General features: G+C 48.7%; 152 protein-coding genes, 2 tRNA genes, 3 pseudogenes and 2 other annotated features (2 of these 159 running past the window's edge). Of the genes and pseudogenes, 134 read left to right on the forward strand and 23 right to left on the reverse strand.

From position 1 onward, the window contains the following. The 25 genes and pseudogenes from ABXS70_RS02375 to ABXS70_RS02495 all read left to right on the forward strand — a co-directional run. On the forward strand, positions 1-537 hold the 3' portion of the coding sequence (locus tag ABXS70_RS02375; protein WP_342552642.1) for a sugar phosphate nucleotidyltransferase. The gene continues 195 nt to the left of window position 1, outside the view; the window shows 537 of its 732 coding nt (coding positions 196-732); its start codon lies off the left edge, out of view; the stop codon is at positions 535-537. A gap of 538 nt (positions 538-1,075) precedes the next feature. Then, positions 1,076-1,990: a GT-D fold domain-containing glycosyltransferase gene (locus ABXS70_RS02380; RefSeq protein WP_366293595.1), complete on the forward strand. Its 915-nt coding sequence runs from the start codon at positions 1,076-1,078 to the stop codon at positions 1,988-1,990. Between the two features lie 72 nt (positions 1,991-2,062). Continuing rightward, positions 2,063-3,712 carry a glycosyltransferase family 2 protein gene (locus ABXS70_RS02385; protein WP_342552640.1) on the forward strand — a complete coding sequence of 550 codons (1,650 nt, stop codon included), beginning with the start codon at positions 2,063-2,065 and terminating at the stop codon, positions 3,710-3,712. A 352-nt stretch (positions 3,713-4,064) separates the two neighbouring features. Further along, positions 4,065-4,340 (forward strand): glutaredoxin family protein, encoded by a 276-nt coding sequence (locus ABXS70_RS02390; RefSeq protein ID WP_342552639.1) that lies wholly within the window; start codon positions 4,065-4,067, stop codon positions 4,338-4,340. Between the two features lie 547 nt (positions 4,341-4,887). Then, on the forward strand, positions 4,888-6,237 hold the full coding sequence (locus tag ABXS70_RS02395; protein ID WP_342552638.1) for an LLM class flavin-dependent oxidoreductase: 1,350 nt from the start codon (positions 4,888-4,890) through the stop codon (positions 6,235-6,237). Positions 6,238-6,466: 229 nt separating this feature from the next. Then, complete coding sequence (locus tag ABXS70_RS02400; protein ID WP_366293600.1) at positions 6,467-8,116, forward strand: ABC transporter substrate-binding protein; 1,650 nt, start codon at positions 6,467-6,469, stop codon at positions 8,114-8,116. A gap of 75 nt (positions 8,117-8,191) precedes the next feature. Next, positions 8,192-9,124 (forward strand): ABC transporter permease, encoded by a 933-nt coding sequence (locus ABXS70_RS02405; RefSeq protein WP_342552636.1) that lies wholly within the window; start codon positions 8,192-8,194, stop codon positions 9,122-9,124. Between the two features lie 88 nt (positions 9,125-9,212). Next, positions 9,213-10,136: an ABC transporter permease gene (locus ABXS70_RS02410; protein WP_342552635.1), complete on the forward strand. Its 924-nt coding sequence runs from the start codon at positions 9,213-9,215 to the stop codon at positions 10,134-10,136. A gap of 25 nt (positions 10,137-10,161) precedes the next feature. Further along, the gene (gene ssuE, locus ABXS70_RS02415) at positions 10,162-10,710 is read left to right on the forward strand and encodes an NADPH-dependent FMN reductase (RefSeq protein WP_342552634.1); all 549 of its coding nucleotides are present in this window, start codon (positions 10,162-10,164) and stop codon (positions 10,708-10,710) included. Positions 10,711-10,808: 98 nt separating this feature from the next. Continuing rightward, positions 10,809-11,681, forward strand: a complete 873-nt coding sequence (locus ABXS70_RS02420; RefSeq protein WP_342552633.1) for a LysR family transcriptional regulator — start codon at positions 10,809-10,811, stop codon at positions 11,679-11,681. Between the two features lie 92 nt (positions 11,682-11,773). Next, positions 11,774-12,847, forward strand: coding sequence for an LLM class flavin-dependent oxidoreductase (locus ABXS70_RS02425; RefSeq protein ID WP_342552632.1), 1,074 nt, complete (start codon positions 11,774-11,776; stop codon positions 12,845-12,847). A gap of 24 nt (positions 12,848-12,871) precedes the next feature. Continuing rightward, positions 12,872-14,161 carry an amidohydrolase gene (locus ABXS70_RS02430; protein WP_366293606.1) on the forward strand — a complete coding sequence of 430 codons (1,290 nt, stop codon included), beginning with the start codon at positions 12,872-12,874 and terminating at the stop codon, positions 14,159-14,161. A gap of 402 nt (positions 14,162-14,563) precedes the next feature. After that, positions 14,564-15,430 carry a diaminopimelate epimerase gene (locus ABXS70_RS02435; RefSeq protein WP_342552630.1) on the forward strand — a complete coding sequence of 289 codons (867 nt, stop codon included), beginning with the start codon at positions 14,564-14,566 and terminating at the stop codon, positions 15,428-15,430. Between the two features lie 61 nt (positions 15,431-15,491). Beyond that, a complete protein-coding gene (locus tag ABXS70_RS02440) occupies positions 15,492-16,292 on the forward strand; it encodes a methyltransferase domain-containing protein (RefSeq protein WP_366293610.1) in 801 nt (266 codons plus the stop codon). A 155-nt stretch (positions 16,293-16,447) separates the two neighbouring features. Beyond that, positions 16,448-17,740 carry an opine metallophore biosynthesis dehydrogenase gene (locus ABXS70_RS02445; protein WP_366293613.1) on the forward strand — a complete coding sequence of 431 codons (1,293 nt, stop codon included), beginning with the start codon at positions 16,448-16,450 and terminating at the stop codon, positions 17,738-17,740. A gap of 82 nt (positions 17,741-17,822) precedes the next feature. Further along, positions 17,823-19,478, forward strand: a complete 1,656-nt coding sequence (gene nikA / locus ABXS70_RS02450) for a nickel ABC transporter substrate-binding protein (RefSeq protein ID WP_342552627.1) — start codon at positions 17,823-17,825, stop codon at positions 19,476-19,478. A gap of 13 nt (positions 19,479-19,491) precedes the next feature. After that, positions 19,492-20,424, forward strand: a complete 933-nt coding sequence (gene opp1B / locus ABXS70_RS02455) for a nickel/cobalt ABC transporter permease (protein WP_342552626.1) — start codon at positions 19,492-19,494, stop codon at positions 20,422-20,424. Next, entirely contained in the window at positions 20,424-21,320 is an 897-nt protein-coding gene (gene opp1C, locus ABXS70_RS02460; RefSeq protein ID WP_342552625.1) for a nickel/cobalt ABC transporter permease, read from the forward strand. Before opp1B ends, opp1C begins: the two co-directional genes overlap by 1 nt. Further along, positions 21,301-22,110, forward strand: coding sequence for an ABC transporter ATP-binding protein (locus tag ABXS70_RS02465; protein ID WP_366293617.1), 810 nt, complete (start codon positions 21,301-21,303; stop codon positions 22,108-22,110). The genes opp1C and ABXS70_RS02465 overlap by 20 nt, the downstream gene beginning before the upstream one ends. After that, positions 22,111-22,920, forward strand: coding sequence for an ABC transporter ATP-binding protein (locus ABXS70_RS02470; RefSeq protein ID WP_366293620.1), 810 nt, complete (start codon positions 22,111-22,113; stop codon positions 22,918-22,920). Between the two features lie 91 nt (positions 22,921-23,011). Beyond that, positions 23,012-24,211 (forward strand): MFS transporter, encoded by a 1,200-nt coding sequence (locus tag ABXS70_RS02475; RefSeq protein WP_366293623.1) that lies wholly within the window; start codon positions 23,012-23,014, stop codon positions 24,209-24,211. 46 nt (positions 24,212-24,257) lie between these two features. Beyond that, positions 24,258-25,490, forward strand: coding sequence for an MFS transporter (locus ABXS70_RS02480; RefSeq protein ID WP_366293626.1), 1,233 nt, complete (start codon positions 24,258-24,260; stop codon positions 25,488-25,490). A 218-nt stretch (positions 25,491-25,708) separates the two neighbouring features. Continuing rightward, positions 25,709-26,906 (forward strand): annotated as a pseudogene (locus tag ABXS70_RS02485) (GTP-binding protein). 120 nt (positions 26,907-27,026) lie between these two features. Continuing rightward, on the forward strand, positions 27,027-27,296 hold the full coding sequence (gene rpsN / locus ABXS70_RS02490) for a 30S ribosomal protein S14 (RefSeq protein WP_342552619.1): 270 nt from the start codon (positions 27,027-27,029) through the stop codon (positions 27,294-27,296). A gap of 38 nt (positions 27,297-27,334) precedes the next feature. Beyond that, positions 27,335-27,676, forward strand: coding sequence for a DUF3024 domain-containing protein (locus tag ABXS70_RS02495; RefSeq protein WP_342552618.1), 342 nt, complete (start codon positions 27,335-27,337; stop codon positions 27,674-27,676). A 576-nt stretch (positions 27,677-28,252) separates the two neighbouring features. On the opposite strand, the gene ABXS70_RS02500 is transcribed toward ABXS70_RS02495, so the two are convergent. Then, on the reverse strand, positions 28,253-29,368 hold the full coding sequence (locus ABXS70_RS02500) for a helix-turn-helix transcriptional regulator (protein ID WP_342552617.1): 1,116 nt from the start codon (positions 29,366-29,368) through the stop codon (positions 28,253-28,255). A 304-nt stretch (positions 29,369-29,672) separates the two neighbouring features. Here ABXS70_RS02500 and modA point away from each other — a divergent pair, with 304 nt between their 5' ends. The 22 genes and pseudogenes from modA to ABXS70_RS02610 all read left to right on the forward strand — a co-directional run bounded on the left by modA (position 29,673) and on the right by ABXS70_RS02610 (position 47,736). After that, the gene (gene modA / locus ABXS70_RS02505) at positions 29,673-30,557 is read left to right on the forward strand and encodes a molybdate ABC transporter substrate-binding protein (protein ID WP_366293630.1); all 885 of its coding nucleotides are present in this window, start codon (positions 29,673-29,675) and stop codon (positions 30,555-30,557) included. Continuing rightward, positions 30,554-31,228 (forward strand): molybdate ABC transporter permease subunit, encoded by a 675-nt coding sequence (modB, locus tag ABXS70_RS02510; RefSeq protein ID WP_342552615.1) that lies wholly within the window; start codon positions 30,554-30,556, stop codon positions 31,226-31,228. The genes modA and modB overlap by 4 nt, the downstream gene beginning before the upstream one ends. Positions 31,229-31,560: 332 nt before the next feature. Continuing rightward, positions 31,561-31,893, forward strand: a complete 333-nt coding sequence (locus ABXS70_RS02515; RefSeq protein WP_342552614.1) for a hypothetical protein — start codon at positions 31,561-31,563, stop codon at positions 31,891-31,893. Between the two features lie 357 nt (positions 31,894-32,250). Next, a complete protein-coding gene (locus ABXS70_RS02520) occupies positions 32,251-33,090 on the forward strand; it encodes a transporter substrate-binding domain-containing protein (protein WP_342552613.1) in 840 nt (279 codons plus the stop codon). Positions 33,091-33,149: 59 nt separating this feature from the next. Continuing rightward, the gene (locus ABXS70_RS02525; protein WP_342552612.1) at positions 33,150-33,896 is read left to right on the forward strand and encodes an amino acid ABC transporter permease; all 747 of its coding nucleotides are present in this window, start codon (positions 33,150-33,152) and stop codon (positions 33,894-33,896) included. Positions 33,897-33,900: 4 nt separating this feature from the next. After that, positions 33,901-34,611 (forward strand): amino acid ABC transporter permease, encoded by a 711-nt coding sequence (locus tag ABXS70_RS02530; protein WP_342552611.1) that lies wholly within the window; start codon positions 33,901-33,903, stop codon positions 34,609-34,611. Continuing rightward, positions 34,608-35,358 (forward strand): annotated as a pseudogene (locus ABXS70_RS02535) (amino acid ABC transporter ATP-binding protein). Before ABXS70_RS02530 ends, ABXS70_RS02535 begins: the two are co-directional and overlap by 4 nt. Positions 35,359-35,530: 172 nt before the next feature. Further along, a complete protein-coding gene (locus ABXS70_RS02540; protein ID WP_342552609.1) occupies positions 35,531-35,818 on the forward strand; it encodes a nucleoside-diphosphate sugar epimerase in 288 nt (95 codons plus the stop codon). Positions 35,819-35,841: 23 nt separating this feature from the next. Then, positions 35,842-36,183, forward strand: coding sequence for a restriction endonuclease subunit S (locus tag ABXS70_RS02545; protein WP_342552608.1), 342 nt, complete (start codon positions 35,842-35,844; stop codon positions 36,181-36,183). Then, a complete protein-coding gene (locus tag ABXS70_RS02550) occupies positions 36,180-36,479 on the forward strand; it encodes a hypothetical protein (RefSeq protein WP_342552607.1) in 300 nt (99 codons plus the stop codon). The genes ABXS70_RS02545 and ABXS70_RS02550 overlap by 4 nt, the downstream gene beginning before the upstream one ends. Before the next feature lies 1 nt (position 36,480). Further along, on the forward strand, positions 36,481-36,819 hold the full coding sequence (locus tag ABXS70_RS02555) for a hypothetical protein (RefSeq protein WP_342552606.1): 339 nt from the start codon (positions 36,481-36,483) through the stop codon (positions 36,817-36,819). A 404-nt stretch (positions 36,820-37,223) separates the two neighbouring features. Beyond that, positions 37,224-38,213, forward strand: a complete 990-nt coding sequence (locus ABXS70_RS02560; protein WP_366293638.1) for a DUF3880 domain-containing protein — start codon at positions 37,224-37,226, stop codon at positions 38,211-38,213. After that, a complete protein-coding gene (locus tag ABXS70_RS02565; protein ID WP_366293641.1) occupies positions 38,146-38,310 on the forward strand; it encodes a glycosyltransferase in 165 nt (54 codons plus the stop codon). Before ABXS70_RS02560 ends, ABXS70_RS02565 begins: the two co-directional genes overlap by 68 nt. A gap of 63 nt (positions 38,311-38,373) precedes the next feature. Beyond that, positions 38,374-39,513 carry a glycosyltransferase gene (locus ABXS70_RS02570; RefSeq protein ID WP_342552604.1) on the forward strand — a complete coding sequence of 380 codons (1,140 nt, stop codon included), beginning with the start codon at positions 38,374-38,376 and terminating at the stop codon, positions 39,511-39,513. Positions 39,514-39,585: 72 nt separating this feature from the next. Continuing rightward, entirely contained in the window at positions 39,586-41,208 is a 1,623-nt protein-coding gene (locus ABXS70_RS02575; RefSeq protein WP_342552603.1) for a glycosyltransferase family 4 protein, read from the forward strand. Positions 41,209-41,370: 162 nt separating this feature from the next. After that, positions 41,371-42,462 carry a UDP-N-acetylglucosamine 2-epimerase (non-hydrolyzing) gene (gene wecB / locus ABXS70_RS02580; protein ID WP_366296511.1) on the forward strand — a complete coding sequence of 364 codons (1,092 nt, stop codon included), beginning with the start codon at positions 41,371-41,373 and terminating at the stop codon, positions 42,460-42,462. After that, on the forward strand, positions 42,455-43,441 hold the full coding sequence (locus ABXS70_RS02585; RefSeq protein ID WP_342552602.1) for a polysaccharide biosynthesis protein: 987 nt from the start codon (positions 42,455-42,457) through the stop codon (positions 43,439-43,441). Before wecB ends, ABXS70_RS02585 begins: the two co-directional genes overlap by 8 nt. Continuing rightward, the gene (locus tag ABXS70_RS02590) at positions 43,438-44,265 is read left to right on the forward strand and encodes an SDR family oxidoreductase (RefSeq protein WP_342552601.1); all 828 of its coding nucleotides are present in this window, start codon (positions 43,438-43,440) and stop codon (positions 44,263-44,265) included. The genes ABXS70_RS02585 and ABXS70_RS02590 overlap by 4 nt, the downstream gene beginning before the upstream one ends. After that, positions 44,247-45,188 carry an NAD-dependent epimerase/dehydratase family protein gene (locus ABXS70_RS02595; RefSeq protein WP_342552600.1) on the forward strand — a complete coding sequence of 314 codons (942 nt, stop codon included), beginning with the start codon at positions 44,247-44,249 and terminating at the stop codon, positions 45,186-45,188. Before ABXS70_RS02590 ends, ABXS70_RS02595 begins: the two co-directional genes overlap by 19 nt. Continuing rightward, complete coding sequence (locus ABXS70_RS02600) at positions 45,185-45,901, forward strand: glycosyltransferase (protein WP_366293648.1); 717 nt, start codon at positions 45,185-45,187, stop codon at positions 45,899-45,901. Before ABXS70_RS02595 ends, ABXS70_RS02600 begins: the two co-directional genes overlap by 4 nt. A gap of 261 nt (positions 45,902-46,162) precedes the next feature. Further along, positions 46,163-46,879 carry a glycosyltransferase gene (locus ABXS70_RS02605; protein ID WP_342552598.1) on the forward strand — a complete coding sequence of 239 codons (717 nt, stop codon included), beginning with the start codon at positions 46,163-46,165 and terminating at the stop codon, positions 46,877-46,879. Between the two features lie 308 nt (positions 46,880-47,187). After that, on the forward strand, positions 47,188-47,736 hold the full coding sequence (locus ABXS70_RS02610) for a GNAT family N-acetyltransferase (RefSeq protein ID WP_342552597.1): 549 nt from the start codon (positions 47,188-47,190) through the stop codon (positions 47,734-47,736). A 125-nt stretch (positions 47,737-47,861) separates the two neighbouring features. Here the strand turns inward: ABXS70_RS02610 and ABXS70_RS02615 are convergent, their stop codons facing one another. The 3 genes from ABXS70_RS02615 to ABXS70_RS02625 form a co-directional block, all read right to left on the reverse strand. After that, on the reverse strand, positions 47,862-48,275 hold the full coding sequence (locus tag ABXS70_RS02615; protein ID WP_342552596.1) for a hypothetical protein: 414 nt from the start codon (positions 48,273-48,275) through the stop codon (positions 47,862-47,864). 222 nt (positions 48,276-48,497) lie between these two features. Continuing rightward, the gene (locus ABXS70_RS02620) at positions 48,498-48,668 is read right to left on the reverse strand and encodes a hypothetical protein (protein WP_342552595.1); all 171 of its coding nucleotides are present in this window, start codon (positions 48,666-48,668) and stop codon (positions 48,498-48,500) included. Continuing rightward, positions 48,665-49,903: a glycosyltransferase family 4 protein gene (locus ABXS70_RS02625; RefSeq protein WP_342552594.1), complete on the reverse strand. Its 1,239-nt coding sequence runs from the start codon at positions 49,901-49,903 to the stop codon at positions 48,665-48,667. Before ABXS70_RS02625 ends, ABXS70_RS02620 begins: the two co-directional genes overlap by 4 nt. Positions 49,904-50,095: 192 nt before the next feature. On the opposite strand from ABXS70_RS02625, the gene ABXS70_RS02630 reads away from it, so the two are divergent. Together ABXS70_RS02630 and ABXS70_RS02635 are read left to right on the forward strand one after the other, a co-directional pair. After that, entirely contained in the window at positions 50,096-50,455 is a 360-nt protein-coding gene (locus ABXS70_RS02630) for a hypothetical protein (protein WP_342552593.1), read from the forward strand. A gap of 236 nt (positions 50,456-50,691) precedes the next feature. Further along, the gene (locus ABXS70_RS02635) at positions 50,692-52,176 is read left to right on the forward strand and encodes a DHA2 family efflux MFS transporter permease subunit (RefSeq protein WP_342552592.1); all 1,485 of its coding nucleotides are present in this window, start codon (positions 50,692-50,694) and stop codon (positions 52,174-52,176) included. A gap of 172 nt (positions 52,177-52,348) precedes the next feature. Here ABXS70_RS02635 and ABXS70_RS02640 read toward each other — a convergent pair whose 3' ends face one another. After that, on the reverse strand, positions 52,349-53,422 hold the full coding sequence (locus tag ABXS70_RS02640; RefSeq protein WP_366293655.1) for a glycosyltransferase family 4 protein: 1,074 nt from the start codon (positions 53,420-53,422) through the stop codon (positions 52,349-52,351). Between the two features lie 240 nt (positions 53,423-53,662). Between ABXS70_RS02640 and ABXS70_RS02645 the strand changes: the two genes are divergently transcribed. From ABXS70_RS02645 to ABXS70_RS02665, 5 genes are all read left to right on the forward strand, one after another. Then, complete coding sequence (locus ABXS70_RS02645; RefSeq protein WP_342552590.1) at positions 53,663-54,841, forward strand: ATP-binding cassette domain-containing protein; 1,179 nt, start codon at positions 53,663-53,665, stop codon at positions 54,839-54,841. Further along, positions 54,838-55,554, forward strand: a complete 717-nt coding sequence (locus tag ABXS70_RS02650; RefSeq protein WP_342552589.1) for an ABC transporter permease subunit — start codon at positions 54,838-54,840, stop codon at positions 55,552-55,554. The genes ABXS70_RS02645 and ABXS70_RS02650 overlap by 4 nt, the downstream gene beginning before the upstream one ends. Before the next feature lie 4 nt (positions 55,555-55,558). After that, positions 55,559-56,953, forward strand: coding sequence for a GldG family protein (locus ABXS70_RS02655; protein ID WP_366293660.1), 1,395 nt, complete (start codon positions 55,559-55,561; stop codon positions 56,951-56,953). Then, positions 56,950-57,999, forward strand: a complete 1,050-nt coding sequence (locus ABXS70_RS02660) for a DUF4340 domain-containing protein (protein WP_366293663.1) — start codon at positions 56,950-56,952, stop codon at positions 57,997-57,999. Before ABXS70_RS02655 ends, ABXS70_RS02660 begins: the two co-directional genes overlap by 4 nt. A gap of 243 nt (positions 58,000-58,242) precedes the next feature. Continuing rightward, a complete protein-coding gene (locus ABXS70_RS02665) occupies positions 58,243-59,259 on the forward strand; it encodes a YhcN/YlaJ family sporulation lipoprotein (protein ID WP_342552586.1) in 1,017 nt (338 codons plus the stop codon). Between the two features lie 108 nt (positions 59,260-59,367). Here ABXS70_RS02665 and ABXS70_RS02670 read toward each other — a convergent pair whose 3' ends face one another. Both ABXS70_RS02670 and ABXS70_RS02675 read right to left on the reverse strand, forming a co-directional pair. Next, complete coding sequence (locus tag ABXS70_RS02670) at positions 59,368-59,862, reverse strand: methyl-accepting chemotaxis protein (protein WP_366293666.1); 495 nt, start codon at positions 59,860-59,862, stop codon at positions 59,368-59,370. 204 nt (positions 59,863-60,066) lie between these two features. Then, entirely contained in the window at positions 60,067-60,195 is a 129-nt protein-coding gene (locus ABXS70_RS02675; protein WP_366293669.1) for a hypothetical protein, read from the reverse strand. A gap of 219 nt (positions 60,196-60,414) precedes the next feature. Here ABXS70_RS02675 and ABXS70_RS02680 point away from each other — a divergent pair, with 219 nt between their 5' ends. The 4 genes from ABXS70_RS02680 (at position 60,415) to ABXS70_RS02695 (ending at position 62,047) form a co-directional block, all read left to right on the forward strand. After that, positions 60,415-60,642 carry a helix-turn-helix transcriptional regulator gene (locus tag ABXS70_RS02680; protein WP_090919235.1) on the forward strand — a complete coding sequence of 76 codons (228 nt, stop codon included), beginning with the start codon at positions 60,415-60,417 and terminating at the stop codon, positions 60,640-60,642. A 252-nt stretch (positions 60,643-60,894) separates the two neighbouring features. Continuing rightward, positions 60,895-61,503: a type IV toxin-antitoxin system AbiEi family antitoxin domain-containing protein gene (locus ABXS70_RS02685; protein WP_342552584.1), complete on the forward strand. Its 609-nt coding sequence runs from the start codon at positions 60,895-60,897 to the stop codon at positions 61,501-61,503. Beyond that, the gene (locus ABXS70_RS02690; protein WP_366293673.1) at positions 61,503-61,952 is read left to right on the forward strand and encodes a nucleotidyl transferase AbiEii/AbiGii toxin family protein; all 450 of its coding nucleotides are present in this window, start codon (positions 61,503-61,505) and stop codon (positions 61,950-61,952) included. Before ABXS70_RS02685 ends, ABXS70_RS02690 begins: the two co-directional genes overlap by 1 nt. Beyond that, a complete protein-coding gene (locus tag ABXS70_RS02695; RefSeq protein WP_366296513.1) occupies positions 61,952-62,047 on the forward strand; it encodes a hypothetical protein in 96 nt (31 codons plus the stop codon). The genes ABXS70_RS02690 and ABXS70_RS02695 overlap by 1 nt, the downstream gene beginning before the upstream one ends. A gap of 528 nt (positions 62,048-62,575) precedes the next feature. On the opposite strand, the gene ABXS70_RS02700 is transcribed toward ABXS70_RS02695, so the two are convergent. Then, positions 62,576-63,031 carry a hypothetical protein gene (locus ABXS70_RS02700; RefSeq protein WP_366293676.1) on the reverse strand — a complete coding sequence of 152 codons (456 nt, stop codon included), beginning with the start codon at positions 63,029-63,031 and terminating at the stop codon, positions 62,576-62,578. Between the two features lie 632 nt (positions 63,032-63,663). Between ABXS70_RS02700 and ABXS70_RS02705 the strand changes: the two genes are divergently transcribed. Beyond that, on the forward strand, positions 63,664-63,813 hold the full coding sequence (locus tag ABXS70_RS02705; protein WP_366293679.1) for a hypothetical protein: 150 nt from the start codon (positions 63,664-63,666) through the stop codon (positions 63,811-63,813). A 59-nt stretch (positions 63,814-63,872) separates the two neighbouring features. Here ABXS70_RS02705 and ABXS70_RS02710 read toward each other — a convergent pair whose 3' ends face one another. Next, positions 63,873-64,115 carry a hypothetical protein gene (locus ABXS70_RS02710; protein WP_366293682.1) on the reverse strand — a complete coding sequence of 81 codons (243 nt, stop codon included), beginning with the start codon at positions 64,113-64,115 and terminating at the stop codon, positions 63,873-63,875. A gap of 12 nt (positions 64,116-64,127) precedes the next feature. Next, a complete protein-coding gene (locus tag ABXS70_RS02715; RefSeq protein WP_366293685.1) occupies positions 64,128-64,475 on the reverse strand; it encodes a hypothetical protein in 348 nt (115 codons plus the stop codon). A 298-nt stretch (positions 64,476-64,773) separates the two neighbouring features. On the opposite strand from ABXS70_RS02715, the gene ABXS70_RS02720 reads away from it, so the two are divergent. The 5 genes from ABXS70_RS02720 to ABXS70_RS02740 all read left to right on the forward strand — a co-directional run bounded on the left by ABXS70_RS02720 (position 64,774) and on the right by ABXS70_RS02740 (position 68,773). Continuing rightward, positions 64,774-65,637, forward strand: coding sequence for a MurR/RpiR family transcriptional regulator (locus ABXS70_RS02720; protein WP_342552578.1), 864 nt, complete (start codon positions 64,774-64,776; stop codon positions 65,635-65,637). A gap of 3 nt (positions 65,638-65,640) precedes the next feature. Continuing rightward, a complete protein-coding gene (nagB, locus tag ABXS70_RS02725; protein ID WP_342552577.1) occupies positions 65,641-66,369 on the forward strand; it encodes a glucosamine-6-phosphate deaminase in 729 nt (242 codons plus the stop codon). Next, positions 66,366-67,610: an N-acetylglucosamine-6-phosphate deacetylase gene (gene nagA, locus ABXS70_RS02730; RefSeq protein ID WP_342552576.1), complete on the forward strand. Its 1,245-nt coding sequence runs from the start codon at positions 66,366-66,368 to the stop codon at positions 67,608-67,610. The genes nagB and nagA overlap by 4 nt, the downstream gene beginning before the upstream one ends. A 117-nt stretch (positions 67,611-67,727) precedes the next feature. Then, positions 67,728-68,099, forward strand: a complete 372-nt coding sequence (locus ABXS70_RS02735; RefSeq protein WP_342552575.1) for a hypothetical protein — start codon at positions 67,728-67,730, stop codon at positions 68,097-68,099. A 290-nt stretch (positions 68,100-68,389) separates the two neighbouring features. Beyond that, entirely contained in the window at positions 68,390-68,773 is a 384-nt protein-coding gene (locus ABXS70_RS02740; protein WP_366293691.1) for a hypothetical protein, read from the forward strand. 989 nt (positions 68,774-69,762) lie between these two features. Here the strand turns inward: ABXS70_RS02740 and ABXS70_RS02745 are convergent. From ABXS70_RS02745 to ABXS70_RS02755, 3 genes are all read right to left on the reverse strand, one after another. Beyond that, positions 69,763-71,340, reverse strand: coding sequence for an oleate hydratase (locus ABXS70_RS02745; RefSeq protein ID WP_366293694.1), 1,578 nt, complete (start codon positions 71,338-71,340; stop codon positions 69,763-69,765). 338 nt (positions 71,341-71,678) lie between these two features. After that, on the reverse strand, positions 71,679-72,254 hold the full coding sequence (locus tag ABXS70_RS02750; protein ID WP_342552572.1) for a TetR-like C-terminal domain-containing protein: 576 nt from the start codon (positions 72,252-72,254) through the stop codon (positions 71,679-71,681). Positions 72,255-72,940: 686 nt separating this feature from the next. Further along, a complete protein-coding gene (locus tag ABXS70_RS02755) occupies positions 72,941-74,299 on the reverse strand; it encodes a dipeptidase (RefSeq protein ID WP_366293697.1) in 1,359 nt (452 codons plus the stop codon). Positions 74,300-74,546: 247 nt separating this feature from the next. Here ABXS70_RS02755 and ABXS70_RS02760 point away from each other — a divergent pair, with 247 nt between their 5' ends. From ABXS70_RS02760 to ABXS70_RS02790, 7 genes are all read left to right on the forward strand, one after another. Further along, positions 74,547-76,982 carry an AraC family transcriptional regulator gene (locus ABXS70_RS02760; RefSeq protein ID WP_366293700.1) on the forward strand — a complete coding sequence of 812 codons (2,436 nt, stop codon included), beginning with the start codon at positions 74,547-74,549 and terminating at the stop codon, positions 76,980-76,982. A 425-nt stretch (positions 76,983-77,407) separates the two neighbouring features. After that, positions 77,408-78,355, forward strand: a complete 948-nt coding sequence (locus tag ABXS70_RS02765; protein ID WP_366296515.1) for an ABC transporter permease subunit — start codon at positions 77,408-77,410, stop codon at positions 78,353-78,355. Between the two features lie 86 nt (positions 78,356-78,441). After that, entirely contained in the window at positions 78,442-79,269 is an 828-nt protein-coding gene (locus ABXS70_RS02770) for a carbohydrate ABC transporter permease (RefSeq protein WP_366296517.1), read from the forward strand. Positions 79,270-79,296: 27 nt separating this feature from the next. Next, on the forward strand, positions 79,297-80,796 hold the full coding sequence (locus ABXS70_RS02775) for an extracellular solute-binding protein (protein WP_366296519.1): 1,500 nt from the start codon (positions 79,297-79,299) through the stop codon (positions 80,794-80,796). A 137-nt stretch (positions 80,797-80,933) separates the two neighbouring features. Further along, a complete protein-coding gene (locus ABXS70_RS02780; protein ID WP_366293703.1) occupies positions 80,934-84,398 on the forward strand; it encodes a glycosyl hydrolase in 3,465 nt (1,154 codons plus the stop codon). Continuing rightward, positions 84,395-85,216: a polysaccharide deacetylase family protein gene (locus tag ABXS70_RS02785; RefSeq protein WP_342552568.1), complete on the forward strand. Its 822-nt coding sequence runs from the start codon at positions 84,395-84,397 to the stop codon at positions 85,214-85,216. Before ABXS70_RS02780 ends, ABXS70_RS02785 begins: the two co-directional genes overlap by 4 nt. Further along, a complete protein-coding gene (locus ABXS70_RS02790) occupies positions 85,194-87,506 on the forward strand; it encodes a glycoside hydrolase family 88 protein (protein ID WP_342552567.1) in 2,313 nt (770 codons plus the stop codon). The genes ABXS70_RS02785 and ABXS70_RS02790 overlap by 23 nt, the downstream gene beginning before the upstream one ends. Before the next feature lie 241 nt (positions 87,507-87,747). On the opposite strand, the gene ABXS70_RS02795 is transcribed toward ABXS70_RS02790, so the two are convergent. Further along, positions 87,748-88,623: a DUF72 domain-containing protein gene (locus ABXS70_RS02795; RefSeq protein WP_342552566.1), complete on the reverse strand. Its 876-nt coding sequence runs from the start codon at positions 88,621-88,623 to the stop codon at positions 87,748-87,750. Between the two features lie 253 nt (positions 88,624-88,876). Here ABXS70_RS02795 and ABXS70_RS02800 point away from each other — a divergent pair, with 253 nt between their 5' ends. The 5 genes from ABXS70_RS02800 to ABXS70_RS02820 all read left to right on the forward strand — a co-directional run bounded on the left by ABXS70_RS02800 (position 88,877) and on the right by ABXS70_RS02820 (position 92,876). Then, entirely contained in the window at positions 88,877-89,620 is a 744-nt protein-coding gene (locus tag ABXS70_RS02800) for a class I SAM-dependent methyltransferase (protein ID WP_342552565.1), read from the forward strand. A gap of 98 nt (positions 89,621-89,718) precedes the next feature. Beyond that, a complete protein-coding gene (locus tag ABXS70_RS02805) occupies positions 89,719-90,711 on the forward strand; it encodes an MBL fold metallo-hydrolase (RefSeq protein ID WP_366293708.1) in 993 nt (330 codons plus the stop codon). Positions 90,712-90,910: 199 nt separating this feature from the next. Beyond that, a complete protein-coding gene (locus ABXS70_RS02810) occupies positions 90,911-91,135 on the forward strand; it encodes a hypothetical protein (protein WP_342552563.1) in 225 nt (74 codons plus the stop codon). Continuing rightward, on the forward strand, positions 91,132-92,205 hold the full coding sequence (locus tag ABXS70_RS02815; protein WP_366293712.1) for an FAD:protein FMN transferase: 1,074 nt from the start codon (positions 91,132-91,134) through the stop codon (positions 92,203-92,205). The genes ABXS70_RS02810 and ABXS70_RS02815 overlap by 4 nt, the downstream gene beginning before the upstream one ends. A 17-nt stretch (positions 92,206-92,222) precedes the next feature. After that, the gene (locus ABXS70_RS02820; protein ID WP_342552561.1) at positions 92,223-92,876 is read left to right on the forward strand and encodes a ferric reductase; all 654 of its coding nucleotides are present in this window, start codon (positions 92,223-92,225) and stop codon (positions 92,874-92,876) included. A 144-nt stretch (positions 92,877-93,020) separates the two neighbouring features. Here ABXS70_RS02820 and ABXS70_RS02825 read toward each other — a convergent pair whose 3' ends face one another. Next, on the reverse strand, positions 93,021-93,587 hold the full coding sequence (locus tag ABXS70_RS02825; protein WP_342552560.1) for a phosphatidylglycerophosphatase A: 567 nt from the start codon (positions 93,585-93,587) through the stop codon (positions 93,021-93,023). Positions 93,588-94,017: 430 nt separating this feature from the next. On the opposite strand from ABXS70_RS02825, the gene ABXS70_RS02830 reads away from it, so the two are divergent. The 9 genes from ABXS70_RS02830 to ABXS70_RS02870 all read left to right on the forward strand — a co-directional run bounded on the left by ABXS70_RS02830 (position 94,018) and on the right by ABXS70_RS02870 (position 104,139). Then, positions 94,018-95,073 (forward strand): GerMN domain-containing protein, encoded by a 1,056-nt coding sequence (locus tag ABXS70_RS02830; protein WP_342552559.1) that lies wholly within the window; start codon positions 94,018-94,020, stop codon positions 95,071-95,073. 127 nt (positions 95,074-95,200) lie between these two features. Beyond that, positions 95,201-95,956, forward strand: a complete 756-nt coding sequence (rph, locus tag ABXS70_RS02835) for a ribonuclease PH (protein ID WP_366293716.1) — start codon at positions 95,201-95,203, stop codon at positions 95,954-95,956. 1 nt (position 95,957) lies between these two features. Further along, a complete protein-coding gene (locus tag ABXS70_RS02840; RefSeq protein ID WP_342552557.1) occupies positions 95,958-96,581 on the forward strand; it encodes an XTP/dITP diphosphatase in 624 nt (207 codons plus the stop codon). 370 nt (positions 96,582-96,951) lie between these two features. After that, positions 96,952-97,794, forward strand: coding sequence for an STM4015 family protein (locus ABXS70_RS02845; protein ID WP_342552556.1), 843 nt, complete (start codon positions 96,952-96,954; stop codon positions 97,792-97,794). A gap of 21 nt (positions 97,795-97,815) precedes the next feature. Next, the gene (locus ABXS70_RS02850) at positions 97,816-99,069 is read left to right on the forward strand and encodes an STM4014 family protein (RefSeq protein ID WP_366293720.1); all 1,254 of its coding nucleotides are present in this window, start codon (positions 97,816-97,818) and stop codon (positions 99,067-99,069) included. Further along, entirely contained in the window at positions 99,062-99,847 is a 786-nt protein-coding gene (locus ABXS70_RS02855) for an STM4013/SEN3800 family hydrolase (RefSeq protein WP_366293723.1), read from the forward strand. The genes ABXS70_RS02850 and ABXS70_RS02855 overlap by 8 nt, the downstream gene beginning before the upstream one ends. Before the next feature lie 11 nt (positions 99,848-99,858). Then, on the forward strand, positions 99,859-101,244 hold the full coding sequence (locus ABXS70_RS02860) for an STM4012 family radical SAM protein (protein ID WP_366293726.1): 1,386 nt from the start codon (positions 99,859-99,861) through the stop codon (positions 101,242-101,244). Continuing rightward, positions 101,241-102,104, forward strand: coding sequence for an STM4011 family radical SAM protein (locus ABXS70_RS02865; protein ID WP_342552552.1), 864 nt, complete (start codon positions 101,241-101,243; stop codon positions 102,102-102,104). Before ABXS70_RS02860 ends, ABXS70_RS02865 begins: the two co-directional genes overlap by 4 nt. Positions 102,105-102,441: 337 nt before the next feature. Further along, entirely contained in the window at positions 102,442-104,139 is a 1,698-nt protein-coding gene (locus ABXS70_RS02870) for a methyl-accepting chemotaxis protein (RefSeq protein WP_366293729.1), read from the forward strand. Positions 104,140-104,325: 186 nt separating this feature from the next. On the opposite strand, the gene asnB is transcribed toward ABXS70_RS02870, so the two are convergent. Beyond that, on the reverse strand, positions 104,326-106,170 hold the full coding sequence (gene asnB, locus ABXS70_RS02875) for an asparagine synthase (glutamine-hydrolyzing) (protein WP_342552550.1): 1,845 nt from the start codon (positions 106,168-106,170) through the stop codon (positions 104,326-104,328). Positions 106,171-106,364: 194 nt separating this feature from the next. On the opposite strand from asnB, the gene ABXS70_RS02880 reads away from it, so the two are divergent. Both ABXS70_RS02880 and ABXS70_RS02885 read left to right on the forward strand, forming a co-directional pair. After that, entirely contained in the window at positions 106,365-106,664 is a 300-nt protein-coding gene (locus ABXS70_RS02880; RefSeq protein ID WP_342552549.1) for a hypothetical protein, read from the forward strand. A gap of 24 nt (positions 106,665-106,688) precedes the next feature. Further along, complete coding sequence (locus ABXS70_RS02885; protein ID WP_366293732.1) at positions 106,689-107,045, forward strand: hypothetical protein; 357 nt, start codon at positions 106,689-106,691, stop codon at positions 107,043-107,045. A gap of 137 nt (positions 107,046-107,182) precedes the next feature. On the opposite strand, the gene ABXS70_RS02890 is transcribed toward ABXS70_RS02885, so the two are convergent. Next, on the reverse strand, positions 107,183-107,476 hold the full coding sequence (locus tag ABXS70_RS02890; protein ID WP_366293735.1) for a DUF4870 domain-containing protein: 294 nt from the start codon (positions 107,474-107,476) through the stop codon (positions 107,183-107,185). 265 nt (positions 107,477-107,741) lie between these two features. Between ABXS70_RS02890 and ABXS70_RS02895 the strand changes: the two genes are divergently transcribed. The 3 genes from ABXS70_RS02895 (at position 107,742) to ABXS70_RS02905 (ending at position 113,241) form a co-directional block, all read left to right on the forward strand. Further along, positions 107,742-107,815, forward strand: a tRNA-Arg gene (locus tag ABXS70_RS02895). A 165-nt stretch (positions 107,816-107,980) separates the two neighbouring features. After that, positions 107,981-108,754, forward strand: coding sequence for a class I SAM-dependent methyltransferase (locus ABXS70_RS02900; RefSeq protein ID WP_342552546.1), 774 nt, complete (start codon positions 107,981-107,983; stop codon positions 108,752-108,754). 437 nt (positions 108,755-109,191) lie between these two features. Further along, positions 109,192-113,241 (forward strand): S8 family serine peptidase, encoded by a 4,050-nt coding sequence (locus tag ABXS70_RS02905; RefSeq protein WP_366293739.1) that lies wholly within the window; start codon positions 109,192-109,194, stop codon positions 113,239-113,241. Positions 113,242-113,568: 327 nt separating this feature from the next. Here ABXS70_RS02905 and ABXS70_RS02910 read toward each other — a convergent pair whose 3' ends face one another. The 6 genes from ABXS70_RS02910 to ABXS70_RS02935 all read right to left on the reverse strand — a co-directional run bounded on the left by ABXS70_RS02910 (position 113,569) and on the right by ABXS70_RS02935 (position 119,347). Beyond that, positions 113,569-114,087 (reverse strand): GNAT family protein, encoded by a 519-nt coding sequence (locus ABXS70_RS02910; RefSeq protein ID WP_366293741.1) that lies wholly within the window; start codon positions 114,085-114,087, stop codon positions 113,569-113,571. A 364-nt stretch (positions 114,088-114,451) separates the two neighbouring features. Next, complete coding sequence (locus tag ABXS70_RS02915; RefSeq protein ID WP_366293744.1) at positions 114,452-115,690, reverse strand: MFS transporter; 1,239 nt, start codon at positions 115,688-115,690, stop codon at positions 114,452-114,454. A gap of 482 nt (positions 115,691-116,172) precedes the next feature. Beyond that, positions 116,173-117,132: a hypothetical protein gene (locus ABXS70_RS02920; RefSeq protein WP_342552542.1), complete on the reverse strand. Its 960-nt coding sequence runs from the start codon at positions 117,130-117,132 to the stop codon at positions 116,173-116,175. Next, entirely contained in the window at positions 117,089-117,682 is a 594-nt protein-coding gene (locus ABXS70_RS02925) for an RNA polymerase sigma factor (RefSeq protein ID WP_342552541.1), read from the reverse strand. The genes ABXS70_RS02920 and ABXS70_RS02925 overlap by 44 nt, the downstream gene beginning before the upstream one ends. Positions 117,683-117,959: 277 nt before the next feature. Further along, positions 117,960-118,817, reverse strand: coding sequence for a hypothetical protein (locus ABXS70_RS02930; protein ID WP_366293748.1), 858 nt, complete (start codon positions 118,815-118,817; stop codon positions 117,960-117,962). A 456-nt stretch (positions 118,818-119,273) separates the two neighbouring features. Next, positions 119,274-119,347: transfer RNA gene (locus ABXS70_RS02935), tRNA-Arg, on the reverse strand. A gap of 323 nt (positions 119,348-119,670) precedes the next feature. Between ABXS70_RS02935 and ABXS70_RS02940 the strand changes: the two genes are divergently transcribed. The 44 genes and pseudogenes from ABXS70_RS02940 to ABXS70_RS03155 all read left to right on the forward strand — a co-directional run. After that, positions 119,671-120,513, forward strand: coding sequence for a hypothetical protein (locus ABXS70_RS02940; RefSeq protein WP_366296521.1), 843 nt, complete (start codon positions 119,671-119,673; stop codon positions 120,511-120,513). Between the two features lie 135 nt (positions 120,514-120,648). Beyond that, positions 120,649-121,989, forward strand: coding sequence for a trigger factor (tig, locus tag ABXS70_RS02945; protein WP_342552539.1), 1,341 nt, complete (start codon positions 120,649-120,651; stop codon positions 121,987-121,989). Between the two features lie 383 nt (positions 121,990-122,372). Beyond that, a complete protein-coding gene (gene clpP / locus ABXS70_RS02950) occupies positions 122,373-122,963 on the forward strand; it encodes an ATP-dependent Clp endopeptidase proteolytic subunit ClpP (protein WP_090919143.1) in 591 nt (196 codons plus the stop codon). Between the two features lie 12 nt (positions 122,964-122,975). Further along, positions 122,976-124,229: an ATP-dependent protease ATP-binding subunit ClpX gene (clpX, locus tag ABXS70_RS02955; protein ID WP_342552538.1), complete on the forward strand. Its 1,254-nt coding sequence runs from the start codon at positions 122,976-122,978 to the stop codon at positions 124,227-124,229. A 121-nt stretch (positions 124,230-124,350) separates the two neighbouring features. Beyond that, positions 124,351-125,448 carry a flavodoxin-dependent (E)-4-hydroxy-3-methylbut-2-enyl-diphosphate synthase gene (gene ispG / locus ABXS70_RS02960; protein WP_342552537.1) on the forward strand — a complete coding sequence of 366 codons (1,098 nt, stop codon included), beginning with the start codon at positions 124,351-124,353 and terminating at the stop codon, positions 125,446-125,448. 176 nt (positions 125,449-125,624) lie between these two features. Beyond that, positions 125,625-127,382, forward strand: coding sequence for an ATP-dependent protease LonB (gene lonB / locus ABXS70_RS02965; protein ID WP_366293755.1), 1,758 nt, complete (start codon positions 125,625-125,627; stop codon positions 127,380-127,382). A gap of 86 nt (positions 127,383-127,468) precedes the next feature. Beyond that, positions 127,469-129,808 carry an endopeptidase La gene (gene lon, locus ABXS70_RS02970; protein WP_342552535.1) on the forward strand — a complete coding sequence of 780 codons (2,340 nt, stop codon included), beginning with the start codon at positions 127,469-127,471 and terminating at the stop codon, positions 129,806-129,808. A 228-nt stretch (positions 129,809-130,036) separates the two neighbouring features. After that, positions 130,037-130,702 carry a ribosome biogenesis GTP-binding protein YihA/YsxC gene (gene yihA / locus ABXS70_RS02975; RefSeq protein WP_366293760.1) on the forward strand — a complete coding sequence of 222 codons (666 nt, stop codon included), beginning with the start codon at positions 130,037-130,039 and terminating at the stop codon, positions 130,700-130,702. A gap of 338 nt (positions 130,703-131,040) precedes the next feature. Then, a complete protein-coding gene (gene hemA / locus ABXS70_RS02980) occupies positions 131,041-132,426 on the forward strand; it encodes a glutamyl-tRNA reductase (RefSeq protein ID WP_366293763.1) in 1,386 nt (461 codons plus the stop codon). 53 nt (positions 132,427-132,479) lie between these two features. Next, complete coding sequence (gene ccsA, locus ABXS70_RS02985; RefSeq protein ID WP_342556430.1) at positions 132,480-133,268, forward strand: cytochrome c biogenesis protein CcsA; 789 nt, start codon at positions 132,480-132,482, stop codon at positions 133,266-133,268. 5 nt (positions 133,269-133,273) lie between these two features. Further along, positions 133,274-133,924, forward strand: a complete 651-nt coding sequence (locus ABXS70_RS02990; RefSeq protein ID WP_366293766.1) for a bifunctional precorrin-2 dehydrogenase/sirohydrochlorin ferrochelatase — start codon at positions 133,274-133,276, stop codon at positions 133,922-133,924. Positions 133,925-133,926: 2 nt separating this feature from the next. Continuing rightward, a complete protein-coding gene (hemC, locus tag ABXS70_RS02995; protein ID WP_366293769.1) occupies positions 133,927-134,883 on the forward strand; it encodes a hydroxymethylbilane synthase in 957 nt (318 codons plus the stop codon). A 4-nt stretch (positions 134,884-134,887) separates the two neighbouring features. Further along, entirely contained in the window at positions 134,888-136,468 is a 1,581-nt protein-coding gene (cobA, locus tag ABXS70_RS03000) for a uroporphyrinogen-III C-methyltransferase (RefSeq protein ID WP_342552530.1), read from the forward strand. A 159-nt stretch (positions 136,469-136,627) separates the two neighbouring features. Further along, positions 136,628-137,629: a porphobilinogen synthase gene (gene hemB / locus ABXS70_RS03005; protein WP_342552529.1), complete on the forward strand. Its 1,002-nt coding sequence runs from the start codon at positions 136,628-136,630 to the stop codon at positions 137,627-137,629. Between the two features lie 118 nt (positions 137,630-137,747). After that, the gene (hemL, locus tag ABXS70_RS03010) at positions 137,748-139,052 is read left to right on the forward strand and encodes a glutamate-1-semialdehyde 2,1-aminomutase (protein ID WP_342552528.1); all 1,305 of its coding nucleotides are present in this window, start codon (positions 137,748-137,750) and stop codon (positions 139,050-139,052) included. Then, entirely contained in the window at positions 139,049-139,954 is a 906-nt protein-coding gene (locus tag ABXS70_RS03015) for an RluA family pseudouridine synthase (RefSeq protein WP_366293774.1), read from the forward strand. Before hemL ends, ABXS70_RS03015 begins: the two co-directional genes overlap by 4 nt. Positions 139,955-140,162: 208 nt before the next feature. Continuing rightward, positions 140,163-141,767 (forward strand): LysM peptidoglycan-binding domain-containing protein, encoded by a 1,605-nt coding sequence (locus tag ABXS70_RS03020; RefSeq protein WP_366293777.1) that lies wholly within the window; start codon positions 140,163-140,165, stop codon positions 141,765-141,767. Positions 141,768-141,926: 159 nt separating this feature from the next. Beyond that, positions 141,927-142,205, forward strand: a binding site (T-box leader). A gap of 65 nt (positions 142,206-142,270) precedes the next feature. Next, on the forward strand, positions 142,271-144,934 hold the full coding sequence (locus ABXS70_RS03025) for a valine--tRNA ligase (RefSeq protein ID WP_342552525.1): 2,664 nt from the start codon (positions 142,271-142,273) through the stop codon (positions 144,932-144,934). 86 nt (positions 144,935-145,020) lie between these two features. Beyond that, entirely contained in the window at positions 145,021-146,397 is a 1,377-nt protein-coding gene (locus ABXS70_RS03030) for a folylpolyglutamate synthase/dihydrofolate synthase family protein (protein ID WP_342556429.1), read from the forward strand. 56 nt (positions 146,398-146,453) lie between these two features. Next, positions 146,454-147,773: a UDP-N-acetylmuramate--L-alanine ligase gene (gene murC, locus ABXS70_RS03035; RefSeq protein ID WP_366296524.1), complete on the forward strand. Its 1,320-nt coding sequence runs from the start codon at positions 146,454-146,456 to the stop codon at positions 147,771-147,773. 171 nt (positions 147,774-147,944) lie between these two features. Beyond that, positions 147,945-149,210, forward strand: coding sequence for an SPOR domain-containing protein (locus ABXS70_RS03040; RefSeq protein ID WP_366293781.1), 1,266 nt, complete (start codon positions 147,945-147,947; stop codon positions 149,208-149,210). Positions 149,211-149,359: 149 nt separating this feature from the next. Continuing rightward, positions 149,360-149,602, forward strand: a complete 243-nt coding sequence (locus ABXS70_RS03045) for a DUF4321 domain-containing protein (protein WP_366293784.1) — start codon at positions 149,360-149,362, stop codon at positions 149,600-149,602. Between the two features lie 89 nt (positions 149,603-149,691). Then, entirely contained in the window at positions 149,692-150,306 is a 615-nt protein-coding gene (locus ABXS70_RS03050; protein ID WP_342552522.1) for a Maf family protein, read from the forward strand. Positions 150,307-150,337: 31 nt separating this feature from the next. Continuing rightward, the gene (radC, locus tag ABXS70_RS03055; protein WP_366293788.1) at positions 150,338-151,027 is read left to right on the forward strand and encodes a DNA repair protein RadC; all 690 of its coding nucleotides are present in this window, start codon (positions 150,338-150,340) and stop codon (positions 151,025-151,027) included. A 187-nt stretch (positions 151,028-151,214) separates the two neighbouring features. Next, positions 151,215-152,249: a rod shape-determining protein gene (locus ABXS70_RS03060; protein WP_111268761.1), complete on the forward strand. Its 1,035-nt coding sequence runs from the start codon at positions 151,215-151,217 to the stop codon at positions 152,247-152,249. Positions 152,250-152,425: 176 nt separating this feature from the next. After that, a complete protein-coding gene (mreC, locus tag ABXS70_RS03065) occupies positions 152,426-153,298 on the forward strand; it encodes a rod shape-determining protein MreC (RefSeq protein WP_342552520.1) in 873 nt (290 codons plus the stop codon). Then, entirely contained in the window at positions 153,298-153,831 is a 534-nt protein-coding gene (mreD, locus tag ABXS70_RS03070) for a rod shape-determining protein MreD (RefSeq protein WP_342552519.1), read from the forward strand. The genes mreC and mreD overlap by 1 nt, the downstream gene beginning before the upstream one ends. A 74-nt stretch (positions 153,832-153,905) precedes the next feature. Continuing rightward, positions 153,906-154,568, forward strand: a complete 663-nt coding sequence (gene minC, locus ABXS70_RS03075) for a septum site-determining protein MinC (RefSeq protein ID WP_342552518.1) — start codon at positions 153,906-153,908, stop codon at positions 154,566-154,568. A gap of 3 nt (positions 154,569-154,571) precedes the next feature. After that, positions 154,572-155,366, forward strand: coding sequence for a septum site-determining protein MinD (gene minD / locus ABXS70_RS03080; protein ID WP_024633965.1), 795 nt, complete (start codon positions 154,572-154,574; stop codon positions 155,364-155,366). A gap of 294 nt (positions 155,367-155,660) precedes the next feature. Continuing rightward, positions 155,661-156,590 (forward strand): M23 family metallopeptidase, encoded by a 930-nt coding sequence (locus tag ABXS70_RS03085; protein WP_342552517.1) that lies wholly within the window; start codon positions 155,661-155,663, stop codon positions 156,588-156,590. Then, complete coding sequence (locus ABXS70_RS03090; RefSeq protein ID WP_342552516.1) at positions 156,583-157,440, forward strand: M50 family metallopeptidase; 858 nt, start codon at positions 156,583-156,585, stop codon at positions 157,438-157,440. The genes ABXS70_RS03085 and ABXS70_RS03090 overlap by 8 nt, the downstream gene beginning before the upstream one ends. 159 nt (positions 157,441-157,599) lie before the next feature. Further along, positions 157,600-158,851: pseudogene (locus ABXS70_RS03095) on the forward strand (Rne/Rng family ribonuclease). A 56-nt stretch (positions 158,852-158,907) separates the two neighbouring features. Continuing rightward, positions 158,908-158,990 (forward strand) — a sequence feature (ribosomal protein L21 leader region). A 14-nt stretch (positions 158,991-159,004) separates the two neighbouring features. After that, positions 159,005-159,316 carry a 50S ribosomal protein L21 gene (gene rplU, locus ABXS70_RS03100; protein ID WP_090919085.1) on the forward strand — a complete coding sequence of 104 codons (312 nt, stop codon included), beginning with the start codon at positions 159,005-159,007 and terminating at the stop codon, positions 159,314-159,316. A gap of 13 nt (positions 159,317-159,329) precedes the next feature. Further along, positions 159,330-159,659, forward strand: a complete 330-nt coding sequence (locus tag ABXS70_RS03105) for a ribosomal-processing cysteine protease Prp (protein WP_342552514.1) — start codon at positions 159,330-159,332, stop codon at positions 159,657-159,659. A 23-nt stretch (positions 159,660-159,682) separates the two neighbouring features. Next, complete coding sequence (gene rpmA / locus ABXS70_RS03110; protein WP_110898889.1) at positions 159,683-159,994, forward strand: 50S ribosomal protein L27; 312 nt, start codon at positions 159,683-159,685, stop codon at positions 159,992-159,994. A 151-nt stretch (positions 159,995-160,145) separates the two neighbouring features. After that, a complete protein-coding gene (locus tag ABXS70_RS03115; RefSeq protein WP_366293798.1) occupies positions 160,146-160,883 on the forward strand; it encodes a Spo0B domain-containing protein in 738 nt (245 codons plus the stop codon). 16 nt (positions 160,884-160,899) lie between these two features. Continuing rightward, positions 160,900-162,210, forward strand: a complete 1,311-nt coding sequence (obgE, locus tag ABXS70_RS03120; RefSeq protein ID WP_342552512.1) for a GTPase ObgE — start codon at positions 160,900-160,902, stop codon at positions 162,208-162,210. Positions 162,211-162,424: 214 nt separating this feature from the next. Then, positions 162,425-162,862 (forward strand): ACT domain-containing protein, encoded by a 438-nt coding sequence (locus ABXS70_RS03125; RefSeq protein WP_110898886.1) that lies wholly within the window; start codon positions 162,425-162,427, stop codon positions 162,860-162,862. 46 nt (positions 162,863-162,908) lie between these two features. Then, entirely contained in the window at positions 162,909-164,195 is a 1,287-nt protein-coding gene (locus tag ABXS70_RS03130; RefSeq protein ID WP_342552511.1) for a homoserine dehydrogenase, read from the forward strand. A 125-nt stretch (positions 164,196-164,320) separates the two neighbouring features. Beyond that, positions 164,321-165,391 carry a threonine synthase gene (gene thrC, locus ABXS70_RS03135; protein WP_366293803.1) on the forward strand — a complete coding sequence of 357 codons (1,071 nt, stop codon included), beginning with the start codon at positions 164,321-164,323 and terminating at the stop codon, positions 165,389-165,391. After that, on the forward strand, positions 165,388-166,356 hold the full coding sequence (gene thrB, locus ABXS70_RS03140) for a homoserine kinase (RefSeq protein ID WP_342552509.1): 969 nt from the start codon (positions 165,388-165,390) through the stop codon (positions 166,354-166,356). Before thrC ends, thrB begins: the two co-directional genes overlap by 4 nt. After that, positions 166,353-167,228, forward strand: a complete 876-nt coding sequence (gene pheA / locus ABXS70_RS03145; RefSeq protein ID WP_342552508.1) for a prephenate dehydratase — start codon at positions 166,353-166,355, stop codon at positions 167,226-167,228. The genes thrB and pheA overlap by 4 nt, the downstream gene beginning before the upstream one ends. A gap of 144 nt (positions 167,229-167,372) precedes the next feature. After that, positions 167,373-168,254: a branched-chain-amino-acid transaminase gene (gene ilvE, locus ABXS70_RS03150; protein ID WP_342552507.1), complete on the forward strand. Its 882-nt coding sequence runs from the start codon at positions 167,373-167,375 to the stop codon at positions 168,252-168,254. Between the two features lie 200 nt (positions 168,255-168,454). Next, positions 168,455-168,630, forward strand: the 5' portion of a protein-coding gene (locus ABXS70_RS03155) for a LysM domain-containing protein (RefSeq protein WP_366293809.1). 16 nt of this gene lie beyond the right edge of the window; only the first 176 of its 192 coding nucleotides appear in the window; it begins with the start codon at positions 168,455-168,457; its stop codon lies beyond the right edge, outside the window.

The raw sequence follows: 168,630 nt of genomic DNA on the forward strand, positions 1-168,630 counted from the left end.
GGAGGAGGGGCGGACCACGGGGTCAGATTAACATATCGCATTCAGGAAAAGGCGGGCGGCATTGCCGAAGCGCTTGATCTGGCATCCTCGTTTATTCTTCCGGGTGAAAAATTTGTGGTGCTGCTGGGAGATAATCTGTTCAGCGATGATTTGAAACCGTATGTGGACCGATATATGCAGCAGCCTGCAGGTACGGCACGTGTACTGCTTAAAGGCGTGGATGACGCACGACGTTACGGGGTGCCTGTCTTCGATGAACAGCATCCGGAACGCATTGCGTACATTGAAGAAAAGCCAAGTCAGCCGAAGACCTCTTACTGTGTGACCGGCATATACATGTATGACGATCATGTGTTTAAGCTGATTCACAACATTACACCGTCTGCACGCGGAGAGCTGGAGATTACGGATGTGAACAACCATTATGCTTCCAGCGGTGGACTGGAGTACGATATTTTGCAAAAATACTGGAGCGATGCCGGCACTTTCGAATCGCTCCAGGAGGCAGCCGTGCGCATGAAAGGGCAGCTGCCTTAATCCCGAATAACATGTTACAGCCGCTGTGCGGTACCTGATCATGCAGAGCTTGTGCCGGAGCCTTGAAGAAAGCTCCGGCATTTTGTGCAGCGCCAGCGGCCATCCTTTTCCATGCACAAGGAGTGAATGGTGTGAGAGCAGTTATATCCACAGGGTTGATGCATCACCGTGGAAGTAAAACACAGGGCGTGAAGGGTGCAGGTAGGGTGATACAAGTGAAGAATGCAGGGAAGTGGGGCGTGTGAAAGGTGAAGCAAGAACAGGCAGCAGGAGGGATGGAGGTAAGACTGGGAGATCGGTCAGGGTGGGGCAGGCAGGCAGGATACCGCAAAAGAGGGTAAGCGCGGGCAGAGCAGGCCGGGCCAGCCGTGCAGCGCTGGCGGGCCCGGCCCGGGGCCGCACGCGCCAAGGCACGGCCCAGCGCAGGCACGCCTCCGCGCAGGGCCGCCGCGCCGCTGCCCGCGCCAAGCAGCGCACGGCGATGCGCCGTGCGCCCAAGCCAGCACCGCGTGAAACGACACCCCTAACGGGTGTCGTCGTGCCCGCGGGGCGGGAAGGCGCTGCCGCGAGCGCGGGCAGCGCAAACGGCGAGCCGCCGGCGGCAGCGCAGCATGCCGTGCAGGCGGCCGTGCCCGGCGGTTACGCCGCGGGCTACCGCGACGGCGTGTACGCCGGGGGCGAGGCGCTGGTGGCGCAGCACATCCCGCCGGATCACATCCTGCCCGCTGTCGCGGCGGCAGATTTGATCGCGGCGGGATTCCGCCAGTACGCGCCCAGCCTGACCCGGCTGACCAGCCCTCATGAGATGGCTGGTCACATCGTGGCGGCGCTGGATGCGCGGCGCCCCTTTTCTGTCGTTCGCCTCGGGGATGGCGAACTGCTTACGCTGGCAGCGGATACCGTGCTGCCAGCTCAGGAAGTGTATGAGCTGGCACCGTTTCTGCCGTATGCAGGGGTGCCGTGCTCTACGCCGGACATCCGTGCGGCGCTTGCGGAAGCCGTCCGGGGGGCAGACTGGGTGGGCGTGCCGATTTCACGCGCACCTACGTTTCAGGGACTGTTATTCCCGGTACTGCGTCATTTTGGGATTGACTGGTCCGGTCTGAAATTGACCAGCTCCACGATTAATTACGGCTTGCATCAATCCCGGCTGCTGCTGCCAATCCTTCAGGGACGGCGCGTGCTGCTGATCGGGAGCCGGGCAGCAGAACTTGGTGTCCTGCTTCATCACCATGGGGTTCAGGTCACGGGCATTATTCCGGCCGTGGCAGGTATGGCAGATGTTTCGCGGGTGATGCAGCAGACTGCGGCATATGCTTTTGATATCGCTCTGGTCGCAGCAGGCATTCCAGCCGTAGTGCTGTGCCAGCGCATTGCAGGAGAACTGGGCAGAGCTGCTCTGGATTTTGGACACTTGGCAGATAAATTGGTAACAGGAGAGCTTCAACTCTAGTGTATCGTCCCGGACAGGATATTGAGATCAATGAAGTCCTGTCCCGGGAACGAGTGGATCGGGGGAAGCAGCATGAAAATAACGGAAAAACAGCCTAGTCATGCAAGGAAAAACAGACAGAACGGCTCAAAGCAGAGCAGCAGGCTTAGAAAGGATACACCCTTAACAAGCAGCCATCCTCATCGTAAACGGGCATCAGCTTCGGTTGTACTTCATGCCGCGGGCGGCCGTAAGCGGCGCAATTCCACGCGCAAAGGCAAAAGGAGCCACCGAGGTCTTCGAAGCACCAGACTTTACAGGCAGGGATATGACCGGGGATACGAAGATGGTATGCGTCAAGGACAGAACTCATTTGGGCTTATTTTTGAAGGGGTCAGCATCATCATTCCGACGTACAATCAGCGTGACTATGTACTGCAGTGTGTATCCAGCATTGAAAAACATACCCCTGCTCCTTATGAAATCATCGTTGTTGACAATGCTTCGCAGGATGGTACGGCGGAGGCACTGCTTCGCCAAGGCGGTATGGTCCGGGTGGCCGCACTGGAGAAAAACCGGGGATTCGCGGGCGGAGTCAATCAGGGGTTGATGATGGCCAAAGGGCGGCATATTGTCGTACTGAACAACGATACCCTGGTTACACCAGGCTGGCTGGAAAATATGATGACTTGTCTCCGGAGTGACCCGCAGATCGGTGTGGTAGGTCCTGTAACCAATTATATTGGCGGAGATCAGCAGATTGAGGTGCCTTATCGTGAAGTGCAGGAGATGTGGTCTTTTGCTGCCAGACAGAACAGGCCGGATGCAGGGAAACACCGGTTAACGGACCGGCTTGTCGGATTCTGCTGGTTGTTTTCCAGAGAGCTGTTTGAACGTACGGGTTATTTGGATGAGGGTTATGCTGTTGGCAACTTTGAAGATGATGATTGGATTGTACGGGTGCGAATGCTGGGATACAAGCTTGCTGTGGCGGGTGATGCCTTTATTCATCATTTTGGGAGTGTCAGCATGAAAGCGCTCGGAGAGCAGGATTTTCACACCGTTAACCAAGGGAATGAACAATTTTACAGCCAGAAATGGGGAGATCCTCAGGCGCTCATCGCCGAAACCTGCAGGATTGCCGAGACATATGACTTGAATAGGCCATCTCAATTTCAGACATATACAGTATCCTCAGCAGCTAAGGATGATCTGCGCCAGCGGGCAGTGGTGTTTTTTTCTGAAAATAATCATGAGAAATCACCATTCAGACGAAGCAGTGATTTCTATCCCGAAGGTGCATACCTTGCTGATCTCAAAGGGGATGTCTATTTACTAGAAGGCGGGCAGCGCCGAAAGCTCAACATTCCTGTTCCGCGCGGTATTTCGCCAGTTCTTGCAGCCAAACCTGATCTGCTGGGCACAGCCGCAGGTGAGCCGTTGGTGTCTGCCAGTGACATTCGGAATTGGCCGCTCGAACCTGATCATTCTCCTCTGACTGTGCTCGATTCGAATTCAGATATGGTCGGGGGAGAAGGAAGCATTGCTGCGGCTGCGGAAGCACCCGAGATATGGTATCTGATCAGCGGAGGCAGACGAAGAAAATTCGCATCCGGTTATGCGGCGGAAAGCTGGGGAGTTAAGCCCGGACATGTACGCCAGATGCCGGGTGAACAGCTCCATCGAATACCGGAAGGGTGGCCGATTATTGCTCCGCCTCAGCTGCTGAACAAGGATTTGTAGTGAGCTGTGTTTTTGGAATCAGCAAAATGCTTATATGCGGGATGAACCGAACGAAATGGAACGTGTCCTTTCGCACGCGCTGACCGGGTTCATTCCGCATCAGGTTCTGCATGGTCGGCTCGTCATCTACATACAGACAGGGAAACGGGACAGCCATGCTCTCCACTTGAATTTTAAAATTAAAATATAATTTTTCGATTCTGTTATAGGATTATTCTATTAACCGAAGCATTGACCCTGCGGAAGCACAGGAGTACATTTATAGCCACAATCCTTATTTAACAGATAGGAATTGAGGGTCTGGATCATCTAAGCATCTGGATTTCCTTTATGAAACTTAGGAGGTATGTCGATGTCATCATCCAAAAAAGTGGTGTTGTGGAGCAAAGCGGGATGTCATTTCTGCGCGCAGGTCAAAGCATTTCTGGCTGAACAGAACCAGCCGTTTGAGAACATTGAAGTACAGGGAAACGATGTACTGCGGGATGTGCTTGAAGCAAAATACGGTATACGGCATGTACCTGTCATTGAAGTGGGCCGTGATGGAAAGTATGAAGCCTTGCTGGAACCTGACCTGGGGAAATTAGCCGCACTTCTGACACAGCCCGATGAAGCAGCAGCCGTTTGAGCTGCACGAGGGTTTAGATCTGAACCTTAGCATTAGGAGAGTAGGCAGCTGCGCTGTACATGGGTCAGGATGAGCGGGATGGGATGGAATGGAGACGACGAACGGCATGGAGCAGCATGAATGTAAGGTCACAGATTATTGGATGACTCCTTGTTAGAGGATATCAACTTCCATACCAGCCTTCGGCATTTCTCATTTTAATTAAAAAAGGGATCGTTGTACCGCTTATATACATCTCTGATGTGGTTATAGAAAAAATCTATTAGAAGCACTGTTGACCGGTGTGCGGGGCAGTGATAAGCTGTGTGAAATTAAAACAAACCAAACTCATAGGATTAATGTAATTTAGAATTTTTGCTTGATGAATGACTTGAATTTTGTATTTGAAGTGTATAGGCCTAACTGTCTTTGTCTCCACAAAGTCTACAAATCGACTCCTATAGATCAACTCCTATAGATCAACTTCTAAAGATCATCTTCTATAAGTCCACCCGGATACTCATATCCATGTCAATAAAACACCTATTTCAGGGAAGGCGGAGTGCATATGACAGCAAAACGCAGTTTGAAGTTTGGAGCCATCATTCATGGCGTTGGGGGAAGTAACACAACCTGGAGACACCCGGAGGTTCTATCCGATGCCAGTGTAAACTTTGGATTTTACAAACGTCAGGCGCTCAAGGCTGAAGAGGGCAAGTTTGATCTCGTATTCATTGCGGATGGCCTATATATTACCGAAAAATCCATTCCCCACTTTCTGAATCGCTTTGAGCCGATCAGCATTCTTTCCGCTCTGGCCGCGGTAACTTCACGCATTGGACTAGTAGGCACACTGTCCACATCTTATAGTGATCCATTTACAGTCGCCAGACAGTTCGGTTCACTTGATCTGATCAGTGACGGCCGTGCAGGCTGGAACGTAGTGACATCCCCCCTGGAAGGTACCGCGAAAAATTACAGCAAGAGTCATCACCCGACACATCCGGAACGTTATCGAATTGCAAAGGAATATTTGCAGGTGACCAAGGGATTGTGGGATTCCTGGGAAGACGATGCATTTGTAAGAGACAAGGAGAGCGGTGTGTTTTTTGATCCTTCCAAACTGCACACCCTGGACCATGAAGGGGAGTTCTTCTCTGTACAGGGGCCATTGAACATTGCTCGTTCACGGCAGGGACAGCCGGTTATTTTCCAGGCAGGATCTTCGGAGGATGGCAAAACACTGGCGGCACAAGAAGCCGATGCGGTATTCACTGGACACGATAATATTGAAGATGCACAAGCATTCTATAAGGACGTCAAAACACGGGCAGCTTCCTACGGGCGTTCGCCGCAAGATATTGTCATTTTGCCAGGCATTAACCCGATTGTAGGACAGACGGCAGAAGAAGCGGAACAGAAATATCAGGAGATCGCGAGCCTTGTAACTATTGATAAAGCACTGGACTATTTGGGACGTTTCTTCGAGCATCATGATTTCTCCCAATATCCGCTGGATGAACCGTTCCCTGAACTGGATGGCATAGGCAGCAACAGCTTCCGCAGTGGAACAGACAAGATAAAAAAAGATGCCAAAGAACAAGGTCTATCCCTGCGCGAAGTCGCTTTGCGGGCTGCAACCCCACGGAGTCAATTCCTGGGCACACCGGAGCAGGTAGCGGACAAAATTCAGGCATGGTTCGAATCGGAAGCGGCTGACGGATTTATCATTGCCTCCGAGCTGCCAAGCGGATTATCCGACTTTGTCGAGCTGGTGGTGCCGATTCTACAGGAACGCGGCATCTATCGTACGGAATATGAGCACGACACGCTGCGCGGCAATTTGGGTGTTCAGGTGCCTGTAAACCGTTATACAGCAGCAAGAACACAGGAAGAGAGTCTAACGTCATCTAATTGAATGTCATCCAAATTGAACATCATCTAATTGATTTCATTCATGTTATTTAAACGCGGTGCTCCAATCAGCGTAAAATGAAGCACAATTGCATCTGGAGCATAGAGTTAATAAAGTGAATAAAGTCTCTCATGCCTTAAAACCTACTTTTCTCATAGGAAATATAAATTATATCCAAGTTTGCTTAGCGCATCACATTAATGACACCTGTATACACAGAGGGGGAAGCAATATGAACAGGTCTATTTCATGGATAAAAGCAGTGGCATTGGCAGCCGTATTGGCGATGGTTTTATCCGGATGCGGAGCAGCATCAGGAGGCAAAACGAGCGGTGCGGCACAGGCTTCCGCTGGCGGGGGGCAGGCTGGAAAGGCAGAAGGAGGTAACCTCACCTTTGGTCTGGCGACTTCACCGGATACGCTTGACCCGCATCGCAGCGGGCTTGCCGTAGCAGTACGTGCCATTCGTACGATTTACGATAATCTGGTGGTGCAGCTGCCGGATGGCTCTATTAAACCTTGGCTTGCCAAGGAATGGAGTGTATCGAAGGATGGCAAAAGTTATACGTTCAAGCTGCGTGAAGATGTGAAGTTCCATGACGGGACCCCGTTTAACGCCGAAGCGGTGAAGTACAATCTGGATCGGGTGATTGATCCGGCCACCAAAGCTGCCAACTCGCTTGCCCTGATTAGACCTTACAGCTCCTCCGAGGTCATTGATGAGTATACGATCAAGGTCAACCTGGATGCTCCATCACAAGCATTCCTGGGTAACTTGAGTCAGGCACTACTGGGGATCGTATCTCCAACGGCTGCGAAGAAATATGGGGACCAACTGGGCAAAAATCCGGTTGGCACGGGTTCGTACACCTTTGTGAAATGGGATGAAAATGCGGATATCGTTGTGGCCAAAAACAAGGATTACAACTGGGGCCCGGAAACGGTCGAAAACAAAGGCGCTCCTTATATCGATACGATTACGTTTAAGATTGTACCGGAAGAAGCCACGCGCATCGGAAGTGTGCAGAGTAAGCAGGTACTTGCCGCAGAAAGCGTGCCGCCGCAAAATATCGCTGCGTTGAAAAGTGATCCGAACCAGCAGCTGCTGCAGGCCAATACGGTTGGTTTACCGTATACCCTCTTTTTCAATCTGCGCAGGGCACCATGGGATAATGTGAAAGTAAGGCAGGCGGTACAGTCCGCTGTAGATGTCGAGTCCATTGTGAAAACCTTGTATCTGGGTAACTACGAGCGAGCATGGTCAGCATTGTCTCCAGGCATTCTCGGCTATGACAAGGCGCTTGAAGGGAGCATCACCCCGGATATCAACCACGCGAACCAGCTGCTGGATGAGCAGGGCTGGGTCAAAGGGGCTGACGGAATTCGTGTCAAAGACGGGAAGAAGCTGAGCCTGCGTTATGTAGATGGTTCTCCTAACCGGGAGAAGCGCAATGACATTGCTGCGATCATCCAGCAGCAGCTGAAACCGTTGGGGATTGCGGTAGACATAGTGATTACCAAAGATATTGCTTCTGTGATCTATCAGAACTGGGATTATGATCTATACGGCAACAGCCAGGTGAACTCCGATCCGAACGCCTTGTATGCCTTCTATCATACGAGTGCGGAAGGGGAACGTCCGACATTATCCGGTTTGTCTGATCCAAAGATCGATCAACTGTTAGAGCAGGGGGCCGTGGAGACGGATTCGGCGAAAAGGGTAGACATCTACAGTCAGATTCAGAAATACCTGATTGAACAAGCTGTTATTTTGCCAATATACGTATTTCCGTATACCGTTGCTGCATCCAAAAACGTTGAAGGTATCCAGTTCGATTCACTTGGTTATCCACTCTTTAATGATGTACGCATTCAGCCATAATCCAAGTAAAGTTATTCAGCCATAATTCCAACATGGCGTAAGCCTGTTCCGGTTTCAGAAAGGAGCCATCCCGGTATGATTCAACTGGTCTTCTCACGTCTGGCAGCGTCGCTTCTCGTTATCTTTGGAGCTTCGGTGCTGGTGTACTGCATCATGTATCTGCTGCCGGGTGACCCGGTACTGCTTATGCTGGACCCGTCTTCGGCTACCCCGGAGATGATTGCCAATCTTCGGGCACAGCTTGGACTGGACCAACCCTTTTATATCCAGTTTGCGAACTATTTTGGCGATATGTTACGCGGGGATTTTGGTCAATCCATGGTCAACTCCGATCCGGTACTGCCCAAAATTGTGGAGCATTTCCCCGCAACACTGGCATTAACTGCCCTCAGTTCACTGATCGCTGTCACCATAGGAATTACACTTGGCGTTCTGTCGGCGATTCACCGGAACGGTGTGATTGATGTTGTGGCTCGGCTCGTTGGTTTGTTTGGCATATCGATGCCAACGTTCTGGACTGGTATTCTCCTTATTCTGTTGTTTTCCGTACAACTCGGCTGGTTCCCGGCGATGGGTTCGGACGGATTCAGTTCATTGATACTTCCGGCAGCCACACTTGGCCTCGTCGGTGCAGGATTTATTGTGCGTATGGTTCGTAACAGCATGCTTGAAGTGATTAACGAACCGTTCATCGTGGCTTTACGAGCCAAAGGGTTGTCTGAACGAACCATTATGTACGGGCATGCGCTTCGTAATGCACTGATTCCTGCGGTGACAGTCATCGGTATGTTGATCGGGGATTTGCTGGCGGGAACCGTTGTTGTAGAAACGGTATTCTCCAGACAGGGGATCGGACGTATTATTGCCGATGCGCTGATGGCAAAGGATCTGCCGGTGGTGCAGGGCGTTGTGTTTTTTACATCCATCATTTATGTCGTGTTGAATTTGCTTGTAGACATCTCGTATGCGTACATTGACCCTCGGGTTCGGCGGGCTGTCCGTACATGATGCGGATCATCATACCATCTTACCTAGACCATCAGACATATCAGGAACAGCACATATCAGGCGTAGGCAGAAGGAGGCGTTAATTCTTATGAGCATGAAACCATTGACGGGTCATAAAAAGGCATGGGCAGGAAGCGTGGTAAAAGCACGCCTGTGGAGATGGAACCGCCTGCCTTGGCGGCATCGTGTATCATCCGTCGTATCGCGATTGTTTTTGTATACCGCCCTGCTTATTGTCCTTTTCAGTGCGGCCTGTGCCATCGTGCCCGGCTGGATCGCTCCTTATGATCCAACACAGATGATGACAGATGCCATTCTGCAGGCCCCTTCTGCTGCGCACCTATTCGGTACGGACTACTTCGGCCGCGACATCTTCAGTGTGGTTGTGCATGGCAGCAGGGATTCCCTGCTGATCGGATTCGCTTCCGTGCTTATTGGCGGTCTAGTCGGCAGCGCACTTGGTATCATTGCCGGATATAAAGGAGGAATCATCGATACCGTAACGATGCGGGCGGTGGATATTCTCATGGCTGTCCCTGGTGTATTGCTGGCTTTATCGGTTGCTGCGGCGCTTGGGCCTGGACTGCTGAATATCGCACTGGCTGTTGCCGCAGCTTCAATACCCGGTTACGCCCGTGTGATGCGTGGTCAGGTGATGTCTGTCAAAAACCTGCCCTTCATTACAGCCACACGTTCATTGGGGGGTTCCAATGCTCGCATTTTCTGGAAACATGTCCTGCCGCACTCCTTGTCTCCGCTGCTCGTGATGGCAGCGATGGGTGTAGGTACATCCATCCTGACTGGGTCTGGACTCAGTTTTCTGGGACTCGGGGTATTGAAAGAAATTCCAGATTGGGGTGCGCTGCTGTCCCAAGGGAGAGGTTATTTGACGGTAGCTTGGTGGATTTGCACATTTCCCGGGCTGGCCATTACGTTATTTGTCCTGGCTGTAAATCTGATTGGAGACGATATTCGCGATAGACTTGATCCCAAAGTAACAGGAGCGGCTTGACCGCTATCCCAAGGAGGAGAACAGGATGTCCCATGTTGTTATCATTGCTGGAGCGCCATCGAAGCGTTCACGTTTGACGGGACTTACGGATTACAGCAGCCATACGTTAAATAGAGCTGGTATTTCCGTTGAAGTCATTCAGGTTGCCGATCTGCCGGCTGAAGATTTGCTGCAGGCAAAGTTCGACAGCCCGGCCATTCAGGATGCGCTTGCCATTGTGGATGCAGCGGATGCTGTCATTGTGGCGACACCTGTATATAAGGCAGCTTATTCGGGGGTGCTTAAGCTTTTTCTCGATCTGATTCCGCAAGAAGGACTGCGGGGCAAAGTGACACTCCCCCTCGTCATTGGCGGTTCAATTGCACATTTGCTTGCCATTGATTACGCCTTAAAACCTGTGCTCACCGCTCTAGGCGGGCGCCATATCCTTGGCGGCGTATACGCAGTGGATCAGACGATCGAACGCAATGAGGATGGAACATTCACTCTTGCGGCAGACATTACTGCACGTCTGGATCGATCTTTGGAAGAATTGAGTTTGACACTGGAAAAGAGTGGGATTACGATATTGTAAAACCAAGTATTTTCATAGGGGAAATATGTGTATGTAAAGGACATTTCCTTTAGAACAATTTACATCAAACGTCTGCGGACGTGGATACGGAGGCGCCCATGAATATAGAGAACATTGAAGCGTTTGTATATATCAATCATTATGGAAGCTTCAATAAGGCGGCTGAAGTACTCTTCTTGTCCCAGCCTTCGGTTACAGCACGCATTCAGTCACTGGAGAGGGAGCTGGGATGCAAGCTGTTTGACCGACTAGGCAAGCAGATCGTGCTGACGGATGAAGGCCGTAAATTTTTGCCGTATGCGCAGCAGGTGCTGCAGGTGATCCAGAAGGGCAGACAGAAAATTCAGAAGCGTAGAACGACACCTGAGGCACTGCGCCTCGGAAGTACCGTATCGGTGTCCAATTATGTCATCCCCGATTTTCTACCCCGAATCAAGGAGTTGTACCCTGAAGTCAACATTAAACTGACGACAGCAGCAGCGGATCAGCTGATTGCCAAACTGCTCAGTCAGGAGATCGATCTGGCTTTTGTGCGCAAGGTCATGCACCCTGCCATCCGTACCGTCGCCTTCTACGAAGATCCGATACAGCTGTATGTGTACAAAGGGCATCCCTTCATCGAGAGGGGACATATCAGCATGGAGGCGATCCGGCAGGAGCAGCTGGTCTTTTTTGAATGCGGCTCCCTGGACTGGCTTCGGATTCACCGTGCGTTTGACTCGCTGGAGCATCCGCCGGACATTACATATCATGTCGATAATTCGGAAACAGCAAAGAAACTGGTTGTGCAGGGTGCGGGCATCGCTTTTCTGCCGGGACTGACGGTGAAGAAGGAGGTGCAGCGTCAGGAACTGTTCCCAATTCAGGTCCATGAGGTGGCAGGTGTTTCGCTGCAGATCAGTGTTGTAACTTTAAAAGAAGAATTTTCGCCATTTGCAGAACCCTTTGGGGAACTGCTGCGGCAATTATAGATGAAATGAAAGTCCATGATACATCAAAAGGCAAGGCAGTGAATTGCACTGCATTAATGACTTCTGCTGTCACATATAAGGAGGAGAACGATATGAGTATCCGTGTTGGCATTTTGGACCAGACCCCGATTTATGAAGGGGAAACACCGGTAGAAGCATTTCGACATACCATTGAGCTGGCACAGCGGGCAGAGCAGCTTGGTTTTCATCGGTTCTGGGTATCTGAGCATCATGATGGACAGCATGTCGCAGGCTCTTCCCCGGAAGTGCTCATCTCTCATTTGCTTGCACACACGAAACGAATTCGGCTGGGTTCTGGTGGCGTGATGTTACAGCATTACAGTCCCTACAAGGTCGCTGAAAATTTTAATGTACTTGCAGCGCTGGGACCTGGGCGAATTGATCTGGGCATCGGTCGTGCACCGGGAGGACTGCCCCGTTCGACACAGGCTCTGCAGCAGGGGACTCAAGAGGCAGCATCGCTGCAGGAAAAAATCGTTCAAGTGAGACGGTATATTCACAACGAGCCGTTTGAAGATGCATCCCATCCATTTGCAGGTCTCAGCGCCTCACCCGTATCCGGGAATCCGGCAGAGCTGTATATACTCGGAGCTAGTGCAGACAGCGCAGGTATGGCGGCCGAGCTGGGCCTGCCGTACGTCTTTTCGCTGTTTATTAACAGCAGTACAGAGGTTGCTCTGGAAGCCATTCGGGTCTACCGCGAGCGCTTTGACCGTTCCCGCGGGCAGGAGCCTTACGCTGCACTTGCCATATCGTTGATTGCAGCCGAGAGTGAGCAGGAAGCGGAACAACTCGCGAGTGAACATCAACTGGTCAAGATTCATCTGGAGAGCGGCAAAGTACTGACCGTGGGTTCCGTCGAACAGGCAGAGGAATTTGGGAGACAGTCTAACGAGTCGTACCGAGTTGAAGTTCTAGAACCAAGCGTGATTCGCGGCACCAAAGAAAAGGTAGGTCAGGCACTGCTAAAGCTGCAGCAGGATTTTGATATACAAGAGATTATTGTGACGACAGCTGCGCGGGACTTCTCGAAACGTGTTCGTTCCTTTGAATTACTGCATGAGCTGTTGGCAGCGCAGGGTGTGCCAGATTTTGTGCAGGTATCCGCTCATGGGGCAGCGAAAAGGGAAGCAGCGATCGGATAGGTTAAGCGGAAAGGAGGGCACAGGATGAAAAGTGATCTGGAGCAGCCTAGAGGGCAGCTGGAGCAGTGGAAAGATGAGCAGCATAAGGTCGAGCAGAGAGAGCAATTGCAGAATGACAAAACGTTGGATCAGCAATATGTGCTGCCATGGGTAGGGAACGCGGGGAATGTGGAGCAGGAGGAGGCGTTTGCAGCATATCTGACTGTAATCCGGCGGCACCTGCATCGCAACCCGGAGCTGTCCGGGGAGGAAAAGGAAACAACGGCAGCCATTCGCAGCTGGCTGGAAGAGGAAGGAGTTCGTATTGCCGACGAATATCCGCTGCGAACAGGGCTTGTGGCGGAAGTCGGACAGGGGAACGGTCCTGTCGCTGCGCTGCGAGCAGACATTGATGCGCTGCCTATACAGGAAGAAACCAGGTTGGAGTTTGCTTCTCAGATCCCGGGTCGTATGCATGCATGCGGGCACGATGCTCATACCGCGATTCTTATTGGAGCAGCACGATTACTGAAACAGCGTGAATCTAGTCTGCCGGGGAAAGTGAGATTCATTTTCCAACCTTCGGAGGAGAAGGCGACAGGTGCAAGGCAGGTCATTCAGAGCGGTGCACTCGCTGATGTTCAGGCTGTATTTGGTTTACACAATAAACCGGATCTGCGAGTAGGCACCGTGGGGATTCGTGAGGGTGCGCTGATGGCGGCGGCTGATGGATTTGTAGTCAAAGTGCAGGGTGTCGGCACTCATGCAGCAGTCCCTGAAGCAGGAATTGATCCGATTGTGGTTGCTGCACATATCGTTACCGCACTGCAGGCGATTGTCAGCCGGAATGTAGGTACTCAGGAGAGTGCTGTACTCAGCGTTACAAAAATAAACAGCGGTACGGCCTGGAACGTCATCCCGGAGGAAGCGATACTTGACGGTACCGTACGTACGTTTGACGAGAAGGTGTGCTCCCGTATCCGTGAACGTTTCAACCAGGTCGTAACTGGTGTGGCTGCAGCCTACGGCACAACTGCGGCAGTGCGCTGGATTCAGGGACCACCCGCTGTGGTCAATGATGAATCGCTGGCAAGGGATGCCGAACAAGTTGTGCGGGAGCTTGGGCTGAACAGTATCAGACCGCTGCCTTCGCCGGCAGGTGAGGATTTTTCCTTTTACCAAAAAGAAGTACCGGGCCTGTTCCTCTTTCTTGGGACGTCGGGTCCGCATGAGTGGCATCATCCAGGCTTTGATGTAGATGAGCAGGCGCTGCCCATTGGCGCACATCTGCTGGCAGCACTAGCGGAGCAAGCCTTGAAACGATGGCAGGCATGAAAGGGTTATCCAGCTGTACAAGGTGGTTCGTGGTCAGGAAAAGGGATTCAAGCGAAAGGCAGTTCTGACTCCCATGCAGCTTACAACAGCAGTTTTGGATAACTGTACGGCATTGTAGTTATATAGATAGCAGGCTGTATATTTGTAATGATAACCGGGTATTTCCAATATTATTGCTTAGGGCTGGCGCCAATGTGTCAGCTCTGTTCCTGTTTCCAACGATCAATGTTTCATCAAAATTACATTTGAACAAATATATTTTATTTGGAAATATTTGTTGACGATTCCCAATAGGTATGCTATATTTTTCTCGTCCTTTAATCGTAATTATTACTATTAATATCGAAGTAATGCAGTGGATCACTTCCATTCGAATCTAAAGAACAGGAGCCGCCGCCCACAATGAAACAAGAGATTGATTTTATCAAATGTAATCCGACGCAGAACATGACCCTTCTGGTGAGAACGGATCATGCATCCGAACATTACAGTGACATCGCTTCCAGCCTGATGTCCTATGATCATGTCCACGCTGAACAAGTCGGGTTCATCAAGCAGCCGGGCAGGACAGAAGCCGCTGCCCGTCTGGAGATGGCAGGAGGAGAATTTTGCGGCAATGCTTGTATGGCACTGGCAGCCCATATTGCAGCAGAAGCAGGGCTGGAGAAGCAAACATCCATGAATATCAAGCTGGATGTTTCAGGCACAGAGCACTTGATCAGCTGTCAGGTGAAGCGGCGAGAGCATCGGTATGATTGCCGGGTTACGATGCCTGTTCCCGATCAGATCGAGCGGCGGAAGATTACGTTTGAAGGTATGGAACTGGAGATGGCCATTGTTCGGTATGCCGAATTCATTCACATTGTGATTGAAGTGCAGGACGTTGACGACCTGATGAAGCGAAAGGCAGAACATCTCGCACGGTTACTAGGGCTCACGATGGGAGATAAAATGATCGGTGTTTTGTTATATCACCCTGCTGCGAAAGAGATGGCCCCCCTCATTTATGTCCCGCAGCTGGACAGTCTGATCTGGGAGAGAGGGTGCGGATCAGGTACGGCCTCTGTAGGCGCTTATCAGGCCTGGCTTAAACAGAGCGAAGTCACCCAGCTGGTCAAGCAGCCTGGAGGTGCGATAAAGGTGACCGCTCAGTGGGGTGCCCAAGGGGTGAAGGCCATTACGATTGAGGGGACTGTCGGCATTGTTGCCTATGGCACGGCTTTCATTGATACCTTACAGGAGCAGAGCAGGAATGTCGTAGAGGTTTGAGCGGATACCTGAGAATGAGACGTATAATGGTTGACCATTACAAGGTGTAGGAGGAGAGACAATGATCACGTTGATCCATTTGGAAACCAGACTCCGTGTTTTTGCCGAACAATTTGGCAAGCTTGCGGTCAGATATGATAAGACACTTGAGCACAGCGCAGAACTGGAAGCGGTAATTAATGAGTATTCACGGTTTGTGACGGACCCTGATCACAAGATTGCTTGGGGTATGTTGGGGCAAGCAGAACTGGAGGAGCTTGATCCGCTAGTTCAGGTGCTAAGAGACCAATCCGCTCAGTGCGTCGCGATTATGGAGAAATATCGGGCACTGAAGCTGCAGCATGGAGAAGTGCAGATTGCGGATTATTTTAAAAATATCGAAGAGTGCATCGACAAAGAGTTTGGCAGCTTTCAGGTGACACCTCAATCCAAAGTGCTGCTGGTGGGTTCCGGTTCATTTCCAATGACCCCTTTACTGATCGCTAAACGTACCGGAGCCGAGGTGGTCGGCATAGATATCGACGCAGAGGCAATCACGCTGGGGAGAAAAGTTGTGGAGACGCTTGGGGCGGGCTTGAACATTCGTTTAGAGCAGCAGCTGCTGGAGGATCTGGCGTATACCCGACAAGCGACACATATTATTTTCAGCTCCACCGTGGCTAACAAGTATGACCTGCTCGATCAATTATATGCGTTAACCAATGAACAAGTCGTTGCAGCCATGCGATATGGCAATGAGTTGAAATCACTGTTTAACTATCCCATGAAAGAGACGGATGGCAGCAAGTGGAGGTTGGCCGACAACATTTTGCGCCCGCATGATGTGTTTGATATCGCGCTGTATCAGAAGGTGCCCAAGTAAAAGCTGATCGTTTACTCTTTATGTTGTGACAATGCATAGTTTTAAATCTACCGTTTCTGTTCGACTTTGAGTAAGTAAGAGGCCTTGAGTCAACTGCATAAAAGTTTTACATGTTCCTGTAGGGAGGTTTGTCTTTGTTTACAAGGGAGGTATATATGAGCATCGTTCAACGTGTTCTGTTATGCGGCACAGGTCCTGCAGCGATTCAGCTTGCGGTAACTCTTAAAACACATCTGGGCTGTCACGTCGCTATGGCGGGCAGGGAATCGGTGCGGTCTGCATCGTTCTTTGCATCACTCGAACAGAGCCAGCGGCAGGTTCAGGTGACGATTCAAAATGAGAAGCACCGAGCCTTGGCCGGGGGATGTACAGTGGATCACCTTTTTAAAGGGTACAGCACTCTTGAAGGGGAGTGGGATACGATTATATTGGCAGTCACCACCGATGCTTATATCGATGTACTCCAAGAAATCAATGACGAGTTCATTAAACAACTGAAATACGTTATTTTAGTTTCCCCTACCTTCGGCTCGAGTCTCCTGGTAAGCCAGTATTTGTTTGAGCGGAATGCAGCCCCGGAAATCATCAGCTTCTCCACCTACCTGGGCGATACCCGCTGGATGCATGAACAACCATCCAATGAGGTCATCACAACAGGAGTTAAAAAAAAGGTTTATATCGGCTCCACCGTTCCCTCTTCAGCTTATGTGCGGCAGTTAAGCGAGCTGTTCGAGCGGCTGCATATTTCACTCGTCGTTATGTCTTCCCCGCTGGAAGCTGAAACAAGGAATATTTCGCTGTACGTACACCCACCACTGTTTATGAATGATTTTTCGCTAGAGGCCATTTTCGGTGAGCAGGGTGTTCAAAAATATGTTTACAAGCTTTATCCCGAAGGGCCGATTACTCCCACACTCATTCGCAGTATGCGGTCACAGTGGCAGGAAATCGAGCAGATTACAGACAGACTCCATATTCAGGGAGTGAACTTGCTGCAGTTTATGACGGACGACAATTATCCGGTTCGATTAGAGAGTTTATCACGTCAGGATATCGAACAGTTTGATCAATTAGAGGCCATCCATCAGGAGTATTTATTATACATACGGTACGCCTCGTTATTGATTGATCCGTTCTCGGAGCCGGATGCTGCCGGTACATATTTCCACTTCTCCGCTGTTCCGTTCAGCAGAATATTTATAAACCGCGAGGGAGAGCTCGACGTTCCGAGAATGCCCAAGGAAGACTATTACCGCATCAAAATGATTCAGGGCATCGCCAGACATGTGAAAGTTGATTGTCCAACGATAGATCATTTCATTGCCACATATGAAGCAAAGCTTCAGGAAGTAACGCGTACACATCCAGATCAGCGTCTGTCGACCGCGTTTGTGATCCAGTCGTTTCAGCAGGATATTCGCATGATTTGCAACAGGCTTGAGGGATAACAGGGATTGGAGGTTGTCCTGACCGAGAAGTGGCCTTGTGTACAGGGTTAATATAAATTTTATGTGCATATCAGGGGGAACTATGGTGAGAAAAAGACGTGCTTTTATACGGATGGTAACACTGGTCGCGGTCATTGCGATGGGATCAGGCTGTGCTCAGAGTGACACAAAGGAAAATACCCAAGCGGTATCATCAGTCAGTAAGATCAACAATGAAATTATCTATGCTTCTGCGAAAGATATCAATGATATGAATCCACATCTGTACACAGGTTCGATGCCTGCGCAAGGCATGGTGTATGAATCTCTGGTCGAGAACACGGCTGAGGGAATCAAACCATTGCTGGCCGAATCATGGGACATCTCCAAGGACGGCAAAACGTATACCTTTCATCTGCGCAAAGGGGTGAAGTTCCATGACGGCGAGCCCTTTAACGCCGAAGCGGTCAAACAGAATATCGAAGCGGTTCAGGCCAATGCGGGGAAACATGCCTGGATCAAGCTTTCCACGAAACTGAAGGATGTCAATGTGAAGGACGAATACACCGTGGAGTTGGTTCTGTCAGATGCCTATTATCCGGCACTGGTGGAGTTGTCCATGACCAGGCCGTATGTCTTCATCTCCCCAAAGGATTTCAAAAATGATGGAACCAAGGACGGGGTGAACGGTTTCCATGGGACTGGGCCGTACAAGTTGACGGGGCACCAGGTCGAAGAAAATGCCACTTTTGAAGCGAATACGGAATACTGGGGCGGTGTACCTGCCATTCAGAAAATCACAGCCAAAGTGCTTCCCGCTGGAGAAACGACATATTTGGCACTGCAAAAAGGGGAGATCAACTTTGTCTTCACGGATGACCGCGGGGCAGACAGCATTGACGTAGAAGCGATGGATCAGCTGGCTGCATCCGGCGAGTATCAGGTGGTGCGAAGTGATGCGATGAACACGGCGATGATTGTCGCGAATAGCAGCAAGCAAAACAGCCCGGTTCATGAAAAAGCTGTGCGGGAAGCGTTATGGATCGGTATCGATCGGGAGACGATTAGCAAAGATATTTTCAATGGCACTCAGACGGTAGCGAGTACGTTGTTTTCATCGAATGTGAACTACGCCAATGTCGATTTGAAGGTTCGAACGTATGATCCGGAAGCAGCCAAACGTCTGCTGGATCAGGCAGGCTGGACTTTGGCAGAGGGCAAGATCGTACGTGCGAAGAACGGCCAGCCCTTAGCGATGAAGCTTTACTATGACAGCAGCTCGTCCTCACAGAAAATGCAGGCGGAGTTCATCCAATATGCGATGAAAGAGATCGGTATGGAACTCGATCTGACAGGCGAAGAGTCCTCTTCCATTGCGAACCGAAGAGCGACCGGGGAATATGACCTGTTGTTCAACCAGACCTGGGGACTTGCGTATGATCCGCAGAGTACCATCGCCGCGTTTACATCGGATTCAGCATACAAACATACGACAAGTGGCATCGCCGGAGCGGATGAACTGTATCGGAAAATCGATCAGGTGATGAGCTCAACCAACGATGGCTCAACAACGGCACTTCATGATGGAAAATCGAGAAAAGCACTTTATGCGGATATTTTAAAAATAGTACATGATGAAGCGGTGTTCGTCCCGCTTACGAACGGGCGTGTCACCGTTGTTGCTCCGAAACGTCTGCAAGACATTACCTTTAAGCAGACACAGTATGAATTGCCGTTTGAAAAGATGAAATTCGAGTAGAGGGGATAGGGCTATGGGAAGTTATATCGCAAAACGTCTGCTGCTGACCATCCCTTTGCTGATCGTTATTTCGTTAATTACTTTTCTACTAATCAATCTCTCCCCACTCGACCCGGCCGTCGTTGTACTACAGGCTCAGGATGTACCGCAGATTACGGACGAACTGATCGCTCAAACGAATGAAGCGCTCGGTTTTAACCAACCTTTCCTTGTTCGTTATATGGACTGGATGGGAGCTGTTGTGCAGTTTGATTTCGGATATTCTTTCGTGTCCGGGGAGTCGGTGTGGTCTTTGATCGGGCCGGCGTTACTGAATACATTAAAGCTTACACTTGTATCCTCGGTCTTCATCATTCTTTTATCCATAGGGCTTGGTGTTCTCTGTGCCCTGAAAGAAGGGAAGATGCTGGATCAATCCGTCAGAGGTATTTCCTTTTTTCTGACAGCGATGCCGTCTTATTGGCTTGCGGCCATCCTGATCTGGTATTTTTCGGTGAAACTAGACCTGCTGCCGACCAGCGGCATGGACTCTTATCGCAGCTACATTTTACCTGTGCTGGTGATCACGGTCAGTTATACGGGCATTTATTTCCGGACAGTACGGAGTGCGATGCTGAGCAATATGAATGAAGATTATGTACTTTATGCCCGCGCAAGCGGCCTCAGCGAGCGGAAGGTCATGCTGCACATTCTGCGTAACTCCTTGCAAGTCGCGGTGTCCATCTTCTGCATGGCGATTCCGATTGTACTGGGCAGCACCGTTGTTATTGAAAATGTATTTGCATGGCCGGGGCTTGGCCGCCTGAGTGTAAAGTCGATTCTGAGCCGGGATTTTCCGATCATTCAGGCGTATGTGCTTATTTTGGCGGTAACGTTCGTGTTATTTAACATGCTTTCGGATATGATCAATGCTGCGCTGAATCCTCGTTTAAGAAAGGAAATCTGATGCGACTATTCAAAACTCTGAGCCGTGACAAGCTTGCGCTGACCTCTCTTGCCGTCATTATTGTGACCATTGTTCTGGGCATCTGTGCGCCCCTTATTGCACCTCATGACCCTGGAGCCGTCAACATGAAACTACGGTATGCCTCACCTTCCTGGCCCTATCTGTTAGGCAATGATCACCTTGGCCGATGTGTCTTATCCAGACTGATTTACGGTATCCGTCCAAGTGTGTTATGGGTACTATTCGCACTTGGTTTCTCCGTATTGATTGGTGCGGCAGCAGGATTTGTCGCAGGGTATTTCAAAGGTAAAGTGGATGCGTGGTTGATGCGAATCTGTGACATTATGCTTTCTTTTCCCGGATATGTGATGACCTTGGCGGTGGTTGGTATTTTGGGGGCGGGCCTTGAAAATATTCTGATCGCATTTGTCTGCATGAAATGGGCCTGGTTTGCTCGTGTCATTCGCACATCCGTGATGCAGTTCTCGGACATGGATTATGTAAAATTCGCCAAAGCTTCGGGCATACCCAGTTGGACGATTATTACACGTCACATCATTCCGGTAACCTTTGCCGATATCGCCGTAATCTCCAGTGGTGCGATGTGTTCCATGATGCTGCAGGTGTCGGGACTATCTTTTCTGGGACTGGGCATTCAGGCGCCCCATGCAGAGTGGGGCATGATGCTGAATGAGGCGAGAGAAGTCATGTTCTCCAGACCTGAATTGATGCTTGCACCGGGACTTGCGATCGTTGTGGTGGTGTCGGCTTTTAATTTTTTATCGGATGCACTACAGATTGCTCTAGACCCGAAATTAATGACCTCTCCAGGCAAGCCGGATAAATCTCGTGAAAGAGAGGTGAGAAAGGCAGCCTATGAATATAGTCGAGGTTGAGCATCTGAAAGTGTGGGATACCCGTACAGACCAGGCCATCATTCATGACAGTTCATTTACGGTGCGGCAGGGGAGCTGCATGGCGATTGTCGGGGAGAGCGGCAGCGGCAAATCGATCACATGCAGAGCGCTGATGCGGCTGAATAAGCCCAATATGCGCCAATCGGGAAAGATGCTGATTCAGGGCACAGACCTGAATCAGCTCTCCGAAAAGGAGATGCGGCGTCGAAGAGGCAAGCAGCTGTGTATGATTTTGCAGCATGGCATGAGTGCATTTGATCCATCCTGTGTGATCGGTGTACATATCCGGGAGACATTGCAGACGCATTACCGTTGGAACATCCGTGAGCTGGAGCGGAGAATGCGGCTCGCAATGGAGAGTGTTATGCTCCGAAATCCAATGGACATCCTGAACAAATATCCCCATCAGTTGTCTGGCGGCATGCTGCAGCGAATCATGATTGCACTCGCTCTTGTGCTCGAACCGGATCTGATTATTGCGGATGAGCCAACCACGGCGCTGGACACGATCTCCCAGTACGAAGTGCTGGAGCAGCTGATTCAGCTGCAGGAACGTATGGGCTGCTCCATGATCTTTATCTCCCATGATCTCGGCGTTGTACAGAAGATCGCAGATGATGTGATGGTCATGAAAGACGGCAAGATTGTGGAGCAGGGCAGCATGCAGTCTGTTTTGCAGGAGCCTACACATGCGTATACCCGTTATCTCGTATCCACCCGGCTGGAGCTGAGCAATCATTTCAACGCATTAATGCAGGAGGGATCATAGATGCTAACGGTAGAGCAGGTTGAGAAATCATATGTCCAAGGTGGTCTGTTCTCGAAGCATCGGCAGCAGGTGTTGAAAAAAGTGACCCTGGAATGTCGGCGTAGCGAATGCCTCGGCATTATTGGCGAAAGCGGCAGCGGCAAATCCACACTGGGTCGGTTGATGCTGGGACTGGAAAGCCCGGATCGCGGCGCCATTCGGCTGGGGGGAAAAGATGTGAAAGATCGGCGCGTGCGGATGGGCCGCATCAGCGCAGTTTTTCAAAACTATACCTCTTCGATCAATCCGTTTCTTACGGTACAGGATGCGATTATGGAGCCAATGAAGGCACTCCAAAAGTCAGGAAAAGGACAGCCGATTCATGCAAAAGTAGATATATTGCTTGCCCAAGTTGGACTGGACTCATCATACCGGCTTAAGTATCCGCATGAGCTGTCCGGCGGGGAAGCACAGCGAGTCTGCATTGCGAGAGCAGTGTCGACAGAGCCGCAGTATCTTGTGCTGGACGAAGCTGTCAGCTCGCTGGACGTATCGGTTCAGATTCAGGTTTTGCAATTGCTTAAATCGTTGAAGGGCTTGTACAAGATGAGTTATGTCTTCATTACGCACGACATTCAGGCGGCAGCCTATATCTGCGACAGGGTTGTTTTTTTCAGAGAAGGCCAGATTGAAGAAACGGTTTCGGTTGATCAGTTAAGGCATGTGCAGTCCGACTATGCTCAACAATTGTTGAGCCATCTCATTTCATTTCAGCGTGGAGAAGTGGGGGAACAGCCTATGTATGCAGCACAGGAAAGCGTCTTGAGTTAAGGGAAAAGGAAGTGTTCCCAGTGGAAGCGGGAAGAATCGCCTACGCGTGTAAGTTGGGAGAGCATTATAAGTGAAAGGGGGAATATCCGTTGTGAGCGGGGCAATGTCATGGCCTTTTTTGCGTTTGTACATTTTGGTGCTGCTCTACTTCAGTGCCAATGCCATTCTGAATGTGATTATTCCATTGCAGGGGGCATTCCTCGGTGCGAGTAGTACGACGATCGGGCTGATTATGGGTGCGTATATGTTTACAACGATGTTTTTCAGACCGTGGGCAGGTAAAATCATTCAAAAGCACGGGCCGATCAAAGTGTTACGAATTATTCTGATTATCAATGGGTTTGCGCTGATTCTCTACACGTTTACAGGGCTTGGCGGTTATCTGATTGCCCGTATTTTGCAAGGGGTATCGACGGCCTTTTTTTCCATGGCGCTGCAGATGGGCATCATTGATGCACTACCGGAGAAAGACCGTTCTCAGGGCATTTCCTATTATTCGTTGTTCAGCTACATTCCGGGCATTGTTGGCCCGGTGCTGGCTTTAGCCGTCTGGCAGACCGGAGGCATGGATTATTTTACAGTGGTGCTGATCGGGATCGCGGTCTGTACGGGTGTATTCGGATATACTGCCAGGATGGAACAAAATAAGGAAGAACCGAAGCCTGCTGCAGATGCATCTGGGCTGAACGTGAGTATGTGGGAATCCTTCGGACAGCTGGTGAAAAATCCATTGTTATTCCGCTGTAGTGTGCTGATGCTGAGTGCATCGGTTGTATTTGGCGCGGTTACTACCTTTATTCCGCTGTATGCGAGTCAGATTCCAAGCGGCAATGCTGGCGTATATCTGATGCTGCAGGCGGGTACAGTGGTGCTGGCGCGAATCGGACTCCGCAAACGCATTCCTTCGGACGGAAAGTGGCATTCACCGTTTATCATGACCACGATGCTGTTGCTGGCGGTTGCGGCACAGTGTGTGAGCTTTTCCGTTACCGGAGGCATGATATTCTTTTATTTGGGTGCTGTTCTGATGGGGATTGCTCAAGCTATTTTATATCCAACGCTCACGACGTATCTGTCCTTTGTTTTGCCTCAATTGAACCGCAATGTACTCATGGGTTTATTTATTGCGACAGCCGATTTGGGCATTTCGCTCGGCGGTGTGGTCATGGGGCCGATCGCTGACATGTCTTCCTATTCATTTATGTACATGATCTGTGCTATTCTAGGAGCGGTGATGATCGTTTTTGCCTATGAACGGCGTAAAGCGACTACCGGAACCTCAATGAACTGACGCCCAGGGAACGTGGGTACGTGTTAGAGAAAGCAGGTATGAACTATTGAAATCTTCTGTAACAACAACATCCAGTGGGAAATTAAATCCGGTATCGTTTTCCTTTATCGGGTTTTACATACTGGCTTTTTTATTTTTTGCGGCGAATGCGGCGTTGACGATTATTTTGCCTTTACGCAGTGAAGCGGCCGGGTTAAATCAGGCTGAAATTGGACTGATGATGGGCAGTTACATGTTCACCTGTATGCTGCTGCGGCCATTTGCCGCTCAGATGCTGGGCAAGCATGGACCGCTCCGGGTTATGCGATGGCTGCTGATGCTGCATGCCGGGACGCTGTTTCTGTTTATCGTGTCCGGGGTGGAAACGTATCTGTGGCTGCGGGCACTGCAGGGCGTGGCGACCGCATTTTTCTCGATGACGATGCAGGCGGGCATCGTGGAGAGACTGGAGGATAATGATCGTGCGCAAGGGCTGGCGATGTACACTCTGTTTACGATGGTGCCTTCGCTAGTCATCCCGATTCTGGCGGTTCAAATCTGGCAGAATGCCAGTGAGCTGGCGTTTACGCTGCTGATGATTGGACTGGCTGCACTCCCTTTGCTGCTCGGGTATAAGGTGGATTTGCCGCAGAGCACGGTGCAGAACAAAACGTATACGCTGGGGGATATGCTGCGCTCGTTCAGCGGCATCTGGCGCAGTACACCACTGCTCGTCAGCAGTGTGGTTATGCTGTTTGCCTCCTGTGTTTTCGGAGCGACAGCGACGTTTCTTCCGCTCTATATGGTATCGACAGGTGCAGCGAGTGCGGGTATCTTTTTGACAATTCAGGGTCTGGTCGTGATCCTGTGCCGATTTATTTTGCGTAAAAAAATTCCTTCGGACGGCAGCTGGAATACGCGGCTTATGGCAGGTCTGATGCTCTCGGCAGCGGTGGGGACACAACTGCTCAGCCTGATAGATATACTTGGGTCATTTGTTTATATATCTGCGGTATTTAGCGGGTTTGCGCTGGCGCTGCTGTATCCGACCCTCACCACGTATTTGTCCTTTGTGCTGCCTGCGGATTCGAGATACGTGCTTATGGGCATATTTATGTCCTCGTATGATCTCGGTTTTTCGCTGGGCGGGCTGGCGATGGGCGTTGTAGTGCAGATCAGCTCTTATTCCGTGATGTTTACCGTTTGTACGCTGCTCTCTGCTGCCGCATTGATTGTCGTGGTGTTTTTCAGACAGCGGATGGAAGCCGGGAATCAGTCCAATGCTGTGCCGATGAATTAATTTAGATAAAGCTTATGAATTTCTCTGCAAAGCGCATACGACCTATGCGATGTGGGGCAATCATAAGCTTTTTTTCACTATTTTTGGTTAGGAGTACGAAAAAAGATTTGACAACGGCGGCAGTCAGGATTATAGTCATTGTTGTTAATCGTAATAATTACTATTAAAGAGATGATCCACCGATCAAGGTGAACCGTACCTATAAGGAGTAGATCTATATGACACAAAAGCAAATACCGGTGACCGTTCTCAGCGGTTACCTTGGATCAGGCAAAACAACGGTTCTGAATCATGTGCTGCACAATCGGCAGGGGCTGAAAGTTGCTGTGATCGTGAACGACATGAGTGAGGTCAACATGGATGCGGCGATGGTGAAGGGAGGGGCCATACTTTCTCGTACCGAAGAGAAACTGGTGGAAATGTCTAACGGCTGCATATGCTGCACCCTTCGTGATGATCTGATGCAGGAGATCGAAAAGCTGGTGAACGAAGGCAAGTATGACTACATCCTGATTGAGTCCACAGGCATCAGCGAACCTGTTCCGGTGGCACAGACATTTACATATGCCGATGAAGAGACAGGCATCGATCTGACACGACTGGCAAAGCTGGATTGTCTCGTGACTGTCGTTGATGCTAACCGTTTCTGGCATGACTATGCTTCGGGACAAAGCTTGCTGGATCGGAATCAGGCGACCGGGGAAGACGATACCCGTGACATAGTGGATTTGCTCATCGATCAGATCGAAACCTGTGATGTGCTGCTGCTGAACAAGTGTGACCTTGTGGAAGAAGCAGAGCTTCACAAACTGGAGGGTATTATCCGCAAGCTCGCAGCCGAGTGCCAAAATCATTCGTACGGTGAACGGACAGGTGAACCCGGTGGAGATTTTGAATACGGGACGGTTTGATTTTGAGAAAGTAAGCATGTCGGCGGGGTGGATTCAGGAGTTGGAAAAAGAGTCCCACACGCCAGAGACCGAAGAATACGGTATCGGATCATTCGTTTACCGCCGTAGGAAGCCGTTTCATCCTTCCCGTCTGGCTGAATTCATGAGCTATTGGCCAGAAGAAGTCGTACGTGCCAAAGGGCTGGTATGGCTTGCCGCTGAAGGAGATGTGGCTGCCAGTCTGAGTCAGGCGGGGCCGTCCATCCAGTTCGGGCCTGCCGGGCATTGGGTTGCCGCGCTGCCGGAAGCGGACAAGCAAGAGATTTTGCGAACGGAGCCGGATGTGCTTGCAAAATGGGATGCCGAGTGGGGCGATCGCCAAACGGAACTGGTCATGATCGGCATTGATATGGAGCGTTCCATCATTGAAGATGAACTGGATCAATGTCTGCTCAGCGATGAAGAGATGCTGGCGGATTGGGGGCATTTTGAAAATCCGTTACCCTGGCCTGTCAAGGCTGTGTAAAAGAGGTATGAGAACATAAGCGATATCAGGATGGATGCAGGCAGTTTTAGGCAGTTAGGGAGCAGGTCTGGTTTTATCAATCTTTATACAAAATTCAAATCGGACAAGGAGCTGTTGAAGATGGCTAAAAAATCAAAGGTCGTGCGTGAGAAACAACGGCAGGAAATCGTAGCGAAGTATGCGGATCTACGCCGGGAACTGAAGGAAAAAGGTGATTATGAGGCGCTGCAAAAGCTGCCCCGTAACGCTTCACCAACGCGATTAAAAAGTCGTTGCGAGATCACGGGTCGTCCGCGTGGATATCTGCGCAAATTCAAAGTTTCCCGGATCAAATTCCGTGAACTGGCTCATCAAGGTCAGATTCCGGGAGTTACCAAGTCCAGCTGGTAAGTATGATAAGCGGAGTTCTTGATAAGGAGGTCTCTCCCATGTTGGATATGTTTACGCAGCGACGCATTGTATCCTTGATGAACGGTTATGTCCATGAGAAAGTACCAGCAGAGCTGCGGACGATGGTGAAGTTAACCTACGAGATGAAGGATAATGAGTTGATTCTCAATGAAGAACGTGCAGCTGGACAACGACATCAGTGGGAGCGAATGCCGATTGCTCGCTTTTACTGGGAGGGAGACCAGTGGAAGGTGTACGCTAGCGATGATCAGCACAGCTGGAGTCCGGCAGACATTGCTGTGCCATGTTTCGATTTTGAGGATGTCTTGGAGCAAGTGGAACGTGATGAATCCGGGATGTTTTGGCGCGAACGTGATTAAACAAATAATAATGGTGCATCTGGTCATAGAACTGGAATAACTAAAATAACTGGAGAAGCGCGCATTGGCTATACGGGGATCGGAATCGTGAACAACGATTGGGGTCCTCTTTTTGTTTTATCGTGCAAGATTGCACATACGGAGATGGAACACCATAATGTTAGACACTGGCACAGGCCGAAAGAAGGAAGAGAAGGAAGAGAAGGGTGAGAGTAGGTGGAATAGCTGGGTAGTGCGAATAAGTGGAGTATGCGAATGAAGCGGCTGCAGTAGGCCCGGCTCGTGCCCCCGAAATTCTTCTAGTCCAAAATTCTAACGATCCCCAGGAACGCTATTCACCTCAAAAAAGCGGGTTTGAAATTCTAACGATCCGTAGAAGCGTTATTTTGCTAGAAATAGCGATTTTGGTGGGGAAATCGGTGATTTTCAGCCGAATAAGCTCTGTGGTGATCGTTAGAATTTTCAAAATGCGAAATGTGGCTAAATAAGCTCTCTGGTGATCGTTAGCGTGAGGAGTGTAGGTGGAGAAGCACCTACCACTTCATGCACACTCAAATTTTCTCGACCTACTCTTTACTAAGCCTCAAATAAAACTTCACCCGTACGCGATACGTCATATCCTTCAAATGCTCGCAATTCTTGTCTGAACTCTGGAGATCGGAGGATGTGCAGAACGGATTCAATCCAGGCCTCGTTTCCCTGTTTTCTCAGCATGACCAAGTCGTAGCGCTCCTGCACGAGAGGAATGAAATCGACTTGCCCGACAAGGCGAGCGGCCTTCTCTATGCCGACACCTACATCGGCTTCGCCGGAGCTGACTTTGGCTGCGACACCCATATGACTTGTTTCCTCCACATCATATCCCAGCAGTCCGGCAGCAGATATCCCGTGCAGCCGTAACTGCTCGTCCAGCAGCACTCTGGCGCCAGAACCTTTTTCCCGATTCGCGAGGCGCAGGTCGGATTGGTTTAGATCGGTCCAGTCGTTCAATTGACGGGGGTTACCGCGTGGAACATATAGACCGGCAGGGCGAGACAACAGATTGACCACGACATAGGACCAGCCGGTTAAAATTTTGCGAATATACGGCAGATTATACTCCCCCGTGTCTCCGTCCAGCAGATGAGTGCTGACCAGGTCGGACTCTCCCCGATACATCGAGATTAGCCCATCCAGACTACCCATGAAAGAACGTAGCGGACGAATGTCCCGGGATTGCTTCTCCATGTGACGCATCAGAATATCCAGACTGACGTCCTGACCCGTAATGACGAGATGTCGAGCCGAACCCGCGATGTTCTGACCGTATCCGGCCAGACCGCTTGCGAATGAAGGTGAAGCCGTTTGAGAAAGTGACGCTACCCTATGATTAGATGTCATCGCATGCTGAGACTCGACTTGACCCGTGACTGTGGATAAGCCAGCAGCTGGACTATGCTTCTGGACAGCATCAGTCGACAGCTGCTCGGTTGTTGTCGTTCCTGGCAATGCATTTTGTTGTGCATGTGCCGGGGACTGGAGCTGCTTGGAACGGCGTTTGTAAGCATCCAGATCGGCAGCATCGATGCGCATCTGTTTGCCCACTCGGTAGGCGACAAGGTCTCCCTTTTTAATCAAATCATAGACGGTTAGTTTGGATATTTTAAGCAGCTTGGCTATTTCTTCGGTTGTGTAGGATTGCTCCTCCGTCATTAGTGAAGAACCTCCCTCTATATTATAAAGGCGTTAAAATTTTATATTGAAACCCTATATGTGTAATCCACTCATATTCTAATTCTTATTCCCATCGATACAATGGTGTTTCTTGTACTATACCATTATTTGAAGACACGCATAAACCTTAGAACGCACAATAAATAGCTGACATATTGTCTGGAATGTAGAATGTGATTAATGTCACCTTTCTATTTCGTATGTTCTGTGTATAATTAGTTATAATCAATTATATCTAGTTATAACTAAACAGATATTAAACATGGAATTTGGGGGAGAACGAATGAACAAACGAATTACATATGTACTTGGAACTATGTCACTGGGGCTGGCGCTTGCACTGGCTGGCTGCGGAGCTAACACAGACACAAATAAGCAGGATGCGGCGGCTTCTTCCGCGAATCAATCAGCAGCTTCTGCACCAGCGGCATCTGGTGAAAAGACAACGCCAGCAGCGACTGAGCCACAGGAAAAAGTCGAGCTGACGATATCCGCTGCAGCGAGTCTGACCGATGCAATGAAGGAGATCCAGACGAATTTTGAACAAGCCAATCCGAATATCAGCCTGAGCTTTAACTTCGGAGCGTCCGGTGCATTACAGCAGCAGATCGAGCAGGGAGCACCGGCAGATATTTTTGTATCGGCGTCTGCGAAAAATATGAAAGCCTTGGTTGATGAGAACCTGATTGCCTCAAGCGATCAGAAGAACCTGCTTCAAAATTCATTGGCAGCCATTGTACCGGCGGATGGGACAAAGGCAGTAGCCAGTGAGAGGGATTTAACGAATGATGGCATCAAAACGGTAGCCATTGGCATTCCAGAGAGCGTACCTGCAGGTACTTATGCGAAGGAAGCTTTGACCAATGCGAAGCTTTGGGATCAGCTTGAGCCAAAACTTGTTCAAGGCAAAGACGTAAGACAGGTGCTTCAATATGTAGAAACAGGTAATGCGGATGCAGGATTTGTGTATAAAACAGATGCACTGACTTCCAAGCAGGTAAAGATTGCGTTTGAAGTAGATAAAAGCAGTTACACACCTGCCAATTATCCGCTAGGCATCATTACAGGTACGAAACATCGCACTGAAGCTGAACAATTCTATGCTTATCTGCAAACACCTGAAGTGCTGGATATCTTTGCGAAATACGGATTTTCGATTCCGAAATGAATATGAACGCGATCGACTGGTCCGTGTTCTGGCCCCCGGTGCGTCTGTCCCTTCAGGTGGCGCTGTTATCCAGCGTTATAGCGGTTGTGGTGGGGGTAGCTGTCGCTTGGAAAATGTCACGTACTGCATTTCGCGGTAAAATTTTTCTGGAAACGATTCTGATGCTTCCGCTTGTGCTTCCTCCAACGGTCGTTGGGTTCCTGCTTTTGGTCATTCTGGGCCGCAGGAGTCTGCTTGGACGCTGGATCGAGGCGATCTTTTCGGCTCCTGTCATTTTTTCATGGTGGGCCGCTGTCATTGCTTCGGTCGTAGTGGCTTTTCCGCTGGTGTATCAGACGATGAAATCCGGTTTTAACGGAGTGGATCGAGATCTGGAGGATGCAGGGCGGTCGATCGGGGCCAATGAATGGCAGGTGTTCCGGTATATTACGATGCCGCTTGCGGGCAGAGCTTTAATAACAGCGTTTATTCTGGGCTTTGCCCGTGCACTGGGAGAGTTTGGCGCAACCCTGATGATTGCAGGTAATATTCCGGGCAAAACACAAACGGTGCCAACGGCCATTTATGTTGCTGTTGATTCGGGAAATCAGCCGATGGCCTGGGCCTGGACCATTTCCATTATCGTGATCTCATTTCTCATGCTGCTGATGACGAGGACAGCAGCGCGGTAACCAGTCATCCTTTTGGGTCAAATCCGGTATAAGAGATGGACAGCACAGGTAAACTAAAAACATGCCTGCGCAGCCTGCACTAGCTTGCAAAAATAAATCAAACCCGCTTAGAGAATCTATTCTCCAATAGCGGGTTTTTATTATGATTTGCATGACATATGTCCTAAAAAGCAATGAAAATGATCATATTGGAAAAGTAAAGCCCTTTTAGTCGAAAAAAAACAAATTTTTTTCCAAAATTGTGTCGTTCAGTACTCGCTTTCATAGGGCTTGTTCCTGTAAAATAGGAGGTAACTGATTCCAGCCAAGCATTGAAATAAGGAGAGACGACGATGAACACTAAGCCTGATTGCGACATTTCGTTGCAAATTGATGATTATCTGGATCTTTTGCATTTTGCCATCCAAATTCAAGATCAGGAATGGCGCCAGTCCCTTATCCAGCAGCTCAAAATATTTCAAACGGCACCGGAGCAGCATCATACTCCTGAAGAAGAATTATGGATGAGATTCGATTACATCAACAGCAAATTGACAGGTCTATGTCATCAGATTCATGCCGCTCATTCTGTGGATGAACGAAAAAAGTTCGAAGAACGTGTTGGTGTTTTGCAGCTGCAGCGGGTGGAAGTGGCACGTAAAATCAAATGGGCCAGCCGAAGGTAAATGATACCTGATGATAAGGTATCTGACATGGTTAACATGTAAGCAGGCATACCCACGATTGAGTTGAGACAAGATTGAATTACAAATTACATGATGATCCAGACGCATATAACTTCATATGAACGTACAAAGCCATGCTCCGCACGTAAAGGAGGTGGCTTTTTTGCTTGGAATAGAGAAGTTCTATAAGCATATCGGAATGTCCTATTAACCAGCATATTGCTCTGATTTCACTTCGAATGCTATTCTGTGATCAACCTAATTCCGACTATACAAGTAAGAATGGTTGTTGATAAAGATTCGGAACAGGGAAACAACTTATTAAGCTGTATCTACAGCCTGTGGAGGAGAATGGGAATGGTTAAAGAACGGGGGATACTGAATTTCCGAACAGCGCTGCTGTTCATCACCATGATGGCGGTGCTGGCAGGATGCAGTACAGGTACAGCCAGTAAAGATTCGGGAGCTGCAGCGGCAGAAGGCAGTGCCAAAGTGAAAAAAATCATTGTAGGAACGGGCACTCAGTTCCCGAATGTCTGCTTCATAGACGATAAAGGCCAATTGACCGGATACGATGTAGAATTGATCCGCGAGATCGACAAGCGCTTACCTGATTATGAGTTTGAGTTCAGCACGATGGATTTCAAAAACCTGCTGCTGAGTCTTGAAACGAAAAAAATTGATCTGATTGCACATCAGATGGAAGTGAATGAAGAGAGACAGGCCAAGTTCCTGTTTAACGACGAAGCTTATAATATTTTTCCAAATAAAGTTGTGGTGAGCCAGAAAAACGATACCGTGCATTCCATGGACGACCTGGAAGGCAAAAAATTGATCGTTGGTGCGACCAGCAATGCAGCGGTACTCGCTGAGAAATGGAATGCGGCACACGGTAATACGATCGACATTGTCTACTCCGGAGCCGGAGAAGACACAATTACCCAGATCAAAACAGGACGGGTGGATGCCACCATCAGCACACAGTTTGCCATCGATTATCAGAACAAAGCTGTGGATGCACAGCTGAAGACGGTAGGGGACGCGCTGTCCAACTCCAAAGTGTACTTTATTCTGAACAAGGATGAGCAGGAACTGAAAACTAAGGTAGATGAAGCACTTAAATCCATCAAGGCAGATGGAACGCTGGCTAAACTGAGCAAAGAATGGCTTGGGGCCAACTACACTGTTGAAGAATAATCAAGAAAGAGAACAACGATGAGAACGAGAAAGAGTTAGAGAAAGGTGTGCAGGTGGTCATGGGAAAAGCGTTTGATCTGTCACTTGTTCTGGACTTCGTCCCGGAACTGCTTCGATATCTGCATATTACACTGATTGTACTTGGCGGCTCCATAATGCTTGGACTTGTGGGCGGTGTGCTGCTGGCCGTGCCCCGGCTCTATCAGATTCCGGTCTTGAGCCAGTTAGCGACCCTGTATATTTCGTTCATGCGAGGCACGCCGATTCTGATTAAGCTGTTTCTCGTATATTATGGCCTGCCAGAGCTGCTGAAACCGCTGGGTATCGACTTATCACGGACTGACCCGCTGCTGTTTGTCATCTTGACTTATGCATTCAGTGATGCGGCATCGTTTGCCGAAATCTTTCGAGGTGCAGTGCGCAGTGTGGATAAAGGCCAGACCGAGGCGGCTTATGCTGCGGGGCTGACAACTTTCCAGTCGTTTCGGCGGATTGTTGTACCACAGGCGCTGGTGGTTGCTTTTCCCAATATGGCCAACACGTTAATCGGTTCATTGAAGGATACTTCCCTTGCGTTTTCCATCGGGGTGATGGATATGGTGGGCAGGGGACAAACGCTGATCTCGTCAACATCACATGCGCTTGAGGTATATATCAGTTTGTCCATCGTATATTATGTCATCGTTATTTTGCTTGAAAAAGGGTTTGCCGTAACTGAACGCAGACTGCAGCGTCATGAACGAAAAAGGGTCATATCCAAGCCGGCGTTACGAACTGCTGAACGCCTGAAACGAATAGCGGGGTGAGCACATGTCGATTGATCTGCATTTTATCTATACCTCTTTCTTTCAGATTCTGGAGGCATTGCCGCTCACAATGGTCATTACGATTGTGCCGCTGATTGCGGGTTTTGGTATTGGTCTGGGGACCGCACTGATCCGAATCTACCGTGTACGATGGCTTCACCACATCGCATCGTATTACGTATCATTTCTGCGCGGAACTCCGATGCTGATGCATCTGTTTCTGATCTACTACGGTATTCCGATGATCATTGATCGTTTGGCTGAACGTTATGGTTGGGCGTTTCAATCGTCTTCGATTCCCATACTCGTTTTTGTGCTGATAGCATTCTCACTGACGGCCGGCGCTTATATGTCTGAAATTATCCGTTCCGGCATTCTGGCTGTAGATGGCGGGCAGATGGAGGCAGCCCATGCCGTAGGCATGAGCACGTTTCAGGCGCTGCGGCGTATTATTATACCCCAGGCCATTGGTGCTGTTCTCCCGAATCTCTGCAGCATGTTTGTCGGATTCCTGCACGGCTCAACGCTTGCCTTCACCGTTTCCCAGATGGATATTCTCGGCAAGGCGGATGTGGTCGCTTCCGTCAGTTTGAAATTTCTGGAGGCCTTTATTGCCGCGGCCATCATATATTGGGGGATTACCGTCATTGCCGAGCGAATCACTGCGCTGCTTGAACGCAGAGCTGCCGTATACAGCAAAGGAGGCGTATCATGATTTCTTTGTCCAATATTCATAAGTCTTTTGGGCAGCAGAAGGTGCTCAAAGGTATCGATCTAACCGTGGAGCAGGGTGATGTCGTCGCTGTTCTCGGACCAAGCGGATCGGGGAAAACAACGCTGCTTCGCTGCGTGAACTTTCTGGAACGTGCTGATGAGGGCAGAGTTCAGATCAGCGGGCTGACGGTGGACTGCAGGCATGCACGCAAACATGACATCGTGCAGCTGAGGCGGAAAACAGCGATGGTGTTCCAGCATTATAATCTGTTCAAACACAAGACCGTGCTGGAGAATGTGACCGAAGGGCTGATTATTGCCCAAAAAATATCCAAAGCAGATGCTCGGACTCGCGCTCTTCACGTACTGGAGCAGGTCGGATTGTCCGGCAAAATCGACGCATACCCCAGCATGCTGTCCGGTGGACAGCAGGCGAGTCGGCATAGCCCGGGCACTGGCACTCAACCCGGAAGTGATTTTGTTCGATGAACCGACGTCTGCACTGGATCCCGAGCTGGTGGGAGAGGTACTGGCGGTGATTCGTTCAATCGCCAGGAAAGGAATTACGATGATTGTGGTTACCCATGAGATGGGCTTTGCTCGTGAAGTGGCAAATCGGGTTGTTTTTATGGATGGCGGAAACGTTGTGGAAGAAGGAACACCGGAAGAAGTGTTCACCAGACCGCAGCAGGAACGAACCCGTCAATTCCTCAGCCGTTACTCTTCCGATTGGAGCTATGTAATTTAAGGACGTAGGGAGTTGAACAATTTAAAGATATAAGGGAGTTGTGTAATTTAACGATATAGGCGCAAGCTGGAGTAACTGACGCGCCCGGCCCGGCATATGCTGTAGCAGGCAAATGCTGATAGGCCGGGTTTTTCTATGGGTGAAGCAGGCCTTAACCGAAAGGAGGAGCACCATGCAGAGCAAAATCGATGAGATTATTACACATATTGCACATTCCCACCAGCAGATCGCACGGGTATTGGATGCCAAACGTCAGGTTGCTGTACGCATGTCGGAGATCATCCATCATTTGCCGGATAACGAGCCGGAGCTGGATGGGGTTGAAGGTTTGCTGGACAGCTCGGGACAGATTAACAAAAGCATTATCTCCTACCTGGGGGGGCTTGCTGATCTGGAAGAAGCTGTGGCCGAGACGCTGACCCAGGTCATGCGGGAGATTGCGGTACAAGATGAAGAATAAGCCCGGAAGGCGGGTGATGAAACATGAGCAGAGAACAAAGCCTCATTCTGATGCTGGATGCCGCAGCCAAGATGCAGTGGAATATCGCGCTGATTCTGGAGGCCAAGGCCATTGAGGCGGAGAAGGTACGGAACTGGACGCTGAATCATCTGAACGGGGACAGCTTTTTGACTCATAGCGATCAGGTGGGTGAACCGCTTAAAATGCATGAGCAGTTGGTGGAACTGTTGGAAGGGTTAACCCGGATGGAAACGGGACTGTGCAGCAACCTGAAGGCTGTGATGGTCCAGAATGACAGCGAAGATGGCGGCGGAATGGACGGGGGCATGTTTGGCGGCATGGATCTCGGGGATATGGGGAAATGAGTCTGATGCAGCGTGAGCAGGAGGTTAAACTGGCGCTCATCGAATCCATTGCACACAGCCAGCAGGCACTCGCCCGCATTCTGGACAGTGTTGCCAGTGTATCTTCTCATTCGGAAGTATCCGCCCGCAGTCTCGCTGAGAACATACGTCTGCTCAGCCGTTATCAGGAAGAGATGTCTCGTATGGTCACGGGGATCAGGCTGACTCGAATTCGTTATGGGGAGCCGGGTCTGCCTTGGCTTAAAGACCCCGGATGTGCGATCCGTGCCGCCGGGGACCTACAGGAGGAATGCTGATATGTTAAAAAAGAAGTCTAGGCTGAAATCCAAACGTGCATTGGTAACACGCGGTGCCCGTCTGCGTAAAATCCGTAAGCTGCGTGCGCTGAAATCCAAACGTGTCGTTCATAAACGCACAGGTAAAGGGCGCAGCGCGTGGCTGAAAAAAAAGAAACGTGCGGTGCAGAGGCACCGGACCAAGAAACCCGTACGACCTGTCGTCCCGGCTACCCCTACCGATCCAAACCCGGACAGCGCATACAGTCAGGGTTACAACGAGGCGTACAACGAGGGATTCAACGCAGGTTTCGCCAAGGGATTCGAGGACGGACATCAGTTGGCATACAAAGCACAGTAACAAATGCGGACGTTAAAAATACAGCCCTAACCAACACCGTCGTAAAAGATTCGGAAGGTCTGGATGTTTCGGTTAATGCATCTCGAAATACGGATGCATCCGAGAACTAACAAGCTGCACATCTCGAAAATGCAGCGAAGCACCATTGGACGTACGACTTAACGTCTATTACGACAATACAAGTAACGGCTGAAGCCCGGGGGATTGATCCTCCGGGTTATTTGTATTGACCGCACGAGCGGACATGCCCGTGCAGGCGAAAATGGAGGGCAGACGCCAATTTTGAGCCCTGCAGGACACCCGTCCATGATGCATCTGACCCCGGGGCATATCCTTTAGAGGGAAGACCAATCTCGTGGAGAGTCTGTAAAGGGACCTCCTTGAAGGAAGACAGGGTGAAGAATGTGGCAAAACGAAGAAACCGCCCGCTGACTGAAGCGGAGGCGGCCTACCGCGGCGGATATGCAGAAGGCCGCAGGTTTGGCGGCTGTCAGGCCATCATGGAGCGGGTGCACCCGTTTGAACCGGTTCTGCGGGACATGAAGGTGCTGTATATCCCGCAGGGATTCGACGCCATTGATGAAGGTGTCATATTGGCACTGCAGCAGTCCGTTCGGGAATGCGTTGTTGGATCGCCAGCAGCGATGCTGCAGGAAGCGGATCATCACCGACCTGATGTTGTTCTGGTTATGAACGGTCTGCATGTGTTTCCCGAGAATCATCTGGAGCAGGTGAGGGGAATTCGTGAATTGGGGATTCGGACGGCAGTATGGTTTGTGGATGATCCCTATTTTACGGAGGATACCGCATCCATCTGTCAGCATTACGACGTTGTGTTTACCCATGAAGAGGCAGCCGTGCCCTTCTACAAAGGCCAAGGGGCACAGCACGTTATCTACATGCCGCTGGCCGTAAATCCAGGGATGTTTCATCCGCGCCGCACAGAACCCCAGTATCAATACGACATCTGTTTTATCGGTACAGGGTTCTGGAACCGAATAGACCTGTTCAATCAGCTGGCACCTTACCTCGCCGATAAAAAGGTGTTCATTGCCGGAAGTCAGTGGAACCGGTTGGCGCGGCTGGATGTGTTGGGACAGTTCATCCATGAAGGCTGGATTGAACCGGGGGCAACGGTCAATTATTACAATGGCGCCAAAATCGTTATTAACGTGCACCGGACCTGCGAGAACGGTGAGGATAACCGCAACACCCACCAGCTGCAGGGGCGTTCGATTAATCCTCGCACTTATGAGATCGCTGCTTGCGGCACGATGCAGATTACCGACACGCGTGGAGATTTGCCGCGCTATTATCAGCCCGGGTATGACATTGAGACCTTCACCACAGCGGCAGAGCTGCAGACGCAAGATCGACTATTATCTGCATCATAATGAGGAACGTCAGATCATGGCTTGGCGAGGTCTGCTCACTACGATGAACCGTCATACGTTTAACCGCCGCATCACCGAGTTGTTAGGACATCTGTAGTTTCCCTTCGATAGGAGGGAAGCATCAGAAAGCACGTTATCCCAAATAAAAAGGAGTGGCGGTATGTCTCTCAAACACCGTAAAACTAGAAAGGTTCAACTACCTGTACTCAGCCTGGCAGATCAGGCACGTAAAAATGGGCAGCGGGCCGGATATGACGCAGGGAAAGAAGAAGGATATCTGCGCGGCCGTGCTAACTATATTGTGAATTGTGCACAGGAGCCGCTGCCTTTCCGGCAGCTTCACGTGCTGTATGTTTCTTCAGGTAAAGGCTTCCCTTACTCTCCGCTGGACGAAGCGATAATGGCAACGCTCCAGGGCATGGTCGCACACGTGACGCTGTCTGATCCACGCCAGCCGGTATCCCAAGTCGCGCTGGAAACACGTCCTGATCTGGTGCTTGTGCTGGATGGTATGGATATCCCCATCGAGCACATTGACGCCATACGCCAGGCGGGAATCCAGACAGCGATCTGGCTTACGGACGATCCGTATTATACCGACATGACGCTGGAGATGGTGAGTCATTTTGACCATGTATTCACACTGGAGCTGAATTGTGTCGAACTGTATCGTCAGCATGGCTGCGCGTCCGTGCATTATATGCCCTTCGCTGCTTTTACCAACCACTACTTCCCGATCACAACCCCTTCTCCGCTGAAACGGGATGTCAGCTTTATCGGCTCGGCATATTGGAACCGCGTGTACTTCTTCAACCCGATCATGCCGCAGCTTATGTCGCACAATACCGTCTTCAACGGTATCTGGTGGGATCGTCTGCCTGACTATACGGCGTACGGCGAGAAGATCGAACTCGGCCGCTGGATGAGTCCGCAAGAGACCAATGACGTATACAACGGCACCAAGATTGTTATCAATCTGCATCGTTCCCATGAGGATGATTCGGTCAACAATAATCAGATCAAAATCCCCCCAGCCTCACCGAACCCGAGAACGTTTGAGATTGCAGCCAGTACAACGCTGCAGCTGACCGATGCACGCGATGATCTGGCCCGTTTCTACAAACCGGGTGTCGAGATCGAGACATATTCTTCGCCGCAGGAGATGCTGGAGAAGGTGGAATATTACCTCGCACACGAGAAGGAACGGCGCGAGATTGCCCTGCGAGGACTTGAACGGACGTTGAAAGATCACACGTATGGAAGAAGAATCAATGAAATGTTAAGTATTATATTCCCTTAATCTCGGCCAGGAGGAGGTGTGCACAGTGCCCTGTATCCGTTCGTCTGCTGCATACAGGGTATGTGTGCGGCCATGGCAATGAAACCAAAGCTGATGTTGTTTTCCCATGTGTGCAACACTCGCAGTATCACGGGAGCGGAGAAGCTGCTGCTTCATTTTATGAGAGAAATTGGTGCAATCTTTGATTGTGTACTCGTGGCTCCGCAGGAAGGCAAGCTGACCGGACTCGCACGGAGATTTGGCATACACGTTCACATATGTCATCTGCCGATGCTGCACGGTGTGTACACACCTTATCAGGGAATCGCGCAGGATGCAGAACATTTGCGGCATACGCCTGCATTTCAGGATGCAGTCTCCCTAATCCGAAGTCACCAGCCGGATATGATCTTGACGAATACCTGCGTTAATGTAATGCCTGCTGCAGCAGCAAAGTCTTTGGGGATTCCGGTTATCTGGAAAATTACCGAGATTATTCATACGAATGAACACACCGCCGAAGCGATCCAGATGATTGGACGTTATGCGGACTGGATTATTGGAATTTCCGAGGCGGCTGCGGCGCCCTTCAAACAGGCAGGTATGGGTGACAGAGTAACGATCATCTCTCCGACGTGGGAGCCTTCCCTGCCTGCTCCTGACCGCTGGCTCCATCTGCGTGAGCGAAAACGCAAGGAGCTTGGCTATAAGCCCTCGCACACCTGTATCGGTTACATTTCTTCCTTTATATATGATGCCAAAGGCTTAAAACCCTTTGTAGATATGGCGCTGCAGCTGTGTGAGACTCATTCGCGCTGCCGATTCTGGATCATTGGCGCACCGTCGGACAAAAAGTATTACGACGAATGCGTATCCCGTGTGAAACGTTCGGGGTATGCAGCTCGTTTCAGGTTTACCACGTTTGAGGAGAATGTGTCTCTGGCATACACGGCGATGGATATCGTTGTGATCCCGAGCATGGTAAAAGAAGGATTTGGCATGACTGCGCTGGAGGGACTGTATTTTGCCAAACCGGTCATCGCATTCAATCAGGGTGGTCTCAGTGAATTGATGGAATCCGTAGGCAGCGGTGCATTTCTTGCTCCTCCAGGGGATAGCGATGCACTGGTTAAGCTGGCTGTGACGCTGCTGGATGATTCGGAACTTGCCTCCGATACCGGGTGGCGCAACCGGACAGAAGCGGAAAAGCTGTACGGAGTCGAAACCTACCGAGCGAAACTGCATACGATGGTCACACAGTGGCTGCTGCGTTTCCCCGGATGGTTCACGTATATTCAGCCTCCAAGCGGCCCCGTGTTCACATGGGGAGAAGGAGGACTGCGCACCGTATTGACTCCCGATCCTGCCCTTATTCGGACACTTCTATTTCCAGAAAACATTGTGCAGCTCCTCCCCCGTTCGGTGCTTCCGCCAGTAAGCGTGACTCCGTATGATGAGGGAGCCGTTAAACCTCGTGAGGCAGAGAGGTTAATTCAACCGGGAAGGCGTATAACAAAACGCCGCCGCAGGAGAGGCGTTCCTGCTTCTCGCCGGTTGAAAGAGCTGAAACGAACTGCCCGAACAGGTAAGCGAAGCCGCACAGGCCGCAAAGTGAAAAAACGGCACGCAGCTTCCTCCAAATCGTCAGTGCGCAGACGTCTCTCCCGAAGCAGGAAACGCAGCCGCACGGCACGCAAAGGTTCCACTGTACGATGAGAAACAGGAACTTCAATGCACGATAAGAGAAAGACTCCAACACACGTCCAAAGACGTGTTCCTGATACACAGCAAAAGATGGGGTCTAAGTACGTGACAGAAATGGTCCTGAATACACGAAATATAGGTCCTGAATACACGAAATAGAAGGCAGGGATGACGATGAAGATCATGACGGTGCTGGGTACGAGACCTGAGATTATTCGACTCAGCCTGATCATTTCCAAGCTGGACCAGTATGCGTCCAAACATATTCTGGTACACACGGGACAGAACTTCACAGAAAGTCTTAGCGGTCTTTTTTTCAAGGAAATGGGTCTGCGTGCCCCGGACTACGTTCTTCAAGATGAAGCCGCCTCATTGGGGAGGCAGCTGTCCGCCATGTTTACGCAGATGGAAGACTTGATCCTGCAGGAGAAACCAGACAAACTGCTTCTGCTCGGGGACACGAACAGTGCCTTGTGTGCTGTACTTGCTGAACGCATGGGGATTCCTGTCATTCATATGGAGGCTGGCAATCGCTGCTTCGATCTGGATGTGCCCGAGGAGAAAAACCGCCGCGTCATTGATTCCATCTCCACCATAAATATGCCTTATACCGAACAGAGCAAGAAGCATCTGGTCAGTGAAGGGGTGCCCAGCCGCCGTATTGTGCTTACAGGCAATCCGATCTACGAGGTAATGCAGCATTACAGCGGGCAGGTTAATGCCAGTAAAATTCTGAAAAAGCTCAAGCTGAAACCCGGACAGTATTTTCTGGTTACCGCACATCGGGCTGAAAATGTGGATCACCCTCCACATCTGCTGGAGATTATGAAAGGGTTGAATCAGGTCGCAGAGGAGCATGGACAGCGCGTCATATGCAGCATTCATCCGCGAACGGCGATTCGGATTGCCGAGCATCTGCAGCTGGAGATGCATCCGCTGGTGGAATTCCACGAGCCGTTTGGATTTTTCGACTTTGTCATGCTGGAGCGTCATGCACGTTGTGCGCTGACGGACAGCGGAACGGTTCAGGAAGAGTGCTGCATCATGGGTGTGCCTACCGTGACGATGCGTCGTACGACAGAGCGCCCGGAAACGGTGGACTGCGGCAGTAATGTGGTTTCCGGCCTGGACGCAGCACGAATTGCGGATTGTGTGAACGTAATGATAAAGCTGCCGAATGACTGGGATTGTCCGCAGGGTTACAAGGCGGAAGATGTGTCCAGTAAAGTGGTTAAATTTCTGCTTGGAGGGAAAATGCATGTTTGAAAATAAGCGTATACTCGTGACTGGCGGTACGGGATCATGGGGGTATGAGCTTGTCGCTCAACTGCTGCCCCGGCAGCCGAAAGAAATTATTGTGTACTCCCGCAACGAGTCCAGCCAGGTAGCTATGAGCCGTGACTTTGAAGATCCGCGCCTTCATTTCCGCATTGGTGATATTCGTGACAAAGACGCTCTGACGGCGGCCTGCCAGCATGTAGATTATGTTTTTCATCTGGCCGCACTCAAGCATGTACCGGTATGTGAAGACCAGCCGTATGAAGCGCTCAAAACAAACGTCATCGGTACACAGAATGTCATTGAAGCGGCGATTGAGAACAAGGTGAAAAAAGTAATCTATATATCGACTGACAAAGCGGCCAATCCGTCGAACTTCTACGGAATGACCAAAGCCATCGGTGAGAAATTGATTGTTTATGCCAACCTGCTGCACAGTGATACGAAGTTTGTCACGGTGCGAGGCGGCAATGTACTGGGCACTAACGGGAGTGTTGTGCATCTGTTCAAAAACCAGATTCGCCAAAAAGGTCAGGTATCCATTACAGATATGGGCATGACCCGGTTCTTCCTCACACTGAAGGACGCAATTACACTGCTGTTCAAAGCTTCGGTGGAAAGCGTTGGCGGAGAAATCTTTGTCATGACGATGCCCACGTGCAAAATTGTCGATCTTGCCGAGGTGCTGATTGAAGATTCCGGTGTGGAAAATGTCGCCATCGTAGAACGCGGCGTTCGTCCCGGCGAGAAGATTCATGAAATACTCATGAGTGAATTCGAGAGCATGACTACGGTTGTTTACGACGAGCAGTATCTGGTGATTCTGCCTACGCTCGGCATTCCTGGATTGCGAGAGCACTACACCAACTGCCCGCCCGTGCCGTACAGCAGCTTTAGTTCCGAACATCAGCTGATGACCAAAGAAGAGATTCGTGAAATTCTGAAACGCGGAGGGTTTCTGTCATGAAACTGCTGATTCTTGGGGGAAACGGAATGGCGGGCCATATCCTGGTCGACTACTTCCGCCGTCAAGGCGTGCACAGCGTCTTCTACACCACCCGGGACGCTGCTGACCCGAATGGTTTGATCCTGGATGTGAATGACAGCTTCATGGTCGACAGGCTTGTAGAAGCGGTGCACCCGGACGTCATCATTAATGCGGTTGGGGTGCTGAACAGCTTCGCGGATGAGGATAAAATTGGCGCATATCATATTAACGGTTTTCTGCCGCATCGGCTGCGGCGGATGGCCGATTCCATCGGTGCACGTCTGATCCATATCAGTACCGATTGTGTATTCAGCGGAGATCGGGGTGCCTACCGGGAGGATGATGTCACGGACGGAACGTCCTCCTACGCGATTACGAAAGCACTAGGTGAAGTGCAGGATGAAGGTCATCTGACCATTCGGACTTCCATTATTGGCCCTGAGATCCGGAAAGGCGGCATCGGTCTGATGCAGTGGTTCATGTCCAGCACAGGCGAAGTGGGAGGGTACACCCGTGTCTTCTGGAATGGCGTAACGACGCTTGAGCTTGCCAAATGGGTAGACCATTATCTGGATTCGCCGGTCAGTGGTCTGATCCATCTTGCTCATCCTGTTCCGGTGAGCAAACATGACCTGCTTGTCCTGTTCCAGCAGGTCTGGAACAAGCAGGATGTGAAGATTGTACCCGATGACAGTATGGTGCAGGATCGAACGCTGATATCCACCCGCGAGGATGTGAAGACAGACCTGCCGGACTATTCAACTATGCTGAAGGAGCTGGCATTATGGATGGAGCAGAGCTGACGGGCAAAAAGGTACTGGTTACAGGCGCCTCCGGTTTTACCGGGCGCCATGCGGTAACATATTTTCAAGGCGCCGGGGCGGACGTTGCAGCTGTCGTCCGGCGGCAGGGTGTTTTTACTTTTGCCGAAAACGTAAGTGTACATGTCTGTGACCTCAATGATAAGCATCAAGTGCGGGAATTGATTACCGAGATACAGCCGGATTATGTGCTTCATCTTGCCGGCAAAAATTCGGTGCCGGATTCCTGGGACGATCCGCTGCTTGTACTCGAAACAAACGTCATGGCAGTGCTGTATCTGCTGGATGCACTCCGCAGCTGTCCCGATGCCCGGACGGTAATTGTTGGATCAAGACTCAAATATACACCGGAGCCCGGACAAATACCTCAGCCACCGCATCCGTACAGCTTGAGCAAGGCGCTGGAAGAGATGGTAACCCTGTCATGGATGTCCCTGTTTGGTCAGCAGATCATACTGGCCGAACCGGGCAATCTGATTGGTGCCGGTCCATCCACCGGCATCTGTTCCCTGCTTGCACGTCATGTGGCTGCTTGTGAGCAGAAGGGCATAACGGAAGCGTTCCGATTGTCCGGACGGGATAATACACGTGACTTTCTGGATGTACGGGATGCCGTTCGAGCATACGCAATGCTGCTGCTGCAGGGCACCAGCGGCACGGTCTATCCGGTCGTATCCGGGGTGGAGCGGAGCCTTGGCGAGATCGCCGATCTGCTCTTATCCATGACAGAAGCCGAGGTAAAGGTTCGCTGGGATGGAGCTTCATCCGGGCCTGACGGGGCGGGCAAACAGGAGAGATTATCTGCGCTGCGCAATCTGGGCTGGTCACCGCAGATTCCATTTGAGACATCGCTCCGGGATATTTTGGCGGATGTTCGTACCCAGCAAGGGAGGACGACTGGATGAATCCGCGCGTATCCATTGTGATTCCGTTCTATAACTGCCCTTATGTGCCGATGGCGATTCAGAGCGCGCTGAACCAGACCTATGCCGAAGTGGAGATTATTGTTGTTAACGACGGTTCCACAAGGCATGAGGATTTGCTCCAGCCTTATCTGCCGCAGATCAATGTGCTTGGCAAAAGCAACGGCGGCACTGCTTCTGCACTGAATCACGGCATTCGGCATGCCTCCGGGGATTATGTGGCCTGGCTGAGCTCGGATGATTTCTTTTATCCTGATAAAATTCGTTATCAGCTTGAATTCATGCAGCGTGAAAATGTGCTGGTCTCCCACACGAATTTTCATTATATCAATGAACATGCAGCGGTGACCAAAATGCATGGCGGACCTGAACCGATGTCTGAACTGGACTGTCTGCGCCGGTTCAATGGCGGAAATCCGGTGAATGGATGCACGGTTATGATTCGCAAGGATTTGTTCAGCGGCGTAGGGCTGTTTGATGAGCTGCTGCCTTATACACATGATCTGGATCTCTGGCTGCGAATCCTGCTTAATGGTCATCGCTTTCCGTACCTGAATGAGCCGCTTACAGCCTATCGCTGGCATGGGGGGATGGGCTCGATACGTCATGCGGACGTGATCGGCAGAGAAGCGTCCATGGTCTGGTCGAGATATCGCGAACCGCTGCAGCATCGTATTGCTGCACTTGGCGGTTAGCGAATAGGCCGTTATGAAGCCGCACGTGCGTGCTGATTAGCGGCCTGTTTGGCGCGGCCCTTTTGCAAGGGAAATAAAGGTTGGAGAACCGGACTGCATGTGAATCTCTTGACGCGGAGGGGAGTGCGGCGATTCTGCGACAGGTTACAAAATGTACGTTGACCTCACCGCGAATGCCCGCTACCGCTGCTTGAAACCTTCATATACTGGAGGAGATGCAGTTTTTTATATCAGAGATTCGCGGAGGAAGGGGATGCCCGGATGGAGCCGAAGGTATCAATCGTGATTCCTTTTTATAACTGCCCATATATCGAGCAGGCGGTGCACAGTGCGCTTCACCAGACATATCCTCATATTGAGGTCATCGTGGTGGACGATGGATCCACCAAACATGTGGAGCGGCTGGAACCGTTTATGGATCAGATTCATTACATTCGCAAAGAGAATGGCGGCACAGCGACGGCACTTAACGAAGGCATCAAACATGCGACGGGTGACTTTTTTGTCTGGCTCAGCTCGGATGATGTGATGCTGCTGAATCGGGTGGAAAAACAGCTGAAGTTCATGCTTGATGTCAAAGCTTCATTCTGCCATGGTGCGTATCATTACGTGAATGAACAGGGTGAATGGCTGGATACGGTGCAGCCTGAGGTGGGAAGCCGTCTGGAGGTGCTTCAGGTGCTGATGGAAGGCTGTCCGATCAATGGATGTACGGTAATGGTGGAGATGGAGGCGTTTGAGCGTTTTGGAGTATTTGACACGGATTTTCGGTATACACATGATTATGAGATGTGGCTGAGACTGTTTCCGCTGTATGAGCTGTTTTATTTCAATGAACCTCTAATGTGTTACCGCCTGCACGAGTCGATGGGAACGAAAAGACACTTCAAGGAACTGGTCGCGGAGATGGAGCGTGTTCAGGAGAAACACCGTCCGATTCTGCTTAACCTGCAGCAGGTTGGCGGGTATTGGAAGTAACAGATGATTTGTCTGTATTTAAAAGAAGCAGGGCGATAGATAAAGTATTGTGCAGAAGGGTGAACATCTGGGAAGCAGCAGTTAGATGCTGCAGGGTGGACGCTCTTCTTTTTTGAGATAATCAAGGTAGACTTGGCTGGCATGGAGGAGAGGGGAAAGGAAATGAAAGGAGGAACTTGGTGTGCATGCGGAGATAGGCAATTTCTAGTATACTAGATGGTAACTTGTACATAGAAGGGACTGAACTATGCGCAGATATCAATATTGGATAACCAGACGATTATAATTAATTAATGGAGGTTAACGTATTGATTACCGAATTACACACAACAAGACTGTATTTGCGTCCAATGAAGGAAGCCGATTCGGCCGGCCTGTTTCAGGTATGGTCCGATCCGGAGGTTGCCCGGTTTATGAATATTTCTCCTTTTAAGGATGAAAAACAAGCGGTAGAGATGATTCAGATGCTGGCTGATCTCGCCAAGGATCAACAGGCTATCCGCTTCTCGATTATCGAGAAGTCGTCTGGCGCGATTATGGGTTCCTGCGGTTTCAATTACCTGGATTTTGAACAAGCCAGAGCCGAGATCGGATATGACCTTGCCAAAGCTTATTGGGGTAAGGGGTATGCGGCGGAAGCGGTCACTGCTATGTTAACGCACGGTTTCACAACGCTGGAATTAAACCGGATCGAAGCAAAGGTTGATCCTCGAAATGCAAACTCCATCAAGCTTCTGGAGAAGCTTGGATTTACGCGTGAAGGAACGCTGAGATCTTACGAGAGAGCGGGAACAGAATCAGGAGCAGAAGATACGTTTAACGATTTGTATATGTATTCGAAGCTGGCCTCGGATTAAGAAAGCGGCGTCAACGGCTGCGCACAAGACATAACTAAACACCTCGAAAAGAAGCTGCAGATATAATCTGCGGCTTCTTTCTAATGCCTGTGAAGTGGTGCCATACCCGCTTGTATGATGAGATGTTAAGGATTGCCGATCTTAAACTCACCTATAATAGTTATGCCATCATGTTCATAGAGGGGAATTACCCGGCCTTTTGGGTCGAGTGTTAACTGATATTTAGCGGCTTCTTCAGGTGTGGCCGGGTCATCGCCGATTAACTCAGATGAGCGTACATAACCTAACTTGCCATCCGTTCCTTGTGCCATAATCAGGTCGGGAGGATGTATCGAATCTACAGGTTTACCATAAGTTTCGCCAGCCTCATTCACTGGATATAACGTTTGAGCTTCTCCGGAAGCATGGACGGTATTATTATTAAAGGAATCACTGCGTGCATGCTCCGAAACGTAAAAAGCTAATGTAATGACTGCGACTGATACGCTAAATGCTGCGGCAATAAATCGTTTGAGATTCAAGGAAATCCATCCTTTCATGTAAACTTCTGCTATTCAAACTATAGCATAATATTTACTAGGGGGTGTCTGAAAACGCAATTTTTTTTGCTGAATGTTCGTTCCAAGCCAGGAAGTTTACCGCAGGCATGCCGGGGCACGTCAAGGGAAAGTGAGCAGCAGGGGGCGAAAAGGGGGTAAAAGATATACTTCAGCGGGTTTCAAGACACACCCTAAAAAGGATGTTCATTCTTTCATCAGTACCTAGTCTTTTTCATTCAAAATAACCATCGATGCCGGATCGGGGAATACGTAACCTTTCGGCAGTTTCTGCATTAGTTCGTTCATCGTCTTGTAATCCACCTCAATGTGAGGCGTGGAGACGGGAACAGTAAACCAGCGATTGTACAGATCACTTGGAACAAGCAGTGTCATGTGGAAAGACCTCCTCTATAGATAGCTTCTTCATATACATGCAGTGTTCGCAGGCCCATTTCCTCTAGAGAGCGGTGCTGCTCAGCCCAGGCTTTGGCGGCTGCACCCACCTTTTTGCGGGTGGTGTCATCCTGAAGCAGTGCATGCAGCAGCTCGCTAAGGGAGTCGGCATCCTGTGGAGGCACGACCCAACCGGTACGGCCGGGTTCGACCATTTCGGGCATGCCTGCTGTGCCGCTGACAATGACGGGAACACCTGCAAGCTGTGCCTCGGTAACGGAAAAGGGCTGTGTGTCCTGAAGACTTGGCTGCACATAAATATCGGCATGTTTCAGAAAGGAAGGAATGTTCTCCAGCTTACCCCAGAATACGATATCTGCAGCAGTGCCAGCTTCGGCAGCCTGACCGCGTAATTCGTCCAGCAGGTTCCCGTCCCCGGCAATCCAGCACACCCAGTCCGAACGCTGCTTCTTCAGGCTGGTAAGTGCCTTGATTAGTACATGCACACCCTTGATGTATTCGAGTCTTCCTGTAAAAGCGATGACCTTCTTTCCTGCAGGCGGACGATGGGGGAACCTGGCAGCTGCAGCCCTGCGATAAGCGGGCAGGTCAACGGCGTACGGAATCTGCCTGAATTTGGTCTCAGGCACGGAGAGTTCGGTCAGCGTGCTTTTAATCCAATGACTGGACACCAGAATCAGTTCAGACTGCGCTGCACTTCGCTGCTCCAGCGAGAGAAAATAACGTCCGCGTTTGGATTGCAGATAAGCAGGCAATGTCAGCTGAGGGTTGGAATTTTGCGCATCATAGAAGGCTTCCCGAGCAAGTGCTCCATGGTAACTCGTAACGAGCGGAATATTACGCTTCAAGATGCGTTTAACAGCAACAGCTGCAACCGGGTCCTGTGCGTGGATTACATCATATTGCTCCACCCCCAGATGGGCGGCGGCCATCTCGAAAGCGTATCGGTTCAGCTCGTAATATGCCAGGAGGGAATCCGCTGTGAATTGCGGCAAATCAGTGGGATTCAGCTTGGCCTGCAGCATAGGCCATACCAGACTTTTTGAGAAGGAGCGATTGAGATTACGGACATACACTTCATTCCTGACACTGTTCGTTCCCATAATATCCACTTCTACACCAAGGGCAGCAAGTCTGTCGGCGAGCTGTTTGATATATGTCCAGATGCCTCCCATATGTGTCAATTCCCAGTAAGTAACGAGCAGAACTCTCATAACGACCTCCTTGTCACGGCCAGCACAGGCCGAACTTCTATCCTGTTATTCTATGAAAAAAGCGGGGTGTAAGGTCGGGCACTGACTGCAAATCCTCAAATTTGGGTGATTGTAAAAGCCAATGGACGAGGGAATGCATATTCTGTCTACAGGGGGAAATCGAAGAATTGAACTCCACAGGAGGGATACGAGATGGCGGCATATATTATCCAGATCCACGAAAATTTGCTTCAGACATTTATTCCTGTGAAATACATGGATGTGGAGATTGCTTATGTCGGCGACGGGGAAGGAACTGATGTATACGTTGGAGTGGGTGGGATTCACGGAGAATTGTATCGAAATCTATTTCATATCGGTTCTGGCTCGCATCAGGAAGTGAGCAGTTATGTTATTCATAATCTAAATGTATCGTGTGAAATCTGTGAGCTGAAAATCATAAGTAACAGCTCCATACCCAATCATCTGGTCATTCGAATCTACTGTCGTGGTGGTGAAGGACAGTTGATTGGCATACTGTCAGAGCATCAGATGACAAAACTTGCTGATTAATAGGTTCTTAAAGGAAAGGAGCAGGCGAGAAGCTTGGTCCTTTTTTTCGTTTTATTGCTAAACTTGTTCTTTTAAAAATAGCTTGACAGCAAAGGTAATTTGATTAAAATTAAACCAGTATAAAACGAAAGTTTAAAACAAAGGTTTAAAACGATGGTTTGAAAAAATCATAAGTATAGGCAGTCTGCTAGCCGGTTCTTCCAGAAGCCGCAGACGCCGGAAAAGAGAGTGGATGCGTGAAACAACAAACATCAGTACCACAGGAGACAGAGGAATTTTCAATCAAAACGATTATTCTGCCCCTGCTGTCGATTATCGTCGGCATGATTATGGTTATTCTGGACAGCACGGTAGTTAACGTAGCGATTCCAAATCTTGTACAGTATTTTGAAACAGATCTAAAAACCATTCAATGGACGGTTACAGGGTATACGCTGGCCTTGTCCGCAGTAATTCCATTGGCAGGATGGCTGACCGATCGTTTCGGAGCAAAAAGAGTATTTCTGTTCACTATTGCCATGTTTACTCTTGGCTCTGTATTATGCTCAATCGCTCAATCACCGGAGCAGTTGATTTTATTTCGTGTCATTCAGGGGCTCGGCGGAGGCATGGTAGCCCCAATCGGGATGGCTATGGTTTTCCGTTTGGCTCCACCGGAGCGCAGAGGTTCCATTATGGGGATGCTCGGTATTCCGATGCTGCTCGCTCCCGCGCTTGGTCCGGTATTATCCGGCTGGTTTATTGAGTCGGTCAGCTGGCACTGGATTTTCCTGATTAATCTGCCGATCGGTATCGCAGCATTTATTTTGTGCATCCGGTTCCTGCCAGACACAGACCGCGGACGTACACCTGCACTGGATCTGCTGGGCATGATCCTTGCCCCTATTGCCTTCTCCATGCTGGCTTACGGTGTGAGTGAAGGCGGCACAAGCTGGACATCTGCGACAACACTGACGGGCGTTATTGTAGGGGGAGCAGCGCTTATTCTGTTTATCATCGTAGAACTTCGTCAGCAAAATCCGCTGCTGGAGCTGCGGGTATTTACCTCCTCCGATTTTTCCAGAGGTATTGTTCTGGCGTGGGTATCCCAAGTGGCTTTGTTCGGCGCGATGATTCTGATCCCTCTGTACTTGCAGCAGATCAAAGGATATACAGCACTGGAGACAGGACTTATCCTGCTGCCTCAAGCACTTGCTTCCGGGGTTGCGATGCCGCTGGGTGGTCGCTTGTTTGACAAAATTGGAGCAAGACCGCTGGCCTTTGTAGGTCTGGGAATCATTTCAGGGGCCTTGTTTATTCTGTCTTCCATTACGGCAGTGACGGGGCTTGGCCTTATTATTACGGCGCTGCTTATGATGGGGTTTGGTATGGGCTTGTCCATGATGCCGCTAAACACGCATGTGCTTAATGCGGCACCTCGCAAACTCGTTGCACGTGTGACACCGCTAACTGCGGCAGCACAGCAGGTTGTTGTTTCGTTCGCGGTTGCTGGCCTCACCGGATTTCTGACCTCGCGTGTGACCAGCAGCACGACGGGTACGGAGAAAGCAGACATTGTACACGGGCTGGTGAGTGGATTCAATGATACGTTTTTCCTCGCCGCGTGTATTGCTTTGTTCGGTTGTCTGCTTAGTCTGATTCTGCGTAGACCGAAGCGTATGCCTGAAAAGGAATTGCAGACAGGCGATAGTCCTGACCCGGCAATGATGATGGGGCATTAATAGATAGCAGCAGCCTAGATACAGCAAATAAAGGGCAGTTCGGAAGCGTATGCTTTCTGGACTGCCTTTTGCCTACCCATTCTTTCCGGGGAAAACAGCTGCTCTCCACGTTATTCTGTCTTCTGTCATCGAAATGTCCATGTAAATTTTCCTCAGTTCGAGTCATTCACCATCAATGAAAAATCCTCAAAGCGGTCATCATTTCTCTGAAAGAAGCTGCGTATCGATCAGGTGAAAAGGACAGATTCAGATGCTGTCTTCCTTGAATACGAATATACTCCCGCAGCTTTTTGTTGTTCATTAAATCCATGGCTTCGGTTACCGCAGTTTGAACATTGCCAATGGGATAGAACTTTCCGGTTTTATTATGTGTAATGAATGAACGTACGCCATCCGAATCTGTACTGAGTACGGGACAGCCGCAGCTGATGGCTTCGGCTACAGCATAACCGAAACCTTCCAGTAAAGAAGTCGACAGCATGATCCCCCCGGACTCGGCGACCATAGAATAAAATGTTGGCATTTGCGAGTGAGGAACATTTACAAAGATGCCGATGCGATCTTGTAATCCATACTCGGTCAGTATATGCCGGAACATGACCTCATCTTCCGGATTAGCGAGGGTAGGGTCGTGGAAGAGCCACAGTCTGGCTTTCGGTTTCTTCTGGATAACTTTCCTGGCGATCTCAAGGTATTCCCGCCAGTTTTTGTTATGCTCCAGACGTCCCACCCATGCGAGCACAGGATAAGGCGGAGTGTCAACGGCGAGTGGAGCAAAGGTATCTGTATCCAGCATGTTCGGAATGACAAAACGATGAAGCCATGGACAAATATGAATGAACATATCCAGCAGATGATCGGTTGGCGGCAGTACAGCCGCATCACAGTGGGCTTGAAGGTAAGGAACCGCCATCTGTATAGTTTCCAGTGCCTGTTCACGCGTACCAAGACCCTGTGCTTCAAAAATAATTCGTCCTTTGTAACCCAGGCCTCTCAAACGACCAGGCATGGCAATATCGGAAGTGGTAATAATGGCATCATAGTGCTGACTGTGAATCAGGTGATGAATATCCTGATCACTGGAGGCGGTAAAAATACGTGTATCCGTGTTGTTTTGTAAACCTGAGCCTGTATTCAGATACAATAAATGAGCTTCGATGCCATGACGCTTCAGAACAGCAGTCCGCAGCCGGTTCAGGGTATCTACACCACCGCTGGGAACATAAAACGTAAATAAAACTTTCACACGATTCACCCTCTGACTTTTGGTCAGGAGCTCATTCTCCTGTGTTTTATGTTACGTATAACCCGAGGCTGTGGTGTGGGTGCAATATCAAATGTTCACAATTTGGACAAAAAAAATTAAGCTATATTTTAAGTGATATTAAGCTGAGGCTAGGATACACACTGTATCATACAAAGAACTTCCCGTGTTGTGTTATTCATCATACTGCACGGGTATTTTTAACGGGAAAGGATGAAGGACGTGCTCGAAGTGAGACAGGTCAGCAAAGTGTACGAAGACCAGCGCGGTGTGCACCAATTGGACTTTACCATGGAGCGAGGCGAGATCGTCGGGTTTTTGGGGCCCAACGGTGCTGGCAAAACAACAACGATGCGCATGATTACAGGTTATCTGCATCCCACTGCTGGCTCGGTTCTGGTCGATGGCTTATCCGTGCATGATCAGGGGCGGAGCGTTCGTTCCAAAATCGGGTATCTACCGGAAACACCGCCGCTTTATCCGGATATGACGGTACAGTCGTATCTCAAATTTGTAGCGAATCTGCGCGATGTCCCGGTACGAGAAGTTAAACTCCGAATCAGTGAGATGATCAGCAGGCTGGGATTGCAGGGCAGGGAAAAACAATTGGTACGCGGGTTATCCAAAGGGTACAAGCAGCGGTTGGGGTTAGCAGGAGCGATTATACATAAGCCCGATCTGCTGGTTCTGGATGAACCGACGTCAGGACTTGATCCGAACCAGATTATCGAAATTCGGGATTTGATTCGGGAACTGGGTGAAAATCATACGGTGCTGCTCAGCACGCATATTCTGCCTGAGGTAAGTGCACTTTGTAATCGCATGTTGATTATTAATCAGGGAAAGCTGGTGTTGGACGGTTCTCCGCAGGATCTGGGAACTGCGACGGGAGATCGTTTCAAGGTCTCTCTTGAAGTGAAAGCCTCGGAGCAGCAGCTGCTGCAGGTATTGGCACCTTGGGAGAAGGCGAAAACTGAAATCATATCATCTTCCTCTTTATCTTCGTCTTTATCTTCGTCTTCCTCGGATTTGGAGACCAGTGAATCAGATGCGCTGGAAAATGGCACTTCCAATGCGCCTTCCATGGTACGAGTCAAGCTTACCGGGCATTCATCGGAAGATTTTAGGGAAGAGCTGTTTTATCTATTGTCGGGTGCTGGTCTGCCTATTCTGGAGATGAAACGCGAGAACCTCAGTCTGGAACAGATTTTCCTGAAGTTGACGACATCGGAGTCTGTACAAACGGAGGAAGCAGCGGCTGTGCCTGAAGATCACTTGAAGACAGCACTTGATTCAAGCCTTGAAGCCGCGAAAAACAACGATGAACCTGCTGCAGAGTCAGAGGCCTTATCGGATCGGCAGCAAGCTTCAAATTCCGGTTCAGGGGAGGGAAGCAGATGAGACGAATGATGGCGATCTGTAACAAAGAGCTGCAGGCCTATTTCCTGTCGCCAACCTCTTATTTTGCTTTTGCTGTGTATGTATTGATGACCAGTCTGCTGTTCTATTCAAGCTTTGTATATTACCAGCCAAGCATTGTGGACTATCGCCTCGTATTAGGAGATACATTGTCCATGCTGCTTTTTGTGGTGCCATTGTTGACGATGCGTCTTGTCGCAGAAGAATTCAGACAGGGAACGGATGAGCTGCTGCTTACTTCGCCGACACGCGTGACCGAGATAGTTTTTGGAAAATATTTAGCTTCACTCGCCATACTGCTCGTGCTCATTTTGTGCAGTCTGGTGTATCCATTCATCATGTCGTTCTATGGGAAACTGGATCTGACGTCTGTCTGGTTATCTGCGCTCGGTTTGTTCTTCCTAGGGGGCAGCATGATGGCAATCGGGTTGTTTGCCTCCACATTATCCCAGCATCAGATGGTATCCGCGGTAGCGGGTTTTATTATGCTTCTCATTTTGTGGATGCTTAATTCATTTACAGGTAATACGGGGTCCGCTCTGCAGCAGTGGCTTGATCCGTTTGCACTGACGAAACACTTTGACAGCTTTACGAAAGGTGTACTCAGCGGACCGGATGTTCTGTACTACGTCACGCTTACGGGTGTGTTTCTACTGTTAAGCATTCAAATTGTAGAACGGAAGCGGTGGAGGTGAGAAGATGAAAAAGTGGTTAAGTCATACCAACAGTACCGTATTGTCTGTCGCGGTGATTGGCATCTTTATTTTGCTGACCCTGTTTCTGAATTCACTTGGTGGTTTCCAGCTCGATCTGACCTCCAATAAGCAGTACACGTTATCAGACCAGTCCTTGACAGCAATTAAAAATATAAAAGATGATGTTAATATTCTTGTATTAACGGTTGAAAATGCAAATAATACCGTCCTGAATCGTGAAGTGTCAGATATGGTTCAGGAATATACCAAACGCAGCAGCAAGCTCAAAATGAAAAAGTACAACTTGACGCAAGAACCTGCGCTTGCCTCTAAATACGGGATTACAGGCAGTTCGATTGTATTGGAACAGGGAGACCGGCATAAAGTCATCGACACGGCCAGCCTGTTCACGGCGAACGGGGATGGGAATGATGGATCTTATCAGTTTACAGGTGAAGAGAAATTGACACAGGCACTGATGAACCTGTCTTCTACAGAAACAAAAAAAATGGTGTTCCTCACTGGACACGAAGAGCTGAGTCTGAGTCAGATGGGCATGCTGCGATCTTCGCTGGAACAGAATAATATCTCCACCGAAGAGCTGCAGCTGAACCAGGCTGGCAAGGTTCCTGAAGATGCCGATGTGCTTGCGATTATTGGGCCACAACGGGATCTGAGCGATGCAGAGCTTAAGGCGGTGCGAGCTTACATGAGCAGCGGAGGTAAGCTGTTAATATCCCTCGGTTTTGCAGAAAATATGAAATCCAGCTGGAAAAATATCGATGCATTGATCGCAGACTATGGCGTGGTGGATGAGCATGCTGTTATGGTGGATAACAAACAAGCCAGCACCATGGGACCGCTGTGGGTTGTTCCAGAGTATGGCAGTCATGCGATCACAGACAAGCTTGCTCAAAGCAAGCTGTATCCAATGCTCTCCTTGTCGATTGCCCTGACAAGCAAAGAGCAGGATAAATATAAGTTATCCCCGCTCATGCATTCCTCCAATGATAGTTACGGAGAGACGGATATTAACGGTCTGCTGCAGAATGAAACGAACAATGACAAGGATGCAGACATCCAAGGCCCTGTTGATCTTGGCTATGCTGCAGATACGAAGGATGGCAAACCGAAAGCAGTCATTCTGGGATCGTCCATTTTCATGCAGGATTCGGAAATTGCGAGTGGCGGCAATCGGGACTTTATTCTGAATACAGTCAATTATTTGAGTGAAAAAGAAGACGGTTTGACCATACGCCCGCGCATACAGGCAGGTTATGAAATCGCCTATCTGAATGGTCAGCAGGCCAGAACGATATTTTTCACGGCCATTGTGGCATTCCCGCTTGTCTTTGTGATTATCGGGGTCATCTTATGGTGGAGGCGCAGACGTGTATGAAAAAATTAATACCAACGATTGTGGTCGTTGTTATCTTGATCGCAGGCTGGGTGTATGCCGCCAATCAGAATTATTTTCGGGAAGAAGAGGCGCTAAAGACCAAGCTCCTCGATATTTCATCAGCGGATATTCAGGCGATCACACTGCATGAGGGTGCTGGAGGCAAGTCGGAAGCAGATGCTGTGTCGACGGTCGAATTAAAGGATGGTGCATGGCATATGTCTACGCCGAAGGACTATCCGTTGAATCAATATAGCGTAGGGAGCTGGCTCGATGCGCTGAGCAGTGCCGATCAGGAAATGGTAGTTGAAGAGTCGCCAAAGAATGTGGAGAAATACGGCTTAGGCAGTACGGCCACACGTCTGGATATGCAGTTGAAGACCGGGCGGAAAATCAAACTTGCCATCGGCAGCCAGCTTCCTGCAGGTGATGCACATTATGTACAGGTTGATTCAGGAGCGGTGGTTGCTGTAAATAATGAAGCTGTGACCAATATTGCTCTCACACGTCACGGATTGCTGGATACCACCCCGTTCAATATGGATGAGTCCGCTATTCACACTCTTGAATGGGAAGGTGAAGCAGCGAGCTGGATGCTGAGGGCTTCATCAGAAGGAGATACCGCATCCGAACACGCATGGACGTTAAATGGCAAGTCGATTAAGGCAGAAGATGCAATCTCACTTATTGATAAAATCAAAAACCTCACAACTGCCGAAGACGTTCGCAAAGCGTCCGATTTAAAAGGCGCTATCCCTCGTTCCACACTGTCTGTTGAACAGCAGGTAAACGGGCAGGAGACGACCACGGTGTATCGACTGCTGATCATTCCATCGGAGCCGGATACCATCTGGGTGATCACCCCGGATGGAGGGTGGGCTTACGCGATGGACGCAGCCAGTCTGAAAGAAACAGAAAAGTTTGCGGAAACGCTCAAAACTTCCACTGCATCTGCAAAGTCTCCAGAATCCGCGAAATCCGGAGCGCCTGACCAAACAGCCAAACCTGATAAAGCTTCAACGTCCCAGACATCTTCCAAGAGCTAAGAAAGTAGAAAAGTAAGTAAGTAAGTAAGTAAGTAAGTAAGTAAGTCAAGAACAGCAGTGCTGCTATAAATGCAGTACTGCTGTTTTTTTGGCCCGGTAAAGAGCGTTGATTCGAATTCCATAAATCGTAAAAGCTGGCCATTTGGTAAGTCAAAGTGCCATATCCTTTCAGCATATCGATTACAGCAGACGCGCATCCTATCTATGTGAACCAAACCAAACACATTGGAGGATGAACATTACATGCCAACAGTCAAAAAGGCAACAGCGATTACGTTATCATTATCTACTGCAATTTTTGTAATGGCCGGCTTGACGGGTTGTGGAAATCGCGACAATAACATGCATACGCAAAGTGTTCGTGAACAGGCACATGGCATCAATCGATACGGCGTTGAAACCAATGGCATGGACGGCATTCGTGCAAGAAGTTACCGGATGCACAATGTCACAGACCTGAGATCCAGTGATGAACTGGCAAAACGCATTACTGAAATGAAGGAAGTCGAGTCCGCTCACGTCATGTTAACGGACCGTAATGCCTATGTTGCTGTGCGTCTGGCTAATGGACATGCGGGTAAGCTGGGCAGTAAATCAGCAGGACAACCGAGCAGCCGTCTAAATGGCACCATGCGTAATTATGCCAGTGATACAATGCGTGGTGGCTTGATGAATGAGGATATGGGCGGGATGCGCGTTCATGGAGGATCGGGCACGAATTCCCCATACAGTACAAGCGGAATCGCTCCGGGGCTTAATACGGGTACAGCAACCGACCGCAGCCATATGGGCAATGACCGCGGCCTTTACGGCACGATGGGCACGGGAACAATCGGTATGATGCGCGGCTTGACGGATAGCGGCAAAGCCCGTCCGATGAACGAAACTCAGTATGGCACAAGAAGTGAACGCCCGCGTATGATGGACAGTTCAGATGATAATACACCTGAAGAGATCAAAGGCAAAATCTCAGCTAAAATCAAGCAGTTTGCGCCAAATGTGGAGAACGTATATGTGTCGGCTAACCCGGATTTCGTAGGTCAGGTTGAGAACTATGCAGCGGATCTGCGCAGCGGCAAACCGGTCAGCGGCATGATCGATTCATTCCAGTCGATGGTAGAGCGCATTTTCCCGACGAACGCTGGCGATACCCATCACCGGGACGGTATCCTGGGTGATGGCGTCATGAATCGCAACCACGATGGTTTAATGAATCGCAACCATAATGATGGCGGCATGATGAAACGTATGACTCGGTAAAACAGTGAAATGAACAAGTGTGCCTTTTGCGGAGGGTTGTCCCCAATGCAAGGGCATATTTGTTTTCTACAAAGTACATTACTTGGTCAAAATAAACTAAATATCTATTTAAGATTCATGAATACTAATTAATTGCTGCATGAATTGTTTTAACTCTTTCGTCGTTTCGTTCAAGTGGTTGATCGTTTCCATAAATTCGCTGACGAGCTCAGCCTGTTCCTGTGAACTTGCCGTAATTTCGCCAAGGTCGTTATCTAACAATTGGACGGACTGTCTCACCGTCAGTAAGGACTTCTCAATTTCGTTAGTGGCATTTTTGGTATCAACAGACAGTTTGCGAATTTCCTTGGCTACTACCCCAAAACCGGCTCCTGCATCCCCGACACGTGCGGCTTCAATGGCCGCATTAAGGCCCAGCAAGTTCGTCTGCTCGGAGATCTCGCGAATAAATCCAGCAACCTGAGTTACCCCGCCAGAAGTCTGAACCGCTTTTTTCGTATTGCTCAGCATCTCTTCGGAGGTAGCGCTCAGCTCTTCCGAATGAGCTGCAACATGCTGTACACTGTCCACCAGTTGGTTGGTTAGTCCTTCAACGATGTTCAATAGCTGCTGAGCTTTTCCTGGTTTTCCATGCTGTATACGAGGGTAAATACGGCGACTATCTCGTCAGCGACATTTTTGACAGGAATGAAAGCGACATCGAAGGGAACGCCGAATATCTCCTTCGGAAAGTGACTGTATGTCGTTGTCGTGCCGTTTTGTAGATCGGCAAAATTACGATTAGCCTCAGGGAGTGGATCTCCCGTCTTAAATTTCAGATTCTCCTGAAGAGAAGTACAGATATTTCTCTCGATCAATTAGGGATAACGTTACATCTTGCCGGATGGCTGCCCGAAAATAAGGCATGCTTTCAATTAGTGCTTGAATAATATCCATTCATGTGTGGCTCCTTTTATGGAAGGCTGTCAATTTTAATACAAGTTGTTTTATGTATATCGGCTCTCGAGTGAAGAAAATGAATAAAAGAGAATACCCGTTCAACTGCCCATTTTTCTTATAAAACTGAACCAACGCCCTTGATCTGACATAAGATGAGTTGACTGTATCCCCTTAACCTTGTTACACCAACACAACCCGAGCAAGGAGGGGTGAACATTGAAGGGTATCGATCATCATAAAAGCAAATTTTTGTTAACCCACCGTGAACGCGAAGTATTCGAATTACTGGTTCAGGACAAAACAACGCGTGACATCGCAGGGCAGTTATTCATCAGCGAGAAAACGGTGCGTAACCATATCTCCAATGTGATGCAGAAACTCAATGTTAAGGGTCGTTCGCAGGCAGTTGTAGAGCTGATTAAGCTCGGAGAACTGAAGATTTAGCCGCGAATTACAGTTAAACGAGGCAGCACAAAAGCCTTTCTCTATCCTTCGATATGAAGCATGGGGAAAGGCTTTTTTGTTAATGAATGATTGGATTAATAAACCTATATTGTTCCCAACGTAACCTTATTATCTGCTTATACGTCTAAGTGCAGAGTTTTTTGTGAATAAATAAAAGGGAATCATAAAGTAAACTCGAATACCTTTTTAAGAAGATAAAATCTTCTAGCAATTATGAATGGCGGTGAATGCATGAATGAGCAGATCAAAGCTGAGGCAAGGCACGTGCTGGCGGAGCATCATGGGATTGCTCGAACAAAGGATTTTATCAAAGCGGGTGTATCTCCATATCACATAAAAAAGTTGGAATTCATTGGTGAGATTGAACGAATAAAGCAAGGGCTTTACCGACAATCAGGGCTAATACAGGAAGCGCCCAATGAAATGGTTGAAGTGTCAAAGCTGGTCCCTAAAGGAGTGATTTGTCTTCTCTCTGCACTTTCCTACTACGAGCTGACAACCTACAATCCTTGGGAGTACCGAATCGCTATTCATCGCGGCAGTAAAAAGCCAAAACTTCCAGACTATCCTCCTATTAAAATAATCTATCTGGCAGATGCTCAATACAGCATTGGAATCGATGAAGTAGATATCGATGGCTCGGTAGTTAGAATTTATGATCGTGAAAAAACGATTTGTGATATGGTGAGATATCGAGAGAAGCTTGGAATGGATTTGATGAAGGAAGGGTTGAGGAATTACCTTAAATCATCTAATAAAAACATAACCAAGCTTGTTTCATATGCTGATAAGCTGAGGATTCAAACGGTTTTGCAAAAGTATCTGGAGGTATTAATCTGATGAGTGAGATTAAAAACATTCCCGCTTCTGTTTCAGAACGCTTGAAGAATATAGCCAAAGAATCAGGAAAGGCTTTTGATACGCTGCTGCTTTTATATTTTCAGGAGCGGTTCTTATACCGTTTATCCATCTCTGATTTCAGAGATAAGTTCATTTTAAAGGGGGGACTATTTTTATTTTCGCAAACGCAGTTCAAAGCGCGTCCAACCAAAGATGTTGATTTTCTCGCCAGACAGATTGCTAATGAATTGGAATTATTAAGAGAGTCATTCATTGCAATTTGCTCCATTAGCGTACCCTCAGATGGCGTTTTTTTTCAGTTGGATAAAATGACAACAGAGAGAATTAAAGAAGATGCAGATTATGAAGGTGTGAGAATTAAGGTAACAGCACTTCTAGGGCGTATGAGAAAGAGATCTTGCAGTTTGATATCGGATTTGGTGATGTAGTGATTCCGAAGCCACAGCTTATCGACTATCCTGTTCTGCTGGATATGGAAACACCTCAAGTACAAGCCTACTCAAAAGAATCTATCATTTCCTAAAAATTTCCATTCTATTATGTCTTTGGTGATAAGTCTGGCAAAGGTCAGTGTCCCAACGATGACTCCAATCTTCCCCCAGATATCCATATGTATCACCCCCTTACATATATAATTATATCATGTGCGTTAACGCATGTGCAGATGTTTAATACCCACATGGGGTATATTCAAACCTGAATTTTGCTTATTATTTCCAGATGTTGCTACAGCACATCTAGCCATACCGCAATGTTGGATTTAGTGAAGATACATGCTGAAACGCTACCCTGATCATAGGATATGATGGGGGGATTGAAATCCAAAAAGTTGACTTTCTACAGAATATAGCCGTAGTACTCCTACTCCTACACGATGATTGAAATTTGAATGATTGAATGCTCGCTGGTCACAATGCCACCATCAACACAAATAACCCTCTATAAGTAGGAGGGGGTAGTTTGGCATTCAATTATTATGTTTTCTGAGTCTGCTATATGAAATGGAAAGAGGATACTTCATAAGAAATATCCCCCTAGATGTATAATTACATTAGAATTGTCTTGCTGAAATAGACATTTCGATTTTATGTCCCGTCTTGCTGTATACATAAATTTTATAACTAGTGGTCACACCAACATAAAAAGAGATTGTTTTTTGAGCCCCTTTTTTTACGGAAACTTCAAGAGGGTCATCACCGCCATTTACAAAAACCTTTACCCAAAGGTCATCTGAACTTGTATTCTTGATCCAAAGGTTTCCATCACTTCCGTTACCGGGGTCCATTGAAAAGGACTTCTCATATGCATTGTAACTGCTGTAATTCTCAGGTCTAATAAGTTGAACATCAAAAGGAGTAATAATCGGATCATCAGAGTTCTCCACAGTGATCGGAGGGTTGGTATAAGTATCCTTTACTCTTTCTTCTAATGCACCAGCACTAGCTGAATTTGCAGTTAATAATACAGACAAAGCTACACCAACACCTAAAATTTTATTGAATGCCAATGTAATTCCTCCTCTATGGCGAGTAGTATGTAATTGTGCTCGAATTACTTACATAATTGTATTACTAAAAAATGGAATGGTATATAGGACTAAAGTGTAAATATTAATTAATAACATATATGAAAAATATAAAGAAAGCATTGAACAGTCCTAACTAGGAGAATGTAATAAATTAAGTAAATATTATAGAATTTTTAACATTTTTTTGGTGTTACTAGATAAAAAAAAGACAAATCGCAAGTTTTGGAGATAAATATTTTTCAATAGTGCTTTCGACATATTTCTACCTTATTATACCATAAAATTTAAATTAAAGAACTAAAGGATTGTCCCACAAAGTAAACCAAATGACAGACACAACGTAAGTTGTGGATGAAGGTGAACGTCAGCCATGGAGTGAAACTGAATATGGAATGGATTGGATTTCGTAGGTTTTCTAAGTATGTATTTTCTATGATTCTGTGTTCAGTTACCCATCCGTACTCTGTTATGTATTTCAGGCAAGTCTTTTCTAATTGTTCGCATACGTGCTCATTTAATCTAGATAATTGCTCATTCTTCCTCATGGGGAATATGCGGTTTGCTTCTTCTTCTGCTAACCTTTTCAATAACATTAGGTAGGCTGTAGTTTTTTGTGTGTTTCAAACTACATTATGAATGTGATGCAGAAACTCAATGTTAAGGGTCGTTCGCAGGCAGTTGTAGAGCTGATTAAGCTCGGAGAACTGAAGATTTGGCCGCGAATTACAGTTAAACGAGGCAGCACAAAAGCCTATCTCTAGCCTTCGGTATGAAGCATGGGGAAAGGCTTTTTTGTGGAATGACTTCATTGTATGTTTTATTATGTGCAGCAGACGACAACTTTTTTATCGTATTTCCTTTTAATCAGTAATCGCCCGCGTTCATCAATGAGATACGGAATATCATTCTTCTCTAATGTTTGAGTTACGTATTCAGAATTGTTCTCCATGAAAACATAATATTCATTTTGTCTTTGATTATAATCTATATAAGTTGGAAGCATCCCCACAATAGCGACTACAATGGATGCAGACATCCAAATCCATCTCTTCTTCACTTTCATCAAACCTCCCCTTTACAATTTATGCTTCTTTATAAACCCTATCCATCTTTTCCTCGAAAATGGTTGATAAAATAACCGCTCCAATTCTTCAAACTGCGCGTCATTTAAATGCAGATACAGCGCCTTTTTAGCGATTTTGGCGGCAGGCTGAGACAAGGTGGTGCGTCCTTCCATTTTACGCCTGATCGGCACCTGAAATTGCAAAAACTCTTCGTAATCTTCCCAACCTTCCCAGCTCAACCGAGCTCCGCGTTTCCAGTCGATAGCGCAAAGCGAATAATAAATGGCTGAAGTGTCATTATGCTTAACTGCTATGATCCACATGCTCGGAACGATTTTGCTGCGCTGTCTACGATTCATGAGAAATACCCCTTTATTAATGAATACAGCACGTCAATGTGAGATGTCCTATGAGATGGATGTGCCGTGCACCATTTCATACGATTAACTTTAGCAAATTGTGAGAAAACTTCAAACCAATTGTAACGGATTTCAGCTGGTTTTCTCCGCGCTGCTCACAGCACCAGTTCAAGGGAAAATCCTCTTGCTTTGCCAGATCAACTTGATTAGAATGAAGATATAAAAATAATTTTCGTTATATTTATATAAAAAATAAAAATAATTTTCATAATAAAAGTCAAATAACAAGGAGGTGCCTATGGCGGCTATATTACATGCTTTACAGCAGGAATTAAACAATCTGCCATCACAGGAGCGGCGGATCGCCGAGATTATTTTACAATCGCCGTCGGATGTACCGGGCATGACGATTAATAAATTGGCTGAGCAGAGCGGGACAAGCGCGGCGACGGTAACCCGTTTTTGCAAATCATTTCACTTCAAAGGTTTTCCTGATCTCAAAATGAAGCTTGCTTCTGAGCTGTCGCACACGCCGAATGAAACAGCATATCAGGATATCGTTGCAGGCAACTCATTATCTAAAATTGTGGCGGCCATTGAAGCGAACCATCTTGCCTCTATCGCTGACACTACACGTTTACTGGACCTGGGCAGACTGGAACAAGCGGTGCAGCTCTTGTGCCAGGCCCGTCGTATTGACCTTTACGGGGTGGCCACGTCGTCTATTGTGACACAGGATTTTTACCAAAAGCTTGTGCGGATCGGCAAAAGCTGTACCGCCTTTTCCGATTCCCATATGCAGATTACATCCGCGTCCTCGCTGGGGCCAGGAGATGTGGCGATGGCCGTATCCTACTCAGGTGAAACCCCGGAGACAATTGACGCGCTGACTTGTGCCAAACAGGCTGGGGCTGCTGCTATCTCGCTGACGTCATACGGCAGCAGCTCACTCGCTGCAGTGTCCGATATTCCACTCTTCACCTCTTCTCTCGAAGAAGGAATGCGGCGCGGGGATATGGCTTCACGCATTGCGCTGCTGCATGTGATCGATATTTTGTTCACGGGCATGGTGAGTGCGGATTTTGATCAATTTATACCTAAACTTGAGCAGTCGTATCACAATGTGCAGTCCTATCGTTTCCATCACACCGGAGGTGCTTGACAGATGAATATTCGTATTTTTGAAAATGAAGAAGATTTGAACGCGACAGGTGCAGGCTTGATCGCCAGCTTGCTGCAGACGAAACCTCGTGCCGTTCTCGGACTTGCAACAGGAAGTTCACCTGTAGGAATTTATAAGCAGTTAATTGCAATGTATCAGAAGGGATTGGTGAGTTTCGCACAGGCATCGTCCTTTAATCTGGATGAATATGTAGGTCTGCCTACCGGGCATCGGGAAAGCTACCGCAGTTTTATGAATGAGCAGCTGTTTAATCATATCGACATGGATCTATCCCGCACGAATGTACCGAATGGTGAGGCAGCGGATCTAGCCGCAGAATGTGCCGGTTACGAGCAGCGTCTGGAGGAGCGGGGGCCGGTCGATCTGCAATTGCTTGGCATTGGGCATAACGGCCATATTGGTTTTAATGAACCTGGAACGGAATTGACGGGCCGCACCCATGTGGTGGACTTGAAGGAAGAGACGAGAAAGGCAAACGCCCGTTTTTTTGACAGCATCGACGAAGTTCCGGCGCAGGCGATTACGATGGGTGTAGGTTCTATTTTAAAAGCAAAACAAATCCTGCTCATCGCCCGTGGCGAAGAGAAAGCGGAAATTATCCGCGAAGCGTTCATGGGTCCAATCACAACGACCTGTCCGGCATCCTTGCTGCAGTGTCATCCGAACGTGGTTGTATTACTGGATCGAGCGGCAGGGAGGCTGGTTAGATGACCGAAACGAATCCTAAAGTCAGCAGCAGTGAGTTGGAAAAGAAGCTGAATTTGCTCCGCGGCAGACTGCTGCTTGCCGATGAATTGCTGGAAGACGGCCTGATCGCCTGGTGCGCTGGGAAAATCGTATATGCCGGCATACCGGAAGGTCTACCTGAACGCATTCGGCGAGAAGCAGGATCACTTCCTGCAAAAGGAACAGGCCTAATTGTACCTGGATTTATTGATATCCATGTACATGGCGGTAACGGAGAAGATTTCATGGATGCCAGTCGCGACGTGCTGGACAAGATTACTTCATTTCACAGTTCACAGGGGACAACAGCGATGCTGGCAACATCCATGACGGCTCCGAAAGAACGGCTGGATCACGTTTTGGCTGAAGTAGACCGCTACCGTTCCGGGGAAATGCCGTATGCACAGCTGGAAGGTGTACATTTAGAGGGGCCTTTTTTCAGTCCGAAGTGGCCTGGTGCACAAAATCCCGATCATATCGTGCTTCCCGATGTCAGCTGGCTGCAGGGATGGGAAAAACAATACCCGGGCCTGATCCGGCAGGTGACGCTGGCACCAGAACGTGAAGGTGCGCTGGAGGTTATTTCTTGGCTGCGAGAACAGCGGATTACAGCAGCCCTTGGTCATACTGATGCAGCTTACGACGATGTACAGCGCGCAGTTGAAGCTGGGCTGCATCATGCTGTACATACGTTTAACGCGATGACACCACTGCATCACCGGGAGCCGGGGACGGCAGGGGCCGTGCTGAGTGATCCGCGCATCAGTGCTGAAGTGATCGCCGATGGCGTACATGTCCATCCTGCGGCCATATCAATCCTTGCTCAATTGAAGCAGGGGAACGATCAGCTTGTGCTGATTACGGATGCGATGTCAGCAGCCGGACTGGATGACGGCGAATACAAAATCGGTGATCTGCCCGTGGTCGTGAAGAACGGCGAGGCACGTTTGAAAGAAGGCGGCGCGCTGGCAGGAAGCACATTGACCATGGTTCGTGGGTTCCGTTATCTTGTGCAGGAAGTCGGACTGAGTCTAATGGCTGCTTCTAGAGCTGCAAGTCTGACGCCTGCACGCCTGCTTGGTATTGATCACCGCACGGGTTCCCTGACACAGGGAAAACAGGCAGATATCGTTTGGCTGAATGAGGAACTGGAGATTGACACGGTGTGGGTGAAGGGCAGAAGAATGGCGAAGCATGCTGAAGGAGCAGACGTAACGACGGGTTGACACCATAATGACGATAGTCGATGGCAGCTGTGGGAGTGTTTGAGGAAATATGCTGGACAATATGTTAAAATAGATCTCAAAAATGAGATCTGCGGATCATTACCGGAGGCATGAAACATGGAACGTGGCACCATGCTTGAACATGATCCGTTCATCCCCGTGCTGGCGGAGAAGCTGCACATTCACGGATATTATGCTTTTTATGGCGAGCATTACAATGAGACGGATATGGAACAGTACCGCAAACATTTGTTCACCACCTTTAACAACATCGTATGGATTGAGCTGGATAGTCGCAAGAAATATATGATTGTGGACCATCGCGGACGCAACACAGTGATGAAGCTGATCGAAGGCATGCTGAACACACGCAGAACGCTGCGAGCCAATCAGGCCATGGCAGGTACCGACACGAGAGACGTGGATCAGGAAATCACCCATTTCTCTAAGCTGGTGCACATGCTGAAATTTACTACGTTTCGTTCATAAGGTTGTGCATGATGAGGATGATGGTTGAAGTCGTTCCTCCTGTTTGTCCCAACCACCTGCGCCGTTCAGAAATGATACAGTACTTTCGGATATACTTTTAAAAGGTCGCCAATGGGCGACTTTTTATGTACATATTTTATATGAACGACTAAAGACTACCTATCAGCTGCCCGAATAGGATTACTTTCAGTTTCGTTCTTTTTATTATATTCTATATATCTTTCTGAAGTTGGATGGATATGTAAAATGTGAAGCGGTAAGGGGTAACGCAATATGGGGAGGTTTTATTAGTGACCAGAGTGATGTCCTGCCTTCTTTTAATTACGATCACATTAATAAGTATAGTGGGCTGTACCACAGAGACCAGCGCCACCCAAGAAATGGCACAAAGTTTAATGGAAGAGGATAAGAATAGTGACCTATTTTTAATCGAGTCTGTTCTCTATAAAAAGCTCAAAACCGTTAACGAAACAGAATTTAAAGCTGTAAATACGATTTTGTATGGAGAAATATCAATGAAGTACAACAAAAATAAAAGCGAAAAGTTCCAGTCAGGCATGGCTTCTGTTTTGTCTTCAGGTACAAAATTATATCGTTCTGTAGAGCATCCGGAGTATGTATATTCCAGCGAAGAAGGTAGATATGCAGTGTATAAGTCTGTGCCTGAGGGTTAATCAGCAGCATCATACACATCATACCTAAGTAACTAATTCTTCTTGCGGCAAACAGCTGAAACAAACAGTGGGCTGAGGGTACCTACCAATGATCTCGATTGCCCTTGCAGAAGCAATCTTTTTTTTAGAGCTGCTCTCATGCTTTATTAATCATTCCGGTTCAAGCACTAACGTCTGTCCTTAAAAGCTCTGACGATTCTGAGAAACCTTATTTACCCGAGTTCAACACCGTTCAAATTTTAACGATCCCCAGATACGCTATTGGGTATAAATCAGTCATTTTGCGATGAAAAAGCTTCCGATTATTCCAAATAAGGTTTGTGCGAATCGTTAGAGCGTGGACGCAGCAGTTTCCATGTCTGGTAACCGAACCAAGTTGATATTCCAGTACTGCTGTTAATTGCTGCTCTAATAGCGACCCAGATTATTGGCTGCTTCCTGTTATGCTGCTGGCGTGGAGGAGGGGGAAAGTGGGGAATACGGTAAGACGCATCCCTCATTCAACCCGATAGATGTCATACGCCAATGTACATGTCCATCCTTCAATTAAAAACTGAGATTCACAGCTTCAATGAGGGACTTCGGTTCAACGTGTACGGTGCCGAGGTCACACCTTAAAAAGAGTCCCTTCAATCCAGATTGACGGGACCTTTTTCAGCGGAACTAATCTTCATTCAGCATTAAACCAGAGTCTTCACACAGATATATCATCCTCGGTTCAGCCCAACATTCATTAACCTAAAATTCGCTAACCGAACATTTACCAACTTATCTACTCTCTAACTTATCAAGTATCTTTCATTAACTCACCTTCACCATCTTCAACCCAGCATATAGTGCATTTCATCAACTCATCTTTACCATACCTACGATCCAGCACCTCTCCAATTCCGCACTTACTTTATCCCAGACCCGGTTCATTGCATTTTACATATTACACACATCAGCCTGGGCACATTTTCATCTTCAATTTAATTGGTCTTCAACTCTTATCTAAACGAAGTCACGAAACTGCTGAACAGCGTTCGCACATCGTATTGATACTGGTGGATCGGCTCCACCGGGCGGTTCATGCCAAGCAGCGTATAGATGGCGATCCGTGCAGCGCGCACAGAATATTCTTCCGTAAACACCACGTCGTCGGGGATCTCACAAAATTGACTGATAAACGCCAGGTTTGTTGAACCTTCGGGCACGACTTTGGGGCGGTCGCTGTTCAGCCGGGGCATAAATTGTGCAGTAATATAAGGCATCATACATGGTATACAATTGGCGGTTGCCATAATCGCCTCCTGATGCTCCTGAAAATGAAGATGCCCGATCAGTTCCTGCATAATCTCTTCACCTGTGCAGTCACACATTCTTTTTTTCACATAGTCACCTACGTTGTCCGGGTACAAGCCATAGCCCCAGAATACGGTAACGTGTTCGGGCTGATTCCGAAAATGGGGCTGGAAGGCGAGCACAACGGACATAAACCAGCTTGAGTCTTTAAATGTAACGAGTGCCCCTGTACCCGCACGGTTGCGTGTGAATTTTTCCATCAGATCAAAGAAAACCGAATCTTGGAAGGTGACGGTGAACGATTCCCATTTGGACTCATCGACGTGATCGTTAAAAGAGGACGGGCTGCCCAGCATCGGTTTTTTCGCCGCAATGTTCTCCCACAGCTTCCAGGAGCTTCCCTTGCCGTTCAGTTTTGGAGCAGCAGTCATAGAACCGAGATCGGCACCTTCCGTCATAGAGCCGTTAGTAACGATAACCAGGTCATCCTCATGAATGTCAATCACTTCCATACCGTTCCGCCGCACATGCATACGATTAACCGTTATACCGTCACCTTCTTTGAAGTCCAGATCTGTGACCGTGCATTTCAGTGTGAAGTCTACGCCGTAAGGCTCCAAATATCGGTGCAGCGGCAGGATTATGGAATCATATTGGTTGTAAGGTGTACGTGTAACCCCCTCCAGGGTTTGAATGCGCGGGAATTCGTGAAAGAAGCGAAGCATGTATCGTTTGAACTCCACTGCACTGTGCCAAGGCTGGAATGCAAAGGTAGTCGCCCACATATACCAGAAGTTCGTTTGGAAAAAGTGTGGTGCAAACCAGTCATTGATTCGCAATTTGCCCAGCGTGTCTTCAGGAGTAATAATGAGTTTGCCCATCGCCAGTCGGTCAGCCATATCAAAACCCATGGATAATACATCTTCCACTTGACCATCGCGGTTAATTAATCTTGCATTGGAGTGTGTGGTGTTGGCATAATCAAATGCTGTAATCTCTTCTCTGACCGACATACCTGGATGATCAATAGAAGGGATGGTCGCGAGCAGTTCCCACAGATTTTCATACGCTTCATCATTAAGCATGCGTCCACCGCGAATGACGTAACCCTGCTCCGGGTTACCTGCTCCATCATTACTGCCCCCGAGAACGGACATTTCTTCAATAATATGAATATTCTCGCCAGGGAAGTCACAGTCTCTGACCAAATAAGCTGCTCCTGCGAGTGATGCAATACCTCCGCCTACAAAATAAACCTGTTTATGACCGTGTTCTTTTTTCACGATGAATCGCCTCCAAAAGATGGTGTATACTTCACATTCCCAATGTAAACCTGCACCGAAAAAGAAGGTATGATCAAAAGAAGACAGCTGTCTGAATTTTGGTCACTTTTGGTAAAATGTCTAGGGCGTTAATCAAGCCAAACAAATCTCATCATCCATCATCCCAATCGAACAGCATGCTCTAAGTGAATGATGAACCCGTTCATGACAAAGAAGCCGCACCTCCTTAACAGGAGGGCTGCTTGTCTATTTACGACTGCGAATATGATTCATTGTTTTATTACTGTTTGTTTTGTCCGTTCTGATCCTCCGTCCAGTTCTCCGTCTTCATATCTGTGCTAGAGCCCGTACTTAAGTTCATACTTATGCAGTGCCCTGAGCACATTTCCTTCAATCAATTCACTCAGCTTGGCGATGATCCGTTGTGGCGGCTCTTTCAGCCCATCTCTCATCCATTGAATAAGCAGACCTGTGAAAGCCAGTGTGTAGAAATTGGCAGCAAACTCTTTGTCCTCTCCGGTAACCTTGATCCCGCAAGCCAGTTCATCAATTACACCCATAATCAGATCATGGGTAACTTGATAGAGATAACCATCCAGATGAGAACGTCCAAGGGATTCGAGCGTATTGCAGCAGAAGGCTTTATTATTTTCGATGTAACAAAAGATTTTGTAGAAGCCCTCTGTCCATGTATCATAGCTGCGGTACGCATGGATGCTTTCCACCGCTTCCGTTTCGTAAATCCATCCGAGCAGGGCATAAATGTCCTGAAAATGATAATAAAAAGTTTGCCGGTTAACGCCGCAGTCTTCCACCAGATGTTTTACCGTTATTTTGTTCAGCGGTGTATGTTCCATTAGACTTTTAAGCGAATGAGCGAGTGCAGTTTTGGTCAGATGAGAAGCAGACATCATAGTTCACCTCATCATTCAGATTCAGCTTGCAGGAGAATATTACCATATTATACCTAAAAGTAAAATTAGATTGATCACTGCATTTGTATCCATACGAAAAAACGATGGCCCTGCAGGCCACCGCTCTCTCATCGTTATATGTGGTTCGAAATCCGGGCAATAACAGCGATCGAAAGAACGATTCGCCAACGGAACGACCACCCAGCGCCCCGATGTCTTCTTATGTTTCCAGCTGCTCCCCCTAAAAGTGAGGCTTAATTTTTAAAAGGGACAGATAGGAAGGCGCAGACGTAGTGGAGGAGGCGAAATCGATTCTGGAGAAGCGAAGCGCTCGCCTTTATTGCCGGATTTCACCCATGGAAGAAGAGAATCCAAGAAATCCGGGCAATAACAGCGATCGAAAGAACGATTCGCTAACGGAACGGCCCACCCAGCGCCCCCGATGTCTTCTTATGTTTCCAGCTGCTCCCCCTAAAAGCGAGGCTTGATTTTTAAAAGGGACAGATAGGAAGGCGCAGACGTAGTGGAGGAGGCGAAATCGATTCTGGAGAAGCGAAGCGCTCGCCTTTATTGCCGGATTTCACCCATGGAAGAAGAGAATCCAAGAAATCCGGGCAATAACAGCGATCGAAAGAACGATTCGCCAACGGAACGACCACCCAGCGCCCCCACATCCGTTTTAACCGTTAAGCCAGACTTTTCATAAACTCTACGACGGTCAGCAATCCTTTATCAAAGTTCTCCAGATTGAAGTGTTCATTCGGTGCATGCAGATTTTCGTCCGGCAGACCAAAGCCCATCATTACGGCAGGTACGCCAAGCACACGGGAAAGCTTCTCTACAATCGGAATTGAACCGCCATCCTTAGTGAAAAGGGCACGAACGCCGTAAACTTTTGCATACGCGTCTGCAGCTTTTTGCAGGATAGGATCTGACGGATCGGTATTGAACGCAAAAGCTTTCTCAATCTGTTTGATCTGCAAAGTCGCTCCTGGTTGTACATGAGCACGCAGGTGAGCTTCAATCGAATCAAGCACTTGCTGCGGATCTTGATCAGCGACAAGACGGCAGGTGATTTTAGCGTGTGCTTCTTTTGGAATAACCGTTTTACTGCCTTCGCCTTGGAATCCGCCCCATACACCGTTCAGTTCAAGTGTCGGACGTGCGCCTACACGCTCTACAAAGGAGTAACCTTCCTCGCCATACAGCTGCTCCAGTCCAAGGTCTTGACGAAGCTGTTCTTCGTTGAATCCCTGCTTCACGAATTCTTCTCTCATCTCAGGGGACAGCGGCAGCACACCATCATAGAATCCATCCACGCTCACGCGGCCCTGCTCATCATGAAGGGAGGCCAGCAGCGATACGAGGGCATGGAGTGCATTCGGTACACCACCCCCGAAGGAACCGGAGTGCAGGTCGGTGTTAGCAGTGAACAGGTCCACATGCATGGAGCACAGACCGCGCAGGCCTGTGGAAATGGCAGGCTTTCCTTTTTCCAAAAGGGACGTATCCGAGATCAGCACCATGTCTGCACGCAGTTTGTCCGTATTGTCATTCAAATAAATGGGCAGGTTCGGGCTGGAGATTTCCTCTTCGCCCTCAATGCAGAATTTCACGTTGATCGGAAGCTCTTTGTTCTCAGCAAGCAGGGCTTCAACGGCTTTGATATGTATAAAAATTTGTCCTTTATCATCCGTTGCGCCCCGGGCATACAGCTTGCCGTCACGAATGGTAGGTTCGAAAGGAGGGGTCTCCCACAGGTGAAGCGGATCAACCGGCTGTACGTCATAGTGTCCATAGATCAGAGCGGTTGGTTTACCTGGAGCATGCAGATGATCTGCATAGACAATCGGATGTCCCGCCGTCTGAATAATCTCGACATGTTCCATACCAGCACGTGTAAGAGCATCGGCTGCCCATCGTGCGGCACGTTGGATATCTTCTTTATGCTCAGAAATGGCAGAAATACTTGGAATGGATAACCATTCATTCAGTTCTGCCAGATGTTTGTCCCGGTTTTGCTCAAAATAGGTTTGTTCTTTCATTGAAAAATGCCTCCTTCAAATCTGCTTTCAATCTATTGTAATCCATTTTGTCATGTTAATAAAACATGGGTTAAAAAATGCTGTCCCCCGCACACCTTCAATTAAGAGCTGATTGTGCGTATAATACAGAAAACGAAGGTTATCCATATATTCTCAGAGAAATCGAAAGATTGAAATCCAAAGTAAATAGAAAAAAGGGATACGGGCTTACACCTTAACTATTGAACAGGGAGTTGAAGGATACTTCATGACCGTCAGACTCAAGCATTGGCCAGAATGGAGAGCGACACGACACAAGGGCCGTTTCTACCGAAACAGCCTGATGCTCATTCTTTTAATCGTCAGTATTCCCGGTTTAATTACCGGTATCGTCATGTATCAGCTCGTGGTTGGACGGATGGAAAATGAGTTTAATCGCATGCATCAGAGCCAGATTGAGAACAGGGCAAGGAATGTGGACGACCAGCTCGCTTACCTGGAGATGAACCTATCCCACTGGGCATTCGAACCGAGGTTTGGCAATGCACTGCGGAATCTGGATTTTATTTATTATTTTAATGAAACGCAGGATATTGTAACCACGCTGTATGTGCTGCAGGGGTCTCATCCGTTGATTCAATCTGCACAGCTGTATCTGGAGGAACCTAAGCCGATTCTGTTTAACCGCGATTACAACGAATTGACGGACAGCACGCTTGCGGCAGGTTATCAACGGTATCTGACTATGGGGAACCATGTATACTGGACAGATTGGCTTCCTGGCAGCAGGACCGCGGCATACGCATCCGTGGAGAGCGGTCAAGACAATGGCCTGAGTGCAGCTCAAAATCAGTCCTTGAATTCAGCCGGGGAGAAGCCCCAGAATATCACTCAAGGCAGTCCACTTGTGCTCGTTCATAAAATACCGGGAGAGAGCATGCATCCGTTTGGAGCGTTGATTGTGACCTTGGATAAGGAGAAGACCGCCAGTTTATTGAAAACGCTTACTCCGTATGATGAGGGATTAACCTTTCTCATGAATGAAGAAGGGCGCACGCTCGTTTCAGGCCATTCGGGCAGCGGGCAGTCTTCTGATTTTGAACGGCAGCTCAAAGAAGCAATTGACCTTCATAGGGATAGCCGTTCCTTCCTGTTTCGTTACCAGGATCAAACCTATTCTGTTTCCTACGGCACGTTGGATCGAATTGATTCGGCATGGACATATGTGTCTGCTGCTCCTCTGAATGCAGTCACCTCTCCAGTCAAGTTGTTGTCGAAAATCATGGTTACTGCCAGTGCAGGCAGTCTTATATTAGGGTTGATTCTGTCTTGGTTCGCGTCACGTCGGATTTATTCTCCGATTGCTCGTATGATGCATCTGCTCACACCTGTACGAAGTGATAGTGACAAAGAGACGTTGACGGCCAAATTGGATGAGTTCGAGCTGCTGGAGCAGCAGTGGCATGAACTGACATCACGCAGTATGTCGGCACATCGTCAGTTACAGGAGCAGCTGCCGCATCTGCGAACCAGCTTTGTGTTACAGCTGATCCAGGGGCATATGTATGCGTATACCGAGCAGGACTTGCGTCAGCGGATGTCTCATCTTGGCTTTGAACTGGAGGGCCGGCAGCTGCTGCTGGTGCAGATGTATTTTACGGGATATGACGAGCTGCAGGGCCGATTCGGGAGTCGGGATAAAGGGCTGGTGACCTTTGCCGCCGTTAATATTATTGAGGAAGTTGCCCGAAGGTATTTCAATCAGATCAGCGTGATGAATTTTCATAATCTTTCTTCCGCGATGCTGATTATCGCTCCGGCGACAGAGTCGGTCAAGGTACAGACGCTGCTGTGGGCGGAGGAGCTGGTAGATGTTATTGCACATACAATTCAATTAAAGGTTACACTGATGGTCAGCAGGCCCGTGACTGCACTGCAGGAACTGCCCGGACAGCTGGTGGAGATGGAACAGGCGGCAGCTTACCGCCGCGTAGAAGAGGGCAGTCAGATTCTCGATCTCGAGGATGAGCAGTGCTTTCGTAATGATGAGGGCGCCTCATATCCGCTGGGTCTGGAACGTGAGATCATTCAGGCGCTGCGGCTGGTGCATCTGTCTGAAGCAGAGCAGGCGCTTGCGGCCTTCATGTCTGATATTACGAGTACGGGCCGTACTGAATTTCAAGTACAGCAGATGATGCTGCAGCTGCTCGGCAGTGTTCAGCATATGATGCTCCAGACAGGAGTCACCCCATATAAGATGTTTGGCGGCAGGAACATGTATGAACAATTGTCTGTCATTCGCGAGCCGCTCCAGATGAGGCAGTGGATGGTTCAGGAGGTTTTCCTACCTTATATTCAGGAAATACAGACACGTTCTCAAGAGCCGCTGAAGCAGGTGGTAGAGCGAACTATGAGGTATATCGAGCAGCATTACCCAAGTGATGTTTCGTTGGAAATCTGTGCAGACATCGAGCAGATGACTCCTTATGCTTTAAGCAAAGCCTTCAAACAAGTGTCAGGGAGCAATTTTATTGATTATGTCACTCAGGTTCGCATGGAAGCGGCCAAACAGCTGCTGCGTGAAACAACGATGCGTATCAACGACGTTGCTGCGGCAGTTGGTTACCAGCACAGCTATTTCAATCGTATTTTCAAAAAACAGGAGGGCACCACACCAAGCCAGTACCGTGAGCAGTGGTTTTGACCTAAGCGAGCCTGTTTGAGGTGAAGTGGCTGGAAAGGGTGTATACGGATAGGACACAACACATGGAGCAGCACCATCGGTACATTCCACCCGCCTCGATGTCAAGGTAAAACCGTTTGATCCCGCCGGATGTCTGTATGACGCAGATACCGGCTTTTCATTTTTTAGACCAGACAAAGAAAGAGAAAGCGGCAAAAAAGTGCAATTTACCCTGTAACAAAATGTGCAAACCACCTTGAAAATGGCGCTATAGCGGGATTTATCAACAGCTGTACAGTTACAGCAAAAAATGAAGGTTGCCTGCAAAACGCCTGCTGTATAGTCTGAATACATAACTTTGGTAACGCTTACAATCAAAGCCGCAGACAACAAGGGGGGGAACCATGAACGGGAAGATGAACAATCGTGAAACAGGCCAATCGGCGATGGCTGCTCAGGCGGAGGTAATCTTACAGCCGCTGAAGCGGGAGGCCAACTGGAAAAGACAGATTAAACGAAACAAATGGTTATACGTGCTTGTGCTTCCCGGATTTTTGTATTTTGTGATCTTTAAATACCTGCCGATGTGGGGCATCGTCATTGCTTTTCAGGATTATCAGCCCTTCCTTGGCATTCGTCAGAGCGAGTGGGTCGGGATGGAGAACTTCGCCAACTTTTTCTCGAACCCGGATTTCTTTCGATTGCTGCGAAATACGCTGCTGCTGGCATTGTATGATCTGATTTTCTTTTTTCCGGCTCCGATCATTATTGCTCTGTTATTAAATGAAATTAGAGTTGCTTTCTTCAAAAGAACGATTCAGACACTGGTATATGTCCCGCATTTTGTATCCATGGTGATTATCGCAAGCATCACCTATGTGTTCCTTACCCCGCAGGGCGGTGTACTCTATGATCTGATTGCCTGGATTACAGGCCAGCCTGTCGATGTGCTCTCCAGTCCGGGTTCGTTCCGGCCCTTGATTATCATTCAGATGATGTGGAAGGAAATGGGCTGGGGCACGATTATTTTCCTGGCAGCCCTTGCGGGAGTAGATACGGAGCAGTATGAAGCTTCGATTGTGGATGGAGCAGGACGGATGCGGCGCATGTGGCATATTACACTTCCGGCGATCCGTACGACAATTGTTATTTTGCTGATTCTGCGGCTGGGCAACTTTCTGGATACCGGGTTTGAACAGATTTACCTGATGACGAATTCGCTAAACAGGGATGTGGCCGACGTATTTGATACGTACGTGTACACCGTGGGTATTACACAAGGCGCGTTCAGTTACAGTACCGCTGTCGGACTGTTTAAATCGGTGGTTGGCATCATTCTGGTGCTGGGCAGTAATAAACTGGCGAAGAAGTTTGGTCATCCCGGTATTTATTAGTCGTAAAAAAACAAGGAGGAGCGCCCGTGAACAGCCGTTTATACAACAGCCCCGCCGGTAAGGCATTTGATGTGTTCAACTATGTCATGCTGGGCCTTCTGGGCATCTTAACCGTGCTTCCATTCCTCTATATTATAGGGAATTCGTTTGCAACGGAGGCCGAAATTACAGAACGCAGTTTTTTTCTGATCCCGAAGGTGTTTTCCTTCAGCGCCTACGAGTATATTTTTTCGTCCTCTACCATATTCCGCAGTATAGGTGTATCGGTGTTCATAACCGTGGCAGGCACGCTGGTGAATCTGTTCTTCACACTTACGATGGCTTACCCGCTGTCCCGAAGTGACTTCTGGGGCCGCAGCGTGCTGATGAATATGGTCATTTTCTCGATGCTGTTTGGCGGGGGCATGATTCCGACGTATCTTGTCATTCGCGGATTGGGACTGCTCGATTCGTACTGGGCCTTGATGCTTCCCGGCGCGATTAGCGCTTTTAATTTAATCGTTGTCAAAAACTTTTTTCAGCAAATGCCGCCTGGGCTGGAGGAAGCGGCCCGAATCGACGGCTGTTCGGACCTCGGCGTGCTGTGGCGAATCGTCCTGCCATTATCCAAGCCGGTCATTGCCACCTTTGCCTTGTTCTATGCCGTAGGACACTGGAACAACTTTTTCTCGGCGCTGCTGTACATCTCGGACAGCGACAAATGGCCCTTGCAGGTCATGCTGCGGCAGATCGTACTTTTATCTCAGGCGAGTGTTGGAGATATGGCGAATATGGACCCGAACTTTGTACAGCCGCCCGAGCAGTCGATCAAAATGGCGGTAATCGTTGTAGGCACCATCCCTATTTTGCTGGTGTATCCGTTTTTGCAGAAGCATTTTGCCAAAGGTGTCATGTTGGGTTCAATCAAAGGTTAAAACCAAGGGGGAGAACGTATGGTACACATGAACGCGTTGAAAAAAGGGGCTTGGCTGCTTTCGGCATCACTGGTACTCGGCACGGTTTTAGGGGCATGCTCCACAGAAAGCAAGCAGTCAGGAGCATCAGGAGCAGGCGCGAAGCAGCAGCTTACCGTTATGCTTCCGAACTTTGAAGCGGAGAATCCGCCTGCGAACAGTCCCGTGATTCAGAAGCTGGAGGAGCTGACCCAAGTGGATGTTGATCTGCAATGGGTGCCAAGCAGCTCATATGAGGATAAATTCAACATTACACTCGCATCAGGCAAGCTTCCTCAGATTATGGTTGTGCTTGGCAAGTCGCCCAGCTTTATTAATGCGGCCCGGACAGGTGCGTTCTGGGAGCTTGACCCGTACTTGAAGGATTATCCGAACCTGAGCCAGATGAATGACATCATCAAGAACAACGCTTCTATTGATGGCAAAACATACGGAATCTATCGGGCACGTGCATTAGGACGCAACGGGGTGACGATTCGCAAAGACTGGCTGGAGAAGCTGGGACTGCAGGAGCCAAAGACAATCGAAGAATTCTACAATGTTCTCAAAGCGTTTACGAAGGATGACCCGGATGGAAACGGTAAAGACGACACCTATGGTCTGGTTGCCAGCAAGTTTACGGGTCCGTGGGATAATATGCAGATTTGGTTTGGGGCCCCGAACAAGTGGGGGGATGACGGAAAAGGCGGCCTGATGCCTGCCCATGAGACCCCGGAGTATATGGAGGCATTGAAATTTTTCAGACAAATCTACAGCGAAGGTTTGGTCAACAAGGACTTTGCTGTGATGGACCCGACGAAGCTGCCTGATCCGTTTGTGAACGGGAAAGCGGGCGTTATGGTCGATGTAGCAGATAATGCACAGCGCATGGATCAGAAGATTTTGGAGAAGGACCCGAACGCTGCAGGGCGTGTAGATGTGCTGCAGGCGATGGAGGGGCCGAAGGGACTGCGGGATATGCCGACCTCGGGGTATTCAGGCATGATTGCGATCTCTAAAGGCAGTGTCAAAACCGAAGAAGAGCTCAAGAAGGTGCTGCATTTCCTGGATCAATTGAACGAGCCCGAACTGCAGGCTCTGCTGGGGAACGGTATCGAGGGCAAGCAGTATGAGAAAAAAGGAGATTATGTGCTTCCAACGACCGACAAGCTGGCGCTTAGGGATGTGCAGGGGCTAAATCAGATGCTGATGTTTATTCCGGAGGACAAAACGCTTCGCGTCGAGCCAACCCCTGTCCGGGAGAAGGTTGCACAGGTGCAGAAGGCGAATGAGGAGATCGTTGTAGCTAACCCGGGTGAGCCGTTGATCTCGGATGTGTATGCTCAGAAAGGGCCGCAGCTGGACAACATCATCAATGATGCCCGGATCAAATATATCGTAGGACAGATTGATGAGAAAGGTTTCGCGGATGCGGCGGCTTTATGGAAAAGCAGCGGTGGAGACGAATACGTGAAAGAAATCAATGAGCTGTACGCTGCCTTGAAATAATGAATGAATTTGGTGTGAAATGATGAATGGCTTCTCTTACAATGTAACGGACGCATTTTGTATACAATCATGAGCGAGTCTATGGATGGAGTGAAGAAGGAGCTTATTGTCTGAAACTAATAGGTGTAAATATACACATGAAATCAGAGATTAGTGAGCGTATATCAAGCAGGGAGGCAGATGGCATGAACTGGGATAGTAATGCATTTGAACATCCCGAAGCGCAGTATCGGGTACATCCCTTCTGGTTCTGGAATGGCGAGATGGGAGAGGAACAGATCAGGCGGCAGATCACAGAAATGCATGCGCAGGGTGTGGGTGGATTTTTTATCTGCCCCCGCCAGGGACTGCAGATTCCCTATCTGTCTGTAGCCTGGTTTGACAAAGTACGTATCGCTGTCAGCTCAGCTGCTGCTTATGGCATGCAGGTCTGGTTATATGACGAGTACCCGTATCCAAGCGGAATGGCTGGTGGAGAAGTCACACTTGATTTTCCTGAAGCGAAGCAGCGTGAATTAGTATATCATCATTCAACTGTTCGCGGGGGAGAAGGTGTCGATATGGAGCTGCCGTGGGGGCGCATACTGCTGGCACAGGCGGTTCGTCGGGATGTGCAGGGTAAGCGTAATTGGCGTACATCCATCGACCTGCGCCGTTTTATCGGTAACATCCAGACGGATCAGGTTTACCAGGAGACAGGACTCACTTCGTACAACCGCAAACGTTTCTTCACCTACCAAACCGCATTTCGCCTCATATGGGATGTGCCGGAAGGAGATTGGGAGCTGATTGTTTTTCAGGAAAAGGAAATCGATGATTTCAAATATTACGGCAATTTTGTAGACCCGTGTCACAAGGAAGCGATGAGGCATTTTATTCAACTGACCCATGACCGATATAAAAATGCTGTGGGTGAGCATTTTGAGAGCGGTGTCATACGGGGCATGTTCTCAGACGAAATTGCTCCACTGGGCAGGCTGCCCTGGTCACCGCAGCTGCCCCGTTATTTCAGCGAACGATGCGGATACAGTCTAATGGAGTCCCTGCCTGCACTGCTGTTCCGGGATGCGCCGAATGCAGCTGTGATCCGTTATGACTATTTTCAATCCCTGCATCTGCTGCTGCGGGAATCCTATCACGAGCAGGTGCATGACTGGTGTGAAGCGGCAGGGATTCAGTATGCGGCAGAAGTACCTGGGGTGCGGATGACCACCCAACTATACAGCCATATGCCCGGAGGGGATTCGGCACATGAGAAAATCGGTCGTCCGCTGTCATGGATACTGGAGAGGTATGGTCAGAGACTGCGTGATAATCCGAAAATGGTCAGTTCTCTTGCCCGGCAGCTGGGCCGAAGCCGCAATTTGGTTGAGTGCTTCCACAGCGTCGGCTGGTCGATGACACTGCAGGATGCCAAGTGGATGATTGACCGTATGGCTGCGATGGGCACTAATTTTTATAACTTTCATGCGTTTTTCTATACCATTGGCGGGTTGACAAAGCATGATGCACCGCCATCTCAATTTCTACAGAATCCATACTGGAAGCACTTTCGGCAGTTGGGCGATTACACGGGTCGCCTTAGTTATCTGATGAGTACAGGGACAGCGATAATCCGTATTGCGGTGCTTGACCCAACAACCACCTTCTGGAGCCTGATGGGCAACCCGCTGCATGGCTTCGAATACAGCGGCGAGGATGAAGCGGAACGGGCGCAGCTGAAGCAGCTCATTCAGGACTGGATGCAGATTACGGCTCATCTGCTGCAGCAGCGGAGGGACTATGATCACCTTGATCCTGAACTGCTGGCTGAAGCGGATGTTACGAGTGGAGTTATTCAGATCGGTAACGCCCGATACGATGTATTAATCCTGCCGCCGATGCTCAATCTGGAGGCCGCTGCCTGGGCACAGATCAAGCGTTTGGTGGCAGCGGGAGGTACCGTGATTTCTATGGGGATGCTGCCTCATATCGGTATACAGTCCGGAAGTCCGGTGGGAGACGAGGCTGCTGTTTTTTTTGAAACAGCGGGTCAAAATGGTCCTTCAGGCGAGAAGCGGGGCAGCACCTGTTTTCTTCCGTACGAGGTGGGAAGCGAAAGCGGGCATGCCCTTCCATTGCGAAAGCTATCACAGCTGTTGGAGAAGGTTGTACCTGAGGTGGTCAGTTGGGGCATGGCAGTGGAGAGCACAGCACTGCTGATGCAAACCCGGCAGTTATCTGCCGGAGAGTTCATGGTTTTCCTCTCGAATCAGGAGGGGGAACGCCATGAAGGAGAGCTGCAGATCGATAGGGAACAGATGCAGCAGCGGTACGGTATGGAGCTGTCCGAAGACAGCAGGCTGCTTGTGGAACGGCTTCACCTGGAGACAGGGCAGCGTGAGGTGCTGCCGTACACAATCCGTGAAGGACAGTGGTGCATTGCACTTACACTGGCGCCGTATGAAGCGCATGCGGTTCGGTTTCTTTTACAATCGCGGGTTGCGGGTGGGGCTCAAAAACGTGGAGAATTGGAAATATCCGATGAACGTAAAGAATCAACCAGTTCAGAAAAGGCTGAAGAAGCGGAAAGGCCAGAGGAAGCTTGCAGCAGCCTTGTGCTCTCCTGCGAAGGGCCATGGCGCATTAGGGCAGGACAGCCCAATAATCTGCGTATTGGACAATTCCGATTAGAGGCTTTTAATGAGCGTGGTTTATTTCTGGAAATAGCTCATGCCAGCGTGAAACCGTTCATTGATCAGGCCGCAGCCTCTGCAGAGCAGCCTTCGCTCCCCGTTCAGTTTGAACAGGTGTTTGGTACACCGAAAAAAGCTTCCATCGCATATCCGATTCAGTGCCGATACACGGCAGCGTTCGAGCTGAGCACTGAGCTGTCCGAATGTGTGCTGTTCATGGACCGTGCTGCAATCTCCGGACAGTGGTCCATGGAAATCAACGGCCATAAGGTAACAAGAGAGCAGTTCATGCCAGCCGAAATTACCGATCATACGAATATTGCCTGTAACGCTGTGGATCTGCTGCACAGCGGTCTTAATGAAATGGTCATTACGGTGGAGATCACCAAAGATGAAGATGGTATTGTTGATCCCATATACCTGCGGGGAAGCTTTGGCGTTGAGAACGATCATGAAGGTGCAGTTTGCCTTGTACCCGAGCCGCACATGGCTGAAGGGATCGGACCTGAGCCGCTCGAGCTCTATCCCCATTTTGCCGGGGAGATGAGTTATACACGTATGTTCTGGCTGGAAGAAACTGCTCCAGAGGCATCCTGCTTTGAACTGGAATTTGAGGATTGGCAGGTTCAGGATGTCACTGAAGTACGGGTGAACGGGCACAGTCTCGGTGTACGCTGCTGGTCACCGTACCGCTGGAAAGGGGAGCGAAGCTGGCTGCGATCAGGAGAAAACGAAATTGAAGTGAGAGTAACCAATACGTTAATCGGTCTGCTGGAAGGCATGTATTTTGATGCCACAGAACATCGGCTGCAGGACAGTACACAGATGCAGCGTAGAAGAGAAAGCGAAGAAGAAACTGAGAAAGGAAAAGAAAAGAAAGAAGAAAAAGAAAGAGCAATGGAAACAAGGAAGAGGGGAAGCGAATGAGGCATCGTATCCAGTATGACCGTTATCCGGGTGGAGTTATGAAAGCGGTAACGCTTAGTTACGATGATGGCGTAGTGCATGACAGAAGACTGGTGGATATATGTAATCGTTATGGTTTGAAGGCGACCTTTAATCTCAACTCAGGCTTGCTGGGTAAGGCCGGACGAATTGAGGCAGCAGAAGTGGCTGCACTGTATAAAGGGCATGAGGTGGCTGTGCATACCGTTACCCATCCGACACTGCCATATGTGCCGAATGAGCTGTTGGTTGAAGAAATTATGCGGGATCGAACAGCGCTGGAGCGGCTCGTAGGGTACTCGGTGCGCGGTATGGCCTACCCGAATGGAGGATATGACCGTGCGCTGAGCACCAAACTGGAGTGGCTGGGGATTGATTATGCCCGGACCGTCGAATCCCACGGACAATTTACGCTGCCCGAGCGGCCGCTGGAATGGCATCCGACCTGTCACCATAACGATGATTTGTCGTCATATGCGGAGCGTTTTATCCAGCATACCAAAACAGGCACGCCGCTCCTGCTCTACGTCTGGGGTCACAGCTATGAGTTTAACGACAATGATAACTGGGAGATCATCGCACAGTTTGGTGAGCAGATCGGCGGCAGAGATGATATCTGGTATGCCGCGAATCGTGAAATTATCGCTTACTGGAAAGCGGTGCAGCGGCTGGAATACTCGGCAGACCGGTCCATCATCTATAATCCGTCTGCCATCCCGGTGTGGTTTACCGCCGATCAGCAAGTCGTTGAGATCAAAGGTGGAGAGACCCTGCGGCTTGGCAAGAGGATTCAGGATTAGTACGGGAAAGGAGCTGACGATTATCCGATATTTTCATGAAAACGAGGCGATAGCAAGCAAGGTGTATGATTCCATCCCGGATGTGCTGACAACAGTGGCCCAGCGTTATATTGGCGATCATCCGCAGCACTCCTTTATATTCAGAGCCTGTAATCAAGACGGCTTCCTCAGACTGGGAGATTATCGGTACGATCTCGATCTGGCTGACCGCTGCAGTGAAGCGAGAAGCGGACAGTATGTGTATGTGTGGGGAAAACTTTGGAGTGATGGGCAGACCACGCTGAATACAAGTCTCAACTGTTATAGTCCTGTGACGATCTATGTGAACGGGGAACAGATTTTTAAGTCGGAGCTGCTTCAAGAGCTGTTTCCCGAACGAAGAACCACGATCTCCATGCAGGTGAAGGAGGGATGGAATGATGTGCTGCTCTGTTTTGTGAAAACAGATGTGGGCTTCGGAGGCATCTTCGGTACAGGTTCATTCAAAAATTTCCCGCTGCATTTCCTCACACCCGGCGTGGATCGCAATGGTCAGGAGGGCTGGCTCTACTCCGAACCTGTAGATGAGCCGGTGTTGTCACTACCGCGCGACGGGATGATGGAGGAAGAGACAGGATTAATCTGGTATCCGCGCAAGTTATGGACTGATGAGGAGCGAAGCAGGGGGGCGTTTGCCAGAATATACGGTACATCTCGACCTGCTGCTGCCTACGCATGGTGCAGGCTTGATGTGACGGCACCGGGGCCAGAGCCTGTTATTTTGCAGGGCCATCATGAAGGGGCACTTACGCTTTATCTGGACGGAACAGAAATGTACAAGGCACCGGACAGTGGACATTTTCGTGTGCAGCTTCCGAGGCGATACGGTACAAGCGATCTGGTCGTGAAGGGACTGCTGGAGCATACGGGCGAGAGGCCGTGGGGATTTACACTGGAGCAGGTGGAAGCGCGGGAAACGGCTGTTAATTCATCGGCTGCTGCAGGCTGGAGGCTGATGCCGCCGCGTCCTGTGGCTGGATGTGCCGATGTGTGGCTTTACACCGGGCCTTTCGTTCCGGGCACCGAGCCTTCGCCAGCAGACATTGCGGTAACGGATACCGTATTTGAGGATGGGGCTCAGGGTGTTTATTGGCGTATTGATCTGCCGAAGACTCATGTTCGTCCTTACCTGGAGAATACCCATTACGGGAAATGGAACTATCCGCTTGGTGTCACGCTGATGGGACTGCTCCAGACAGGTCAAGAGCTGGGACGCGAGGATTACGTCCGGTATGTTCGCGATCATATTGGACTTAGTACGGCTTTTGATCAATACGCATTATGGGACAGGGCAGTCTATGGTGCAGCAGGCATCAACAATCAGTTGTCGGCCATAGATAGTCTGGATGACTGCGGCTCATTCGCTTCAACGCTGCTGGCCGCAATGGAGCTTGGCGAGATTCGCGGAGGCAGAGAAACAGCGGACCGGGTTGCAAGTTACATGGCACATGAGCAGGAACGTCTCCCGGATGGCGCATTCTACCGTGTTCGCGGCAGCGGAGAGATGCGTCAGGAGACGATGTGGTGTGATGATCTGTACATGAGCACGCCGTTTCTGATGCGATATGGTCAGTTGACGGGGGATACGTCCTGCTGGGACGATGCGGTTAACCAGTTTCTGATGTTCCAAAAGTATCTTTATCTACCCGATCAGCGGCTCATGTCCCATGTCTATGATTTTGTACGGGGGAAGGCAACGGGCATTCCGTGGGGGCGTGGAAACGGCTGGGTGCTCTTTTCCTTGACCGAGCTGTTATCTGTTCTCCCGCAGGATCATCCGAAGCGGCCTGAACTGCTAACCTTCTACCGGGAAATGTGTGCCGGGGTACTGGCGCTGCAGGGGGAGAACGGACTGTGGCATCAGGTGCTGAATCGCTCAGATTCTTATGAGGAAACCTCCTGCACGTCCATGTTTATCTATGCATACGCCCGCGGCATTCGTGAAGGCTGGCTGGAGAAGCCAGGAGTCTACCTGAACGCAGTGAGAAAGGGCTGGGAAGGTTTAACCCGGATATCTATTGATCACAAAGGTAATATTTACGGTGTCTGCCGGGGTTCAGGTTACTCTTTTACCGCCCTTTATTACCGAGATGACCTCGGCTGGAATCTCAATGATACTCATGGCATCGGCATCGTACTGCTGGCAGGAGTGGAAGTATATAAGATGCATCAGCAGCTCAGGGAGAGTTTTGGTCGCGAAGAGAGCAATGACAGAGGAAGACAGGAAGGGAGTTTAATAGAGAGGATATGAAGCTTCGAGGTTGGCGTTATATACGTTGGTCCCTCAGTTGGAGGCGGAGATGAAGAATATGTCAAAGTTATCGCTGAGGAAGTCGATTCGAGAAAACCGTCTTTTGTTTAACTTAAAATCATTGAATATTCACTCAAGGCTCCCATCTACGTGGAGCTTTTTTGCTTTAACATTAAGGAACATACGGTGAGAAAAGGAAGATTAGTCTTACTAACCTTCCCTCAATTCTTCTCCAAAGTATCTAAAATAACTCCAGCTGCTCAGGCCCTTCTTCCTTTTCAGGCTCCGTGCGGTCGGGGAATGGTTTGACCGGCTGGCCCAGCAGTTCCATCATCATCTGCGCATTGGCGGCGGCGTCTCCGGCGGAGTTGTTGTTGAAAATGACAAACACATCTTCACTCTGCTCCTGCAGCTGCTCCAGATAACCCTTCCATTCCAGCAGCTCCTGCTCGTTGTATCGATATAAATAACGTGTCTCACGCCAGTTCGGTGCACCGTTCTGATGCCAGCCCGACACATTGCGTCCATGCATGCGCACGAGCGTCATTTGCGGATCAGTTGCGATGGGCACAATGGGGATTGAGCCAGTCCCTGCCTGGGGTTCGTCACAGACACTGTGAATCCAGCCCTGTTCCTTCAGAAAGGCCAGTGTGCGTTCACGAAACTTGTCTTCGTACCAGCTCTGGTGTCGGAACTCAATTGCACACGGGATACCCTCCATGCGAAGTTTCACTTCACGCAGTTCATTTACATTGTCCCGGCTGCATTCAAACCAGGGTGGGTATTGAAACAAGGCTGCCTGCATCTTGCCTGCTTCAATAACTGGCTCCAGTGAGTCCCGAAAAGCTTTGTACATCTCGGATGTGCTGTTAAAGTACGGTTTGCCGCGCAGGTGTCCGGTCATTCCCTGGTAAGCCTTCACGATAAACGCAAACGACTCGGGCGTTTCCGCGGCCCAGCGGGCCATTCGGTCCCGGGGCTGCACGGCGTAGAAAGAGCTGTCTACTTCTACGGTGGAGTAATATTGTCCGTACAAGCTGAGCTTGTCCTTCGCTTTGGTGCGGTTCGGATAAAGATCATCATGATCGCCCCATCCCGTAAGTCCGATACGAATCATAAGAACACCTCCTGATGTTTATATTTAACCGATTCGCAGGAGTATGACATGTGTAACATTATATCCTGCGTTATGAGAGCGTTCAATGAAGCTGTATATGATCAGTCATTTTGAGTTTGAGGCGTAAAGCGTTACAATAACTTGAAATGACCAAGAGAACAGACCAGTCTACGCTTAGCAGATAAGCTTCTTCCAGCAGGATCAGCGCAGCGGGGATATAGGGCCGCAGACGATACGGAGGGCGAAGATTTACATGACCGAATGGTACGAAAAGAGTTTTGGTGAGGATTATCTGCTCGTATACAAACACCGGGATGTGCACGGCGCTTATGAGGAAGTACATAAAATGATAAATTGGCTCAAGCTCCGTCCACATGCGGAGGTGCTTGATCTCTGCTGCGGCATGGGCAGACATTCGCTTGCGCTTGCGGATGCCGGACTACAGGTGACGGGGGTAGACTTGTCGGACGTGCTCTTGAACGAAGCCCGGGAGATGGATACCGAACATCGGGTCAAATGGGTTCACGCTGACATGCGCAGCATTCCGTTGGAGGGTGGTTTTGACGCTGTGGTTAACCTGTTTACTTCATTTGGATATTTTCCTGAGGACGTGGAGCAGTTCAAGGTACTGGAGGCCATCCATCGCATGTTAAGACCGGGAGGCAGCTTTATTATTGATTTTATCAATACAGCTTACGTGAAGAAACATCTGGTCCCACATTCGATCCGCGAAAATGAAGGGCAGCAGATTGAGGAATTCCGCAGGATACAGGATGGTTTTGTGCAAAAAGAAATTCGAATCACGGACACTGCAGCCGGCACCAAGCCGCGAATATATAAAGAAAGTGTCAAGCTCTACTCACGTGAGCGGCTCACTCAAATGCTGCAGGATGCCGACCTTCAGGTGGATCAGGTTCACGGAGGTTACGATGAGGAGATATACGAGGAGCAGACCTCACCGCGGATGATCTTTGTAGGGCATCGTCCTGCAGAATAAAGGGCTCTATGAATAGAACTAACAATTCACGCGGCATCGAGTCTTCAGATTATTTTGTTATCGGAGTGTTCTGTGTGAGTTAAGGGAGGGGAAAATCGATGAAACGAATACGTACCGAAGAGCTGTCCATGCCAGCAGGCATGCACCGGATCAAAATTACGATGTCTTTTCCGCTTCGATGGGTGAACAGCTACATCCTGACCGAACCGGACGGTAAGGTAACCATTGTAGATCCCGGCCCGCGAACAGCAGAGACGGAGCAGGAATGGCACGAAGCGTTAGCAGGACTTGGCTTGACGTTACAGGACATTCACCAGATTGTATTAACGCACCATCATCCGGATCATCTGGGGTTATCGGGATGGATGCAGCAGCTGACGGGTGTGCCTGTATTGATGTCAGCACGTTCTCGGGAGGAAGCTGATTATATGTGGGGACCCGGGGCAAGCATAGAAGTGAGACTGCCTGAATATTACCTCCTTCACGGCATGCCGCAGCGTAAAACGACTGAAATTAAGGAACATATGCAAACATTCCTTTCGCAGATCACCCCGCTTCCGGAGGTGACACTTGCTGCAGATGGTGAAATAGTCCGAATGGGCGGTAAAGCATGGATTGCTGTAGAAACGGGTGGACATGCCCCGGGGCATCTGTCATTTTATGCTCCTGAATCCAAAGAAATATTGTGCGGAGATGCGGTTTTGCCACAGATTTCGCCCAATATCAGCCTGCAGCCAGGCAGTGACCCTGAACCTTTACAGTCCTATATGGACAGCCTGCATCGTTTGAATGCATTAGCGGTAGAGCGAGCGTATCCGGGCCACCGCAATCCGTTTACCCGTTTTACGGAACGTACAGCGGAACTGCTTGCTCATCATGAAGAGCGGCTTGCAAAACTGACAGAGCGTCTGCGGGAAAGCCCAGCTAATGCATACAGCATCTGCCTGTATCTGTTTGGAGATCGGCTTGGAACGCACCAGCTTCGCTTTGCCATGAGCGAGACGCTGGCACATCTTCAGGAGTTAATCCGGCGTGGGGTGGCGAGACAGGAACAGCAGCCGGACGGCATTATTTATTTTTATCATCAGTAGTGCAGTTTTTTGTCACAGCCATCGCCTGTGTAAGCGGTGTTGTCCAGAGTGAGGATGTTAGCCATCCTTGCTCTTTTTTTTCTTTTTTTCTAGTGGTATTCAAAAGCTTTAGCGCATCTTAACCGTTTATTCATCTTCTTTTAAGCCAGCCTGCCTATCATACTCCTATAAACTTCGCTCAAGAAAGCAGGGATAAGCGATGGCAAGACGTAACCGGAACCAATGGAGAAAATGGCAGGCTTCGGCTGCAGCAGCGTTAACCGCAGCTGCACTCTTTCAATATGTAAGAACTTCGGATGCTTTTGATACGGCTTATGCAGCTTCAAACAGCAGAGACAAAGACGTGACGGCTTCACAAATTGATCAGAATGCGGACACCGGGTTCGGCAGCGGCAGTTATCACTCATGGACAGGTGTATCATGAGCCGCACAGCACAGGCTGCGTGTCCGCTCCGATTTCAATTCTATGCGATGAACACCGACGTCGAAGTGCAGCTGACGGCAGACAGAGAACAAGCGGAACATGCGGCCTCTCTGGTACAGAACTGGTTCGAGACACAAGAGCGGCGCTTTAGCCGTTTTGTGGCAGGCAGTGAACTGAATCGTCTGAACAAGAGTAAGGGGTGGGTGCCTGTATCGGCTGCGATGGATGAGGTGCTTAGTTTGGCCTATGGCTGTATCGGGCAGACGGAGGGCATTTTCCAGCCCGGCATCTCACGAGCTCTGCGTGCGTCTGGCTATGATATCAGCTTTGAGAAAGTGCAGCAGCGAGCGTTCCGTCGGCCTTTACTGAAAAGACTGCTGGGCACGGAACAGAGTGAACCTGTTCGGAGTCTGCAGGATACACCGGACTACAGTCGTCCAACCTGGATACAGCAGGAAGGCAGCCGCATGGTTCATCTGGACCCGGGAACCGAGCTGGACCTCGGGGGGATTGTGAAGGGCTGGGCAGTAGAGCGTATTGCAGACTGGCTGCAGAGAACAATGAACATTCCGGCGGGCATGATTAATGCAGGCGGTGATGTCCAGGTATGGGGAACAGCACATCACCCACATTGGACGCTTGAGGTGACGAGTCCGTTTTCGCTAAAGCGGGGCATGACTGGTGCTGTTCGGCTGCAGCAGGGCGCTGTCGCTACATCCGGTATTACGCGGAGACAGTGGCAGCATGGTAATGGACGAACCGTACATCATTTAATTGATCCCCGGACGATGGAACCGGCAGACACAGACATTCTGCAGTGTACAGTTATGGGCCAGCACGCTTCGCAGTGTGAGATTACAGCCAAGACGGTATGTATCCTTGGAAGTGTGGAGGCTGTGAGGTGGCTCAATCGGCATTACGACCGTCATGATGTACTTTGGATGACACGGGATGGCTGCCTCTATTTTCGTGGCAATACGGCAGCACTTGCGGAACGCTGGCCCGGATTCGACCCGGATCATCGTTTCAGCTTGATCGGACAGGGAGCGGAACAAAACAAGTCTAAATAGAAGCGGGGGAGCCGGTTATGGCACAGTGGATTGTAGAATACCTGCCAACATGGAATATCATTCGAATTAGCGGAATTGCCTCATATTTACTGCTGTTTGCTGGTGTATTTCTAGGTATTGCCCAAGGTCTGCCTATGGCAAAAGGCAAGCCCAAAGCCATCATGTTTGAGTGGCATACACGGACGACCTGGCTCGCCTTTGGATTTGGGATGGTTCATGCACTCACATTATACATCGACCACTACAGTCCGTTCACTTGGGGCGAGCTGTTCATTCCTTTTACTGCATCCGTGCATCCGGTTGGCAGCGGGCTGGGGACGTTAGCTTTTTACGGCCTGCTGGTCGTATTATTATCCAGCGATCTGCGGAGCAAGCTGGGGAGAAGGTGGTGGTTCTTGTTCCATATGTTATCTTATCCGGTGTTCGTGAGCTTGTTTATTCATGGCATGGTTACGGGCAGTGATTCAGGCCATGTTATCATGCGTCTGATGTATGTATTTACCGGAATCAGCATCATAGGGATTACGGTTTTGCGCGCTCTGCTTCGGGAACGTAAAGGCCCGGAGATCACGATTGGACCCAAACGAACCGATTCGGAATCGAACCATGATCGAAAATGGGCAGAAGTTTATGGACTAGCCGTACCTTTGGGCCAAAATCAGCTCAAATGATCTAAAAAAGCGGCCTGTGCAGGCCGCTTTAATAATGGAGTTTAACATCATCTGCGCTGATCAGAGATGATATGCAGTTGATTCACAAGACAATCAATTCATTAGATCCATTTTGCTGCTGGCGTACTGATCCTGCTGTTTTCGTTAGATCTTATCGTCACTGACCGGTTTTTCACCCAGCGCCTCTTCCAATTCCGACTGTTTGCGGTGGGCAATCCGGCTGCTGGCGGCTGAGGCGATGGCTCCGACAATATCATCGAGGAACGTATGTACAGGACCAAAGCTCTTGTCATTTAACCGTTCCAATACCCCGGGCTTCAGCTTGTCCACGTAACCGTAATTCGTGAATCCGATGCTGCCGTATACATTCACAATCGAGAAGGCCAGAATTTCATCCACGCCGTACAGCCCCTCGTCATTCTCAATCATCTCCTGCAGCGGAGAGATCAGTTGTCCCTGTTCTGCGAGCAGATCAAGCTGGATACCGGTCAATACCGCATTCTGTACCTCACGTTTTTTTAGAACCATCTCCACATTCTCAACGCATTCCTCCATCGTAAGTGCAGGGTAATACTTCTTCTGCAGCAGCATAACCAGTTCTGCAATCTCAGGGATTGTCACGCCCCGCTTGTGCAGCCATTCCCTTGTTGCTTCTGCGACTTTGCGGCTGTTCAGACTGTAAGGGATTTTTTCCTGCTCTGGATGTTCCATGGGCGAATCCTCCTCTGATGTTAATATAAATTGAACGAATAGATTTTACACGGAAACAATCCGATGACAGAAGAACCTGGAGAGCAGCGGTTATCCCCAAGATTTCTCGATTCTCATTTGCATACGGGAAAATCCGGTGAAGCGTATTTCCGATGCAGCTTTCTGTGCAGCGTTCAGGCGACCGCTCCGCTTTTCCAGTTTTTCTGTCCTCATCAATAACGAGTAAAAGAATCGTTCAACTTATATTTCGATGATTGTATTCTTCTTGACTACATACGTTATTAACCGTATTGCGTTGCTTTTATGTTTGCGGTAGTACAAGAAGATCTTCAGGTCCAGCAAGGGCTTGTGCAAAAAGTAGTTATTTTTTGGCCAAAGGCTCGTATACATGGTAGTACAAACTGTAAAAATGATGAGGGGGAACGTGATCATGAGAAAGATCCCATCTTGGCGCAAGGCATCGGCAGCAGCTTTATTGAGTATTCCTGTAGTCCTGACGGGCTGCGGGATGTTTGGTGCCCAATCTTCAGAAGCTGTTGATCCGCCGCCGCGTATTCAGGAAGCTGCCATGATTCAGGCTGCCGAAGGTAATGGGAAGCTTTCTTCGCTTCCACTGACGACCGTATATTTACAGGATCAGCAGGGACTGCTTGCTCCCGTCTCCCTGACACTTCCATCTGGAACCGATGTAAGCAGTCCAAAGACGGCGCTGGATGCACTGGTTACGGGCGGAGCTTATGCGGGAATGTTACCTGAAGGGTTTAAAGGTGTACTGCCGCAGGGGACTGTTGTGCAGAATGTAACGATCCATGCGGATGATAAGCTCGCTGTCGTGGAGTTCTCGGGTAACTTTGCCAAATATGACGCCAAAGATGAACGTAAAATGCTGGAAGCTGTGACGTGGACGCTGACAGGCAAGCCGGACGTAAATAATGTGCAGATCTGGGTGGATGGCAAAAAACTGAGCCAAATGCCTGTGAACAGTACGCCGCTGCCAGAGCCTCTTAATCGTGCGGTAGGCATTAATCTGGATTTGGGTGACTCGTTTACCACGAACAGCAGTCCGGTTACCGTTTATTTCTCAGCCGCTTCCCCTGCGGGCATACAGTATTATGTTCCTGTCACACGTCTTGTGACCCCAGGTGGAGACCGCATTCAAGCCGCAATAAATGAGCTGATCAAGGGGCCGGACAAAGGTGGCGAACTGGAGGAAGTGATGACAGGCGGAACCGTACTGCAATCGGTGAAAACGTCTGAAGACGGTACGGTGACGGTTGCGCTGAAAGACGACATGTTTACTGAAGGCGACGTTGTGCCCAGCGAGCTGCTGCAGTCCGTTGTATTAACAACAGCAGAGAATACATCCGGTAAGGATGCGAAAGTGCAGATTGAATGGAACGGCCAGAAAACAGTCAAGGGTGATGATAACCGCGATTACAGCGCACCCGTATCCAAGCCCGAATACATTAACGAAATCCCGATTTAATGGATAAGAGGGCTCAAGGGTGCTTTTAACTGAACTCTTTGGTAAAATATAAAGGATGGCTGCAGGAGGCTGCAGAAGAGAACAAGTTCAACATTACAGGATGCTTAAGTCGTAGGAGGCAGAAAATATGAGATCTAACGGACGAACCAGCGAACAGCTGCGCCCGATGAATTTAACAATTAACACGAATAAATACGCCGAGGGCTCTGTATTGATTGAAGTCGGTGATACAAAGGTAATTTGTACAGCAACAGTGGAGGAACGCGTTCCTCCTTTTATGAAAGGACAAGGCAAAGGCTGGGTTACAGCGGAATACTCTATGCTTCCTCGTGCCACGCATACCCGGAATCAGCGGGAGGCCAATCGTGGTAAATTAACTGGACGTACCATGGAGATTCAGCGTTTAATCGGGCGCGCTCTTCGTTCGGTTGTGAACTTGCAGGCGCTCGGTGAGCGCACCATTACATTGGACTGTGATGTCATTCAGGCAGATGGAGGCACACGTACAACGTCCATTACGGGTTCATTTGTCGCACTGGCGCTGGCTGTGAACAAAATCGCGCAGCAGCATAAGCTGCAGGTATTCCCGATTACAGACTTCCTCGCTTCCGTAAGTGTAGGTGTTGTGGGCGAACAGCCGGTGCTGGATCTGAACTATGACGAGGATTCCAAGGCCAAGGTGGATATGAACCTGGTCATGACGGGCAGTGGTAAGTACGTAGAGCTTCAGGGAACGGGTGAGGAAGCACCGTTTGATCGTCGTGAATTGAACGCGATGCTGGAACTTGGCGAACAGGGCATTTTGGAAATGATCGAGCGGCAAAAAGAAGTACTTGGTCCGATTGCGCTCAAAATTGGCGCACGCGGATTGGGAGAAGCGTAACATGAGCCTGGACAGCCCGGTTATCATTGTTGCTACCCGTAATGCAGGGAAAGTGCGCGAATTTGCGCATGCTTTCGCTCCGCTGGGTAAAGAGGTCAAAAGCATGTTTGATTATCCGGAGCTGCCGGATGTTGTGGAAGACGGTGTTACCTTTGCCGAGAACGCATGGAAAAAAGCCAAAGCCGTCGGTGACGCGCTTGGGCTGCCCGTTCTGGCAGACGACTCTGGGCTTTGTGTGGATCTGCTGAACGGGGAACCGGGTGTTTACTCCGCAAGATATGCCGGGGAAGATGCATCTGATGCACAGAATAATACCAAGCTGCTGGATGCTCTCGCCGCGCTGAAATCCGGTGAGGATTCCCAGCAGCCGCTGCTGAGTCCGGCACAATTTGTCTGCGCACTGGTGCTGTACGATCCGGTCACTGGGGATAAGTATGAAGCCGAAGGTATGGCTGAAGGCTGGATTACAGCTGATGCGGCAGGCGAAGGCGGCTTCGGATATGATCCACTGTTCTATGTACCGGAATACGAGAAAACGATGGCTGAACTTACACTGGAACAAAAACAGTCGATCAGTCATCGGGGACATGCGCTGCGGGCGCTTGTTTCCCGCTTGAAAGCATAAAAGGCGAAGGTCTGCTCCGGAGTAGACATTTCATCATCAAGTGAGAAAAGTAAGCTGAGGAGTTAAAGCGCAGGCGCTAATGGAAATACAGCGGTCATTCCAGTGGAATAATCCGCATTTCCATTAGCGTCTTTTTTTTATACATTATAGGCTCCGAATGTGCCGTACTTCGTTATACCTAAATACCGTGACTAATTAGGAGTAGAAGTGATGGGAACGTGCGTTCTTTTTCCTATACGTAAAGAGATGTGATTTGCACGATTGAGAAGGACATTGGGACTGGGGTTGGAAGAAGTTGCAAGTCAGGCCGGGTATCGGTTAACATTCAAATGAGTGAAAGACGATTAACCTTATACGGGAGGGATTTGGCGTGCAGGAAGTGAAGCTGGTTGTATCTTACGATGACTATGAAGAGGGTATTCGAATGGAGACACTCCTTCGGGATTTGGCAGCGAAACCGGAAGCGGCAGCGCTGGAAAGCCTGATCATTGGTGATTGGGGACAAGCTTATGAAAATTCTCCGCAGGAATTCAAGGATACCTTGATTGAGCTTGCACCAAGTTTCCCGGCTTTGAAACAATTATTTATCGGAGATATGGAGTCCGAAGAATGCGAAGTTTCCTGGATTATTCAAACGAATCTTGCACCAATTCTGCAAGCTTTTCCGAATTTGACCTCGTTTGTGATTAAAGGCAGCAGCGGACTTGAACTGGAGCCTCTCCGGCACAGCAAGCTGGAAGAATTAATCATTATTTGCGGTGGTCTGCCGAAGAATGTCTTGTCCGACATTGCCACGGCAGAGCTGCCTGAATTGCGCAAGCTTGAACTGTATCTAGGGGTTGTAGATTACGGATTCGATGGTTCTTTGGAGGATGTGCAGCCTTTGCTTGAAAAAGGACGTTTCCCTAAACTGGAGTACCTCGGTTTGAAGAACAGTGAAATTCAGGACGAGATTGCAAAGGCTGCTGCAGAGGCGCCGATTCTCGAGCAGCTTCAAGTGCTCGATTTCTCGGAAGGAACCTTGTCGGATGAAGGGGCAGAAGCACTGCTTGCCAGTGATAAAATTAAACAGTTGAAGCACCTGAATCTAAGCTATCATTACATGACGGATGAAATGATGCTGCGCTGGAATCAATCCGGCATGTCGGTAGATGTGAGTGACCAGCAGGAAAGTGATGAAGAGGACTGGCGTTTCCCGATGCTGACAGAATAGCCGATGTGGGATGAGAAACCTTTGTTATTAATCGGTAACCTGGACAATCGAAGAACAGCAGGACTGCAGGAAGCTCGAAAACAAGCGGGAATGAGTCCTGCCCATATGCTGTCATATGGGCAGCTTCTCCATACTTGGAGAGAGGGAGGAAGTCTCGCCGAACTTGTGCAGGCAAACTCTCCAGCGCCGCTCATTCGACTGGATGCCCCAGGCGAAGATTGGGATGTGGAACGCGGACTGCTGCAGCTTGGAGCTTTAGACTTTAAGGAATCGGGCGATACCATGCACGACTTGAAGAGATCAGCGCGCCGCGTACGAAGTGATCTGTCATCGTCGTCGCAAAAGATAGGTCAGGAGACTTTCTCAGCTGAAGCTTCTCTTAGGTTAGAGCAGCAGTGGGGAAGAATCTACGCGCCTGCCCAATGGTTCCGGGGCTGGAAGACTTTTCTTAACCGGGCTGCGCAAGAAGCACGCGAGGTGTGGCCTGATGTCCAATTTTGGAATGACCCGGCCGAGATTGGCCTGATGTTTGATAAAAGAGAATGTCAGCTGCACTTGGCACAGCATGGTATTCCGGTTCCACCGTTACTGCCCTCTTCACAGCCTATCAATTGCTGGGAAATATTGCGTGAGGCAATGAACGTTTCGCAGATGCACCGGGTCTTTGTCAAGCTGGCCTGCGGCTCGGGTGCATCGGGGGTTGTGGCCTATCAGATAAATCCGCGGACAGGTGAGGAGATTGCGGTTACAACGGTAGGCATGGAAATCTTTCAGGGCCAAACTGTTTTTTATAATGAGGGTAAACTGCAGAGGTATACCCGTCATAATGAGATTCGCATCCTGATGGACTGGCTCTGTGCTGAAGGAGCACAGATCGAGCGATGGATGCCCAAAGCTGCTCTGAATCAGCGCGTTTATGATGTTCGTCAACTCGTTGCGGCAGGACAGGCCGGTCATGCCGTTATGCGTCTTAGCCGCACACCGATCACTAATCTCCATCTGCGGAATGAGCGAATGCTGCCGGCCGAGGCTGGCTTGGACGAACTGCATATGTCCATGATTCAGAAAGCAGCTCAGGATACAATGATGACCTTTCCCGATTCATGGTCGGCAGGCATTGATGTCCTGCTTACCAACGGAATGAATCCCCGTACGTATGTGCTGGATGTGAATCCGTTCGGTGACCTGTTATACCGAGTCAAGCATCAAGGTATGAGTCCCTATGAATGGGAGATGAAGCTTTTGCGAAAGGAGGAGCCTGTTAAACATGCCTGATATGAACACCATTGTAGGCTCCCACAATATTCTAATGATTACTTTAGATACGCTGCGTTACGACGCTGCCAAGCTGGAGGAAGAGCACTGCCCTAATCTGTGCGGCTCAGGCCCTTGGGAGAAGCGGCATACTCCCGGGAGTTTTACATATGCTGCGCATCATGCTTTTTTTGGTGGTTTTATGCCTACGCCTGCGAATACAGAAAAGGCATCTCATATCCGATTGTTCCATTCCCGGAATACCGGGCTCAAGACTCACCCTCACACCTGGTTGTTTGATACACCGGATATCGTTTCCGGTTTAGCCGCAGAGGGATATCGCACCATCTGTATCGGCGGTGTTATTTTTTTTACGAAAAAGAACCCCCTTGCGAAAGTGCTGCCAGGTTATTTCCAGCAGAGTTATTGGCGAATGAATTTTGGGGTCACCAATGCTAGGTCCACCGAAAATCAGGTGAACCATGCATTAAAGCTGCTCAAACAGACGGCACCTGATGAGAAGCTGTTTCTGTTTATGAATGTGTCTGCGATTCACGGCCCCAACCGATACTTCGTTGATGGAGCCCGGGAGGACTCGGTAGAGACGCAGCGTGCTGCACTGCGATATGTGGACAAGGCGTTAGGAACGTTGTTTGAAGCCATGAGAGAGCGAGAGCGGCCGACGTTCTGCCTTGCTTTTTCCGATCATGGTACAGCTTACGGTGAGGATGGGTACCACGGGCACCGGCTGGCGCATGATGTCGTTTGGACCGTGCCGTATCGTGAATTTATTTTGTAAGGAGGAAGCCGATGAGTGAGTATTCAGAGCGAACTGCAGCAGGCGCCGAACAGTCTGGCTCCGAGCCAGCAGCAGCTCTTCGTGAAGTGTTGACCTTCCCTTATCGTTCTTATCTGTATTCTTATCCGCATAAGACCGCATATCGTGAGCTGAATCCGCCGGTTCCACTGCAATCTTTGTGGGAAAAGGAAGACACGGAGACCTATTTTTTATATATGCATATTCCTTTCTGCGCCGCTCGCTGCGGGTTTTGTAACTTGTTCACACTGCCGGATAAAAGGCAGGATAGTCACGAACAGTACGTGGATGCACTTGAGCGGCAGGCGAGGCAGTGGGCACCAGTGACCTCACGCAGACCCTATTCCAGGTTTGCCATTGGCGGGGGAACACCAACATTGCTGCAGGAGAAGCAGCTCAGCCGCTTATTCGACATTGCTGAAGGCACTATGGGACTGGACCCGTCACAGGCTTCAATTTCGGTAGAAACTTCTCCTGATACGGTAACGGATGGCAAATTGAGCATTTTGAAGGAACGCCGCGTAGACCGGGTGAGCATGGGAATACAAAGTTTTATCGAAGCGGAAGCAGCTGCAATCTATCGTCCGCAGAAACCACAGGAGGTAGAACGTGCGCTGGAGAAGCTGGTCCGTCATGATTTTCCGCTGCTGAATCTGGACTTGATCTATGGCCTGCCTGGCCAGACGATTGAGACTTGGACGTATTCACTTGAGCGCGTGCTGGCATACGATCCGGGTGAAGTGTTTATCTACCCGCTGTACACACGAGAGAATACGATTGTAAAGCCAGAAGATATTCAGCGTCAGGGACCAGACATTCGAATGGAGCTTTACAAAGCGGCGCGTGAGCTGTTAAAAAGCAAAGGGTATACGCAGTACTCGATGCGCCGGTTTGCGAAAGAGCAGTCTTCTGTCAAAACGCTTCTTCCTTACAGCTGTCAGGAAGAAGGGATGGTTGGTCTCGGATGTGGTGCACGCTCCTATACGAACAGGGTTCATTATGCTTCCAAATATGGTGTGACCTATAAGGCGACACAGAGCATTATTGCCGATTATGTTAACGCTGAACGTTATGATGAGGCAGATTACGGTATTGTGTTAAGCCGTGAAGAACAGAGACGCAGATTTATCTTAAAAGCGCTGCTGCATCGTGAGGGATTGATGTTGTCCCTTTATCAGGAAAGGTTTGGAACAGATGTACTGTCTGATTATCCTTGGCTGAGCGAATTACTGGAAGAGGATATGGCCTGCTTCGATATGGAGGGAGATGAGCAGGTGCTGCGTTTGACGGAGGACGGTCTTGGATATTCGGATGCGATCGGAGACTGGCTCATTTCTGCTGATATCCGTGAGCAGATGGAAAGGTTTGTTTTCTCATGAGAGCGACCTTGTATTATCGAGGGAAGTTGTCGTCTTGTAACTATGACTGTCCTTACTGTCCTTTTAGCAAAACGGTAGATTCCAAAGAAACGTTAAACGTGGATGAACAGCAGCTCCGCCAGTTTGTAACCTGGGTTAGAGAACAGGAGAGTCAGGGGCACCGTTTCTCTATATTCTTCAATCCCTATGGAGAAGCCTTGGTTCGGCGCTGGTATCGGGAAGCAATGGTTGAATTGTCACATATGGGGCACGTGGATAAGGTAGCGATTCAAACCAATCTATCTGTCAAGCTCGATTGGGCACGTGAGCTGCATGTGCGCAAAGCGGCCTTCTGGGCCACATATCACCCTCGTGAGACGAAAGAGGCGTCTTTTGTCAATCAATGCAGGACTTTGACAGAGATGGGGCTGTCTTTTAGTGTGGGTACTGTTGGACTGCGGAGTGCGTTTCCGGCGATAGAATCCATGAGGCAGGCACTGCCTGATGATGTGTATATGTGGATCAATGCGTTCAAGGATCGGTCCCAATACTACACTCCGGATGAGATTGAGTTTCTCAAAGGAATTGATCCGCTGTTCGAGGGGAATTTACAGGACTATGACAGTTTGGGCAAGCGCTGTGCCGCAGGTTCAGATGTGTTTTATGTTCAAGGCTCGGGACACGTAAAAAGGTGTTACAAGGACCGTCGAATCATTGGTCATCTCTATCGTGATGGCCTGCAGGCTTTGTCTGCAGAACGGCCATGCGGTATGAAAAAGTGCGGCTGTTACATCGGTTATATTCATATGCAGGATTCCCCGTTCAGAGAAACATTCGGTACAGGATTATTGGAGCGGAATCCAGCATTTATTCATCAATAAAAACATCTTTCAGCAGCAGCTTGTGTCAAATCGGAGAACGGTTTGGATACAGGCTTTACTGAAAGATGTTTTTTTTGTAATGAAAGGATAGTAAGTGATCTCCTGTAAATGGGTCTTGACTTTTTTATTGAAAATTTTAAATATTGATGATTCAACTTTGGTTTGTTTTGGGTTAGTATCAATTAGGAATAAAGACCTGTTTTTGAGATAGTGAATATGAATATTATATTAACATATATCATTGTATGGGTCTTTTGACTTAATAGGAGGAGGAGGTTATTACGCAATTAAATAATAAAATTGTTTTACTTCTATTGAAATTTAGGAGGAATTCGACGTGAAAAAGATATCCATTAGTCAAAAACTGCTTATTGGTTTCTCATCCGTTCTATTATTGTTGGTAACGGTTACGGTTATTTCATACTTCCAATTTGTAAATCTGGAGAAGACATACACGAATTTAATCAATGATCGAACAAGCAAACTGCTGAAAATCAAAAATATGACGATTGATCTTAAATCACAACAAATTGCCTTGAGGAACTACATTATGCAGGCAAACAAGGAGAATGAAGATGCTTTTACCAAGGCTTACGAAGATTACATAAATTTGAGTGAAGATTTGAAATCGACGGTTACCAGTTCCGCTATGAAACAATATCTGGTCAGCTCTGATGAGATGATGAAGCAGTACTATGATTTTTCAAAAAATGTAATGTCACTCACAACACAAGGAAATGTAGGAGAAATTTCTCGCTTAATGGAAAGTACAGCCCCTCAGCTTATTGCCGAATTTGAAGGGATTGTAGAATCCATGGAAAAACATCAGCAAAAGGCAATGGATGAAGGATCGGCTGCGGCGAATCTTCAAACAGCCAAAGTACTTCGTTGGATCAGCATTATTGGCACCGTATCTATTCTCGTTGGTTTAGCAATCGCCATCATTATTGGCCGTCTCATCTCTAAACCGGTTCAATCTGTGGCTCAGGCAGCTGGACGAATTGCTGAAGGGGACTTGACGGGAGAGCCTATCAAGGTACGCAGCCGAGATGAGATTGGAGAGATGGCAGAGGCATTTAACGTTATGTCTGTCAATCTGCGGACGTTGATTCATCAGGTGGGGGATGGTGCCGAACGCGTTGCAGCCTCTTCGGAAGAATTGACGGCGAGTACAGAACAGACGGTTATTGCGAATGAGCAAGTAGCAACTACGATGGGCGAGATTGCAGAGGGAATGGATGCGCAGGTTCGTATGGTTAGCGAAGGATTCCAGACTATGAATGAACTGGCAGCCGGTTTCAGGCGGGTGGTTGAAAATACAACCGTTGTTTCCGAGCAGGCTTCAGAAGCTTCTGCCCAGACAATATCCGGTAGTGAATCGATCCGCTCCGCAGTTGGACAGATGAATTCAATTCAAAACACCGTTGCCAGTCTTGCCGGAGTCATTGAAGAGCTTGGCAAACACTCGTCAGATATCGTGAAGATGGTGGATACCATCTCTGAAATAGCTGCTCAAACGAATCTGTTATCCCTGAATGCAGCCATTGAAGCCGCTAGAGCTGGGGAACATGGAAGGGGGTTCCAGGTTGTCGCGACGGAAGTACGGAAACTGTCTGAGCAGTCTGCACAGTCTGCAGGAGAGATCGTGAAACTGGTTACCTCCATTGAAGCGGGCATGAGTAATGCCGCCAACTCCATGAGCGCTGTATCTTCCGAAGTGCAGGCAGGGATTCAACTGGTGAACCAGGCAGGAGATACATTTGATGAGATTCGGAATGCGGTTAGTAGTGTAGCGGGGCAGACACAAGAGGTTTCTGCTTCGATTGAACAGATGAATGCCGGTGTAGAGCAGATTAATGCGTCTATGAAGTCGATCATGGAGGTCACGGAGAATGCGGCTGCTGGAACAGAGGAAGTAAGTGCGACGACAGAAGAACAGCTCTCTGCAATGCAGGAAATTGCATCGGCCGCCCATGATTTGTCATCCATGGCCGAGGTGCTGCAGCAGTCCGCAGCCCGTTTTAAAGTTTCCTAGCGCAAAGATTTGAAGAGAAATAACATGTTTGTGTTGTAAGTTTATGTGAGAAAAGTGAGAATAAACAAAGAATTAAAGAGAAAGAACAACCGTAATAAAACATAAGCAAAACTGCCCTTATACCAACTGGATGGTATAGGGGCAGTTCTCGTTCCAAAAGATAAATTTAACAAAAGATGGCGTCCATTATCGAATAGCAACATGATACGTCTTGAGCCAGCTGTTGATTTGAGTTAAATAAGCGAACAGCTGCGGTCCTGACATTAATTGTCCGAACCAGGGCAGATTCGATGAGGCATCGGGTGAAGATGCAAGATTCCGAATCTGCACTTTGTCGATTAACGGTAGAATTGGTGATGTTGGATCATCCAGAATTTCAAGTACCTGCTGCTTAACGGCTGCCAGGTATTGAGGGTTATGTGTTTTGGGATAAGGGCTTTTTTTACGATATAACACATCGTCAGGCAGAACGCCTTCAAGTGCTTTTCGTAAAATGCCTTTCTCACGTCCTCCGGTAATTTTCATTTCCCAGGGAATGTTAAAGACATATTGGATCAGCCTATGATCACAGTAAGGAACACGGACTTCCAGGCCGGCACCCATGCTCATTCGGTCTTTGCGATCCAGCAGCGTAGGCATAAAACGTGTAATGTTTAAGTAAGACATAACACGCATCTGAGCTGTTTTCCCTGTTTCACCATCCAGTAACGGAACCTCGGCTACCGCATCGGAGTATCTGTCGGCCAGATAGTCAAGCGGTCTAATCCACTCGCGGATATCCGGAGATAGCAGCCCTGCCCGCATATCAGGCGCCACTGACCAAGGGAAAGTGCCTGAATTCAGCATTTCATCGCGGTGAAACCAGGGATAGCCGCCAAATACCTCATCTGCAGCTTCGCCAGATATGGCGACAGTCGCTCCCTTTTTGATCTCTTTGCAGAACAGATATAAAGACGAGTCGACATCGGCCATTCCCGGCAGATCTCTTACAAGCATAGCCTGAGTTAATGCGTGTACAAGCTCTCCATTTTCAATCTCGATCCAGTGGTGATCGGTTTGGAGCTCATCCACCATTCGCTGAATCCATGGACCGTCTGCACCGGGCTGAAAAGAATGGGCCTGAAAATGTTTGGCGTTGTCTACATAATCTACCGAATACGTACTGACTTGCCCCTGCCCCGTCCGGTTGTAATAATCAACAGCCAAAGCAGATAAGGCACTGGAGTCAAGGCCCCCGGATAAAAGGGAGCATACAGGAACATCGGAAGCTAATTGGCGTTCCAGTGTATCCTGTAACAGACGGCGGACTTCAGCTGCTGTTTCTTCCAGGTTATGTTCGTGTTTGACAGATTCCAGCTTCCAATAGGCATAGGTTTTCATTCCGCTGCGGCTGTAAATCATCGCATGAGCAGGCTTCAATTCATGAAGTGAGGAATAGACCCCATGCCCCGGTGTTCGCGCAGGCCCTACAATAAAAACCTCCGCCAGTCCTTCAGGACCTACGGCAGCTTCTACATCGGGGTGAAGAAGCAGCGCTTTGGGCTCAGAACCAAAAACAAGGGCATCCTTAGCATTACTGTAGAACAAAGGTTTGACCCCAAGGCGGTCACGGGCTATAAAGACCTGTTCCCGTCCTCCATCCCATATAGCAAAAGCGAATATACCATTAAATTTCTCAACACATGCTGGCCCCCATTCGATATACGAAGCCAGGAGGACTTCTGTATCACACTGGGTGCGGAAATGATGCCCCCGCTGAAGCAGTTCTTTTTTTAACTCGGGTGCATTGTATAGTTCTCCGTTATACACAACAGTATAGGAGTAGTCTCCTTGTAATGCATGCATTGGCTGTGCCCCGTTCTCCGGGTCCATTACACTGAGGCGGCGATGCCCAAAAGCACAAGGGTTGGAAATCCATGTACCTGAAGCGTCGGGCCCACGGTTCGATAAGCTATCCGTCATCCGGACGAGCAGCTCCGATTCCTGTGTCAAATCCCGATTCCACTGTACGAAGCCGGTTATACCGCACATGGTTTGTTCATCCTTTCTTGGTCGAGTCGTTCATCCGTATGCTGCCAAAAATCAAAAGAAGCTGGCAAATGTTGTCTTTTTCGTCAGAGGTCGTAACAAATATATGCCGAATGCAGGCATAAAATGTCTGTCCTTTTCGGAAACTACATCTAGGGATAACAGTCTTAAGCTGCCTGTGAAGGGGAGAACATGGAATGGACAGGATCAATTATTATGTGTCTGTCATGGGGCGCTCTGTCATACCGGATTCGTCTGTAACATCGTATGAATGGGTGATTCAGGCAACACCGCAGGAAGCCGAACATTTATTGGGATTGCTTTATCTTATGCAGGAAAAGGAAGAAGAAGCCTTTCCGGGAATGGTATTTCCCTGGCCGGATACGCCAGAACATGATGTGAATCGCGCTTATGAAGCGGTTCTGCAGCAGGTTTACCGGGAGATTTATCGATTGGGGACGCCGGAAACCAGGCACCAGATCGAACAAAGCACATGATGAGAATAAAGGAGAGCGATAACGATGTATGCAATTCAGGATGCCAAAATACGCAGATTAACCGAAGTGGATGGATTATCTTGTGCCGAAGTTGAGGTGCAGCCGGGAAATGCAGGCGATCCGTCATTACTTGTATATGTAGCAGCAGCGCAGCCGGGCAGCGAACTGCAGGTGGTGCGTATTGTGCGGAATCACTCGGATGGAGCGATTGACTGGTATAACAACAATATGCATACTGCTTTTGAAGATGCGACGGAAACGGCGTTTGAAAATAGTGAGGGTATTACGGCCGAGGAAGACAAGGCTCGGTTTCAAAGCAACCTGTTTGCCTTCGGTTTGCTTGGAACAACGCTGCAGCGGTATTTGATTGGTCAAGGATAAAGTCCTTTCTGCATAATTGATTTGCATATAGCGGCTGTGAAGCAGGTCGGCGAAAAAGAAATTAGAACGACCCGCCGTATAAATACGGCGGGTCTGTTAATCATTCTGCTGTGTTTGATATGTTTGCTTAACGCGGCTTAATAATATTCACGCAGGACTTGAATTCCTTTTACAACATTATATACAAAGCTCAAACCATAGATAACAAAGAACAAAATAACGAACCCTACTGCAGATCCCAGGCTGTGAGATGTCACGAAGAAATAAAACAGGGGGATCGCCGCCAAAAACGGAAAGACATGGGAGAACAAGGCGCGTTTTGCGTGTCCTGCAATGTACTCATCCTGTGCCACGATCCATACAACGATGGGAAACAGGAACGGGGCAAAGAAAATGCTGAAATAAGATAGTGACGATAGAAGTTGTCTCATACGATTCTCTCCTTTAATAAAACTGCAAATGATATGTATGCAACAGATTACCCCGCTAGGGGTTTGTTGAATAAGCATTTTAGGCTCATACGGGTATTATCAATATTACCTCAAAGCAGATAACCTATGCTGCTTCCTGTTTGAATATACATATTATACGGAGTCGGCTGGTTTTTAGGTTCATTATTAATTTTTAATAAAACTATTGAAAAAAATAGAAAAGGGAGTATAATAGAGAACGTTCCGCATTTTATTATACATATTTGTCTCAGTAGCTCAGCAGGATAGAGCAACGGCCTTCTAAGCCGTCGGTCGGGGGTTCGAATCCCTCCTGGGACGTTCAGAAAAAGGCTTCCTTCGGGAAGCTTTTTTTGCGTTCAGGGGATAAAGACTCTCCTCTCTTAATTGCTTTTACCTATAAATGAAATAGATTATATATATTTTATCAATAAGGAAATCTGTGCCACAATGAGGATATCAATATAGGAAGCGACGGTGGAGCAGATGAAATCTATAAATCAGTGGCAGGCCGAGGACTACGACAAGCAGCTGGCTTTTGTATCAGAGTATGGGAAAAATCTGATCTCTTGGCTTCGCCCCAGAGAAGGGGAATCCATTCTTGATCTCGGCTGTGGAACTGGAGATTTAACGTATGAAATTGCTCTTTCAGGGGCGGCGGTAACGGGCATGGACGCCTCATCAGACATGATCGAACATGCCAGAAAAAAGTTCCCGAGTATTGAATTTTGGGAAGCTGACGGTCAGCAATTCACAACAGAGAAGCTGTTCGACGCTGTTTTTTCCAATGCAGCACTGCACTGGATGCGTAATTCCCGTAACGTTGTAGATTGTGTATGGCATGCATTGAAACCGGGAGGGCGGTTTGTGGCTGAATTCGGAGGCCGAGGTAATGTGGAGGTCATTGTAAATGCTATCGAGGAAGTACTAAAGCGGCACACGGGGATCAACGCCTCGGAACGCAATCCATGGTATTTTCCGACGATCGGACAATACAGCAGCATCTTGGAAGAAAGAGGTTTTGTAGTTCGGCAGGCCTATCTTTATGACCGTCCTACCAAACTAGCAGATGGTGAACAAGGAGTTATAGGCTGGCTGACTCATTTTGGAGATGACTACTTCGAGGGATATGGCTCCGAGCAGGTGGAGGAATGGTGTCAGGAGATCAGCCGGATCGTGGTTCCGAAGCTTTGGAGAAATGATGGAATCTATGCAGATTACAAGCGCCTTCGCATTGAAGCATTTAAGCCGGAGGTCTAACAGGAAAACAACTAAAATTCATTGTTAAATGAGTTTCTGCTTTTAAAATGCAGTGTCACAGCTCTGCTTTACGTCTGAAAAAGGAGTATGGAATCAATCGTTCAATCACATGAAAACTCATGCAGTTCACCTATAAACCATGCCTTTCTTCAGTACAGAGGAGCATGGTTTTTTTATTTTGCTTCCCGTATTTTAAATTTTAATATTCAAACGACAAAATTATACAAACGGGACTATATATCCTTCTTAAGAACCATATAAGTGATTTTTATATCATAATGTAAGTATTTAGAAGGAAAAAGTGATATTTTGGTAGAATAATTTACCAGGGGTCAAACATTTTGCGGATTGGTGGTGAATTGGTCGAACGTATTGCAGTGCTTCCTGCATTGGATCCCATTTGGTGAGGCGTTTACACGAAGAAGGAGGGCATAGCCTTGAATAAACGATTGATATCTATGTTAATGAGTGTCCTTATGGTTTTTTCCCTTATCCCGCCTGCGGCTGGAGCCGCTTCTGCGGATTCTGCAATTCAACTGGAGAACACACTAAACAGCACTACAGCAAAACAATGGAGAGACGTGCTTGCCGGACGGGAAGCTCGAATTGCTGCAGATCCGTTTCTGGATAAAAGTCTGGAGGGACTTGGCGGAGAGAACACACGAGTCATCGTTGAACTATCCACTAAACCTGTTGCTGTAGCACAAGGCGAATCAACCCTCTCAGGAAGATCATTCACCTCCTCTATGGAAACAAATGCTGTAACTCAAGTTGAGGAGCAACAACAGTCATTTGTACATAGCCTCACTCAGAAAAAAATCAAACACGAAGTGCTGGACAATTATGCATATGCCCTTAACGGTGTAGCCCTTGAAGTAAAGGGGAACCAATTGGGACAATTGCTTCAAATACCAGGCGTAGTCAGTGTCTACCCTGACCTTGAAGTGACGCTGGCACCAGACCAAGATGAAGTTAATCCGCATATGAAAGATACAGCGCCTTTTATCGGAGCTCCTGAAGTATGGGATCTCGGCTATAAAGGCAAAGGCGTTAAGGTAGGCGTCATTGATACCGGAATTGACTATACTCATCCCAATCTGCGCGATGCTTACAAAGGCGGATGGGACTTTGTAGGAAATGATAATGATCCGTATGAAGCAACTTATCAGGAATGGAAAGCCTCAGGCCAGCCTGAATTTGACGAGGATGGGCGCCCTTATTATACATCTCACGGTACACACGTTTCTGGTACGGTGGCTGCTCGTGAAGCAGGAGACTATGGTATCGTTGGTATCGCTCCCGAAGCAGATATTTATGCTTACCGTGTTCTAGGTCCATACGGCAGTGGACAGACGTCATGGGTACTCGGCGGAATTGACCGTTCCGTAGCGGATGGCATGGATGTTATCAACTTGTCACTTGGTGCCGCAAACAATGATCCAAGCTATGTCACTTCGGTTGCATTGAACAATGCGATGCTGTCTGGTGTTACTGCGGTTGTATCCAGTGGTAACAGTGGGCCTAACCGTTATACTCTTGGTTCACCGGGCGCATCTGCCATGGCGATTACTGTAGGTAACTCCACAGGTCCCAGCCAGGCGATTACGGCAAACACCCATTTCTGGATTGGTGAAGAGAGTCAGGAATCAGCGCCTGAACAACAACCTGCTCCAGATCAAGAGCAGACTCCTGAACTGGGAAATGCTCCTGAAACGCAGGAACCTGGTTCTACACCGGAAGCTTCGCCTGAAGGCGGTGTGGAGGCGGAAGGCAGTGCACCTGAATCGGAAGAGGCAGCGCCTGCACAGAATAGCGGAATTACTGCTGATGCAGCATCGTCCAATGAGCCGCATCAGGCTGATCAGCCTGATGTGGACCAAGAGAAAGCTTCAGACGCAATAACGGATAATGGGACAACAGGTGAAATTCCTGCTCCAGCGACAGAAGGAACCGATGCGGCTTCACCATCCGATCCGGAAGAGGAAGCCGCTGCACCTGAGGAAACAGCAGAAACGGAGCAGTCGCCTCTGGCTGTTACCGAGTCGGTATATCGTCTGGATGTCATGGGCTGGAGTCTTGCAGCCGATCCTGAATCTGTCCTGACAGACCGATATGGCGTTGAGTTCGCAGGTTTGGGTAAACCTGCTGATTTCGAAGGTAAAGATCTTACAGGCAAAATCGCGTTAATTCAACGCGGGGAACTCGCTTTTGTCGAGAAAATTGCAAATGCCAAAGCAGCCGGCGCTGTGGCGGTTATCGTATATAACAATGTCCCGGGTCCGATTGGCGTTAGTCTCGGAGACAGCTTTGACTTTATTCCGACACTGAGCATGTCGAAGGAAGACGGCGAAGCAATCAAGGCTGAACTGGATGCAGGTCAGTCTGTGGAAGTGAACTTTAGTGATTTTGAACGCAGTCAGACACCTGGGGATGAGATGAGTTCCTCCAGTTCTCGCGGACCTGCGAAGGTGACGCTGGATATTAAACCGGATGTTGTTGCACCGGGTTCCAACATTCTGTCGACGGTTCCTGCTTATGGCAAAGATGAACCAGAAGCTGATTATGCACAGGCATATGACCGGAAAAGTGGCACAAGTATGGCTGCGCCGCACGTCGCGGGACTTGCTGCTCTGCTGCTTGAAAAGCACCCGGAATGGACACCTTTTGATGTCAAAGCGGCTCTGATGAATAATGCCAAAATCATGGATACGGCCAAATATGATGTGTTTGATCAGGGTGCAGGCCGCATTCAGGCGGTCAAATCAATTGATCCAGCAGCTTTTGTTAAAGTCATGGACGTGACCCAGTATACCGAGAGTGGTTCGGTAGTTGAGAAAGAAAACATTACGGGAAGCATCAACTACGGCAATTTCATGAGTACAGATGAAAAAACAGTAACCAAAACGATCAAGGTGCAGGCCTTGAACGGAAGCGGTGGTGAGTACACGGTAAGCGTGAATCCAACGCGTACAGTGCCTGGCGTATCTGTTGCAGTTGATAAAGCTTCATTTGCCTTGAATGGAGAAGAAGAACTGGCAGTAACGGTAACCGTTCCTCGTGGTGTAACAGCGCAAACCGAGGCACAAGGTTACATTGAAATTACGAATGGGACAAATATATTTACCGTGCCGTATGTGGCGCACTTTAATGTGACATCTAATGGAGTAAAATACATTGAAACGGTGAAAGGGAACGAGAAAAATCCTTTCCACTATCCGTTGAAAGCGGACGGTTCGCTGGACACCTTGAACGTTGCAATGGAATTTCATAATCCTATGACGTTTGCATTAATTGAAATTTATGACGGCTTTGATCCTCAGGGCGGACATTATAACGATGGTTACATCGGCTCAATCTTTGGCAATTATTATACCTTTAACGCAAATACAAGATACAATCTGGCTTGGGATGGTCAGTATTCCGACTACGCGACGGAAGAAGTCACCGAAATTCCGGACGGCTTGTATACCGTGGACATTACAACCATCGGTACGGATGGCAAAACGTATAAGGAAGATACTTCACCTTTTCTGGTGAAAAAGACAGCTCCGGCAGTGACTGCTCCACAATCACTGGAGTTTAAAGCGGAAGATGCCGTTGAAATTAACGGTACGGTGGATGATCTGTATTTCCGTGCTGCCCCTGCGCTGGCCAAAGGTTGGAGCATCCAGTTTGATCCGGCAGCTGCGCTGGAAGCATCCTATGCAGTGAAAAAAGAAGATGGCTCGACGTTAAAAGAAGGTACGTTGGATGTCCAGGCCGATGGCAGCTTCCAATATTCATTAGAGAATCTGGAAGGCGGCAAGTACACGGTGGAGACGACGGTGAAAGATGAGCAGGGTCTTGCAGGTACGAGCAGCACAGCCATTACGGTGGAGTCCACAGAAACTGAGCCTGAATCACCGGCTGTGAGAGCGCCTGGTACTCCTATGTTGTCTCACAATAACGGTTTTGTTAACGGACTGTTGGGCGGCAGCTATACGGTGTCCATGAACATGTGGTGGGGCGAGAATGCGACCAGCTACAAGTTGTACGAGGATGGTGTATTGGTTGATTCGCAAAAGCTGACCTATAATGCGCCTTGGGCACAGTTTGCTCAAACAAAAATTACAGGCAAAACCAATGGTACTTACACTTATGTTGCCGAGCTGGCTAATGATAAGGGAGTAACGCGCAGTCAGACGCTGACTGTACGGGTTACCGATGCACTGCCTGGTAAGGGTGTGCTCTCTCATGATAATTGGGATGTGGACGGCAGCTACAAGGTCATGATGAACTTGTGGTGGGGAACCAATGCAGCCGAGTATCGTCTCTATGAGAATGATGAGTTGATTGATACACAGTCACTTAAAGCATCAACACCGCTGCCGCAGTTCGCTGTAACTGCAGTGAAAGGCAAAGCTTCCGGCACATATACGTACCGGGCGGAGCTGGTTAACGATGCTGGCGTGACAACGACCAATACGATTAAGGTGAAGGTGAAATAAACGGAATACTAACGTAAACGGGTAAAGCCAAGTTATGAACAGTACGGAATAAGCTTTATTCCTAGCGTATGGTTCGGGAAAAGCAGCGCTTCATCCTTGTCCGGCATAAGCCGATGATCGGGACGAAGTTGGATATGAGAAACGGCCTCCTTCCTGTGAAATTACAGGGGAGGCCGTTTCTATTGTTTGCTCCGGGGAAGAATGGATTTCCGGTTTCCTGAATGAAGAAGTGATTTTTATCAAGTCATTGAAAAAAATAGAATCTATCCTTACATACGATGGTTATTTAATTTAGTGTGATTTATTTTTAGACACGCCCTATGTCGATTATTTTTTAATCCATTTATAGTTCATGAACTTTAATAGTTGTCCATTCATTTCAAATTCATGGTCACTAGTTTCTATATGCTCGAACCCATTCTTCTCTAAAACTTTTTGAGATGCTGTATTGTTATTGGTTGTTTTTGCATGGATTTCTTTTATATCTGAATCGACGATTGTCTGGAGTAATAAATGTAATGCTCTTGCAGCAATGCCCTTTCCGGTGCAGGCTTGTGCCAGTCTATAGCCAAGAGATCCTGTTCTATTTTTATTGGAATAATGAATATCCACTACATTTATCCTTCCAATAATAGAATGGTGTTCATCCTTTATGAGATAAAAAAGGGAGAGTCCTTGATCTTGTTCATCAAGAAGATGTTTATTTTTCACCTTAAAAACTTCGGGCTTGTAATAATCATCTCCCCGGGAGGGTACAAATTTCTCGAAAAAAGGTCTGTTTTCAACCTCAAATGTGTATAAGTTTTCGAAATCTTTCTCTTCTAACTTCTCAATTACGATGTCCATGAATCTTCCTCCAATCTACTTCAGCTCTAAATACTATAAATCTGTTTATGTAAAATCTAGACCGATGCGAGCTTTACACAGCCATTGTAACATTCTAATTTCTTGGGCAGTGCACTTACAGAATAAAAAGAATAGTTTTGATTTAAATGAGTATTTAGGTCGTGGTACTAGCAGTGTGAAAAAAGCTTGATTCCAAGCACATGGTTTGGAAAAAGTAGTACCTCGCCCCTGTCCGGCATAAGCCGATGATCGGGACGAAAGCTGGATATGAGAAACGGCCTCCTTCCTGTGAAAATACAGGGGAGACCGTTTCCGTTGTTTGCTTCCAGGGAAGGATGGATATCCGATCCCTGAAGGGATTATTTTAAAGCGAAGAGACTGTTCTGTTTTTGCTTGCCTGAATCCCTGTCATGAGCAGTCCTACTGCAAGCAGAACCTGGATGAGCAGGGGCAGCGTCCAGCCCTTAGTCCAGTCGTGCAGTAAACCGAAGAGTAGAGGTCCACCTGCCGCGAGCATATAACCGAAGGATTGAGCCATTCCCGATAGACTTGCGGCCTCTCGCGCATGACTCGTTCGAAGAACGAAAAACATGGTGACCAGACCAAAGGAAGCCCCGGCACCAATCCCGGCCAAAGTGACTCCAATCGTTACAAGCACAGGTATGCCGCTGAACAATAAAGCATATCCGATAATGAGACACATACATGTTATTGTAGTCAGCAGGCGTTGATCCTGCGTTCTTCCGGCCAGAATTGGCACAATGAAGGTGGCGGGGACGCTAACCAGCTGCATCAGAGACAGCATCCATCCAGCCGAGGCTGCACTGAAACCTTGGTCTGCGAGAATTTCCGGGAGCCAAGTGATGGTAGTATAGAATATTAACGACTGTAAGCCCATGAACAGGGTCACGAACCAAGCAAGTGAAGATGTACGCAGACGTGCAGGCTTACTTTCATTTTGGGAAGTCACATAAAGCATTTGTTTGCGCCCTCTTCCTGCTTGAGGGAGCCATAACAGGACACCCAGTATGGAAAAAACGGCCCACATCCCTAATGAAGCTCGCCAGCCTAGTGATGAGGCTTCTGCCACGGGTACACTAATGCCTGACGAGATCGAGGCAAACATATTCATGGAAACCGAGTACAGTCCGGTGACAATGCCGACACGCAGCGGGAAGTCACGTTTGATTAAACTCGGCAGCAGTACGTTACTTAGAGCAATGCCGCATCCCAGAATAGCCGTTCCTGCATATAAAGCCAGAATAGAGGGCAGCAGGCGCAGGGTAATTCCGCCAGTAACGATGATTACAGCCAGCAGGAGAGCGGTCTCCAGTCCAAAACGTTTAGCAAGACGCGGGGCAAAAGGAGAGATCGCTGCAAAGGCGATCAAAGGCAGTGAGGTCAACAGCCCCGCCATCGTGTGTCCAATCCCGGTATCGGAGCGGATTAATTCAACCACAGGCCCTGCAGCCGTGATGGGGGACCTCATGGTAGCGGCAATAACAATAATTCCTGCGAGCAGCAGTCCGATTTTTCCCGAAGCCTGTTGTAACGGTTGTTCGGCCTCGGTATGGACGGAATGCTGTTGTGTTGATGATGACATAGTTATTCTCCTGTTTCTAGAGGGTTAGATGATGATTAGTCATTTTTATTTTTTGGTAATTTATTGAGACGTCTTAACAGTAAGATTACATAAACGCGACCAGTGATGTGCGTGGTGGACAAAAATGATCTTTCGAATAGAGAAGTCAACGCAAGGGTTTCAAGTTTCAGGGCTTAGTTTCCTCATTGTTCTATGCTAATATGTAGTTTAACTTGAATGGTCGAATTCGGACAGTCTTTATCGGATGCTCCACTTTTTATTTTGTGAAATCGAACCTTGTTGGATAATAGATCCGTCTAACTTAGGATTCAAGCAGCTGCATCCAGCAAGGGGGTATCCTGTACTTTATATGTATTAATAAGTGTTTTCTATGATACATCAATTGAATTTCCATGAATATAAGACAGACCCGCACAGCTGGTATGATCCAGTAGTGCGGGCCTGTTTTCAGCTTGTTATCAGGCTTCGGACTCGGCAGCAGCTTATTCCAAAAAGCTCTTGGCAATCTCAATCAGCTCTGCCTTAGTGATCTTTTTAGTGGCCTCTATATAGTAATTAATATGATACTCGCTATTTGGGATATCATAAATGAATTGAATGGATCTGTTGCTGCTGCGATTATTTGCTTCCTTGTACAGTGCATCCACACCTGATATTTTCATTTCTTCCTTGGGATCTACGTGGTTCTCATTAAAGTAGATTGTTAACTTCTCCTTGCTCTTCCTTGGCTGTATGACGATCTGACCGTCTGCACTCTTGTAGCTGATATACATGTTCCAGTTGTCCTTGACGGTCTCAAGGAGTGCCATGGCATACCCAACATCGGATTCCAATGCTTGCCGCTTGAGTTCCTCTGTCAGTGAGGTTTCAGCTTCGGCTGTCAGCGGCTTTGGGGTGTGATAGCTCAGACTAGCGCGATCAAAGGAATACACCTGCCTGCTTGTACGGATGCTGTTCGTGAGCTTTATCTCCTGATTCTTTAACTCCTCTGTCAAAGCACGTGCATCTTTGAAGCCTAGTCCTGGACCAGTGACTAGGTTCAACGTTTGGTGAGGATTGTTCGCGGCAATGTATAGAGCCGCAGACTCGCCGGGCTTCAGCAGCTTGTAGCTGAGTTTAGCAGCCTCACGATTACGCAATTCTTCTTGAGGGTTCTTCTTCTCCAGAATGGATGGCTCGAAGATCTTTTCCTCATAAACGGTCCCACCCTTGCTGTTGGTCAGTGAGTAGAGATGCACCGCGGCGAAGCCTGTAGAAATACTGAGCAGCATGCAGGCTGCTATAATCACACTAACCCTGTATTTCAGGTAGGGTCGATCGAGGCCTTGCCGCTTGGGCAGTTCACCTTGCAGCTGTTTCATTACAGGCCCGGACAAGTCTGCATGGGGCGGCTCAGCCTTATGGAATAGTTCTCGAAGATCCTGATTGCTGTTTGGCTTCATTGCGGCCAGCTCCTTTCACTGGATAATAGTGCTTGCGGAATTTGCCTACCGTTCGTTCATACTTCTTACGCAGATAAGCGCTGTTTCGCTGGAGAATCGTACTGATCTCCTCATAGGTCTTGTCCTCCACACATCGCAAAATGAGCAGGCTGCGCTCCTCCGTCGACAGTCTCTTCATGGCTTGAAGCACCTGCTCATCAAAATAAATGTCCTCAATTCGCTGGTCTATCGGGCTATAATCCCTGGTGGCATGATATAGAAAAGGCAGGTACTTGACAAGCCGGCGCTTGCGCAGCGCGTCAATACACTGATTGTATGCAATGGTATACAGCCAGGCCTCGAACGATTTCTCCGGGTCATACCTTTTCAAATGCCTGAAGGCCTTGAGGAAGACCTCCTGTCCGCAGTCCTCGGCCTCGGCATAGTTGTTTAGCATATGATAACAGTAGAGAAAGATCGGTCTCTGATACTTATGCATGACTCTCTCGAACTTTGTAGTATCTCCACTCAGGATATCGCTTATGATCTGGCGAAGATCTATGTCTTCCAAGTCCCCACCCCTTTTTAAAGTGTTTTATGAAGGAGACACCTTGTATTGTGACAGTTTACCGTTTTTTTTTGCTTAAGAAGGCACACGATGCATCCCTCCCGGTTCATTTCAACCCAACGTATCTAATACAGGGGAGATACACTGTGTGCCTGAATCTGCTTAGGAACATGAATGCATCATATTGGTTACGGATTAACCGCTGCTATCTGGACGCAGCGATCTGAAAGCTATATCCCAAGCGCCGCGGCGGCTTAAAGGCTGCCTTGCACTCCGCGTCCTATTTCAAATACGATTCGGCCAGCTTGATCAGCTCCTGCTTGCTCAACTTGCTGCCGATGTCTTCAATATGGTACCAAATATGAAATTCGCTGTTAGGGATGCTGCACACAAATGTAATACCTTGGCCTGAGGACTTGAAATCCTGATTTTCGGATTCGCTGTAAGACGAATAGACCATTTCTGTTCTTCCCGACTTGATCAGCTCATACGTGACCCCGGTTTGTACGGATGGAGTATGGAGCGTGATTTTCTCATCAGATTTTATAGCCTGAACCAGCAGCTCGCTGCTTCCATTTTTATATGTGCTGAAAAGGTTCCAGTGCTTGCCGATCAGTTTAAGCTTTTGCATGGCATATCCTTTGCCAGACTGAGCTGCCTGCTGCTCAAGTTGATCGGTCATCTTGGCTCGCTCGGGATCCGACAGGACCGGATGATAGGTCACGCTGGCGCTGTCAAATTTATATTTTTGCTGGATGGTATCCAAAATTTTAACCGATTGTCCTTTTAGCTGCTCACGCAGCTTGGCTGCTTTCTTGAAGCTCATCGATGTTCGCTCAATATTGGTCTTGCGCTCTGGATTATCTTCAGCAATGTAAAACAGGGCGGCTTCCCCTTTCTTCAGCAGCTCATTAGCTAAGCTATGGCTTTTTGAGGAGCGAAGCAGATCTTCGCGGGAGTGGTCCGACTTATGAGAGCCCTCGTAAGGCTTCTGCTCATAGATAACCTCCCCCTTGTTGTTAGTTAACTTAAAGACTTGATTGCTAATGGTATCATCGGCAAAGGCTGTGGCCGGAATGAGCAGCAGAGCTGCTGTCAAAGCAATTAGACTTTTTTTGTACTTCTTGTTCTTTTTCATGTAGAATCTCTCCTTTGAACTACTGTATTTATAAGGTATTACGTTTTAGGTGTTCCAGAATGTGACATTTCATTGATTTTTATTTATGAGCCAATAGGATGAAGGAGAGAGGCAGGAGGGCAGATGAAGTCGGAATGTGAGAGATGGTAGTACTGAGAGCATTGCAGAGCGGCTGAACAGTTCCAGTGATCTGTCAGGTATGCTCAATACAGTGATGGAGAGCAGCGAGAGCTGACAGGGCGGCGACAAGGTGGTGTTTCTGCAGTTAGAGGAGACCAGAGTATAACGGGTGTTTAATGATCGGAATCTTCTGCCAGGACTCATATTTTGGACAGATTAGAGTTGACCGTCGAGGCTGAGAGGCATATGTTAACGAGTAGATGCCCAGGCGAACCACCCGGGGTTCTCATCCCCAGAACGCAAAAAAAGCTTCCCGAAGGAAGCTTTTCTTCTGAACGTCCCAGGAGGGATTCGAACCCCCGACCGACGGCTTAGAAGGCCGTTGCTCTATCCTGCTGAGCTACTGAGACATGAAATTTTTCAAGCAAAAATGATTTTATCATAAATAAAAATAAATATCAAATGTTTATTTTTTGTTCCATTTTCGTATATGATATTTGGCGGCTGTAACGTTTTTTTCTTTCTAATAAAGGTTATGTTAGAATATCAGAAGAACTTACAAAATAGATCGATATTTGTTGATATATATCTATTCATGGTCAATTCCAACTAGAGATGCAGGAACAGAGGAGGTGCTCCTATCAAGGAATCCACGACCCCGGAAACCGCGCATAACAACAAAATTGTGCTGTTTCCAAAAACGCTGGACTATTATCAGATACAGCTGACGGTTATGCTTGAAAACGAACGTTATGGTGAAGCCATGGACCTGCTTCGTTTTTTGCTGCAGTGTCAGGGGCAGGATGAACGTCACTACGATGAGTGGAGGGCGCTGCTTGAATGGCTGCAGGCAGCATTTCCTCAGCATGAAGAGATGGACCTGCCGGTGATTCGTCAAGAAGAGGAAGAGGATGTCAGCGAGGAAGAGATGGCCCGGCAGCACGCCAAGTTGAAGCTTGCGCAGGACGACGGTTACGCTGATAAGCTGCTCCGTACAGTTATGGAAGGGCCGCTGTCCGAGCAGACGATGCTGGCACTTGAACAGCTGGCATTTCTGGACGTTTCGAAGGTTGATGAGCAGCTGATTCAATGGCTTCAAACGAAGACGCTTCATCCGCTTTTACAATTCAGAGTGCTGCAGACGTTGCGGCGCCGAGGAGTGCAGGATATCATTCGCTTCACGAGAGGCGACGAAGATGTAGAGGTTGATATCACTGGCGTCCCGCTTAAGCCGGAAGAATTTCCACTTCAGATTGTTCAGATTCTGGAACGGGTAGCAGACCAGACGGAGGTTCATGAACCTACGCTCTTTTATTTTGCCCAGGAACTGTGGATACAATATGTAATGGCGGTCTATGGAACAAGGGATTACGAGTCTATGCTGGAACAAAATGACGCTGCTGCAGACATATGGGCTGCTGCGCTGCATATGACGGTGGCAGACAGTCTTGGTGGTTCACATGATGAAGAAAATACGCGCTCAATGTACGCTGTGACTGGTGCAATGAGGTTTCGTCTGGAGCAGGCTTATCGTTCGATGAAACAGTTTGTTTCGGCTGGTTTGGACGGTCATTAAAGGGCGGAAACGTTTACCTTAAACCGTATCAAGGGATTCCTCTTGAAAAAGAATGTAAACTTGTTTATACTAAAATGGTTATTTTGTACGTGATCGCCTACGTGAACATGTGAATTTTGGAGGGGAAAGTATACAATGAAAGCAACTTGGGAAAAGATAGAGAAGAACCTTGGGGTTCTTGAGGTTGAAGTCGGTGCAGAGCGCGTAACGGAAGCACTCGACAAAGCTTTTAATAAAGTAGTGAAACAAGCAAACGTACCTGGATTCCGTAAAGGTAAAGTACCACGTCCAATCTTCGAAGCTCGTTTCGGAGTAGAGAGCCTTTATCAAGAAGCAATCGACATTTTGCTTCCTGAAGCTTACACAGAAGCGATTGATCAAACGGATATCTTCCCGGTTGATCGTCCTGATGTAGACATCGAGCAATTCGGTAAAGGACAATCTTTCAAATTCAAAGCGAAAGTAACCGTGAAACCAGAAGTTACCCTGGGTGACTACAAAGGAATCGAAGTTGCTGTAGCTAAAAGTGAAGTAACTGAAGCAGAAGTAGCAGAAGAGCTGGAGCGTCTGCAGCAGCGTCATGCTGAACTGGTTGTTGTTGACGAAGGTTCCGCAGCGAACGGCGATGTTGCTGTAATCGACTTTGACGGTTCTGTTGATGGCGTACCTTTCGAAGGTGGCAAAGCAGAGCGTTACTCCCTGGAACTGGGTTCCAACACATTCATTCCTGGCTTTGAAGAGCAGGTTGTGGGATTGTCCACTGGTGACTTCAAAGACGTAGAAGTAACTTTCCCTGAGAGCTACCATGCAGCTGAACTGGCTGGCAAACAAGCGGTATTCAAAGTGAAAGTACATGAAATTAAACGCAAACAGCTTCCAGAACTGGATGATGAGTTTGCTAAAGATGTTAGCGAGTTTGATACTCTGGAAGAGTACAAAGCTGACCTCAAAACACAACTGGAATCCCGTAAAGCAGATGAGTTCAAAGCTGCACAGGAAAATGCAGTTGTAGAAAAAGTAGCTGAAAACGCTGAAGTAGATATCCCTGCTTCAATGGTTGACAGCGAAGTACAAAACATGATGCGCGATTTCGACAACCGTCTTCGCAACCAAGGCATGAACCTTGAAATGTTCCTGAGCTTCTCCGGCCAGACGCAAGCTGACCTGAGAGCACAAATGCAGGATGATGCTTCCAAACGTGTCCGCAACAACCTGGTGCTTGAAGCGGTAGGCAAAGCGGAAAACATCGAAGTGTCTGACGAAGAAGTGAACCAAGAACTCGAGAAGATGGCTGAATCTTACAAGCGTCCTGCTGAAGAGATCCGCGGCATTCTCGAAGGTAACGGTTCCCTGGACAGCCTTCGTGATGAAGTGAAATTGCGCAAAACAATCGATGTTCTCGTTGAGAACAGTAAAGTTGTTGAGCCGGTTGAAGCTCCAGCTGAAGAAGCTGCTGCAGAAGCTGACGAAAAATAAGACAAGCTGTTTAACTTAACAGCTGCATACATGATAAGGCACGTGAGTTACTGCGTGCCTTATTTTTAAATTATGACATCCATTTTATAGAAAAATGAGTAATGATATGGATGGTTGTTTATTTTTCTGCTGGGTGCCCGTTTTCGGTTTATTCCATACCTTTGCGCGCGGCTGTAAATAAAAAAAGCCAATACGGCATAGGATGGTTGTAATTTGCACATACATAGAAAACATGGTTAAATATGATCAGGCTAAATCGTAAACATCCCTAGGATGACATGATTCCTGAAAAATGACATTGTCACAGGAACATGTTAAAATGATTTTGGGTTTGCTTTACAGTCAGCCTATGTCTAATTACATGTAGAAAAGAGGTTGGTCTCATGAGTCTGGTGCCAATGGTTGTTGAACAAACCAATCGAGGCGAGCGTTCTTACGATATATATTCACGTTTGCTGAAAGATCGCATTATTTTTCTGACCAGTGCGATTGATGACGATGTAGCCAATCTTGTCATAGCTCAGCTTTTGTTTTTGGCAGCCGACGATCCTGAGAAGGATATCAGCTTGTATATTAATTCACCTGGTGGTTCTGTTACTGCAGGGATGGGTATATACGATACGATGCAGTTTATCAAGCCAGATGTATCGACCATTTGCGTAGGCATGGCAGCGAGCATGGGCTCTCTATTGCTGACCGCAGGCGCTCCTGGCAAAAGATATGCGCTTACGAACAGTGAAGTCATGATTCATCAGCCGCTTGGCGGCGTACAGGGACAGGCTGCGGACATTAAAATCCACGCAGAATGGATCATTAAAACTCGTCAGAAACTGAATCAAATATATGTTGATCGTACAGGTCAGCCCCTTGATAAAATTGAGCGGGATACAGACCGTGACTTTTTCATGAGTGCAGAAGAAGCAAAAACGTACGGCATTATTGACCAGGTGCTCAGCAGACCGATCAATTCCTAAAGGGGTGGTTTCATGTTTAAATTTAACGATGAGAAAGGGCAGCTGAAATGCTCTTTTTGCGGTAAATCTCAGGAGCAGGTTCGCAAGCTGGTCGCTGGACCAGGCGTATACATCTGTGATGAATGTATTGAACTTTGCACCGAAATCGTGGAGGAAGAGCTCGGTCATGATGAAGAGCTGGATCTGAAAGATATTCCAAAGCCAAAAGAAATTCGCGATATTCTCGATCAGTATGTTATTGGTCAGGAACAAGCGAAAAAATCTTTGTCTGTTGCGGTGTACAACCACTACAAACGCATCAATACACAAAGCAAGATTGAAGATGTAGAGCTGTCCAAAAGTAACATTTTGCTGTTAGGACCTACCGGTTCCGGTAAAACGCTGCTTGCCCAAACGATGGCCAAAATCCTGAATGTTCCTTTTGCGATTGCGGATGCAACTTCATTAACAGAAGCCGGATACGTGGGTGAGGATGTAGAGAACATTCTGCTCAAGCTGATCCAGGCTGCAGACTATGATGTTGAAAAAGCAGAACGCGGCATTATCTATATTGATGAAATTGATAAAGTGGCACGTAAATCGGAGAATCCGTCCATTACGCGTGACGTATCCGGCGAAGGGGTTCAGCAAGCCTTGCTGAAGATCCTCGAAGGTACAGTTGCTTCTGTACCGCCGCAAGGTGGTCGTAAGCATCCACATCAAGAGTTCATTCAGATTGATACAACCAACATCCTGTTCATTTGCGGTGGTGCCTTTGATGGTCTCGAACAGATGATTAAACGCCGGATCGGTAAAAAAGTCATTGGCTTTAATGCCGCTACGGAGCAAAAAGATTTGAAACCAGGTGAGTACCTGGGTATGGTACTGCCAGAAGACCTGCTGAAATTCGGTTTGATTCCGGAATTCGTAGGCCGTCTGCCTGTGATCTCGACTTTGGAGCCGCTTGATGAAGATACATTAGTGCGGATTCTGTCTGAACCGAAAAACGCACTGACGAAGCAGTACCAGAAACTGCTTGAACTGGACAATGTTAATCTGGTGTTTGAACCGGGTGCATTGCTGGCGATTGCCAAAGAAGCAATCAAGCGTAACACGGGTGCACGTGGCTTGCGTGCAATCATTGAAGGCATCATGCTGGAAATCATGTACGAAGTGCCTTCACGTGAAGACGTGACGAGCTGTGTCATTACAGAAGAAGTCGTTGAGAAAAAAGTTGTGCCTGAACTTGGCCAATCAAAGGACGATAAGCAGGAAGAGAGTGCCTAAAGCACATTTTCTTCAGCTGAGCTCTGAAATATAGACTTGTCAGTTCTCCACTTGGGCAGAAGGCTTTTATAAGGTCTTTTGTCAGGGTGGAGCTTTGACGTTGTGGGGAGAGAAATCACTCATGTATTTAAGACAGGATACCCGTCCCGTAAAAGTAGGGAACTTGACCATTGGCGGTAGTAACGAAGTTATTATTCAGAGTATGTGTACAACCAAAACAGCAGACGTGGAGGCGACGGTTGCGGAGATTTTGCGACTGGAAGAAGCCGGATGCCAAGTGGTGCGTGTAACGGTGAATAATGAAGAAGCTGCGGCCGCCATTAAGGAAATCAAGAAGCGGATTCATATCCCGCTGGTTGCAGATATTCATTTTAACTACAAGCTGGCTTTGCTTGCCATTGAGAATGGTATTGATAAAGTTCGGATCAATCCGGGCAATATCGGTAAACGAGCCAAAGTAGAAGAGGTTGTTAAAGCTTGTAAGGACAAAGGTATTCCGATTCGGATTGGAGTAAACGCGGGTTCACTGGAGAATCATTTACTCGAAAAGTATGGTTATCCTACTGCAGATGCTATGGTTGAAAGTGCATTGTACCACATTGGTATTCTGGAAGAACTTGATTTCCACGATATCATCGTGTCACTTAAGGCCTCTGATGTACCTATGGCGATCGAAGCGTATACCAAAGCAGCGCAGATCATTCCATATCCGCTTCATCTCGGGATTACGGAAGCAGGTACATTGTTCTCGGGCACGATTAAAAGTTCCGCGGGCATGGGCGCTTTGCTCTCCATGGGCATTGGTTCAACAATGCGGATCTCGCTGAGTGCCGATCCGGTAGAAGAGATTAAAGTGGCGCGTGATCTGCTCAAAACGTTTGGTTTGATTTCCAATGCTGCGACACTAATTTCTTGTCCAACATGTGGACGTCTGGATATTGATCTCTTTTCCATCGCTAACGAAGTGGAAGAATACATCTCGAAGCTGAAGGTGCCGATTAAGGTATCCGTGCTTGGCTGTGCGGTAAATGGTCCAGGTGAAGCGAAAGAAGCGGATATCGGTATTGCCGGTGCCCGCGGAGAAGGTCTTTTATTCCGCCATGGGAAGATGATTCGTAAAGTGCCGGAAGAGATCATGGTAGATGAATTGAAAAAAGAGATCGACAAAATCGTCGAAGCGTATGAAGAGACTGGTGTAATCCCTGGACGCTCGCACTAATAACGATTGAATTCTTTATGAAGGCCCGCCATACTGGCGGGCTTTTTGCGTACACTCGAATAATTCTCCGTTACAATTTCGGCTTCTTCCGTTTACGTCTCGTTGAAAAGGCTATACTACCAAGTATTAGCATGATCACAGTTGAGAAGAAGTACAGAACAGGAGGAGTTTGGAATATGGGTGACCTTGGCATGGTATTCATGTTGATACAGTTATTTTTTGGCGTGGTAGTCGGGTTATATTTTTGGAACCTGCTTCGGGGCCAGAAAACGAACCGTACTGCCGTTGAGCGTGAATCGAAGAAAGAGTTGGAGAAGCTTCGCAAATTGCGCTCCATCTCGCTGACCAAACCGCTTGCGGAGAAGACGCGACCGGCTACCATCCATGACATTGTCGGGCAAAAAGATGGGCTGCGTGCGCTCAAGGCAGCATTATGCAGTGCCAATCCGCAGCATGTAATTATATATGGTCCGCCTGGAGTGGGAAAAACAGCTGCTGCAAGGGTCGTGCTGGAAGAGGCGAAGAAAAATCCGTCCTCGCCGTTCAAAGCGGATGCCAAATTTACAGAACTGGATGCGACAACGGCTCGTTTTGATGAACGGGGCATTGCTGATCCGCTGATTGGTTCTGTTCATGATCCGATCTATCAGGGAGCAGGAGCCATGGGTGTAGCAGGCATTCCTCAACCCAAACCGGGTGCGGTGACCAAAGCGCATGGCGGCATGCTTTTTATTGATGAAATTGGAGAATTACATTCCATTCAGATGAATAAGCTGCTCAAAGTACTGGAGGATCGCAAGGTCTTTTTGGAAAGTGCGTACTATAACTCGGAAGATACGCATACTCCTGCTTATATCCATGATATTTTCCAGAATGGGCTTCCGGCAGACTTTCGGCTGGTTGGAGCGACGACACGTTCCCCGCATGAGCTTCCTCCTGCGCTGCGTTCACGATGTATGGAGGTCTATTTCCGTCCCCTGCTGCCTGAGGAGATTGGCAGAATTGCGGAAGATGCCGTACAGAAAATCGGATTTAGTCCCTGCCCGGATGCGGTTGATGTGGTCAAACGATATGCAACCAATGGACGTGAAGCGGTCAATATCATTCAGCTGGCTGCGGGTCTCGCACTGACTGAAAAGCGGGAGACACTTCAGGCTTCCGATGTCGAGTGGGTCGCAGGGAGCAGTCAGATCCAGCCAAGGCCGGATCGCAAGGTTCCTTCACAGCCGCAGGTCGGGTTTGTCAATGGGCTTGCTGTTTACGGACCGAACATGGGTACCATTCTGGAGATTGAGGTGTCAGCGGTTCCTGCGCCGAAAGACCAGGGCCGCATCAACATCACAGGTGTTGTGGATGAGGAAGAGATTGGAGGCGGTTCCCGTACACTCCGGCGGAAAAGCATGGCTAAAGGCTCGGTTGAAAATGTGTTAACCGTATTAAAAGCGATGGGCATCCGCACGAGTGATTACGATTTACATGTGAATTTCCCGGGGGGGACGCCAATCGATGGTCCCTCGGCAGGGATTGCCATGGCGACAGCAATTACTTCAGCCATTCAGGGACGCCCTGTAGACCACGAGATCGCAATGACGGGCGAGATTAGTATTCACGGCCGTGTGAAGCCGATTGGCGGCGTGCTGGCGAAGGTAGAGGCGGCTTTCCAAGCTGGTGCGAAGACGGTCATTATACCGGCAGAGAACTGGCAGTCCATTTTTGACAATTTGGATGGTTTGCAGGTGATTCCCGTAGATACCGTTCAGGACGTGTTTCGTGAAGTATTTGGTTGGGAGCCTGGAGCGCATCAGGTGGAACAGCAGGTAGCGGCCGAAGAGACGACTGCGCAGAAACCGGAGATTTTCCCTCCAGCATCCGCCTCTTATTTGCGGGCAGAGCCACCTCGTCCGGGGCAGGTTACAGATTCGGGAAGCTGCTGAGCGCTTCCCTTCATTGGTTTTTTATGTGAACATTTGATAGAATAATGGATGACTACAACCTGAGAGCCATTGGAGGTGCGAAAGCGATGGGACCGAGCAAATCGAAAGGTCGTCGTTTTCCTTTACTGCCTTTAAGAGGACTTCTCGTCTACCCGAGTATGGTGCTGCATCTCGATGTGGGCCGGGAGAAATCGGTCAAGGCTTTAGAAAAAGCGATGGTAGAAGAACATTTGATTCTCCTATGTTCCCAAGCCGAGGTCAATATTGAGGAACCTACACGAGAGGATATTTTCCGAATTGGAACCGTAGCCAAGGTGAGACAGATGCTGAAGCTGCCGAATGGAACCATTCGAGTGCTTGTGGAGGGCTTGGAACGGGCTGAAATTATTGAATATACGGACAACGAGGATTATTACGAGGTGCTGGCACAAGAGCTGCCTGAGGAAGAGAATAATCATCCCGAGACGGATGCCCTCATGCGTACCGTTCTGAACCAGTTTGAGAACTATATTAATCTGTCCAAAAAGGTAACCCCCGAGACACTAGCTGCTGTGTCCGACATTGAGGAGCCAGGACGCCTCGCGGATGTCATTACAAGCCATCTGTCCTTGAAGATCAAGGACAAACAGGAAATTCTGGAGACCATCGATGTGCGGGAACGTCTGGAGAAGCTGCTGGACATCCTGAATAACGAGCGCGAAGTGCTTGAGCTTGAACGCAAGATCAGCCAGCGTGTGAAGAAACAGATGGAGAAAACCCAGAAGGAATATTATTTGCGTGAACAGATGAAGGCGATCCAGAAGGAACTTGGTGAAAAAGAGGGCCGTGCAGGCGAAGTGGAAGAACTTCGCAATCAGATGGATAGTCTTGGCCTGCCGGACAAGGTAAAAGAGAAAGTCGAGAAGGAAATCGATCGACTGGAAAAGATGCCGGCAAGCTCTGCCGAGGGCGGTGTCATCCGCAACTATGTGGATTGGCTGCTTGCTTTGCCTTGGACCCAGCTGACCGAGGATGACCTGGATATCCAGAAGGCTGAAGATGTGCTTAATGCAGATCACTACGGACTGGAGAAACCGAAAGAGCGTGTGCTGGAGTATTTGGCCGTGCAGAAGCTCGTCAAAAAGCTTAAAGGTCCAATCCTCTGTCTGGTTGGCCCGCCAGGAGTAGGTAAAACCTCTCTTGCTCGTTCGATCGCCAGATCGCTTGGGCGGGAGTTTGTTCGTATCTCTCTGGGCGGCGTGCGGGATGAAGCCGAAATTCGCGGACACCGCCGTACTTATGTAGGTGCGATGCCGGGCCGAATTATCCAGGGTATGAAAACAGCAGGGTCACTCAATCCTGTATTCTTGCTGGATGAGATCGACAAGATGGCTTCTGACTTCCGCGGAGATCCTTCGGCAGCACTGCTGGAGGTACTTGATCCGGAGCAGAACAATACGTTTAGCGATCACTTTGTGGAGCTGCCATTTGACTTATCCAACGTTATGTTTATTACAACGGCCAACACCGTGCACAATATTCCGCGTCCCCTGCTGGACCGGATGGAAATGCTGAATATTCCGGGTTATACCGAACTGGAGAAGCTGCAGATATCCAAAAACTATTTGCTGCCGAAACAGAAGAAGGACCACGGCTTGGAAGAAGATCAGCTTGAGGTTCCGGATGACAGTCTGCTGAAAGTCATTCGTGAATACACACGCGAATCCGGTGTGCGGAATCTGGAGCAGCAGATGGCATCGCTGTGCCGGAAAGCGGCCAAAAATATCGTGTCCGGGGCAGAAGGCCAAATTGTGATCCTGCCGGACGATGTCAAAGATTATCTTGGTCCAGGTAAATTCCGCTATGGCATGGCTGAACTGGAAGATCAGATTGGTACCGTAACGGGGCTGGCATGGACTGAAGTGGGTGGAGACACACTCGTTATTGAAGTGACCGTGGTACCGGGAACAGGCAAGCTGACCCTCACGGGTAAACTGGGAGACGTCATGAAAGAATCAGCTCAGGCGGCCTTCAGCTATACCCGTTCCAAAGCAGCGCAGCTCGGTATCGCCTCGGATTTTCACGAGAAAAACGACATTCACATCCACGTACCGGAAGGTGCCATTCCGAAAGACGGCCCATCTGCCGGTATTACAATGGCAACGGCCTTGATCTCAGCGCTGACGAATAAACATGTGTCCAAGGACATTGCCATGACAGGCGAAATTACGCTGCGCGGACGGGTACTGCCTATCGGTGGCTTGAAAGAGAAGTCACTTGCAGCCCACCGTGCCGGATACAAAAAAATATTACTGCCCAAGGATAACGAACGGGATCTGCGTGACATTCCGGACAGCATCAAGGAAGATGTGGAATTTGTACCCGTAGCTCATATGGATCAGGTGCTGCAGCATGCGCTTGTTGAACAGGCGGGCATTCCTCTGTAATTCGTATCCACAGGCATCTTTGAAGAACAGACCGTTCTGCGGAGGCTTCGGCATCCGTTGGAGCGGTCTTTTTTGTGATGAATATACGTTTTTTGGAGAGAAAAGCCGATTTTTTGGGTACAAGAGGTGTTTTTTTGGTATGATAGAAAGAATGATGGCATAATACGAGATGAATATGTAGAAATGTTACACTCGCATCACAGGAGTTCAAGAGAGGAAAGATGCAATTTGAAAGTGAATCAATCTGAATTTATTATTAGTGCCGTTCGGCCTGAACAATATCCAGATGACGGTCTGCCGGAGATTGCCCTGGCCGGGCGCTCCAACGTGGGCAAGTCATCCCTGATCAATCGAATGATTAATCGTAAAAATCTGGCGCGCACGAGTGCCACTCCTGGTAAAACCCAGCAGCTGAACTATTATAAGATCAATCAAGATTTGTATTTCGTCGACTTTCCGGGTTATGGATACGCCAAGGTATCCAAAGAGCAGCGCTTTGCCTGGGGGAAAATGATGGAGAAATACCTGCTGCAGCGTGATGAATTAAAACTGGTCATGCAGATGGTGGACATGAGACATGAGCCATCCAAGGATGATAAAATGATGAACGAATGGCTGCGCCATCACGGGCTGCCGCTGGTTGTCGTGGCTACGAAGATGGACAAAATCCCCAAGACACGCAGAGCCAAACACATTAAAGTGATCAAGGAAGCGTTGGGGCTTCGCTCAGGCGACCTGTTCGTTCCTTTTTCATCCGAGGAAGGTCTGGGGAAGGAAGAACTGTGGGATATCATTACCCGCCATGCCCGCATAGACAAGTACGCACCAGTTGATGAGGATATCGATAACGAGACTGAAGAAGCTGTTTTAACACCAGAAGATACCAACCTCTAATATGTAACGTTTGAAAATACATCATGTGCCCGCACCTTAGATAGTCATGGAATATTTCCATGGCTATTTGTTATAAAACGTCTTGAAATCGCGTGCAGAGCACTTCGTCACATTGAATATCATCATTTGTCCCATTTTACGCATAACGGTGAACATTGGTGAGACACTACAATAAATGACAATGCATATGATATCATCATGTTGATTTCATAAACATTTCATAAAAATGGGCGAGTGATGGACTTGATGTGTGATATAATTAACTATGTCAATCTGAACTGGATAGACATATACAGTAAGCACTTTGATTGGAAATTTATTAGGCAGGTGAACTTGCAATGCACATCGTTGTTGTTGGTTTGAATTATCGCACGGCGCCTGTAGAGGTCAGAGAACGATTCACATTTGCAGAAAAGGACTTGTCTGAAGCGCTGCAGCAGCTCAAGCTGACCAAGAGTGTATTGGAAGGTGTGATCGTAGCCACTTGTAATCGTACTGAATTGTACGTTGTGGTTGACCGTCTTCACATGTGCGGTTATTTTATTCGAACATTTATGGAACAGTGGTTTAACGTTCCACGAGAAGAATTTACGCAGCATTTATATATATATGAAGATGATCAGGCTATGCGCCATCTGTTCCGTGTAATCTGCGGACTAGATTCGATGGTCATTGGAGAGACCCAGATTCTTGGCCAAGTGAAACAGGCTTTTTTCAAAGCGCAGGAAGAGAAAGCGACAGGAACTTGGTTTAACAAGCTGTTCAAACAGGCTGTTACTCTGGGCAAGCGGGCACATTCGGAAACGTCCATTGGGGAGAGTGCCGTTTCTGTCAGCTATGCGGCGGTTGAACTGGGCAAGCGAATTTTTGGTATGTTCACTGATAAAAAGGTGCTTATTTTGGGTGCCGGTAAAATGAGTGAACTTACAGTGAAACATCTTTACGCCAATGGAGCGTCTGAAGTTATTGTAGCCAACCGTACGCTCGCCAGAGCCGAGGAGCTTGCCAGCAAATTCCGGGGCACTCCTTGTACCATGGAACAGGCACTATCGAGACTGGATGAAGTAGATATCGTGATTAGTTCCACAGGTGCAGAGCGTTATATTCTGGATGCAGGTATTGTACGCGAAAGCATGAAGCGTCGGCAATCCCGTCCGCTGTTCCTGATCGACATTGCGGTACCACGTGATATCGACCCGGCTATCGGTGAAATCTCCAACGTATTTCTTTATGATATCGACGATCTGGAAGGCATCGTCGAGAGCAATATGGAGATGCGTAAGGTAGAAGCAGCCAAAATTGAAAGAATGATCGATCTGGAAATGGAAGATTATTATCAGTGGCTCAGAACGCTTGGCGTTCGTCCAGTCATTCGTGCGCTGCAGGAGAAGGGCGTTTCCATTCACGAAGAAACGATGGATAGTCTGTTCGACAAGCTGCCGGAGCTGGATGAGCATCAGCGTAAAGTGATTCGTCGTTTGACCAAAAGTATTGTGAATCAAATGACCACTGATCCGATCAACCGAATCAAGGAAATGGCAGGTACGAAGCAGGGTGACGAAGCACTGCGCATGTTTACGCAGATATTCGCGCTGGAAGACGCAGTAGAGATGGCTGCTGAAAAAGTGAATCAGAGTGATGCAACAGCTCTGGGCAAACCAGCGGTTCACCTTAACGAAAACCGGCAAGACCCCGTGCCGGCTTATGTTCCGGCAGGCGTATAAGGCGGGTGGGCGGCTTGACCCTTGCTGAACAAATCTATGAAGTATTAATCTATATGTATGCCCTGAGCCTACTGTTCTATTTCTCGGACTGCATTCGACGCAATGCGGGGGCGAAGCGGACAGGCACAGGGTTTCTTGTTGTTGTATGGGGACTGCAGGTGACCCATGTGATCCTGCGGATGTGGATCGAAGGCCACTTCCCGATCTATACCACATTTGACTTTCTATTTATTTTCTCTTTCAGCATTGTGCTGATGTCATTAATTATGACTCGGGTGCAGCGTTCAGAATTTGTCATCCTGCTGCTGAACATCGTTGGATTTTCGGTAACGGTATTGAACAGATTATGGTTTACAGCAGGCGAGATCTCACTTCACAATTGGCAGACGGTTCACGGTTTGTTAATCATGCATATTACCTTGGCCAACCTGGGCTTTGCGGCTTTGACGGTTGCGTCGGTATTTGCACTGCTGTATCTGTTCCTGCATCACAAGTTGAAAAACAAAAAATGGAATGATACGGTGCGGCGTTTGCCCAGCCTGGAGGTCATAGGGAAATACATGGATGGTGCCACATTGATAGGTACGCCACTTCTAGGTGTATCCGTTGTGCTGGCTGTGCTGTCCATCGTCGCAGAACGGCGCTGGCATCTGCTGCTGGATTCAAAAGTGATTGCAACAGGTTTGGCGATTGCGATCTATGTGGGTTATTTTATCGTGAAGAGAAGAAAACAGTTTTCGATGATCGTGATGTCTAGGTGGACATTGATTGGATATGCTCTTGTCATTATCAGCTTCTTATCCAATGCGTACTCAGCGTTTCATCGCTGGACGGGAGAGTGAAAGGGATGGAACACTACACGCCGATTTATGTGAATACTTCAGGACGGTCCGTCTTTGTTGTCGGCGGAGGTCGCGTGGCCGAGCGCAAAGTGAAGGGATTGCTGCAGACAGAAGCCCGAATTACGGTAGTCAGCCCGCAGCTTACGCCTGCTCTCGAACAACTGCATCAGGAATCCCGATTCGATTGGATAGCCCGGTCCTACCGCAATGGAGATTTGCGGGGGGCCTTTCTCGTATATGCGGCTACGGATCAGCAGCAGGTTAATACAGCTGTAGTTCAGGAGGCTGAAGCTGCATCTATATTGGTGAATGATGCCATGTCTTCGGGCAGCAGCAGTTTTATTACGCCTAGTGTGGTGAGACGAGGGCGATTAAGCATTGCCATCTCGACTGCCGGTGCAGGACCTGCGGCGGCGGCCGAGATTCGTGCTATGCTGGAACAGCAGTTCGGAGATGAATACGAGACGTATCTTGATTTTTTGCACCAGATGAGGATGGAGATCAAATCCCGAGGGTTACCTCCAGCGGTTAGAACCAGACTGCTGCGGCGTCTGACGGAGATGAATCTGCTGGAAATGATACGTACAGGTCGGTTCCAATGGTGGACTGAAGAAGAAATCGGGAACTGGATATCCCGTAATCAGGAGGAAGTGTAGATATGCGGACAATTAAAGTAGGCAGCAGACAGAGTGCTTTAGCACTAACCCAGACGGGGTACGTTATTCAGGATATGCGTGATATTTGTAAGCGGGAAGGTTTAGCTTTTGACTTTGAGGTACATAAGATTGTGACGAAAGGTGACCTCATTCTGGACGTTACGTTGTCCAAAGTGGGCGGTAAAGGTTTGTTTGTTAAAGAGATTGAACAGGCAATGCTGGATCGTACCATTGATATGGCCGTACACAGCATGAAGGACATGCCCTCCGAGCTTCCCGAAGGGCTGGTTAACGGTGCTGTTCCCCGGCGAGCAGACCCAAGGGATGCACTTGTATCTCGCGGAGGGCTTACGCTTGATCAACTGCCAGAGGGCGCAAGAGTTGGAACAAGCAGCCTGCGCAGATCAAGCCAGTTAAAGGCCTATCGCCCGGACCTGCAGCTGGAATCCATCCGCGGCAATATTGATTCCCGTCTGCGAAAGCTTGAAACCGAAGGGCTGGATGCCATCATTTTGGCAGCAGCAGGTTTGTATCGCATGGGCTGGCAGGATCGAATTACCGAGTATTTGACGGAGGAAGCTTGTCTTCCGGCTGTAGGTCAAGGGGCTCTTGGTATTGAGTGTCGTGAGGATGACGAGGAGCTGCTGCATTTGTTGTCGCTCTACAATGATCCGACAACCGCTTCACCCGTAATGGCGGAACGACGTTTTCTCAGCGTGTTAAATGGAGGCTGTCAGGTACCGATCGGAGCACATGCGGTATGGGTACCGGAACAGGATGCTGTTTCCCTGAACGGTGAAAACAAGTTACAATTAACCGGGATGGTTGGTACGCCGGATGGCGGACTGATTTTGAAGGAAACATTGAGCGGCAAAGATCCGGTCCGTTTGGGAGAAGAAGTGGCCTGGAGATTAATTGAGCGCGGAGCTGAACAGATACTGGCAGAAGTTAGGGGATGAATGCATGGCGGGGAAGGTCTTTTTGGTAGGTGCGGGTCCTGGAGATGCAAGGTTGATTACCGTAAAAGGATGGGAAACCATCGGCAAGGCGGATGCTGTAGTGTACGATCGTTTGGCGAGTCCACGATTGCTGAAACTCATGAAACCGGGTGCGGTTAAAATCTATGTAGGGAAACGTCCGGATCGGCATACGATGAAGCAGGAAGAGATTAATCAGCTTCTTGTTGATCTGGCTCTTGAAGGCAAGGTTGTTGTACGTTTGAAAGGCGGAGACCCCACAATTTTCGGACGGGTTGGGGAAGAAGCAGAACTGCTGCACAAAAACGGTATTCCGTTTGAAATTGTACCTGGTGTAACCGCCGCGATCAGCGTGCCTGCATATGCAGGCATACCGGTGACACATCGTGATTATGCTTCTTCCATCTCAATTATTACCGGACATGAAAGTCCGGATAAGCTGGATCGCAGCATTCATTGGGATAAAGTAACGAATGCAACGGGTACACTGGTATTTATGATGGGTGTTGCCAAGATTGGTTATATCAGCGAGCAGCTCATTCGTCATGGGCGTCCGGCAAGCACACCTGTAGCGCTTGTACGTTGGGGAACACGTGCAGAGCAGGATACCATTACAGGAACGCTGGAGGATATCGAAGCTAAAGTTACTGCGGCAAACTTCCAGCCACCTGCTGTAATCGTTGTCGGAGATGTTGTGAATCAGCGGGAGCAGTTAAAATGGGCAGAGGTGCTGCCGCTGTTTGGCAAACGAATTCTGGTTACTCGCGCTCGCAGTCAAGCGAGTGAACTGGTCAGTCGCATCGAGGAACTCGGCGGAGAACCGTATGAGTTTCCAGTCATTGAGACGGTCATGCCGTCCAGTGAATCGTCCAAACAAAGTGTCAAAGAGGCACTCCATGTGTTAAATACGTTTGATTGGGTCTTTTTCACAAGTGTGAATGGTGTAGAATTTTTCTTCCGTCATCTGGAAGACGAAGGCAAGGATATTCGCTCGCTTCATCAAGCGAGAATTGCCGCAGTGGGGCCGTCTACGGCAGAAGCACTGCGTAAGCACGGCATTGCACCCGAAGTTGTAAAGGGGCCTTTTCAGGCGGAAGGTATGCTGGAAACATTTGAGAGTGAATTAAAGGCGGGTCAGAAGGTGCTTATTCCACATGGCGATCTTGCACGCTCCTGGCTGCCGGAACAACTGCGAGAAAGAGGGCTTCATGTTACTGAGGCCATCATCTATGACACCATTCTTGCGGGTGAGGATGACGATGAACTGCTCAAGCTGCTTGAAGAGGGCGGTATCCATGCGATGACCTTTACAAGCTCTTCCACCGTGAAGAACTTTATGAAGATGCTGAAACGCATGGGTGTAGACGATCCGCTGCCGCTGCTGAAGGGAGTAGAGGTTGCGTGTATTGGTCCGGTTACAGCCAAAACCGCAGAGGATGCTGGATTGAACGTCACTTTGATGGCAAAGGAAGCTACGATGACCAGCTTGATCGATGTATTGTGTGAGTGGAAACGTGCTGGCGGCAGTGGAACTGACAGCAGCATGGCTGGGCAGCTGCACGAATAACAGTTGTGAGAGTCAATTAGATTAAATCATTATCCTCTATGGATATCGTTATATGGAGAAGAGACAAGCTTCGGCTGAACCTAGGAAGCGTGCTGCATTCGATAAGAAACAGCGCGCTTCGCTTTTTGCAGCATAAAATTTCAGGGAGGTATATTATAAATGGGGTTTCCAATCGTACGTCATCGCCGTTTACGTCAATCAGCAGGCATTCGCAGTATGGTAAGAGAGACACACTTGACTGTGGATGATTTTATTCAGCCGATCTATGTCACATACGGCGAAAATGTTAAATCCGAAATTAAGTCTATGCCGGGTGTATTTCGTTTCTCGCTGGATCGTTTGCAGGAAGAAGTGAAAGAGATTGCTGAGTTGGGCATTCCGGCTGTACTGTTGTTCGGTATTCCGGAAACGAAGGACAGTGTAGGTTCGTCCGGTTTTGCTGAGGATGGTATTGTTCAGGAAGCCACGAGATTAATTAAATCCTGGTATCCTGAATTACTGGTGATCGCAGACACATGTCTGTGTGAATTCACAGATCATGGGCACTGCGGTATGGTGCACACAACTGAGATTGACGGCCATATCTGCGGTGACGTTCTCAATGACGAGTCACTGGAGCTGCTTGTCCAGACGGCAGTGTCACAAGCTAAAGCTGGCGCAGACATTATCGCTCCTTCAAATATGATGGACGGTTTTGTCCAGGCGATTCGTGCAGGTCTGGATGAGAATGGATTCAGTCATATCCCGATTATGTCATACTCCGTTAAATATGCTTCTGCGTTCTACGGTCCATTCCGTGAAGCAGCAGATTCCACACCGCAGTTCGGGGATCGCAAATCATATCAGATGGACCCGGCAAACGCTCGGGAAGCACTCCGCGAAGCAGAGACCGATGTGCTGGAGGGAGCCGATATGTTGATGGTCAAACCATCGCTATCCTATCTCGATATCATGCGTACCATCAAGGATCAATTCGATCTCCCGCTCGTTGCTTATAACGTAAGTGGAGAGTATGCCATGGTAAAGGCGGCTGCCATTCAAGGATGGATTGATGAGAAAAAGGTAGCTATGGAAATTTTGCTCAGCATGAAACGTGCAGGAGCAGATATGATCATTACGTATTATGCCAAAGATGCATCAAGGTGGCTGGCTGAAAAGTAAGCTGCTGTATACCAACGGGTTAAATATAGACCGTGTATATATATCCAAATAAAACCCATAGGCCTTACTCTTTTAAAAGAAAGATACAAGTAAGGCCGTTAAAATAAGGAGGATGTTCATGACTGCACAACAAGGCAATCGCCGCAATGATGAGCGCTCACGCAGCGCATTTGAGGAAGCCAAGCAGTACATACCTGGAGGAGTAAACAGTCCGGTGCGGGCATTCAAATCGGTGGGACTTACGCCAATCTATGTCGAGCGTGGAGAGGGCTCCAAAATCTACGATATTGATGGCAATATGTTCATTGATTATGTAGGCTCTTGGGGACCATTGATTATGGGGCATGCCCATCCAGATGTTGTGGAGGCACTCCGGGAGACCGCCCAGAAAGGCACTAGTTTTGGTGCGCCAACACTGCTCGAAACAGAAATGGCGAAGCTTGTCTGTGAGCGTGTGCCTTCTATTGATATTGTGCGTATGGTTAATTCCGGTACAGAAGCAACGATGAGTGCAATTCGATTGGCGCGTGGAGTAACCCGACGCAGCAAAATACTGAAGTTTGAGGGTTCCTATCATGGACATGCAGACAGCTTGTTGATTAAAGCTGGTTCGGGTGTAGCCACATTGGGATTGCCAGATAGCCCCGGAGTTCCAGAAGGGGTAGCTGTGAATACAATCACGGTGCCTTACAACGATTTGGAGTCCGTACGTCTTGCTTTTGAGCGGTTCGGAGAAGAGATTGCTGGAGTGATCGTAGAGCCGGTTGCAGGTAATATGGGCGTTGTACCTCCGGCTTCCGGATTTTTGGAAGGCTTGCGCAGTGTGACTGCGGAGTATGGAAGCTTGTTGATCTTTGACGAGGTGATGACTGGTTTCCGTGTAGGACTTAACTGTGCACAAGGCCGGTTTGGGGTTACACCGGATTTGACATGTCTGGGTAAAGTCATCGGTGGTGGGCTTCCAGTAGGCGCTTATGGGGGCCGCCGGGATCTTATGGAACAGATTGCACCGACAGGACCAATCTATCAGGCTGGTACACTAAGTGGTAATCCGCTGGCGATGGCTGCGGGTTATACTACGCTGAAGCTTTTGACACCGGAAGTTTACGATCGTCTGGAGCTGCTGTCTGCACGTTTACAGGCTGGATTCGAGAAAAATGCAGCAGAAGCAGGCGTTGCTGTAACGATTAACCGTGTTGGTTCAATGGTATGTCCATTCTTCAGTGCCGTTCCGGTAACTAATTACGATATTGCGAAAGATAGCAATCTGGATCAATTCCGCCGTTATTTTGCAGCGATGATAGATCATGGTGTTAGTGTTGCACCTTCCCAGTATGAAGGGATGTTTGTATCCGGAGTGCATACGGAGCAGGATATTGAGGATACCATTGAGGCAAACCGCAAGGCTCTGCAATCGTTATGAGTATCAGAAGCTGGAAACGCCGCGGGCAGTGGCTTGAGCTGATGCCGGGTAAAGCAGTAACTGGAAGCGAGGACAGACAGGCTGCCGCTGAACAATGGCTTCTGTCCGAGCTTCAATTCCCGGAGAAGCTGCTTCGCCAGCTCAAGGCATCTCAGGGCATACAGCTAGCAGGGGACCGGCTTCGGCTGGCCCTTTTTGCTGTGCAGGCACTAGATGTGGAGCCTCGCTGGGCTGATCTGGATGTATTGTACGAAGATGATTTCTGTCTCGTTGTGCATAAACCGGCCGGGATGAAGCTTCATCCGGATGGAAGCCGTGAAGATCAGGCAGTTACACTGGATCATGCGGTAGCTTCTTATTACGAGATGAACGGAATCCAGACGAGTGTGCGGCATGTTCATCGTCTGGATGAGGATACGACGGGTCCTGTTTTATATGCCAAAAATACGTTTGCGCTCGCCAAACTAGACGAAGCGATGCGTCATAAAGCGATTGATCGTCAGTATGCTGCCATCGCAGGCGGCCAAGTTTCGGGTGATCTCCGCAAAATTGATGCACCGATTGGAAAGGACAGGCACCATAAGCAGCGCAGACGTGTGTCCGAAGGAGGACAGGATGCGGTTACTCATGTGGAGATCGTACACGTATGGGACAGGGCTACGCTGGTGCGTTTGAAACTGGAAACGGGTCGTACACATCAGATTCGTGTTCACCTCAGTTATGCCGGGCATCCGCTTGTAGGTGACAAGCTGTATGGAGGACGTTCAGATCAGATTGGCCGGCAGGCTCTGCACGGTGAAGTCCTTCGATTTACTCATCCTTTAACCGGAGCTTCCATTGAAGTACATGACCCTTGGCCGGCGGATTTTGAACAATTAGCAGCAAGAGAGAGTCACAATTAGAGCACGGACCTGTTCAAGCAGGTCCGTTCTTTTTTTGTTTACACTTACTTTGAAGTCTCAAAAATTGCTGAAACCCGTGCATGCTTTTCATAAAAGGTGGCATGCCCATCCCATTTCGGGCATATAGATGGGTAACGAAGGATTGAACCATGGATCAGTCCCATGAGAAGGATCATGGTGAACATATGCCGAAAGGAGGACGCCACCTTTGTTGAATCAACCTTATGGTTTGCGGTTCGATATTTATGAGCGTGTTCATTTGTCTGAGGGAGTGCCTGCCATTGAGGAACTGGAAGAAATTGAACTATATCCGCGCATCCAGGTAATCGGACAGGACGACCATGCCACCCTGAGGGGGCATCTGCTGCTTACAGGAACGTACCGGGGGGAAAGTGAAGATTCAGAGGAATTAAAGCATTTTATACCTGTCGAAATTACTGTACCATTAAACCGGGTGAGATCCATTGATGATATTTCGATTGAAATTGAAAATTTTGATGTTGACCTGTTATCCAGCCGGAGTCTGAATATTACAGGTGTACTTTCATTGCGAGGCATTGAGGGCTTCCCTGTAGAGGAACCTCAGGTGTGGTCTGCAGATGAATTTACGGTTGTTCACTCGTCTGAAGCTGAGCAGGACAGCCGTACGAATGAACGGGAACAGGCGGAGCAGTTCGAACTGCAGGAACAAGCGGGGCGATATGAGCCAGATGATCAGTTCCAGCAGGGTGAAGAAAACGAGCTTGCGAATGCGGCTGAACTTGCTGCGTACGGTTCTCCCGAATCAGCAGATTTGTCTGTGAGAACCCAGGGAGAAGCGGGATATGAAGAGCTCTCGCAAGCTTATTGGAATCAGGCATCGGCCGAGCCGTTAACGCCGGACACTGCTGTAGCTGATGAACGGGATGTACACAGACAGCCTGAGGCAGACGACGGAAGTTTGCTCTCACAGACATCAAATGAAACATATGAAGCGCCTTCTCCAATCTCTTCATTTGAAGCCCCATCTCCAATCTCTTCATTTATGGCGGAGACGGCCGACAGACTCGCTTCCTATCCGGAGTCTGAACCGCTTCTTCCGATAGAAGAAGAAACGTCAGCATGGACTGAGCCAACCGTAATTAGCGTACCCGAGAACCTGATATCTTCGAGTTCCTCTGCTTCTGAACAGGCCCGTTCAGAAGCAGAACAAAGACCGCTGGAAGATACAGCTCCTAAGGTATGGCACTTTGAAGAAGCTCGGTCAAGTGCCCAGCAGGAGGAGCAGGTGATTCCAAATACCTCAGCTCATGCACAGACCGAGAACTGGCAGGACGTATTTGCTTCATCTGAAGCGGTTCAGCCAGAAGAAGAGCGGCCTGTGCTGGAACCGGCGGAGGAAAACGCCCTGCTGCAGCATGAGGCATCTGTTCCTGAACCCATTGCTGAGGCGGAAGACAAGCCGGAACTGAAGGTTGCTTTCGGCAGCAAGAAGGAGTCGTCACCAAGAGAAGAAGAGGGTGTGGGCATCTCCTCGCTGTTATCATCCGGCCGTGCCGCTCGGGAAGTTGAGGAAGAGCGCGGTGAGGAGACCCCTGCTGGAGCTGTCCCAGAAGATACGAGTCAGGCAGAAGATGTAGAATGGAAGAATCTGTTCCTGGGAACGATTGTAGATCAGACACCGTTCCGCAAAGTAAAGCTGTGCATTGTGCAGCGCGAAGATACACTGGATGCCATTGCAGACAGGTACCAGCTCAGTACCAGAGAACTGCAGTTGTATAATCGATTGACCGAGCAGGTTGTAGAAGAAGGACAGATTCTGTATATTCCCTAAATTGCTGACTGGGATATGGCAGTCTAACCACCCGTAATCCTCTGAAGGGATTGCGGGTTTTCCTTGTTTTTTAGAATTCCACGTGTTCATAGTCAGCTTTCACTGCTGCCAGGTTGACTATCGCGCACGAGCAGGGTATGATGTGTTTAGGTTTTTTGAATAATGACGTGGATCGGGAGTAGTAGACAGTATGACCTTTCAGAGAGTGGGATCGATGCGCTGTGAGATTCCGCAGGAACCAACTGATCGAAGTCGCCCGGGAGTTGCCTGTTTGAGTTCTGTAGGTGGATGCTGCATATCCATTAACCTCGGAGGTAGGATGGGCCGGTCGCAGCCGTTATCTGCTTGAAGTGTCACGCCAGATCCAGGATGAACAGTTATCCCGATGTCAGCGTGAAACAAAGGTGGTACCGCGAAAGCTAACCTTTCGTCCTTTGATGGATGAAAGGTTTTTTTTGTTTTTTAGCGATGATGATGATGATGAAGTAACGGAGGAATGACACATGTCTGAACAAAAAAAAGCAACAACCGAAATGCCGACCACATATGATCCAAAGGCTGCAGAGGACAAATGGTACTCCACTTGGACAGAGCGCGGGTATTTCCAAGCGGGCAAACGCAAGGATGCTGAGCCGTACACGATTGTAATTCCACCTCCAAACGTGACCGGTATGCTTCATATCGGGCATGCACTTGACTTCACACTCCAGGATATCCTCATTCGTACGAAACGTATGCAGGGATATGATGCGCTTTGGCTGCCGGGCTCTGACCATGCAGGGATTGCTACGCAAACGAAGGTGGAGCAGAAGCTGCGTGAAGAGGGATTGACGCGTTATGATCTGGGACGTGAGAAGTTTCTGGAGAAAGTATGGGACTGGAAAGATCAATACGCTACAACCATTCGTCAGCAGTGGGGTAAAATGGGGCTGTCTCTTGACTATTCCCGTGAACGTTTCACACTGGATGAAGGTCTGTCCAAAGCGGTACGTAAAGTATTTGTACAGTTGTATGAGAAAGGTCTCATTTATCGCGGTAAACGCATTATTAACTGGGACCCGGTAAACCGTACGGCACTGTCTGATATTGAAGTTGAATATAAAGAAGTTCAGGGACATCTCTACCACCTGCGTTATCCGCTCCAAGATGGCAGTGGCCATATTACTGTGGCAACGACTCGTCCGGAAACGATGCTGGGTGATACGGCTGTTGCTGTTCATCCGAAGGATGAGCGTTATGCAGATATGATTGGTAAAACCCTCGTACTTCCTATTATTGGACGTGAGATACCGGTTATTGCTGATGACTATGTCGACAAAGAGTTCGGCAGTGGTGCGGTAAAAATCACACCTGCACACGACCCGAATGACTTTGAAGTAGGTCTGCGCCATGAACTGCCTCAAATCACGGTTATGGACGAAAGCGGGACAATGAATGCCGAGGCGGGTAAATATCAAGGGCTGGATCGCAGCGACTGCCGCAAACAGATCGTTGCAGATTTGAAAGAACAGGGTGTGCTGATCAGTATCGAAGATCATATGCACCAAGTGGGTCACAGTGAGCGTACCGGAGCAGTGGTTGAGCCGTATCTGTCCACACAATGGTTCGTTGAGATGAAACCGCTGGCGGAGAGAGCGATCAAAAGGCAGCAGAGCGGTGAAGGTGTTAACTTTGTTCCGGATCGTTTTGAGAAAACATACCTGAACTGGATTGAAAACGTTCGTGACTGGTGTATTTCCCGTCAACTATGGTGGGGACACCGTATTCCTGCTTGGTACGATGAGGAGACGGGCGAAGTGATTGTATCGGCTGAAGACCCGACGACACTGCCTGAATATGCCGGACGGAAGCTGAAGCAGGATGAAGATGTTCTGGATACATGGTTCAGCTCGGCGCTGTGGCCTTTCTCAACATTGGGCTGGCCCGAAGATTCGGAAGACCTGAAGCGTTATTATCCAACCAACGTACTCGTTACCGGTTATGACATCATCTATTTCTGGGTGGCACGTATGATCTTCACCGCCTTGGAATTCACGGATGAAATCCCGTTCAAGGATGTACTGATGCATGGTCTTGTACGTGATGCAGACGGACGTAAAATGTCCAAATCTTTGGGGAATGGTGTAGACCCGCTGGATGTTATCGAAAAATATGGTGCAGATGCGATGCGTTATATGATTTCGACCAGCAGTACGCCGGGACAGGATTTGCGTTTCCGCTGGGAGCGGGTTGAACAGGCTCGTAACTTTGCCAATAAAATCTGGAACGCTTCCCGCTTCGCATTGATGAACCTGGAAGGTTTCACCTACGAGGATCGAGATATCAGCGGTGAGCTCGGAACGGCGGATTATTGGATTTTGCACCGTCTGAACGAAACTTCCCGTGATATTACGCGTCTAATCGATGCATATGAATTTGGGGAAACAGGCCGCGTGTTATACAACTTTATCTGGGATGATCTGTGTGACTGGTACATCGAATTCGCCAAGCTGTCATTCTACGGAGACGACCCGATTGCGAAGAAGAAAACACAGTCGGTGCTGGCTTACGTGCTGGATCAGACCATGCGCCTGATCCATCCGTTCATGCCTTACATCTCTGAAGAGATCTGGCAGCACCTTCCGCATGAAGGGGAGACGATCACACTCGCTTCCTGGCCGGAATATGATCCTGCGCTGGAGAATCCGGAAGCTGTTGCCGAGATGAATCTGCTGATGGATACCATTCGTGCTGTTCGTAACATTCGTGCCGAAGTGAATGTGCCTATGAGCAAAAAGATCGAGTTAATGGTGAAGGCGAACAATGACGAAACATCCAGCATTATCGAGCGCAACAGTCATTATATCAAGCGTTTCTGCAACACATCCGAGTTTGAGAGCGGACTGAATTTGAGTTCACCAGACAAAGCCATGACGGCCATTATTACAGGAGCTGAACTGTACCTGCCGCTGGCTGGCCTGATCGATATCGAACAGGAAGTCGCTCGTCTGGAGAAAGAACTGCAGAACCTTGAAGGTGAAGTACTCCGCGTAGAAAAGAAACTGGCGAATGAAGGTTTCGTAGCCAAGGCTCCGGCTAAGGTTATCGAAGAAGAACGTGCCAAACAAGCAGACTATTCCGATAAACGGGATAAAGTCATTGCTCGGATCAAGGAACTGAAAGGTTAATACCAAAAGAGTCGGATGGAGTGCTTACCGCGCCATCCGGCTGCTTTTTCAACTTTCTATCAAACAGGGGACCGAAGGTGAATAAGATGACGGAATTAAACGGGACACATACAGCTGCTCCTTTACAAACGTATGACGAGGCCGTGGACTGGATCAATGGCCTTATTCCTTTTGGTATCAGACCTGGTCTTGAACGAATTGAGGGTCTGATGTCGCAGCTTGGCAATCCGCACCAACGACTCAAATTCATCCATGTCGCGGGAACGAACGGTAAAGGTTCGACTTGCGCTTTTTTGACGTCAGTGCTGCTTCAATCAGGGTATGACGTTGGGACATTTACATCGCCTTACATCACCAAGTTCACCAATCGTTTTCAATACAACGGCAAAGACATCCCGGAAGAAACCCTGCTGAAACTGTCGAATCGGCTGCTTCCACTCGTGATGGAGATGGCGTCTACACCGCTGGGTTCACCAACGATGTTTGAAGTATCCACAGCTCTGGCCCTGCTGTATTATGCAGAAGAGTGTTACCCGGATGTTGTAGTATGGGAGACCGGGCTGGGGGGAAGGATGGACGTAACGAATATTGTTACTCCCGTCGTGTCCGTCATTACCAATATCGGTATGGATCATACGGATGTGCTCGGAGATACCATTGAACAGATTGCCGCGGAAAAGGCAGGCATTATCAAACCGGGTGTACCCGTTGTCACTTGTGCCGTTCAGCCTGAAGCTGTAAAAGTTATTCAGGAGAGAGCGAAGGAGCTGCGGTCAACGGTGTATTTGGCAGGCGATCAATTTTCCTATCGCAGGATAGACAGCAGCAAGGAAGGACAAAGCTTGCAGTTTACCGGTCCATTCCGTGATCTGCATGTTCATATTCGCATGCAGGGTGTGTATCAGTGTGATAATGCAGCGGCCGCATTAATGACTCTCGAAATACTGAGGCAGTATATGGCCTTTATGCTGGATGAAGACGATATTAAACTTGGCTTCGAAAATGCCTTCTGGGCAGGGAGATTTGAGAAAGTCAGTGACAGTCCTTTGATTGTACTTGATGGTGCTCATAATCCCGAAGGGGCGGAATCGCTGGCCAAGAGCATTATCGACGGTTATCCCCAAAAAAAGTTAATTTTGATGATGGGTATGCTGGCGAATAAGCATCACGAAGCGTATTTGCAGCATATACTGCCACTAGTGGATACGCTGATCCTGACCGAGCCAGATTTCCGGCGCAAAATGGCTGCAGCCGAATTGTTGCAGATTGTTGAACGGGTACGTCCCGCCATTGCGAAGCAGGAACTGGATATCATCGTCGAGCCTGATTGGGCAAAGGCACTTGATTTATTGAAGTCACGGACGGAAGCGGAGGATCTGGGGGTGGTTTCCGGCACGCTTTATCTCATTGCGGACGTGCGGGCAGCCCTTTTGCATCAAACCGATTCTGAAAAAGGTTGGTGAAAGTTTTGTTAAACACATCGGAACACGTTCATTTTATAGGGATTGGCGGTTATGGCATGAGTGCCATCGCCCGGGTTATGCTGGAGATGGGATACACCGTTACCGGATCGGATGTCGCTTCACAAGAGTTGACAGAGAAGCTGGCAGCCAAAGGGGCGAAAATATATATTGGACATACCGCAGAGCATGTGAATGGGGCAGATCTGGTGGTCTACTCTACTGCAGCGCCTGCGGATAACGTGGAACGTGTTGCTGCTGAGCAGCTTAACATACCCATTCTTCATCGCGCGCAGATGCTGGCGCGTTTGTTGAATGAGCGTAAAGGCGTCGCCGTTGCAGGAGCGCATGGCAAAACAACGACTTCTTCCATGATTGCACTCGTGATGGAGCAGTGTGACACAGATCCGACCTATATTATTGGTGGAGAGATCATGAATCTCGGTACAAATGCCAAAGCAGGTCAAGGCGAGTGGGTGGTAGCAGAAGCGGATGAGAGCGACGGTTCCTTTTTGCAATACCATCCATGGCTCGGCATCGTCACAAACATTGAAGCTGACCATCTGGAAAATTACAACAGCGATTTTGAGGAACTGAAGAAAGCATATGTACAATTCCTCAGTCAGATCCGTCCAGAAGGCACAGCTATTGTATGTGCTGATGACGAAAATGTGCAGGCTATTCTGCCGCACCTCAAGTCTCGTATTACAACTTATGGTATCGACCGGGCTGCTGATTATACAGCTGCTGATATCGTACTTGGGGATCGCCGTATTTCCTTCACGATGAATCATCAGGGTGCTGCCATGGGGACTGTTGAACTGTCGGTACCAGGCAAGCACAATGTATATAACGCGATGGCTACAGTTATTACCTGTCTTGAGGCGGGCATTCCATTTGAGAAAATCACAGCGGCCATCGTGCAGTTCCATGGAGCCAAGCGCAGATTCCAAGTGCTCGGCGAAGCACGCGACATGCTGATTATTGACGACTATGCACACCATCCTACGGAAATAGAAGCTACGATCAGTGCGGCGAAAGCGACAGGCAAGCGAATTATTGCCGTATTCCAGCCGCAGCGGTATACACGTACATTTTTCCTGCTGGATGCATTCAGCCGGGCATTTGCCGAGGCGGATGAGGTGCTGATTACCGATATCTATTCCCCGGCTGGCGAGAAGCAGATTGAAGGTGTGCACTCCGCCAGACTGGTTGAACTAATTGTGCAGAACAGTAATGCTTCGGCAAGATATCTTCCGACGAAGGAGGAAGTTGTTGCTGACCTGCAGCCGCGGCTGCAGCCAGGAGATCTTGTGCTTACAATGGGTGCAGGAGATATCTGGAAGGTGGGCGACGCGCTCGCCAAGGGTTTAAAATAAATATTTAATTTTAATCCGAAACGTCTGTCTTCTTCGTGAAGCAGGCGTTTTTGGTATGCAGCACACGGAGCATCGTTTGTACACAAGAAAATATCTTTTCACCGATGATTGGAATAATCTCCTCTTTTCCAGCATATAGCTGATATAAATGGGACAAAGGAGAGGGTACGGGTGAGTAATGCCAGAATGACGTTTCGCTTCGGGGATCGCGAGTCGGACAAGCTTGAGAATAAGGAGATGCCGTCATCCAGTCCGCTTGTTACAACGAACGATGACATACCTTACACTTTACAGACACTGCCAAAGCCTGAACCGGAAAATAACAGCATGGCAGCACCATCTTGGACAGCAGAGGACATGCCTGTGGACTGGGGAGGAACAATTCTGGCAGACGCTTCCCGAACGGAAACGGAGCGTTTGAAGCATACGGACTCAATGGACTACAGAAGCGCTGATTCTGATACGAATTCTCTTTCTGATTCAGACTCTCATTCAACCTACAGTGATATCACCTCAGAGCGAAATGTCCAGTATGACCTATATGAGTCTCCAAGAAGTCAAGACTTGGATCAGGGCCACAATTGGATGGTTGAATCCGAGAACTATTCTTATAAACGAAACCGCCCCCCAAGGGGATGGAAGATGATCGGGTCAGTCTCAGGCGCATTGGTGACCGGAGCGTTGTTCGGCATGGTAATTCTATCTTTCTTTAACAAGGATGGCACGGCGAAACCGGAAGAAATGCTTCCTGTGAATCAGACCGTTTCCGCTGGAACAGATCAAGGGGGAGCAGGCGGAACGGCGGTGCAGCTGGAAACTTCTTCTGCAGGAGGCACCTATTATGCCCTTCAATACGGGGTGTTCAGTTCCCCGGAAAGGGCGGAACAGGCCAAACTTGAACTCACCCAGGCAGGCATAGCTGCGGGTTCTGATCCTGAAGACGGCAATCGGGTCTATGCCGGTATCTCTGCTGATCGAGAAGAGGCCAAGCTCCTCAGTACAAGGCTGAAGTCCCAAGGCGTTGAACTGTATGTAAAAGAGATCGTTAATCCCGAAGTGAATCCAGCGATTTTCGGTAACAAACAGGAGGATGCTTCTCTTTTTTTCCAGAACAGCTCTGCTCTTGTCGATCAATTATCAACACTGTCGATCCAGCAGCTGGGGCAGTCGGTTCAGGCAGCTGTTGCACCAGAGCGGATGGCGGCGCTGCAGACACAGCACGAAACGTGGCTGACGGGGATAAAGAATCTCGCGCCTGGAATGGCTGCGGATGTGCAGCCGATTGTGGCCAGTATGGAGAAATCGATGAACAGCGCTGTAACAGCCGTTGCCGAATATAACAAAAATCCAGATGCTGTTCACATGTGGGCCGTTCAGTCTGATTTAATGGAGTATGTGCTCCAACAGAAAAAATGGCTGGAGTCCATAAAGCAGTGAGCGTGATCTCGTTCCCATAACAACGTCTTAAAATCCCTGTCCGGCAAGGAACTGGAAATAGTTCCCCATGCCGGATTTGTGTTTGTATTGACGTACAAAACCCCGTATAATAATGTGGGTGTCAAAAAATGGCGAGGGAAGATTAACCGATGAAAAAAAACTTCGGCATGTTGTTATTATTTCTGCTGCTCGGCTGGATGGCCGGAGCGTGGATCGCCAAGGCACTACAGCCTGTAAAGGCCGTAGCCTTTCTAACCAAGGTCACGACGATTCGCTGGTCGCCCCAGGCTGATCTGGATATTATCAGTTATGACCTTTCATTTCAATTTCAAATGAGCCTCCTGAGTCTGATGGGTATCATTGCGGCTGTATGGCTGTATCGCAGACTGTAGGAGAATGACGAATGTTGACCCAAAAAATAAACTAGTGACATCTATTGTTGTGATTCGGACAGGTGTTGCCGTAGTATAAGGAGCCATTCATGTTGAATAACACAGAGCAGCGCCCGATTATTCTGGCCTCCACATCGCCGCGGCGCAGGGAACTGATCGCTTCACTCCATTTAGCGTTTGAAGTTATACCAAGTTATGCAGACGAAGATACACCATCTGACTGGACCCCCGAACAGACAGTCCAGGAACTGGCACTGCGCAAGGCACTTGCTGTGTATCGCGGACTTGAGGGCCGCGGGCAGGATGCGATTATCGTTGGCAGCGATACGGTTGTTGTGCTGGATCAGGAGATTCTGGGTAAGCCCGTGGATGAGGCGGATGCTGCACGAATGCTGTCACGGCTGCAGGGACGGGAGCATCGCGTGTTCACTGGCATTGCATGTATTGATGCAGCCAACGGACATTCCGTGGTTCATTACCGCCAGACGAATGTTACGATGAAGGAGCTGTCTGAAGACACTATTCGTGCTTACGTGAAGACGGGAGAACCTTCGGACAAAGCAGGATCGTACGCTATTCAAGGTATTGGCGCTTCACTGATCGACCGCATTGAAGGATGTTACTTTAACGTCGTGGGTCTGCCTTTATCTTTACTCAGTGATATGCTGGAGGGATTTGGCGTATACGTCCTGCCGCGAACATAATCAAAATGAATGCTGTGAAAAGAGGGAATATATGGAGTCGCCTCAATATATGATGCGCGACATCCCCCAGGAAGAACGCCCGAGAGAACGCATGATGGAATATGGGGCGGGCGCCTTGAGTCATGCCGAATTGCTGGCTATCTTACTTCGAACAGGAACAAGACAGGAATCTGCTGTGCATATGGCACAGCGGATTCTTAATGAAGCAGGCGGCGTCCGCTCGCTAATGGATCTGAGCCTTGAAGAATTGACGGCAATGAAAGGCATTGGACAAGCCAAAGCGGTTCAGCTTAAAGCCGGTATTGAGCTAGGCCATCGAATCGCGAAGAGCCGACTTGCCCCTTCGACCACAATCCGTACACCGCGTGATGCTGCGGATGTTTTGATGGAGCAGCTTCGTTATTTGCAGAAAGAGCATTTTGTGTGTCTCTTTTTGAACAGCAAAAATCATATCATAGCTCAGGAAACACTCTCCATGGGCAGCCTTAATGCTTCGATTGTACATCCGCGTGAAGTATTTCGTGCCGCCATCAAATGCAGCAGTGCCTCGATTGTGTGTGCACACAACCATCCCAGTGGTGATCCAACGCCCAGCCCGGAAGATATTCAGATAACGAAAAGACTGATCGAAGCCGGCGCTATCGTGGGCATTGACGTTCTGGATCATCTTGTTATTGGTGATGGAACGTACGTAAGTTTGAAGGAGAAGGGCTTGGTATAATATAATGGTTGGCGTTGATGTTTTCCTATGAATGATAACGGATGTGACCGTTAAAGATAGGTTCACTTTATTTTTAAGATCGAAAATACAAAATGCGAATATTAGCTCCACGGTTTCGTGGAAATGAAAATTACGCTCTTGTCATGAAAGAGGAGCGGCAATATGAGGCAGAAAAGGAGAATACGTCATGTTTGGTGGTTTTACGAAAGATCTGGGTATTGATTTGGGGACAGCGAATACGCTGGTTTATGTACGAGGTAAAGGAATTGTGGTGCGCGAACCTTCGGTAGTCGCTCTGCGTACGGATACAAAAAGCATTGAGGCAGTAGGTGAGTCTGCTAAAAAAATGATCGGACGTACGCCTGGCAACATTCGTGCCATTCGTCCAATGAAGGACGGCGTAATCGCTGACTTTGATACAACAGCAACGATGATTAAATATTTTATTCGTCAGGCTCAGAAACAGCGTTCCATGTTCCAGCGTCATCCGAACGTAATGGTATGTGTACCGTCCGGAATCACGGCAGTAGAGCAGCGGGCTGTGGAAGATGCAACCAAACAAGCGGGCGCACGCGAGGCTTACACGATTGAAGAGCCGTTTGCAGCTGCCATTGGTGCAGACCTGCCGGTTTGGGAGCCGACAGGCAGTATGGTTGTTGATATTGGTGGGGGGACAACAGAAGTAGCTGTCATCTCGCTTGGCGGTATTGTAACAAGCCGTTCGGTGCGTGTTGCGGGTGACGAGATGGATGAGTCCGTCATTCAATACATCAAACGCCAGTATAATCTCATGATCGGTGAGCGTACGTCCGAGCAGCTCAAAATGGATATCGGATCAGCTATGCCGCTGGAGCAAGTAGAAACGATGGAGATTCGTGGTCGCGACCTGGTGACAGGTCTGCCGAAGACAATTACCATTACTTCGGACGAAATCAGCGAAGCTCTGGCAGATACCGTAAATGCCATCATCGAAGCCGTTAAAGTAACACTTGAGAAATGTCCTCCCGAGCTTGCTGCGGACATTATGGACCGCGGAATTGTTCTGACAGGCGGCGGGGCTCTGCTTCGCAATCTGGACAAACTGCTCGCTGGTGAGACAGGAATGCCTGTTATTGTAGCAGAGAACCCACTGGATTGTGTGGCCATCGGAACAGGTAAAGCACTGGAGAATATTCATATGTTCAAAAGCAGAAGCAGTTCAGCAGTTCGTTCCAAGCGTTAATTGGCAGCTTGCTTGTCTGATCCTGATCAGGCGGCACATTAAAAGAAGTGCCCGGATATTCCGGGAGAGCTGTAACCCGCTTAACAGGGGAGGATTGACTGATATTCTCGCAGGGACTTCAGGTTTGATGTCTCCCCGCCGGGCTGGGCTCGGAAGAGAATAATGGATGTTAGAGGGTGTTGGAACTGTTTAAACTGCTGGGTAACAAAAGACTTTTTGTTTTGCTGGTGGGCCTTGTTACATTTATCGCGCTGATGGGCTTTACGCTTAGTCCGCGAGCCACTTTATCCTGGCCGGAGAAATTCCTTAAGGATTCAGTTGGATTTGTACAATACGTATTTTACAAGCCCGCCTCTTATGTAGCGGGCTTTTTCAAAGATGTGGCGAACATGCGTGCGGTATATCAGGAAAATGAAGAGCTGCGTATTGCAATGGGACACTACACTAGGGACCGGTTGAAGTTCAATGAAATGGAGCAAGAAAATCTGGGGCTTCGGAAGGCCCTTAACTTTACGAAAGAGCAGGAGAATCGGTATAACTACGGCTCGCGAATAGCTCAGGTCATCAGTGCCAATTCCGATCCGAACAGCAGAACGATTAACATTGATATCGGGGAAAATGCAGGCATTAAACCGGGCATGGCGGTTACTTCACAGAAAGGACTGGTTGGGGTAGTCAGTCATGTCAGCGCGTATACGTCAACGGTGAACCTGCTAACTTCCATGAATGCCAATGATCCAACGTCGAATGCGATTGCGGCTACGGCTTTAGGTAAAGAGAAAGTGTTTGGCATGATCGAAAGTTATGATCCGAAGAGCGGTATGCTGAAGATGACGAAGATTTCGGAAGATTCCAATATTGCAAAGGGTGATGAGATCATCTCATCCGGCATCATTAACAATTTTCCGAAGTATATGCGCATCGGTGAAGTGAAGAGTATTGAGAAAAGCGAGTATGGTTTGACGAAGACTGCTACAATTGAGCCATATGCAAGCTTCCTCGACTGGAAAGAGCTGATTGTGATCATTCCGCCTGAGGTTAAAGAGTGATGGTAACACGCAAACAGGTCCTGTTTCTGTTACTGTTCGTGCTGTTCATCGCCGAAGATACGATTCTGCCGCAGATCATTCCTTCGGCTTGGCAGATGCGTATTTCAGCTAACCTGGTCTATATCGTTATTCTGTTTTTTGCTGTTTATCATCACCGGCATACGGCCTTGGTCTTGGGCATATTGTTTGGTCTTCTGCATGACGTCGTCTTCTACGGGGAGATGATTGGCCCTTATGGATTCTCGATGGGACTGTCCGCTTATATGATGGGATTGATATTTCAAGCACCTCGTGCACCGCTGCCTATTATGGTTTCGGTTGTCCTGCTCGGAAGTCTGCTGAATGATACGATGTTATTTTTCTTATACAAACTCTTCCAGCTTAATCATGTGACCTACGACTGGGCGTTGATTGAATACATGATCCCTAATCTGTTTGTTCACTTTGTGTTTGCCTTGATTATTTATGTTCCGCTGCGCAAACAACTGGAGAAGATCGGGCAGCCGAGAAGCAAGGCAGACGAAGCTTCCTGATGACATTTGTGGAATATAAAGCAGGAACTTGGGGACCGGGGCACGAAATGTAATGAGATGGGAGGGACAGGCTTATGACGGTAAAATCGAATCACGTAACGATTAAAGGCATCCGAGACGGCCTGGTTTTCCTGTTGGACGATCAATGTGAATTCGAGGAATTGCTCTATGAGCTCCGCTATAAGCTGGAACACAGCCATCAAAATATTTTGACCGGACCGATTGTTCATGTGGATATCAAGCTGGGAGCGCGGGAAGTTACAGAAGACCAGAAAGATGAGATTCTGGATATATTGAAGCAAAAAGGAAATCTGCTGATCCGGTCCATTGACTCGCCTGCACTTGTCGAGCAGGTCAAAGGTCCCCCGCCGATTGTGACGATGTGCGGCATGGTACGCTCAGGACAGGTGCTTCATCATGAGGGAAATCTCCTCTTTCTTGGAGATATCAATCCAGGCGGCACGGTGACGTGTACTGGAGATATATATGTATTGGGTTCACTCAGAGGTATGGCTCATGCCGGAATCAGCGGGGACGAAGAGGCGATTATTGCCGCATCGGTGTTCGCACCGACACAGCTGCGTATTGCAGATGTGATCAGCCGTCCTCCGGATGAATGGGAGAGCCGTGAAACCGGAATGGAATTTGCTTATTTGCAGGACAATCAGATGCAGATCGACAAGATGAGCAATATCGTTCGGTTGCGCCGAGATTTTAATGTGTTTAAAGGAGTGTAGCTCATGGGAGAGGCGATCGTGATCACTTCGGGTAAAGGCGGCGTAGGTAAGACGACCACCTCGGCAAACATCGGGACAGCGCTGGCGCTGCTCGGCAAAAAGGTTTGTCTGGTCGATACCGATATCGGCCTTCGTAATCTGGATGTTGTGATGGGACTCGAGAATCGCATTATTTACGATCTGTGCGACGTTGCGGATGGCCGCTGCCGTCTGAATCAGGCTTTGGTGAAAGACAAGCGGTTCGAAGAATTATACATGCTGCCTGCAGCGCAGACGAGAGACAAAAACTCTGTATCGCCAGAACAGGTAAAGGATATCATCCTGGAACTTAAAAAAGATTTTGAATACGTTATTATTGACTGCCCGGCAGGGATTGAGCAGGGATTCAAAAATGCGGTAGCAGGAGCAGATCAAGCCATCGTGGTCACTACACCGGAAAATGCAGCGGTTCGTGATGCGGATCGTGTCATCGGATTGCTGGAGAGTTCACATATCCAGTCACCAAAGCTGGTGGTGAACCGGATTCGCAACAATATGGTGAAGTCAGGTGACATGCTCGATATCGATGGTATTTTACAAGTACTTAACATCGACCTGATTGGAATTGTGCCGGATGATGAACTTGTCATCAAAGCCGCCAATTCAGGTGAACCCACAGTGATGAACCCGGATTCACTTGCCGCCATTGCCTATCGCAATATTGCAAGAAGAATTTTGGGAGACACCGTGCCATTAATGCAGCTGGAGCAGAAAAAGGGCGCGTTTTCCCGTTTTAAGAAATTTTTCGGAATGGGGTAAGGTATGCTGTTCAGCATAAACGAACATTGAACATCGCTGAATAAGATTGAATGTATCAGAGCCGGGACGGTGTACCCGGCTTTTTTGTATGTTCTTGTTCTTTCGTTTACTCGCTCATTAGCCCCTTTTATCAATTGATTTCATAACAGCCGCACGTTATACATCATATTAAGCCCCCTACCTTGCTCTTGTTCAAGCTTTGAGTTTATTTAAGGTTCTGTATATGGGCTTGTTCATAATTCCCTCTATTGTTTCATAGGATGTAGTAAACAAGCCTCGGCGGGAGGACATTTGATGAATACGAAACTGAGAATCAAACAGAGAAGAGAAGAGCGAATTCGACGGCTGATGGATGGTGCAGTGCATGAAGTATTTCAGGAACAGAAGCCTGTTTTTCAATGGGACAGAGAACGGGAAAGAGACAGAGGGAGAAGCACAGATCGTAGTGAAGAGCGAAGTACGGACAAGGAAAGAAGAAGTGAACAGGATGAATCGATCCGGCAGAAGCCGTTTGTTTTTGTAGAGGAAACACAGGAAAGAGACCCGGAATGGCTGTGGAAAAAAGAGAATGGACATATCGGACCCTCAGGGCGTCCCGGGTTTAAGCTAATCCGATCACTGCTGCGGCGGACCATTGTTAGTGCCGTTTTATTTGCAGGAGTGTGGGGACTGTTCCAGCTAAACGCATCATGGACCATACCTCCTAAAACCGTCATTGCCGATGCACTTCATAACGATATGGATTTTGCAGCGGCTGCCGCTTGGTATGAACGGAATTTTGGCGGTACGCCCTCCTTTCTGCCTGTGCTTGGACATACCACTGATGCCGTGAACGGTGCTGGCGTTCGGCAGCTTCTAAGTAAGCCGGTCTCAGGAACGGTGGTTCAACCGTTTGCACTTAGTTTGAAAGGAATCGAGATTGTTCCCGATGGCGTGCGAGCAGGAGGACTTGTGCAGGTGGTAAGCTCTGGCGCTGGACGCGTACTTGAGGTTCTTGGAGATGCATCCAGCGGCTATACCGTTGTGATCCAGCATACCGGCAAGGTGAAAGCCATTTACGGCCGAATGAATGCGAGTGACGTCCAGGTCAATGATTGGGTTGAAGCAGGCAGTGCTGTAGGAAGTATGAAAGCAGGGAGCAGTGAACAGCCGGCTGCGCTCTATTTTGCGATAAAAGAAGGAGAAGAGTACGTGGACCCTGCGGAAGTCGTCGCCCTTGATTAGGGTATGGGGGGTGCGCCTCTCGCTTCACCCTTTTTTTGTGATTATCATGATGACATCCCTGCTGACTGGACATTTTATTGAACTGATTACACTCTTTGCGATCGTTTTTATTCATGAATGCGGACATGCTGCTGCGGCAGCCCTTCTGGGCTGCCGTGTGTTATCGATACAGATGCTTCCTTTTGGAGGCGTGGCGGTTATTGAAGATGGGGGGAAACTGACAGCTTATCGCGAGATCGTTATTGCCTTGGCTGGGCCGCTCCAGAACCTGCTGATGGTTGGCGTTGTGCTGCTGCTGCGTCATTTCCAGTTGGGTGATCCGGTGTTTCTGGATTATATCATTCAGGCGAATATGCTCATTGCTCTGTTTAATCTGCTGCCTGTTTTACCACTGGATGGCGGTAAAATCGTCCAAGCACTGGTCAGCCTGTGGGCCCCATACTATACCACACTTATGTGGACTTACCGCATCAGTATCCTGTGCAGCGCAGGGGTTATTTTGGCTGCAGTCATCCAGTGGATCTCGGGGAATTACGGACTTCCTTTAAACCTTTTGTTAATTGGTCTTTTTTTGTTTTACTCCAACTTTACCGATTATCGAAATGTGCCTTATCGCTTTATCCGTTTCCTGATGAACCGTGAAGCTGTTTTCGTCCGGCATGCGGCTGCAGGCAGTTTGGCCCAGCCAATAATCTCGTTCCCGGCGAAACCTTTGGACACTATTTTGCGTCTATTAAAAAGAGAAAGGTACCATATGGTATACGTTATGAATAAACAGGGACATATCATGGCAGTGCTGCCAGAGCAGCGCGTGATCGGTTCCTATTTTCAACAAAATGCGGATAAATGATGATGTCTGCTGATGGATCTGTTCTTGAACGGGGTAAATACAATTAAGATAATCAATGCATTCTGTCATCGAAGTGCCTGTATAAATCAATTTTAGTTCGACTTGTATATATTACGAAATGGATGTGGATGAATTGAAGTGTCTTCTAGAGGTGAAGCCATGAAACAAATGATTGTACATAATGAACCTAACCTCATGCAAATGGCGCTTCTGGAAGAAGGCAAAGCTGTGGAATTCACGGCAGAGCGTACACGAGAGCGCGGTCTGCTGGGTTCTTTTTTCAAGGGACGGGTAGTTAACGTGTTACCGGGTATGCAGGCTGCCTTTGTGGATATCGGTCAGAAAAAAAATGCTTTTCTGTATGTGGATGATGTGCTTCATCCTCATCTGGAGAAACAGCCCAAAGTAAAACCTTCCATCTCGGAAGCTGCTGCGTCCGGGTCAGGAATTGATTGTACAAGTTCTGAAGGAACCAGTAGGAAGCAAAGGAGCCCGGGTGACTACGCACTATTCACTTCCGGGCCGCTGGCTTGTCTATATGCCTGAAGCGGGTTACGTGGCTGTCTCCAAAAGAATTGCCCGGGAGGGAGATCGGTCCCGTCTCAAAGCGATGGGAGAGCAGCTGCGCCGGCATGAAGAAGGGCTGATTATACGTACTGTATCTGCTGAGGAACAGTATGAGGCGATTCAGATTGATTTGGAGACGTTACGTTCACAGTGGCTTCTGATCCGAGAAAAAGCAAACAATTTGCCTTCTCCGAGCCTGCTGCACCGGGATCACAGCATGATTCAGCGAGTCATCAGAGATGTGTATACTCCTGGCAGTGACGAGGTAATTACCGATAGCGAAGGACAGGCCGGGGTAATCCGGGCACTCCTTGAAGAGATCTGTCCTGGACACGAGCCCCGTGTTCATGTGTATTCGGGAACAGAATCTATCTTTGATGCATACGGCGTACAGGAGCAGCTGAACAAAGATTTTGCCCGCAAAGTATGGCTGCCTGGAGGTGGATATATCGTCATTGATCATACCGAAGCATTAACGGTAATCGATGTGAATACAGGCAAATATATAGGGGCTGGCGGGGACAGCCTGGAGGAAACGGTAACCGAAACCAACATGCAGGCCGCAGTAGAGATTGCGAGGCTGATGCGGCTCCGGGACATCGGCGGCATGATTATCGTGGATTTCATTGATATGGAAGAGGCACAGAATCGATACGAAGTCGCAGCGGCGCTGGAGCAGGAGCTGCGTAAGGACCGGACTAAAGCTTTTGTTTTGGGATGGACCAAGCTGGGATTGCTTGAGCTGACTCGTAAAAAGGTGAGAGAAGAGAGCACACTGCCCTATGTAGAGGCTTGTTCTTCCTGTCACGGAACGGGCAAAAGATATATTTCACCTTTGCATTGATTTTTGCTGTACAGCGTGATATAATCGTCAAGTATGTGTTTAGCCTATTGGTCTTGCACATGCTGTAACCGCACTGGCTAGGTATAAGCGCAGTTCCGCAAGGAGTGCCACCTGAGTACGGGCGAGTCTGAGACATGAGGAGGTGCAAGGCAAATGTACGCAATTATTGAAACAGGCGGCAAACAGTACAAAGTCCAAGAGGGCGATGTTCTGTTCATCGAGAAATTGAATGCGAACGACGGCGAAAGCGTAACGTTCGACCGTGTCCTGGCTGTATCTAACGATCAAGGTTTGACAGCAGGTACACCATTGGTTTCCGGAGCTACTGTAACGGCTAAAGTGGAGAAACATGGCAAAGGTCAAAAGGTTGTTGTATACAAATACAAACCTAAAAAGAACTACCATGTGAAGCAAGGTCACCGTCAACCGTACACTAAAGTAACTATCGAAAAAATCAAAGCGTAAGAAGGTGCGATAAGTGATTATCGTTCAAATCTTTCGTGATGAGGACGGGAACATCGAACGTTTTTCCATCGAAGGGCATGCCAATTTTGCCAAGCGGGGAGAAGATATCGTATGTGCCGGGGTATCTGCTGTAACAGTAGGTACAGTGAACTCGATTGAAGCATTGACTGGTGTCGAGATGGATGCCAAGATGAAGAATGGCTTTCTGAGTGGTTCTTTGCCAATGCTGACAAAAGGGGAAAACTTTTCTCAGGTACAGTTGTTGCTCGAATCCATGGTAGTTATGCTCTCTAATATTGAAGAGTCATACGGGAAGTATATTCAAATACAGCAGCATCAATAAGCAAAGAAGGAGGAAAACCAATCATGTTGAAATTAAATCTTCAGTTGTTCGCATCGAAAAAAGGTGTAGGTTCCACGAAGAACGGACGTGACAGTAATGCACAACGTCTGGGTGTTAAACGTGCAGATGGCCAAACTGTAACTGGTGGCAGCATTCTCGTTCGCCAACGCGGAACGAAAATTCACCCAGGAACAAACGTGGGTATCGGTAAAGATGACACTTTGTTCGCGAAAATCGACGGCGTTGTTAAATTCGAACGTTGGGGTCGCGATCGCAAAAAAGTAAGCATCTACCCTGTTGACGTTGCTCCAGTAGCAGCGGCAGTAGAAGCTTAATACCGGCATTCCGCCTAAGGAGCCTTCGGCATTTTTGCCGGAGGTTTTTTGCATTGAACGACTATTCGATAATGAACTGGCAGAAAAGACATGTTATACTTGGTTACGGTGGGTCTAAACCAACCGAGTTTTGTTAGAACGGGGAGAAGCCATGAGATCCTGGAAAAGAGTGCCGTGGATTGCGGCATGTTCACTTGTGATTCCTTTGGTTTTCGTTGTGCTGTATCCGGCGCCCTTCGCGAGCGTCGTGTGCGCATTGTGGTCCGTTGCGGCGATGTCCATTTCTGTATATGCGCTGAAAAGGCAGGCGGAAGCGGAACGCAAAACCATCATACAATCCATGGAAAAAACCGCAATAGCTTCATTAAATCATCATCGGCATGACTGGATGAACGACCTTCAGGTGTTATATGGATATCTCAGACTGGGCAAACTTGATAAATCCCTGCAGTGTGTGGAAAGAATAAAAGAGCGGGTTACGGAAGAAAGCCGGATATCCAAATTAGGCATCCCTTCCCTCGTATTTTATTTGCAGTCTTTCCGGGCCAGTGGAGTAGCGCTGGAATTGCATGTGGAAGTGGAGGAAGAACTGCAGCTCAGTGCTCTGGTCTCTCCCGAGGATGGCGAGTCGCTTACGGGGGCGATTGCGGATGCAATCCGGGCCTATCAATATGGCGGCGGCCGGTCGTCTTGGGGAGAGGTTCGCAAACTGACCTTGAACTTCGGACAGGATCATGGAGATGTGGTCGTCCGGCTGGACGGTGATCAAACCCCCGATCCGGAAACGCTGCGGCAGCTAACAGCCGTACTCAAAGGTAAAAAAGTCAGAACGGAGCAGCTTCCGTCTGGGGATACGTTTATACAATTCAGAATGCCTTGTGGAATATAGGAAGAAGGGGTAACTAATGTTTGTTGATAAAGCGAAGATTTACGTAAAAGCAGGAGATGGCGGGGACGGTATCGTTTCATTCCGTCGGGAGAAGTATGTACCGGAAGGCGGACCTGCAGGCGGGGATGGCGGCCGGGGTGCCGATATTATTTTTCGGGTAGATGAAGGTCTGCGGACATTGATGGACTTTCGCTATCAGCGTCACTTCAAAGCCCCGCGCGGGGAAAAAGGACGTAACAAAAGCCAGCATGGTGCAAATGCGGAGAATATGATCGTGCGCATCCCGCCAGGTACGGTGATTATCGATGAGGACAGCGGAGAGGTTCTGGCCGATCTGACACGTCATGGTCAGCAGGTTGTCGTTGCCAAAGGCGGCCGGGGCGGTCGGGGAAACATTCGATTTGCAACGCCGAGAAACCCTGCACCTGAGCTTGCCGAGAATGGTGAAGAAGGCGAAGAGCGTTACATTGTGCTTGAGCTTAAAGTCATGGCGGATGTAGGGCTGGTCGGTTTCCCGAGTGTCGGAAAATCTACCCTGTTGTCCGTTGTTTCGGCAGCGAAGCCTAAGATAGGAGCGTATCACTTTACAACCATCACGCCTAACCTGGGTGTCGTGGATGTAGGTGAAGGCCGCAGCTTTGTCATGGCGGATTTGCCAGGTCTGATTGAAGGGGCACATGAGGGTGTCGGACTGGGCCATGAGTTCCTGCGGCATGTTGAGCGGACAAGGGTAATTATTCATGTTGTGGATATGTCTGGTTCCGAGGGTCGTGATCCTTTTGAAGACTGGCAGAAGATCAATGATGAGCTGAGACTGTACAATCCGGTGCTCGCCGAGAGACCGCAGGTTGTGGCAGCGAACAAAATGGATATGCCGGATTCCGAAGCCAATTTGGAGCAATTTTTACAGCAGGTTCGCGAAGTGAAATCGGATATTGAAGTGATGCCTATTTCCTCTCTGACGCGTCAAGGTATTCAGGAACTGCTGTACCGTGCGGCTGATCTGCTGGATCAGATTCCGGATGAACCTGAAGTAGAAGAAGTGGCTGAGCTCTCCGAGCGTAAAGTATACAGCTTGGAGAAAAAAGAGGACGAAGGTTTCCGCATTGTGCGTGAGAACGATACGTTTATTGTGGAAAGTGCCAAGATTGATCGTATGATGAAACGGATGCAGTTGAATTCACACGAAGCGATTCTGAAGCTGGCACGTACACTTCGTTACATGGGTGTAGATGATGAGCTTCGTAAACGCGGCGCCGTGGAAGGCACCATTGTACGGATTGGCGATTTCGAGTTTGAATTCGTGGAAAGCAGCAGTTACTATTAAGCCGCTGTTTCTCACAAACAAGGACGCAGTGAAGCGGGAAGTTACCCGTGACGCTGCGTTTTTTTTGTTTTTCTGACATGGGAGGGGCATAAGCCTGTATACTGTGAGAAATAGTTTTTTAGAAAAATAGACATGTCACGTATTGCCCTTTTGTGAATCATCCTATATAATGTCCACTATATGAATACATGAGTCTTTGAGGAGAGGACGTTCTGTGAATGAACGCTATTACTTAGTACGGGAAGATATTTTGCCCGAGGCTGTGGTAAAAACAATGCAGGTGAAAGAACTGCTTGCTTCTGGTGATGTCAAAACAGTGCATGAGGCTGTCGAGCAGGTCGGATTAAGCCGGAGTGCCTTTTACAAGTACAAAGATGGAATCCATCTCATCAATCAGTTGGAGCGCGAGCGAATCGTAACGATCTCGATTGATCTGGAGCATCAGTCAGGAATTTTGTCTCGTGTACTCGGGCATTTCGCAGGTTACGGGGCCAACGTACTTACAATTAATCAGAGTATTCCGCTTCAGGGAAGAGCCAATGTTGTTATTTCCGTGGAAACGACGCATCTGCATGGAGAGATTGGAGAAATGCTGGACCGAATGCAGGATATGCCCGGGGTGAAGCGCACAAGGATCGTAGGCCAAGGTTAATCGGGCTTTGAGAATACAGGAGCAGACAATAGGGGGTAGGTCGTTAGTGAAACCGGTAAAAGTCGGATTGTTAGGCCTGGGCACGGTTGGAACGGGCGTTGTCCGAATTGTGGAAGGAAATCAGGAAGATCTGAGCAGTCAGGTTGGGTCGCCGATTATCATCGAGAAAATCGCTGTGAAGAACACAGAGAAGGATCGTGTCATCCCCATAGACCGGGCGAAGCTGACAGAGAACCCTTGGGATGTCATTCGCCATCCGGACATTGATGTGATCGTCGAAGTGATGGGCGGCATCGATCAGACAAAAGAATATATCCTTGAAGCGCTGGAACGTGGGAAACATATCGTAACAGCGAACAAAGACCTTATGGCACTGCATGGTTCGGAGATTCTGGCAAAGGCACAGGAGAAGCAGTGTGACGTGTTCTATGAAGCGAGTGTGGCTGGCGGCATCCCGATTATCCGTACACTGATCGAAGGTTTCTCTTCTGACCGGATCACCCGGATTATGGGTATTGTGAACGGCACGACGAATTATATACTTACGAAAATGAGCCAGGAAGGAGCATCCTATGAAGAGGTGCTAGCGGAAGCACAGGCTTTAGGGTACGCGGAAACAGACCCGACCTCGGATGTGGAAGGACTCGATGCTGCTCGTAAAATGGCAATCTTGGGCACCCTCGGTTTCCGTACGAATGTGGAGCTGAAGGATGTTACTGTAAAAGGAATCTCTTCGGTCACACGTGAGGATATCGCGTACGCCAAAAGACTGGGATATGAGCTGAAGCTGCTTGGAATCGCAGATCGCATCGATGATGAAATTACGATTAGTGTGCAGCCTACGATGGTTCGACAGAATCATCCGATTGCATCGGTAAATGGTGTGTTCAACGCAGTTTATGTGCATGGTGAGGCGGTAGGGGAGACGATGTTTTACGGTGCAGGTGCGGGTGAACTGCCGACAGCCACTTCTGTCGTCGCGGATATTGTCGCCGTAACCAAAAACCTCAAGCTTGGCGTAAATGGATTGAAGGCAATAGTGCCTTATAAGCAGAAGAGGCTGCAAAGTGACGAGCAGATCTTCTCGAAAAACTTTATTTTACTGCACGTGGACGACAAAGCGGGTGTATTGGCACAGATTACGCAGATTTTTGCGGAGTATGAAGTCAGTTTGGCCTCGGTCGTGCAGCAGCCAAATGAGCATAATCCGGATGCCGAGATCATTATTGTCACGCATAACGCAAGCAAAGCGAGTATGGATAAGGTGCTCAGACATTTTGAGTCCCTAAATGTGATTCGCCGGATCAAGAGTGTTTACCGCGTTGAGGGATAGTTTTTAAAGAACAGCTGTGAATGAAAAACAAATCAACAGAAGCACAGGTTCACATTATGAATTTTTATTGATCCACCATTTATTCAATCATTTTGATTAATTCATCATAAAGGAGTTTACCCACAATGAGATATCAAGGACTATTGCAAACGTACAAAGAGCATCTGCCCGTGAATGAGAATACCCCTCAGCTTACACTGCAGGAAGGTAATACACCGCTGATTCATGCAGAGAATCTATCGAAAGAACTCGGTTTAAATCTGTATTTCAAATATGAAGGTTTGAATCCTACAGGCTCATTTAAGGATCGCGGAATGGTGATGGCTGTTGCTAAGGCAATAGAAGAGGGCAGTCGTACGATTATGTGTGCATCTACTGGGAATACATCCGCAAGCGCTGCAGCCTATGCCGCACGCGGTGGGCTTAATTGTATCGTGCTGATTCCGAATAATAATATTGCTTTGGGTAAACTGGCTCAAGCGATGATCTACGGTGCCAAAGTTATCGCAATCAATGGTAACTTCGACCGTGCGCTTGAGATTGTACGTGAAATTACGGCTAAACACCCCATTACACTTGTGAACTCTGTCAACCCGTACCGGATTGAGGGGCAGAAAACAGCTGCTTTTGAAGTGGTTGAGCAGTTGGGTGAAGCGCCTGACGTTCTTGCTATCCCCGTTGGTAACGCGGGTAATATCTCGGCATACTGGAAAGGCTTTAAAGAGTATAAAGAGGCAGGGAAATCAAGCACATTGCCGCGCATGGTCGGCTTTGAGGCAGAAGGCGCTATGGCTATCGTAAAAGGAGAGCCTATTCTTGAGCCGGAAACTGTAGCTACAGCGATTCGAATCGGTAACCCTGCCAGCTGGAAAACAGCAGTGGCTGCAGCCGAGGAGTCTGGCGGACAGATCAACTATGTTACAGATGAAGAAATTTTGGCAGCTTACCGCACTATTGCAGCGCGTGAAGGGGTGTTTGCTGAACCTGCTTCTGCTGCATCGGTGGCTGGTGTGTACAAACTGCATAGTGAAGGCTACTTCAAAGGCGGGGAAACCGTTGTATGTGTGTTAACGGGTAACGGGCTGAAAGACCCGAATGTGGCCATTCAGACGGCAGCCGTGGAGCCGCTGGTTGTTGAAGATACGGAAGAAGCGGTTATGGCAGCTATTGCCCAACTGGAGCAGCAGTCTGTATGAGCTTGCGTGAAAAAGTAACCGTAAAAGTCCCGGCAAGCACAGCCAATCTCGGTCCAGGGTTTGATACCCTGGGCATGGCCTTGTCTTTATATGCCTGGCTTGAGATCAAACCGGCAGCACAGACGGTACTTCATCTATACGGAGAACATCTGACGGGTCTGCCTGTGGATAAATCCAATCTGATCTATGAAGTCGCGCAGATGGTATTTGATGAAGCAGGGGTGTCTGTGCCTGAGCTTGAAATTTCGATGTATTCCGACATCCCCCTCACTCGGGGACTTGGAAGCAGTGCATCGGCAATTGTTGCTGCACTTGCCGGTGCCAATGCATTGATTGGCAGCCCGTTATCGAATGATAAACTGCTGGATATGGCCACTGCGCTGGAGAAACATCCCGACAATGTCGGGGCATCGTTGTGCGGAGGAATCATTACTGCAGCTTGGGACGGGCAGGATGTCGACTATATTCGTATTGAACCTCATCAGGATTTGCAAGCTTTGGTCATTGTGCCGGACTTCCAGCTGTCCACTTCAAAAGCAAGAGATGTTGTTCCCAAGCAGTTTGGTAAGTCCGATGTTGTGCACAACGTGAGTCGTTCATCATTGCTTGTCGCTGCATTAGCCAGTGGGCGGCTCGATATGATTCAAAAGGCGATGTCGGATCGGATCCATCAGCCATATCGTGCATCACTGGTACCCGGCATGACGCAGATTCTGGAGCAGGCTGCCGAACATGGCGCATTGGGGGCTGCACTAAGTGGGGCGGGGCCAACGGTTCTTGCATTGGTGGATCGTCATGATACCCGGAAGTCAGAGCTGGAGCAATACTTAATGGGGGTTATGAAGCAGGAGGGGATTACTGCCTCTGCTTTGTGGCTGGACCCGGATCTGGACGGCACTGTTATACTGCCGGATCAAGATGAACGTCCTTTTTTGGACAGAATCAAAGGGGAAGTTAACGCATGAAACGAATTGCAGTATTGCCTGAGGGATCGGTTTCACACGAGGCGATCGATTTCCTTTTTAATGGAGAAGCACTCGATTTGCAGCATTCCAAACTCATTTCCGACATTTTTCGTGCTGTTGATAGCGGGAGTGTACAGTACAGCGTGATTCCGTTTGAAAATACGATTGAAGGCTCCGTTAGCCTGCATATGGACTGGCTTGTTAATGAAGTGGATATCCCGATGCAGGCAGAGTGGGTATATCCCTCCATTCAGAATATCATTGGACATGGAAATGAATTCGTCACGGAGGATGGCACATATGATTTTGGTAAAATCACCAAGATCATGTCCCATCCTGTGGCAATCCCCCAGTGTCAGAATTTTATTCGGCAGCATTCACCTGATGCAGACCTCGAAGGTGTGAACAGCACCGCTGAAGCAGTGGAGATTGTGAAGAGAAATCCGGGCAAAGGTTGGGTGGCAATCGGTACAAAGCTTGCAGCTCAAAAGCATGGTCTTGATATCATGGCTGAACGGGTAACGGATCATGACAATAACTACACCCGTTTTGTACTCATTGGCCATGAACCCGTCAGCATTCCGCGTGAACCTGATCATGTGAAGACCAGTCTGCTTGTAACGCTGCCTGAGGATGCACCGGGTGCGCTTCATCAAGTGCTCTCCGCTTTTGCGTGGAGAAAGCTGAACTTGACCCGTCTTGAATCTCGTCCAACGAAAAAACGATTAGGCAGCTACTATTTTTACATTGATGTCATTGAAACGGTTGATTCCGTACTGCTCACGGCAGCCATGGCCGAAATCGAGGCGTTGAATTGTCAGGTGCGTGTTCTTGGCAGTTATCCATGTTATACATACCCTTCACGGAAATAACCGGATAGTGGTTGGATAATGTAAAGAAGTCATCAGCGTCTGTGCGAAATAAGAGAGTTTTTCCGTTATTTTTGATGTAAGATGGACAAGTTATTATGTTTCGGAAATATGGGAAATGCATATTTAATGGAGGTGCAGGTAGTCGTGGCAGAACAATGGATCTATTTGGATGGTCAGTATGTAACCAAGGAGAATGCAAAAGTTTCGGTGTATGACCATGGTTTTTTGTACGGAGATGGGATCTTCGAAGGTATTCGGATTTACAATGGCAATATTTTCAGATGCAAGGCACACTTGGATCGCTTGTATGATTCGGCAAAATCCATCAGTTTGAACATTCCGCTGTCTTACGATGAGATGCTTGAAGTGATGGCTGAAACGGTGCGCCGCAACGATATGCGTAATGGTTATATTCGTCTGATCGTTTCACGCGGACCCGGCAATCTGGGTCTTGACCCGACCCGCTGCCCTAAAGCTTCCGTGATCATTATTGTGGAACAGCTGGCGATCTATCCAGAAGAAGCTTATCTTATTGGATTGAAGGCCGTTTCCGTATCACAGCGCCGCAACATCCCGGATGCGCTGAATCCGAAGATCAAATCCCTCAACTATCTGAACAACATCCTTGTCAAATTGCAGTCGAACTATTCGGGTGCAGGTGAGGCCATTATGCTGAACTCACAAGGCTACGTAACCGAGGGTTCAAGCGATAACATTTTCATTATCAAAAACGGTGTAGTGTATACTCCTCCTTGTTACCTTGGAGCACTCGAAGGCATCACCCGTCAAGCGATTATTGATCTGTGCGGGGAGTTGGGTATTGAGTTAAAAGAAGTGCCTTTCACCCTTCATGATGTGTACATTGCTGACGAAGTATTCTTCACAGGAACGGCTGCGGAAGTTATTGCGGCTTGTGAAGTGGATGGCAGAACGATTGGTTCTGGTACAGCAGGCCCAGTTACTTTGCAATTGCTTGAAGCTTTCCGTCAGATTGTCGACAAAGACGGTTACAAGGTGTGGGAATAGACAGTTTACGTTTAACTGAATAAATAACAGGAATTCTCCTTGTCCGATAAAATGCTGCATGCCTCGTGTATGTGGAATTTTAGAAGACGGGAGGATTTTTTTTGTTCAAATGATGTCATTAGCCCGGTTACTGCATAGGATGTAGTAACGGTATGGGCGAATGTACTGCCCAAGTATGACGTCTAGGAGGTTAGTTCCCTGTGAAAATACACATGGTAAAAAAAGGCGACACCTTATATCTGCTGTCTCAAAAATACAATGTAGCGCTGGACAAATTAATTGCGGCCAATCCGCAGATTGCAGACCCCGACAAGCTGGATATTGGTATGAAAGTCAAAATCCCTACACAGCCAGTAACACCAAAGCCAGAGGGCAT

The sequence above is a fragment of the Paenibacillus sp. AN1007 genome (assembly GCF_040702995.1).
In the GTDB taxonomy this organism is placed as follows: domain Bacteria; phylum Bacillota; class Bacilli; order Paenibacillales; family Paenibacillaceae; genus Paenibacillus.

Bases quoted from the DNA above. Each gene is read 5' to 3' on its own strand.
- ABXS70_RS02735 (WP_342552575.1), top strand. From the start codon at position 67,728: ATGGAACGTGGCACCATGCTTGAACATGATCCGTTCATCCCCGTGCTG.
- ABXS70_RS02800 (WP_342552565.1), top strand. From the start codon at position 88,877: ATGACCGAATGGTACGAAAAGAGTTTTGGTGAGGATTATCTGCTCGTA.
- hemA (WP_366293763.1), top strand. From the start codon at position 131,041: ATGCACATCGTTGTTGTTGGTTTGAATTATCGCACGGCGCCTGTAGAG.
- ABXS70_RS03015 (WP_366293774.1), top strand. From the start codon at position 139,049: ATGAGTATCAGAAGCTGGAAACGCCGCGGGCAGTGGCTTGAGCTGATG.
- tig (WP_342552539.1), top strand. From the start codon at position 120,649: ATGAAAGCAACTTGGGAAAAGATAGAGAAGAACCTTGGGGTTCTTGAG.
- ABXS70_RS02855 (WP_366293723.1), top strand. From the start codon at position 99,062: ATGCCTGATATGAACACCATTGTAGGCTCCCACAATATTCTAATGATT.
- ABXS70_RS02555 (WP_342552606.1), top strand. From the start codon at position 36,481: ATGTTAAAAAAGAAGTCTAGGCTGAAATCCAAACGTGCATTGGTAACA.
- ABXS70_RS02750 (WP_342552572.1), bottom strand. From the start codon at position 72,254: ATGATGTCTGCTTCTCATCTGACCAAAACTGCACTCGCTCATTCGCTT.
- ABXS70_RS02540 (WP_342552609.1), top strand. From the start codon at position 35,531: ATGCAGAGCAAAATCGATGAGATTATTACACATATTGCACATTCCCAC.
- thrC (WP_366293803.1), top strand. From the start codon at position 164,321: ATGAGATATCAAGGACTATTGCAAACGTACAAAGAGCATCTGCCCGTG.
- clpP (WP_090919143.1), top strand. From the start codon at position 122,373: ATGAGTCTGGTGCCAATGGTTGTTGAACAAACCAATCGAGGCGAGCGT.
- ABXS70_RS02690 (WP_366293673.1), top strand. From the start codon at position 61,503: ATGAGTGAGATTAAAAACATTCCCGCTTCTGTTTCAGAACGCTTGAAG.
- ABXS70_RS02685 (WP_342552584.1), top strand. From the start codon at position 60,895: ATGAATGAGCAGATCAAAGCTGAGGCAAGGCACGTGCTGGCGGAGCAT.
- ABXS70_RS02910 (WP_366293741.1), bottom strand. From the start codon at position 114,087: ATGGACATCGTAATTGAGAAGTTAGAAGAGAAAGATTTCGAAAACTTA.
- asnB (WP_342552550.1), bottom strand. From the start codon at position 106,170: ATGTGCGGTATAACCGGCTTCGTACAGTGGAATCGGGATTTGACACAG.
- ispG (WP_342552537.1), top strand. From the start codon at position 124,351: ATGTATTTAAGACAGGATACCCGTCCCGTAAAAGTAGGGAACTTGACC.
- ABXS70_RS02435 (WP_342552630.1), top strand. From the start codon at position 14,564: ATGAAACAAGAGATTGATTTTATCAAATGTAATCCGACGCAGAACATG.
- obgE (WP_342552512.1), top strand. From the start codon at position 160,900: ATGTTTGTTGATAAAGCGAAGATTTACGTAAAAGCAGGAGATGGCGGG.
- ABXS70_RS02575 (WP_342552603.1), top strand. From the start codon at position 39,586: ATGGCAATGAAACCAAAGCTGATGTTGTTTTCCCATGTGTGCAACACT.
- ABXS70_RS02500 (WP_342552617.1), bottom strand. From the start codon at position 29,368: ATGACGGAGGAGCAATCCTACACAACCGAAGAAATAGCCAAGCTGCTT.
- ABXS70_RS02715 (WP_366293685.1), bottom strand. From the start codon at position 64,475: ATGAATCGTAGACAGCGCAGCAAAATCGTTCCGAGCATGTGGATCATA.
- ABXS70_RS03060 (WP_111268761.1), top strand. From the start codon at position 151,215: ATGTTTGGTGGTTTTACGAAAGATCTGGGTATTGATTTGGGGACAGCG.
- wecB (WP_366296511.1), top strand. From the start codon at position 41,371: ATGAAGATCATGACGGTGCTGGGTACGAGACCTGAGATTATTCGACTC.
- opp1C (WP_342552625.1), top strand. From the start codon at position 20,424: ATGCGACTATTCAAAACTCTGAGCCGTGACAAGCTTGCGCTGACCTCT.
- mreD (WP_342552519.1), top strand. From the start codon at position 153,298: ATGGTAACACGCAAACAGGTCCTGTTTCTGTTACTGTTCGTGCTGTTC.
- pheA (WP_342552508.1), top strand. From the start codon at position 166,353: ATGAAACGAATTGCAGTATTGCCTGAGGGATCGGTTTCACACGAGGCG.
- ABXS70_RS02815 (WP_366293712.1), top strand. From the start codon at position 91,132: ATGAGCCGCACAGCACAGGCTGCGTGTCCGCTCCGATTTCAATTCTAT.
- ABXS70_RS02515 (WP_342552614.1), top strand. From the start codon at position 31,561: ATGAACACTAAGCCTGATTGCGACATTTCGTTGCAAATTGATGATTAT.
- ABXS70_RS02385 (WP_342552640.1), top strand. From the start codon at position 2,063: ATGAAAATAACGGAAAAACAGCCTAGTCATGCAAGGAAAAACAGACAG.
- ABXS70_RS02885 (WP_366293732.1), top strand. From the start codon at position 106,689: ATGTATGCAATTCAGGATGCCAAAATACGCAGATTAACCGAAGTGGAT.
- ABXS70_RS03115 (WP_366293798.1), top strand. From the start codon at position 160,146: ATGAGATCCTGGAAAAGAGTGCCGTGGATTGCGGCATGTTCACTTGTG.
- opp1B (WP_342552626.1), top strand. From the start codon at position 19,492: ATGGGAAGTTATATCGCAAAACGTCTGCTGCTGACCATCCCTTTGCTG.
- ABXS70_RS02760 (WP_366293700.1), top strand. From the start codon at position 74,547: ATGACCGTCAGACTCAAGCATTGGCCAGAATGGAGAGCGACACGACAC.
- ABXS70_RS02405 (WP_342552636.1), top strand. From the start codon at position 8,192: ATGATTCAACTGGTCTTCTCACGTCTGGCAGCGTCGCTTCTCGTTATC.
- hemC (WP_366293769.1), top strand. From the start codon at position 133,927: ATGCGGACAATTAAAGTAGGCAGCAGACAGAGTGCTTTAGCACTAACC.
- minC (WP_342552518.1), top strand. From the start codon at position 153,906: ATGACGGTAAAATCGAATCACGTAACGATTAAAGGCATCCGAGACGGC.
- ABXS70_RS02940 (WP_366296521.1), top strand. From the start codon at position 119,671: ATGCTTGAAAACGAACGTTATGGTGAAGCCATGGACCTGCTTCGTTTT.
- ABXS70_RS02795 (WP_342552566.1), bottom strand. From the start codon at position 88,623: ATGATTCGTATCGGACTTACGGGATGGGGCGATCATGATGATCTTTAT.
- ABXS70_RS02920 (WP_342552542.1), bottom strand. From the start codon at position 117,132: ATGAAGCCAAACAGCAATCAGGATCTTCGAGAACTATTCCATAAGGCT.
- ABXS70_RS02630 (WP_342552593.1), top strand. From the start codon at position 50,096: ATGGCGGCATATATTATCCAGATCCACGAAAATTTGCTTCAGACATTT.
- ABXS70_RS02665 (WP_342552586.1), top strand. From the start codon at position 58,243: ATGCCAACAGTCAAAAAGGCAACAGCGATTACGTTATCATTATCTACT.
- clpX (WP_342552538.1), top strand. From the start codon at position 122,976: ATGTTTAAATTTAACGATGAGAAAGGGCAGCTGAAATGCTCTTTTTGC.
- lon (WP_342552535.1), top strand. From the start codon at position 127,469: ATGGGACCGAGCAAATCGAAAGGTCGTCGTTTTCCTTTACTGCCTTTA.
- ABXS70_RS02785 (WP_342552568.1), top strand. From the start codon at position 84,395: ATGAGGCATCGTATCCAGTATGACCGTTATCCGGGTGGAGTTATGAAA.
- ABXS70_RS02600 (WP_366293648.1), top strand. From the start codon at position 45,185: ATGAATCCGCGCGTATCCATTGTGATTCCGTTCTATAACTGCCCTTAT.
- ccsA (WP_342556430.1), top strand. From the start codon at position 132,480: ATGTATGCCCTGAGCCTACTGTTCTATTTCTCGGACTGCATTCGACGC.
- ABXS70_RS02765 (WP_366296515.1), top strand. From the start codon at position 77,408: ATGGCTGCTCAGGCGGAGGTAATCTTACAGCCGCTGAAGCGGGAGGCC.
- ABXS70_RS02525 (WP_342552612.1), top strand. From the start codon at position 33,150: ATGGGAAAAGCGTTTGATCTGTCACTTGTTCTGGACTTCGTCCCGGAA.
- ABXS70_RS02440 (WP_366293610.1), top strand. From the start codon at position 15,492: ATGATCACGTTGATCCATTTGGAAACCAGACTCCGTGTTTTTGCCGAA.
- ABXS70_RS02495 (WP_342552618.1), top strand. From the start codon at position 27,335: ATGTTGGATATGTTTACGCAGCGACGCATTGTATCCTTGATGAACGGT.
- thrB (WP_342552509.1), top strand. From the start codon at position 165,388: ATGAGCTTGCGTGAAAAAGTAACCGTAAAAGTCCCGGCAAGCACAGCC.
- hemL (WP_342552528.1), top strand. From the start codon at position 137,748: ATGACTGCACAACAAGGCAATCGCCGCAATGATGAGCGCTCACGCAGC.
- rpmA (WP_110898889.1), top strand. From the start codon at position 159,683: ATGTTGAAATTAAATCTTCAGTTGTTCGCATCGAAAAAAGGTGTAGGT.
- ABXS70_RS02915 (WP_366293744.1), bottom strand. From the start codon at position 115,690: ATGTCATCATCAACACAACAGCATTCCGTCCATACCGAGGCCGAACAA.
- ABXS70_RS02570 (WP_342552604.1), top strand. From the start codon at position 38,374: ATGTCTCTCAAACACCGTAAAACTAGAAAGGTTCAACTACCTGTACTC.
- ABXS70_RS02410 (WP_342552635.1), top strand. From the start codon at position 9,213: ATGAGCATGAAACCATTGACGGGTCATAAAAAGGCATGGGCAGGAAGC.
- radC (WP_366293788.1), top strand. From the start codon at position 150,338: ATGGAGTCGCCTCAATATATGATGCGCGACATCCCCCAGGAAGAACGC.
- ABXS70_RS02880 (WP_342552549.1), top strand. From the start codon at position 106,365: ATGGACAGGATCAATTATTATGTGTCTGTCATGGGGCGCTCTGTCATA.
- ABXS70_RS02400 (WP_366293600.1), top strand. From the start codon at position 6,467: ATGAACAGGTCTATTTCATGGATAAAAGCAGTGGCATTGGCAGCCGTA.
- rpsN (WP_342552619.1), top strand. From the start codon at position 27,027: ATGGCTAAAAAATCAAAGGTCGTGCGTGAGAAACAACGGCAGGAAATC.
- ABXS70_RS02565 (WP_366293641.1), top strand. From the start codon at position 38,146: ATGACATTGAGACCTTCACCACAGCGGCAGAGCTGCAGACGCAAGATC.
- ABXS70_RS02840 (WP_342552557.1), top strand. From the start codon at position 95,958: ATGAGCCTGGACAGCCCGGTTATCATTGTTGCTACCCGTAATGCAGGG.
- ABXS70_RS02775 (WP_366296519.1), top strand. From the start codon at position 79,297: ATGAACGCGTTGAAAAAAGGGGCTTGGCTGCTTTCGGCATCACTGGTA.
- ABXS70_RS02820 (WP_342552561.1), top strand. From the start codon at position 92,223: ATGGCACAGTGGATTGTAGAATACCTGCCAACATGGAATATCATTCGA.
- ABXS70_RS02770 (WP_366296517.1), top strand. From the start codon at position 78,442: ATGCTGGGCCTTCTGGGCATCTTAACCGTGCTTCCATTCCTCTATATT.
- ABXS70_RS03050 (WP_342552522.1), top strand. From the start codon at position 149,692: ATGTTGAATAACACAGAGCAGCGCCCGATTATTCTGGCCTCCACATCG.
- ABXS70_RS02425 (WP_342552632.1), top strand. From the start codon at position 11,774: ATGAGTATCCGTGTTGGCATTTTGGACCAGACCCCGATTTATGAAGGG.
- modA (WP_366293630.1), top strand. From the start codon at position 29,673: ATGAACAAACGAATTACATATGTACTTGGAACTATGTCACTGGGGCTG.
- minD (WP_024633965.1), top strand. From the start codon at position 154,572: ATGGGAGAGGCGATCGTGATCACTTCGGGTAAAGGCGGCGTAGGTAAG.
- ABXS70_RS02860 (WP_366293726.1), top strand. From the start codon at position 99,859: ATGAGTGAGTATTCAGAGCGAACTGCAGCAGGCGCCGAACAGTCTGGC.
- ABXS70_RS02445 (WP_366293613.1), top strand. From the start codon at position 16,448: ATGAGCATCGTTCAACGTGTTCTGTTATGCGGCACAGGTCCTGCAGCG.
- ssuE (WP_342552634.1), top strand. From the start codon at position 10,162: ATGTCCCATGTTGTTATCATTGCTGGAGCGCCATCGAAGCGTTCACGT.
- ABXS70_RS02390 (WP_342552639.1), top strand. From the start codon at position 4,065: ATGTCATCATCCAAAAAAGTGGTGTTGTGGAGCAAAGCGGGATGTCAT.
- ABXS70_RS02900 (WP_342552546.1), top strand. From the start codon at position 107,981: ATGAAATCTATAAATCAGTGGCAGGCCGAGGACTACGACAAGCAGCTG.
- nagB (WP_342552577.1), top strand. From the start codon at position 65,641: ATGAATATTCGTATTTTTGAAAATGAAGAAGATTTGAACGCGACAGGT.
- ABXS70_RS02830 (WP_342552559.1), top strand. From the start codon at position 94,018: ATGAGAAAGATCCCATCTTGGCGCAAGGCATCGGCAGCAGCTTTATTG.
- ABXS70_RS02590 (WP_342552601.1), top strand. From the start codon at position 43,438: ATGAAACTGCTGATTCTTGGGGGAAACGGAATGGCGGGCCATATCCTG.
- ABXS70_RS02545 (WP_342552608.1), top strand. From the start codon at position 35,842: ATGAGCAGAGAACAAAGCCTCATTCTGATGCTGGATGCCGCAGCCAAG.
- ABXS70_RS02805 (WP_366293708.1), top strand. From the start codon at position 89,719: ATGAAACGAATACGTACCGAAGAGCTGTCCATGCCAGCAGGCATGCAC.
- ABXS70_RS03045 (WP_366293784.1), top strand. From the start codon at position 149,360: ATGAAAAAAAACTTCGGCATGTTGTTATTATTTCTGCTGCTCGGCTGG.
- ABXS70_RS02655 (WP_366293660.1), top strand. From the start codon at position 55,559: ATGAAAAAGTGGTTAAGTCATACCAACAGTACCGTATTGTCTGTCGCG.
- nagA (WP_342552576.1), top strand. From the start codon at position 66,366: ATGACCGAAACGAATCCTAAAGTCAGCAGCAGTGAGTTGGAAAAGAAG.
- ABXS70_RS03030 (WP_342556429.1), top strand. From the start codon at position 145,021: ATGACGGAATTAAACGGGACACATACAGCTGCTCCTTTACAAACGTAT.
- ABXS70_RS02650 (WP_342552589.1), top strand. From the start codon at position 54,838: ATGAGACGAATGATGGCGATCTGTAACAAAGAGCTGCAGGCCTATTTC.
- ABXS70_RS02675 (WP_366293669.1), bottom strand. From the start codon at position 60,195: ATGGATATTATTCAAGCACTAATTGAAAGCATGCCTTATTTTCGGGCA.
- hemB (WP_342552529.1), top strand. From the start codon at position 136,628: ATGGGGTTTCCAATCGTACGTCATCGCCGTTTACGTCAATCAGCAGGC.
- ABXS70_RS02530 (WP_342552611.1), top strand. From the start codon at position 33,901: ATGTCGATTGATCTGCATTTTATCTATACCTCTTTCTTTCAGATTCTG.
- ABXS70_RS02780 (WP_366293703.1), top strand. From the start codon at position 80,934: ATGAAATCAGAGATTAGTGAGCGTATATCAAGCAGGGAGGCAGATGGC.
- ABXS70_RS02595 (WP_342552600.1), top strand. From the start codon at position 44,247: ATGGATGGAGCAGAGCTGACGGGCAAAAAGGTACTGGTTACAGGCGCC.
- murC (WP_366296524.1), top strand. From the start codon at position 146,454: ATGAGTGCCATCGCCCGGGTTATGCTGGAGATGGGATACACCGTTACC.
- ABXS70_RS02420 (WP_342552633.1), top strand. From the start codon at position 10,809: ATGAATATAGAGAACATTGAAGCGTTTGTATATATCAATCATTATGGA.
- ABXS70_RS02625 (WP_342552594.1), bottom strand. From the start codon at position 49,903: ATGAGAGTTCTGCTCGTTACTTACTGGGAATTGACACATATGGGAGGC.
- ABXS70_RS02710 (WP_366293682.1), bottom strand. From the start codon at position 64,115: ATGAAAGTGAAGAAGAGATGGATTTGGATGTCTGCATCCATTGTAGTC.
- ABXS70_RS02660 (WP_366293663.1), top strand. From the start codon at position 56,950: ATGAAAAAATTAATACCAACGATTGTGGTCGTTGTTATCTTGATCGCA.
- ABXS70_RS02890 (WP_366293735.1), bottom strand. From the start codon at position 107,476: ATGAGACAACTTCTATCGTCACTATCTTATTTCAGCATTTTCTTTGCC.
- ABXS70_RS02395 (WP_342552638.1), top strand. From the start codon at position 4,888: ATGACAGCAAAACGCAGTTTGAAGTTTGGAGCCATCATTCATGGCGTT.
- ABXS70_RS03085 (WP_342552517.1), top strand. From the start codon at position 155,661: ATGAATACGAAACTGAGAATCAAACAGAGAAGAGAAGAGCGAATTCGA.
- nikA (WP_342552627.1), top strand. From the start codon at position 17,823: ATGGTGAGAAAAAGACGTGCTTTTATACGGATGGTAACACTGGTCGCG.
- ABXS70_RS02755 (WP_366293697.1), bottom strand. From the start codon at position 74,299: ATGAAAGAACAAACCTATTTTGAGCAAAACCGGGACAAACATCTGGCA.
- ABXS70_RS02720 (WP_342552578.1), top strand. From the start codon at position 64,774: ATGGCGGCTATATTACATGCTTTACAGCAGGAATTAAACAATCTGCCA.
- cobA (WP_342552530.1), top strand. From the start codon at position 134,888: ATGGCGGGGAAGGTCTTTTTGGTAGGTGCGGGTCCTGGAGATGCAAGG.
- ABXS70_RS02470 (WP_366293620.1), top strand. From the start codon at position 22,111: ATGCTAACGGTAGAGCAGGTTGAGAAATCATATGTCCAAGGTGGTCTG.
- ABXS70_RS02520 (WP_342552613.1), top strand. From the start codon at position 32,251: ATGGTTAAAGAACGGGGGATACTGAATTTCCGAACAGCGCTGCTGTTC.
- ABXS70_RS02430 (WP_366293606.1), top strand. From the start codon at position 12,872: ATGAAAAGTGATCTGGAGCAGCCTAGAGGGCAGCTGGAGCAGTGGAAA.
- ABXS70_RS03025 (WP_342552525.1), top strand. From the start codon at position 142,271: ATGTCTGAACAAAAAAAAGCAACAACCGAAATGCCGACCACATATGAT.
- ABXS70_RS02605 (WP_342552598.1), top strand. From the start codon at position 46,163: ATGGAGCCGAAGGTATCAATCGTGATTCCTTTTTATAACTGCCCATAT.
- modB (WP_342552615.1), top strand. From the start codon at position 30,554: ATGAATATGAACGCGATCGACTGGTCCGTGTTCTGGCCCCCGGTGCGT.
- ABXS70_RS02810 (WP_342552563.1), top strand. From the start codon at position 90,911: ATGGCAAGACGTAACCGGAACCAATGGAGAAAATGGCAGGCTTCGGCT.
- ABXS70_RS02825 (WP_342552560.1), bottom strand. From the start codon at position 93,587: ATGGAACATCCAGAGCAGGAAAAAATCCCTTACAGTCTGAACAGCCGC.
- ABXS70_RS02930 (WP_366293748.1), bottom strand. From the start codon at position 118,817: ATGAAAAAGAACAAGAAGTACAAAAAAAGTCTAATTGCTTTGACAGCA.
- ABXS70_RS02465 (WP_366293617.1), top strand. From the start codon at position 21,301: ATGAATATAGTCGAGGTTGAGCATCTGAAAGTGTGGGATACCCGTACA.
- rplU (WP_090919085.1), top strand. From the start codon at position 159,005: ATGTACGCAATTATTGAAACAGGCGGCAAACAGTACAAAGTCCAAGAG.
- ABXS70_RS02550 (WP_342552607.1), top strand. From the start codon at position 36,180: ATGAGTCTGATGCAGCGTGAGCAGGAGGTTAAACTGGCGCTCATCGAA.
- ABXS70_RS02585 (WP_342552602.1), top strand. From the start codon at position 42,455: ATGTTTGAAAATAAGCGTATACTCGTGACTGGCGGTACGGGATCATGG.
- ABXS70_RS02620 (WP_342552595.1), bottom strand. From the start codon at position 48,668: ATGACACTGCTTGTTCCAAGTGATCTGTACAATCGCTGGTTTACTGTT.
- rph (WP_366293716.1), top strand. From the start codon at position 95,201: ATGAGATCTAACGGACGAACCAGCGAACAGCTGCGCCCGATGAATTTA.
- ABXS70_RS02615 (WP_342552596.1), bottom strand. From the start codon at position 48,275: ATGAAAGGATGGATTTCCTTGAATCTCAAACGATTTATTGCCGCAGCA.
- ABXS70_RS02990 (WP_366293766.1), top strand. From the start codon at position 133,274: ATGGAACACTACACGCCGATTTATGTGAATACTTCAGGACGGTCCGTC.
- lonB (WP_366293755.1), top strand. From the start codon at position 125,625: ATGGGTGACCTTGGCATGGTATTCATGTTGATACAGTTATTTTTTGGC.
- ABXS70_RS02865 (WP_342552552.1), top strand. From the start codon at position 101,241: ATGAGAGCGACCTTGTATTATCGAGGGAAGTTGTCGTCTTGTAACTAT.